Annotated in this window: 214 protein-coding genes and 2 pseudogenes (1 of these 216 running past the window's edge); 114 read left to right on the top strand and 102 right to left on the bottom strand. The window is 61.1% G+C overall.

Annotation, left to right across the window (positions count from 1 at the left end):
- Positions 1–175 precede the first annotated feature (175 nt).
- The 3 genes from KZO83_RS10005 to lldD are packed head-to-tail and all read right to left on the bottom strand — an operon-like array spanning position 176 to position 4,872.
- Positions 176–3,031, bottom strand: a complete 2,856-nt coding sequence (locus KZO83_RS10005) for an FAD-binding and (Fe-S)-binding domain-containing protein (protein ID WP_247620685.1) — start codon at positions 3,029–3,031, stop codon at positions 176–178.
- Complete coding sequence (locus tag KZO83_RS10010; protein ID WP_247620686.1) at positions 3,028–3,663, bottom strand: HAD family hydrolase; 636 nt, start codon at positions 3,661–3,663, stop codon at positions 3,028–3,030. The genes KZO83_RS10005 and KZO83_RS10010 overlap by 4 nt, the downstream gene beginning before the upstream one ends.
- Positions 3,664–3,717: 54 nt before the next feature.
- Positions 3,718–4,872, bottom strand: a complete 1,155-nt coding sequence (gene lldD / locus KZO83_RS10015) for an FMN-dependent L-lactate dehydrogenase LldD (protein ID WP_247620687.1) — start codon at positions 4,870–4,872, stop codon at positions 3,718–3,720.
- Between the two features lie 371 nt (positions 4,873–5,243).
- Between lldD and KZO83_RS10020 the strand changes: the two genes are divergently transcribed.
- Entirely contained in the window at positions 5,244–6,029 is a 786-nt protein-coding gene (locus KZO83_RS10020) for a GntR family transcriptional regulator (RefSeq protein WP_040240923.1), read from the top strand.
- Between the two features lie 20 nt (positions 6,030–6,049).
- Here KZO83_RS10020 and KZO83_RS10025 read toward each other — a convergent pair whose 3' ends face one another.
- The 3 genes from KZO83_RS10025 to KZO83_RS10035 form a co-directional block, all read right to left on the bottom strand.
- Positions 6,050–6,721, bottom strand: coding sequence for a metal-dependent hydrolase (locus KZO83_RS10025; protein WP_247620688.1), 672 nt, complete (start codon positions 6,719–6,721; stop codon positions 6,050–6,052).
- Positions 6,722–6,849: 128 nt separating this feature from the next.
- The gene (locus KZO83_RS10030; RefSeq protein ID WP_247620689.1) at positions 6,850–7,389 is read right to left on the bottom strand and encodes a gamma carbonic anhydrase family protein; all 540 of its coding nucleotides are present in this window, start codon (positions 7,387–7,389) and stop codon (positions 6,850–6,852) included.
- A 56-nt stretch (positions 7,390–7,445) separates the two neighbouring features.
- A complete protein-coding gene (locus KZO83_RS10035; protein ID WP_247620690.1) occupies positions 7,446–8,786 on the bottom strand; it encodes a sodium-dependent transporter in 1,341 nt (446 codons plus the stop codon).
- 154 nt (positions 8,787–8,940) lie between these two features.
- Between KZO83_RS10035 and prlC the strand changes: the two genes are divergently transcribed.
- Together prlC and KZO83_RS10045 are read left to right on the top strand one after the other, a co-directional pair.
- The gene (prlC, locus tag KZO83_RS10040; RefSeq protein ID WP_247620691.1) at positions 8,941–10,992 is read left to right on the top strand and encodes an oligopeptidase A; all 2,052 of its coding nucleotides are present in this window, start codon (positions 8,941–8,943) and stop codon (positions 10,990–10,992) included.
- Between the two features lie 81 nt (positions 10,993–11,073).
- Positions 11,074–11,334, top strand: coding sequence for a YheV family putative zinc ribbon protein (locus KZO83_RS10045; RefSeq protein WP_178998266.1), 261 nt, complete (start codon positions 11,074–11,076; stop codon positions 11,332–11,334).
- Between the two features lie 97 nt (positions 11,335–11,431).
- Here KZO83_RS10045 and sodC read toward each other — a convergent pair whose 3' ends face one another.
- The 4 genes from sodC to yddG form a co-directional block, all read right to left on the bottom strand.
- A complete protein-coding gene (sodC, locus tag KZO83_RS10050; protein WP_247620692.1) occupies positions 11,432–11,962 on the bottom strand; it encodes a superoxide dismutase [Cu-Zn] SodC in 531 nt (176 codons plus the stop codon).
- A gap of 72 nt (positions 11,963–12,034) precedes the next feature.
- On the bottom strand, positions 12,035–12,883 hold the full coding sequence (gene metF / locus KZO83_RS10055) for a methylenetetrahydrofolate reductase [NAD(P)H] (RefSeq protein WP_178998268.1): 849 nt from the start codon (positions 12,881–12,883) through the stop codon (positions 12,035–12,037).
- A gap of 157 nt (positions 12,884–13,040) precedes the next feature.
- The gene (locus KZO83_RS10060; protein WP_247620693.1) at positions 13,041–14,030 is read right to left on the bottom strand and encodes a cation diffusion facilitator family transporter; all 990 of its coding nucleotides are present in this window, start codon (positions 14,028–14,030) and stop codon (positions 13,041–13,043) included.
- Between the two features lie 57 nt (positions 14,031–14,087).
- On the bottom strand, positions 14,088–14,984 hold the full coding sequence (gene yddG / locus KZO83_RS10065; protein ID WP_247620694.1) for an aromatic amino acid exporter YddG: 897 nt from the start codon (positions 14,982–14,984) through the stop codon (positions 14,088–14,090).
- Positions 14,985–15,299: 315 nt separating this feature from the next.
- Between yddG and KZO83_RS10070 the strand changes: the two genes are divergently transcribed.
- Entirely contained in the window at positions 15,300–16,229 is a 930-nt protein-coding gene (locus tag KZO83_RS10070) for an AEC family transporter (RefSeq protein ID WP_247620695.1), read from the top strand.
- 14 nt (positions 16,230–16,243) lie between these two features.
- Here KZO83_RS10070 and KZO83_RS10075 read toward each other — a convergent pair whose 3' ends face one another.
- From KZO83_RS10075 to metK, 9 genes are all read right to left on the bottom strand, one after another.
- A complete protein-coding gene (locus KZO83_RS10075; RefSeq protein ID WP_247620696.1) occupies positions 16,244–16,966 on the bottom strand; it encodes a helix-turn-helix transcriptional regulator in 723 nt (240 codons plus the stop codon).
- 14 nt (positions 16,967–16,980) lie between these two features.
- Positions 16,981–17,307, bottom strand: a complete 327-nt coding sequence (locus KZO83_RS10080) for an AzlD domain-containing protein (protein ID WP_247620697.1) — start codon at positions 17,305–17,307, stop codon at positions 16,981–16,983.
- Positions 17,304–18,032, bottom strand: coding sequence for an AzlC family ABC transporter permease (locus KZO83_RS10085; RefSeq protein ID WP_247620698.1), 729 nt, complete (start codon positions 18,030–18,032; stop codon positions 17,304–17,306). The genes KZO83_RS10080 and KZO83_RS10085 overlap by 4 nt, the downstream gene beginning before the upstream one ends.
- Positions 18,029–18,565 carry a helix-turn-helix domain-containing protein gene (locus KZO83_RS10090; RefSeq protein ID WP_247620699.1) on the bottom strand — a complete coding sequence of 179 codons (537 nt, stop codon included), beginning with the start codon at positions 18,563–18,565 and terminating at the stop codon, positions 18,029–18,031. The genes KZO83_RS10085 and KZO83_RS10090 overlap by 4 nt, the downstream gene beginning before the upstream one ends.
- Before the next feature lie 124 nt (positions 18,566–18,689).
- On the bottom strand, positions 18,690–20,864 hold the full coding sequence (locus KZO83_RS10095; protein ID WP_247620700.1) for a TRAP transporter permease: 2,175 nt from the start codon (positions 20,862–20,864) through the stop codon (positions 18,690–18,692).
- A gap of 29 nt (positions 20,865–20,893) precedes the next feature.
- Positions 20,894–21,391 carry a DUF1850 domain-containing protein gene (locus KZO83_RS10100; protein WP_178998276.1) on the bottom strand — a complete coding sequence of 166 codons (498 nt, stop codon included), beginning with the start codon at positions 21,389–21,391 and terminating at the stop codon, positions 20,894–20,896.
- Positions 21,392–21,417: 26 nt separating this feature from the next.
- Positions 21,418–22,551, bottom strand: a complete 1,134-nt coding sequence (locus tag KZO83_RS10105) for a TAXI family TRAP transporter solute-binding subunit (RefSeq protein ID WP_247620701.1) — start codon at positions 22,549–22,551, stop codon at positions 21,418–21,420.
- A 124-nt stretch (positions 22,552–22,675) separates the two neighbouring features.
- Positions 22,676–23,923 carry a cation:proton antiporter gene (locus tag KZO83_RS10110; RefSeq protein WP_247620702.1) on the bottom strand — a complete coding sequence of 416 codons (1,248 nt, stop codon included), beginning with the start codon at positions 23,921–23,923 and terminating at the stop codon, positions 22,676–22,678.
- Between the two features lie 209 nt (positions 23,924–24,132).
- The gene (metK, locus tag KZO83_RS10115) at positions 24,133–25,353 is read right to left on the bottom strand and encodes a methionine adenosyltransferase (RefSeq protein ID WP_247620703.1); all 1,221 of its coding nucleotides are present in this window, start codon (positions 25,351–25,353) and stop codon (positions 24,133–24,135) included.
- 375 nt (positions 25,354–25,728) lie between these two features.
- On the opposite strand from metK, the gene tkt (KZO83_RS10120) reads away from it, so the two are divergent.
- Positions 25,729–27,720, top strand: coding sequence for a transketolase (gene tkt / locus KZO83_RS10120; RefSeq protein WP_247620704.1), 1,992 nt, complete (start codon positions 25,729–25,731; stop codon positions 27,718–27,720).
- Positions 27,721–27,839: 119 nt separating this feature from the next.
- Here the strand turns inward: tkt (KZO83_RS10120) and KZO83_RS10125 are convergent, their stop codons facing one another.
- From KZO83_RS10125 to KZO83_RS10160, 8 genes and pseudogenes are all read right to left on the bottom strand, one after another.
- Positions 27,840–28,895: an aldo/keto reductase gene (locus KZO83_RS10125; protein ID WP_247620705.1), complete on the bottom strand. Its 1,056-nt coding sequence runs from the start codon at positions 28,893–28,895 to the stop codon at positions 27,840–27,842.
- A gap of 69 nt (positions 28,896–28,964) precedes the next feature.
- Positions 28,965–29,963 (bottom strand): annotated as a pseudogene (locus KZO83_RS10130) (aldo/keto reductase).
- A 211-nt stretch (positions 29,964–30,174) separates the two neighbouring features.
- Positions 30,175–31,155, bottom strand: coding sequence for a class 1b ribonucleoside-diphosphate reductase subunit beta (nrdF, locus tag KZO83_RS10135; RefSeq protein ID WP_247620706.1), 981 nt, complete (start codon positions 31,153–31,155; stop codon positions 30,175–30,177).
- An 87-nt stretch (positions 31,156–31,242) separates the two neighbouring features.
- Positions 31,243–33,417 (bottom strand): class 1b ribonucleoside-diphosphate reductase subunit alpha, encoded by a 2,175-nt coding sequence (gene nrdE, locus KZO83_RS10140; RefSeq protein ID WP_247620707.1) that lies wholly within the window; start codon positions 33,415–33,417, stop codon positions 31,243–31,245.
- Positions 33,407–33,811: a class Ib ribonucleoside-diphosphate reductase assembly flavoprotein NrdI gene (gene nrdI / locus KZO83_RS10145; protein ID WP_178998284.1), complete on the bottom strand. Its 405-nt coding sequence runs from the start codon at positions 33,809–33,811 to the stop codon at positions 33,407–33,409. The genes nrdE and nrdI overlap by 11 nt, the downstream gene beginning before the upstream one ends.
- Positions 33,812–33,826: 15 nt before the next feature.
- Entirely contained in the window at positions 33,827–34,051 is a 225-nt protein-coding gene (gene nrdH, locus KZO83_RS10150) for a glutaredoxin-like protein NrdH (protein WP_178998285.1), read from the bottom strand.
- A 300-nt stretch (positions 34,052–34,351) separates the two neighbouring features.
- Positions 34,352–35,584, bottom strand: a complete 1,233-nt coding sequence (ubiM, locus tag KZO83_RS10155; protein WP_247620708.1) for a 5-demethoxyubiquinol-8 5-hydroxylase UbiM — start codon at positions 35,582–35,584, stop codon at positions 34,352–34,354.
- Positions 35,585–35,749: 165 nt separating this feature from the next.
- Positions 35,750–36,802: a class I fructose-bisphosphate aldolase gene (locus KZO83_RS10160; protein WP_040240875.1), complete on the bottom strand. Its 1,053-nt coding sequence runs from the start codon at positions 36,800–36,802 to the stop codon at positions 35,750–35,752.
- Positions 36,803–36,998: 196 nt separating this feature from the next.
- On the opposite strand from KZO83_RS10160, the gene KZO83_RS10165 reads away from it, so the two are divergent.
- From KZO83_RS10165 to fba, 5 genes are all read left to right on the top strand, one after another.
- On the top strand, positions 36,999–37,364 hold the full coding sequence (locus tag KZO83_RS10165; RefSeq protein ID WP_246923679.1) for a CidA/LrgA family protein: 366 nt from the start codon (positions 36,999–37,001) through the stop codon (positions 37,362–37,364).
- Positions 37,357–38,085, top strand: a complete 729-nt coding sequence (locus KZO83_RS10170) for an LrgB family protein (protein WP_247620709.1) — start codon at positions 37,357–37,359, stop codon at positions 38,083–38,085. The genes KZO83_RS10165 and KZO83_RS10170 overlap by 8 nt, the downstream gene beginning before the upstream one ends.
- A gap of 138 nt (positions 38,086–38,223) precedes the next feature.
- Positions 38,224–39,315, top strand: coding sequence for a type I glyceraldehyde-3-phosphate dehydrogenase (locus tag KZO83_RS10175; protein ID WP_247620710.1), 1,092 nt, complete (start codon positions 38,224–38,226; stop codon positions 39,313–39,315).
- Between the two features lie 11 nt (positions 39,316–39,326).
- The gene (locus KZO83_RS10180) at positions 39,327–40,490 is read left to right on the top strand and encodes a phosphoglycerate kinase (RefSeq protein ID WP_247620711.1); all 1,164 of its coding nucleotides are present in this window, start codon (positions 39,327–39,329) and stop codon (positions 40,488–40,490) included.
- A 116-nt stretch (positions 40,491–40,606) separates the two neighbouring features.
- On the top strand, positions 40,607–41,671 hold the full coding sequence (fba, locus tag KZO83_RS10185; protein ID WP_247620712.1) for a class II fructose-bisphosphate aldolase: 1,065 nt from the start codon (positions 40,607–40,609) through the stop codon (positions 41,669–41,671).
- Positions 41,672–41,740: 69 nt separating this feature from the next.
- Here fba and KZO83_RS10190 read toward each other — a convergent pair whose 3' ends face one another.
- The 7 genes from KZO83_RS10190 to KZO83_RS10220 form a co-directional block, all read right to left on the bottom strand.
- Complete coding sequence (locus KZO83_RS10190) at positions 41,741–42,697, bottom strand: D-ribose ABC transporter substrate-binding protein (RefSeq protein WP_247620713.1); 957 nt, start codon at positions 42,695–42,697, stop codon at positions 41,741–41,743.
- Positions 42,698–42,715: 18 nt separating this feature from the next.
- The gene (locus KZO83_RS10195) at positions 42,716–43,867 is read right to left on the bottom strand and encodes an ABC transporter permease (protein WP_178998293.1); all 1,152 of its coding nucleotides are present in this window, start codon (positions 43,865–43,867) and stop codon (positions 42,716–42,718) included.
- Between the two features lie 27 nt (positions 43,868–43,894).
- The gene (locus tag KZO83_RS10200; RefSeq protein WP_247620714.1) at positions 43,895–45,442 is read right to left on the bottom strand and encodes a sugar ABC transporter ATP-binding protein; all 1,548 of its coding nucleotides are present in this window, start codon (positions 45,440–45,442) and stop codon (positions 43,895–43,897) included.
- Positions 45,443–45,459: 17 nt separating this feature from the next.
- Positions 45,460–46,110, bottom strand: coding sequence for a DUF2291 family protein (locus KZO83_RS10205; RefSeq protein ID WP_247620715.1), 651 nt, complete (start codon positions 46,108–46,110; stop codon positions 45,460–45,462).
- An 88-nt stretch (positions 46,111–46,198) separates the two neighbouring features.
- Positions 46,199–47,299: an MDR/zinc-dependent alcohol dehydrogenase-like family protein gene (locus KZO83_RS10210; RefSeq protein WP_247620716.1), complete on the bottom strand. Its 1,101-nt coding sequence runs from the start codon at positions 47,297–47,299 to the stop codon at positions 46,199–46,201.
- A 286-nt stretch (positions 47,300–47,585) separates the two neighbouring features.
- Complete coding sequence (locus KZO83_RS10215) at positions 47,586–48,566, bottom strand: sugar-binding transcriptional regulator (protein WP_178998297.1); 981 nt, start codon at positions 48,564–48,566, stop codon at positions 47,586–47,588.
- 91 nt (positions 48,567–48,657) lie between these two features.
- Positions 48,658–49,152, bottom strand: coding sequence for an RpiB/LacA/LacB family sugar-phosphate isomerase (locus KZO83_RS10220; RefSeq protein WP_247620717.1), 495 nt, complete (start codon positions 49,150–49,152; stop codon positions 48,658–48,660).
- A gap of 374 nt (positions 49,153–49,526) precedes the next feature.
- Here KZO83_RS10220 and KZO83_RS10225 point away from each other — a divergent pair, with 374 nt between their 5' ends.
- The 5 genes from KZO83_RS10225 (at position 49,527) to KZO83_RS10245 (ending at position 55,865) form a co-directional block, all read left to right on the top strand.
- A complete protein-coding gene (locus KZO83_RS10225; protein WP_247620718.1) occupies positions 49,527–50,519 on the top strand; it encodes a dihydroxyacetone kinase subunit DhaK in 993 nt (330 codons plus the stop codon).
- Between the two features lie 27 nt (positions 50,520–50,546).
- Positions 50,547–51,200 (top strand): dihydroxyacetone kinase subunit DhaL, encoded by a 654-nt coding sequence (dhaL, locus tag KZO83_RS10230; protein WP_247620719.1) that lies wholly within the window; start codon positions 50,547–50,549, stop codon positions 51,198–51,200.
- Between the two features lie 99 nt (positions 51,201–51,299).
- A complete protein-coding gene (gene tal, locus KZO83_RS10235) occupies positions 51,300–52,256 on the top strand; it encodes a transaldolase (protein WP_247620720.1) in 957 nt (318 codons plus the stop codon).
- Between the two features lie 25 nt (positions 52,257–52,281).
- Positions 52,282–54,273: a transketolase gene (gene tkt, locus KZO83_RS10240; protein ID WP_247620721.1), complete on the top strand. Its 1,992-nt coding sequence runs from the start codon at positions 52,282–52,284 to the stop codon at positions 54,271–54,273.
- Positions 54,274–54,482: 209 nt separating this feature from the next.
- Positions 54,483–55,865 carry an NAD-dependent succinate-semialdehyde dehydrogenase gene (locus KZO83_RS10245; RefSeq protein WP_247620722.1) on the top strand — a complete coding sequence of 461 codons (1,383 nt, stop codon included), beginning with the start codon at positions 54,483–54,485 and terminating at the stop codon, positions 55,863–55,865.
- Positions 55,866–55,945: 80 nt separating this feature from the next.
- Here KZO83_RS10245 and KZO83_RS10250 read toward each other — a convergent pair whose 3' ends face one another.
- Positions 55,946–56,716 (bottom strand): MipA/OmpV family protein, encoded by a 771-nt coding sequence (locus tag KZO83_RS10250; protein WP_247620723.1) that lies wholly within the window; start codon positions 56,714–56,716, stop codon positions 55,946–55,948.
- 235 nt (positions 56,717–56,951) lie between these two features.
- Here KZO83_RS10250 and KZO83_RS10255 point away from each other — a divergent pair, with 235 nt between their 5' ends.
- Both KZO83_RS10255 and KZO83_RS10260 read left to right on the top strand, forming a co-directional pair.
- On the top strand, positions 56,952–57,707 hold the full coding sequence (locus KZO83_RS10255) for a trimeric intracellular cation channel family protein (RefSeq protein WP_247620724.1): 756 nt from the start codon (positions 56,952–56,954) through the stop codon (positions 57,705–57,707).
- A 62-nt stretch (positions 57,708–57,769) separates the two neighbouring features.
- Positions 57,770–58,870, top strand: coding sequence for an NADH:flavin oxidoreductase/NADH oxidase (locus KZO83_RS10260; protein ID WP_247620725.1), 1,101 nt, complete (start codon positions 57,770–57,772; stop codon positions 58,868–58,870).
- A 53-nt stretch (positions 58,871–58,923) separates the two neighbouring features.
- Here the strand turns inward: KZO83_RS10260 and KZO83_RS10265 are convergent, their stop codons facing one another.
- The 3 genes from KZO83_RS10265 to pobA all read right to left on the bottom strand — a co-directional run bounded on the left by KZO83_RS10265 (position 58,924) and on the right by pobA (position 62,885).
- On the bottom strand, positions 58,924–60,015 hold the full coding sequence (locus KZO83_RS10265; protein WP_247620726.1) for an NAD(P)-dependent alcohol dehydrogenase: 1,092 nt from the start codon (positions 60,013–60,015) through the stop codon (positions 58,924–58,926).
- 74 nt (positions 60,016–60,089) lie between these two features.
- Positions 60,090–61,562: an aldehyde dehydrogenase family protein gene (locus tag KZO83_RS10270; protein ID WP_247620727.1), complete on the bottom strand. Its 1,473-nt coding sequence runs from the start codon at positions 61,560–61,562 to the stop codon at positions 60,090–60,092.
- Between the two features lie 135 nt (positions 61,563–61,697).
- The gene (gene pobA / locus KZO83_RS10275; RefSeq protein ID WP_247620728.1) at positions 61,698–62,885 is read right to left on the bottom strand and encodes a 4-hydroxybenzoate 3-monooxygenase; all 1,188 of its coding nucleotides are present in this window, start codon (positions 62,883–62,885) and stop codon (positions 61,698–61,700) included.
- A 167-nt stretch (positions 62,886–63,052) separates the two neighbouring features.
- Here pobA and KZO83_RS10280 point away from each other — a divergent pair, with 167 nt between their 5' ends.
- On the top strand, positions 63,053–63,937 hold the full coding sequence (locus KZO83_RS10280) for a helix-turn-helix domain-containing protein (protein WP_247620729.1): 885 nt from the start codon (positions 63,053–63,055) through the stop codon (positions 63,935–63,937).
- A gap of 30 nt (positions 63,938–63,967) precedes the next feature.
- Here KZO83_RS10280 and KZO83_RS10285 read toward each other — a convergent pair whose 3' ends face one another.
- Positions 63,968–64,684: a GntR family transcriptional regulator gene (locus tag KZO83_RS10285; protein ID WP_247620730.1), complete on the bottom strand. Its 717-nt coding sequence runs from the start codon at positions 64,682–64,684 to the stop codon at positions 63,968–63,970.
- Between the two features lie 131 nt (positions 64,685–64,815).
- Between KZO83_RS10285 and KZO83_RS10290 the strand changes: the two genes are divergently transcribed.
- From KZO83_RS10290 to KZO83_RS10315, 6 genes are all read left to right on the top strand, one after another.
- A complete protein-coding gene (locus KZO83_RS10290) occupies positions 64,816–65,874 on the top strand; it encodes an aromatic ring-hydroxylating dioxygenase subunit alpha (protein WP_247620731.1) in 1,059 nt (352 codons plus the stop codon).
- Positions 65,875–65,951: 77 nt separating this feature from the next.
- Entirely contained in the window at positions 65,952–66,920 is a 969-nt protein-coding gene (locus KZO83_RS10295; protein WP_247620732.1) for a PDR/VanB family oxidoreductase, read from the top strand.
- Between the two features lie 258 nt (positions 66,921–67,178).
- Positions 67,179–68,123 carry a TAXI family TRAP transporter solute-binding subunit gene (locus KZO83_RS10300; protein ID WP_247620733.1) on the top strand — a complete coding sequence of 315 codons (945 nt, stop codon included), beginning with the start codon at positions 67,179–67,181 and terminating at the stop codon, positions 68,121–68,123.
- A 100-nt stretch (positions 68,124–68,223) separates the two neighbouring features.
- On the top strand, positions 68,224–70,143 hold the full coding sequence (locus tag KZO83_RS10305; RefSeq protein WP_247620734.1) for a TRAP transporter permease: 1,920 nt from the start codon (positions 68,224–68,226) through the stop codon (positions 70,141–70,143).
- 3 nt (positions 70,144–70,146) lie between these two features.
- Positions 70,147–70,965, top strand: coding sequence for an IclR family transcriptional regulator (locus KZO83_RS10310; protein WP_247620735.1), 819 nt, complete (start codon positions 70,147–70,149; stop codon positions 70,963–70,965).
- On the top strand, positions 70,962–72,566 hold the full coding sequence (locus tag KZO83_RS10315) for an FAD-dependent oxidoreductase (protein WP_247620736.1): 1,605 nt from the start codon (positions 70,962–70,964) through the stop codon (positions 72,564–72,566). The genes KZO83_RS10310 and KZO83_RS10315 overlap by 4 nt, the downstream gene beginning before the upstream one ends.
- 48 nt (positions 72,567–72,614) lie before the next feature.
- Here KZO83_RS10315 and KZO83_RS10320 read toward each other — a convergent pair whose 3' ends face one another.
- Entirely contained in the window at positions 72,615–73,847 is a 1,233-nt protein-coding gene (locus KZO83_RS10320) for a LysR family transcriptional regulator (protein ID WP_247620737.1), read from the bottom strand.
- 138 nt (positions 73,848–73,985) lie between these two features.
- On the opposite strand from KZO83_RS10320, the gene KZO83_RS10325 reads away from it, so the two are divergent.
- The gene (locus KZO83_RS10325) at positions 73,986–74,960 is read left to right on the top strand and encodes a PDR/VanB family oxidoreductase (protein ID WP_247620738.1); all 975 of its coding nucleotides are present in this window, start codon (positions 73,986–73,988) and stop codon (positions 74,958–74,960) included.
- A 29-nt stretch (positions 74,961–74,989) separates the two neighbouring features.
- Complete coding sequence (locus tag KZO83_RS10330; RefSeq protein WP_247620739.1) at positions 74,990–76,102, top strand: Rieske 2Fe-2S domain-containing protein; 1,113 nt, start codon at positions 74,990–74,992, stop codon at positions 76,100–76,102.
- 113 nt (positions 76,103–76,215) lie between these two features.
- On the opposite strand, the gene fdhA is transcribed toward KZO83_RS10330, so the two are convergent.
- The 5 genes from fdhA to KZO83_RS10355 all read right to left on the bottom strand — a co-directional run bounded on the left by fdhA (position 76,216) and on the right by KZO83_RS10355 (position 81,731).
- A complete protein-coding gene (fdhA, locus tag KZO83_RS10335; RefSeq protein ID WP_247620740.1) occupies positions 76,216–77,403 on the bottom strand; it encodes a formaldehyde dehydrogenase, glutathione-independent in 1,188 nt (395 codons plus the stop codon).
- A gap of 83 nt (positions 77,404–77,486) precedes the next feature.
- Positions 77,487–78,791 carry a TRAP transporter large permease gene (locus KZO83_RS10340; protein WP_247620741.1) on the bottom strand — a complete coding sequence of 435 codons (1,305 nt, stop codon included), beginning with the start codon at positions 78,789–78,791 and terminating at the stop codon, positions 77,487–77,489.
- Positions 78,788–79,315 (bottom strand): TRAP transporter small permease, encoded by a 528-nt coding sequence (locus tag KZO83_RS10345; protein WP_247620742.1) that lies wholly within the window; start codon positions 79,313–79,315, stop codon positions 78,788–78,790. Before KZO83_RS10345 ends, KZO83_RS10340 begins: the two co-directional genes overlap by 4 nt.
- 7 nt (positions 79,316–79,322) lie before the next feature.
- A complete protein-coding gene (locus tag KZO83_RS10350; protein ID WP_247620743.1) occupies positions 79,323–80,318 on the bottom strand; it encodes a TRAP transporter substrate-binding protein in 996 nt (331 codons plus the stop codon).
- A 159-nt stretch (positions 80,319–80,477) separates the two neighbouring features.
- Positions 80,478–81,731 carry a LysR family transcriptional regulator gene (locus tag KZO83_RS10355; RefSeq protein WP_247620744.1) on the bottom strand — a complete coding sequence of 418 codons (1,254 nt, stop codon included), beginning with the start codon at positions 81,729–81,731 and terminating at the stop codon, positions 80,478–80,480.
- Between the two features lie 201 nt (positions 81,732–81,932).
- On the opposite strand from KZO83_RS10355, the gene galB reads away from it, so the two are divergent.
- The 11 genes from galB to KZO83_RS10410 all read left to right on the top strand — a co-directional run bounded on the left by galB (position 81,933) and on the right by KZO83_RS10410 (position 91,056).
- Positions 81,933–82,670: a PIG-L deacetylase family protein gene (galB, locus tag KZO83_RS10360; protein ID WP_247620745.1), complete on the top strand. Its 738-nt coding sequence runs from the start codon at positions 81,933–81,935 to the stop codon at positions 82,668–82,670.
- On the top strand, positions 82,667–83,401 hold the full coding sequence (locus KZO83_RS10365) for a 4-carboxy-4-hydroxy-2-oxoadipate aldolase/oxaloacetate decarboxylase (RefSeq protein ID WP_247620746.1): 735 nt from the start codon (positions 82,667–82,669) through the stop codon (positions 83,399–83,401). Before galB ends, KZO83_RS10365 begins: the two co-directional genes overlap by 4 nt.
- Positions 83,398–84,510 (top strand): 4-oxalomesaconate tautomerase, encoded by a 1,113-nt coding sequence (locus tag KZO83_RS10370; RefSeq protein ID WP_247620747.1) that lies wholly within the window; start codon positions 83,398–83,400, stop codon positions 84,508–84,510. The genes KZO83_RS10365 and KZO83_RS10370 overlap by 4 nt, the downstream gene beginning before the upstream one ends.
- The gene (locus KZO83_RS10375) at positions 84,507–85,220 is read left to right on the top strand and encodes an alpha/beta fold hydrolase (RefSeq protein WP_247620748.1); all 714 of its coding nucleotides are present in this window, start codon (positions 84,507–84,509) and stop codon (positions 85,218–85,220) included. The genes KZO83_RS10370 and KZO83_RS10375 overlap by 4 nt, the downstream gene beginning before the upstream one ends.
- A complete protein-coding gene (locus tag KZO83_RS10380; RefSeq protein ID WP_247620749.1) occupies positions 85,217–85,672 on the top strand; it encodes a nuclear transport factor 2 family protein in 456 nt (151 codons plus the stop codon). The genes KZO83_RS10375 and KZO83_RS10380 overlap by 4 nt, the downstream gene beginning before the upstream one ends.
- 60 nt (positions 85,673–85,732) lie before the next feature.
- Positions 85,733–86,089, top strand: coding sequence for a protocatechuate 3,4-dioxygenase (locus KZO83_RS10385; protein ID WP_247620750.1), 357 nt, complete (start codon positions 85,733–85,735; stop codon positions 86,087–86,089).
- Complete coding sequence (locus tag KZO83_RS10390; RefSeq protein WP_247620751.1) at positions 86,089–86,934, top strand: class III extradiol dioxygenase family protein; 846 nt, start codon at positions 86,089–86,091, stop codon at positions 86,932–86,934. Before KZO83_RS10385 ends, KZO83_RS10390 begins: the two co-directional genes overlap by 1 nt.
- 27 nt (positions 86,935–86,961) lie before the next feature.
- Positions 86,962–88,248 (top strand): gallate dioxygenase, encoded by a 1,287-nt coding sequence (locus KZO83_RS10395; RefSeq protein WP_247620752.1) that lies wholly within the window; start codon positions 86,962–86,964, stop codon positions 88,246–88,248.
- 40 nt (positions 88,249–88,288) lie between these two features.
- Positions 88,289–89,455 carry an MFS transporter gene (locus KZO83_RS10400; protein WP_247620753.1) on the top strand — a complete coding sequence of 389 codons (1,167 nt, stop codon included), beginning with the start codon at positions 88,289–88,291 and terminating at the stop codon, positions 89,453–89,455.
- Between the two features lie 117 nt (positions 89,456–89,572).
- Entirely contained in the window at positions 89,573–90,121 is a 549-nt protein-coding gene (locus tag KZO83_RS10405; RefSeq protein ID WP_247620754.1) for a thioredoxin family protein, read from the top strand.
- The gene (locus KZO83_RS10410) at positions 90,112–91,056 is read left to right on the top strand and encodes a threonine ammonia-lyase (RefSeq protein WP_247620755.1); all 945 of its coding nucleotides are present in this window, start codon (positions 90,112–90,114) and stop codon (positions 91,054–91,056) included. Before KZO83_RS10405 ends, KZO83_RS10410 begins: the two co-directional genes overlap by 10 nt.
- Before the next feature lie 63 nt (positions 91,057–91,119).
- Here the strand turns inward: KZO83_RS10410 and pcaG are convergent, their stop codons facing one another.
- The 5 genes from pcaG to mdlC all read right to left on the bottom strand — a co-directional run bounded on the left by pcaG (position 91,120) and on the right by mdlC (position 96,513).
- Positions 91,120–91,752, bottom strand: coding sequence for a protocatechuate 3,4-dioxygenase subunit alpha (gene pcaG / locus KZO83_RS10415; RefSeq protein WP_084076006.1), 633 nt, complete (start codon positions 91,750–91,752; stop codon positions 91,120–91,122).
- A 3-nt stretch (positions 91,753–91,755) separates the two neighbouring features.
- Complete coding sequence (gene pcaH / locus KZO83_RS10420) at positions 91,756–92,496, bottom strand: protocatechuate 3,4-dioxygenase subunit beta (protein WP_247620756.1); 741 nt, start codon at positions 92,494–92,496, stop codon at positions 91,756–91,758.
- Positions 92,497–92,668: 172 nt separating this feature from the next.
- Complete coding sequence (gene pcaQ / locus KZO83_RS10425; RefSeq protein WP_247620757.1) at positions 92,669–93,646, bottom strand: pca operon transcription factor PcaQ; 978 nt, start codon at positions 93,644–93,646, stop codon at positions 92,669–92,671.
- A gap of 172 nt (positions 93,647–93,818) precedes the next feature.
- A complete protein-coding gene (locus KZO83_RS10430; RefSeq protein WP_247620758.1) occupies positions 93,819–94,841 on the bottom strand; it encodes a TRAP transporter substrate-binding protein in 1,023 nt (340 codons plus the stop codon).
- A gap of 85 nt (positions 94,842–94,926) precedes the next feature.
- On the bottom strand, positions 94,927–96,513 hold the full coding sequence (gene mdlC, locus KZO83_RS10435; RefSeq protein ID WP_247620759.1) for a benzoylformate decarboxylase: 1,587 nt from the start codon (positions 96,511–96,513) through the stop codon (positions 94,927–94,929).
- A gap of 97 nt (positions 96,514–96,610) precedes the next feature.
- On the opposite strand from mdlC, the gene KZO83_RS10440 reads away from it, so the two are divergent.
- Positions 96,611–97,537: a LysR family transcriptional regulator gene (locus KZO83_RS10440; protein WP_248287595.1), complete on the top strand. Its 927-nt coding sequence runs from the start codon at positions 96,611–96,613 to the stop codon at positions 97,535–97,537.
- 20 nt (positions 97,538–97,557) lie between these two features.
- Here the strand turns inward: KZO83_RS10440 and KZO83_RS10445 are convergent, their stop codons facing one another.
- The 9 genes from KZO83_RS10445 to KZO83_RS10485 form a co-directional block, all read right to left on the bottom strand.
- Positions 97,558–98,571, bottom strand: coding sequence for a TRAP transporter substrate-binding protein (locus tag KZO83_RS10445; protein WP_247620761.1), 1,014 nt, complete (start codon positions 98,569–98,571; stop codon positions 97,558–97,560).
- A gap of 74 nt (positions 98,572–98,645) precedes the next feature.
- Complete coding sequence (locus KZO83_RS10450; protein ID WP_247620762.1) at positions 98,646–99,932, bottom strand: TRAP transporter large permease; 1,287 nt, start codon at positions 99,930–99,932, stop codon at positions 98,646–98,648.
- Positions 99,925–100,449: a TRAP transporter small permease gene (locus KZO83_RS10455; protein ID WP_247620763.1), complete on the bottom strand. Its 525-nt coding sequence runs from the start codon at positions 100,447–100,449 to the stop codon at positions 99,925–99,927. The genes KZO83_RS10450 and KZO83_RS10455 overlap by 8 nt, the downstream gene beginning before the upstream one ends.
- 17 nt (positions 100,450–100,466) lie before the next feature.
- Positions 100,467–101,489 carry a TRAP transporter substrate-binding protein gene (locus tag KZO83_RS10460; protein WP_247620764.1) on the bottom strand — a complete coding sequence of 341 codons (1,023 nt, stop codon included), beginning with the start codon at positions 101,487–101,489 and terminating at the stop codon, positions 100,467–100,469.
- A 95-nt stretch (positions 101,490–101,584) separates the two neighbouring features.
- The gene (pcaDC, locus tag KZO83_RS10465; protein WP_247620765.1) at positions 101,585–102,754 is read right to left on the bottom strand and encodes a bifunctional 3-oxoadipate enol-lactonase/4-carboxymuconolactone decarboxylase PcaDC; all 1,170 of its coding nucleotides are present in this window, start codon (positions 102,752–102,754) and stop codon (positions 101,585–101,587) included.
- 10 nt (positions 102,755–102,764) lie between these two features.
- Positions 102,765–103,970: a 3-oxoadipyl-CoA thiolase gene (gene pcaF / locus KZO83_RS10470; protein ID WP_247620766.1), complete on the bottom strand. Its 1,206-nt coding sequence runs from the start codon at positions 103,968–103,970 to the stop codon at positions 102,765–102,767.
- 10 nt (positions 103,971–103,980) lie between these two features.
- Positions 103,981–104,757, bottom strand: a complete 777-nt coding sequence (locus tag KZO83_RS10475; protein ID WP_246941555.1) for a CoA-transferase subunit beta — start codon at positions 104,755–104,757, stop codon at positions 103,981–103,983.
- Positions 104,754–105,575, bottom strand: a complete 822-nt coding sequence (locus KZO83_RS10480) for a CoA transferase subunit A (protein WP_247620767.1) — start codon at positions 105,573–105,575, stop codon at positions 104,754–104,756. Before KZO83_RS10480 ends, KZO83_RS10475 begins: the two co-directional genes overlap by 4 nt.
- 159 nt (positions 105,576–105,734) lie before the next feature.
- A complete protein-coding gene (locus KZO83_RS10485; RefSeq protein ID WP_247620768.1) occupies positions 105,735–107,069 on the bottom strand; it encodes a class-II fumarase/aspartase family protein in 1,335 nt (444 codons plus the stop codon).
- Between the two features lie 127 nt (positions 107,070–107,196).
- Between KZO83_RS10485 and KZO83_RS10490 the strand changes: the two genes are divergently transcribed.
- From KZO83_RS10490 to KZO83_RS10500, 3 genes are read left to right on the top strand one after another with little or no spacing between them, the layout of a single operon-like run.
- Positions 107,197–107,988 (top strand): IclR family transcriptional regulator domain-containing protein, encoded by a 792-nt coding sequence (locus KZO83_RS10490; RefSeq protein WP_247620769.1) that lies wholly within the window; start codon positions 107,197–107,199, stop codon positions 107,986–107,988.
- 40 nt (positions 107,989–108,028) lie between these two features.
- Positions 108,029–108,811, top strand: a complete 783-nt coding sequence (locus KZO83_RS10495) for an IclR family transcriptional regulator (protein ID WP_247620770.1) — start codon at positions 108,029–108,031, stop codon at positions 108,809–108,811.
- A gap of 36 nt (positions 108,812–108,847) precedes the next feature.
- Entirely contained in the window at positions 108,848–109,795 is a 948-nt protein-coding gene (locus tag KZO83_RS10500) for an AEC family transporter (RefSeq protein ID WP_247620771.1), read from the top strand.
- A 175-nt stretch (positions 109,796–109,970) separates the two neighbouring features.
- On the opposite strand, the gene aroQ is transcribed toward KZO83_RS10500, so the two are convergent.
- Genes aroQ through KZO83_RS10515 form a run of 3 tightly spaced genes read right to left on the bottom strand, consistent with a single transcriptional unit; the run spans position 109,971 to position 113,165 of the window.
- The gene (gene aroQ, locus KZO83_RS10505; RefSeq protein ID WP_247620772.1) at positions 109,971–110,402 is read right to left on the bottom strand and encodes a type II 3-dehydroquinate dehydratase; all 432 of its coding nucleotides are present in this window, start codon (positions 110,400–110,402) and stop codon (positions 109,971–109,973) included.
- On the bottom strand, positions 110,399–111,265 hold the full coding sequence (locus tag KZO83_RS10510; protein WP_247620773.1) for a shikimate dehydrogenase family protein: 867 nt from the start codon (positions 111,263–111,265) through the stop codon (positions 110,399–110,401). Before KZO83_RS10510 ends, aroQ begins: the two co-directional genes overlap by 4 nt.
- Before the next feature lie 52 nt (positions 111,266–111,317).
- The gene (locus KZO83_RS10515; RefSeq protein WP_247620774.1) at positions 111,318–113,165 is read right to left on the bottom strand and encodes a bifunctional sugar phosphate isomerase/epimerase/4-hydroxyphenylpyruvate dioxygenase family protein; all 1,848 of its coding nucleotides are present in this window, start codon (positions 113,163–113,165) and stop codon (positions 111,318–111,320) included.
- Between the two features lie 386 nt (positions 113,166–113,551).
- Here KZO83_RS10515 and KZO83_RS10520 point away from each other — a divergent pair, with 386 nt between their 5' ends.
- The 5 genes from KZO83_RS10520 (at position 113,552) to KZO83_RS10540 (ending at position 119,170) form a co-directional block, all read left to right on the top strand.
- A complete protein-coding gene (locus KZO83_RS10520) occupies positions 113,552–114,553 on the top strand; it encodes a tripartite tricarboxylate transporter substrate binding protein (protein ID WP_247620775.1) in 1,002 nt (333 codons plus the stop codon).
- 58 nt (positions 114,554–114,611) lie between these two features.
- Positions 114,612–115,082: a tripartite tricarboxylate transporter TctB family protein gene (locus KZO83_RS10525; RefSeq protein ID WP_247620776.1), complete on the top strand. Its 471-nt coding sequence runs from the start codon at positions 114,612–114,614 to the stop codon at positions 115,080–115,082.
- 18 nt (positions 115,083–115,100) lie between these two features.
- Positions 115,101–116,600, top strand: a complete 1,500-nt coding sequence (locus KZO83_RS10530) for a tripartite tricarboxylate transporter permease (RefSeq protein WP_247620777.1) — start codon at positions 115,101–115,103, stop codon at positions 116,598–116,600.
- A 57-nt stretch (positions 116,601–116,657) separates the two neighbouring features.
- Positions 116,658–117,335, top strand: coding sequence for an HAD family hydrolase (locus KZO83_RS10535; RefSeq protein ID WP_247620778.1), 678 nt, complete (start codon positions 116,658–116,660; stop codon positions 117,333–117,335).
- A gap of 683 nt (positions 117,336–118,018) precedes the next feature.
- Complete coding sequence (locus tag KZO83_RS10540) at positions 118,019–119,170, top strand: DcaP family trimeric outer membrane transporter (protein WP_247620779.1); 1,152 nt, start codon at positions 118,019–118,021, stop codon at positions 119,168–119,170.
- 91 nt (positions 119,171–119,261) lie between these two features.
- Here the strand turns inward: KZO83_RS10540 and KZO83_RS10545 are convergent, their stop codons facing one another.
- A complete protein-coding gene (locus KZO83_RS10545) occupies positions 119,262–120,200 on the bottom strand; it encodes a Gfo/Idh/MocA family oxidoreductase (protein WP_247620780.1) in 939 nt (312 codons plus the stop codon).
- A gap of 196 nt (positions 120,201–120,396) precedes the next feature.
- Positions 120,397–122,118 (bottom strand): feruloyl-CoA synthase, encoded by a 1,722-nt coding sequence (locus KZO83_RS10550; protein ID WP_247620781.1) that lies wholly within the window; start codon positions 122,116–122,118, stop codon positions 120,397–120,399.
- Positions 122,119–122,462: 344 nt separating this feature from the next.
- On the opposite strand from KZO83_RS10550, the gene KZO83_RS10555 reads away from it, so the two are divergent.
- From KZO83_RS10555 to KZO83_RS10575, 5 genes are all read left to right on the top strand, one after another.
- A complete protein-coding gene (locus tag KZO83_RS10555; RefSeq protein ID WP_247620782.1) occupies positions 122,463–122,966 on the top strand; it encodes a MarR family winged helix-turn-helix transcriptional regulator in 504 nt (167 codons plus the stop codon).
- Between the two features lie 135 nt (positions 122,967–123,101).
- A complete protein-coding gene (locus KZO83_RS10560; protein WP_247620783.1) occupies positions 123,102–123,683 on the top strand; it encodes a TRAP transporter small permease in 582 nt (193 codons plus the stop codon).
- The gene (locus KZO83_RS10565) at positions 123,680–124,999 is read left to right on the top strand and encodes a TRAP transporter large permease (protein ID WP_247620784.1); all 1,320 of its coding nucleotides are present in this window, start codon (positions 123,680–123,682) and stop codon (positions 124,997–124,999) included. The genes KZO83_RS10560 and KZO83_RS10565 overlap by 4 nt, the downstream gene beginning before the upstream one ends.
- A 27-nt stretch (positions 125,000–125,026) precedes the next feature.
- Entirely contained in the window at positions 125,027–125,506 is a 480-nt protein-coding gene (locus KZO83_RS10570) for a DUF3237 domain-containing protein (RefSeq protein WP_247620785.1), read from the top strand.
- A 48-nt stretch (positions 125,507–125,554) separates the two neighbouring features.
- Positions 125,555–126,616 carry a TRAP transporter substrate-binding protein gene (locus tag KZO83_RS10575; protein ID WP_247620786.1) on the top strand — a complete coding sequence of 354 codons (1,062 nt, stop codon included), beginning with the start codon at positions 125,555–125,557 and terminating at the stop codon, positions 126,614–126,616.
- 43 nt (positions 126,617–126,659) lie between these two features.
- On the opposite strand, the gene KZO83_RS10580 is transcribed toward KZO83_RS10575, so the two are convergent.
- A complete protein-coding gene (locus KZO83_RS10580; protein WP_247620787.1) occupies positions 126,660–127,157 on the bottom strand; it encodes a MarR family winged helix-turn-helix transcriptional regulator in 498 nt (165 codons plus the stop codon).
- Positions 127,158–127,248: 91 nt separating this feature from the next.
- Here KZO83_RS10580 and KZO83_RS10585 point away from each other — a divergent pair, with 91 nt between their 5' ends.
- The 13 genes from KZO83_RS10585 (at position 127,249) to KZO83_RS10645 (ending at position 139,963) form a co-directional block, all read left to right on the top strand.
- Entirely contained in the window at positions 127,249–128,079 is an 831-nt protein-coding gene (locus tag KZO83_RS10585; RefSeq protein WP_247620788.1) for a p-hydroxycinnamoyl CoA hydratase/lyase, read from the top strand.
- A gap of 116 nt (positions 128,080–128,195) precedes the next feature.
- A complete protein-coding gene (locus KZO83_RS10590; protein ID WP_247620789.1) occupies positions 128,196–129,644 on the top strand; it encodes an aldehyde dehydrogenase in 1,449 nt (482 codons plus the stop codon).
- Positions 129,645–129,748: 104 nt separating this feature from the next.
- A complete protein-coding gene (locus KZO83_RS10595; RefSeq protein WP_247620790.1) occupies positions 129,749–130,798 on the top strand; it encodes a TRAP transporter substrate-binding protein in 1,050 nt (349 codons plus the stop codon).
- Between the two features lie 204 nt (positions 130,799–131,002).
- Positions 131,003–131,968 (top strand): sugar kinase, encoded by a 966-nt coding sequence (locus KZO83_RS10600; RefSeq protein WP_247620791.1) that lies wholly within the window; start codon positions 131,003–131,005, stop codon positions 131,966–131,968.
- Positions 131,969–132,009: 41 nt separating this feature from the next.
- Positions 132,010–132,987, top strand: coding sequence for a 2-hydroxyacid dehydrogenase (locus KZO83_RS10605; protein WP_247620792.1), 978 nt, complete (start codon positions 132,010–132,012; stop codon positions 132,985–132,987).
- A 167-nt stretch (positions 132,988–133,154) separates the two neighbouring features.
- Positions 133,155–133,913, top strand: coding sequence for an SDR family NAD(P)-dependent oxidoreductase (locus KZO83_RS10610; protein WP_246941543.1), 759 nt, complete (start codon positions 133,155–133,157; stop codon positions 133,911–133,913).
- Between the two features lie 128 nt (positions 133,914–134,041).
- Entirely contained in the window at positions 134,042–135,145 is a 1,104-nt protein-coding gene (locus KZO83_RS10615) for a LacI family DNA-binding transcriptional regulator (protein WP_247620793.1), read from the top strand.
- Positions 135,146–135,201: 56 nt separating this feature from the next.
- Positions 135,202–136,218 carry a TRAP transporter substrate-binding protein gene (locus KZO83_RS10620; RefSeq protein ID WP_247620794.1) on the top strand — a complete coding sequence of 339 codons (1,017 nt, stop codon included), beginning with the start codon at positions 135,202–135,204 and terminating at the stop codon, positions 136,216–136,218.
- A 74-nt stretch (positions 136,219–136,292) separates the two neighbouring features.
- Complete coding sequence (locus KZO83_RS10625) at positions 136,293–136,883, top strand: TRAP transporter small permease (RefSeq protein WP_247620795.1); 591 nt, start codon at positions 136,293–136,295, stop codon at positions 136,881–136,883.
- Positions 136,880–138,187, top strand: a complete 1,308-nt coding sequence (locus KZO83_RS10630) for a TRAP transporter large permease (protein ID WP_247620796.1) — start codon at positions 136,880–136,882, stop codon at positions 138,185–138,187. The genes KZO83_RS10625 and KZO83_RS10630 overlap by 4 nt, the downstream gene beginning before the upstream one ends.
- A 181-nt stretch (positions 138,188–138,368) precedes the next feature.
- On the top strand, positions 138,369–139,046 hold the full coding sequence (locus KZO83_RS10635; protein WP_247620797.1) for an HAD family hydrolase: 678 nt from the start codon (positions 138,369–138,371) through the stop codon (positions 139,044–139,046).
- A gap of 89 nt (positions 139,047–139,135) precedes the next feature.
- Positions 139,136–139,510 carry a translation initiation factor Sui1 gene (locus tag KZO83_RS10640; protein ID WP_040240804.1) on the top strand — a complete coding sequence of 125 codons (375 nt, stop codon included), beginning with the start codon at positions 139,136–139,138 and terminating at the stop codon, positions 139,508–139,510.
- A gap of 45 nt (positions 139,511–139,555) precedes the next feature.
- Positions 139,556–139,963, top strand: coding sequence for a YbaY family lipoprotein (locus tag KZO83_RS10645; protein WP_040240800.1), 408 nt, complete (start codon positions 139,556–139,558; stop codon positions 139,961–139,963).
- Between the two features lie 52 nt (positions 139,964–140,015).
- Here KZO83_RS10645 and KZO83_RS10650 read toward each other — a convergent pair whose 3' ends face one another.
- Entirely contained in the window at positions 140,016–140,897 is an 882-nt protein-coding gene (locus KZO83_RS10650; RefSeq protein ID WP_247620798.1) for an NAD-dependent protein deacetylase, read from the bottom strand.
- A 148-nt stretch (positions 140,898–141,045) separates the two neighbouring features.
- On the opposite strand from KZO83_RS10650, the gene KZO83_RS10655 reads away from it, so the two are divergent.
- The 3 genes from KZO83_RS10655 (at position 141,046) to KZO83_RS10665 (ending at position 145,078) form a co-directional block, all read left to right on the top strand.
- Positions 141,046–141,963, top strand: coding sequence for a nuclease-related domain-containing protein (locus tag KZO83_RS10655; protein WP_247620799.1), 918 nt, complete (start codon positions 141,046–141,048; stop codon positions 141,961–141,963).
- Between the two features lie 708 nt (positions 141,964–142,671).
- On the top strand, positions 142,672–144,048 hold the full coding sequence (locus KZO83_RS10660; RefSeq protein ID WP_247620800.1) for a maltoporin: 1,377 nt from the start codon (positions 142,672–142,674) through the stop codon (positions 144,046–144,048).
- 109 nt (positions 144,049–144,157) lie between these two features.
- A complete protein-coding gene (locus KZO83_RS10665; protein ID WP_247620801.1) occupies positions 144,158–145,078 on the top strand; it encodes a MalM family protein in 921 nt (306 codons plus the stop codon).
- Between the two features lie 31 nt (positions 145,079–145,109).
- On the opposite strand, the gene KZO83_RS10670 is transcribed toward KZO83_RS10665, so the two are convergent.
- The 10 genes from KZO83_RS10670 to glnA form a co-directional block, all read right to left on the bottom strand.
- A complete protein-coding gene (locus tag KZO83_RS10670) occupies positions 145,110–146,447 on the bottom strand; it encodes a deoxyguanosinetriphosphate triphosphohydrolase (RefSeq protein WP_247620802.1) in 1,338 nt (445 codons plus the stop codon).
- A gap of 22 nt (positions 146,448–146,469) precedes the next feature.
- Positions 146,470–147,333: an isocitrate lyase/PEP mutase family protein gene (locus KZO83_RS10675; RefSeq protein WP_247620803.1), complete on the bottom strand. Its 864-nt coding sequence runs from the start codon at positions 147,331–147,333 to the stop codon at positions 146,470–146,472.
- Between the two features lie 212 nt (positions 147,334–147,545).
- Positions 147,546–148,379 carry a phosphonate ABC transporter, permease protein PhnE gene (phnE, locus tag KZO83_RS10680; RefSeq protein ID WP_247620804.1) on the bottom strand — a complete coding sequence of 278 codons (834 nt, stop codon included), beginning with the start codon at positions 148,377–148,379 and terminating at the stop codon, positions 147,546–147,548.
- Positions 148,376–149,185: a phosphonate ABC transporter, permease protein PhnE gene (gene phnE, locus KZO83_RS10685; protein ID WP_247620805.1), complete on the bottom strand. Its 810-nt coding sequence runs from the start codon at positions 149,183–149,185 to the stop codon at positions 148,376–148,378. The genes phnE (KZO83_RS10680) and phnE (KZO83_RS10685) overlap by 4 nt, the downstream gene beginning before the upstream one ends.
- On the bottom strand, positions 149,182–150,003 hold the full coding sequence (phnC, locus tag KZO83_RS10690; protein ID WP_247620806.1) for a phosphonate ABC transporter ATP-binding protein: 822 nt from the start codon (positions 150,001–150,003) through the stop codon (positions 149,182–149,184). The genes phnE (KZO83_RS10685) and phnC overlap by 4 nt, the downstream gene beginning before the upstream one ends.
- Positions 150,004–150,067: 64 nt before the next feature.
- The gene (gene phnD, locus KZO83_RS10695; RefSeq protein ID WP_246894990.1) at positions 150,068–151,039 is read right to left on the bottom strand and encodes a phosphate/phosphite/phosphonate ABC transporter substrate-binding protein; all 972 of its coding nucleotides are present in this window, start codon (positions 151,037–151,039) and stop codon (positions 150,068–150,070) included.
- Between the two features lie 133 nt (positions 151,040–151,172).
- On the bottom strand, positions 151,173–152,582 hold the full coding sequence (gene ntrC / locus KZO83_RS10700; protein ID WP_040240785.1) for a nitrogen regulation protein NR(I): 1,410 nt from the start codon (positions 152,580–152,582) through the stop codon (positions 151,173–151,175).
- 15 nt (positions 152,583–152,597) lie between these two features.
- Positions 152,598–153,674, bottom strand: a complete 1,077-nt coding sequence (gene glnL, locus KZO83_RS10705) for a nitrogen regulation protein NR(II) (RefSeq protein WP_272493596.1) — start codon at positions 153,672–153,674, stop codon at positions 152,598–152,600.
- A 161-nt stretch (positions 153,675–153,835) separates the two neighbouring features.
- Complete coding sequence (locus KZO83_RS10710) at positions 153,836–154,456, bottom strand: DUF4124 domain-containing protein (RefSeq protein WP_247620807.1); 621 nt, start codon at positions 154,454–154,456, stop codon at positions 153,836–153,838.
- 179 nt (positions 154,457–154,635) lie between these two features.
- Positions 154,636–156,045, bottom strand: a complete 1,410-nt coding sequence (glnA, locus tag KZO83_RS10715) for a glutamate--ammonia ligase (protein WP_247620808.1) — start codon at positions 156,043–156,045, stop codon at positions 154,636–154,638.
- 487 nt (positions 156,046–156,532) lie between these two features.
- Between glnA and KZO83_RS10720 the strand changes: the two genes are divergently transcribed.
- The 6 genes from KZO83_RS10720 to KZO83_RS10745 all read left to right on the top strand — a co-directional run bounded on the left by KZO83_RS10720 (position 156,533) and on the right by KZO83_RS10745 (position 162,891).
- Complete coding sequence (locus KZO83_RS10720) at positions 156,533–157,495, top strand: glycosyltransferase family 2 protein (RefSeq protein WP_247620809.1); 963 nt, start codon at positions 156,533–156,535, stop codon at positions 157,493–157,495.
- A gap of 147 nt (positions 157,496–157,642) precedes the next feature.
- Positions 157,643–158,635 (top strand): polysaccharide deacetylase family protein, encoded by a 993-nt coding sequence (locus KZO83_RS10725; protein WP_247620810.1) that lies wholly within the window; start codon positions 157,643–157,645, stop codon positions 158,633–158,635.
- A 268-nt stretch (positions 158,636–158,903) separates the two neighbouring features.
- Positions 158,904–160,715 (top strand): translational GTPase TypA, encoded by a 1,812-nt coding sequence (gene typA, locus KZO83_RS10730; RefSeq protein ID WP_040240771.1) that lies wholly within the window; start codon positions 158,904–158,906, stop codon positions 160,713–160,715.
- 209 nt (positions 160,716–160,924) lie between these two features.
- Positions 160,925–161,554, top strand: coding sequence for an OmpW/AlkL family protein (locus KZO83_RS10735; protein WP_247620811.1), 630 nt, complete (start codon positions 160,925–160,927; stop codon positions 161,552–161,554).
- 73 nt (positions 161,555–161,627) lie between these two features.
- Complete coding sequence (locus KZO83_RS10740) at positions 161,628–161,939, top strand: hypothetical protein (RefSeq protein WP_040240762.1); 312 nt, start codon at positions 161,628–161,630, stop codon at positions 161,937–161,939.
- Positions 161,940–161,943: 4 nt separating this feature from the next.
- Positions 161,944–162,891, top strand: a complete 948-nt coding sequence (locus KZO83_RS10745; protein ID WP_247620812.1) for a glycerophosphodiester phosphodiesterase — start codon at positions 161,944–161,946, stop codon at positions 162,889–162,891.
- 502 nt (positions 162,892–163,393) lie between these two features.
- Here KZO83_RS10745 and KZO83_RS16435 read toward each other — a convergent pair.
- Positions 163,394–163,669 (bottom strand): type I-F CRISPR-associated endoribonuclease Cas6/Csy4, encoded by a 276-nt coding sequence (locus KZO83_RS16435; RefSeq protein WP_247620813.1) that lies wholly within the window; start codon positions 163,667–163,669, stop codon positions 163,394–163,396.
- 84 nt (positions 163,670–163,753) lie between these two features.
- Here KZO83_RS16435 and KZO83_RS16480 point away from each other — a divergent pair, with 84 nt between their 5' ends.
- The 6 genes and pseudogenes from KZO83_RS16480 (at position 163,754) to KZO83_RS16515 (ending at position 168,860) form a co-directional block, all read left to right on the top strand.
- A complete protein-coding gene (locus tag KZO83_RS16480; RefSeq protein ID WP_418904310.1) occupies positions 163,754–163,951 on the top strand; it encodes a DUF1799 domain-containing protein in 198 nt (65 codons plus the stop codon).
- A gap of 152 nt (positions 163,952–164,103) precedes the next feature.
- A complete protein-coding gene (locus KZO83_RS10755; RefSeq protein ID WP_247620814.1) occupies positions 164,104–164,733 on the top strand; it encodes a hypothetical protein in 630 nt (209 codons plus the stop codon).
- A 14-nt stretch (positions 164,734–164,747) separates the two neighbouring features.
- The gene (locus tag KZO83_RS10760; RefSeq protein ID WP_247620815.1) at positions 164,748–165,827 is read left to right on the top strand and encodes a helix-turn-helix domain-containing protein; all 1,080 of its coding nucleotides are present in this window, start codon (positions 164,748–164,750) and stop codon (positions 165,825–165,827) included.
- A 340-nt stretch (positions 165,828–166,167) separates the two neighbouring features.
- Positions 166,168–167,928, top strand: coding sequence for an ATP-dependent nuclease (locus KZO83_RS10765; protein WP_247620816.1), 1,761 nt, complete (start codon positions 166,168–166,170; stop codon positions 167,926–167,928).
- Positions 167,929–168,032: 104 nt separating this feature from the next.
- A pseudogene (locus tag KZO83_RS16510) lies at positions 168,033–168,254 on the top strand (BrxR family helix-turn-helix transcriptional regulator); the annotation flags it as partial.
- A gap of 84 nt (positions 168,255–168,338) precedes the next feature.
- Entirely contained in the window at positions 168,339–168,860 is a 522-nt protein-coding gene (locus tag KZO83_RS16515; RefSeq protein WP_472924482.1) for a WYL domain-containing protein, read from the top strand.
- 129 nt (positions 168,861–168,989) lie between these two features.
- Here the strand turns inward: KZO83_RS16515 and KZO83_RS10775 are convergent, their stop codons facing one another.
- Positions 168,990–171,053 (bottom strand): choline transporter, encoded by a 2,064-nt coding sequence (locus tag KZO83_RS10775; RefSeq protein WP_247620818.1) that lies wholly within the window; start codon positions 171,051–171,053, stop codon positions 168,990–168,992.
- A gap of 254 nt (positions 171,054–171,307) precedes the next feature.
- Between KZO83_RS10775 and KZO83_RS10780 the strand changes: the two genes are divergently transcribed.
- From KZO83_RS10780 to KZO83_RS10795, 4 genes are read left to right on the top strand one after another with little or no spacing between them, the layout of a single operon-like run.
- Positions 171,308–171,448 (top strand): hypothetical protein, encoded by a 141-nt coding sequence (locus KZO83_RS10780; RefSeq protein ID WP_246894977.1) that lies wholly within the window; start codon positions 171,308–171,310, stop codon positions 171,446–171,448.
- On the top strand, positions 171,445–172,188 hold the full coding sequence (locus KZO83_RS10785) for a metal ABC transporter ATP-binding protein (RefSeq protein ID WP_247620819.1): 744 nt from the start codon (positions 171,445–171,447) through the stop codon (positions 172,186–172,188). Before KZO83_RS10780 ends, KZO83_RS10785 begins: the two co-directional genes overlap by 4 nt.
- Entirely contained in the window at positions 172,173–173,087 is a 915-nt protein-coding gene (locus KZO83_RS10790) for a metal ABC transporter permease (RefSeq protein WP_075370309.1), read from the top strand. Before KZO83_RS10785 ends, KZO83_RS10790 begins: the two co-directional genes overlap by 16 nt.
- A 46-nt stretch (positions 173,088–173,133) precedes the next feature.
- On the top strand, positions 173,134–174,111 hold the full coding sequence (locus tag KZO83_RS10795; protein WP_075370308.1) for a metal ABC transporter substrate-binding protein: 978 nt from the start codon (positions 173,134–173,136) through the stop codon (positions 174,109–174,111).
- Positions 174,112–174,183: 72 nt separating this feature from the next.
- On the opposite strand, the gene KZO83_RS10800 is transcribed toward KZO83_RS10795, so the two are convergent.
- The 3 genes from KZO83_RS10800 to gloA form a co-directional block, all read right to left on the bottom strand.
- Positions 174,184–175,152, bottom strand: coding sequence for an ABC transporter substrate-binding protein (locus KZO83_RS10800; RefSeq protein WP_075370307.1), 969 nt, complete (start codon positions 175,150–175,152; stop codon positions 174,184–174,186).
- Between the two features lie 109 nt (positions 175,153–175,261).
- Positions 175,262–176,917: an OpgD/OpgG family glucan biosynthesis protein gene (locus KZO83_RS10805; RefSeq protein WP_272493597.1), complete on the bottom strand. Its 1,656-nt coding sequence runs from the start codon at positions 176,915–176,917 to the stop codon at positions 175,262–175,264.
- A gap of 191 nt (positions 176,918–177,108) precedes the next feature.
- Positions 177,109–177,642, bottom strand: a complete 534-nt coding sequence (gene gloA / locus KZO83_RS10810) for a lactoylglutathione lyase (protein WP_075370306.1) — start codon at positions 177,640–177,642, stop codon at positions 177,109–177,111.
- Between the two features lie 205 nt (positions 177,643–177,847).
- Between gloA and KZO83_RS10815 the strand changes: the two genes are divergently transcribed.
- Genes KZO83_RS10815 through KZO83_RS10825 form a run of 3 tightly spaced genes read left to right on the top strand, consistent with a single transcriptional unit; the run spans position 177,848 to position 181,113 of the window.
- Complete coding sequence (locus KZO83_RS10815; RefSeq protein WP_247620820.1) at positions 177,848–179,947, top strand: FUSC family protein; 2,100 nt, start codon at positions 177,848–177,850, stop codon at positions 179,945–179,947.
- The gene (locus KZO83_RS10820) at positions 179,937–180,164 is read left to right on the top strand and encodes a DUF1656 domain-containing protein (RefSeq protein ID WP_247620821.1); all 228 of its coding nucleotides are present in this window, start codon (positions 179,937–179,939) and stop codon (positions 180,162–180,164) included. The genes KZO83_RS10815 and KZO83_RS10820 overlap by 11 nt, the downstream gene beginning before the upstream one ends.
- A 4-nt stretch (positions 180,165–180,168) precedes the next feature.
- Positions 180,169–181,113, top strand: coding sequence for an efflux RND transporter periplasmic adaptor subunit (locus KZO83_RS10825; RefSeq protein ID WP_247620822.1), 945 nt, complete (start codon positions 180,169–180,171; stop codon positions 181,111–181,113).
- Between the two features lie 46 nt (positions 181,114–181,159).
- Here the strand turns inward: KZO83_RS10825 and KZO83_RS10830 are convergent, their stop codons facing one another.
- The gene (locus tag KZO83_RS10830) at positions 181,160–182,500 is read right to left on the bottom strand and encodes an MFS transporter (RefSeq protein ID WP_247620823.1); all 1,341 of its coding nucleotides are present in this window, start codon (positions 182,498–182,500) and stop codon (positions 181,160–181,162) included.
- Positions 182,501–182,654: 154 nt separating this feature from the next.
- Here KZO83_RS10830 and nfsA point away from each other — a divergent pair, with 154 nt between their 5' ends.
- Positions 182,655–183,386: an oxygen-insensitive NADPH nitroreductase gene (gene nfsA, locus KZO83_RS10835; RefSeq protein WP_247620824.1), complete on the top strand. Its 732-nt coding sequence runs from the start codon at positions 182,655–182,657 to the stop codon at positions 183,384–183,386.
- 63 nt (positions 183,387–183,449) lie between these two features.
- Here the strand turns inward: nfsA and KZO83_RS10840 are convergent, their stop codons facing one another.
- Both KZO83_RS10840 and KZO83_RS10845 read right to left on the bottom strand, forming a co-directional pair.
- Entirely contained in the window at positions 183,450–184,805 is a 1,356-nt protein-coding gene (locus tag KZO83_RS10840; protein ID WP_247620825.1) for a PepSY-associated TM helix domain-containing protein, read from the bottom strand.
- A 114-nt stretch (positions 184,806–184,919) separates the two neighbouring features.
- Positions 184,920–185,279, bottom strand: a complete 360-nt coding sequence (locus KZO83_RS10845; protein ID WP_247620826.1) for a DUF2946 domain-containing protein — start codon at positions 185,277–185,279, stop codon at positions 184,920–184,922.
- 252 nt (positions 185,280–185,531) lie between these two features.
- Between KZO83_RS10845 and KZO83_RS10850 the strand changes: the two genes are divergently transcribed.
- Entirely contained in the window at positions 185,532–186,251 is a 720-nt protein-coding gene (locus tag KZO83_RS10850) for an aspartate/glutamate racemase family protein (protein ID WP_247620827.1), read from the top strand.
- Positions 186,252–186,264: 13 nt separating this feature from the next.
- Entirely contained in the window at positions 186,265–186,615 is a 351-nt protein-coding gene (locus tag KZO83_RS10855) for a DUF427 domain-containing protein (protein ID WP_247620828.1), read from the top strand.
- An 86-nt stretch (positions 186,616–186,701) separates the two neighbouring features.
- Here the strand turns inward: KZO83_RS10855 and KZO83_RS10860 are convergent, their stop codons facing one another.
- Positions 186,702–187,262 carry a helix-turn-helix domain-containing protein gene (locus tag KZO83_RS10860; protein WP_247620829.1) on the bottom strand — a complete coding sequence of 187 codons (561 nt, stop codon included), beginning with the start codon at positions 187,260–187,262 and terminating at the stop codon, positions 186,702–186,704.
- 114 nt (positions 187,263–187,376) lie between these two features.
- Between KZO83_RS10860 and rhtA the strand changes: the two genes are divergently transcribed.
- Positions 187,377–188,270 (top strand): threonine/homoserine exporter RhtA, encoded by an 894-nt coding sequence (gene rhtA, locus KZO83_RS10865; RefSeq protein WP_075370290.1) that lies wholly within the window; start codon positions 187,377–187,379, stop codon positions 188,268–188,270.
- Positions 188,271–188,321: 51 nt separating this feature from the next.
- Here rhtA and ampC read toward each other — a convergent pair whose 3' ends face one another.
- Positions 188,322–189,488 carry a class C beta-lactamase gene (ampC, locus tag KZO83_RS10870; protein WP_247620830.1) on the bottom strand — a complete coding sequence of 389 codons (1,167 nt, stop codon included), beginning with the start codon at positions 189,486–189,488 and terminating at the stop codon, positions 188,322–188,324.
- Between the two features lie 153 nt (positions 189,489–189,641).
- Between ampC and KZO83_RS10875 the strand changes: the two genes are divergently transcribed.
- Positions 189,642–190,349 carry a ZinT family metal-binding protein gene (locus KZO83_RS10875; protein ID WP_247620831.1) on the top strand — a complete coding sequence of 236 codons (708 nt, stop codon included), beginning with the start codon at positions 189,642–189,644 and terminating at the stop codon, positions 190,347–190,349.
- A 64-nt stretch (positions 190,350–190,413) separates the two neighbouring features.
- On the opposite strand, the gene KZO83_RS10880 is transcribed toward KZO83_RS10875, so the two are convergent.
- Complete coding sequence (locus KZO83_RS10880) at positions 190,414–191,295, bottom strand: DMT family transporter (RefSeq protein ID WP_247620832.1); 882 nt, start codon at positions 191,293–191,295, stop codon at positions 190,414–190,416.
- A gap of 123 nt (positions 191,296–191,418) precedes the next feature.
- Between KZO83_RS10880 and KZO83_RS10885 the strand changes: the two genes are divergently transcribed.
- The 8 genes from KZO83_RS10885 to KZO83_RS10920 all read left to right on the top strand — a co-directional run bounded on the left by KZO83_RS10885 (position 191,419) and on the right by KZO83_RS10920 (position 197,555).
- On the top strand, positions 191,419–192,315 hold the full coding sequence (locus tag KZO83_RS10885; protein WP_247620833.1) for a LysR substrate-binding domain-containing protein: 897 nt from the start codon (positions 191,419–191,421) through the stop codon (positions 192,313–192,315).
- An 82-nt stretch (positions 192,316–192,397) separates the two neighbouring features.
- Entirely contained in the window at positions 192,398–192,928 is a 531-nt protein-coding gene (locus KZO83_RS10890) for a C40 family peptidase (RefSeq protein ID WP_247620834.1), read from the top strand.
- A 115-nt stretch (positions 192,929–193,043) separates the two neighbouring features.
- Positions 193,044–194,081, top strand: coding sequence for an ABC transporter substrate-binding protein (locus tag KZO83_RS10895; protein ID WP_247620835.1), 1,038 nt, complete (start codon positions 193,044–193,046; stop codon positions 194,079–194,081).
- On the top strand, positions 194,078–194,839 hold the full coding sequence (locus tag KZO83_RS10900) for an ABC transporter permease (RefSeq protein ID WP_247620836.1): 762 nt from the start codon (positions 194,078–194,080) through the stop codon (positions 194,837–194,839). The genes KZO83_RS10895 and KZO83_RS10900 overlap by 4 nt, the downstream gene beginning before the upstream one ends.
- On the top strand, positions 194,836–195,618 hold the full coding sequence (locus KZO83_RS10905) for an ABC transporter ATP-binding protein (RefSeq protein ID WP_247620837.1): 783 nt from the start codon (positions 194,836–194,838) through the stop codon (positions 195,616–195,618). The genes KZO83_RS10900 and KZO83_RS10905 overlap by 4 nt, the downstream gene beginning before the upstream one ends.
- Entirely contained in the window at positions 195,615–195,917 is a 303-nt protein-coding gene (locus KZO83_RS10910) for a hypothetical protein (protein WP_040240664.1), read from the top strand. The genes KZO83_RS10905 and KZO83_RS10910 overlap by 4 nt, the downstream gene beginning before the upstream one ends.
- 182 nt (positions 195,918–196,099) lie before the next feature.
- The gene (locus tag KZO83_RS10915; protein WP_247620838.1) at positions 196,100–196,732 is read left to right on the top strand and encodes a peroxiredoxin; all 633 of its coding nucleotides are present in this window, start codon (positions 196,100–196,102) and stop codon (positions 196,730–196,732) included.
- A 136-nt stretch (positions 196,733–196,868) separates the two neighbouring features.
- Positions 196,869–197,555: a DJ-1/PfpI family protein gene (locus KZO83_RS10920; RefSeq protein WP_247620839.1), complete on the top strand. Its 687-nt coding sequence runs from the start codon at positions 196,869–196,871 to the stop codon at positions 197,553–197,555.
- A gap of 350 nt (positions 197,556–197,905) precedes the next feature.
- On the opposite strand, the gene KZO83_RS10925 is transcribed toward KZO83_RS10920, so the two are convergent.
- On the bottom strand, positions 197,906–198,781 hold the full coding sequence (locus KZO83_RS10925; RefSeq protein WP_247620840.1) for a DMT family transporter: 876 nt from the start codon (positions 198,779–198,781) through the stop codon (positions 197,906–197,908).
- A gap of 210 nt (positions 198,782–198,991) precedes the next feature.
- Between KZO83_RS10925 and KZO83_RS10930 the strand changes: the two genes are divergently transcribed.
- Positions 198,992–199,576, top strand: a complete 585-nt coding sequence (locus KZO83_RS10930) for a gamma-glutamylcyclotransferase (protein WP_247620841.1) — start codon at positions 198,992–198,994, stop codon at positions 199,574–199,576.
- 82 nt (positions 199,577–199,658) lie between these two features.
- Here KZO83_RS10930 and KZO83_RS10935 read toward each other — a convergent pair whose 3' ends face one another.
- The 3 genes from KZO83_RS10935 to KZO83_RS10945 all read right to left on the bottom strand — a co-directional run bounded on the left by KZO83_RS10935 (position 199,659) and on the right by KZO83_RS10945 (position 203,480).
- Positions 199,659–201,524 (bottom strand): TRAP transporter large permease, encoded by a 1,866-nt coding sequence (locus KZO83_RS10935; protein WP_247620842.1) that lies wholly within the window; start codon positions 201,522–201,524, stop codon positions 199,659–199,661.
- Between the two features lie 82 nt (positions 201,525–201,606).
- Positions 201,607–202,608: a TRAP transporter substrate-binding protein gene (locus KZO83_RS10940; protein ID WP_247620843.1), complete on the bottom strand. Its 1,002-nt coding sequence runs from the start codon at positions 202,606–202,608 to the stop codon at positions 201,607–201,609.
- Positions 202,609–202,715: 107 nt separating this feature from the next.
- Positions 202,716–203,480 (bottom strand): SDR family oxidoreductase, encoded by a 765-nt coding sequence (locus KZO83_RS10945; RefSeq protein ID WP_247620844.1) that lies wholly within the window; start codon positions 203,478–203,480, stop codon positions 202,716–202,718.
- Positions 203,481–203,729: 249 nt separating this feature from the next.
- On the opposite strand from KZO83_RS10945, the gene KZO83_RS10950 reads away from it, so the two are divergent.
- Positions 203,730–204,458, top strand: a complete 729-nt coding sequence (locus KZO83_RS10950; RefSeq protein WP_247620845.1) for a GntR family transcriptional regulator — start codon at positions 203,730–203,732, stop codon at positions 204,456–204,458.
- Positions 204,459–204,509: 51 nt separating this feature from the next.
- Here the strand turns inward: KZO83_RS10950 and arfB are convergent, their stop codons facing one another.
- Together arfB and KZO83_RS10960 are read right to left on the bottom strand one after the other, a co-directional pair.
- Positions 204,510–204,923: an alternative ribosome rescue aminoacyl-tRNA hydrolase ArfB gene (gene arfB, locus KZO83_RS10955; protein WP_247620846.1), complete on the bottom strand. Its 414-nt coding sequence runs from the start codon at positions 204,921–204,923 to the stop codon at positions 204,510–204,512.
- A gap of 93 nt (positions 204,924–205,016) precedes the next feature.
- The gene (locus tag KZO83_RS10960; protein WP_178998386.1) at positions 205,017–205,190 is read right to left on the bottom strand and encodes a hypothetical protein; all 174 of its coding nucleotides are present in this window, start codon (positions 205,188–205,190) and stop codon (positions 205,017–205,019) included.
- A 344-nt stretch (positions 205,191–205,534) separates the two neighbouring features.
- Here KZO83_RS10960 and KZO83_RS10965 point away from each other — a divergent pair, with 344 nt between their 5' ends.
- Both KZO83_RS10965 and KZO83_RS10970 read left to right on the top strand, forming a co-directional pair.
- Positions 205,535–205,900, top strand: a complete 366-nt coding sequence (locus KZO83_RS10965; RefSeq protein ID WP_246895212.1) for a hypothetical protein — start codon at positions 205,535–205,537, stop codon at positions 205,898–205,900.
- 11 nt (positions 205,901–205,911) lie between these two features.
- Positions 205,912–207,951, top strand: coding sequence for a pyrroloquinoline quinone-dependent dehydrogenase (locus tag KZO83_RS10970; RefSeq protein WP_247620847.1), 2,040 nt, complete (start codon positions 205,912–205,914; stop codon positions 207,949–207,951).
- Positions 207,952–208,091: 140 nt separating this feature from the next.
- Here the strand turns inward: KZO83_RS10970 and KZO83_RS10975 are convergent, their stop codons facing one another.
- Positions 208,092–208,682 (bottom strand): manganese efflux pump MntP, encoded by a 591-nt coding sequence (locus tag KZO83_RS10975; RefSeq protein WP_040240644.1) that lies wholly within the window; start codon positions 208,680–208,682, stop codon positions 208,092–208,094.
- A gap of 340 nt (positions 208,683–209,022) precedes the next feature.
- Between KZO83_RS10975 and KZO83_RS10980 the strand changes: the two genes are divergently transcribed.
- A complete protein-coding gene (locus KZO83_RS10980) occupies positions 209,023–209,520 on the top strand; it encodes a TspO/MBR family protein (RefSeq protein WP_247620848.1) in 498 nt (165 codons plus the stop codon).
- A gap of 64 nt (positions 209,521–209,584) precedes the next feature.
- Here the strand turns inward: KZO83_RS10980 and KZO83_RS10985 are convergent, their stop codons facing one another.
- Complete coding sequence (locus KZO83_RS10985) at positions 209,585–210,175, bottom strand: NADPH-dependent FMN reductase (protein ID WP_247620849.1); 591 nt, start codon at positions 210,173–210,175, stop codon at positions 209,585–209,587.
- Positions 210,176–210,343: 168 nt separating this feature from the next.
- Here KZO83_RS10985 and KZO83_RS10990 point away from each other — a divergent pair, with 168 nt between their 5' ends.
- Positions 210,344–210,877 carry a 2,4'-dihydroxyacetophenone dioxygenase family protein gene (locus KZO83_RS10990; RefSeq protein ID WP_247620850.1) on the top strand — a complete coding sequence of 178 codons (534 nt, stop codon included), beginning with the start codon at positions 210,344–210,346 and terminating at the stop codon, positions 210,875–210,877.
- A gap of 497 nt (positions 210,878–211,374) precedes the next feature.
- On the opposite strand, the gene KZO83_RS10995 is transcribed toward KZO83_RS10990, so the two are convergent.
- The 3 genes from KZO83_RS10995 to katG form a co-directional block, all read right to left on the bottom strand.
- Positions 211,375–212,136 (bottom strand): SDR family NAD(P)-dependent oxidoreductase, encoded by a 762-nt coding sequence (locus KZO83_RS10995; protein ID WP_247620851.1) that lies wholly within the window; start codon positions 212,134–212,136, stop codon positions 211,375–211,377.
- Between the two features lie 40 nt (positions 212,137–212,176).
- On the bottom strand, positions 212,177–212,929 hold the full coding sequence (locus KZO83_RS11000) for a sulfite exporter TauE/SafE family protein (RefSeq protein ID WP_247620852.1): 753 nt from the start codon (positions 212,927–212,929) through the stop codon (positions 212,177–212,179).
- A 285-nt stretch (positions 212,930–213,214) separates the two neighbouring features.
- On the bottom strand, positions 213,215–215,368 hold the full coding sequence (gene katG / locus KZO83_RS11005; RefSeq protein ID WP_247620853.1) for a catalase/peroxidase HPI: 2,154 nt from the start codon (positions 215,366–215,368) through the stop codon (positions 213,215–213,217).
- 316 nt (positions 215,369–215,684) lie between these two features.
- On the opposite strand from katG, the gene KZO83_RS11010 reads away from it, so the two are divergent.
- Positions 215,685–217,001, top strand: coding sequence for an aspartate aminotransferase family protein (locus tag KZO83_RS11010; RefSeq protein WP_247620854.1), 1,317 nt, complete (start codon positions 215,685–215,687; stop codon positions 216,999–217,001).
- Between the two features lie 84 nt (positions 217,002–217,085).
- On the opposite strand, the gene pdxR is transcribed toward KZO83_RS11010, so the two are convergent.
- Positions 217,086–218,546, bottom strand: a complete 1,461-nt coding sequence (gene pdxR / locus KZO83_RS11015) for a MocR-like pyridoxine biosynthesis transcription factor PdxR (protein WP_247620855.1) — start codon at positions 218,544–218,546, stop codon at positions 217,086–217,088.
- Positions 218,547–218,796: 250 nt separating this feature from the next.
- Between pdxR and KZO83_RS11020 the strand changes: the two genes are divergently transcribed.
- The 4 genes from KZO83_RS11020 (at position 218,797) to KZO83_RS11035 (ending at position 221,911) form a co-directional block, all read left to right on the top strand.
- Positions 218,797–219,720 carry a transporter substrate-binding domain-containing protein gene (locus KZO83_RS11020; RefSeq protein ID WP_247620856.1) on the top strand — a complete coding sequence of 308 codons (924 nt, stop codon included), beginning with the start codon at positions 218,797–218,799 and terminating at the stop codon, positions 219,718–219,720.
- Positions 219,721–219,798: 78 nt separating this feature from the next.
- Positions 219,799–220,440: an amino acid ABC transporter permease gene (locus KZO83_RS11025; protein WP_247620857.1), complete on the top strand. Its 642-nt coding sequence runs from the start codon at positions 219,799–219,801 to the stop codon at positions 220,438–220,440.
- 24 nt (positions 220,441–220,464) lie between these two features.
- Positions 220,465–221,130 carry an amino acid ABC transporter permease gene (locus tag KZO83_RS11030; protein WP_247620858.1) on the top strand — a complete coding sequence of 222 codons (666 nt, stop codon included), beginning with the start codon at positions 220,465–220,467 and terminating at the stop codon, positions 221,128–221,130.
- Positions 221,123–221,911 carry an amino acid ABC transporter ATP-binding protein gene (locus KZO83_RS11035; RefSeq protein WP_272493598.1) on the top strand — a complete coding sequence of 263 codons (789 nt, stop codon included), beginning with the start codon at positions 221,123–221,125 and terminating at the stop codon, positions 221,909–221,911. The genes KZO83_RS11030 and KZO83_RS11035 overlap by 8 nt, the downstream gene beginning before the upstream one ends.
- 32 nt (positions 221,912–221,943) lie before the next feature.
- On the opposite strand, the gene KZO83_RS11040 is transcribed toward KZO83_RS11035, so the two are convergent.
- The gene (locus KZO83_RS11040) at positions 221,944–223,359 is read right to left on the bottom strand and encodes an amidase (RefSeq protein WP_247620859.1); all 1,416 of its coding nucleotides are present in this window, start codon (positions 223,357–223,359) and stop codon (positions 221,944–221,946) included.
- A 185-nt stretch (positions 223,360–223,544) separates the two neighbouring features.
- Between KZO83_RS11040 and KZO83_RS11045 the strand changes: the two genes are divergently transcribed.
- Entirely contained in the window at positions 223,545–224,258 is a 714-nt protein-coding gene (locus KZO83_RS11045; RefSeq protein ID WP_247620860.1) for a UTRA domain-containing protein, read from the top strand.
- A 16-nt stretch (positions 224,259–224,274) separates the two neighbouring features.
- Here KZO83_RS11045 and KZO83_RS11050 read toward each other — a convergent pair whose 3' ends face one another.
- On the bottom strand, positions 224,275–225,447 hold the full coding sequence (locus KZO83_RS11050) for a D-alanyl-D-alanine carboxypeptidase (RefSeq protein ID WP_247620861.1): 1,173 nt from the start codon (positions 225,445–225,447) through the stop codon (positions 224,275–224,277).
- 231 nt (positions 225,448–225,678) lie between these two features.
- Between KZO83_RS11050 and KZO83_RS11055 the strand changes: the two genes are divergently transcribed.
- The 3 genes from KZO83_RS11055 (at position 225,679) to KZO83_RS11065 (ending at position 227,660) form a co-directional block, all read left to right on the top strand.
- Positions 225,679–226,749, top strand: a complete 1,071-nt coding sequence (locus KZO83_RS11055) for an EamA family transporter (protein WP_247620862.1) — start codon at positions 225,679–225,681, stop codon at positions 226,747–226,749.
- A 94-nt stretch (positions 226,750–226,843) separates the two neighbouring features.
- Positions 226,844–227,119: a hypothetical protein gene (locus tag KZO83_RS11060; protein WP_040240605.1), complete on the top strand. Its 276-nt coding sequence runs from the start codon at positions 226,844–226,846 to the stop codon at positions 227,117–227,119.
- Between the two features lie 142 nt (positions 227,120–227,261).
- Positions 227,262–227,660 carry a YkvA family protein gene (locus KZO83_RS11065; RefSeq protein WP_246942131.1) on the top strand — a complete coding sequence of 133 codons (399 nt, stop codon included), beginning with the start codon at positions 227,262–227,264 and terminating at the stop codon, positions 227,658–227,660.
- Between the two features lie 67 nt (positions 227,661–227,727).
- Here KZO83_RS11065 and KZO83_RS11070 read toward each other — a convergent pair whose 3' ends face one another.
- Positions 227,728–228,479, bottom strand: the 3' portion of a protein-coding gene (locus KZO83_RS11070; RefSeq protein WP_247620863.1) for a ferredoxin--NADP reductase. 25 nt of this gene lie beyond the right edge of the window; the window shows 752 of its 777 coding nt (coding positions 26–777); its start codon lies off the right edge, out of view; it ends in the stop codon at positions 227,728–227,730.

Consider the following 228,479-nt stretch of genomic DNA (forward strand, 5'->3'; position numbering starts at 1 on the left):
TGGCGTCACTGTCAAGCGAGAAAGCCACCCGAAGACTTGGAATTCTCAAGCAAGTCAGTCACTTGCGCTACCTCTCCACCGCTGGCCACGAGGTCCGTCGCCGGCAGCGGATGCGTACTTTACGATCCACAGCGGCTGAACGCAAGAGCATATTTTAAAAATAGTCGTCCGGCACTTATGTGGCAACACCTTCGACCGCACAGGGGCGACTGACTTCGTTGAGCAAGTCGAGAATCGAGCGATAAGGGATTCCAGCATGATAGCTCAGCCCCATCTCGCAAGTCCGAGAGTTGGAATAGCCGATATCACACCCATGGACGGCATCTGCCAGGCCGCGCAGCGCGGCGGCGTTCAACTCCGGTGTGGTTAACCCTTTGTCCCCCGCGAATCCGCAGCAGGCGATCTCCGCCGGCACCACGACATCATCGGCACACGCTTGTGCCAGTGTCATGAACTTGTCGCTCAACCCCATGCGCGCACTCGAACACGTAATATGCAGAGCGATACGCGCCTGTTTGGGCGTGACCGCCAGGCGTGCCAAGAGATAGTCGTGCGCAAATTCAACCGGCTCCTGGAGCGTCAAACGCGTATCGAGGCGTTCCACCATGCGTTGTGTACAGGGACTCGTATCACACAGTACGGGGTGGCGGCCGTTCTCGGACGCGAGCAATAACTCGCGGTTCAGTTCGCGCGCCTTGTGCTCCGCCTCGTCGAAATAACCCCGCGATTGAAACGCCATGCCACAGCAAAGATGCCCAATCATCGCGGGGATAATGACCTCGTAACCCGCCTTCTCGAGCAGCGCCAGGGTCGTGCGCGTCACGGCATCGGCCCCGTCATCCCCGCGCGAGGCACCGAAGACTCGCGTAGCGCACGCCGGTAGGTAGACGACTTTATCGCGCTTACCGCCGATCGGCTTTCCCGACCGGCGCTCAAGGATACGCACCGGCGCGGGCGCCGGTAGTGAAGGGATCCACTGCGGCAGACGGTCACCACTGAGCCGACGCACGCCTTGCGTCACGGCGCTCATCATGCCCGTACCCAGCACACCGTGCGTGGTATCCGCGAGTCGTAACACACCTCGCCCGATGCGGGTCGTGCCAGAAAAGTGTCGCCCCACCAGACGCGCCGTGCCGCCTCGTTCGACGACCTGGCGATGGCGCCACTCACGCACGAGATCGCCGGTATTGATGCTTACTGGACATTGCGTGGCGCACATGCCATCGGCAGCGCAGGTATCGATTCCCTGATATTGATAAGCCTCACGCAACGTCGCCAGACGCGCTGTCGACGCTTGCGTCCCCACGCTCTCGAGGCGTGCCATCTCACGCTGGATCACGATGCGTTGGCGCGGCGTCAGGGTCAGCTCGCGAGAGGGACAAACGGGTTCACAGAATCCGCACTCGATGCACTTATCCACAATCGGATCGGCGGCCGGCAGTGGCTTGAGGTTGTGGAGATGTAGTTCGGCATCGTGGCTTAGGATGACATTCGGGTTGAGCAGATTCTCGGCATCGAAGAGCGACTTGATTCGCCACATCAAAGCATATGCCTCAGCGCCCCACTCACGCTCGACGAAAGGCGCCATGTTACGTCCCGTGCCATGTTCCGCCTTGAGCGAGCCGCCGTATTCATCGGCTACCAGGGCCGCCACGTCATCCATCAGGGCGGCATAACGCTTCACCTCGACGGGCGCCTCGAAGCCCTGCGGAAAGACGAAGTGTAGGTTGCCTTCCAGCGCATGGCCGAAGAGGATGGCATCGTCATAACCATGCCGCCGGAATGTCTCGGTCAGCGCTGCCACGCCCGCCTCGAGGTGCTCGAGAGGAAAAGCGACATCTTCGATGATGACCGTGGTACCGACGTCGCGTACCGCCCCTACCGCAGGGAACAACCCCTTGCGCACCTTCCAGTAACGCGCATAGGTTTCGGAATCGCGCGTGAAGCCAAGTGGCTCCAGCGTCTGGATCCCCTCGAGCGCCGCATGTACGGCGGCAATACGTGCCTCCAGCGCGCGCTCCTTCTCGTCCCGTACATCGATGAGCAAGGCGGTCGCATCGTCGGGCAACGTCTCGAGGCCTGCCGGCATGCCCGGCGCCCCTTCCACTGCACGCAGAGCAGCACGATCCATCAGCTCCACCGCCGAGACCGGCGCCGACTTGAGCGCGAGCGTGGCACGGCACGCCGACGCCATATCCGGAAACAGCGCCAGTGCTGCGGTCTTAAGCGGCGCGTCCGGCACGGTGTCGTAGGTGATGGCGCTGATGAAACCAAGCGTCCCCTCGGAGCCGATCATCAGATGCGCGAGAATATCGAAGCCGTTCTCGAAATCGACCAGACTATTGAGCGCGTAACCGGTCGTATTCTTGAGTCGATACTTGTGGCGAATACGCTCGGCCAGCGGCGTATTCGCCCGCGTCTCGCGTCCCAGCGCCTCTAGCGCCTCGAGCAGCTCGCCATGCGAGGCACGGAACGACGCCCGGCTGTCCGCATCCGCCGTATCGAGCAGGGTGCCGTCGGCCAGGATCACGCGCATATCGCGGAGCGTGCGGTAACTGTTCTGTGCCGTGCCGCAACACATGCCCGAGGCATTGTTGGCGGCGATACCTCCGATCATGCAGCTATTGATCGACGCAGGGTCTGGCCCGATCTTGCGGCCGTAAGGGGCCAGCAACTGATTGGCGCGGGCGCCGATGATGCCAGGCTGTAGCCGAATTGCGCGCCCCTCGTCGAGGATCCGGTAATCGCGCCACCCCTGGTTCAACTGAATGAGCACCGAATCGGTCACCGCCTGCCCAGAGAGCGATGTTCCCGCCGTGCGAAACGTTACCGGCAAGCGCCGATGACGACATTCGGCCAGCACGATCATCAGTTCTTCTTCACTGTCGGGACGCACGACCAGTTGCGGGATCAGGCGATAGAAGCTGGCATCGCTACCATAGGCCAGCGTCCGCAGCGGATCGTCGATCAACTTGTGCGCGGGCAACCTTTCACGCAGCGCCTCGACCAGCTCTTTGTAGGACGTTGTCATCGCGGACTCCGGCCCTCAGGCGGGGGACGCAGCGCATCGAACTTGGCGAGAGCACCTCGAAGTTCGTCTAAGCCACGCACCTGGGTCGCCGTCATCCCCATCTCACGGGCAGCATCGACGCACTCGGGGTTGTCGTCGAAGAAACGCACCTGGCCGGGCACCACATCGAGCGCGCGACAGACGAACTCGAAGGCCTCGGGATCGGGCTTGCGCGCGCCAATCTCATGCGAGGCAAAAGCTTTCTCGAAGGGCAAATCAATACGGTAGTCATCGATTAGCCGCCGCCAGTGAACGGGGTTGGTGTTGCTGAGTATAGCGCGACGATAGGTGGGACGAATGCGCTCGACCAATGCCATCGCGCCCGCATAGGGACCACGCATCCAAGCGTCGAACACTGCCAGGAATGCCGCTGGCGTCATGTCCAGCTCGAGTGCCTCAAGCGCCGCCCGAGCAAAGCGCGTGCCATCGTCGCTGCCAGTTTCGAACGGCGTGATCGCTTCGAAGCCCATCCAGAAGCGCCGCGCCTGCTCGGTATCGAAACGTCCCTGAGTCAGCTCGACTAGCCCAGATGTGCCGCGCCAGTCGACCAGCACCCCGCCAGCATCGAATAGCAACACCGTCTCATCGGTCATTCGTCTCTCCCCGCTCCTGTAGCCCCCTCAGCATGGCGCACGATCATCACCCGCTCAATCAACTCCAGAGCACGCACCCGACACCAGCGAATCCGCCCCAAGTTCGGCGATGGAGCGCGCCCCGGTGAGCGTCATCGCCACCCGCATCTCCTTCTCGAACAGCTCGAGCAGGTGAGTAACACCTGCCTCGCCGGCGGTGGCCAATGCATAGATATAAGCGCGCCCCAACAATACAGTATCGGCCCCCATGGCGATCATGCGCACGACGTCCAGCCCATTACGCACGCCGGAATCGGCCAGGATGGCCAGGTCACCTTTGACAGCGTCGGCGATGGCCGGCAAGGCACGCGCGGTAGAAGGCACACCGTCGAGTTGACGACCGCCATGGTTGGAAACGACGATGCCATCGGCACCGAAGCGCACTGCATCGCGGGCGTCTTCGGGGTCGAGTATCCCCTTGATGATCATCGGGCCATCCCAGAATTCGCGAATCCATTCCAAATCCTTCCAGGAGATGGCGGGATCGAAATTGTTGCCGAGCCAGGCGATATAATCCTCGAGCCCCGTCGGCTGGCCGCGATAGTCCGAAACGTTGCCCAAGTCATGAGGGCGGCCATGGAGGCCCACGTCCCAGGCCCAGGAGGGGTGTGTCACGGCCTGCAGCATGCGCCGAAGCCCCGCGCGCTTGCCGCTCATGCCAGAGTGGGCATCGCGATAACGCGCCCCCGGCACGGGCATGTCGACCGTGAAGACCAGCGTCTTGACGCCGGCGGCCTTGGCGCGCTCCAGCACATGCTTCATGAACCCCCTGTCCTTCAGCACGTAAAGCTGGAACCAGAGAGGACGATCGATTGCCGAGGCCACCTCGTCGATCGGGCACACCGATACCGTCGACAGCGTGAACGGTATGCCTTTCCCAGCCGCTGCGCGTGCCGCCTGAACCTCGCCGCGCCGGGCATACATGCCCGCCAATCCCACGGGCGCCAGCGCAACCGGCATGGCCATGGGTTCACCGAACAATTCGGTTTCCAGTGATAGGCTAGACATGTCCTTCAGCACGCGCTGACGCAACGCGATACCGGCAAGGTCCTCGACATTGCGTCGCAGCGTATGCTCGGCGTAAGCGCCCCCATCGGCATAGTGGAATAAAAAGGGCGGAATATGTCGCTTGGCGGCCTGACGGTAGTCCGTGGAAGCAGAAATGATCATGACGAACCCTGTGCAAGTGATGCGCTCGCGGTGAAGGAGTATCGCGGCGACGTGTCGAACGCTCGGAGAGTGGCGATAAGAGAGTCATTAAGACCTAGGCGGGCGAGGACATGGAAATGGGTTCTCGCACTCGCCTTTATTGGTTTTACCAATTTACAAAATTGGATCAATCAACTCTATGAGGGGGCACTGAAGAGTGTCAATGAAGAACCTACTTATTGGGCACCAATAGCTTTAAACTTTAGTCAAAGCCGTATTGCCGGGCCTTCGCCGAAGGCTGGAGTGGCGCGAAAAGATTGCGTAAAATTGGTCAGACCATTTATTAGCTGGCTTTACGCCCGTCATCAATCAACGAGTAACGAGCGACGTCCATGGCCCCACAACACCTCAGGCAACCGCGTCTCGCCGACGTCATCACCGAGCGGCTCGAGGCCATGCTGATCGAAGGCAGCCTCAAACCGGGAGAGAAGTTACCTCCCGAGCGTGAATTGGCGGAGCACTTCGGCGTTTCGCGCCCTTCGCTTCGCGAGGCCATTCAGAAGTTAGCCGCACGCGGCCTGCTCACCAGCCGCCAGGGCGGCGGCACCTTCGTCTCCGAACAGCTCAGCAATAGCTATAGCGATCCGCTTCTGGAAATGCTGACGCGACACGGTGAGTTCAATCTCGACCTGCTCGAATTCCGCGACACTCTGGAAGGCATCTCAGCCTATTACGCCGCCTTGCGTGCAACACCCGACGACAAGGCCATGCTGCAAACGCGCTTCGAGGAACTAGAGGCCAGTTACCGGCACCCCGACCGCAGCAGCGATCCCATGCGCGAGGCCCGTGCCGACGCCGCTTTTCATCTGGCCATCGCCGAGGCAGGTCATAACGTCCTGTTGCTGCACACTATGCGCGGGCTGTTTCACCTGCTGGAGAAAAGCATCGTCGCCAATCTGGCCCATTTGTTCGAGAAGCCAGACTCCCGCGACCGCCTCATGGACCAGCATCGCGCCCTATTCGAGAGTATCGTCGCCGGCAACGCCGACGAAGCAAGGACACGTGCCCACGAACACCTGGCCTTCGTCGAAAATGGGCTGCTTGAGCTCGAGCGCGCCGAGACACGCGCCCAGCGCGCGCAACGCCGTTCCCAAGGGTTACCCGAATCACCTACCTGAGGCCATCTCGTCAGACCACATCATAACCAAGATGTTACGCCACGGTTCACCAACTCCAGCAACGTGGGCCAGGGCGGCAACCACGGCGCCAGAGCAACGCCCAATAACAACCACATTACAGCGTTGCCGGGCTCACGGTAATCGAAGAGTTTGAAGGCAGTCCCGAAGGAGCGCTTGAGCCGCGAGCCGACCAGGTCGACGCTGTACAACTCGTCGAGCAACAGGTGGATCAATGCCCCCCCGCTAAGCGCCAGCCCCTGGGCCCAGGCCATCGGTGCAGACTGATCCAGCAAATGGAAACTCATCGCCGCCGTGCCCATACCGCACAGCAAACTCGCCAGCAACGAGTGCCAGATGCCGCGATGCACCGTGAAACGCTTGAAGATCGCGCCAGCCAGGTAGCGTACCCCGAGATACAAACCACCGCATGCAAGGACCAATGGGCCCAGCGCCAGGCGCGATTGCAGCCATAGTGCCCCGGCGATCACCGCCAGGACCGCCAGCAGGGTGAAAATCAGACGAATGGCGTGCGACTGATCGGAGTCGATATCGGGCAGGATGCCGCCAAACGCCGTCAATATCGCCAGCGGCCAGCCCTCGTTGAAACTCCAGAGGCTTGCCTGCCAGCCGGTATAGGCCGCCAACGCGCCGCCGCCCAGGGCAACGCCGAAATGTGTGCGAAAGTTGGCCATGGCCTGCCCGAGACGCCCTCGCCAATACTGGATGAAAAACCAGATTATGGGGCTTCATGACGAGACAAAACAATGCGTTAAGCGAGAAAATACCGCCTCGGGCAGGCTTGGCACGCGCCAGCGTGTCATTATACGGGGGGCTGGGCCAGATACTCGTCCTTGAGTTTCACGTAATTCCCCGCCGTATACTTGAAAAACGCGCGCTCAGCCTCCTTGAGGGCTCTGAGCGGCTTCGCGGGATTGCCCGCATAGACGTATCCGCTTTCCAGGCGTTTGCCAGGCGTTACCACCGCCCCGGCGGCGATGATCACTTCATCCTCGACGACCACGCCATCCATGACCGTGGCGCCCATTCCCACCAGTACCCGACTGCCGATGGTACAACCGTGCAATAGCGCCTTGTGGCCCACCGTCACGTCATCACCGAGCGTCAGCGGATAGCCCTCGGGGTTATAGTCGCTAGCATGAGTGATGTGCAGCACACTGCCATCCTGGATACTGCAACGCGCACCGATGCGAATGCGGTGCATGTCGCCGCGAATCACGGTCATCGGCCATACCGAACAATCGTCACTCAAGGTGACATCGCCCAGCACTACGCAGGCAGGATCGATATAGACCCGCGCCCCCAAGCGCGGTGTCGTCCCTTTGAACGTTCGCAATGTCATCCGCTCTCTCCTTTATTCCCTTCTATGGTGATCGGGCAATTCATGGTGAACGGGTATCACCATAGCGCCGACAACAGCACGATGACGACCAGCGGAATCGACACGTAGCGCACCAGTCCACGCCATAGCCGGAACCCACCGGGGCCCGCGTCAAGCGAGCGCATGGACGTGCTCGCCGGCATGACCCAGGCGGCGAAGATAGCGATCAACAGCCCGCCGATAGGCAGGAAGAACTCCAGTGGCACGGTGGTCACCAGTTCGAAGAAATTCATGCCCGCCAGCCATTTCACCTCCGCTAGACTCGAGAACGAGAACACCGACAGCAAGCCGACCAACCACACCAAGGAGCCGATCAAAGCCGCCGCTTTGCCGCGCTTGAGACCGGCATCGGTCAAGATTGCCACCAACGGCTCGGCCAGATTGATCGATGAGGTCCATGTCGCCAGCAACAACAGCAGGAAGAAAACACCCAGCCACAACGGCCCACCCGGCAGATCCGAAAAAGCAATGGGCAGGGTCACGAACATCAGTCCTGGCCCCTCGGCGGGATCCATACCCTGCGAGAACACCACCGAAAAAATCGCGATGCCCGCAAGCAACGCCACGGCGACATCCAGCACCGCCACCGCCGCCACTGCGCGCGGCAGACTCTGGTGATCGGGCATATAGGCACCGTAGGCCATCAGCGCGCAGGCGCCTACCGCCAGGGTGAAGAAGGCGTGCCCCATGGCATTGAGCACCACGCTCAAGGTGATGGCCGCAAGATCAGGCGTGAATAGCCACGCCATCGCGATGCCGAAGCCGTCGGTGGTTACGGCGTAACCGACCAGCACCACCAGCAGGATGTAGAGTAACGGCATCAGCAGGTTGTTGAGCCGTTCCAGACCGCCTGAAATACCCGCCGCGACCACCGACATGGTCAGCAATATGAACAACGTATGGTTGAACGTCATGCGTAGTGGATCGGCGAGGAAAGCATCGAAACTAGCGCCGATCTCGTCCGGCGTGCGGCCGCTGAAGTTGCCGTTGATCGACTCGATCAAATACTCGATCGACCACCCCGAGACCACCGAATAGAACGACAGGATGAAGAACACCGTCAACGCCCCGAATAGCCCCAGCCAACGCCAATGCGGCGACACCCCCGCCTGGCGCGCCAAATGCGCCAATGATTGCATCGGCCCGCGACGACCGGCTCGCCCCACGAGGATCTCGGCCATCATGATGGGTAGCCCCAGGATCAGCACGAACACCACATACAGCAACAGGAACACCGCCCCGCCGTTTTCGCCTGTCATGTAGGGAAAGCGCCAGATATTGCCCAGCCCCACGGCCGCCCCGGTCACCGCGAGAATGAAGGCACGTCGCGACCCCCAGCGTTCCAGCGTTTCACTCATGGCGTTGTATCCTTCGTCGCACGACTCATGGCGCACCCGCGCCGAAAGCGCCAAGCCTAGCAGGCGCGGGGATGGCGGCCAATTGCCGCAACATTGAAAGCAGCCCGGCCCACCCCCACCTATGCTTCATTCACACGTTCATATCGAGGTGCCCATGTCACGCAACCCTTTGCTCGAATCGCATGTCCTGCCGCCGTTCGATGACATCCAGCCCGAGCATGTGGTGCCGGCCATCGAGCAGCTTCTGACGGAAAATCGCCGTGACATCGAGGCCCTCGCCAATCAGTCGCAGGTTAGCTGGGAGAGCCTCGCAGCGCCGCTCGAGGCCCTCAACGATCGCCTATCGCAGGCCTGGTCGCCGGTGTCACACCTCAATTCCACCATGAACAACGAAGCGCTGCGCGAAGCCTATCAAGCGTGTCTCGCCATGCTCTCCGACTACAGTACCTGGCTAGGCCAGCATCAGGGGCTCTTCGACGCCTTCACGCGCCTCAAGGAAAGCGACGAGTACGCTCATCTCGAGGAAGGGCAGCAGCGCTCCATCGACAATACCTTGCGCGACTTCCGTCTCGCCGGGGTCGATCTGGCCGAGGACAAAAAGCGCCGCTACGGCGAGATTCAGGCACGCTTGTCGGAGCTGGCCAATACCTTCTCCAACCATGTGCTCGACGCCACCCAGGCATGGCACAAGGACTTGCCCGACGATGCGCGCCTGGGCGGGCTCCCCGAAAGCGCCCTATCCACGCTCAAGGCCAACGCCGAAGCCAAGGACGTCGCGGGGTATCGCATCACGCTCGACTTCCCCAGCTTCTACCCGGTGCTCTCCTTCGCCGACGACCGCGCACTGCGTGAAGAAGTCTATACCGCCTTCGTGACCCGTGCCTCGGACAAGGGCCCGCACGCCGGGCGTTTCGACAACGCCCCGATCATCGAGGAAACGCTGCGCCTGCGCCGCGAACTGGCCGAACTGCTCGGCTTTGGTACCTATGCCGAGTATTCGCTGGCCACCAAGATGGCCGACTCGCCCCAACAGGTACTGGGTTTTCTCGGTGACCTGGCCGACCGCGCGCACCCCCAGGCCCAGCGCGAGTTCAACGAGCTGGAGGCCTTCGCCCGCGAATCGCTGGGCCTCGAGACACTGAAGCCTTGGGATATCGGCTATGCCAGCGAAAAGCTTCGCGAGGCACGTTATGCCATCTCGCAAGAACAGCTGCGTCCCTATTTCCCCGCGCCCAAGGTGATCGAGGGCTTATTCCAGGTGACCGGTACGCTCTACGGCATCGACTTCGCCGAGCGCAACGACGTACCTCGCTACCACTCGGACGTGCGCTACTTCGAGATTCTCGACGGCGCGACGCCGATCGCCGGCTTCTACCTCGACCTTTACGCCCGCGAAGGCAAGCGTGGCGGTGCCTGGATGGACGAATGCCGTGTGCGTCGCACCCGCGAGGACGGCAGCCTGCAGTTGCCCGTCGCCTATCTGACCTGCAACTTCACGCGTCCCGTGGGTAGCAAGCCGGCGCTGCTCACTCATGACGAGGTGCTGACGCTCTTCCACGAGTTCGGGCATGGCCTGCACCACATGCTGACGCAACAGACCGTCGCCGATGTATCCGGCATCAACGGCGTCGCCTGGGACGCGGTCGAGCTACCCAGCCAGTTCATGGAAAACTTCTGCTGGGAGCGCGAGGGGCTAGACATGATCGCCGCGCATGTGGATACCGGCGAGAAGCTGCCTGATGCTCTGCTCGACAAGCTTCAAGCCGCGCGCAACTTCCAGTCAGCCATGGGCATGATGCGCCAACTCGAGTTGTCACTGTTCGACTTCCGCCTACACCATGAACTCGAAGCGCCCGATGCCGGCGAGGTCCAGGCCCTGCTCGACGACGTACGCGACAAGACTTCCGTCACGCCGCGCGTCGACTTCAACCGCTTCCAGAACGGCTTCGGACATATCTTCGCCGGTGGTTACGCGGCGGGCTATTACAGCTACAAGTGGGCCGAAGTGCTCTCGGCGGATGCCTACAGCGCCTTCGAAGACGCCGGCATCTTCGACACCGAGACGGGCAAGCGCTTCCGTCAGGAAATCCTCGAGCGCGGTGGTTCACGTGACGCCGCCGCACTATTCAGCGCTTTTCGCGGCCGCGAGCCCAGCATCGAACCGCTACTGCGCCACACCGGCATCGAGAATGCCGACGCGGCCTGATAGCGTCTTATGCACTTCCGCTTTTGCAATCCTTTTCCAACCGGGCAACATGCCCGGTTGTCATCGTGAGAGGACGCCAAGATGACGACCAACCCCAAGCGTTTCATCGCCGGCGCCATTTGCCCGCGCTGCGCGGCCATGGATCGCATCCGTGCCTGGGAGCAGAACGGCATCCGCTATCGGGAATGCGTGTCCTGCGATTACCTCGAGCAGTTAGCCATCGATGAGAATGGTTTCGCCGAGGATCTCGCCACACGCGTCAACCAGCCACGTGAGGACGACACGTCCGATGACATCCAAACCGTGCGCTTGATCGATCCGAGTGACGGCAAGACGCACTGATCCCGGACCACGCCCCACCGCCACGGTATCAAGCAAGACGCATAAAAAAGGCTCCCGCTGGGGAGCCTTTTCGTTGCCGGCGTGACCGATAGTGCTATCAATCAGACAAGGTGCCGCAAGCGACGCGCTTCCCGCCGCCGCCCAGCTTGGGCTCGTCGGAATAATTGTCGCCACCGGCATGAATCATCAGGGCGCGGCCGTCCAAGTCGGAGGCTTCAAGGCGCGGCGCCAATACCGGTGTCGTGGCATTGCCCTCCTCATCGACCATCAACACCGGCAAGTCACCGAGGTGCCCTTCCGCATAGGGGCCCTGGTGCGTGCCCGTGTCTTCGGGGTCGTAGTGACCGCCGGCGGCACCGCCCGGCACCGCGTCACCGTCTTGCTCCGAGGGCTGGCAACTCGGGTTCATGTGTACGTGAAAACCGTGCATACCGGGTTCGAGACCTGACAGATCCGGGGTCAACAGCAGACCATAGTCGGTATCCTCGAGGGTCACGGTGCCCACGCTGTCGCCGGTGCCCTGGGCATTGACCTGATGCATTTCGATGTCATGTTGCGCTGCTTGGGCGCTTCCCAGCATCAACAGGGCACTGCCGATACCGAGTGCCATTTGCGAGATACGTAGCATGCCTTTCTCCTATCCATGGGTGAGACGTCTACCTCACTCAGGCTAGATGAAGAGCGCGCCAGACGCCATGCATCAGCTATCGCAGCGTAGGTTGTCGAGCACTCGCAGCGCCGGCGTCGCCTGGTTGAGCGTATAGAAATGCAGCCCCGGCGCTCCGCCGTCGAGTAGACGCTGGCACAGATTCGACACCACCTCCTCGCCGAAGGCCTGGATGCTCTCGCTATCGTCGCCGTAGGCCTCGAGCTGCTTGCGGATCCAGCGCGGAATGTCCGCCCCGCAGGCATCCGAGAAACGCGCCAATTTGGTGTAATTGCTGATCGGCATGATGCCCGGCACGATCGGCGCCTCGACCCCCAGCGCACGGGCGCGCTCGAGGAAATGGAAGTAGGCGTCGGCACTGAAGAAGTACTGCGTGATGGCGAGATCGGCACCGGCCTGCATCTTACGCACGAAATTCTGCAAATCATGCTCGTAGCTGGGCGCCTGAGGATGCACTTCGGGATACGCCGCCACCGCGATCTGGAAATGATCGCCGGTTTCCTTGCGGATGAACTCGACCAGCTCGTTGGCGTAACGCAGCTCGCCCATGCCCCCCATCCCCGAGGGCAAATCACCGCGCAGCGCGACCAGATTAGTGATCCCCGCTTCACGGAAACTCTCCAGGCGCTCGCGCAATTCGCCCTTGTCGCTGCCAATGCAGGACAGGTGCGGCGCCGTGTCGATGCCGCACTGGCGCACCGACTTGACGGTCTCGAAGGTCCGTGCCTGAGTCGAGCCCCCGGCGCCGTAGGTGACCGAGAAAAAACGCGGACGCCGCTCGGCGAGCGTGTCACGCACGCCTTTCAGCTTTTCCCGCCCAGCGTCGGTATTGGGCGGAAAGAATTCGAAGCTGATGCCCAGCGGATGTTCGCGAGTACTCATCGATGCAACCCTCTTCATGACATGGCGCGACCGACATCGGGTCACGTTCGTATTCGATGCCGCGCATTCTGCCGATCCCCGCCCGCGCTGACCAATGAAAGTTTCGCGGCTTGGCATTAATCCGGATCATGACGCCCAGCATCATGTGAAAGATGCCTCAAGGGTGCGTGGTGGATGTCACCTGGCAATCGCCGCCCGTCAGGCAGGCCTCACCTTCGACTTGCAGCGTGGCGTGACTGATCCCGAAACGTTCGTGCAGGCGCGCATAGGCCGCCTGGAGCATCGCCTGATGCGACATGTCATCGCGTACCACCAGATGCAGGCTCAATAGCGGATCCTGCGGGGTCAGCCCCCAGACATGCAAGTCATGCACGCTCACCACACCCTCGATGTCTTCCAGCGCCGTTCGAATTTTATCGACATCGACGCCTTCCGGTGTGCCTTCGAGAAGGGTATGGGCCGAGCGGCGCAGAATTTTCCAGGCCGCGCGCAGGATCAAAGCCGCGGCCAGCACGGAAAGCAAGGGATCGATGGGCGTCCATCCGGTCAGCATGATCACTAACGAGGCCGCAATCGCCGCCACCGATCCCAGCAGGTCGCCCATGACGTGCAACAGCGCCCCGCGCAGGTTGAGGTTTTCCTGATCGCCGCCGTGCAGAACCTTGAATACCACGAGATTCACCAGCAAACCGAGTATCGCGATGGTCATCATCGGCCCGGCCAGCACCTCTATCGGCTGCGTGAAACGCTCGATGGCAGCGATGAATATCCATACCGCGATACCCAACAACATCAGCCCATTGATGAAAGCTGCCAACACCTGGAATCGCTGGTAACCGAAGGTGCGGCGCTTGTCCGGCGCCTTGTCGCCCATGTAAAAGGCGAACAATGCCAGCCCCAGCGCAAAGCTGTCGCTGAACATGTGCCCGGCATCGGCCAGCAGCGCCAGCGATCCCGATACCCAGCCGCCTATCACTTCCGCCAACATGAAACCGGCGGTCAGGTACATGGCGAACTTAACGCGCTTGGCGCTATCGGCGGTGACCGTGGGCGCGTGGTCGTGGTCGTGGTCGTGGTCGTGGTCGTGGTCGTGGTCGTGGTGATGATCATGCGCCGCATGATCGTGACCGGAAGACGAATGTCCCATACCGTCGTGCCTCTCTATGGCTTTCCTCCAGTGTAATGTCTGGAGTGGACTTCAGGGTCAATCCGCGGATCTTTTGCCATGTCGCGGCGCACGTAACCAGCCACTGCCGATCAGCATGCCCAGCGTGATAAGGGCCGCGGCCAGCACCAGCCACAGAGTCGCGGTGGCGTAGCCGGTGGCGATCAGCACCAGCGTCGAGAGCAATGGCGTAAAGTAAGCCAACAGCCCCAACAAGCGCAGATCGCCGTGCTTGACGCCCACGTCCCAGGTGAAGAATGCGCTTCCCACCGGGCCGAGGCCCAGACCGATCACACCGAGCCAACCGATGCCCTGGGGCCAGCGCGAGGGCTCGAAAAGCCAGTGACACAACGCCGCCAGCACGGCCGTCGCCAGGCAGAATCCGCCCACGGCCGCCGTGGGGACCGCGCGATTGGCACGCGACAGCACCGAATAGCCGCTCCACAGGAAGGCGCAGGCAAAGGCGGCGACGTAGCCCACGGCGCTACCCGAGGCACTGACATCGCCTCCCACCAGCAAGGCAGCGCCCACGAAGCCCAACAGCGCTCCCACGACGTGGCGTGCACGCAGTCGCTCACCGGGCAGCAGCGCTACGAACAACACGATCAACAGCGGCCATAGATAGCTGATCAACCCGGCATTGGCTGGCGGTGCATTCTGCTGGGCGACGAAATACAGCGCGTGATAACCGAACAGACCGCCCACGCCCAGCGCCCAGACGCGCGGCGGCTGGCGCAGGGGCGCGCGCAGCGACTCGCCGCGTAGTCGCAACCAGACCATGAAGCACACGAACGCCAGACCGAACGCCAGCGCGGTGAGCAAAAACGGCGGCACCGGCCCCGCCAATTGCGTTAACGCCGCCAGCAATGCCCAGTTGAGCACCGTGGTGGCACCGATCAAGGTGGCCCGGCGAGACGCGGACGACTCGAGCGACATGATGAACTCCCATGTGACATGAACGCGAGCTCCCAGGCTGCCACGCCCACACGCCACAAACTTGTCGAATCCTGACCCGAGGACTACCGCATTAGGTGCATTACAAGCGCCTCAGGGACAGGTCAAAGCGAGGGTTTTTTGCCATGGATGGCAAAAGTAGTGCCCAAGGACGGGTTTACAGCGCCCTCGCGAAGACCTGTCGCTGGAAAAGCACCGATAAGTAAGCGGCCCTATAAGCGTGCTGAATCCTGCTTCCAGGGCTGCCCAACAAGGCGCATAACGGGCATCATGGGCGTTCATTATCAGGAATGCCGCATGTCTCAAGTCGACCTTTCTCAACCGCTGTGGATGCTGCTGATCTTCGTGGCACTGGGCTGGCTCTGCGCGCGCCGACTGGCCGTCGACCCGCGCCCCATCGCCACGCTGTTGATCTATCTCATCGCGCCGCTGACGTTCTTTCGCGGGCTCTATCTGGGCGAGCCCTCGCCTGCCTTGCTGGGCTTGACGGCGGGCATGTTCGCGCTGGCAAGCCTCCTGTGCCTGGCGACTCACGCCGTCGTGCGGCGTTACTTCGCCCCGCAGGAAGCCGCGCTGCTGGCATTTTCCGCAGGCACCGGCAACACCGGCTACTTCGGGCTGCCCCTGGCCATGGCGTTGCTACCGCCGGAGGGCGTCGCCGCTTATCTATTCTGCCTGCTCGGCGTCACGCTCTTCGAATTCAGCGTGGGCTTTTACATCAGCGCCCGGGGGCAATTCTCGGTTCGCGAGAGCCTCGCCAAGATCGTCCGCTTGCCGTTGCTCTATGCCTTCATCGCCGCCCTGCTCGCCTATCATCTGCCTTGGTCGGTGCCCGGCGCGGTGATCGAAGGGCTCGACTACTTCCGCGCTAGCTACACCGTGCTCGGCATGATGATCATCGGCATGACGCTGGGTGGGGTCTCGATGCGTGCGTTCGACGCCCGCTTTCTGGGCGTCTGCATCGCCGCACGCTACGTGATGTGGCCCTTGGTGATGCTGGGTCTGGTGCTCGGCCTGCAAGCGACAATGGGCATTTCGGCGACGCTCGCCGGCGCACTGCTGTTGCTGGGCGTGGTGCCCATGGCGGCCAATGTCGTGGTCATCGCCATGGAGCTGAACATCCGCCCCGCCAAGGGCGCCATCGCCGTTCTCGTGACGACCGTGGCGGCGCCGCTGATCATTCCGCCCTATCTCGACGTTCTGTGGCGGCTCGTGGGCCTCGATTAACGTACAGGCTCTGGTTAGTCAGCCGACTGGCGATGTTGCCGCCACTCGCGTGGTGACAGCGCATGACGGGCGCGGAAGGCACGCGAAAAATGCGCGCTGTCGTGAAAACCGCATGCCTGGGCGATCTCGGTGAGGGGGCGGCGGGTATTGTGCATCAGCGTGCAGGCGCGTTGCAGGCGACGCTCGATCAACCAGGCGTGCGGCGAGGCACCGGTAAGGACACGAAAACGCCGCGCGAATGCCGCCTCCGCCATGTGGCATCGAGCCGCCCAGTCACGCACACGCCAAGGTGCCGCCAGATCCGCTTCGACCTCCGGCAGCAAATGCAGCAAGCGCAAGCGCGGCTCGGTATGCGTCGTGTGCCCCGCTTTGAGCAGTACATGAAGCCGCCTCGCCAACACATCGGGACGCGCGCCAATGAGCGCAGAGACATCCGCACGCACGGTTGACGGCAAACGACGCGACGTGACATCGCCAAGCCCCGCCGCCTCGCACCAGGCGACGGGGAGGTCGAGCACCAGCGTGCGATTGTGGCACGGCGCCAGATAGTGGTGCTCGCTGCCGCTGGCGATAGTGACAAGCCGCCCCGCATCCACGTGCGCGCCGCGTCCGCCCGCTTCCAGCTCGACTACGCCCTCGAGCCCAATCAGCCACTGGTGGAAGCCATGGCGGTCGGTCAGCACCCGGTCCGGGTAGCGGCGTGTCTCGGCGGTGGGAAGTAAACATTCATTCGACATGGAGACGGCTCATCTCAATCGGCCAGGGCCCAGCCGGCCGCACCATAGATGCCGGCGCCAACCAACGTGGCCAGCCCCACGTTAGGGGTCAAACGCTGCACCAGCAACACCGCCGCCGCGCCCAGTGCCAAGCGTACCCCGCCACGCCAATGTGGCGCCTGCCCCCATAGTTCGTTCAACGAGAGGGCGATCAACGCCGCAATGGCGGCAAGCCCCAGCGCCCCGAGGAAGCGGCTCAGCCAGCCTTCACCTCGCGCCAGGCGCGTCCCGGAAAGCAGCGGCAAATAGCGTATTAGAAACGTACCCACTCCCGCCGCGATCACGATACCCCACCATGTCATGTCATCGCCTCCTGAGAGCATCTGGCACGAGGTCGGCGGCTACCCACCGTGGCCCCCGCCAGCATGCCGATAAGCATGGCCACATGCCCTGGCCACCACACCATCCCCAATAGCGTGACACTGGTCGCAACGGCTACCACCGGCCATCGAGCACGACGCCACGCCTGCGCCAGCAAGGCCAGGAACAGCGCGGGCAGCACGAAGTCGAGTGCCTGTGCCACGTAGCCACTCTCATTTGCCCATCCCGCCCCCACGCTGGCGCCCAGCGCCGTACCGCCGACCCAGGCCAGATAAGCGCCCGCGGCGAGTCCGAGGCACCAGGCTGGCTCGAGAGGCCGCGACGCCCCCTTGGCCATCGCCGTGGCGAAAACTTCATCGGTCAGCCCGAACGCCAGCCAAGGCGCCAGACGACGCGGCAATGCCACGAGGTGTGTCGCCAGCGCCGGACCATAGAACACATGGCGTAGATTCATCATCAACACCGCCGACAACACCGTGAGCCCACCGCTGCCTGCGGCCATCATCGCCACCATCACGAACTGGCTGGCACCGGCGAAGACCAGCAACGAAATGCCCACGGCCTGCCAGAGTGTCAGCCCGGACTGCACGGCGATGACTCCGAACGAGAACGCGATCGGCGCATAGCCGACGACCAACGACAGACTCTCGCGCAAGCCTTGGCCAGCAGAGCGCCAGGACGACGAGATTGCCCGTTCGCGATTCATCGAGCCACCTCATCATGCGGATACACGATGCTGACCACGAGTCGTGTGGCGTCCAATAGGGCTTCATAGCGATGCTCGACGTCCGCCGCGAACTCGTGCCCTTCACCCGGTCGACAAACGGCCAAGGCATCGAGCGCCCCTACCCGTAACGTGCCTTCGACCGCCAAGACATGCTCCCGCACGCCTCGCGGATGCGCCCGCGAGGTTTTCATCTCCCCCGGTGCCAGGTGCATGAGGTAGACCTCCACCCGAGGCGACTGTTGCCCGCGCACCATCAGTTGCACACCGCCGCCACCGGGTTCGCTGACGGTCATGCCATCTTCGCCCTCGGCGAGCAACTCGCTGAACGCCACACCCAGCGTATTCGCGAGCGTCCAAAGCGTTTCGATGGTGGGATTTCCCTTGCCGGCTTCAAGCTGCGAGAGCGTCGATTTGCTGATCGCGGCCCGTTCGGCCAGTGCGCTCAATGAATAACCCTGCATTTCGCGGAGGCGGCGTAAGTTGGCGACGATGACGGGACTCGGTGATGACATACGGTGTTTACCAAAAAGAACGATTTCGTTCTTTTTAACGAACGACAGACTAAAAAACAAGGGCGCCAGCCGGCGCCCCTGATTATCAATACGCACCATCGACATGCGCAGTCGCATCCGAGTGTCACACCGTCGCGGATTGCGTCTTCTTGGCCAGCAGGAACAAGACAGCCGTGATGGCCGCACCGACGCCATCGCTGATCAATCCCGGATAGATCAATGCCAGCGCCCCCACCGCTGCCAGCAGACGCCAGAACGGATTGAGCGGCCGACGCAGATAACCTTCCACCGCCACGGCCAGCAACAAGACGCCGACCACACCGGTGACGACCACCCACAGGATATTGCCAAGCGTCGCATCGATCATCAGCATACTGTGCGCGAACACGAACATGTAGGGCACCACGAACCCGGCGACAGCCAGCTTCATGGCCTGGAAGCCCGTGGCATTGGGCGAGCCACCGCTGATACCGGCACCGGCATAGGCTGCCAGGGCCACCGGCGGGGTCAGGTTGGCGAACAACCCGAAATAGAACACGAACATGTGCGCCACGAAGATCGCCGTCTCGTTACTGCCCGCCAATTCACGGAACAGCGGCAGGTTGAGCAGGATCGGCGCCGCCATGGTGCTGGTGATGATGTAGGTAGGAATGCTCGGCAGCCCCATCCCCAGCACGATGGACGCGATCATGGTCAGAAACAGCGTGACCAGAAGCTGAATCATGGGGATCGGAATCTGCTGACCCAGAGTGACCACGGCATCGGCAGCGTCCAGAGCAATGCCAGTGAGCGTGGCGATCCCCACGATGATGCCCACCGCACCACAAGCGACCGCCACGGGAATGGCATTGCGCACGCCATCGTGCATTGCATCGCGGCACTCGGCGATATCCATTTTCTCCGCTATCAGGCCGAGTTTGGCCCGCACGGCGTTGATCGCCACCGGCACCGCAATGATCAGGAACAGTGACCAGCGACTCGCCGGCATGTTGGGCTGCGCATAATCGGCAAACAATGCCCGCAATTGCGGCTCGAAAATCAACAGCGCCAGAACCGCGCTGACACCCACGGTGACCCGACGCGTGCCACAGATCAGCACGGTCGCGGCAATCGACCAGAAGGCCGCGAAAAATGGCGCCCGGCCATCGAACAGCAGCCACAGCAACACCACCATCGGCACCAGCAGATGACCGCGCTTGAGCATGACGGCCTTGAACGGCGTCAGCTCGGCGCGCGGGATGCCCTCGAGGCCATTGCGCAGAGCACGCAGGTGCACCTGGAACAACACCCCCAGATAGAACAGCAACGCGGGGATGATGCCGGCCAGGACCACCTGGGTATAAGGCACCGACAGGACTTCCGCCATGATGAAGGCAGCCGCGCCCATGATCGGCGGCAGGATCTGTCCGCCGACACTCGCCGAGGCCTCGACGGCGCCCGCGAAATTCGGCTTGTAACCGGTGCGCTTCATCAATGGAATGGTGAAGGCCCCCGTGGTCACCACATTGGCGATCGCCGAACCATTGATCGATCCCAGAAAGCCGCTGGCGATGACCGCCACCTTAGCCGGGCCGCCGCGTGTATGCCCTGCCACGGCCAGCGCCAGATCATTGAAGAGTTGCCCCAGTCCCGACTTGCCCAGAAAAGCACCGAACAAGATGAACAGAATGATATAGCTGGCCGATACCCCGATGGCGGTACCCAGCAAGCCCTCGGTGATGAACACCAGATGCGACATGATCTGGCGGCAGGTGGCCAAAATGATCGACTCGTTCAATTGCGGATAGAACGACAACTTGGCGTAGAACCCGTAGGCCAGGAAAATCGTCGCCAGTAGCGTCAGCCCCCACCCGGTCGCGCGCCTGGTGGCATCGAGCACCAGCAGAATGGCCACAAAGCCCACCAGCATATCGACATCGTTGATGCGTCCCGCCGAGGCAATGACGCGATCGGACACCACCAGCATATAAACACCGACACCAAACGCCAGTACCGCTAGAACGGCATCCCCCCACGGCACTCGGTCGCGCGCCCCCTTGCGGGTCAACGGATAGAGAATGAACGTCAGACCCAACAGGGTATACAAGTGGATACTGCGTTGAGCCACATCGACCAACGGCCCCGAAAACGAGGTATACAGGTGGAATAATGCCAGCAATATCGCCAGGCCAGTGACAAACTTGACCACTAGATCCGGCAAGGCATCACGGACCAAACTTTCACGGTCAAACTTTTCCAGCGCCTCCTGGACCGCCTTGTCATTATCCTCGGCGGCTGGTGCACTTTTATCTTGAGACATAGGGAGCTTCATCCTCGCAAGGCGAGTCATTACGATAACCAGGGCCGCACCAATGCCGGCAATACTCGCCAGAGTGGAGCCCTGCGAACGCTAAACGTGTAAATCGGCGGCGGAGAGGCATGCGATAACGCGAACATATGCCCGGCATAGCGCATGCGATAATGCTCAGCGGAGGCTGCTTGGACAGCGAGAGGATCCACGACGCGGTCGATGCCCGTCATTACCACCCAACCATCCTTGAGGTGGGTTTCCTTGCCCGCCGATGCCGGTACGCCTGCTCCAAAGGTTTTGAAACGGGTACCAGTGATCTCGATCGCGCCGCCTTCGGTCACCTCGAACCACTCTTCCCAGTCTTCCTTCTCGACCGAGTGCGTCCAACGCAAAGTGAACGATGTGCCTTCCCAACCCGGGAAGGCATAGCGCCATTGAGACCCTTCGCGTACCGCCAACCAGGGCCATGGATACAACACGGTGGCGATCGCCATGATCGCCACCGTGCCGCCGATCCACCAACGCTTACGCGGCATAGTGCCTCATACCGCTAGGCCTTGCATCAGGATTGTGCGTCGTCGGCGCTATCCTCGCTCGAGGCGTCGTCGCCACCGTCCTCTGAGGACAACGAATCGTAGAATTCCTGAGCCCCAGGATGCACCGGCGCCACCAGGTTCTGATTCATGGTGTCAGGATCGAACTGCTTGAGAGCGCCGACCGAGACGTTCTCGGAATTGAGATAGTCATGGAAACGCTGGGTCAGCTCTTCGGCGACGTCATCACGCATATCGCCACTGACGATCAACATGTTGCGGATCGCCACGGTGTCGACTTCTTCACCGAGGTCGTAACGCTCAGGCGCGCCCGCCGGCAGCGTATATGTCTCGTAATACGGATAGGCTTCCAGCAGCTTGTCCGCCACGTCGCCGCTCACCGGCACGAAGGTGATGTCGGTGCTCTGCATCAACCCGGTGATGCTCGAGTTGGGCACGCCGGACGTAAAGAAGGCCGCATCCAGATTGCCGTTGCTCATGCTGGTCACGCTATCGGCATACCCGGTATGGCTGACCTGAGCCAGGTCGTCATAGCTCAAGTCGGCGGACTCGAGCACCTTGGCTGCGCTCTGCTCGACGCCGGAACCGACCTTGCCCACGCCGACGCGCTTGCCTTCGAGATCAGCAATGCTCTCGATGCCACTGTCCTCGGTGGCCACGATCTGCACGACGTTGGGATAAAGGCCGGCGAGCGCCTGGATATCGGCGGGCTGACCATCGAACTGGTTTTCACCGTTGACGGCATCGTAGGCGACATCGCTCATCACGATGGCGATCTGATTGAGGCCATCGGTGATATTGTTGATGTTCTGCACCGACGCGCCGGTGGAGACGACCTGAACGTCATCGACGAGATCACTGGCTTCGAAGACGCCCTTCAAGGCGCCGCCGATGGGATAGTAGGTGCCCCCCGTGCCTCCGGTGCCAAAGATCAGGCTGACCGGCTCGGCGCTCGCGGTCTGCTGGCCGCCTTCACCATTGGTGTCACCAGCCGAGGTCTGCTCTTCGGACGCCTGTGAGCTCGATTCGCCGTTTTGCGTCGCCTCCTCGGTCTCGGCGTCACTCCCGTCGTCACCGCAACCGGCCAACAGAGCACCGGAAAGGCCCAGCGCCGCGACCAACATGCCTGTGCGTAACATCATTATTCACCCCATCATTTGAACGTCCTCGACGCATTCGGCCGAAGCAAAACTTAATACAATGAAGGATAGAGTAAGGAACGCCCGGCGGGGATACCATGCCTGAACTGGCAACTACCACTAAAGTCTAACTCTGTTTGGAGTCTTGAGATAAGACACGCTGAACCAGGCGGCCGATCGTCAGCCCCTGAGCCAGAATCGAAAAGAGAACGATGATGTAGGTCACCATCACGATAGTGTTGCGATAGTCGCTCTCGGGCAGCCCCAGCGCCAGCGCCACCGAGATGCCGCCTCGCAGCCCACCCCAAGTGAGCACTCGCGTCGTCCCATGCCGATAAGGCACCCAACGCCTCAGTACGATGATGGGGAGACCAATGGTGAGCAAGCGCATCATCAGGATGACAACAATCATGGGGCCCGCAACGATCAAATAGGACCACTGGAAAGGAATCAGCAGCAGTTCGAGCCCGATCAGCACGAACAACACCGCGTTGAGAATCTCGTCGATCAGCTCCCAGAAGCCATCGACATAACGGCGGGTGGTATCCGACATGGCATGTTCACGACCACGATTACCGATGAACAGGCCGGCGATGACCATCGAAATCGGCCCCGATACGTGCAGATGCGTTGCCAGCGTATATCCCCCCAGCACCAGCGCCAGGCTGACCAGTACCTCGACCTGATACTGATCGATGCTCTTCATCATCCAGTAGGCGATATAACCCATGGCCAATCCGAGCAGCGCCCCGCCGCCGGCCTCTTCAAGAAACAGTACCGCGGAGTGTGTGAACGTCAGCGTTTCGGTCGCAGTCGCCGCCCCCAGCATCACGGTGAACACCACCACCGCGACGCCATCATTGAACAGGGACTCGCCGACGATCTTGATCTCCATATCCTCGGGCGCACCGGCGCTTCGCATGATGCCAAGCACGGCAATTGGGTCCGTTGGCGAGATCAGCGCCCCGAAGACCAGGCAATAAAGATAGGGCACCCCCACATGAAAAGTGGCGAACAGCCACCAAGCCGCGCTGCCGATCGCCACGGTCGAGATCACCACACCGACGGTAGCGAGAAAGCCGACCGAATACCGGTAGCGCTTGAGTTTGTGAAAATCGACGTGCAACGCACCGGCAAACAACAGACACGACAGCATGCCGTCCATCAGCAAGGCGTTGAAGTTTATCTGGCCCAGCCAGGCTTCCGCCCAATCGGTAATGCCGTCGAAACCGAAGTGACTCAATGTGATCAGCAACACCGACGCCAACAACGAGATGCACATCACGCCGATCGTCGCCGGTAGTTTGATGAAGCGATAGTTGAACCACGCAAACAGCGCGGTGATCGTTATGAAGACCGCTGCGATTTCCAACATGCAAAGACATCCCTGTCGCTGCCAATCATGGCGAAGTGTCGCTGGAGCTCTCGTCTCCGTCATTCAACGGTAGAGGCTCTTGGTAGAGGCGACCATGATGCGGATTTAGCGCCCCCATAATCGATCAAAAAAGCGGACCCGGGAACCCGGATCCGCCATGCCGTCATACCGTCGCTTATCGATCGAGCCTCATACGTCGGATCTTACCATCACAGGCCAGCCGCCTGCCGCAAGGCATCCGCACGATCGACCTTTTCCCAAGGGAAGGCCGTGAAGGTCTCGGTCTGCTGCTCGCCGTTGGCATCGGTCCATGTGTAGCTATGCTCGAACGGCTCGCGACCGAAATGTCCGTAAGCCGCCGTCAGTTGGTACATGGGATGCAGCAGATTGAGCATGCTGGTGATTGCATTCGGACGCAGGTCGAAGTGCTCGCGGACCAGCTCGACGATCTTGGCATCGCTGATCTTGCCGGTACCGAAGGTATCCACCGAGACGGATGTCGGCTCGGCCACGCCGATGGCGTAGGAGATCTGAATTTCGCAGCGCTCGGCGAGACCCGCGGCGACGATATTCTTCGCCACGTAACGTCCGGCATAGGCAGCACTGCGGTCGACCTTGGACGGATCCTTGCCCGAGAACGCGCCGCCACCATGGCGCGCCATGCCGCCGTAGGTATCGACGATGATCTTGCGCCCCGTCAGGCCACAGTCGCCCACCGGGCCACCGATGACGAAGTTGCCGGTCGGATTGATGTGATACTTGGTGTCATCGGTCAACCATTCAGCGGGAATCACCTCTTCGATGATCTCGCGCTTGATCATGTCACGCAGTTCTTCCTGGTCGATGTCCGGATCATGCTGGGTAGACAGAACGATGGCATCGACACTGCACGGCTTGCCATGAGCGTCATAGCGGAAGGTCAACTGGCTCTTGGCGTCTGGACGCAACCACGGCAAAAGCCCGTGCTTGCGCAGCTCGGCCTGGCGCTCCACCAACCGGTGCGAATAGTGAATCGGCGCCGGCATGTAGGAGTCGGTCTCGTCGGTGGCATAGCCGAACATCAGCCCCTGATCGCCCGCGCCCTGATCTTCGGGCTTGGAACGGTCGACGCCCTGGGCGATATCCACACTCTGCTTGCCGATCAGGTTGAGCACGCCACAGGTGTTACCGTCGAACCCCACCTCCGAGGACGTATAACCAATGTCATTGATGACATGACGCACCAAGTCTTCCAGATCGACCCAGGCAGACGTGGTAATCTCGCCGGCGACGATGGCGACACCGGTCTTGACCATGGTTTCGCAGGCCACGCGCGCCTGCTTGTCGCGGGCGATGATGGCATCCAGTACCGCGTCGGAAATCTGATCGGCGATCTTGTCCGGATGCCCCTCGGAGACAGACTCGGAAGTAAACAGGGAGTATTCGCTCATGGCGTCCTCGACTCTCTCTATCACATGCTGGCGAGCCGAAACACGACCGCCATCGTTAAGGAGATGAAATTACGCCGTCAGCCGATGGCGATGTCGGCACGACGCATGACAGGTCCGGCGCGAGACGAGGCCGGCTCGGGGGTGCAAAGTTTACACGCTGGATGACTAGCTGCCTAGCGATTGGCCCTCGGCGGCATTTGATGCCACGCGGCTTCTCGGCGACAATACCGGACCGAATCCCGGGGCCCGCACAGGCGGCGCCCCGCGCTCGATATCGGCGGCGTAGGAAAGAGTAATCACGACCGAACACGCGCTCACGCGCCGGGGCTCTTTCCTACGCCGCTTTACCCGATGCCGCAGGCGAGGAGCTAGCCAATGCCGTCCCGTTTCGAAATGGCCAATGCCATTCGTGCCCTATCCATGGATGCCGTCCAGAAGGCCAACTCCGGCCACCCAGGCGCCCCCATGGGCATGGCCGACATCGCGCAGGTGCTGTGGAATGACTACCTCGCGCACAACCCGGCCAATCCGCACTGGGCCAACCGCGACCGTTTCGTGCTTTCCAACGGGCACGGTTCGATGCTGCTCTACTCGCTTTTGCATCTGACGGGCTACGGCATTTCACTGGAAGACTTGCAAAACTTCCGCCAGCTGCATTCAAAAACTGCCGGGCATCCGGAACTCGGCTACGCACCGGGCATCGAGACCACCACCGGGCCACTGGGCCAGGGGCTGGCCAATGCCGTAGGCATGGCCATCGCTGAGCGCACCCTCGCCGCGCAATACAATCGCCCCGGCCATGCGATCGTCGACCACTACACCTACGTCTTCGTCGGCGACGGCTGCCTGATGGAAGGCATCTCGCATGAAGTTTCCTCGCTGGCCGGCACCCAGGGGTTGGGCAAGCTTATCGCCTTCTACGATGCCAACGGCATTTCCATCGACGGTGAAGTCGATGGCTGGTTTACCGACGATACCGCCAAACGCTTCGAGTCCTACGGCTGGCACGTGGTCCCCAACGTCGACGGTCACGACCCCGAGGCCGTCAAGGCCGCCATCGAACTGGCCCGCACCAACGACGACAAGCCCAGCATGATCATCTGCAAGACGATCATCGGCTTCGGCGCACCCAACAAGCAGGGCAAGGAAGAAAGTCATGGGGCGGCACTCGGCGAGGACGAAGTCGCCGCCGCCCGCGAGCAGCTCGGCTGGTCGCATCCGCCCTTCCACGTGCCCGAAGACATCTACCAATCCTGGGACGCCACCCAGCGCGGTCGCGAGGCCGAAGCCAACTGGGACGAGCGTTTCGCGCGCTATCAAGCCGCCTATCCGGAAGAAGCCCGCGAGCTCGAACGCCGCCTCAAAGGCGAACTACCGGCCGCGTTGACCAGCGAAAAACTCATCGAAGACGCCCAGGAAAAAGGCGAAAGCCTCGCCTCGCGCAAGGCCTCGCTGGCGTGCCTCAACGAACTTGGCCCGCAACTGCCCGAGCTACTGGGCGGTAGCGCCGATTTGGCGCCGTCCAACCTGACCTTCTGGAAGGGCGCCAAGGCCATCACGCAGTCCGACGCCAGCGGCAACTACCTGCATTACGGCGTGCGCGAATTCGGCATGGCCGCGATCATGAACGGTATCGCCCTGCACGGAGGCTTCGTGCCCTATGGCGCCACCTTCCTGATCTTCATGGAATACATGCGCAACGCCGTGCGCATGGCAGCGCTGATGGGCCAGCAGGTCATCCACGTCTTCACCCATGATTCCATCGGGTTGGGCGAAGACGGTCCGACGCACCAGCCGATCGAGCAGATCACCACGCTACGCTCGACGCCCAACCTCTCCACCTGGCGCCCCTGCGACGCTGTGGAAACCGCCGTGGCCTGGGACGCGGCACTCAAGCGTCAAGCTGGCCCTTCGGCGCTGGTGTTCTCACGCCAAGGCTTGCCCCATCAGGCCCGCAACAAGCAGCAGCTAGCCAATATCGAACGCGGTGGGTACATCCTCAAGGACTGTGACGGGACACCGGAACTGCTTCTCATCGCTACCGGCTCCGAAGTCGGCCTGGCGATGGATGCCGCCAGTGAACTGGAAAGCGCCGGCACGCCGGTACGCGTGGTCTCCATGCCGTCCACCGACACCTTCGACGCCCAGGACGCCGACTATCGTGAATCGGTCCTGCCGCGTGGTGTCACCGCGCGCCTGGCCATCGAAGCCGGGCATCGCGACTTCTGGTTCAAGTACGTGGGCCTCGACGGTCGCATCGTCGGCATGACCACCTACGGCGAATCCGCGCCGGCGGGCGACCTGTTCAAGCACTTCGGCTTCACCGTCGACAACGTCGTCGCCGAAGCCAAGGCGTTGCTGGCATGACACGCCCGGCCTAGCGACATTCGCCTAGCCTTTAATGATCGTCGCATAACGTAAACGCCCGGCAAGCATGGCTTGCCGGGCGTTTTGCATGCCGCGCCGCTACGGGCTATCGGCTATGCTCAGTCGTCGAGATACGGGGCATGCAAGACACGGTCGGCATGCCCCAAGCGGTTGGCCGCCGTATTGTGCTGATGCCAATACGGATACAGCAGCTCTGGGCGGCTGACTTTCTCGATGGCAGCGATCTCGTCGGGCTTGAGCGTCAGCGCGGCGCTCGCCAGGTTGTCCTTGAGCTGCTCATCCTTGCGCGCACCGATCACTGCAGTGGACACGCCGGGGCGGGTCAGCGTCCAAGCCAGCGCTACCTGAGCGGCGGACACGCCATGGCCGTCGGCGACTTCAACCAGCGTATCGATCAAGTCGAAGAGCTTTTCCTCGTCATGGATCGGTGGCTCGGTCCAACCTTGGCTGAAGCGCGTGCCGTCGGGATTGCGTTGGTCGCGGCGATACTTGCCGGAGAGCAAGCCACCCGCCAGCGGGCTCCAGACCATGGTGCCCAGCCCCTGATCGACGGCCGCCGGCATCAGCTCGAACTCGGCATCGCGGGCCTGGGCGGTGTAGTGGATCTGCTGGCAGATCGGCTTGATGAAGTTGTGCCGTTCGCAGATCTTGAGCGCCTTCATGACATGCCAGGCGGACCAGTTGGACACACCGTAGTAGCGGATCTTGCCGGCGCGCACCAGTTGATCCATGGTGGCCAGCGTTTCTTCCAGGGGCGTAAGGCCGTCCCACTGGTGCATCAGGTAGAGATCCAGATGGTCGGTCTGCAGCCGTTTCAGGCTGGCCTCGCACTGGCGCAGGATATGGTGACGCGACAAGCCGTCGTCGTTGGGCCCCTCTCCCATCGGGAAGCGCACCTTGCTGGCGATCAGCACATCGTCGCGCTTGGCCTTGAGCGCCTCCCCGAGAATCTCCTCGGAGCGGCCCTCAGAGTACATATTGGCGGTGTCGAAGAAGTTGACGCCACGCTCGATGGCCATGTCGATCTGGCGCTGGGCGTCGCCCAGGCCGGTGTCGCCGACGCTGGCCATCTTGCCGACGCCGCCGAAGGTCATGGTGCCCAGCGTCAGTGATGACACGCGCAGACCGGACTGGCCGAGATGACGATACTCCATGTTGGCTCTCCTGATTGATGACGAAATGGCGACCGTCGCCTCGTGTGAAGACGGCCGCCCGGGCGACGATCAGCCCTCCCGCGCGGGCGGTGCCATGAACTCGGGGCCCACGGGATCCGTGACGTGCTCGTCGATGATGGCATCGATATCGCGTAGATCGCTGGCGGTCAGCGACCAACCGCCAAGCGCGTCAAGGGGCGTCACCTGATCCGGACGTCGTGCACCCCACAGGGCGATGGCATTGGGGTGGGAATCGAGCACCCAGCGTACCGCCAAGGCCAATACTGGCTTGTCGTGACGCTCGCGCGCGAGTTGCGTCAGCGCCTCGACCGCCGCCAGGTACTACGTGAAACGGGGGGACTGAAACTTGGGGTCGGATTGACGCAGATCGTCGCCGGTGAAGGCCGAATCCGCATGCATCTTGCCCGTCAACAAGCCACGACACAGCGCTCCATAGGCCAGAAAGACCAGTTCCTCGCGCTGCGCATAGGGAATGATGTCGCGCTCGGCATCGCGCTCGAACAGATTGAGCGGCGGCTGCACGCTGTGCAGCGGCGCTACCTCACGAAAGGCATCGCACTGCTCGGGGCTGAAGTTGCTGACGCCGACCGCGCGGATCTTGCCGGCACGATAGAGGCGCTGCATGGCGTTGGCGGTTTCCTCCATCGGCACCCGGGGGTCGGGCCAATGGATCTGGTACAGACCGATCGCTTCGGTGCGCAAGCGCCGCAGCGAGTCTTCCACCTCCTTTTCGATACGCGCCGCCGAGGCATTGCGCATCACGCCGTCGCTGCCTTCCTGCCACTCGAGCGCCGTCTTGGTGGCGAGCACCACCTTGTCACGCTGCCCGTACTCGGCCAGCGCCCGACCGACGACCTCCTCGGAGTGCCCGAATCCATAGGCCGGCGCGGTATCGATCAGCGTAATGCCGCGATCCAGCGCGGCATGAATGGTACGCACCGCATTGGCGTCATCGGCTCCGCCCCATTTCCAACCACCGATGGCCCAGGTGCCGAGCCCCACTCGTGACGGCGTGAGGTCGGTCCCCGGTATGGTGATGCTTTCCATGTCGCTCTCCTTTGCCTGTCGACGGCATGCGTGCCGCTGCCTCGGAACGCTATCCAGCGTGGCCGCCACCGGCGGCTTTGACAAGATTTACCGGTGGGGAAAGCAGAGAACGTATACCCCGGGCGCCGCGACACGAGCCGGTGTCGGGCGCCCAGAAGTTGCCGATCGTTCAGTACGACAGCAAACGTTGATAGGACGTGTCGAGACTGACTCAGAACGCCCAGTCTTCGTCCTCGGTACGCTCCGAACGCCCGATGACGTAGGAAGAACCGGAGCCGGAGAAGAAGTCGTGGTTTTCCTCCGCCCCCGGCGAGAGCGCGGCCAAGATCGCGGGATTGACCTCTTCGGTGGCACCGGGGAACAGAGGCTCGTAGCCCAAGTTCATCAACGCCTTGTTGGCGTTGTAATGCAAGAACGCCTTGACCTCTTCGGTCAGCCCCACGTCGTCGTAGAGCGATTCGGTGTAGTGCACCTCGTTGTCGTAGAGCTCGAGCAGCAAATCGAAGGTGGCGTCTTTGATCTCTTGCTGGCGCTCGGCGCTTTCCTTGGCCAGCGCCTGCTGGAACTTGTAGCCAATGTAGTAACCGTGGACCGCTTCGTCGCGAATGATCAGACGAATCAAATCGGCGGTATTGGTCAGCTTGCCGCGGCTGGCCCAGTACATCGGCAGGTAGAAACCGGAGTAGAACAAGAACGACTCGAGGAAAACGCTGGCGACCTTGCGCATCAGCGGGTCGTCCATGCGGTAGCGGTTGAGAATCAGCTCGGCCTTGTTCTGAAGATGCGGACTCTCTTCGCTCCACCGGTAGGCGTCATCGACATCGCGCGTCGCGCACAGCGTCGAGAAGATCGAGCTGTAGGAGCGCGCATGCACCGACTCCATGAAGCTGATGTTGGTGAACACCGCCTCCTCATGGGGCGTCACGGCATCTTCGATGAGCGTCGGCGCGCCGATGGTGCCCTGAATGGTGTCGAGCAGCGTAAGCCCCGTGAAGACACGAATGGTCAGCGTCTGCTCCTGCTCGGTCAACGTGTTCCACGCGCTCACGTCGTTGGACAGCGGCACCTTCTCGGGCAGCCAGAAGTTGGCGGTGAGTCGATTCCAGACCTCGAGGTCCTTGTCGTCCTGGAGACGGTTCCAGTTGATGGCATCGACACGCGTCAAATGACGCGGTGCGGCGGTAGCGGTCATGACGATTCTCTCAATTCCGGTGGTGCGCGGGCGCGGTCACCCGTGCACCGGTAATCTCGATGGAGTGGTCGCGTGTGCTGCGACAGCTTACAGGGTGCAGGACACGCAGCCCTCGACTTCCGTGCCTTCCAGCGCGGCCTGGCGCAGACGCACGTAGTACAGCGTCTTGATGCCCCGGCGCCAGGCGTAGATCTGCGCCCGGTTGATATCGCGCGTGGTCGCGGTATCGCGGAAGAACAGCGTCAGCGACAGGCCCTGATCGACGTGCTGCGTGGCCTCGGCGTAAGTGTCGATGATCGCCTCGGGGCCGATCTCATAGGCGTCCTGGTAGTATTCCTGGTTGTCGTCGTTGAGATACGGCGCCGGGTAATAGACGCGCCCCAGCTTGCCTTCCTTACGGATCTCTATCTTCGACACCACCGGGTGAATGCTCGACGTCGAATGGTTGATATAGGAAATCGAACCGGTCGGCGGCACCGCCTGGAGGTTACGATTGAAGAGCCCATGCGCCATGACCGACGCCTTGAGCTCGCGCCAATCGTCTTGGGTCGGCACATGGATGCCGGCCTTGTCGAACAGCTCGCGAACACGCGCGGTACGCGGGCCCCACGTCTGCTCGGTATACTTGTCGAAGTACACGCCGCTGGCATAGTCCGAGTCCGCGAAGCCAGCGAACGCCACGCCCCGCTCGATGGCCAGCTGGTTGGAGGCGCGCAGCGCGTGATAGGTCACGGTGTAGAAGTAGAGGTTGGTGAAATCCAAACCTTCTTCGCTGCCGTAATGAATATGCTCGCGGGCCAAGTAACCGTGCAGGTTCATCTGTCCCAGGCCGATGGCATGCGAATGCTTGTTGGCCTCGGAAATCGACGGCACCGAGCGGATATCGCTCATCTCGGAGACTGCCGTCAGCCCGCGAATCGCGGTTTCGACCGTGGCGCCGAAGTCCGAAGAGTCCATGGTCCTGGCGATGTTCAGCGAGCCGAGGTTGCAGGAGATGTCCTCGCCGATACGCTCATAGCCCAGATCCGCCTCGTAATCGGACGGCGTGTTGACCTGCAGGATCTCCGAGCACAGGTTGCTCATGTTGATGCGGCCGGCAATCGGATTGGCGCGATTCACCGTGTCCTCGAACATCACGTACGGATAGCCCGACTCGAACTGGACCTCCGCCAGCGTCTGGAATAGCTCGCGCGCGCTGATCTTGGTCTTGCGAATACGCGCGTCGTCGACCATCTCGTAATACTTCTCGGTGACGCTGATATCGCCGAACGGCTTGCCATAGACGCTCTCGACATCATAGGGCGAGAACAAATACATCGGCTCGTTGCGCTTGGCCAGCTCGAAGGTGATGTCGGGAATCACCACGCCCAGCGATAGCGTCTTGATGCGGATCTTCTCGTCGGCGTTCTCGCGCTTGGTGTCGAGGAAGCGCAGGATGTCCGGGTGGTGCGCGTTGAGATACACCGCGCCAGCCCCCTGCCGCGCGCCTAGCTGGTTGGCGTAGGAGAAGGCATCTTCGAGCATCTTCATGATCGGGATGATGCCCGATGACTGATTCTCGATATGCTTGATCGGCGCGCCCGCCTCGCGGATGTTGCTGAGCAGGAACGCCACGCCGCCGCCACGCTTGGAGAGCTGCAACGCCGAGTTGATGGAGCGCCCGATGGACTCCATGTTGTCCTCGATGCGAAGCAGAAAGCAGGACACCAGCTCGCCGCGCTGCTTCTTGCCGCAGTTGAGAAACGTCGGCGTGGCCGGCTGAAAGCGTCCGTGGATGATTTCATCCATCAGCTGCTGAGCCACCGTCTCGTCACCCTGCGCCAAGGTCAGCGCGACCATGCATACACGATCTTCGAAACGCTCGAGGTAACGGCGCCCATCGAAGGTCTTGAGCGTATAACTGGTGTAGTACTTGAACGCGCCGAGAAAGCTTTGAAAGCGGAACTTCACGGCATAGGCGCGCTCGAACAGCGACTTGATGAAGGCGAAGTCGTACTGGTCGAGCACCCCTTTCTCGTAATAGTTCTTCGCGACCAGATACTCGAGTTTTTCCGCCAGCGAATGGAAGAAAACCGTATTCTGGTTGACGTGCTGCAGGAAGTACTGACGCGACGCCTCGCGGTCCGCCTGCAGTTGCAGGCGCCCCTCGTTATCGTAGAGGTTGAGCATCGCATTGAGGGCGTGATAGTCCAGCGTCTGCGTCGTGCGGCTCAGCTCGACGGAGGACGTGTTCTCGGTAGTTTCCACGGTGTCATCCAGCATATGTCATCTCCGTCGCCAGGCAGCCATGCACCTTGGCGACATCCTCGGGCGTTCCCATCAGTTCGAAACGGTGCAGCAGCGGCACCTGGCACTTGTGCGCTACCACACGACCGGCCAAGCCGAAGGCGGCACCGAAGTTGGTATTGCCGCCGGCCACCACGCCTTCGATCAAGGTCCGGTTGTGGGGGTCGTTCAAGAACCGGATCACCGGCCCTGGTACCGCCGTACGTGGATCGCCATCGCCATACGTCGGCAAAATCAAGATATAGGGGCGCTCCACGCGCAACGGGGCTTCGTTGCGACTACGCGGGATGGCCTGCGCCGACACGTCGAGCTTTTCGACGAAGCGCCGCGTATTGCCCGATTGCGTGGAAAAGTACACTACATCGCGCATGCTGCCCCCTTCCCCTCACGCGAGTTGGCGAATCAGCTCGGGACGAAAACCTGACCAATGCTGCGACTCCGCCGCCACGACCACCGGCAACTGGCGATAGCCCAGCGATTCGACGGTCCGTACCGCCTCGGGATCCGTACTGATATCCACCACCGTGTAGTCGATTCCCTGCTTGTCGAGGGCGCGATAGGTGGCGTGGCATTGCATGCAATTCGGCTTGCTGTAAATCTTAATGCTCATGAGAATGATAAGCCTTTGTTTTCGCAACGAAGCGAGGTAAGACGAAAAATAATCGATCAAGGATGACGCGATGCCGCATCAGGCACCGCATCTCAATACACCACATATGGTAGTACAAAACGGGACGTGGTGTATATCTGGTAAGAAATGAAGAAACGTAACTAGCGGGATGTCGACAAAGCAGACGCAGGAAGACACGACGGAGTTGGACGAAGAAGCGGAGTCTACACGAGATGAACTAGCATTTTGAGACCATTTTCAACGCTGCATTGCCGAGTGCCGTCCTTGGATAAAACCCTTTCAGCGACGCACGGGCGACTTGGCCAGATAACCTTCCATCAGCCACTGAAGCGGCGCGGCCTGGCGCGCGGCCCCCAAGGCCAAATGGCGCACGAGACGTGCCGGCGGCCGCGTATCGCTATATAACGCCACCAGCGCTCGCGAGGCATGCCACAGCGGCAGAATCGCGCGCTGATGGTGACGTGCATAGCTCGCCAGGCCCGCCGCTGCACCGACATCCTCCACCGCCTTGCCGTGATGCGTCAGCGCCTCGACCAGCCGACGCACACTGGCCAACCCGACGTTGAAGCCATGCGCCGTGACCGGGTGTAACCCCACTGCCGCATCGCCCACCAACGCCACGCGATCGGCGACCAGATGCTCGGCACGGCTGACCGTGAGCGGATAATCGTGCAACGCATCGAGGCACGTCATCTCGCCCACACTGCCTTGATACAGCCGCGTCGCCTCCGCCGCGAATGCGTCAGACGACAACGCCTTGAGCCACTCAGCGTCGTGCGGCGGCAGCGTCATCACCAGCGACGCGGTATCGCCCGCCAGTGGTAGCAACGCCAAGCCACGCTCGCCGTGAAACCACGACCACGTCGTCTGCTGGTGGGGACGCGAATGCGCCATGCGGCGCACCAGCAGACGCTGGCCGGTATCGTGAATCTGCGCGGAGAGCCCCGCCAGGCGACGCGTCGCCGACAAACGGCCATCGGCGGCCACCACCAGACGCGCGGGAATGTGCGTCTGGTCTTCGAGCCACACACTACGCCCGCCAGCGCCGGTGCCCAATGCGCTCACCCGGCGCCCGGTGACGAGCTCGATACGCTCGACGCCCTGCACCGCCTCGAACGCGGCACGCCGAATGACGTGGTTGGCGACGAGCTGGCCAATACTGTCTTGGCCCTCTCTCCCTTGGTCCTTTCCTCGTGCACTGGCCAGGGTCATGCCCCGCGGGCTGGCGCCATTATAGAGATGCGCCTCGCGAATCGGTGCCATCTGTTTTGCGGGGATGTCGATGCCCGCCGCCGCCAGTTGCTCACGCGAGGCATGGGTCAGAGCGATCTCACGCCCGTCGTCGTCAGGCGAGGCCAACGCCGTGTACGGCGCGGCATCGATCAACGTCACCGACAAATCCAGCGCCGCCAGCTCCAATGCCAGGCACAGCCCGACCGGTCCCGCGCCGACGATCACGACATCTTTGATAGCGATATCCTTAAGCGCGACATCTCTGGCAGGTTGCGACATGCACCCTCCGCATCGAATGAGCGTACCCAGACTAGGCACGCCACCATCATAATCGACACGACGCTCGCGCGTCGTAAGCGTGACAATGGGTCGCTATGTACGAAAAGTCGGAATGACGACCCGGCAAGACCAAGTCGTCATTCCGTATCACTGGATCGCCTTGGGTCAGGCGAGGGTGACCTCGGAGGAGAGATAGACGTCCTGAATGGCATTGAGCAGTTCGACGCCTTCGTTCATGGGCTTCTGGAACGCCTTGCGTCCGGAAATCAGGCCCATGCCGCCGGCGCGCTTGTTGATCACCGCCGTGCGCACGGCTTCACCCAGGTCGGAATGGCCCTTGGAGCCACCACCGGAATTGATCAGCCCGGCGCGCCCCATGAAGCAGTTCGCCACCTGGTAGCGAGCCAGGTCCACGGGGTTGTCGCTGGTCAGCTCGTCATAGACCTTATCGTGGGTATGTCCGAAACCGACGGCACGATAGCCACCATTATTCTCCGGTAGCTTCTGTTTGACGATGTCCGCCTTGAGCGTCGCCGCCATGTGGATCGCCTGGCCGGTCAAATCCGAGGCGACGTGATAATCCGTGCCATCATGCTTGAATGCCGGATTGCGCAGATAAGACCACAACACGGTCACCATGCCCAGTTCATGCGCACGTTCGAAGGCCTCGCTGATTTCCTGAATCTGGCGCCGACTCTCGGGCGAGCCGAAATAGATGGTTGCGCCCACCGCCACGCAGCCCATGTCGTGCGCCTGTTCGACCTGCGCGAACAGCGTCTGATCAAATATCGCCGGATAGGTCAGCGTCTCGTTGTGATTGAGCTTGAGCATGAAGGGAATCTTGTGCGCATAACGGCGCGCCACCGAGGACAGCACACCCAGCGTCGAGGCCACGCCGTTGCAGCCCCCTTCGATAGCCAACTCGACGATGTTCTTGGGATCGAAGTAACGCGGATTAGGCGCGAACGACGCCCCGGCAGAGTGCTCGATGCCCTGATCGACCGGCAGGAAGCTCAGATAGCCGGTCCCCGCCAAGCGGCCATGATTGTAAAGCGTCTGCATATTGCGCAGCACGTGCGGGCTGCGGTCGTTTTCCGACATCACCCGATCGATGAAATCCGGCCCCGGCAGGTATAAATCTTCCTTGCGAAACGTCTGGCATTGGTGCTCCAGCAGTGTTTCCGCCTCAGCCCCCAAGAGCCTTGCGATATCGGTCATGTAGTTTCCTCCCTGTCATCCAAGCCTGGCTATGCGCACGGCGTGGCAGCCGACGTCGATCGTCAGGCTGGCACATGCTTGTGGAGCATAGCAATTCACGCCCGCGACGTAAGCGTCAATGTCGCGTCCGGCATCCGCCGCGTGCTCTGGTATGATGCGCATCAATCTCCGGCACACTCATGCAAGGGCCATCCGCATGCTGTCCATCCTACGGGGTTTTCTGATTCTGACGGCGTTTTTGATGCTTGGCGACATCACCGTCGAGCTATTCGCACTCCCGCTCTCCAGCGGGGTGGCCGGTATGTTATTGCTCACCCTCTGGCTGTTGCTGCGCCGCCGTTTGAGCCACGACCTCGGCGCCGCCAGCCAACCGCTGATCGGTATGCTGGCGCTACTCATCATGCCCGGCGTCGTCGGCATCTTCTTCCAGGCCGACGAATTCAGCGGCCAATGGCTGACCATCTTCATCGCTCTTATCCTGGGCACGCTGCTCAGCTCGTTAACCACGCTGTGGCTGATGCAACGCCTGGTTGCCTCGCCCCGGGAGCGGCCGCATGAGTGAGCTTTTACTCCGCCTGGAAAGCCTGGCCCACACGCTCCCGCAACGCCCCGAAACAGCCATCGTGCTCACCCTGGCGGCCTATTTCGCAGGCCTGCGACTCTTTAACTGGCTGCGCTCGCCCGCCTGGTGTCCCCCCATTCTGCTCGCCGCCTGCCTGCTGGCCGGCTTGCTGGCACTTTTGCCACTCGGCTACACCGAATACCACCGTGGCGTCAGCTGGCTGACCTGGTTGCTGGGTCCCGCTACCGTTGCGCTGGGCGTACCGCTCTACCAGCAGGTGCATCACATTCGAACATTGTGGAAGCCCATCGTGCTGACCTTGCCCCCTGCGGCGATCCTGGCCGCGGGCTATGCCGTGGGTATCGCCTGGCTACTGGATGCCCCGCCGACGGTACTCGCCTCGCTGGCACCCAAATCGGTGACCGCGCCCATCGCCATGGGCATCGTCGAGGAGCTGCGGGGCTCGGTTCCGCTGTTGATGGGCGCCTTGCTGATCACCGGGGTGATGGCCACGCTCAGCATCACGCTGTTGGCGCGCTGGGGAAACATCCACGATCCGCGCGTCATCGGCTTCGCGCTGGGCGTCAACGGCCACGCCATCGGCACCGTGCGTGCCTTCGATATCGGCCCCACCGCCGGCGCCTTCGCCTCGCTGGGCATGAGCCTGACCGGTGTGTTCACGGCGCTATGGCTGCCAATGATGTGGTATTTCGTGGGTTAGATCTCGCCTGTAGTGACATGAGCTCCCAAGCTGAATCGTTTCATGTCATGCCGACGTCACGCGGTCTTGGGCAAGTGGGGCGTAACTGCGCTAACATCGGCGCTTCACTGTCGAAGCGGGGCTCCCGAGCGTCTGTCCATGTCCTATCGCATCGCCATCAATGGTTACGGCCGTATCGGCCAATGTGTCCTGCGAGCCCTCACCGAGCGCCATGCGACTGACTTGGTCGTCGTCGCCATCAACGAGCTTTCCGATCTCGATACCATCGCCTACCTGACGCGCTACGACACCACTCATGGGCGCTTCCCCGACCAGGTGGAAACCCGCGACGGCGCGCTGGTCATCGACGGTCATGCCATCCGCGTGCTGTCCGAGTCCGACCCCTCGCGCCTGCCCTGGGATGAACTGGGCATCGACCTGGTGCTGGAATGCTCGGGTAGCTTCAAGGATCGCGCCACCGCCGAGGGGCATATCGCCGCCGGCGCCCAACGGCTGCTGTTCTCGCAGCCCGCCGAGGCCGATGTCGACGCCACCATCGTGCATGGCATCAACGACGCCGAGCTGCGTGCCGACATGCGCATCGTCTCCGCCGCGTCCTGCACCACCAACTGTCTGGTGCCGCTGTTGACGGTGATCGACGAGGCCCTGGGGCTCGAGCATGGCGTGACCACCACCATTCACTCGGCGATGAACGACCAACCGGTGATCGATGCCTACCACAAGACCGATCTACGCCTGACGCGCTCGGCCATGCATTCGATCATCCCCGTGGACACCGGCTTGGCCCGTGGCATCGAACGCCTCATGCCGCATCTGGCCGGGCGCTTCGAGTGCCTGCACGTGCGTGTGCCGACCATCAACGTCTCGGCCATGGACATGGCACTTTCGGTGCGCGAGGCCACCTCGGCCGAGCAGGTCAATGCGCTGTTGCAGGCCGCCAGCCACGAGCGCCTCAACGGCCTGCTCGGCCATACCCAGGAACCGGTGACGTCGGTCGACTTCAACCACGATCCGCGCTCGGGTATCGTGGACGCCACCCAGACCCGCGTGGCCGGCAGCCATCTGATCAAGATGCTGTGCTGGTTCGACAACGAGTGGGGCTTCGCCAACCGCATGCTCGACGTGGCGACGCACTGGCTGGCACTCGCCGCCCAGAACGCTCCCGCTTCGACGACGTGCACCGCGCCCTCGACCTCCTCGTTGTCGTCTGACATCCCTTCACCCAAGTGAGGAACACGCCCATGAACGTGCGCAAGATGACCGATCTGGATCTCGCCGGAAAACGTGTACTGATTCGTGAAGACCTCAACGTGCCCATCAAGGGCGACCAAGTCACCAGCGACGCGCGCCTGCGCGCCTGCCTGCCGACCATCCAGGCCGCGCTCGACGCCGGCGCTCGGGTGATGCTGATGAGCCACCTGGGCCGCCCCACCGAGGGCGAGCCCGCCGATGAATTCTCGCTCGCCCCGGTGGCGACGCACCTCGGCAAGCTGCTGGGCCGCGAGGTACGCCTGGAAAAGGACTACCTCGACGGCAGCGTCGATATCGCCGAGGGTGAGGTGGTGCTGCTCGAGAACGTGCGCTACAACACCGGCGAGAAGAAGGACGACGAGGCACTGGCCAAGACCTACGCCGCGCTCTGCGATGTCTACGTGATGGACGCTTTCGGTACTGCGCATCGCGCCCAGGCCTCGACCCATGGCGTGGCGCGATACGCACCCACCGCCTGTGCGGGCCCCTTGCTGGCAGGCGAACTCGACGCGCTGGAAAAGGCGCTGGCCACGCCGGCACGCCCGATGCTGGCCATCGTCGGTGGCTCCAAGGTATCCACCAAGCTCGACGTGCTCACCGCACTGTCCGAAAAGTGCGACCAGTTGATCGTCGGCGGCGGCATCGCCAACACCTTCATCGCCGCCGCGGGCTACAACGTCGGCAAGTCGCTGCATGAAGCGGACCTGGTCGATCAAGCCAAGGCCTTCATGGCCAAGGTCGATATTCCACTGCCTTCCGACGTAGTGGTCGCCACCGAATTCTCCGAGCAGGCCGAGGCCAAAGTGAAGCCGGTCGACCAGCTCAACGACGACGACATGATCCTCGACATAGGCCCGGATACCGCCAAGCGCTTCGCCGCGCTGCTCGAAAACGCCGGCACCATCCTATGGAATGGCCCCGTCGGCGTGTTCGAGATCGACCAGTTCGGCAAAGGCACCGAGACGCTCTCGCGTGCCATCGCCGCCAGTTCGGCGTTCTCCATCGCCGGTGGCGGCGACACCCTGGCGGCCATCGACAAGTACGGCGTCGCCGATGACGTCTCCTACATTTCCACCGGCGGCGGCGCCTTCCTCGAATACGTGGAAGGCAAGCAACTCCCCGCCGTGGCGGCGCTCGAAGCCGCCTCCCGGTAGGCCTGACTCACTACGGCACGACTTATAACTACGAATTATAACTAACTACTCAAGCCACTACGTCACGATCGGCGGCCTGCGGGCCGCCTTGTACTTCTAGAGGAATCACACTCCCCATGGCTCTGATCAGCCTGCGTCAACTGCTCGACCACGCCGCCGAACACGCCTACGGCGTTCCCGCGTTCAACGTCAACAACCTGGAACAGATGCGTGCCATCATGGAGGCCGCCGACCGCACCGACTCGCCGGTGATCGTCCAGGCCTCCGCGGGCGCCCGCAAATACGCCGGCGCGCCCTTCCTGCGTCATCTGATCCAGGCCGCCGTGGAAGAATTTCCACATATCCCGGTGGTCATGCACCAGGACCATGGCACCAGCCCCGGCGTGTGCCAGCGCTCCATCCAGCTCGGCTTCTCATCGGTGATGATGGACGGCTCGCTCAAGGAAGACGGCAAGACCCCCGCCGACTACGCCTATAACGTCGACGTCACCCGTCGCGCGGTGGAAATGGCGCACGCCTGTGGCGTCTCGGTGGAAGGCGAGCTGGGTTGCCTGGGCTCGCTGGAAACCGGCCAGGCCGGCGAGGAAGACGGCGTCGGCGCCGAAGGCACGCTGGATCACAGCCAGCTGCTGACCGACCCGGAAGAGGCCGCGCAGTTCGTCGCCGCCACCCAGGTCGACGCCCTGGCCATCGCCATCGGCACCAGCCACGGCGCCTACAAGTTCACGCGGCCGCCGACCGGCGACATCCTCTCCATCCAACGCATCAAGGAAATTCACGACCGCATCCCCGACACGCACCTGGTGATGCACGGCTCAAGCTCGGTACCGCAGGAATGGCTGGAGACCATCAACGCGCACGGCGGCGAAATTCCCGAGACCTACGGCGTGCCGGTGGAAGAAATCGTCGAAGGCATCAAGCACGGCGTGCGCAAGGTCAACATCGACACTGACCTGCGTCTGGCCTCCACCGGCGCGGTGCGTCGCTTCCTGGCCGAAAACCCCAGCGAATTCGATCCGCGCAAGTTCCTCAAGGAAAGCGTCACCGCCATGCGCGATGTGTGCATCCAACGCTTCGAAGCCTTCGGCACCGCCGGCCAGGCCAGCAAGATCGCCCCGCTCAACCTCGAGCGCATGTTCGAGCGTTATGCGAGCGGTGAGTTGAAGCCGAAGGTGTCGTAAGATCCCATCGGTGTGACGGTAGTAGGCTTGAGAGCGCCGGGCGGCGCTCTCAAGCGATTCAAGGAAGGATTACTGCTTAAGCACGAACGGGTCGGTGTATTGATCGGCGTTGTCCGCGGTGATGAGGAAGCAGTCGAAGAGCTTCTTCTCGCCGTCGATGCCGGTATCACCGTTCTTGATGTATTTATCCGCCATACGCACCGCCATTTCAGAGAAGATGGCCACCGGCTGCAGTACGGTATATTCCATCTCACCGGCTTTTACCGCCTCGACCGCGTCAGGCGAACCATCGAAGCCCCCCACGACGACATCATCGAGCTTACCGGCCTCCTTCAAGGCTGAGATCGCGCCCAGCGCCATCTCGTCGTTGCCGCTGATCACGCCATCGATGTCCGGGTTGGCCTGCAACATGCTCTGCGTCTTGTTGAAGCCCTGGGTCCTATCCCAGTTGGCAACATCGACGCCGACCCGTTCGAGGCCGGGGTATTGGCTGAGCACGGTTTCGTACCCGTTGGAACGGGTGGCGGCGTTATTATCCGAGGGCGCCCCCTTGAGCTCTACGTAGCTTGCCGAATCGCCGACACTCTTGATCCACTGCTGTGCACCCAGCGCCGCCCCCTGGGCATTGTTCGAGACGAGCTGCGCCTGGGCCAGTCCCTTCTCGTTGATTTCGGCGTTGATGATAAACACCGGGATACCCGCATCGACGGCCTTGCGTACCGCCCCAATAGAGCCGTCCGCATTGGCTGGGTCGAGAATGATGGCCTCTGCCTGATTGGTGATCGCCGTATCGATCTGATTGCTCTCGGTGTTGGTGTCTCCTTTGTGCGAGTTGACGTTAGCCTCATACCCCAATTCTTCGGCCGTCTCGCGGGCGATCTTACCCTCAGTAAACCAGTAGGGGTTGGAGGTGTCGTTGACGATAATGGAGATGCGTCCTTCGTCCTGGGCCGCGACCCCACCCACGAAGAGCGGCGTGCTCACGGCCAGTGCAGCTATCAGCAGGCGTTTTCCTTTCATGAACATAATCGACCACCTTTACTCTTATGATTGTGTACCGGCTTTACCGGCAGTACTTCCCGAGGCCGGCGAACGCGTAGCGGCGCTCTCCGGTTGCGGCGAAGTCGTCTTGCCATCGGAAGAGGCTTGCTGCTTCTTCCGACCGCTGTATTGAATGCTATTGAGCAAGACCGCGAGAATGATGACGGCCCCGGTGAACACGGTCTGCCAGTAGGAAGACACTCCGATGATGACCAGCCCATCGGAGAGAAAGCCGATCACGAAGGCCCCCAGCAACGTACCGCGCACATTGCCGCGGCCACCGGTGAGTGCCGCACCGCCGATGACGACACCGGCAATCGCGGTCAATTCATAGGTCGTCCCGGCGGTCGGTCCTGCCGAGGTCAATTGCGAGGACAGCACTAACCCGGCAATGGCCGCGCAGATGCCCGAAAGCACATAGACCAGCACTTGCACGCGTTTTACCGGCACTCCCGACAGTTCTGCAGCGCGCGCATTACCGCCGGTGGAATACACCCAACGCCCAAACGGCGTGCGCGCCAGCAGCAGGATGCAGGCGATCGCTACGGCCGCCAGCACCAGGACACCGACCGGAATCCCGAACAATCGATTGAAGCCCAACCAGTCGAAACCGGTGTTGCCCAGCTCCGGACTACCGCCCAGATTGTTATAGGTCAGACCGTCGGTCATCAGCAGGGCGATGCCCCTTGCCACGTACAAGAGCCCCAGGGTCGCCACGAAGGCGGGCACCTTGAAATACGCAATCAGCACGCCATTGATCGCCCCGACCAGAGCGCCCAATCCACACGTCAGAATGACCACGACCCACACGGGGGGATAGAACACGACCCCCAGTATTTCGAAAGACACGCCTTGCATCAGAAAGCCGGCGAAGACGCCCGCCAGGCCAAGCGTCGAGCCCACGGAAAGGTCGATGCCCCCCGTCAGGATGACCAACAGCATCCCGAGTGATAGCAACCCGAAGATGGCGACGTGAGACGACATGGTCAGGAAGTTACTGGTCGAGAAATAGACAGGGGAAAGAATCGAGAAAATGACGATGATCGCGATCAAGGCGAAGAACGCACGCCCCTCTAGAAGCACACGCTTTATATCGAAATCGCCACCGAATAGTTTGCCACGCTCATTATCGTTATCTTGGCTGACATCAGACATTGTGATTATCTCCGCTTTACAAATGGATCAAGCGACCACGGCCTCGCCCGAGGCAGCCATAATCTCTTCCTTGTTGGCATCGGCACCGAATTCGGCCGCAATCCGGCCACGACTCATGACGACGATACGATGGGCAATACTCAGGCATTCGCCGACTTCCGAGGTCGAGAACACTACGGCCAAGCCCTGTTGCGCTGCGCCCTCACTGAGTAGTTTGAAGACCTCCGCCTTGGCACCGATGTCGATCCCCCGGCTGGGTTCGTCAAGCAGCACGACCCGAGGATGCGTCGCCATCATCTTGCCGATCACGACCTTCTGCTGATTGCCACCGGATAACGAACCAATAGAGGCGGCGGCACCGTCGGTCTTGATGTGGACATTGCTGATCGAGTCCCGCACCACGTGACGCTCACGTCCTCGCGATGTCAGTAGCCCTTTGGTAAAGGCACCGATGCTGGCAAGCGAGAGGTTTTCGCCCACCGACATCGTCTGTACCAGACCGTCGCGCTGACGATCTTCCGGCACCAGCACCAAGCCTTTTTCGATACGTTCCGCGATACTCAGCCGCGAGACATCCTCGCCATGCAGCAGGACTCGGCCCGCGGCCATGTTGCCTCGCCCCGCCACGCTTTCGAGCAGTTCGGTACGCCCCGCCCCCATCAACCCATAGATGCAGACGATTTCGCCGGCACGCACGCTCAACGACACGTCATCGACCACGGCCCGTCCGGGGACCGACGCATCCGGGACAGTGACGCCCTCGATCGATAGCACGGCATCTCCCATCGCGTATCCGTCCGGCGGGGAACCGAGATCGAAGTTTTCCCCCACCATGTTGCGTACGATCCATTCGAGATCGATCTCCTGACGCGCGGCATAGGCCGTCATCCGACCATCGCGCAACACCACGGCATGGTCGGTAATGGTCAGGGCTTCCTCGAGATGGTGGGAGATATATACGAGCGAGACGCCGCGGCTTTTCAGGTCACGAATCACGCGAAACAGAACCTCGACTTCCGAAGCGCTCAGTGCCGAGGTCGGCTCATCCATGATCAAAATGCGCGAATTGACGGATAGCGCACGGGCAATCTCGACGATCTGTTGCTGCCCGAGACGTAGATCTTCCACAGGCGTGAGAGGGTCGATGGGCTCATCCAGCTCTTCCATGAGTTGGCGCGTTTGACGCGCTTCCTCCGCGTAATCGACACCACCCTTGCCGACGATTTCACGCCCCATGAAGACGTTATCGCGGACGCTCAAATTGGGCGCAAGGCTAAGCTCTTGGTGAATGATCGATATTCCCTGGCGCTGCGCCTCCGTGGTCGAGGAGAAGCGAACCGGCTCGCCTTCGAGGACGATCTCCCCCGAGGATGGCTGCATGACCCCCGAGAGAATTTTCATCAGCGTCGATTTTCCCGCGCCATTCTCGCCGAAAAGCGTCGTCACTTGCCCGTAGTGGACATCGAAATTGACGGCCTTCAAGGCATGAACATTACCGAATGACTTGGCGATATTGCGCGCCGACAGAATCACCTTGCCCAGCGCCCCTTCTTGACTGGTTGCATGTTCGTTCATCGCATCAAGCCTCCGGCTCATTTCACGCTAAAGTCGACCGGTGTCACGAGCCAGTTATTCGGATTGATCAACTGGAATACGCCCGTCACCGTCACGGTCTTGCCTTCCAGGTTTTGCGTATCGATATCCGATAGAACCTGAGCCTTCATGGCATCGTTCAGAGCGGCGCCCGCATTCTGGTATTCGATCTGATTTTTGAATTGACCGAATTCGATCTCCCCTGTGGCATCCCGTAGGTCGGTACCATTGATGGCCGGTCCGGTCTGAACCCTCACCACGAGATCATCGGGCGCCCCGTCGGCCTTGACCTCATAGGTCCCGGATGTGCCTTCACCCGCCACGCCGGTAAAGGTAACGGGCATGATCGGGCCAATCCCGCCCGATACACCGTATTTTTCCCCCGCCGCACTTTGGTCTTCGGCGATCGCACTAGACAGCTCATCGATATCGACGGCTCTGCTATCGACATCCTCGCGAATCTTGGGAAATTCTTCTTCGGCGAAGCGTGCCATTTTCGCGCCTTCCTGCTCCTCTTCCGCGCCGATCGGCATCACCGTGGTATCCCAGGCCATGACGGCAAGCAGGACGACCGCAACACCGATCATTACCGCCTTACCGCGCCTCTTTCGCCATCGTTTCTTAGGCATGGCAGCCGTATGTGAAGTCATGATGAAGCGCCCCCTGGCGTCGCTGATGAGTGGTAATCACGTCCCACGCCGGATGACGGTCGTGACCGTTACGCGGGACATCGCGACATCACGCACTGGGTATGAGGATGATCTTGAGTGCGCTGCTGTCGTGCCTCATCAGCTCGATACCCTTGTGGAAATCCGCCAGTGGCAGCTTGTGGGTCACCACACCCTCGGTGGGAAAATCGCCGCTCTCGATACCCTCGATCACGTGTGGGTAGCAGTAAGGTCCTAGATGCGAGCCCAGCACGTCGAGTTCCTTGCGGTCGCTGATGATGCTCCAATCGACCGTCACCGGATCCTTGAACACGCTGAACTCGACGAAGCGGCCCAACTTGCGCAACATCGCCAGCCCCTGTTCCACTGACTTGGGCGCGCCGGTCGCCTCGATGTAGATGTCACAGCCATAGCCGTCGGTCATGTCTTTGACGATCTGAACGACGTCTTCGTCAGCTGGATTAAGCACCACATCGGCGCCGAATTTCTTGGCCAGTTCCAAGCGTTCACCGTGCAGATCGAGCACCACTAGCTTGGCGGGACCGGACTTCTTGGCCGGGCCGATCATTCCCAGCCCCAGGGTGCCGGCACCGGAGAGCACCACGATGTCTCCTAACTGGATTTGCGCCCGCTCCACCGCATGCATCGAGCAGGAAAACGGCTCGGTCAGTACGATGTTCTCCACCGGCACATCGTCCGGCAGCTTGTGATTGATAGCTTCCTTGGGGAACTTCATGTACTCGGCCATGCCGCCGTTGACGTTATTCTGGAAGCCATACACGTCGTGCTTCTCGCACATCCAGTACTGGCCGCGATGACAGAAGCGGCAGTCCCAGCACGGCACGATCTGCTCGGAAATGACCCGATCCCCGATCTCGAAACCCGTTGCCCCGGGACCCATCTTGACGACATGTCCGATGAACTCGTGACCTGGAATCATGGGGGCTTTGATATAGGCAGGCTGCTCCTCATCGCCCCAGAAACTCGGCGCGCCTTCATACGCCTTGAGATCACCGGCACAGATGCCACAAGCCTCGACCTTGACCAGAATTTCCTTTTCACCGATATCGGGGACCGCAACGTTTTCCAGTCGATAGTCTTCCGGCGCATAGGCCACGATGGCACGCATCGTGTCGGGGATGTCGGGGGATGGGGTGAGCGTATCGTTCATGATGGCCTCCATTGAGCTGACGCTTACTTATCATTTGATCTTTTGATGCTCAAATGAATTAACGCTTTTCAGTATAGCCAGGTCAATGAAGTCGGCGACCTTTTCGCCTTATACTTTAGGATTGCTTTTTAAATTATTGAAAATAATGGATTTTACATGGGCCTCTACGGAAGCCAATGCCCGCAATGTGCAGAAAGAGGGAGAAAGCCCGTACAAAAAAGCCGTTCACATAGACACATCAGTGTTCATATGAACGGCTCTGCACGACAACCGGCGACACTTTGACTCAGCTCGCCGTTGAGGTAGTCGCCTCATCCAAGCGCAGAATGGTATGGGCGTTGGTCACACTGGTGGCCAAGGTATCGATGACACCCGTACGCAGTGCCCCCAGGATCCCCGCCGCCTTGGTATTCTCGCTGGCGATCGCCACCACGTCGGGAATCCGCGCCAAGTCGGTTATGGTCAAACCGATGACCCGCCCCTGCATGGGCGTTTCCGATGGCCGGCCATGCATGTCGATGAAGTCGTATCCCATCATGTCCCCCACCGTCCCCGAGAGGCGCGCCTCAGCGATCTCCTGCGGCGTGAACCAGCCCATGCGCACCATGTTGCTATCCTCGCTGAGATCACCGACACCGATCATCGCGATATCCGCGCGCCGTGCTCTGTCCAGCGTCTGGCGCACGGTGGGATTTTCATACATCGAGTCACGCAGCGCCGGGTTCTGCACCAGCGCCGGGGCATAAAGCGTTTCGCTTTCACCGCCATATTTCATCGCCAGGCGACGACATATATGGTCGGGATTCATGTACTCGCCGGCACGCAGCGAGCCGCCAATGGCACACACGAACGAGCATTTGCGCTCACCTTGCTCGAAGACATTATCGGCCACCGACCCCACGTTACGTCCCATCCCCACTGCCACGATCGAACCATCGTGCAGCTCGCGCGACAAATGATCGGCCACCAGGCTAGCCACACCGGAACGTTGAACGTCGGGTTCGGCGTGGTCGAGCGCTATCAAGGCGCGCTTGATACCGAAGCGGCGTATCAGAGCCTGCTCGATCTCGGCACTCACCGCGGGGTGCTGACGCACGCGCACATCGACGATCCCCTCGGCATGCGCGCGTTTTAAAAGCCGCCCCGCCTTGACCCGGGAAATTCCCAGCCGGTTGGCGATCGCTTCCTGGGTTTCGCCCTCTACATAATACAGAGAGGCGATCTCCGTCATTAGCGCGACCTCGGCGCTCTCGACACGTTCACTCATGGCACTAGCCTCATACGATCCGCTTCCCGATCCTGGTCCACTTCGGGCGACGCGCACAAGATACCACAGCGAACAGGCGTACTCTTAATGATCAGACGCTCGGAGAGTCGCGGAAAGTCTCTCCCTCATATTCCGCAATGCGCGCTATTTTGGCGCGCGAGCCGCCACCGCCGAACTCGGTTTCCAGGAAGGTCGTCACCACGGCCTTGGCCAGCTCCGGGCCAACAACGCGGGCGCCGAGCGTCACGATTTGCGCATCGTTGCTCGAGCGCGCCTTGGCGGCCGAATAGGTGTCATGCGCCTGGGCAGCACGAATGCCACGCACCTTGTTAGCCGAAATCGCCACACCGATCCCGGTCCCACAGACCAGCACTCCCCGCGCCACTTCTCCTGCGTCGATGGCACGCGCCACCTTGACCGCCACATCGGGGTACAGTACCGGCTCCGCGTTATAGGTGCCGTAATCGACAGGCTCGTAACCCAGAGCGCGAATGTGCTCGATCAGCAACGCCTTGAGCTCGAACGCGGCCTCGTCGCCGCCCACTGCGATGCGCATTGCCGCCGCGCGGCCTGTTGAGTCTGACATGTTTCGCCTCCCGTGATGATTCCTCCCGCTTGCGATCGGTATGCGGTGACCGCTCGCGCCATGTTCAAAATATCACTAACCGAACATTTGTAAAATTCTCGATCGCGAAAAGTCAGCCACGGATTTGCTTGACCCTATTACCCTATTTTCCGGCAAATAAATAAAATCCTTTTATTTCAAAAATATATACGTAAACAATAGCGTCGAAACTCTTGCCCACGACCAAAGTCTCAGGCGTCGACACCGGCCATGCCTTGACAGCCTTGGGCCCCAAGCCTAAACATCTGTTCAGTGAAAGATCATTATATACCGCCCGCTTAGGTGGTGGATCGCCACGCCCCATCGTCGGTCACAACGAACAAGAGGAATACGCCATGCAACGCATCATCAATGACCCCGACAACGTCGTGGACGATGCCATCAAGGGTTACTTGCGCGCCTCGCCGAGCTTGTTTGCCGCCACCGACCACCCGCGTGTCCTCAAGTATCCGGGCAGCCCAAGCGACAAGGTCGGTATCGTCACCGGTGGCGGTTCCGGCCACGAGCCCGCCTTCCTGGGATATATCGGTGAAGGAATGTGTGATGCGGTAGCCATCGGTGAGATCTTCTCGTCACCCACCGCCGATGCATTTCTCGAAGCCTTTCGCTCCGCACCCCATGGGCAGGGGGTCGCCTGCCTGTACGGCAACTACGCGGGCGACAACATGAACGTGAAGATGGCCAAGCAGATGGCCGAGATGGAAGACATCGAGGTCAAGACGGTGATTGCACGCGACGACGTGGCCTCGGCACCGGCAGCGGAGCGCGACAAGCGGCGCGGCGTGGCCGGCGAGGTGATGATGTGGAAAATCGGCGGCGCGGCGGCGGCCCGGGGCGATAGTCTCGACGAGGTCATTCGCCTGGCGCAAAAAGCCGTCGATGCGTGTTCGAGCATCGGCGTCGGGCTGAGTAGCTGCACCATCCCCGCCAATGGCAAGCCCAACTTTTCGATCGAGCCCGGCCACATGGAGCTCGGCATCGGCCATCACGGCGAACCGGGAATAGAAGTCGCGCCGCTGACCAGTGCCGAGGCCATCGCCACGGCCATGTGCGACCCCGTTCTCGCCGACCAGGACTTCGCCGGCAGCGAGGTGGCGGTGTTGATCTCCGGACTTGGCGCCACGCCAGTGATGGAGCTCAATATCCTCTACGCACACATCGCCGAACGGCTCGAAGCCGCTGATATTCGCGTACACCGTACGGACATCGGCAATTACTTCACCTCGCTGGAGATGATGGGCGCCACGCTTACGCTGATGAAGCTCGACGACGAGCTCAAACCGCTGCTGGACGCCCCGGCGCGCTCGCTGGCCATCACGCAGTGCTGATCGGAACCGCTACCACGGAGACTCATCATGCAAGTTCTGGACGCGACTCAAGGCAGGGACATTCTCGAGGAACTGGTCGAGGTCATCGTCGACAACCGCCAATACCTGAGTGACGTCGATGGCGCGATCGGCGACGGCGATCACGGCATCAACATGGCCAAGGGTTTTCGGCTTTGCGGGGAGTCGATCGCCGGCCAATCACTGTCGCTTTCCAAGGCGCTGGGCACGCTCGCCACGACCTTGATGGGCTCGATCGGCGGTTCGATGGGACCACTTTACGGCAGCCTCTTCATGGGCATGGCCAAATCGGTCAAGGACAAGAACGTCCTCGACGCCAAGGATTTCGGCGAGATGTTGGCCGATGGGCAGCAGTCGCTCGAGCAAATCAGCGATGCCAAGGTCGGCGATAAGTGCCTGCTCGATACCCTGGTACCGGCCATCGAAAGCTACCGTCAGGCCATCGAGGTCAGCGACGATTTCCCGAACGCACTGCAGGCATTGCGCAACGGCGCCCAGCAGGGACGCGATTCGACGCTCGACCTGGAAGCCAAGATCGGGCGCGCGGCACGCCTCGGCGAACGCTCGCGCGGCCATCTGGACGCCGGCGCGGTGTCATGCTGCCTGCTGCTGACCCGCTTGGCCGATAGCACCGAACGTCGCCTGGAAAAAGCCGCCGCCTGAGTACTGGCGGCCGCGCGCTCGGTCCCTTCCATTTTCTCGCCCCGACGCTACCTGGCACGTCGTGGGCCTTCACGCCCGCATACCGCGGCGGAGCACACCATGGTTTCACAACTCGACTCACTCAAGGCACTATCGCAAGTGGTCGCCGACACCGGGGACCCAGCCGCCATCGAACGTTATCGGCCCGTCGATGCCACCACCAATCCTTCCTTGATCCTCAAGGCATTCGAGCTGCCCGGCTATCAGCCACTGATCGAGCGGATCCTGGAAGAGGCGCGTGACGAGAAGTCACATGACGCCGACCACTTGGAGCGTATCGTCGACCGCCTCTCGGTCGGCATCGGCAGCGAGGTCGCCCAGCTCATTCCGGGACGCGTCTCCACCGAGGTCGCCGCCAAGCTCTCGTTCGATACCCAGGCCAGTATCCGCAAGGCTCATGAGTTGGTGGAGCGTTACGAGGCGCTGGGTATCGGCCGTGAGCGGATCTTGATCAAGCTCGCGTCGACCTGGGAAGGCATCCGTGCCGCCGAGGTACTCGAGCGCGAAGGCATTCAATGCAACCTCACCCTCCTGTTCAGCGACGCTCAGGCGCAGGCCTGCTTCGATGCCGGCGTGTTCCTGATTTCGCCCTTCGTGGGGCGTGTCACCGACTGGTATCAGAAAGAAACCGGTCAAACGTTCTCCCCGGAGGAGGACCCCGGCGTGCGGTTCGTGCGCCAGGTCTGCGAGCGCGCCGACCGGGGCGGCTACGATACCGTCGTCATGGGGGCCAGCTTCCGTACGCCGGAGCAAGTCCTCGCCCTCGCCGGCTGTCATCGCCTGACGATTTCTCCCGCCTTGCTGGAAACGCTCGAGGCGCGCGAAGGAGATGTCGACGCCAAGGTCCGCTTCACGCATCCCGAGGCGCAGCCTGTCCCTCCCCTAGAGGAAAACGCCTTTCGCTGGCAGCATAATCAGGACCCCATGGCCATCGACAAGCTGGCCGAAGGCATTCGTCGCTTCGCCGACGACCAGGCCTGTCTCGAGGACTTGATCGCCGACCGGCTCGCTAACTGATTCATCGCTCATGGAGGAGACATCGATGCCCTCTCGCTTCACGCTGGCCAATGCCATTCGCGCCCTGTCGATGGATGCCGTGCAGGCAGCCAATTCCGGCCACCCCGGCGCGCCGATGGGTATGGCCGATATCGCCGAAGTGCTGTGGAACGACCATCTCAAGCACAACCCCAGCAACCCCACCTGGCCCGACCGCGACCGTTTCGTGCTCTCCAACGGGCATGGTTCGATGCTGTTGTATTCGCTTTTACACCTCAGCGGTTATGACTTGGCCATCGACGACATCAAGCAGTTCCGCCAGCTCCATTCGCGCACGCCCGGGCATCCCGAGCTCGGCTACACGCCTGGGGTCGAAACCACCACCGGCCCGCTGGGTCAGGGGCTGGCCAATGCCGTGGGCATGGCACTCGCCGAACGCACTCTGGCCGCGCAGTACAATCGCCCAGGGCATGACATCGTCGACCATCGCACCTGGTGCTTCGTCGGCGATGGTTGCCTGATGGAGGGCATCAGCCACGAAGCCTGCTCGCTGGCGGGAACCCAGGGCCTCGGCAAGCTCACCGTCATCTACGACGACAACGGCATCTCCATCGATGGCGAGGTCGCAGGATGGTTCACCGATGATACCGCCAAGCGCTTCGAGGCCTACGGCTGGCAGGTCATCGCCGATGTCGACGGCCATGACCCAGCCGCCATCGAAGACGCCATCAACGCCGCCACGCAAGACGACCAGCGCCCGACCTTGATCATCTGCAGGACGGTCATCGGCTTCGGCGCGCCCAACAAACAGGGCACCGGCGCCTGTCATGGTGCCGCCCTGGGCGAGGATGAAGTCGCCGCCGCGCGCCAGCGCCTCGACTGGTCGCATCCACCGTTTCACGTGCCCGAGGAGGTCTACGCAGGCTGGAACGCCGACACGGCCGGCCAGCACGCCGAGGACGAGTGGCGCCAACGCTTCGCGCGCTACGCCGAGGCTTATCCCGAGCTTGCCGAAGAGCTCGAGCGCCGCTGGCGTGGCGAGCTACCCGGCGACCTGGGCGGCAGTGCCCTGATCGAAGAGGCCCAGCACGCCTGCGATACACTGGCCTCGCGCAAGGCCTCGCTCGGTGTGCTCAACCACCTGGGGCCACGCCTGCCGGAACTGCTGGGCGGCAGCGCCGACCTCGCGCCATCGAATCTGACGATCTGGGAGGGCGCACGCGCCATCTCGGCCCAGGCACCCGACGGCAACTACCTGCATTACGGCGTTCGTGAATTCGCCATGGGCGCCATCATGAACGGCATCAGCATGCACGGCGGCTTCATTCCCTATGGAGCCACCTTCCTGACGTTCATGGAATACATGCACAACGCCGTGCGCATGGCCGCCATCGCGCGGCGCCAGGTGATCTTCGTCTACACCCACGACTCCATTGGGCTTGGCGAAGACGGTCCGACTCACCAGCCCATCGAACAACTCAATGCGCTACGCATCACGCCGAACTTGGCAACGTGGCGCCCCTGCGACGCCACCGAAACCAGCGTGGCCTGGCTGGCGGCGCTCAAGCGCCAGGACGGCCCCACGGCTTTGGTATTTTCGCGCCAAGGGCTTCCCGGGCAAGCACGCGATGTCGCACAGCTCGCCGCGATCGAACGCGGCGGTTACGTGCTCGACGATTGCGAGGGCACGCCCGAGTTGATCCTCATCGCCACCGGCTCGGAAGTCGGTCTGGCCATGGAAGCGGCTGCCCAGCTCAACGACCAGGGACGGCAGGTCCGCGTCGTCTCGATGCCCTGCGCCAGCGAATTCGATGCCCAAGACGCCGATTACCAGGAGGCGGTGCTACCACCCACGGTGACACGCCGGCTCGCCATCGAAGCTTCGCATCCCGACTATTGGCGCAAGTACGTCGGCCCTCGAGGCAGCGTGATCGGCATGACCGGCTACGGCGAATCGGGCAAGGCCGAGGACCTGTTCCGTCACTTCGGCTTCACCGTCGAGAACGTGATCGACACGGCTCGCACCTTGCTCGACTGACCCGCCTCTGGCCCTGGCCGCCAAGGTCATGTCGCCATTTGCCGAAGCCGGTGCGCCGGGCTCGGCACTCGCTCAGGGGCTACGCGACTCGATGAGTCGCCGGCGCCCCCTTGATTCTCTCCTTCAGCATCGCCAAAACGAATAGTGAGGCAAGCAGGAAGGCTGCCTCGGGAAGATTCGTCGCCGACGATCCCGTTAAGGAGGATGATATGAGCCGCAAGACTCTCACCGCCGTCAATCCCGCCAACGATCAAGTTCTCGGCGAGCACGAGATGCTCGACGATACCCAGTTGGCTGAAAAGCTCGACCAAGCCCGCGCAGGCTATGCCGAATTCCGTCACTTGCCGTTGGCCGACCGTCGCCAACGGCTCACCGCACTGGCCGACTTGATCGACCAGCATCAGCGCGAAATGGCCGAGATCATCGCCCATGAGATGGGCAAGCCCTTCCACCAGGGGATTGCCGAGACACAGATTTCCTCGGCCATCGTTCGCTTCTACGCCGACAACCTGGAGTCCCTGCTCAAACCCCAATCACGTCAGGTGGAAGGCGCTCAAAAGGCCGAAATCGTTCACGACCCGATGGGGGCCGTACTCGGCGTGATGCCGTGGAACTATCCGCTTTATCAGGTGGTACGCTTCGCCGCGCCCAATCTGGCAGGTGGCAACGTCTGCCTGCTCAAGCATGCCTCCAATGTCCCGGGCTGCGCCAAGTTCATCACCAAGCTTTTCCACGACGCAGGCTTCAAGGAAGGGACCTTCACCTGGCTGCCGGTTGGCTCCGACAAGGTCGAGGGCATCATCCACGACCCACTGGTGTGCGGCGTCACGCTCACCGGCAGTGAAGATGCCGGCCGTGCCGTGGCCAAGATCGCCGGCGAGGCCATCAAGCCCAGCGTGCTCGAGCTCGGCGGTATCGACCCGCTGATCGTGCTCGACGATGCTGACGTCGACAAGGCGGTGGAACTGGCCGTAAACGGCCGCTTCGACAATACCGGGCAAAGCTGCGCCGCCTCCAAGCGACTGATCGTGGAACGCCCGATGCTGGAGCGCTTCACCGAACGGCTCATCGACCGTGTTCAGAAGATGAGCATCGGTGATCCCATGGATGGCGATACCGAGGTCGGCCCCATGTCGCGCAAGGATCTGCGTGACGATCTCCATGACCAAGTTCAGCGGGCGATCAAACAAGGGGCGCAGCTCGAAACCGGCGGCGAGGTACTCGATCGCCCCGGCGCCTGGTATGCGCCCACGGTGCTGACCAATGTCGCGCCCGGCAATCCGGCCTTCGACGAGGAGCTGTTCGGCCCGGTGGCGTCGGTCATCGTCGCTGACGACGCCGAGCACGCCATCGAGCTGGCCAACAACTGCCGCTATGGATTGGGTGGCACCGTGGTCGGCCAAGACGTAAAGCGCGCCGAACAGGTCGCGCGTCGTCTCGAGGTCGGCATGAGCTTCGTCAATCGTCCCACCACGCCCTTCGCGGAGCTGCCCTTCGGTGGCGTCAAGGAAAGCGGCTACGGTCGCGAGCAGAGCGAATATGGCTTCGGCGCCTTCCTCAACGTGCGCACGGTCTATATCGCCGAGTCATAGCGCGGTGATATGAACCCACGAAGAAAATGGCCCCGCCAAGCTTGGCGGGGCCATTGCATAGGGTACCACTACACTTGGGTCTAGAAGTTGTAGTTGATGAACCCTCCCACATAGGCCTGAGTCGCATCGCCGATCTCGTCGACGATGGGGCTATCCTTGGCATCGCCGGTCAGGCGTGATACGCCGACCAAACCCGTGATGGACCATGTCCGCGTGAGATAATAGCTAGCGCTGGCATCGGCGCCGATGCGGAAATAGCCCTCGCTCGGCGAGTACGCATCCAGCCCCGAGCGCCGACTCTCCCGCGCGGAAATGCCGAACATGTCCTCGGTCCAGGCGTCGCTTCCATAGGCGATGTTCGGACCTAGCGAAACGGAGAGCCGCTGGGTCAAACGTGAACGCCAATGTGCCTTGGCGCTGGCATGGTAGCCATCCACGTCCCCGCTCAGCGGGGTTTCCACCGCCGCGCTGTATTGCCAGTGCCCCTCGGTGTATTCGGCCCGCAGCCCCGCCGTGACGCCGCCATCGACCTTATCCAGTCGATGCAGATCATCATCGTCGTCGCGCCCGAAGGTGTAGCCAAGAAACGGCGACACCCGCCAGCCATCCCGGTTGATGACGTTCCAGCCCACGCCATCGCGCGCGTTGATATACACGCTATCGCCATAGGTCAGGTCGACCGACGGCCACACGGAGGTTTCGTAATCGTCGCTCCCCAGGTAATCGGGAGAGTAAATCGCCCCCGCACCGAGACTCCCCTGCCAGCCGCTGTCCTGTGCCTGGCTGGGCATTGCCACCGCCAGCATCGGTAGCGTCACGGCCAACGCCACGTATCGATATCCTGCCTGCATGTCGCCTGACTCCCTGGATTCATTGCATGACCACCGTCTGGGCGCCTGCCACTTTGCAGGCACACGCACCCGGTCCCTTACATACGATATCGTAGGTATCCGAGCCATGCCAGACGCTTGACGACCGGGGAGGTATGGGCCGGAGCGCTGACGTGTTTGGGCACTTGAGCCTACAATACGACTCTTTTGTATTTCTGCTTAAGCACAGTTGGCAAAGTAGCCAAGGAGCATCCGAGTGACAGACTGGGTTTATTGGCTGGATTTAGCTGGAGTGACTGTCTTCGCGCTCTCAGGGGTCATCCTTGCTTGCCGCTCGAGGATGGATCCCTTCGGCATGCTCGTACTGGCCGCGATGACAGGCATCGGCGGCGGTACCCTGCGCGATCTGTTACTTGGCATTCGCCCGGTGTTCTGGGTCACCGACCCCACCTATTTATGGGTGATCATCATCACCGTCGTGATATCGATCGTCGGCTTTCATTACATACACCGGTTATCGCGCATCGTCTTGCCCGTACTCGATGCCTTCGGGCTCGCCATCTTCACCATCATCGGCGCTCACAAGGCATTGGCGTTGGGCCATGGTGGTACCGTAGCGGTATTGATGGGACTCCTCACCGGTGTCGCGGGCGGAATGCTGCGCGATGTCCTCGCAAGACGCGTCCCCATGGTGCTGCGCCAGGAAATCTATGCGACTGCCTCCATCGCAGGCGCCACGGCATACGTCACCCTGTACACGCACCCTATCCACCCCTACGCCACTATCGCGCTGCCTATACTGGTGATCCTGGGGCTGCGTCTCAGTGCCATCTACTGGCGCCTCTCCTTGCCGGTATTCGCTTGGATCACCTCGCCAGCCGAGGCTTCATCCAAAAGCACTAAATCTCAAAGCACTATGCACAACGCAACACCGTCGTCGAACGAGATAGAAGAGAAGCCACGCTCTAAAGCCCGCGTTCGAATGCTCTCGCCCACACGACGGCGTAGATAGCCATTGCCAAGAAATTATTAGCACGCTACATTGTTGCCATCATTCCCTTCAGGAACGTTTCAATGGCATCCCCTAAGCTGTTCTCGCCGCTCACGCTCGGCCGGCTCGAATTGCCCAATCGCATCGTCATTTCACCGATGTGCCAATACTCCGCCGACGAAAACGGCAGCATGACCGACTGGCACAAGATTCATCTGGGGCATCTCGCCCTCTCCGGAGCAGGACTCTTGATCGTCGAGGCTTCCGCCGTCGCGCCGGAAGGACGCATCACCTCTGGTGACGTGGGGCTCTATTCGGACGACAACGAGCAGGCGATGGCACGTGTACTTGAGTCCGTTCGTGCCCACTCGCCGATGCCGGTCGGCATCCAGTTGGGCCATGCCGGACGCAAAGCCTCCTGCCAGGCACCTTGGGAAGGCGGGGCTCAGCTAAGCCTAGAAGAGGGTGGCTGGCAGACCGTGGCGCCTTCCGCCGTACCGTATCAGGACGGGCAGCGTCCGCCACAGGCGATGAGCCTGGATGATATCGAGCAGCTCAAGGCGAACTTCGTCGCCTCGGCCAAGCGCGCCGAACGTCTGGGTTTCGAGCTGATCGAACTGCACGCAGCGCATGGCTATTTGCTGCACGAGTTCTTGTCGCCGCTTTCGAACCAGCGCGATGACGAGTACGGCGGCAGCCTGGAAAACCGCATGCGGATCGTGCTGGAAATCTTCGATGCCGTGCGTTCGGTTTTCCCGGACGACAAGCCTGTGGGTATCCGTATCTCCGGAAGCGATTGGGTCGAAGGCGGCTGGAATCTGGAGCAAAGCGTCGAGTTGGCCAAGGCTCTCGACGCCCGCGGCTGCAGCTTCATCGACTGCTCCGGTGGTGGCCTGGACCCACGCCAGACCTTGAACGTCGGCCCCAACTATCAGGTACCGTTCGCTCGCCGCATGAAGCAGGAAGTCGCCATGCCGGTGATTGCTGTCGGCCTGATCACCGAACCGGAACAGGCAGAGGGCATCGTCTTCGGTGGCGAAGCAGACGCCGTCGCGCTGGCCCGCGGCATGCTCTACGATCCGCGCTGGCCGTGGCACGCCGCCGCCAAGCTCGGCGCTACCGTACATGCCCCGAAGCAGTATTTGCGCAGCCAGCCGCATACGCTCAAGAAGCTATTCGGCTAACGCGATATCCACGCAGCGCAGGCATTTCTCAACGCTTGCACGGAGCGTATGCCCTATGAGGTCATCCGCACCACCGGCTTGATGGTCTTGCCGGACTTGGAATCCGCGAACGCCTCTTCCAGGGCGTCGAACTCGTAAAACGTCACCAGCTTGTCGAACGGAAACTGCCCCTGGCGGTAGTAGTCGATGAGCTGGGGAATGAACACATTGGGCACCGAGTCGCCCTCGATCACGCCCAGCATGGTCTTGCCTTCCGCCATCAGATCATTGTGCACGTCCAGCGTGACCTCCGGTGTTACGCCCACGATGGCCAGCTGACCCAGCGGACGCAACGCATGCATCCCTTGCCGCACGACCTGCGGCACACCGGTTGTCTCGATACCATAGTGCGCACCCACGCCGGTCACCGCACGAATCTCTTCCACCACGTCTACCTGGCTGCCATTGAAGACGTGCGTGGCCCCCAGCTCCTTGGCGAGCGACAAGCGATTGTCGTGCACGTCGACGGCGATGATCCGTGCGCAGCCGGCGATACGGGCCGCCATGACGGCGCTCAATCCCACCGCGCCACAGCCGTAGACCACCAGGCTGCTGCCGAACGCCGGCTTGAGGCGATTGAGAACCGTGCCGCTCCCGGTCTGAACGCCGCAGCCCAATGGGGCCAGCAAGCCCAGGTCGAGATCCGGATCCACCTTGACCGCGTTGCGCTCATGCACCACCGCATGGGACCCGAACGAGGACTGCCCGAAGAAGGTGGAAACCGCTTCGTCGCCTCGATGCAGGTAACAGGCCCCGTTCTCGGCACGCCCGCCGAAATTCAACTCGTTCATGCGCATGCAGACGGTAGGATGGCCGGTCAGGCAATGCTCGCATGCGCCGCAATGGGCAAACGACAGCACGACATGGTCCCCCGGCGCGAACGCCGTAACCTCGCTCCCCACGGCTTCCACTACCCCGGCGCCCTCGTGCCCCAGAACAACGGGGAACGGCGTCAGCTCCAGATCCCGGGCGACGGCATCCGTGTGGCACACCCCGGTGGCCACGATGCGCAGGCGCAACTCGTTGGCCCCCGGCTCGGTCAAGGTCAGGGTCTCCACCGAGAAGGGCCCGCCCTTGTCTCGCGTCACGGCCGCTTTGATTTGCATGGCAAGCTCCTCACGACGTTGCGGTGAATGACCCCGAGCCATGCCTCGGCCCGGGTATCGTTCCCGTCTATGGGTTAGAACGGATACTGGCGCGGCTCATGCTGCAGCGTGATCCAATGCTCCGTGGTGAACTCATCGATCGCCCAGTCGCCATTGAAGCGGCCCAGGCCGGAGTTCTTTTCGCCGCCGAACGGCGCATGCGGCTCGTCGTTGACGGGGATGTCGTTGACATGGGTCATGCCCGCCTTGATGCCCTGCGCGAAGCGCACGCCGCGTTCCAGGTTGCTCGTGAAGACCGCGCTCGACAGACCGAACTCGGTGCGATTGGCCAGCTCCAGCGCATGCGCTTCGTCACGCGCGGATTGAATCCCCACCAGCGGCCCGAAAATCTCCTCGTCGGCCAGTTCCATGTCCGCCGTGACATCGCCGAACACGTGCGGCGGCAAGACATTGCCCTCGGGGTCGCCTCCGGTCAGCAAGGTGGCGCCCTCGGCATGCGCCTTGGCGATCTTGGTCTGGAGTCCTTCGAGCTGCTTGGCGTTGATGATCGGCCCCACGGCGGTTTCGGGGTCGGCGGGGTCGCCCAGGCGCAATGCCTTGACGCGTTCGACAAAGCGAGCGGTGAAGGCGTCACGCAACGGCTCTTCGACGATGATGCGATTGATCGCCATGCAGATCTGGCCCTGATGGAGGAACTTGCCGACCACCGCCGCATCGACCGCCTGCTCGACATCGGCATCCGCCAGCACCACGAAGGGACTGTTGCCGCCGAGTTCCAGGGCGACGTGCTTGAGGTGCCTGCCGCCGCTCGCCAGGCGACCGATATTGAGCCCCACAGGGGTGGAGCCGGTGAAGGTGATCAACGAAGGCACGGGATGCTCGACGAAGGCATCGCCGATCTCGGAACCGGCACCGACGACGACGCTCAACACGCCCGGCGGCAGCCCCGCCTCTTCGAAGATGCGTGCCAGCAGCAGCCCGCCGGTCACCGGTGTGTCGCTGGCAGGCTTGATGACCACCGCGTTGCCCAGCGCCAGTGCCGGCGACACCGAGCGAGCGCTCAGGTTGAGCGGGAAGTTCCACGGGCTGATCACGCCCACCACGCCCAGCGGTGACCGATAGACACGACTTTCCTTGCCGGGAATGTCAGACGGCAGGATGCGTCCGTGGGCCCGGGTCGGCATGCTCGCCGCCTCCTGGGTGATCGCCCGTGCCGCGTTCCACTCGATCTGCGCCTTGATCCGCGTACTGCCCGACTCGCGAATGATCCAGTCGATGATCTCGTCATGGCGCTCGTCGAAGATCGCCACCGCGCGCCGCATGACATCGCCACGCGCATTCGGTCCCAGTGCCGCCCATTCGGCCTGGGCCGCCTGCGCATGTCGGTAGGCATCGTCCAGGTCATGCCGGTCGGCCATCGCCAGATCGAGCAGCGTTTCCCCGGAATATGGATTGGTCACGCTCAGGCGGCGCTCGGCACTTCCCTGGCGCCAGCGTCCCGCGATCGGCTGGGCATCCTGATCGGCAAACAGCGGTGCTTGTGTCATGTATCTCACCCTCATCGTCATGCGAAGACGCGCCTCGTTGGGCCGCGTCGTGGTCATGCGAGCCTAGCCGGATAATTAATACGCAGACTAATAGCAATGATCAATCAACTTGATACCCCGCGGCAACCCCATGGTCTAGGACTCCAGGGGCTCATAGGGCAAGCCGACGTAGTTCTCGGCGATGGTCGTCAGGCCTGCCTCGGAGCCGGTGACATAGTCCAGCTCGGCTTGTTGCATGCGGGCGCCGAAATCCTCGTCCTCGGAAAACTTGTGAAGGATCGAGGTCATCCACCAGGAAAACCGCTCGGCCTTCCAGACACGCTTGAGACAGGTCTGCGAATAACGCGGCACCAGGTCGGTGCGGCCCTCGTGATAGACCTTGACCATCAGGCGATACAGCGTGTTGACGTCGCTGGCCGCCAAGTTGAGCCCCTTGGCGCCGGTCGGCGGCACGATGTGCGCGGCATCACCGACCAGGAACAGCCGCCCGTGCTGCATCGGCTCGGCCACGAAGCTGCGCAACGGCGCGATGCTCTTCTCGAGCGAGGGACCGGTCACCAGATTGGCCGCGACGTCCTCGGGCAGGCGGCGCTTGAGTTCCTCCCAGAAGCGCGCATCGGACCAGTCCTCGACCTTCTCGTCCAGCGGCACCTGCACGTAGTAGCGGCTGCGAGTCTGGGAGCGCATGCTGCAAAGTGCGAAGCCCCGTTCGTGGCGCGCATAGATCAACTCGTCGGAGACCGGCGGCGTGTCGGAGAGCAGCCCCAGCCAGCCGAAGGGATACACCCGCTCGAACGTCTTCAGCCGGTCGGCGGGAATCGACTGGCGCGAGACGCCATGATATCCATCGCAGCCGGCGACATAGTCGCAGTCGAGCCGCTGCGTTTCGCCGTTGTGCTCGAAGGTGATGTACGGGGCGTCGGTTTCCAGATCGTGGGGCTGCACATTGTCCACTTCATAGAGCGTCTGGCCGCCCTCGGCGGCGCGTGCCTCCATCAGGTCCCGGGTCACCTCGGTCTGGCCGTAGACCATGACCTGCTTGCCGCCGGTCAACGCCGCGAGGTCGATGCGCACCCGACGGTTGTCGAAGGCCAGCTCGACGCCGTCGTGCGGCAGGCCTTCGGCATCCATGCGGCGGTCGACACCGGCTTCGCGCAACAGATCGACCATGCCCTGCTCCAGCACGCCGGCACGAATGCGGCTCAAGACGTATTCGCCGCTGCGCCGCTCGAGGATGACGTTGTCGATCCCCGCGCGTTGCAGCAACTGCCCCAGCAGCAGCCCGGAGGGGCCGGCACCGATGATCGCGACTTGGGTTTTCATGGCAATCTCCTCTTATTCGGGTCTGGCAGCACGGCCAGTCATCGAGTTGCATTTTTCACCGATGGAAACCCGCGAATAAGACAAAATCCCCGCATGAATTTATACTTTCCCAAGATCCGGCCGTAACTTTGGTCGAAGCCTCGACTTTCGTCGCACAGGAGATTGCCATGTCGGCATCGTCCAACCGCACCATTCCCGTCTTTCAGCTGTATGGCGAGACGCACCAATGGCCGACCCCCGACCTGCTGCATTGCGAGTCCATCGCCGAGCGCAGCCGACTGCACGATTGGCATATACGGCCGCACCGCCACGCCGATCTCGTGCATGTGCTGCATATCGCGCACGGCGACGTGAACCTGACCTTCGAGGAGGGTGCGCAGCGCCTGACGGGGCCGCTTCTCATCGTGGTGCCGGCCATGACGGTGCACGCCTTTCGCTTCTCGCGCGATGTCGACGGGCATATCGTGACGCTGGCCATGCCGCTGGCGCGACATATCGCCGACACCCTGCATCCCCAGGGGCAGATCCTGGCACGCGCGGCGTTTTACCCGCTTGCCGACCAGCCGGAACGCGCCCCCATCGCCACCCTCGTCGCCCAGCTCGATGCCGAGTACCGCCACCCTGCCGAAGGGCGCGATGCCTTGCTCGAAGCTTTGCTCAACAGCTTGCTGGTCCTGGCCTCACGCCGTGCGACCCGACGGCAGTCCCGCCCTTCGCGCCATCATGAACGTGGCGAAGCGCACCTGGCCCGCTTTCAGCAACTCATTGAAGCCCACTATCATCAGCAACCCAGCATGCCCGAGCTCGCCGAGCGTCTGGGCATCAGCAGCGCGCATCTTAGCGCGATCTGCCAACGGCTCGCAGGGCGCAGCGCGCAGCAATTACTGCACGAGCGTGTGCTTCTCGAGGCCAAGCGCCATCTGACCTATACCAACATGACCATCGGCCAGGTCGCCGAACGGCTGGGCTTCAAGGAGCCGGCCTATTTCACGCGTTTCTTCAAACGCCACGTCGCTTGCTCGCCCAAGGAATTTCGCCAGCGTCAGCCATAGGCCTGTCCATGCGTATTGGATCCAAAAACGTCATTTCGCGTCCGTCGCATGTCCCACTTCGCCCAATCCGAAGAGCGTGCCGTAGCGCAGGCCGATATAGGCATGCTCGCGCATCAGCATCTCCGCCCGGGCGCCCTCGCCGCGCGACAGTGCCTGGAACACGAGTTGGTGCTGGGCGTGCGCCATGCGCAGCTTGCCGTACTCGCGGTCCAGCGCCGCGTCGTCGATGACGATCGAATCGGCCGAGGCGAAGGGCAGGTGGTCGTTGCGCGCGATCGCGTCGTGGATCACGCGGCTACCGGTGGCACCGACGATGGCACGGTGAAACTCCTGGTTGAGCGTGGCCCAGACCTCGATATCCGCCTTGACCAGATGCCCCTTTTCCAGCAACGCCTCGCCCCGCGACAAGCAATCCCGTAGCTGCGCGTCGACCTCCTCGGTCACGCCTTTCTCCGCCAAGCGTCGCGCCGCCAAGCCCTCGAGCGCACCACGTACTTCCACCGCACAGAGCACGTCTTCTTCCGAGAATTGGCGCACCACATAGCCGCGCGTGCCGGTCTTCTGCAGCAGCCCCTCTTGCTCGAGCGTACGAAAGGCCAGCCGCACCGGCATGCGAGAGACCTGAAGCCGCTCGGCGACATGCAACTCCTTGAGCCGTTCGCCGGGAGCATAAACCCCTTCACTGATGAGCTTGCGCAAACTGGCGATGACATTGAGGCGACCATTTTTTTCCGATTTTTCCGGCATTTACGCGCTCCTGTCGATAACCCGCTTTTTGGATCCAACTAAAGGATAACTTGACGGTAGACAGGCCAAAAACCTTTACTTTGGATCCAAAGAACAATAATTCCCTACTGATAATGAGGAGAGAGATTACCATGTTCCCCAAGAATACTTGGTACGTGGCCTGCATGCCGGACGAAGTCGAAGACAAACCGCTGGGCCGCACGATCTGCAACGAACAAATCGTCTTCTTTCGCGCTGAAGGTGGTCAAATCGCGGCCGTGGAGGACTTCTGCCCCCATCGTGGCGCCCCGTTGTCGCTGGGCTTCGTGCGTGACGGCCAGCTAGTATGCGGTTACCACGGCCTGGAGATGGGCTGCGAAGGCAAATGCACCAGCATGCCAGGCCAGCGCGTACGCGGTTTCCCCAGCATTCATGCCTATCCTGTCGTCGAACGGCATGGCTTCATCTGGGTCTGGCCCGGCGATGCCGAGCAGGCCGATCCCGACCAAATCCCCGAGCTACACTGGGCCAACGACCCCGAGTGGGCCTATGGCGGCGGGCTTTATCACATCAACTGCGATTATCGCCTGATGATCGACAACCTCATGGACCTGACCCATGAGACCTACGTGCATGCTTCCAGCATCGGTCAACCCGAAATCGAAGAATCCGCGCCGGAAACCAAGGTCAACGGCGACGAAGTGCTGACCATTCGGCACATGGAAAACATCACTGCACCGCCGTTCTGGCAATCCGCGCTGCGCGGCAACAACCTTGCCGGCGACGTGCCCGTGGATCGCTGGCAAATCTGCCGGTTTACGCCACCCAGCCACATCCTGATCGAGGTTGGGGTCGCGCACGCTGGCAAGGGCGGCTACGACGCGCCGGCCGATACCAAGGCGTCGAGCATCGTGGTCGACTTCATCACGCCGGAAACCGAGACCTCAATCTGGTACTTCTGGGGCATGGCGCGCAACTTCAATCCGCAGGACGAGGCCCTGACCGAGCAGATCCGCGAAGGCCAGGGGCAGATCTTCTCCGAGGACCTGGAGATGCTCGAATCCCAGCAACGCAACCTGCTCCGTTATCCGGAACGCCGCTTGCTGATGCTCAACATCGACGGTGGCGGCGTCCAGGCACGTCGCGTCATCGATCGCATCCTCAAGGCAGAAGCAGAGAACGCGCAGCCGCAGGCCGCCACCGCCAGTTGATGGATCTTGCATAACGAAAGGGTCGGCGCACGTCGATCCTTTCCCGGTTCGCCGTTTACCCGGCAGTAGGTCATCCCATGAACGATAGTACGCTGTCTCTGTTCGTCAGAGTCTCTCAAAAGCACCAGGAAGCCGAGGACATCGTCAGCTATGAGTTGGCCGATCCTCACGGGCGCCCATTGCCTGCTTTCAGTGCCGGCGCGCATGTCGACGTGCGCGTCAAAGAAGGCGTGATTCGCCAATATTCGCTGTGCGGGCACCCGGAAGAGCGCGATCGCTATTTCATCGGCGTATTGCGCGAACCCAGCTCTCGCGGCGGCTCCGTCGCCATGCACGATGAGATCGAGGAAGGCGATCTGCTGCAGATCAGCGCGCCCAAGAACCACTTTCCTCTAGAACCCGCCAAGCGCTCGGTCCTGTTCGCTGGCGGCATCGGCGTCACGCCGATCCTGTGCATGGCCGAACGTCTGGCGCACACCCAGGCACAGTTCGATATGCATTATTGTTCACGCTCACGCGAACGCATGGCCTTCGTCGACCGCCTCGAGCAATCCGCTTACGCTGATCATGTGCATTTTTATTACGACGATGCGCCAGAGGCCGGCAAGCTGGATGTGGCCACCGTCGCCGGTGAGCCAGACGACGAGACGCATATCTATGTCTGTGGCCCGAGCGGCTTCATCGATCACGTCATGTCGACCTGCAAGGCGCAGGGCTGGCCGTCGTCTCAACTGCATACCGAGTATTTCAGTGGCGTGGAGACGACCTCCGAGGACGACGAAAGCTTCGACGTGAAGATCGCCAGTAGCGGCGCGACGTTCCCGGTCCCCAAAGACAAGAGCGTCTACGAGGTGCTGAGCGAAAACGGCGTCGAGATCATGGTCTCCTGCGAGCAGGGCGTCTGTGGCACCTGCCTGACGCGCGTTCTAGAGGGCGAACCGGACCATCGCGACCTCTACCTCGACGACGATGAACATGCCGCCAACGACCAGTTCACGCCGTGCTGCTCTCGCGCCAAGAGCAAGACGCTGGTACTGGACCTGTAAGACGCGTCTGCCCGCCCCACCGCTTGCGGCGCCCCAACGGCCCGACCATTGGGGCGCCTTCATCTTGAACCGACACCCCAGATACTTGTGCGATACCCAGGCCCCATGGTGGCCCTCCCCCCGCCCGAATATCACCTTTTCCTGAAAAATTAACTCTTGGTCTCATAAACAAATTGTCAATGTCTCAAAATATGAGATTCTTGCACAATTGAAAGTCCTAGCATGGCATAAGCCGTTTGCAAGGTCTCAGGAGGCAACATGAGTTATTTCAAAACAAAAACTGTCGCTTTTGCAGCACTGCTCCTGTTCGCTTCGGCGACCCAGGCGCAGCAACTGGGCATCGGTACGATGGGCCAGGGTACCAGCGGGTATTCCATGGGAGCCGCGATTGCGCGCGTCCTATCGGACAACGGCATTGACGCACTGGTACAACCGAGTGCGGGTACCAGCTCTTACTTGCCTCTGATCGATATGGGAGAGCTTGACCTCGGCATTGCCAATGCCATTGAGGTCAGCGATGCGGTCTCTGGTCAGGGCTACTTCGAAGGGCACGCTCTAGAAAATATTGCACCTGCCGCGCGTCTCTATCCCTTTAGGGTGGGGATCTTCGTGCGCGACGATAGCGATATACAGACGGTTGCGGATCTGGCTGGGCATTCCGTCACCTATGGCTTCACCAGTCAAGCCACGATGAACCGCGTGTTGGACGCGATACTTGCCGCTGGCGGCCTCGAGCCGTCCGATATCGAGCAAGTCATGGTGCCTAATATCGTGCGAGGGGTGAACGCTTTCCTAACTGGCCAAGCTGATGGAGCCTTCTTCGCCGCAGGGTCCGGCAAGGTGACGGAAGCTGACGCCTCTGCGGGTGGTATTCACTTCCTTCCCTTGCCTGAAAGCGACGAGGCGGAAAAGCGCCTTCAGGAAGTCATCCCGCAAGCCTACGTGGATACCCTCGAGCCACGCGAAGGCCTGACGGGTATCGATAACCCCATGCCCATGATGGCCTATGACTACATGCTAGTTGTAGGCACCCACGTCCCTGATGAAGAAGTGGCGCGTATCGTCACGATCCTGCGCGACAACAAGCAGGCGCTTGTCGACTCCTTCGGCGCGTTCCAGGACATGGATCCCGACGCCATGTATGTCGATATAGGCGTGCCCTATCATCCCGGCGCACTCAGCGTACTGAATAGCAAAAACTAAGGGCACAACTCCCACGGGCGCAGTAACGGGACCGTGGGAGGCTCGCCTATTTCCGCGGCCACAGCACGCCGTCCGGCTTTCGCCACTATCTGATTGATGGATGACCGCCATGACCCTCTCGTCTCCAGGCACCCCACGACGATCCACGCCCCACGGCCTGCTGACGGCGACGCTGGCCACGATCATGACCCTTTGTGCCATTCTTCAAGCGCTCGACGTCCCACAAATACTGGGGCTCAGCCTGTATACCGAACAGTACCTGGCCGCGATCCTCGCCTTCGCGCTCGGCATGACGTTCCTCGTGGCTCCCCGCTTCACCGGACGGCTGCGTTTCCTCGATCCGATCCTGGCGCTGGCGGGTTTTTGTGCCGCGGGCTATATCGCTCTGAGCTACCCAACGATCGTCAACGAACTGGTCTACCGGCCCGTGGACGGCCTGGTCGTCAGCCTCCTCATCGGCTTGCTGACGATAGAAGGCGTGCGCCGGCTGACCGGACCAGGGCTGACCATCATCGTGGCCTTGTTCCTCGCCTACGGCCTCGTCGGTTACCTGCTGCCCTTCGGAATGACGCGTCAGATCCTGTGGGATAGGCTCGCAATCTATGTGGTCATGGATACCAACGGCCTGATCGGCTTGCCGTTGATGGTCACGGCCAGCATGGTATTTTCGTTCATCTTCCTGGGCCAACTCCTCGTCAGTTCCGGTGGCAGCGCATTCTTCAACGACTTGGCTCTGGCCCTGGTGGGTCGCTCCAGAGGTGGGGCCGCGAAGATTGCCGTAGTCTCGTCGTTTCTCTTCGGTAGCGTCTCAGGCAGTGCCGTCGCCAACGTGGCGGCCTCGGGCGGCGTCACCTTGCCGCTGATGCGACGGGCGGGATACAAACCCCATATGGCCGCCGCGATCGAGGCGCTTTCTTCCACTGGGGGGCAGCTTGCGCCGCCAATAATGGGTGCGGCTGCCTTCCTGATGGCAGAGTTTCTTCAAATCTCTTTCGCCACGGTGATCCTCGCGGCGGTAATCCCCTCACTGCTCTATTACCTGGCGATCTTCTTCTACATTGATGCTCACGCCGCCGCGAACGGCATGTCTTTGCCCGAGGACGTGGAAATTCGCCCACTCCGTCAAGTATTAGCGGACGGTTGGCAGTTCGTCGCTCCCTTCGTGATTCTTATCTTTGGCTTATTCGGACTCAATTGGCGCCCGGAACTCGCCGCGCTCGCAGCTGCCCTGGCCTTGGCCCTCCTGGCCTTGTTCCTGCCTTACCGTGGAAAGCGCAGCCGCCTGGGCGATTTGCTGCGCGCATTTCCCGATGCGGGCAAGGGCATGATCGAGATAGTCATCATCGCGGCAGCCGCCGGGATGGTCATCGGTGTTCTTAACATCTCGGGCTTGGCGTTTTCACTGACGCTGAACCTGGTGTCGATGGCGGAAGGTAGCCTGATGTTACTTCTGCTCATCGCGGCACTCGTCAGTGTCGTGCTGGGCATGGGAATGCCCACCGTGGGTGTCTACGTGCTCCTGGCCAGTCTGATCGGCCCCGCACTCGTGCGTGCCGGGATCGAACCCATCGCCGCGCACATGTTCCTGCTCTACTTCGGCATGCTGTCGATGATTACGCCGCCTGTCGCCTTGGCGAGTTTTACCGCCGCGACCATGGCCGGTGCCGAAGCGATGAAGACCGGCTGGCAAGCGTTCCGCATGGGCTGGGTGGCCTACCTGATCCCCTTTGTCATGGTGTTTGAACCAGGGCTGGTCATGCAGGCCGAACCCGCTGACGTCATGTGGCAACTCACCGGCGCTCTGATGGGAGTTTGGTTCGCGACCGGCGCCATTTACGGCTACCTCACCCGGCACCTGGGCATCGTGGAGCGCGTCCTTCTAGGCATGATTGCGTTGGCGGGAATCTTACCGTTTTCGCTGGGTTGGGGTGGACATCTGGTCAACCTGCTCGCCATCTTCGCAGGCGTGGTTCTCATATTTCGTACTCGGTTGATCCCGAGTCTATCTGGAAGGAGTTGATTGGTGGCCGAAGGAAGCGCCTCTTCAAGCCTCACACGGCTGATGTCGATCCTCGACATTTTCACCGAAACACGGCCGGAGTGGTCGTCGGACGACATGATGACCGTGCTCGGTTATCCACGTCCGACGCTCTACCGCTATCTCAAGGTCCTTACCGATTCCGGCATGCTTGCCTCCAATGGGCATGGCATCTATACGCTCGGGCCCAAGGTCGTCGAGATGGACCACCTTCTTCGGCTATCCGACCGCCTTGTCGGTATCGGGCGTCCCGTCGTCGAGCGACTGACCGAGCAGTACGCCTGTACCGCCTTTCTCGTGCGTTGGTATCGCAACCGAGTGCTGTGCATGCACTCGGAAACATCGCTTGAAGCTCCCCTCAGCAGCTACCCACGCGGTCGGGTCATGCCCATGAACCGAGGAGCCATTGCACGCACGATCCTCGCCCACCTGCAATCCCGCAAGGCACGCAAGATCATCGCGTCTTTCGCACCCGAGGGACCCGAAGACGCCCGCAAGGCCTATATCGACGAGCAGATCTCGGCGCTGCGGACGGTGCGTCGCAACGGCTACGCCATCGCGTTCGGCGAGGTCACGCCCGGCGTCGTCGGCGTCGCTTCGCCGATTTTCGACGAAGCCGCGGAACCCGCCGGTGCGCTGTGCATGACCATGCGCCAGGAAGACTGCCCCCATGAGTTGCGCACCCTGATCACGCAGGCCGTGCCCGCCGCCGCCAACAGCATCACCGTGACGCTGCGACAGTCCCGTCATACCGGCACGGACCACACCCACCTCCCCCCACAAGAGGAAGTTAAGAACCGATGAAAAATCAAAAAGATGCGGATGTCATCATTTCAGGGGGCGGCCCCGTCGGCATGGGGCTGGCAATCGAGCTGGGCCAGCGCGGCATCGACGTACTGGTGATCGAAAAACATCCGTCGCCGCAGCGCGTTCCCAAGGGACAGAACCTGACGCAACGCACGATGGAACATTTTCGCGCCTGGGGCGCCGAATCCGAACTGCGCGCGGCCCGCACCGTGCCGGCCGGCTTCGGGATCGGCGGATTGACCAGCTACGGCACGCTGCTGGGCGATTATCACTACGACTGGATGAAGCGCGAACTCGTCCACTCCTATTACGGCGCCGATAACGAGCGGTTGCCGCAATACGCCACCGAGGACGTCCTGCGAGCCCGGGCGGCTTCGCTGGACAGCGTGACGCTGCTGACCCGGCGGGAAGTGCGTGATGTTCACGAGGATGCGGAAGGCGTAAGTGTCACGGTTCACGACCGCACCGACGGTACGGAGGCGACATTCCGCGCCGCCTATGCGGTCGGCGCGGATGGCAGCCGGTCGGTGGTGCGCGAATCAGCTGGACTGACCCAGACCGTCTTCGACCACGACCGCTTGATGGTCCTACTGGTCTTCCAGTCCGATACGCTGCATCGCGCTCTGCTGGACAAGCATCCCGGCAAGAGCTTTTTCAATGTCCTGCACCCGGATCTCCAGGGCTACTGGATGTTCTTCGGGCGCGTCGATTTGGAAGGCGAGTTTTTCTTTCATGCGCCGGTTCCCGACGGCGAAGACCCGGAGACCTTCGACTTCCAGGGATACGTCGAACGCGCTGTCGGCCAGACCATTGACATGGAGATCCGCCATCGCGGGTACTGGGATTGTCGCGTCGCCATCGCCGACCGTTATGGCAGCGGACGAACGTTCATTGCGGGGGACGCCGCGCATAACCACCCTCCCTACGGGGGGTACGGGATCAATACAGGCTTCGAGGATGCCCGTAACCTTGGCTGGAAGCTCACTGCGCGCCTCAAAGGCTGGGGTGGTCCCGAGCTGCTGGCCTCCTACGATACCGAGCGCCGACCTGTCTTCTGGTCCACGGCGAAGGACTTCATCGAGAAATCCATCGAGACCGACCGCGACTTCTTGGCAACCTACGATCCGGCCACCGACCTTGCCGAATTCAAGGCCGTCTGGTCCGCCCGGGCGCGTGGCGCGGTTAACGAGGTCGGCGACTTCCAGCCCAACTACCGTGGGTCTCACATCGTGGCCGGCCCTCGGGACGGTGCCGCCAGCGCGAAGGGAGCGCACAGCTTCACCGCCCGGCCGGGGTATCACCTCGCGCCACGGGCGCTTCCCGAGGGCGGCACGACCCACGACCGGCTCGGCTCGGGGTTCTCGCTGATCGCACTCGGACAGGCCAGCGCCGCGGCACGTTTTGCCGAGGACGCGGCCCGGTTGCATATTCCCTTGACGGTCATCGAAAGCGCTGCCCCGGGAGAGGAGGATGAAACGGCCGACTACGGCGCATCGCTCATCCTCGTGCGTCCCGATCAGTTCGTGGCCTGGGCCGGCGACACGATACCTAGTGATCTCGATGCAAACGACATACTGAAGTTAGCGATCGGCGCCTGAAAATAGCGAGTAAGCGACAGGGAATCCCTTCGGCTTCCCTGTCATGCTCTAGTTCGCGCCGTCTCCATTAGCGCTATCAACCGCGAACCGCTGTGCCAAGCCGTCGGCGAACTTCTGTTGAGCGAAATTCAACCCTCCGCTGCGCCGGTAGGTGATACCAATCCGGCGGCGATTGTCCGGCAACGTCACCGGCACACGCACCAATCCCGCCGGCAGCGCCCTGACTTTACGCGGTGAGTAGAGCAATAACGCCAGGCTCTGACTTTCGCGCACCATGCTTTCGGCCAAATGAAACGTCACGATTTCACATGGCTGAACGGGGGGCGTTTGTCCGATGTCCAGGAAAAGAGACTCGAAATAGGTACGTATCGGTGTCCCCGTCGGCGCCACGATCCAAGTCTGAAGTGCCAAGTCTTCCATCGATACGAATTGTCGGGCACAAGGATGATCCGAGCGCGCCAGCACCGTGATTTCTTCTTCGGAAAGCGGTATTTCGACTAGCTCATCGTCTTCGCCAAACTCGCGTAACAAACCGACGACTAGATCGATTTCGCCACGGCGAAGCGCATCCGTAAGCATCACATAGCTACCGGTCAACGCCGATAAATGCAGTTGAGGATACGCTACCAGCAATTCGCCGAAGACTTGAGTGATTCTTTCCTGTTCACAGAACGGGGTCATCCCTACCGCCACGCGTCCAGTCACCTCGCCGGCCAGCCGATCGAGCCGTTCATTGAGCGGTAGCATCAGGGCACGCAGCCGATTGCGTAACGCCGACAATCTTTCCGCCACGGGCTCGGCCCGCAGGCCGCCGCCCGTACGTTGAAACAACGAAACTCCCAGCCTCACGGACAAGGCACCGAGTGTACGACTGACATGCGACTGAGAGGTACCGAGCACACCGGCCGCCACAGTGGCCTTACCCGTCTGCACCACAGCCGATACGCAATCAAGGTCAGCCCACGTCACATCGAAAGGCAGGGGCAAAGTGGTCAGCCCAGCGCCGAGTAATGCCTCACGCTCACGCCTCAGCTCCGCCACTAGGCGAGCACAATGTTGACGCACGACCTCGCCCTCGGGCGTCGGTTCCGCCCCACTCCAACCGCGTTGAAACAAGCTTATGGACAACGTCGATTCGGCACGATGAATAGTTCGCGAAAGGCTGCTTTGGCTGATATTGAGCGCCTGGGCAGCCCGGGAAAAACCCCGTTGCTCGGCAACGGCCAGAATGGCACGCACCTCACGGATGGAAAGACGGGGTGACACCTCAGCGTGCGACATTCTCGCACCTCCTGGCGGCTGGTTTTTCACTATATCAAAAACGCAAAGCGCTATTTCACCTTCGCATGAGACGGCCATGACGCTTTCACCTAACGTCAGAAAGACCTGACTATCTTGGCAACCGAGTGAGGAGACAACATGCCTGACAAATATAAAACGGCGGTGGTGCTCGAGCGACGCGAGCTGACCGAGCATATAAGTGAAATCACTCTAGGCTTAGCCGACGACTCACCCTTGCCGGCGTCCCGAGCCGGTGCGCATGTCGAGCTACGTTTCGGTGGGCAAGAAGGTCGATTTTTGCGTCATTACTCACTTATCGGCCCACTCGATCTCACCAGCACCCATGAGCCTTTCTGGCGCATCGCGGTTCAACGTGAAAACCGCCGTCGAGGCTCCGATTACATTCACCGGCATTTCAGGGCTGGCACTAACGTACTGATATCTCCCGCGCTCAGCCCCTTTCGGCTGACTTCCGATGATGGCCCCGCTTTGCTTATCGCCGGCGGTATCGGCATTACCGCAATCCTCCCCATGCTGCGCTCCTGCGTGATGCGCCGACGCGATGTCCACATGCTCTATGTCGGGCGCAGCCGTGAGGCCATGGCCTATGTCGAGGAAGCCGAGGCGCTGGGGGGCGACGCCGTCACCGTGCATGACGCCACGACGCTCGGAGGTAGGCCCAATCTCGACGCATTGCTCGCTCAGCAGCCCACCAATACCACCGCCTATGTGTGCGGCCCGCCGGCATTGATCGACGGCACCCGCCAAGCAGCGCAACGATTGGGATGGGCGCCGGAACGCGTGCGTCACGAGATATTCAATGCCGCCCACAAGGCCGAGGACCGTGCCGTCACGGTGCAGACCCGAAGCGGTACGCAGATTCCCGTCTCACCCGGCCATACCTTGTTGGAAGCACTCGAAGCGGCCGGTGCCGAGACCTTTTCGGACTGCCGCCGCGGAGAGTGTGGCCTGTGCATCACCCCGGTCAGCAGCGTCGATACTGACATCGACCATCGCGACCGTTTTCTCACCCCCGATCAGAAACGGAGCAATCGGCAAATCGCCTTGTGCTGCTCTCGTCCGCGTTCGGGATCGATTGCACTCGATATCTGAAAGATAAAAAGATAAAGGAGCTAACTGCCATGACCCACGCTAGCCAAGCGATACCGCTCAACGACGAAGCCATTTTCGACGCCATGCCCATGGAAGAAGGTGGCCAATTCGCCAATCATGCCACGCCCCTGATTCGTAACTGCTGGTATGTGTGCGCGCGGCGCGATGAAGTGGGCCGCACGCCTATCTCACGCCGCCTTCTCGACACGGATGTGGTCATGTACCGCACCCAAAGCGGCCAGCCGGTAGCCATGCATAATCGCTGTCCGCACCGTGCCTTTCCCCTAGTGAAAGGCCGGGTGGAGGGCGACCGGCTGGTGTGCGGTTATCACGGCATGGAGTTCGAACCCGATGGGCTATGCGCGCACCTGCCCGCGGTTTCTCATGTACCCGCCAACGCCTGTGTCCAGACCTATCCCATCGCCGATCGCGGCCCATTGACGTGGATCTGGATGGGAGATCCCAACCTGGCCGACGAAGCCTTGATCCCCGAGCTGCCCTGGCTGGCCTCTTCCGAGTGGGGTACCGTTACCGGCGACTTTCATATCAAAGCCGACTATGTGTCGATGCACGAAAACCTCATCGACCAGACACATTTCCCTTTCTTGCATCCGGGCACAGTGGGGACACCTGAATACGCACGCGCCAGCATGGAAGCTTCCACCGAGGGTAATCAGGTAGCGATCACCCGCCGCCTGGACAACGCGCCACCCCCGGGTATTTACGGTAAACCAGCCGATATCATGCACAAGAATGTCGACCGCACCTCTGAGGCGCGGTTCGCCTCACCTGCTGTACATACGGCTCATGCCAAGATCTTCGATACTCAACCGGACGCCGGCAAACCATCGGTGTATGGCTATTACATCACGCATTGCTTCACGCCCGAGTCCAATCACTCCATCCACTACTGGTGGTTCAATTCCCGGGACTATCGCATTGACGACACAGATACCGATGACTTCCTGAGAGAGGCCAGCACACAAGCGTACTATGAAGATGTCGAGGCACTGGAATGGATCATGGACGTCGTTCTCAGCGACAAAGAAGCCCAGCAATTCGAGCTGAGTTTCGCGCCCGACAAGCCTGGTTTGATGGCGAGACGGATCATGCATCGTCTGGCAATGGCGGAGCGCGGTTGATACATCATCCCTTCGGCAAAAACCACACTTATTGCCGAGCATTGCCGAAAGGACTGGGTAGCCGCTACCCAGTCCTGTTCATATTCACTCTGGCAATTTTCACATCAGTATCTTCACGCCGCGCCAAGTAGCCCATGTGGGTCCAGCACGAACTTGCTGGCCACGCCGGCATCGAACTGCTGATAGCCCTGCGGTGCGTCTTCAAGCGAGATGACCTGGGCATTGACAATCTCGGCGATGTTGAGTCGCCCGTGCAGGATCGCCTGCATCAACTGGCGGTTGTACTGCACCACCGGCGTCTGCCCGGTGTGGAAGGAATGTCCCTTGGCCCAGCCCAGGCCGAAGCGCAGGCTGAGATTGCCGCTCTGGGCCGCCTTCTCGGTGGCGCCGGGGTCCTCGGTGACATAGAGGCCAGGGATGCCGATCGAGCCGGCTTCGCGTGTCACTTCCATCATCTGATTGAGCACCACCGCCGGTTGCTCCTTGCCGCCATGGCCCACGGCCTCGAAGCCGACGGCGTCGATGGCACTGTCGACCTTCGGCTCGCCCACCACGGCGGCGATCATCTCGCCCAGGCGATCGTGGCGGCTCAAGTCGATGGGTTCGAAGCCCATCTTGCGGGCGTGTTCCAGGCGCTGCTGGTTGAAGTCCCCGATCATGACCACCGCGGCCCCCAGCAGGTGCGCCGATGCCGCCGCGGCAAGCCCGACCGGGCCGGCCCCTGCGACATAGACCGTCGAGCCCGCGCCTACCTTGGCATTCAAGGCACCATGGAAGCCGGTCGGCAGGATATCGCTCAACATCGTCAGGTCGCGGATCCTGTCCATCGCCTGGTCGCGATCCGGAAACTTGAGCAAATTGAAGTCCGCGTACGGCACCATGACATAGTGCGCTTGACCGCCGACCCAACCGCCCATGTCGACGTAGCCATACGCCCCGCCGGCACGATCATCATTGACGTGCAGACACAGCCCGGTATGTCCTTCCTTGCAGGTGCGGCAACGCCCACAAGCGACATTGAACGGCACCGAGACCAGGTCCCCGATGTCGAGGAATTCGACGTCCTTGCCCTTCTCGATGACCTCGCCGGTGATTTCGTGGCCCAATACCATTCCCGCTGGCGCGGTCGTGCGTCCGCGCACCATATGCTGGTCGGACCCGCAGATGTTGGTGGAAACCACCTTGAGGATCACGCCATGCTCAATGGTCTTGCCACTAGGCGCTTCCATCTTGGGATAGGCAATGTCCTGAACTTCGACCTCGCCGGGTCCGGTATAGACGACACCACGATTATTAGCCATTTTCGACCTCTCTCGCTGCGAATGAGCCGATACCGCACCCGGTATCGGCATGCCGGGACCAGCGCCCATTTACCGCGAGGCATCTAGTCCATCATCGTATCGGGCAGGAAAAGCACGATTTCGGGGAAGACGATCAACAGCCCGATGGCCGCGATCATCATCAACCAAAACGGCATGACACCCTTGAAGATGTCACGTAATGGCACATTGGGCGCCACGGATTTAACGATGAAAACGTTCACGCCCACGGGCGGACTGATGAGCCCCATCTCCAGCGTCAACACGACAACGACACCGAACCAAATCGGGTCGAACCCCAGTTGAGTAATCACCGGAAAGAAGATCGGCATGGTCAACACCAGCATCGCGAAGCCTTCCAGGAAGCACCCCAACACCAGGTAGCAGGCCAAGATTATGAGCAGGATCCCATAAGGCCCAATATCCAAGTGCATCAGGAAATCGCCCAGCGCTTGCGGAATATGACTCAAGGCCAGAAAGGGATTGAGCATGTGCGCAGCGATCAGAATCAGCATCACGGTGGCCGTGGTGGTGATCGAGCTTTGCGCCGCGCGCCAAAACGCGGCCAGCGTCAACTTGCGCATGCCCGCACCGAAGGCCACCGTCAAACCAGCGCCTACGGCCGCCGCCTCGACAGGAGAAAAGATCCCGCTATAGATGCCACCGATCGTCAACAGAATGATGATCAAAATCGGCGTCGCCCCAAGCAGCCCCTGCTGTTTTTCCCGCCATGAGGTCTTGGGCCCTGAGGGGGCAAGAACCGGCTTGATGGTGGCCAATATCATGATCAAGATGACGAACAGAAGGCATAGCATGATGCCGGGCAGTACGCCCGCCAGAAACAGCCGCCCAATGGACTGCTGCGTCAGGATGGCGTAGATCACGAAACCGGTTGAGGGTGGGATGAGGATGCCAAGCGTCCCGCCTGCAGCCACCGAGCCCGTCGAGAGCTTGGCACTATAGTTGTATCGTTCCATCTCGCTGAGCGAGACACGGCCCATGGTCAAGGCCGAGGCCACCGATGAACCGCATAATGCGGCAAAACCCGCGCAGCCCACTACCGTGGCCGACGCCAGCCCGCCGCGTACGGAACCGATGAGCGCATAAGCGGCGTCATACAACTTACGGCTCATTCCCGCCTCAGTGGCGACATTCCCCATTAGGATGAAGAGTGGAACGACGATCAATTCAGCGTTAGAAGCAATGGTGAAGGTTTCGCTGACCAACAAGCTCAGGGCGGAATTGAAACTGTCCAGGAGCGTGACACCGCCGAAGCCCACAGCGAAGATGGCAAATGCAACGGGGATCCTCAACACCAGCAGCAACAATAACGCCACGATACCTAGGAAGCCGATCAACTCGGTATTCATAAATCTTCTTCCCCGTGAGGAGCTGGATAGCGATTCCGGGGACTCAACAAAGTAGTCACAATTCGCGCGAACATGGCAAGAGCCGTCAAAAAGGCGAAGAAGGCGACAGCGTATTGAAAAGGCCCCTTAGGGATACCGATAATATTACTACTCAAATTCAAAAGCTCTGAGATTTCAGCCGCGCCAATCATGGTGTAACCGATGGCGGTAAAGATGGCGCACCCAATGACCCATCCAGCGATATCCAGAAAGAAATTCATCTTTCTTGGAAACTTGTCTTCGAAAATATCGACGGCAATATTGCCGCCTTGCTTATCACAGAGAGCCATACCGCCGAACACGACAATCACCATCGTCATTTCCGACAAATCCTGTGCTCCCGTCAAGGGAAAGCCGAAAAGCCGTCCCGTCACGTCTACCAGTGTCACGAGAACGATAAAGATCAATGCCAGTGTGCCGATGATGCTGGATAGGCTTACGAGCCTATCCAGCATGCGGGTCACATGCGTGAGTATGTGACTCATATCAGGCTCACTCCCCACGCATGGCGTCTAGCACACTTTCTGTACCTTTTTCCGCCAAACGCTGCTTGCGAAACTCATCGGCGATCTTTTCAAACTTCGCTATTTCCTCATCGCTGAGTTCAATCACTTCATTATCAGAATCTTCGCGTATCTTCTTCAACGTTTCATTGGCGCGGGCATTCCAGCCTTGCTCACCGCTTCGTGACAACTCTTTGCCGCTATTGTCATCGATTGCCTTTTTGAACTCATCGGAGAGACTATCGTATTTATTTTGATTCATGGCCAAATAGAACATGATATGACCCAATGGCGCGCCCACCGAGTAGACATTGGCGACTTCATCGAGTTTGAAGTCATTGACGGCGCTGGCACCGGTCACCAACCCATCTATCAAGCCCGTCTGGAGCGAGTTGTAAACCTCCCCAGCAGGCATTTGCACGGGAGTGCCGCCATAAGCATCGACCAGTGCCGCCGTCATTTCTCCAGAGACACGAATCTTCAAGCCCTCGAGATCTTCCGGTGTATGAATTTCTTCATCTTTCATGATGAAAATACTTGGCTCGCTCGTCCAAAGCGCGAGCGGTTTAGTTCCTGGAAACTCACTTTTAAGTTGGTCGTCATAGGCATTCCACAGCATGTCATAGCCATGCATCCCATCGGGAATCGCACCCGGCATTTCGACAACCATGGACTTCTTGAACTGTGATGAGGTGTATCCGGGGATCCCCCAAGCAATATCGGCGACACCCTGCAAGACACGCGGATATTGTTCCTTGGGCCCCGAGCCCAGCTCCCCGCCAGGATATACTTTGACTTCCAGCTCGCCGTCAGTCTGCTCCTCGACGCCTTCTTTGAAGGGATAAACAATGGAACTGTTGACGACATGAGCAGGTGAAACGAAGTGAGCAAGTTTCAAGGTTTCTGAGGCATTGGCACCTGCGCTGACAGCCATTGCCACGCCAGCCGTCAGCGTTAGCAGGGTACGGTTTCTTAACGTTTTCATTCTGGCGTCTCCCGACTTTTATTAAACTTTAGTCTTGTTTTCCCTCCGTTTTCGCACAAAAACACATAAGGAAACGGAGCCTTAAAGCACCGTACCCGGCCCTCAGTCACAGCAACAAATTCAAATCACGTGCTTGGGTATACGTTTTTGCTATCCCGGTCACGAATGAGACGGCAAGCCTGGGCTAGCCATGCGTTCGCCGAGTTCCAGCAAAATACGCCGAAGCACTTTCAAGGCATGCGTTGGGGAATCATCGGTACGCGTCGTGATACCGATCGGGCGTAAGGTGCCCGTCAGCTTGATGGGAAGAAGCGCCAGTTGGCCGCTTTGGACCTCGAAGAAAACCTGATGAGGGGAAACCAGTGTCACACGATCGCTATCCAACAACAGCGTACGGATGGTGCTGAGGTTGCCGGATTCGACCACCACATCGGGAGGCGCCAAACCGGCACTGCGGAATTCCTGCTCGAAGCTCACGCGCGCGGGCGTCCCCTGGCGTGGCGCGATCCACCGCGCATCGAGCAGGTCACTCAACGCCAGCGAGGCATGTTGCATCAGAGGATGATCGCGGCGCGCCGCGACGGCGAGGCGATCATGAAAAAGTCGCTGCTGGGTGGTGTCTTCGCTTGTGCCAGCCTGGCGCAGTGCGCCGATAAGAATATCGATCTCGCCATGGCGCAACGATTCAAATAGCGCATCATAGGTGCCCTCGAGGATCGTGACATGCAACTCCGGCAGCTCGCGCAGCAGCGCGTCCACCGCCTGAGGGACGAGCAGCGAGCTCGACAACGGCAAGGTCCCGATGACCACGCGCCCGCGCACCTCGCCTTGCCAGGCCGAAAGGTCATCGCTGACCAGGGACAGCTCTCGCAGCGCCACCTTGACATGACGAATCAACACCGCGCCGCCATCCGTCGCCAGCATGCCGCGTTGCGTGCGTAGGAAAAGGGCGATGCCCAGCAGGCGTTCCAGATCGCGCAGATTGCCACTCACCGCTGGCTGGGTCAGCCCCAGCCGCTTGGCCGCCTGGGGCTCGTTATGTAGATCGGCAACGGCCACCAGCACCGTCAATTGACGGTGCGACAAGCGTTGCGTGAGCCGCTCGCAATGGCCCGCTGGTTGCATGCGCGCCAGCGCGGCCTCAGCATCGCCGAGTTGCTGCAAGGCGCGCCGGAAACGATGCAGGACGATCTTGCCCGCAGTGGTACACAACATGCCGCTGCGATGGCGCTCGAACAGTGCCAGCCCGAGCTCTTTCTCCAGATCGCGTACTGCCCGGGTCACCGCAGGTTGCGACAAATGCAGCGTCTCGGCCGCACGCATCACACTGCCCGCTTCGGCAACCGCGATGACCGCTCGCAAACGCCGCATATTAGGGACGTAATCGAACGCCTCACGATACAGTTCGGTCATGAAGGATTCCTTGGCATTGCTTGCTCACGCTCAGCATGCCCCACGATAGAACATGGCGATATGCCATAAAGGGAGCATGCCAAGCATCTAACGCACCTGCCGCATAAGCAAAACGCATGTTGACGCCGGCGAAAAACATTATTCGCGTTTCAGACGAGGTGACAGGATAAAACCATCGTCTTCAACGGTAGGTTTCAATAAATGACTGGCGCTTCTTCTCCTGCTGGCCTGGTGGTCAGCGCACATTCTGCGGACTTCGTATGGCGGGCGGGCGGCGCCATCGCCCTGCATGCCCGGCAAGGCTATGCCATGCATATCGTCTGCCTGTCGTTCGGCGAGCGCGGTGAATCCGCCAAGCTTTGGCGACAGGGCAACATGAGCGAGGAAAAGGTCAAGGCGGCTCGCCGCGAAGAAGCCGAAGCGGCCGCCGCCGCGTTGGGCGCCAGCGTCGAGTTCTTCGACATCGGCGACTACCCCATGCGCGCCGACAAGGAGACGCTATTCCGGCTCGTCGAGGTCTACCGCCGCATACAGCCCGAGTTCGTGCTCACGCACTCGCTCAAGGATCCCTACAACTACGATCACCCGCTCGCCACCGACCTCGCCCAGGAAGCCCGCATCATCGCCCAGGCGGAAGGCCACAATCCCGGCGAGACCATCGTCGGCGCTCCGCCCGTCTATTGCTTCGAGCCGCACCAGCCGGAGCAATGCCAGTGGCGCCCCGATGTGCTGCTCGACATCACCGAGGTGTGGGACGACAAGTACCGCGCGATTCAGTGCATGGCCGGGCAGGAACACCTGTGGGAATACTACACCCGCGTCGCCCTGCAGCGTGGCGTGCAGGCCAAGCGCAACATCGGCATCACCGCGAAGAAGAACATCAAGTATGCCGAGGGTTATCAAAGCATCTTCCCCCGCGTCACGGAGAATCTAGCATGACGACCTCCCTGGAAACCCCCGGAATCGTCGTACGCGACGTTCCCCGGGCTGCACGCGAACACATCGACGCACTCGGCGAGGAGGGCGTCGCCACCGTACACGAAGCCCAAGGACGCAAGGGGCTACTCGACCCCGCGATTCGCCCCATCCAGCAGGATCATGGCATCAGCGGCTCGGCGGTGACGGTCCTGGTCTCTCCCGGTGACAACTGGATGTTCCATGTCGCCGTGGAACAGTGCCAGCCCGGCGATATCCTCGTGGTGGCCACGCGCTCTCCCTGTGTCGACGGCTATTTCGGCGACTTGCTGGCCACGTCTCTGCAAGCCCGCGGCGTGCGCGGCCTGGTGCTCGACGGGGGCGTGCGCGACACGCGTATCCTGCGCGAAATGGGCTTCGCCGTCTGGTCGCGCGCCGTGCATGCCCAAGGCACCGTCAAGGAGACTCTGGGCTCGGTGAACATTCCCGTCGTCTGCGCCGGCCAGTGGATCAATCCCGGCGATATCGTCGTCGCCGACGACGACGGCGTGGTCGTGGTGCGTCGTGACGAGGCCGACAGCGTGGTCACCGCCAGCCGCAAACGCGCCGCCGCCGAGGAAGACAAGCGCGTGCGCCTGGCCAATGGCGAACTGGGCCTCGACATCTACGACATGCGCCAGCGCCTCGCCGACAAGGGGCTGACCTATTACGACGACCCGCAGGCGCTGGCGCGTGCCATGGGGTCCTCGTCATGAGCCAGACGCGCATTCCGTGTCTGCAGATGCGCGGCGGCACCTCGAAGGGGCTGTACTTCCTCGCCGAAGACCTTCCTCGCGATACCGTGCAGCGCGATGCGGTATTGCTCGCCGCGATGGGCTCGCCCGATGCGCGTCAGATCGATGGCCTGGGCGGGGCGACATCGCTGACCAGCAAGGTCGCGATCGTCGACCGCCCGACTCGCGACGACGTGGATGTGGACTATCTCTTCGCCCAGGTCGTCGTCGATGCCCCACGCGTCGACTATGGCCAGAACTGCGGCAACATCCTCGCCGGCGTCGGCCCCTTCGCCATCGAGCGCGGTTGGGTGACGGCATGCGACGGTACGACACCGGTACGCGTGCACATGGTCAATACCGGTCAGGTAGCGATCATCCATGTCCCAACGCCCGGCGGGAGCGTCGAATACGCCGGCGACGCCGAAATTTCCGGCGTGCCAGGCAGTGCTGCCCCCTTGATCGTCGAATTCCAGGATACCGCCGGCTCGAGCTGTGGCGCCCTGCTGCCCACCGGCCAGCGCCGCGATAATGTCGAAGGTATCGAGGTGACCTGTCTCGATAACGGCATGCCGGTGGTCCTGTTACGTGCCGAGGATCTCGGCGTCAGCGGCCACGAAAGCTGCGCCGACCTGGAGGCCAATACCGCGCTGCGGGAACGCCTCGAACGCATCCGCCTGGCGGTGGGGCCGCGCATGAACCTGGGCGACGTCAGCGAACGCACCGTGCCCAAGATGACCCTCATCGCCGCGCCTCGGCATGGAGGCAGCCTCGCCACGCGCTCGTTCATTCCGCATCGCTGCCACGAGGCCATCGGCGTACTCGGTGCGGTCAGCGTGGCCAGCGGCTGCCTGGTGCCGGGCACCGTGGCCGACGGGCTGGCGGTGCTGAACGAGGGACCGACACAGCGCCTGTCGATCGAGCACCCGACCGGCGAGTTTACCGTCGAGCTGACCCGTGACGCGGACGGCGAGATCGTCCGCGCGGGACTACTGCGCACCGCCCGACTGCTCTTCGAAGGCCACTTGCATGTGCCGCGTGCCGTCTGGAATGGCGACACCGCGGCCCACTCCAACGGAGCCGCTTCATGACATCCGTACCGCTATTGCCGCTGCCGGGCCTGCTGTGCGACGACGCCGTCTGGGTTGAAGTACGCGAACATCTCGTCGCCCCTACGCTGCCCACGCCCGACTACGGCATGGCCGATTCCATCGGTGCCATGGCCGACATTACCTTGCAAGACGCGCCCGAGCGATTCATCGCGGTGGGCCATTCCATGGGCGGCCGCGTCGCCCTCGAGATCCAGCGACGCGCACCGCAGCGTGTCGCGGGCCTGGCGCTGCTGGATACCGGCTTCCGCGGCCGGGCAGCGGGAGAAGCGGGCCAACGCGAAAGTGACAACCGTCACGCACTGCTGGCCAAGGCCCGCCAGGACGGGATGCGCGCGATGGGCAACACTTGGCTGCAAGGCATGGTGCACCCAGAGCGGCTCAACGACGAGGCGCTCATCGAAGCGATTGTGGCGATGATCGCGCGCAAGGACCCCGAGACCTTCGCCGCCCAGATCGACGCCCTACTGGCCCGCCCGGACGCCACCGCGCAACTAGCCGACATCGCCTGCCCGACCCTGCTGTTGTGCGGCCGCCAGGACGGCTGGAGTCCGCTGGAACGCCATGAAGAAATGGCAGGGCTCATTCCCGGCAGCCGCCTCGAGGTCATCGAGGAAGCCGGCCACATGAGCCCCATGGAACGTCCCGCCGCCGTCGCCCGAGCGCTCGACCATTGGAGAAACAGCCTATGAGCCCTTTGTCCCACGAAACCCGAGCGGCCATCGAGCAGGCCTGCACCCGCCTGGTCCTCGATGCCGCCGCCGCCACCGACCGTCAGGACTATGCCGGCCTCGTGGCGCTTTTCACACCGGACGGCCAACTGTTTCGGCCTACCGCTCCCGAGGAACCGCTCGCCGGGCGCGAGGCGATCCTGGCAAGCTACCAAGCAAGGCCACCGCAGCGCATCACACGGCATTTCTGCAGCAACATCCGTGTCCAGGTGGAAAGCGCCGAGCGGGCGCGGGTCAGTACCTATGTGCAAGTTTTCGCCGCCGACACCCAACACGCGCCAGACGGCCACTTCGGCTGGCCGCTGGCAGGCCGCACCATGATCGGTGAATTCGACGACCTATGCGTGCTCGAGCAAGGCGCATGGCACTTCGTCGAACGCCACGCCCGCTTCGTCATGCATCGCGATGGCTGACGCCATGGCACGCTATGCGTCATGTCATTTAGCAACCCACACAAAAAGGGAGTACACGCCATGTCGGATACACAAGAGCGCTGGGGCATTCCCGGCACCTATGTCTTCGACCTTGCGCTCTCGCGGCAAGGGTATGCCATCAACAAGATGTGCAACTCGCTCAAGTTCGACGAGAACCGCGAGGCCTTCAAGGCCGACGAAGAAGCCTATATGGAACGCTACGGTTTGTCGGAAGAACAGAAACAGGCCGTTCGCGAGCGTGACTGGCTGCGTCTGACCCAGCTCGGCGGCAATCTGTTCTTCTTCCTCAAGCTTGGCGCCACCCTGGGCTACGGGCTTTACACCATCGGCGCACAGATGCGTGGCGAGAGCTACGAACAGTTCATGTCCACCCGCAACGTGCCAGGAGCAACCTAATGGGCAAGATCGTCGCCGGCATCGGCTCCTCCCATGTGCCCTCGATCGGGCGCGCCTACGATCAGCAGAAACAAACCGACCCGGCTTGGCAGCCCCTCTTCGACGGTTACGAACCCGTCAAGCGCTGGCTGGCCGAGGAGGTCAAGGCCGATGTCGTCATCCTCGTCTATAACGATCATGGCACCGAGTTCTTTCTCGATTGCTACCCCACCTTCGCGCTGGGCGTCGCCGACAGCTACGCCGTAGCAGACGAAGGCTACGGCAAGCGCCCCTTGCCGGACTTCCCCGGGGATGCGGCCTTCTCCGAGCATCTCGCCAATCACCTGGTCGCCGACGAGTTCGACCTGACCCTGTGCCAAGAAATGGCGCTGGACCACGGCTTTCTCACCGCCATGCCGCTGCTCTGGGATCACGACGACACGGCCTGGCCGGTCAAGGTCGTGCCGCTGCTGGTCAACGTCATCCAGCATCCGCTGCCCACGGGCCAGCGCTGCTACAAGCTGGGCGAGGCCATTCGGCGCGCTGTCGAGGCCTATCCCGAGGACACCCGCGTTGCCGTCGTCGGCACCGGTGGCCTCTCGCACCAGCTCAATGGCGAGCGTTTCGGCCACATCAATGAAGAATGGGACAAGCAGTGGCTACAGCGCATCCAGGACGAACCCCGCGAGCTCGCCGCACTGTCGCACAAGGAGGTCATGACGGAGGCCGGCGCCGAGGGCGGTGAAGTCATCATGTGGTTCGTGATGCGCGGCGCCATGACCGAACGCGTCGAGGAGGTGCATCGCTTCTACTACGCCCCGATGACCACGGGTATGGCGCTGCTCGCGCTCAATAATAGCGACTGACTTCCGCTCTCGAACGAGGTATCGAAAATGGCACGCATCGTCGGCGGACTCGCCGTTTCCCACACGCCCACCATCGGCTTCGCCGTCGATCACGAGAAGCAGGAAGAAGACGCCTGGGCACCGATCTTCGAGAGCTTCGCGCCGATGACGCAGTGGCTGCAGGACAAGCGCCCTGACGTACTCTTTTACATCTTCAACGATCATGTGACGTCGTTTTTCTTCGACCACTACTCTGCCTTCGTACTCGGCATCGACGACCATTACGAGGTCGCCGACGAAGGCGGCGGGCCACGCGACCTGCCCGGCATCGGCGGGCACGCAGCGCTGTCTCGTCATATCGGCGAGAGCCTGATGGCGGATGAGTTCGACATGTCGTTTTTCCAGGACAAGCCGCTCGACCACGGCCTTTTCTCGCCCATGTCGGCGCTTTTGCCCTTCGAAGATGGCTGGCCGGTCGATGTGGTGCCCCTGCAGGTGGGCGTCTTGCAGTTTCCCATTCCCAGCGCGGCGCGTTGTTACAAGCTGGGGCAGGCGCTACGCCGTGCCATCGAGAGCTATCCGGACGATCTCGACGTGGCCATCGTCGCCACCGGCGGCGTCTCACACCAAGTGCACGGCGAGCGCGCCGGCTTCAACAACCCAGAGTGGGATGCGCAGTTCCTCGACCTGCTGGTCAATGACCCACAACAGCTCACCCAGATGACGCTGGCGGAATTCGCCACACTGGGGGGCCTGGAAGGTTCGGAGGTGGTCACCTACCTGATCATGCGTGGCGCGCTGTCCCAAACCGTGACCGAACGCCATCAGGATTATTACCTACCGTCGATGACCGGGATCGCCACCCTGATCCTCGAAAATCAGGCGCAGCCCAACCCTATCGATCTAAGCGAGCGCTATCGTCAACACAGCCGCCATCAACTGGCCGGCATCGAGGCACTGGAAGGCACCTACCCGTTCACGCTCGAACGCAGCCGCAAGGGCTATCGCATCAATCGCTTCCTGCATCGGCTGATCGAGCCCGAATGGCGCGAGCGCTTTCTCGCCGATCCCGAAGCGCTCTTCGAGGAGGCGGCACTCAGCGATGAGGAGCGCCGCCTGATTCGCGAGCGCGACTGGCGGGGCATGATCCATTATGGCGTCATCTTCTTCCTGCTGGAGAAACTCGGCGCCGTCATCGGCACCTCCAATCTCCATATCTATGCCGCCATGCGCGGCGAGAGCCTGGAAGAATTCCAGAAGACCCGCAATCAGCAGGTCACCTACTCCGTGGCTCGACGTCGAGATACCGACGACGCATCCTCGGCAGAGACTTGATAAGCTAACGCTTTATTTCACCACCACCCGGGAACGTTCGATGGTTCATAAAAAGGCAATTGCGTATTCAGTGTCATTCGCCGCTTTTCTGGGCCCTTTTACGCAAACCGTCTACGTTCCCATCCTTCCCGAGTTGCAAGACACGCTGGCCACCAGCCAACTACTGATCAACACCAGCATCTCGGTGTTTACCTTCATTATTGCCTTCATGCAGATCCTCTACGGTCCGCTGACCGATAGCCTGGGACGTAAGAAGGTGCTACTCCCCGGGATCGCACTTTACGTCGCGGCGTCGATCGGTTGCTTTTATGCCGATCACATCACCTCGCTGCTCTTCTTCCGCGTATTTCAAGCAGTCGGGATCGCAACGGGATCGGTGGTCGCTGTCACCGTCATCGGCGATCTTTTCCAGGGCGAGGAGCGCCTCAAGGCGATGGGCACCTTTCAGATGATGGTCGCGCTCGGCCCCGTCATCGGACCGGTCGCGGGCGGCTTCATCGCCGGCCGGTTCGACTATCACTTCGTCTTCCTGGCGCTGGCCATCGCCGGTGCGTTGGTGGGGATAGTCAACTGGCTATTGTTGCGGGAAACGAAACCTTCTGGCCCTGCCCGCAAGATCGATCTCGCCGAATACGCCCGCATCGCACGTGACCGACAGGGGCTGACCATCGGCATTCTGGGCTTTGTACAGTTCTATATTTACTACAATTTCCTGGTCTATCTGCCGGTCATCCTCGACCAGGGATACACGCTCTCCGTGGCTCAGAAAGGACTGATGTTCCTGCCGCTTTCCGTCGCCTTGGTGCTGGGAAGCTTCCTGAGTAGTCGTGTGCAGAAACGTCTCTCGACGGAAAGTCTGCTGGTGATCACCGCCTTGTTGTGCGCCATCGATGTCGTGGCCTTTCTGGTCACGGCAGCGCACTCGCTGACACTACTCATCGCGACGACATTCCTGTTCGGTTTGCTGCTGGGCCTGTCGCTTCCCGCGCAGACCGCACTGCTGACGCGAATCTTCGTTACCCACCGCGCCACCGCCGTAGGTCTCTACAACTTCTTTCGCTTCATGGGCATGGCCAGCGGGCCGTTTCTCGGCGCCCTGTTGTTCGGCCTCGGCGGTCTCCCCCTGTTGTTCAGCATCGCCGCGCTGTTGTTCCTGCTCATCGCACTGCTCGCTTGGCGTAACCTCATGTCCTCCCAACGCGCCTAGACAATGCCCCTCTCAGAGGCACCCTTGCCCTTGAGGGGCCAATCGCGCCTAGAATGAAGGCAGGCTTCTCGCCCGTCATAAGGCGTGAGTGATATTCAGCGCGCATCGGAGGTCCCCATGTCATTGACACCTTCCACCATGATCGAACTGGGCTCCCCACTGCCGGCATTTCAGCTTCCCGATGCCGACGGCAAGGAAGTCGACAGCGCCGATTTCGCCGGGCGGCCGATCCTCGTCGCGTTCATCTGCAACCACTGCCCCTTCGTCAAGCACATCGCGGATGCCTTCGCCGATTTCGCCCGCGAGTATCAGGCCAAGGGCCTGGCGGTGATCGCCATCAACAGCAACGACTTTCACGCCCATCCGGACGACAATCCCGAGAACATGCGTGCAGAAATCGACGCACGCGGCTACACCTTCGATTATCTGGTGGATGAAAGCCAGGACGTGGCACGTGCCTTCGAGGCAGCCTGTACTCCGGACTTCTTCCTCTTCGACCATGAGCATCGCTTGGCCTACCGAGGGCAGTTCGACGCCAGCCGACCCAGCAAGGAGACGCCGGTCACCGGGGAGGATTTACGGGCCGCCGCCAACGCCGTGCTCGCGGACCGCGCACCGTCAGCGCAGCAGACGCCTTCAATGGGCTGCAATATCAAATGGAAGTAAGCGATGTCCAACGCGCGCGGGAACGGATCGCCGAGGCCCTCGCGCCGACACCGCTGTTGCTCGACCAGACGCTGTCCGAGCGTCTGGGACGACGTGTGTGGCTCAAGGCAGAGTCATTTCAGCACACCGGCTCCTTCAAGGCACGCGGTTCGCTGAACTGGCTACGCACGGCCCGCGACGCGGAACTTGTCGGTGGGCTAGGCGCCGTTTCCGCCGGCAACCACGCCTTGGGCCTAGCCTGGGCGGCACGGCAAAGGAGCGTGCCCGTAACCATCGTGATGCCCGAGAATGCGAGTCCCTTCAAGGTCAAAGGAAGCCGCGCGCTGGGTGCGGAGGTCATCCTGCACGGCGATATCAACGCGGCCTGGGCATTGATGCATGAAAGGGTCGGGGAACGCGGCCTGACGCTGGTGCATCCTTATGACGACGAACGCATCATCGCCGGCCAGGGCACGCTGGGGCTCGAGGTGCTCGAGCAGGCACCGGACGCCCAGGCGATTCTGTGCCCGGTCGGTGGCGGCGGCCTGATCGGGGGCATCGGCGTGGCGACGTCGGCGCTGCGCCCCTCGCTCTCGCTGATCGGCGTGGAACCCAGCGGGGCGGCGAGCATGGCGCATGCCTGGGCCCAGGGTGGCCCCGCTAGGCTCAGTGAAGTGCAAAGCTGCGCCAAGAGTCTCGCCGCCGCTATCGTCGGCGAGCACACCTATCCGCTGAGTCGCCGACACGTCGCCGAGCTCGTCGACGTGGATGAAGATGCCATCCACCGTGCCATGCGCCACTTGCTTTACCAGACCAAGCTAGTCGCGGAGCCTGGCGCCGCCGTGGGGGTGGCCGCCCTGCTCGAAAGCGCGGCGACACTACCACCGCAAGGCGATGTCGTGGTCATCGTCACCGGCGCCAACCTGGGGCGCGAGGAACTGGCCGGCTTGTTGTAAGCGATGTCTTGGCAGTACGTGCTGGAGCGACATGCTGATATCACGTGCTCTCTCGTCACGCGCTTAGAAGTCGAAGAACACCGTCTCGCCCTCGCCCTGCAGCCGAATGTCGAAACGATAGCGGGGCTTGCCTTCACCCTCTTCACGCGTGGCGATCAGCGTCTGACGCCGCGTGGGCGACTCAACCGCATTGAGCACCGGGCAGGCCGCGTTGGCCTCGGCCTCGTCTTCGAAGTACAACCGCGTATGCAGCTGAATATTGATGCCGCGGGCGAACACGGCGAGCGTGACGTGCGGTGCCATCAGGCGGCCATCGCGGCGCGCGACCTGGCCCGGTTTGATGGTGTGAAAGCACCACTCGCCGTCGTTTTCCACCGTGGTCGCGGTGCGTCCGAAGCTGTTGAACGGCGCTTGCAGATCGAATTCGCACTGGTAGTTGCCATGAGCGTCCGCCTGCCAGGCTTCCAGCAAGGCATCGCGCACCAGGTCGCCGTTGCCGTCGATGACGCGGCCCACGAGTTCGATGGCCTCGCCGTCGGCCTCCGGCGAAGCGAGCCGATTCCAGATTTCTTCCTCACGCGGCGGCAAGCCGGCGATATCCAAGGCCAGGCCGATGTGCACGTAGGGGCCGGCCGTCTGTGACGCGGTTTCACGCAGCATGGTTGCAGCGCAGGGCTGTGAGTTCGGCTGTTGCATGATTTACCCCTGGTTCTCGAAATAGGTTTGCACTTCACCGCGGATCACCAGATCGAAACGGTAGGCCAGACAATCCATCGAGCGGCTACGCGCCATGTCGAGACGACCGGTCATGGTTTCCACCGCTTCGGGGTCACGCAGGGTATGCACGATGGGACACAGCGGAATCAGCGGGTCGCCCTCGAAGTACATCTGGGTGATCAAGCGCGTGGAGATCGACGGTCCCATCACCGAGACGTGGATGTGCGCCGGGCGCCAGCTATTGATGTCGTTGGGCCAGGGATACGGGCCGGGCTTGACGGTGCGGAAACGGTACCAGCCCTCGTCATCGCTCAGGCAGCGCCCCACACCACCGAAGTTAGGATCTAGCGGCGCCAGGTAACCGTCTTTCTTGTGGCGATAACGCCCACCGGCGTTGGCTTGCCACATTTCCACCAGGGTGTTGGGCACCGGCTTGCCGAACTGATCGATGACACGTCCGAACACGATGACCCGCTCGCCGATGGGCAATCCGGATTGGGCCTCGTTGTCGGCACGGAAGTTGAGCAGCAGGTCGTTGTCGTGGGGCCCCATGCGTAGGCGCGTAAAATCCGGGCCGCCGAGCTCCGAAACGCTGGGCGCCTGCATGCTGACATAGGCTTGGCTAGGGGAGCGCGCCACCGTCGTCTTGTAGCCCGGCGCATAGGCCGGGGGGTGCCAGTTACGGTCGCGCTCGACGAAGCGTTTATTATCGTTGCGAGGCATGCGAATCTCCTGATCGAAAGGACCGCGGCGCGAGCGAACGCCACGATGTCATGCCTCATTGTCCGTGCCTGGCGCGGGTTGCCAATTGAAATGGCCGACCACCGCTATAACCCCAGGGCTATGTCGGCCAAAGGTCTATGCTACCAAAGATCAAGTATCCGCCTGTGATCTGTCACCCCGAAGGTGATGCCATCTCGGCGACGATATCGCGCAGACACGCGCTCAAGGCGTCGACGCCGGGATTGCGCGGCAGGGCGATATTGGTGCACACCCCCACGGAGCCGCCCCGCGATTCCAGACGCACGGGCAAGCGCGCCAGGCGGCCATCGCGGAGATCCTCGCGTACCGCATCGAGAGGCGCGACCCACAGCGCGTCGCTAGCCAAGGCATAGCGACGGCTCAACGAGAGCGACAGGGTTTCCAGTGCGATACGCGGCGGCTCGGCTCCCTGCTCGACCCAGAAACGCTCGACCTGATCGCGCAGGGTGGTCGACGTCGGTGGGACGATCCACGCATTGGCGGTCAACGCTTCAGCATCCAGTACATCCTGCCCCAACAGCGGGTGCTCGGCGCGCACCACCAACACCAACGGCTCGTAATACAGGTGCTCGAACTGCAGGCCGCGGATTTCGCGAGCCTCGCTCATGCGTCCGGCCACCGCGTCCAGCTCCCCCATCCGAAGGCGGGAGAGCAGATACGCACTGGGCCCCGTCACCACCTGAACGCGCCATTGCGGTGCCTGGGCATGCAGGCGATGCAACGCCCGGGGAAGCAGGCCCTCTTCGACGGTCGAAAGCGCGCCCAGACGCACCACCGCCTCCTGCTGGGCGGCGTCCTGCACCGCCTGGAATCCCTCGCCTAGACTGCGCAGCGCGGGGCCGGCGTGACGCAGTAGCGTCAAGCCAGCGGTGGTCAAGGTAGCGCCTTGCGGACTGCGCTCGAAAAGCGTCGTCTCGAGGATCTCTTCCAGCTCGCGAATCGTCTTGGACATCGCCGGCTGGGTAATGGAAAGTGCCTGCGCGGCCTTGGCCAGACTTTGCAACCGCGCGACTTCCTGAAACGCCATGAGATGGCGCAGCTTGACGCGAGCGCTCAGCATCGCGGTGTCCTCACGAATCACGGGCAGGGGCGCGACGCATGTACGAGCCACGATCGTTCGCCCTCGCCAAGGTCACATCAGTGAGAGGAGGATACCAGCAGGCGCTGGGTACCGACCATGGCGATGAGGTAGCGGCATGCCATGCTGTGTCATGAACTCCCATGGATGAAATACAACGGCGCCACCTCGCAAGGCGGCGCCGTATCACGCGAGAGTGTTCTCATCACAACGCGCACTTGCCATCACGCAAGGACAAAGCCTTCTCGTAGACCGCTGGCGCGTTGTCGATACCCCGCTCTTCCAAGCGCTCGAGGTAACGCTCGGTACCGCGCTTCAAGGGGCCCGACCATTGCGGATCGTTCAGGGGATCCTCGACACTATGGATCGTATCGCCCTGCTCGCGCGCCTGCTCCTTGCCTTGAGTATCGAGCCCGTAGAATACCTCGCCTGCTTTCTCGGCCCAGCGCATGCCACTGTTGGCGTCGATCGCCTTACGCGCTGCGGGCGATAACGCCTCGTAAGCATCACGATTCATGACAGCCATCAGGGCGCCCGTGTAGTAGGGAATATCCAAGTGGTAGTTGGCCAACTCATTGACTTGGAATACTTTCATGGCTTCCCAGGGCAAGCTCAATCCATCGATCACGCCACGCTGCATCGAGGTATAGATGTCCGGTGCCGGCATGCCTACCGGATCGGCGCCCATGCTTTCCAGCATATCGCTGGACACTTCACTGGGCGTGCGTATACGCAGCCCTTCGAGATCTTCCGGCGTTTGAACCTCAGTGTCTCGCGTATGCAAAGGTGCCGGCCCGGTGGTGAACAAGAACAGCGGATGCGAATCAGCGTACTCGTCGCCCAGCTCGCCGTCATCGTAAAGCGACTGCAGGATGCAGGCCCCTTGAGGTGCGCTGGCTGACACGCCGGGCAGCTGCACGATTTCGGAGAGCGGGAAGCGCCCCGCCGTATAGCCCTGAAGCGTAACAGTGATATCGGCGACGCCGTTGACCACGCCTTCGTAGGCACTGTTTGCCTTGCTCAGCGTCTGCGAGGGATAGATCTCTACTTCGAGCGCTCCATCGGAATCCTCCTTGACCTGCTTCGCCCAGGCCTCGATGAGATCTTGATTGACGGCGGATTGCGCAGGCCACAGGTGGCCCAGGCGCAGTGTGGTATCGGCGTAGGCGGCGCTCGCTGCAGCGGTAAGCCCGAGCCCTAGAAGGCAGCATGAGATGGCGTGTTTCATTGTATGACCTCGTTATCGTTGTGTGATGTATTCGGTCGTGTGGCGCTCAGAATCTGGCACCGTGCTTGTTATGTCAGACGCATCCTCAAGGCTCGATGGTGGTCGTGGAAACTTCGATGACGCGGGGCTTATCATCTTCGAGGGCAGTTTGCAGTGCCGTCTCGAAGTCATGGCGGACCGATACGGCCACGGCTTCGACGCCATAGCCCTTGGCCAGGGCACAGAAATCGAGCCCAGGCACGTCGAGACCGGGCGAGTCTTCGGCATCCAATAGGCGGGAGAACCAGCGCAAGGCGCCATAGGTACCATTCTTCAGGATCACGAAGACCACCGGGATACGATATTGCGCAGCGCTCCACAGCGCGGTAATGGCATAATTCGCCGAGCCATCGCCGATCACGCCGATCACGCGGCGCTCAGGGCGCGCCAATTGCACGCCGACGGCCGCAGGCAAGCCAAAACCCAGCCCGCCGGCGGCGGGAAAGAAATAGCTGCCGGGATGGCGCATTTCCACACGCTCCCAGAACGCCGTGACCGTCGAGGTGGATTCCTTCACGTAGATCGTATCTTCCGGGGCCACCGCGTTCATGACATCGAACACCGTCTCCGGTGTCAGCAGACCTTCAGGGTCCACTTGCGGTTCAGGCCTCGGTAACGGCTCGGGACGCGCCCGGTCGCTCTGCGGGAGACGCGGCACCAGGGCCTCGAGCGTGGCGTAAATATCGCCCACAAGGGCATCGCCCATGGGAGCCCGCGCCGCCTCCTGCATGTCGCAGGTAAGATGAAACAGCTTGGCACCCTCGGGCAGGTAACGCCCCGGTGCGTACTGATGATAGCGGAACACCGGCGCGCCGATGACGACGATGAGATCATGCCCCGCGAGACGATCCGAAATACCTTGTATCGCCGCCGGCAAGACGCCACGGAAGCTCGCATGACGCGTGGGGAAAGGACAGCGCGAGGCCGACGGCGCCACCCAGGCCGGCGCATTTAGGCGCTCGGCCAGGGCCACCGCCAGGGCATTGGCGCCGTAAGCATCGACATCAGGCCCCAGCACCAGCACCGGGTTGCGGGCCGCGTTCAGGCGCTCGGCGAGCGCCTCGACCTGGGCCTCGGCGGGTTGCGCGGCGCTCGTCACCTGACGGGCACTAAGCAGCGCAGCCTCTTCGCTGACCTCATGTCCCCAATCATCGTGCGGAATCGACACGTAGACAGGGCCACGCGCCGGCAAATTGGCCGTGTGGATCGCCTGACTCAAGGCGCGCGGCACATCCTCGGGGCACGACGGCTCATAACTCCACTTGACCAGCGGGCGCGGCAATTGCGGCGCATCCACGTTGGCCAGCATCGATTCGACACCCATCATCGAGCGCGCCTGCTGGCCGGCAGTCAACACCAGCGGCGAATGTGAATACCAGGCATTGGTCAACGCGCCCATGGCATTGCCGGACCCGGCCGCCGCATGCAAATTCACCAGGGCTGGATGCCCACTGGCCAGGGCAAAACCATCCGCCATGCCGACGACAACGCCTTCATGGAGCCCCAGAACATAACGGAAATCAGCGGGAAAATTCTTTAAGAAAGGCAACTCATTGGAACCAGGATTACCAAAGACAGTCGTCAGCCCCTGGCGGCGCAATAGGTCATAAGTCGCAGAATGGACGGTTGGCATAACCACCTCGAAACATCGTGTTCTTGAACGATAGTTTTCTTGCCAAGACGACTCAAATCATTATTCTTTCTATACGAAATAAATAGGACTTATCCGAATGCGCCCTATAGACCTTAATCTCATACGGACATTCGTGACACTGTATGAATCGCGTAGCGTTACCCTCGCCGCGCACCGGCTAAATGTCACTCAGCCCTCCGTCAGCTACTCTCTTTCAAGGCTTCGCGAGATTTTCAACGATCCGCTTTTCTCCAGAACGCGCGATGGCATGGAACCCACCTTCCTTTCCTCACAGGTCTACGCGTCCTTTCGTCATGCCTTGACACAAATAGAGCACACGATCAGCGACAATCAGCATTTCGATCCTTGCCACTCACAGCGGCGTTTTCGACTGGCCTTGACCGACCTAGGGGAAACGACTCTGCTGCCTGCCATTCTTCAGCGCATGCAGACATTAGCACCACACGTGGAGCTTGAGGTCGTGCCGTTGGAAATAGAAAAGATCAATTCATGGTTCGACAACAAAAGTGTCGATGCCGTCGTTTGTAGCCGGGATATAATGGCGCCCAGCATGGGAAGAAAAGCCATCATTGAGGAGCGTTATGTATGCTTGTTAAGCAAACAGCATCCACGCATTCAGAAGAGACTCGACATGGAGACCTTCACTCAGGAGCATCACGTCGTCGTCTCTCCTTCATCGGGACACAGCCTCGCTGAAGATATATTGAAAACACACGACATCAGCCGCAAAGTCAGCGCCGTCGTGCCCCACTTCTCGGCGTTGCCTCGCATCCTGGAGAATTCAGAGTTACTGGCGATACTCCCCCAGCAGATCGCACATATCTTTGCGCGAGAAGCGGCTCTACAGATATGTGAGCTACCTTTCGACGTGCCAAATGTCGAGGTAACGCTCTACTGGCCACGCCATGCCGATGACTCATCGGCGCAAGAGTGGTTTCGTCAAACGCTCATCGAGGCGATCGCCCCGGGGCATGAAAAGAACGGTCCGTCAGGCGCACGCTGACGGACCATGCAGTACCATACTTAAGCGTCGCAGGATTCCTTTAGGGTCATGACGGTGTCGTACGTCTGGGCCCCTGGCAAGCCTTCTTCCTGCAAGTCGTTTACATAACGATTGATCGTATCCTTGAGTACCGGTCCCCAATCGTCGTCTTGCAACGGGTTATCGATGGTGATGATTTCATCGCCCGCATCGAGTGCTTCCTGACGACCTTCCTTGATCAGTTCATCGTACACACTGGCCGCCTTCATCGACCACTCCATACCGCTATGCTCGTCGACGACTTTCTTGAGGTCATCCGGCAAGTTCTCGTAATCATCCTTGTTCATCGTCGCGATCAGTGCCAGATCGTACAGCGGCACTTCGGTATGATAATTAACGAGCTCGTTGACCCGGAAGGTCTTGGCGCCTTCCCAGTTGATGCTCAAGCCATCCATTACGCCACGCTGGAGCGACGTGTAGATATCCGGCGCCGGCATCCCGACAGGTTGCGCGCCGAGATCTTCCATCATGTCTCCCACCAGCGAGGTCGGACGACGTAAGCGCATGCCCTCCAGGTCACTGGGCTTCTCGAGCAATTTCTCCTTGGCGTGCAGGTAACCCGGCCCGGTCGTGAACATGAAAAGCACGTGTGAATCCGAGTACTCCTGATCGAGGTTGCCTTGATCGTAGAGCTTCTGCAACACGCAGGAGCCTTGACGACTGCTATTGGAAACCCCGGGAACTTCGACGACTTGCGTCAAGGGAAAGCGTCCCGACGTATAACCTTGGGCCGTCGCACCGATATCGGCGATACCATCGACCACCGCCTCATAGGTGGCATCGGACTTGGCGAGCGTCTGGCCCGGGAACACCTGTACTTCCAGGCGACCGTCCGATGCCTCCTCCACGCTATCGGCCCACGCCTGGAAGATTTCCGTGTCGATCTTGGATCCCCCCGGCCATACGTGAGCCAGGCGTAGCGTTTCCGCCTGTGCCAGGCCAGGCAAAACGGCTAATCCAAAGGTCAAGCCGGCGGCGTAGTAGATTGTTTTCATTGTTGGTACCTCATTGTGTCTTGATGGCTAGCGTTTGCGTCCTTCCATACCACTCGCGCGTTCCACTCCTGGAATCAAATGAGAAACAGACTGAGCACGGGAAATGCGATCAATAGTGCCAAGCGTATAAAGTCGGCGGCGATGAAGGGCGCCACACCCTTGAAGATTTCACCCAATCCCACATGGGGTGCCATGGCTTTGATAACGAAGACATTCATCCCCACTGGGGGCGTTATCAAGCCTAATTCGACGGTCAATACGGTCACGATGCCGAACCATACCGGATCGATACCCACGCTCTGAATGATCGGGAACACTACCGGCACGGTGATCACCAGCATGGCGATCGAATCCATGAACATCCCGAGGATGAAATACAGCAACAAGATGCATAGCAGCACGACAAGCGGCGTAAGATCCATGCTTAAAAGGAACTCACTGATGGTAAAGGAAATCCGCGAGACCGAAATGAAGTAGCCTAGCGTCTCGGCCCCCACCAGCATGAAAAACACCACCGAGGAAAGTGCCAACGTTTCCTGCACGGACTGCCACAACCCTCTTGCACGCATCCCTTTGGCCAAGGCATACAGCAATGTCGCAAAGGCCCCCACACTCGCCCCTTCTGTGGGCGTGAAAGCACCAAAATAAATGCCCAATATGAGGAGTAGAAAGACGCCGAAGAAAGGTGACAATCCCGCCAAGGATTTAACCTTATCGCCCCAGGAAGTGGACTCTCCCGCGACGGCAAGCGAAGGCTTTAGCCGCATCACGACGGTGATCGCCAACGAGTAGAAAAGGAGTCCCATCAGCCCGGGTATGAGACCCGCCATGAACATATCGCCTACCGACTGCTCGGTAAGAATGGCGTAGATCAACAACGCGATGCTCGGCGGAATCATGATTCCCAGCGTTCCACCTGCAGCCAGCGCACCGGTGGCCAAGCCCCGGTTGTAACCGTAGCGCTCCATTTCGGGCAGTGCGACGCGGGTCATGGTGCTCGCCGTGGCCAATGACGATCCGGAAATCGCCGAGAAAATACCGCAGGAGCCAATCGCCGAGATCGCCAGCCCGCCTTTCCAGCCACCGCAGATGACGCGAGTGGAATTGAACAATTTACCTGCCATGCCGGAGTGCGCCGCCAATACCCCCATGAAAATGAACATGGGAACCGCACTGAAGCTGTAATTGGATAACACTTCCACGGGCACGGATTTGACCATCGACAAGGCGGCGCCCATGTTGATGATCTGCGAGAACCCTACGACACCGACGATCAACATCGATAGTGCCACCGGCACGCGCAGCATCATCAACACCAGCAATGACGCCAGGCCTAGGCCACCAATCATTTCACTACCCATTGGCGCTTTCCTCCTGTTGGCCGAAGACGCCGCTCAGCAAGACATGCATCAAGCTGCGCAGGCTGAGTAGTGCACTCAGAAAGGCGGCAAACAAATAAATAGGTCCCATGGAAATCCGCAAGTCTTGCGTGACTTCACCATGAGATATCGCGCCGAGCGCCGAATTGATCAGCCCCACGCACAAGATAATCCCCAGCACCATGAAACCCAGCAGGTAAAAACCGTGCAGGCGCGCCTTGAGGGCATCGTTCATACGGTGCGTCAGTGCCTCGACGACTACCTGGCTTTTCTCGACGCTCGCAGCCATGGCCGCGAGCAGAGAGAACAGCAGCAGGTAGCTGACCAACTCCACGCTTCCCGACACGCTGAGGGATATCGCTCCACCGGTCAGATCACTCAAGTAACGCAGCCCCACGTCGAGAATGGTGACCGACAACAGCGCCAGAAGCGCTATGCCAGCTATGATTCTGCACAGGGAGCCCAGCCAATGACTGAGCCGAGTGAGCCCTTGCTGCATACCGTTCTCTCCTAGCCTTATTCGGCAGAGCAGGATTTGCGCGCTTCGAGCGCTGCGTAATAGACATCTCGCGCCTGATCGAGACCACGCGACTCGAGATTACCGAGGTACTGGTCGATGCCTGCCTTGAGCGGCTTTGACCATTCCGAATTTTCGAGCGGATTGTCGATGACACGAATGGTGTGTCCGGCTTCTTCGGCCTCTTTTTTGCCGGCCTTATCATCGGCGGCAAAGACCTTTCCGGCTTTTTCCGCCCACTTCATGCCGGAGTTCTCGTCGATGGCCTTTTGTTGCTCGGGGGACAGGCTGTCATATGTGTCCTGGCTCATCGTGGCGACGAAGATCAGCGTGTAGAACGGTACCTGCGTGTGGTACTCGGTCAGCTCGTTGAGGCGGAAGGTCTTCATCCCTTCCCAAGGAAAGCTCAAGCCATCGAGCACACCGCGTTGCATGGAGGTATAGATTTCCGGGGCCGGCATGCCCACCGGTTCAGCGCCCATGTTCTTGAGGATATTGCCCGCCACGGACGTGGGGCGACGCATGCGCAGTCCTTCGAGGTCCGACGGTGTCTGCACGTCCGTCTCGCGCGTGTGGATATACCCTGGCCCGGTGGTGAACATGAATAGCACATGGGTATCGTCATATTCGCTGGCGATCTGGCCATCGTCATAGAGCGTCTGGAGCACGCAGGCCCCTTCCGGCGCCGACGACGCCACACCCGGCAATTCCACGATCTGACTCAGCGGAAAGCGGCCATTGGTATAGCCCTGTGCCGTGATCCCGATGTCGGCGATACCATTGACGGCCGCTTCATAGGTTTCGTCCGCCTGGCTCAAGGTCTGCGAGGGATAGTTCTCGACCTGTAGGGAGCCATTGGAGTCTTTTTCCACTGCGTCGGCCCAGGCTTCGAACACATCTTTATTGATGGACGAAGCCCCCGGCCAAAAATGCGACATGCGCAGTGTCGTTTCCGCATGGGCGGTCGACACGGCAGCCGCGGTCAAGGAGAGGGTAAGCATGCAAGTGAGCGTACGTTTCATGGCGTTGATTCCTCTTATTATCTCGAAAGAGGCCCAATAAGGCCTCTCGGTTCCACCACCTTCCGAAGAAGGCCAGTTCCAGGCAGAGATTCTCGTTATAGGGTTTTGCCCCAGCCCAGTTTCTTGGCCATCGAAAAGGCATGGTTAGCAGCCGGCACGCCGGCATAGATCGCCACATGCATCAGTGCCTGGCGCAGTTGTGCTTCGCTAAGGCCGATACGCTGGGCGGTTTTCAGGTGGAGTTCCAGCTCTCCGTCGCGCCCCAGCGCTGCTAGCACCGCCAGGGTGATCATGCTGCGCTCGGTGCGGCTCAAATCATCGTTGCCCCACAGCTCGCCCCAGGCCATGCGCGTAATCATGTTCTGGAACGGCGCGTCGAGGGTGGTGGCATTTTCGCTGGCACGCGCCACGTGCTCGTCACCCAGCACCTGCTTCCGCGTTTCCAGACCGGCGGCATAGCTCACACCGTTCGCGTCGCCGTGCTCATCACCCAACCAGGCACGCAGACGCTTGGCGATGGCCTCGGGCACTTCCACGCTGGGGACATGGGCGATGTCTTCAAGCACTTCGAGACGCGCATCGCCGAACTGTGCGGCCAGCGTCTTCAAGGTGTCAGGCGGCGTGGAGAGATCCTCGCGCCCGCCGAGCAAGCGCACCGGTCCCACGACCCCGCGCAGTTGCCCGCTGAAGTCGGTATCGGCCAGCATCTCGCAAAGTCGCGCGTAGGACTCACCATCGGTACGCGCAAGCTGGATCTTCCAGCCCGTATAGGTCGCCGCATCGCCTTGCGCGAACGCCTCGGAAAACCAGCGCGGCACGATCTCGTCGGCCATGGCGGCCAAGCCTTCCTGGCGCACGCGCGAGGCCCGCGTATGCCAGTTGTCCGGCGACCCGATCACCGCGCCGGTGTTGGTCAGCACGACATCGGCGAAACGCTCGGGGCACTGGATCAGCAACTGCTGGCCGACCACGCCGCCGATCGAGGTACCCACGAAATGAAAGCGCGCCACGCCCAGCGCATCGGCCAAAGTCAGGGCGTCTTCGGCCAGCGCGCGAGGCGTGACCGCCTCGGTCAGGCCACTGCTGGCGCCATGACCGGGCAGGTCCCAGGTCACGCAGCGGAAACGGCCACGCAAGGCGGCGACCACGCCTTCCCACACGTCCTGGCTCATGCCCAGCGGGTGTGCCAACAGCACCGCCGGCAGCGCGGCTTCACCGCTATCGCGATAGGCGATCGTGCGCTCCGCCACCGTCAAGAAAGCCATGCCGTTCTCCTCAAACGCGTTCGATCAAAGTGGCCACGCCCTGGCCCACGCCGACACACATGGTGCAAAGGGCGTAACGCTTGTTCTGTACATGCAGCTCGTGCGCCGCGGTCAGCAGCAGCCGCGCCCCGGACATGCCCAGCGGATGTCCCAGCGCGATCGCACCGCCATTGGGATTGACGCGCGGATCGTCATCGGCCACGCCCAGTTCACGCAGGCATGCCAGCCCCTGGGCGGCAAAGGCTTCGTTGAGCTCGATGATGTCGACCTCATCGATGCCGATACCCAGACGCTCGAGCAGCTTGCGCGTCGCCGGTACCGGGCCCATGCCCATGATGCGCGGTTCGACGCCGGCGGTGGCCATGCCCAGGATCCGCGCCATCGGAGTGAGACCATGGCGCGCGACGGCGGCATCGCTAGCGACCAGCATCGCCGCCGCCCCGTCGTTGACGCCCGAGGCATTGCCCGCGGTCACGCTGCCGCCGTCGCGAAACGGCGTGGGCAACTTGGCCAGCTTTTCCAGCGTGGTGCCTGCGCGCGGATGCTCGTCCTGATCGACGACCAGGGGGTCCTGCTTGCGACGCGGCACCTCGACCGGCGTGATCTCCTGCGCCAGGCGCCCGGACTGCTGGGCGCGCTCGGTCTTCTGCTGCGAGCGCACGGCGAAGGCATCCTGATCCTCGCGGGACACCTGGAACTGCTCGGCGACGTTCTCGGCGGTCTCGGGCATCGACTCGACGCCGTAGTGGTTCTTCATCAGCGGGTTGACGAAACGCCAGCCGATAGTCGTGTCCTCGATCGCCTGGCTGCGCGAGAAAGCCGTCTCGGCCTTGCCCATCACGAACGGTGCGCGCGACATGGATTCCACGCCGCCGGCCAGGGCCAACTCGAACTCGCCCGCCTTGATGGCGCGAAATGCGGTGCCCACGGCGTCCATGCCCGACCCGCATAGGCGGTTCATCGTGGTACCGGGCACGGAGGTGGGCAGTCCGGCCAGCAACGCCGACATGCGCGCCACGTTACGGTTGTCCTCGCCGGCTTGATTGGCGCAGCCCATGATCACTTCATCGATGGCCGCCGGGTCGAGATCCGGCGCCTGGGCCAGCACGGCCCGGAAAATCGTGGCCGCCAGGTCGTCGGGACGGACGCTGGCCAGCGAGCCGCCGAAACGTCCCACGGCGGAACGCGTGGGATGACACAACCAAACATCGCTCATCGAATTCTCCTCACGCCTCACCGGCATGTTTGCGTTCGGTACGCGCCTTGAGATCCCGCAACACGTCGAGCTCATTCGCGGAAGGCATCGGCGTGGTGTCGAGCTGCTCGGCGAAACGGATCTCCCAGCCGGTCGCGTCCTGCACCTGCTCGGCGGTCACGCCCGGATGCAGCGATACCACTACCAGCTCGCGAGTCTCGGGATCGGGCTTCATCACGCACAGGTCGGTGATCACCCGGGTCGGGCCACGGCCGATATTGGGCACCCCGTCACGCGCCTTGCCGTCGCGACCGAAGCCGAGGGTGGTGATGAAATCCACCTGGTCGACGAAGGTCCGCTTGGAATGCTTGAGCGTGATGAACACCTCACCGGCGCAGGTGGCGATCTCCGGTGCCCCGCCGCCGCCGGGCAAGCGCACCTTGGGCGCCTGATAATCGCCGATCAGCGTGGTGTTGAGGTTGCAGTAGCGATCGATCTGCGCGGTGCCCAGAAAGCCCACATCGATCTTGCCGCCCTGCAGCCAGTAGCGGAACATTTCCGGCACCGACACGGTGGTCAGCGCCGACTCGCAAAGCTCGCCATCGCCAATGGAAAGCGGCAGCACGTCCGGCTTGGTCTGCAGCGTGCCAGACTCATAGATCAGCACCACGTCCGGTGCGTGCGTCAGGCGCGCCAGGTTGGCGGCCTCGGACGGCAAGCCGATGCCCACGAAGCAGGTCATGCCGTTCTCCAACGCCTTCGCCGCCGTCACGGTCATCATTTCCGAGGAGGTATATTCGTTACTCATTGGGCCTGACCTCCTGCGTTGTAGATATTCTCATCGAGCCATGCCTGAAAGGGGTCGCGATCGCGCGCGATGGTATCCCACTCCTTGTAGAAGCGGTTGTCGCGCGGGTAGTAACCGTGAGCGTAGGAGGGATAAGCGCCCTTCTCGGCGACGGCGATCGCGTCGATGGCCCAGCCGGGGATCACGCAGGCATTGGGACCGGCCTCGAGATCGTCGACGATTTCCTCGACGGTGACGATGCTCTTGCCCGCCGCCAGGATCGCCTCCTTCTGCACGCCGATGATGCCTTCCACCAGCACGTTGCCCTTGCGATCCGCCTTCTGCGCATGCACCAGAGATACGTCCGGGCGCACCGAAGGCACCGCCGCGAGGCGCTCGCCTGTGAATGGACATTCGATGTACTTGATCTGATCGTTGACGCTGGGCAACTCGCTGCCCACGTAACCGCGCAATACCGCCAATGGCAGGCCCGCCGCGCCGGCCTCGAACGCGCACGCCATGGCCGCATGACTGTGCTCGAAGATCTCCACCTTGTGCGGCCAGCCTTTCTCCACCGCATCGCGCAAGCGATGTAGCGACCCCACGCCGGGGTTACCGCCCCACGAGAAGATCAACTTCTTGGCACACCCGGCGCCGATCAATTGGTCGTAGACCAAGTCCGGCGTCATGCGGATCAGCGTCAGGTCATGCTTGCGCTGGCGAATGACCTCGTGTCCGGCGGCGAAGGGAATCAGGTGGGTGAAGCCTTCCATGGCCACGGTGGCGCCATCTTCGACATAGCGCGCCACGGCGTCATGGAGGCTAAGAAATTCGGCCATGCGGATTGCCTCGCAACTTGTTCGCTTGGTGAACACTGGTTTGTGATACGAACAAAATAATCGCGCAAGCCTACCGCGTCAAACCGCATGGCGTTTCAGAGCTTAGCTGACAAACCATCTAAAAATTTATAAAAAATCTTTTAAAACAATAAATTAATTTCATTTCAGGCGTTCAATCACACGCTCAACCAGACAACGGCTGCTACCAATGTATGATTCAGGACGCACCGCCTGGCGAAGGACGTCAGCGTCAATGGCACTCCCCGCGACGTCCTCGTGGGCCAGCAGTGCCTCGGCATAGTCCACGCCATCGCGACGCGCGTTTTCCGAGGCCTCGCGGGCGACGCGACGGGCTTCGTCGCTGGAAAGAACACTCTGCAGAACACGCGCGGCGGGCTCAGCCATGATGGCACCGCCTGTCACGCCCAGATTGCGCGCCATCACTTGATCGTGAACCTCAAGACCGCTCAATAGATGGTGCAAGGTCTCGAGAGCCCCCTCGAGCAGCAATGTCGCATCCAGCATCGGCGCCCACTCGGCATGCCACTCTCCCAGTCCACGTTCGAGTGGCTGAGCGCCGGCATTGGTCAACACGCTCAGCGCGGCATGAATCTGGCGCGCCGCCGCACGGATACGGGCGCAGCCCACCGGGTTGCGCTTGTGCGGCATCGACGACGATTCACCGACGCCTGCCTCGGCAGGCTCAGCCAGCTCACCGATCTCCGTCTGGGTGAGAAGCGCGACGTCGAGGGCAATCTTCTCAGTGGCCACGGCCACGGCATCGATGGCGCACCCCAGCGAATGAATCGGTTGACGATCGGTATGCCACGGCAGCCAAGGCTCGGCCAACGCCAGGCGGCTCGCCATACCGGTCATGATCGATACCCCGGCCTCGTCGAGCCCCGAATGAACCCCCACGGCTCCCCCGAACTGCACGTAAAGCCCCTCGGCGAGCACCTCGTCCAGGCGTTTTCCGGCCTGATGAAGTCCCCATAGCCATTGTCCAACCTTGGCCCCAAACGTGATGGGTAGCGCCTGTTGCATCAACGTACGTCCCACCATCGGCGTCTCGCGATGCGTCGACATCAACGTGAGGCCACTCTCGATGGACGCCGTCAGCAGATGCCGGCAACGCGTCAGTCGCGGCTTGAGCAATAGCATCAGGGCACTGTCGATGACATCCTGGCTGGTTGCCCCACGATGAAAATGGGGCTTCAATGTATCGGGAAGCGCCGCCTTGGCCTGTTTGACGAAAGGAATCGCCGCATTGCCGCCCTTGGCGGTGTCATCCGCTAACGCTTCGATGTCGAAAGATTCGAGTGTCAGATGCCGGCCGAGCGCCTCGGTAGTGCCCTTGGGAAGCATGTCTAGACGCTCTTGCTCGGCGGCTAGCGCCAGTTCCACGTCGAGCATTGCCACGACGAGATCCTGAGCCCGGCACTGTTCCCGGCCGGTGGCGCTGGTAAACGGGTGGCGTAAAAGTTTCTCGTACATGGGTCATCTCCCTCGTCTTTTTCCCCAATGACGCATTAGCGGACATATGTTCGCAGTTCGAACTCTATGCTAGAGTCAGCCAAGTGACCGAGCAATACAACGATCAAAGATACGGTGGCGCCAACCGATGACCGCACAGACCAACGACGAACCTCTCAAACCGGACGATCGCGATTTCGTGACTGCGCTGGCCAGCGGTCTGGACGTCATACTCGCCTTCGACCATGCCAACCCGCGCATGACGCTCAGTGAAGTCGCCACCAAGACCGGCATGAACCGTGCCCGTGCCCGCCGCTTTTTACTGACGCTCAACGCCTTGGGATATGTACGCAAACAGCATCGGCATTTCGAGCTGGCGCCCAAGACACTGCAGCTTGGGTATGCGTTTCTCTCGGCAAACAATTACCGCTCAGTGATCCAACAGCATCTAGAGGACATCACCCAACAGACCGGAGAATCCTCATCGCTGGGTGTACTCGACGGCAGCGACGTCACCTATGTATGCCGCTCTGCGGCACCGCACCGGCTGATGGTAATCACTCTGGCGATCGGCACCCGCCTACCGGCGGTAGCAACCTCGATGGGACGCGTACTGCTTGCACAATTGCCCGAGGCCGAACTCGATGCCTTGCTGGAGACGGTCAGCCTTGAGCAGCACACCGAACGCACCATCACTGACAAGGCCGAACTCCGCGCCTGCCTGCGCCAGGTACGCGAGCAAGGTTATTGCATCGTCGACCAGGAACTCGATTCTGGCCTGCGTTCGCTTGCCTTGCCGGCCTTCGATGCTCACGGCAGGTTGCTAGGCGCCATCAACGTGAGCACCAACGCCGCACGCATCGACATGACGATGCTGACCGAGCGGTTCCTGCCACTGCTTCGTGAGAAGGCACAGCAAATCGCCAATCAGGTCAACTAACCTCCTACCGCATTTCAACCTTCGACGTAAGGAAGGAAAAATGGCTGGCAGCCTGATCGAACGCACGCTACGCGTGCTCGAGACGCTCTCGAGCGAGCCCGATGGCATCCCACTGCAGCGATTGGCCGAGCGGCTGGACATTCCCAAGAGTGCGGCTCATCGCATTTGCAATGAGCTGGGCCGGCAAGGATACGTTCGACAAGAAACGCGCACCGGCCATTACCGGCTATCGACCCGCCTGATTGCGCTGGGATTTCGTTATTTGGGCAGCACCGGTGCCAGCGACGTGCTGCAACCGATTCTTGATCGGCTGGCGGACGAGACTGGGGAGCTGGTGCGTTTAGGCGTCATCGAAGGCGATCGTCAGACTTGGATCGCCAAAGCCCAGGGCACGCGTACTGGGCTACGCTACGACCCCGACATGGGACGCGAGGCCCCCTTGCGATACACCGCCTCGGGCCAGGCTTGGCTAGCCAGCCTCGATGATCAAGCTGCCTTGGCACTGCTTGAGCGGCAGGGTCACCACAATCCAGAGCACTTCGGCCCCAACGCACCGCGTACCGACAATGAACTGCTCGACCGCCTGGCATTGGCTAGAGAACGCGGTTATACCTGCTGCGTCGACAGCTCGGCATTGGGCACCTCAGCCTTCGGCGCAGTCATTCGCCACCCCATGCAAGGCCACACCATCGGTGTGATCAGCGTCGCGGGCCCCAGCGTTCGGCTAACGGAGGACCGCATGCACGAACTGGCGCCCAAGCTATTGCAAGCCGTCGAGGAACTCTCGCAATGCAGCCAGGCATCGCAACTGTTCTCGGAGTGAGCCACCCATGACCGATACCCCGAGTCGTTAACCGACATGCTCGATATCCTGGCCATTACCACGCCTATCTTCCTGATCATTGGTCTCGGCTATCTGGCTGTGATGCTGCGCCTGTTCAGCAAGGAGCAAGTCAAGGGGCTGGGCGGATTCGTGATCAACTTTGCGCTACCGGCCCTCATTTTTCGAGCGCTGGTCCAGCGACCGCTGGACGAGATCTTCAACCCTGTTTATCTCATCGCCTATGGTGGGGGGTCTGCATTGCTGTTCCTCGGCGCCTGGTTGTTCGCTCGCCAGCGTGGCAAACCCATCGGCGAAAGCAGTATTCTGGCGCTGGGCCTGTCGACCTCGAACAGTGGCTTCATCGGCTACCCCATCGCCGTCATGGTGGTAGGCTCAAGCGCCGCGATTGCCCTGGCACTGAGCATGGTGGTCGAAAACCTGCTGATGATTCCGGCCGCACTGGCAATCGCCGAGGCAGGGCGTCAACAAGGCGCTTCTTTCCTGACCGCACTTCGCAAGACGGTGTCACGACTGGCCCGCAACCCGATTCTGATCGGCATTTCCTGCGGTATCCTCGTTGCATTCAGCGGTATCAAGATTCCGGCGCCCTTGTTCAAGGCCGTCGACATGCTGGCCTCGGCTTCCGCGCCGGCCGCCCTCTTCGTGATCGGTGGCACCTTATATGGGCTGCGCATTGGCGGCATGCTGCATGACGTTGCTCCGGTCGTGCTCGGTAAACTGGTCTTGCATCCGCTGCTGATACTCGTGATGCTCTGGTGGCTTCCCCCCATCGACGCAGCTCTTGCCACTGCAGCCGTAGTGCTCGCCAGTGCGCCAATGCTCAGCGTCTATCCCATTCTCGGTCAGCGCTATGGTCACGGCGAGTCGTGTACCGCATCACTGATGCTCGCCACCCTGCTGTCTTTCGTCACCATCAGCGGTCTTCTATGGGTACTCGAGGCCTATCCAGCAGCACTTTCATGAACGCCTCTTCCCGGCCTGAACGCCTCACTCGGGCATCGCAGCAAACATCTAGAGAAAAGTGCGCCAAGTACCGGTATCACGCTACCTGCTCAAGTGGCGCTACTGCATGGCACCAACATGGCGAACGTCGCGTCCTCGTGGGTCATGGTGGAAGCGACCATGCACGCGAGAAGGTTCAGGACAGGGTATCGAGCGCCAGCAGGTAGCCACGGCTGCCCAGCCCGGCGATCACGCCATCGGCGCGCCGCGAGACGTAGGAGTGATGACGGAACGCCTCGCGCTTATGGATGTTGGAGAGGTGCACCTCAATGACTCGGCCATCGTAGGCGTTGAGGGCGTCGAGGATCGCCACCGAGGTATGCGTGTAGGCGGCCGGGTTGATGACGATCAGATCGGTGCCGTCGGTCCGCGCGGCGTGGATGGCATCGATCAATTCACCCTCGTGATTGCTCTGCCGACAGGCGATGTCCCAGCCGTTGACAGCGGCCTTCTCGAAGAGGCGACTCTTGATGTCGTCGAGCGTCTCGTGGCCGTAGGTGTCCGGCTCGCGGGTGCCCAGCAGGTTGAGGTTGGGACCATGCAGTACCAGGATCTTATGCGCGCTCATGCATTCTCCTCCTGCAGCAAGGTCTGCTTGTAATGATCGAACAGGGTCGCGGCCTGAGCGTCGGCCAGCAACCGCTTGTCGGCATCCTCGCAGAAAAATTTGAAGGCATCCACGCCCTGGAAGACGAACAGACTGACACCGCTGACGACTTGAGCCCCTACCGCCCGGGCGGCGGCGATGAACTCGGTGACCGCCGGCACGTAGACGGCATCGAAGATCCACTGGTCGGCGCGAATGAGCGTTGGAGGCAATGGGCAACCCGGGCTCTTCTCATGGCCGATCGGCGTGCAGTTGACCAGCCCGTCGCAGCGCGCAGCCGTCGACTCCAGTGCCTCGGGTGCGACCGCTGCAGCCGGGAAGCCGGCGTGGTCGAGTTCTCGGGCGAGATGCTCGGCCTTTTCAGTGTCGAGATCCATCAGCAACACTTCTTCGGCGCCCAGCTTGCCCAAGCCGAAGGCGACCGCCTTGCCCACGCCGCCAGTGCCGATCAGCAGTACGCGGCCAGGGTGGCGCTCGCCGACGGTGGCCCGATAACCGCTGATGAAGCCGGTGAAGTCGGTGTTCTCGGCCTGGATCTCGTCGTCTTGGAAGACCAGGGTGTTGGCGGCGCCAACCAAGCGCGCGCCCTCGCCGACGCGCGTTGCCAGGCGCACCGCCTCCTCCTTGTAGGGAAAGGTGACGTTGACGCCGCGATAACCGTCTGCCATGACCTCGCGAACCTGGCTCTCCAACGTGTCGATCGGCGTCACCAGGGTGTCGAAGAGATCGTAGCTGGCGGGGATGCCGGTCAGCTTGCCCAGCCGCACGTGCAGGTCGGGCGAACTGGAATTCATGATGCCCTTGCCGATCAACCCAAGGCGCATGGCTCACTCCTTCAATGTCAGGTCAAGCCGGCGCCCGGCGGGCGCCGTGAAATCAACGTTGCTGGCCGGCCTGGGCCGCCAGGCGAATCGGCGCATTGACGGCACCGAACTGCGAATAGCTACCACGCCGCTCGACCACCTCGAAGAAGAAGCGGCCCATGAATGTTTCGGTGTAGGCGTGGAAGAAGTCACCGTCGTCGTTGCGATCGAAGAGAATATTGCGGCTGCGCATCGCCTCGAGCAGTTCATCGTCGAGGTCGAAGCGGGCCGCCAGGTCGTCGTAGTAGTTGGCGGGAATGCGCAGCATTGGCAATCCTCTCGCAAGCATCGCATCAATGGTGGCGAAGATGTCGCCACTGGCGAAGGCGATCTGCTGCACCCCGCCCTGGTGCTCCGAAAGGAAGCGACCCGGCAAGGTCTCACGCGCCGAAGACACGGTCAGCGGAATGCGAACCGAGTTGTCGGGGCTGGTCACGGTCTGACTGACCACCATACCGTGCGGATCGGCGATCTCGTGTTCGGTGCCGGCGTCGAAGCCGAACACCGTGCGGTGGAACAGCAGCCAGCTCAGCAGTTGGGTCGGTGGCAATACGTAGGAGATGTGGTCGATGTTGATCAATCCCGCATCATCGTCCTGACCATCCTCGAAGAGGTGAAAATCGGTCTTCCACTGCATCTCGCGCGCCTGGGCGTCGTCGACCAGGTAGACCAAGCTGCCCTCGATGCCACGCAGCGCCGGAATCTCCATCTCTCCTTCGCCTACTGGTCCCCGAAACCATTGCGCCTTGTAGTGCGCCGCTCGCGTGACCGCCGAATCGAGATCGTTGACCCTGACTCCCACCGCGCACACCGACGTACCGTGCAGCAGCCTAAAGGTATGCGCGAAGCTATCGGTCTCGAAGTTGAGTACCAGGTGGATGTCGCCCTGATGCCAGAGTTCGACGTTCTTCGAGCGATGGCGGCCGATATGACGAAAGCCCAGCGCCGAGAAGAACTCGCCGAGCGGCGCGGCACTCTCCTCGTCGAGCGTAAATTCGATGAAATGGACACCGTCGTAGCCCACCGCGGGCGGCGACGCCTCGGACCAGGCCGCGCCCTCGGCGAGTTCCTCGATCCAGATCAGCGAACGCAGTCCATCGATTGCAGTAGCTTCGGTGGGCGCCGCGCGAAAGGCATCGTTGAAGATCTCCAACGACAGCGGTCCCGCATAGCCGGTGCGCGCCAGCGCCTGCATGAAGGACGCCAGCGGTAACCGCCCCTGGCCGGGGAAACAGCGGAAATGGCGGCTCCACTGCAGCACGTCCATGTCGAGCAGCGGCGCATCGGCGATCTGCACGAAAGCGATCTTCTCGGCGGGAATATCGGCCATGGTCTCCAATTCGTGGCCACGCGCAAGAATATGAAAACTGTCCAGCACGATGCCCAGTGCCGGGTGGTCAGCGCGCTTCACGACATCCCAGGCGACCCGGTAATCACTGATATGGCGCCCCCAGGCGAGGGCTTCGAAGCCAATGCGGAGTCCGCGGCGGGCGGCACGCTCGGCCAACTCGCGTAGATCCTCGGCAGCGCGACCAAGGTCGTCGAACGACTGCGGCGAGACGTTGCTGCAGACCAGCAGGAAGTCGGTGCCCAGCTCCTCCATCAGGTCGAACTTGCGTTCGGCACGCTCGAAATTGCGCCGGCGCTGAGGCTCGGGCATCGACTCGAAGTCACGGAACGGCTGAAACGCGAGGATAGCCAACCCCAACGACTCGCAAAGGCTGCGAACATCGCTCGGCGAGCCGTCGAAGGTCAGGAGATCGTTCTCGAATATCTCCACACCGCTATAACCTGCCCGGGCGATGGCTTCTAGCTTGCTACGCAGATCGCCGCTCAAGCATACGGTTGCAATGGCTCGCATGACAGCCTCCTGGTGGTCGGACAAGGGCCGTCGTCGACATAACATTATCTACGGTAGAATAATGGTCGCCGAACGGCTCGCTTTTGTTCGCATAGCGTTCTTTAGTTCGCATTATGGACTTTTTCCGCGCAATATTGTCAAGCGCGACGGCCCCGAAGACCGCCTTGTAATGGGGGTCAGAGCGCCGAAAAGTCAATTCTGGTACGGAGTTCCAGAATTGCTTCGACATTGGTCGTAGTCGGACGTTTGGCGATTGACAGCACCGCATGCCAACCCTAGTTTGTTCGCAGATAGGACGATAATTCGCTTATCGAACAAACACCCATAAACCATGCTGACTGGGTCAGCCGCCGCTACAACAATTCGATCACCTGGAGGACCACGCCATGATCAAGCAGATTCTGGCAACCTTGGCCCTGTCGGCCGGGGCTCTGACAGTCGCTTCGCCGGCTTTGGCCGACTACCCGGAGCGCAATATTCAGGGCATCATCCAATGGGGGGCCGGTGGCGCCACCGATAACGTGGCGCGAAGCCTGACACCCCACGTCGAAAAGGCACTCGGCACCAGCATCATCCTCAATAATCGCCCTGGCGGTACCGGCGTCATCGGCATGAATCAGGTCATGCAACAACCCGCTAACGGGTACACCGTTCTCTACGGTGCCGAGAATCCGCAACTCTATCCGGTCATGGACCTCGCCGATTTCGATTATAGTGCCATGACACCCATCAACGTGATCGGTCAGGGCCTTGTGGTCATCGCCGCGCCCGCCGATAGCCAATTCGACAACCTCGCCGAGCTACTCGACTACGCCCACGAGCATCCCGGCGAGCTGCGCATGGGCGGCACCGGTGCCGGCGGCCTGCCCAGCACGGTGCTGGCCATGATCAACTCTGTCGATAGCCTGGATGTCCGCAACGTGACCTTTGGCGGTGACGGCCCCGGTATCACCGCTCTTCTCGGCGATCATATCGACTTCATGCCATTGAGCCTCGCCGGCGCCCAGGATCAGATCGCCGCCGGCCGGCTCAAGGGCCTGGCAGTCGTCACCAAAGAAAAGATCGAGGAACTGCCGGATACACCGCCCATCACGCAAGCGCTACCCGACATCGACTCTTACCTGCCATGGGGGCCGTTCTGGACGGTAGCGGTACACGAAGACACGCCGGATGACATCGTCACCGCCCTTAGTGATGCCTATCAAAAAGGGGTCGCCAACGAGGAGTTTCAAAACTTCCTCTCCGAGAACGGCGGCAAATCGCTCAACCTTCAGGGTGAAGAAGCCAGGCAGTTCCTCGAGCGCTGGCAATCGGTGACCGCTTGGGCCCTGCAGAAAGCCGGTAGCGCCAAGGTATCCCCGGAAGACGTCGGCATTCCCAAGCCGTAATCCCGATCCGACGAAGCGCGGCGGAGCACGACTCCGCCGCGCTTGCATGGAGACTGCCATGTCCAATCATCCATCGCTCAAGGCCGGTGAACGCGCCTTCAACGTGCTGTTGCTGTTGCTCAGCCTAGGCGTACTCTACGAAGCTTACCGGATCACCGGCTTCGATCTACCCAACTCCGCCGGGGCCTTTCCTCTCATGCTCGGCGCGATCATGATCGCCTCAATGGTCGCCATTCTATGGGGCCAGCGCCGACACACGGGGCCCGGGACACAAGGCGCACTGGACGAAGCTCGCCATTTCTTCAGCGAGCACTTCCCGCTGGCCATCATCGTCTTCTCAGCCATGGCGATCGGCTACTTGTTTTTGTTGACGTTCCTGGGCTTCATTTCCGCCACAGCGATCTTCCTTTTCGTTTCGCAGGTCTACTTGCGCCGCGGTCACTTGCTGACGTCGTCGATCGTCACCGCTGTTGCTACCGGCATCATCTACGCCCTCTTCAAGCTGCTTTTCCAGGTCTATCTGCCCTGATGGAGCGAGGTTACTTATATGGCTGACTCAGTGTCTTATTTCCTGATGGCTTGGCTCGACCCATCACTCTTAATGCTGACCGCTATCGGGACCTTGGCCGGCATCTACGTGGGCGCGATTCCCGGTCTCTCAGTGACCATGGCCACATCGATTCTCATTTCCTTCACCTTCTCATGGGACGTGAACGATGCACTGGCCCTCATTGTGGGCATCTATACTGGTGGCGTTTACGGGGGATCACGTACCGCTATATTGCTGAACATTCCGGGCGCGCCCTCATCGGTCGCGACATCGTTCGATGGTTATCCCCTCGCACAGAAAGGCGAAGCGGGGCAAGCCATTGGCCTCAGTACCGTCATGTCGGTGATCGGCGGCCTCATCGGTGTTGCGGTGCTGGCGAGCGTGGCTCCCTACCTCTCCGATATGGCCCTGCAATTCGCGCCACGCGATTATTTCCTGATTGCCGTTCTCGGCCTTTTGCTGGTCGGTAGCCTAGCCACCGAATCGTTATCCCGCGGCATCTTCGCCGCTGCCTTGGGTGCCGTCATCGGCCTGGTGGGACTCGACCAAGTGACCGCCACCCCCCGCTTCACCATGGGCAGCATGCAATTGATGGGCGGTATCCACTATGTGGTAGTCATGATCGGCATGTTCGGGGTAGCCGAAGCCTTTTTCCAACTCCACCAGCTCAATGCCAAACCGGTACGCCAGAAAGTCGACAAGATCGTTCCTTCGCTGCATCTGGTACTCAAGTTTCTTCCACTGTCGATTCGTACTTCTGTTATCGGCGTGATCGTCGGCGCTTTGCCCGGCACTGGTGGAGACATTGCCTCTCTATTCGCCTACGACCATGCCAAGCGCTCGATCAAGAAGCCCAGCCGGCCTTTCGGCACAGGTGCCTACGAGGGATTGGTAGCACCGGAAACTGCCAACAATGCCGCGGTGGGTGGAGCCTATGTGCCGATGCTGACACTCGGCATGCCCGGTGACGCGGTAACGGCTATCATCATCGGCGCGCTTGTCATTCACGGCCTAAACCCTGGGCCTATGCTGATGATTGAAGCTCCCCATATTTTTTGGTTCACAGTAGGTAACCTAGTACTTGCTAACATCTTCTTGCTCATTTTCGGCCTCACCGGCATCAAGGTGTTTGCAAAAGTCGTCGAACTTCCCAAAGCCATTCTGATTCCTCTCATTCTGGTGCTGTGCGTGGTAGGCAGCTATTCGCTCAACAGCAGCATGACGGAGGTTTACTGGATGCTGGGCTTCGGACTACTCGGGTATTTCATGAAAATATTCCGCTTTCAGATGGGCCCGGTGATTCTAGGAGTCATTCTTGGTCCATTGATGGACAAGACATACCGGCAGGCGATGTCTTCGGTGGGCGACGACACTGGCAGTTTCCTGCTATCACTGGTCACCAACCCGCTGTCGCTGGTGCTCACCATAGCTGTGGTCCTGCTCTTGTTGAGCAATACGCCCTTGAAGCGCGTGCTTTTACGCCATCGTCAGACATAAAGATCGAGGCCCGCATGGCCCGGGCCTCCTTTTCAAGAACCTGCCCGCGAGTTTTTCATGTCCAATGCCATCGAGTCCCGCTTAGACGCCGTGGTTTTTGACTGCGACGGCGTGATTCTCGATTCGGCCGGTCTCAAGCGCACCGTCTTCGCCGATTTCTATCGTGATCAACCACCGGCCTTATATCGTGCCATTCTCGCCTACCTGTCACGGGGAGGCGGCCAGCCACGCGACGTCAAGTTCCATCATATCGAGGCACACATCCTGGGGCGCCCGATATCGGAGGCACGCATCCGGGCACTATCCAATCAATTTGCGGAGCGAGCCGAGGCCCAAGTGGCACAAGCACCAACCATCGCGGGTGCCATTGATTTTCTCGATCGTTGGCGTGGCAAAATCCCTCTTTATCTACTGTCAGCCACTCCACAGAAAGAACTTCGTCGTGTCATCAGAAGGCGAAACCTGACAGACTATTTCGATGATGTCCTTGGCGCTCCACCCGATAAGACCAATGGCCTCTCCACGCTAATGGCCACGCACCATCACGATCCCGCCCGTACCGTGATGGTCGGAGATTCCTACAATGACTACCGTGCCGCCCGCTCAAACAACACCCATTTTGTGGGCATCACATCGAGCAAGGCGAAGCCCTCTCCCTTTCCGGAAGACGTCATTACTCAATCCGACCTAAGCCATTTGGAAGAGACATTAGCGTCAATGGAAATTTCTTCTTAGAGTGTTTCAAGACCGCATTTTTGCCCTCCCGCCTCTTATCAGCGAGCTTCTCCAAGGGCGCGATATTCCTTCCTTTGGATTCCCTTCCTGGATGCCACATAGGCCATCCTAATCGAACGATTCTTGCTTCCCTTCCCACCTTCGGCATCCTCGGCGTGTCGTGACATCCCGCCTCCACCATCAGCCTCACTCTCTCGCAAGAACTAGTTGTAACGATTCACTATTTTACGCCACAACCAAAGTATAACGACCAGAAAAACTTTTAAATACAAAAAGTTAATGAAACACCTCTTTCCCAAAATGCATTCTACGTTGACAAGGATAGCTTTTTTTTTCAGGTTTAACGTACGCAAGACGAATCAAGGTTCGTATTGCGAACTTAACAAGCCAATAAAAAATTAGCCGGGGAACTAAATGCGCCTCAGATCATTCGCTCCACAAATGGGCCTTCCTCCTGAGTTCATGGGGATAGACGAAAGAGATATGACCTTGCTTCATCAGAAAAAAGCATAGGGAGACGGTGAAAAATTAATTTTCCCGTCGACTCAGAAACGCATACTCGTTCATGCGCACCAAGCTCATAACTTCCTACAAAGGGCAGCTCACCAATGCGATCCGATATAACAACATTCAAGATGACAAAACTCGCGCTCTGCGTGTCACTCGTTTCAGGTATGGCAGGCATGACAGCGGCTCCCGCTCACGCTTTCGACGTCGTCGAAGCGGGACAACCCGTCGTCACCGGCGAACCCAGCCGTGTGGGGCCGCCATGGAATCATCGCTCGACTATCAACATACCGGGCACCGAGACCGACATCGCCTTCGGCGGTTACGTCAAGCTCGATATGCTCTATGACTTCGATTATAACCTCGGCAAGGCCACCGATCCCTATGCGATCATGGATGCGGGAAATCGCACCGATGGACGCACCGACTTCACCGCCTATGAGTCGCGGCTCAACTTCCGCACGCACACCATGACCGATTACGGTCGCCTGACGACGTATTTCGAAGGCCACTTCATTCCCGACGGCTCCTTCAACCTGCGTCATGCCTACGGCGAGCTCAACGGATTCCTCGCCGGCCGCACCTGGACGAACTTCATGAGTTTCGTCGGGGGAACGCGCACCCTGGCACTGGGTGATCCCAAGGGCTATGCCTTCGAACGTCAGGCGCAGTTGCGCTACACCCAGCCGGTGGGCGCGGGCAACCTGTCGTTTTCCGTGGAGGATCCGGATACGGTCATCGCGCGTGATGATGCAGGCGTTGCCGATGGTGAGAGCCAGTTCCCCGACTTGACGGTGCGCTACGAATACAAGCGTCTGTTCGCGCTTTCAGGCGTCGCACGCAAGCTCTCAACCAACAACATCACCAATACCGTGGATGACGAAACCACCGGTTACGGGGTGCAAGCACAGTTCAACTTGCCCTTTACGCCCATGACGAGCCTGCATGGTAGCGCGACCTATGGTGAAGGTATCGGTAACTACATGGGGAATCCCGGCAATACTGGGCACCGCAACGCGCCCGATGTCTACGTCAACGACAATAACGAGCTCGAGGCTGTCGAGACGCGTGCCTTCGGTGTGTCACTCAACCATAATTGGACCGACGACTGGTTCAGCTCTGTTGGCTTTTCACGCCTAGACCAGGACATGCCCGATAGTTATGGCGATCAGTTCAAGACTATCGATTACGCCTTCGCTAACGTGATCTGGGATGTTACCCAACGCCTGGCAGTGGGCCTTGAGTATCAGAACGCCGATGTCGAGCAGATCAACGGCAACTCCGACGACGCAAGCCGCCTCCAGGCGAGCGCCATCTTCCAGTTCTAACATCGTGGACATTGATCGATCGTGATTTTGGCTGGCGTTTCGCCAGCCTTTTTCATGGAGAGACAAAAAAGATCATGCTGTTTCGTGCATGTCAGCCCATGAGTTTTTCCAATGTTTCGAGAAGACGCATGGTAGGAAGGCAATGCGAAAAGGCTGCTTCCGGAGTGCGGCATTCGCGAATGGCGGCGATGAATTCAGCATCCTGTTCCTGAAAGCCGGCTCCCTCTAGAGCAAGCACCTCTCCCTGATAATCCTTCAGCTCATCGCGATAGGCCATTAGCGTGTTTTCTTCGCCTATATAGCGATAAAACCCACCAAACGGCCCATGGTTGTTAAAAGAAAGCGTCAAGGTGGCCAGGGTCTCATTGCGTGATTTCAAGCCAATATTCATATCCATGGCAATCCCCAGCTCGGGATGAACCGGCCCTCTTCCACCCCAGACTTTCAAATCGAAATCGTCCAGCAACCACGCAAACAAGTCCACGCTATGGCAAGCATGATGCCACAGCAAATGGTCCGTCCAGCCGCGTGGCTCGCCTTGCATATTGAGGTTTTCGCGACGCAGGAAATAGGTCTCGCTCACCAGATGTTGCAGGTGGAACTCTCCCGTTCGTATACGGCGCTTCATTTCGCGATGCGGCGCATTGAAGCGACGCGTATGGGCCACCATAGCAACGGTATTTGCCTCACGGGCTCGCGCTGTCATGCGCTCGGCATCCGCCAGGTTCAGGCTCATGGGAATTTCGCAGAGGACGTGTTTACCGGCATCGATCGCTTGCTCGGCCTGGTCGGCATGTAACGGGCTCGGTGTCGCCAGGATCACGGCATCGACTCCAGATGCCGACAGTGCATGCGCGTAATCAGTGAAGACGCGCTCGATGCCCCACGTATCGGCAAAGCGCCGCGTATTCTGCTCATCACCGCCGGCCACGGCCACGACGTGGACCTCGGGAATGGACGCCAGGGCGTGCATATGAATCCCGGCGATGGCGCCTTCGCCGACCATCAGGATGCGTACGGGTGAAGTCATCATGGCTCCTCGACTGCTTTGATTATGCCCATCTCGTTGCCGGACATTGCCGCAGGATCGCCATGCTTTGTCTACCGTCGATAAGCACCGCAGCCACGATCCAAGTGCCGGAAAGCAATACGCTATGGCTGCGTGTCATCAGGTTTATTCTCGGGGTGCGGGTGGCGCCTTGAGCAGCCCGCGTAGTACGCATTTATCAGGCATGGTAAGCCGGCAGCACCACGCGCGCATCGCGAGGTATCTCGGCATAGAGTGTTCCGACGAGATCGGCGTAGCGTTCGCGCACCAAGCGCTGATTGACCGACCCTTTATCGGTCAACTCGCCGCGATCGACCGAAAGCGGCGTATCCAGAATCAGTAGACGTTCCAGACACGTAGAGCTCGACTGCCCTTGACGGCAGGTTGCCAGACGTTGCGCGAACCATTGATGCAAGGTGGCATCGTGCGCCAAGTCATGCACTGATGACGTCGCAACACCTATATGCTGCGCGCATGCGGGGACGTTCAGTACCACCAACCCGGTGAGATAGTCACGGCTTTCACCGGCGATCACCACGTCCTGCACCAGCGGGGCGAAGTGTTCGATGAGCTGCAATCGCAAGATACCTACATTGACCCAGGTACCGGTCACCAGCTTGAAATTCTCGCTCAAGCGACCGTCAAAGATTAGTCCGCGTTCGGGCTGGTCGGGGTCGGCGAGTCTCATCGCGTCCCCGGTACAATAATAGCCTTCGTCATCGAATGCTTCGGCGGTGCGTTCGGCGTCGCGCCAGTAGCCCGGCGTGACATTGAGCCCCTTGAGGCGTGCTTCCCATTTGTCGTCCGTCGCCACCAGCTTGAGCGACATCCCCGGCACGGGCCGACCGATCAGGCCCGGCGTACCACTGGCCTCCTCAGTACAGAACGCCAGGCACGCCTCAGTGGACCCAAGCCCCGTCAGCATGGGCACGGGACGTCCACGTGTCTGCTCACCGAAGGTATCCAGCGCCTCGCGCACATGCACCGGCAACACGGCGCCACCGAAGTGCATCATCTCGAGGTCGCGGAATAAGGTCGTACGTAAATCCTCGTCATCACGCAAATACTCGACCAGGGCCTCGAAGCCCTTGGGTACGTTGCAATAGAACGTCGGCGAGACCTCACGCAGGTTATCCACCGTGCGGCGCACGCCATCCGCCGTCGGATTGCCGTCATCGATGTACAGCGTGCCCCCGTTATGGATCGTCATGCCAAGGATCGTGTTGCCACCGAAGGTGTGATGCCAAGGTAGCCAGTCCACCAACACCGGCTTGTGCCGGCTCAGGAAATCCAGACGTTTCTCGAGCATGACCTGGTTGCTGCACAGCATACGTTGCGTGTTGATCACCGCTTTGGGCATGCCCGTCGAACCCGAGGTGAACAGCAACTTGGCGACGCTATCCGGCGTCACGCGGGCATGGGCATCGTCGACCTCGGCCCGTGCCGGCGTCGCCGCCAGCGTCTCGAACGTCAACGCTCGCTGGCTCGGTAGCGTCGCCACACACGTCACCCGCTCATCGCAAACGGCCGTCAGCGCGGCGCCAAAGCGTGCTTCATCGTCGACAAAAATCATCCCCGGGGTCACGAGCTCGACGATATGGCGAAGCTTGACGAAGTCCTCCGACAGCAGCGCATACGAGGGCGATACCGGCACGTAGGGAATGCCCACATGCATGGCGGCACAGGCCATCAGAGCATGCTCGATGCCGTTGCCCGACAGCACTACCAACGGCCGCTCTACCGATAAGCCATGATCCAGCAGCGCTTGTGCCAGGCGGGCCACGCGCGGCATCGCTTCACCGAAGGTCAATCTCCGCCAGACACGTTGCACCCCCTCGCGTTCGGCCAGAAACGTTGTCGACGGCATCTCGCGTGCCCAGTGCGCAAGGCGCTCGGTCATGCAACGGGGATAATCCGGTACCTCACCACCGTACACGCGATACGACCGTGCGGACGCATCGCTCTCGGAACGGGGCATAGACCGGTTGCCGGAAGGGGACGACATGAAAGGCGCTCCATTAGTCTGTGATGAACCTTGTTATTCAGCGGTACGTTCTGCGCCAACAACGTGGTAGATATAGTTATAATAGGTAACTATTTTTTTGACTAGACACAGCGCATGAGACTTTAGCTGCACGATAAGCCGCAAATGATGCTGGTGTTGCCTATGCTTGCCGATATCGGAAACAATGCTCCGATCATATAATTCTCATATTAACTATATCTCCGAATAAAGGAGCCCTCATGACGACATCCAAGAAAACGTCCTCCCCGGAGCAGACGCCCCTTGAGGAAGCCTATCCGACCACCGTCGAGGGGCTGGTGCTCGAGGAGCGTCTCGGTTACGCCCTGAGGCGGGCCCAGCTCAAGGTTTTCAAGCACTTCGACGAGGCCATGCGCGAGCATGACATTCGCCCGGCACAGTTCTCTTCGCTGGTGGTCATCGAGGGCTATCCGGGCGTGACGCAATCCAATCTAGCCCAGACACTGAGCATTGATCCGCCGCGTGTCGTTAGCTTGATCAACAGTCTGGAGGAGCGCGGTCTGGCGTTGCGGGTGCGCTGCAAACGCGACCGGCGCTCGCACGGGATCTTCCTCACCAAGACCGGCGAGGCGCTCGTCGATCGCTTGAAAGGCTTGGCGGAACAAAGTGATTTGGAAGCAACTCAATCGCTTAGCGAAATAGAAAGACGCCAATTATTGACCTTGCTACGGAAGGTATATGCGTCAGAGGAAAGTGACGACTAATCCTTTAGCCGCAATTTTAGGCAAATCGAAGCGGCATGGCTTGCACACCCGCTCAGGGACAATTAATTATACAAAGTAACTAAAAAACGACTCTTCGCGCCTTGGCCGATCCACGCAACCTATAAAGATACAATCATGAGCAGCCTAGCGACGACATCCAACGCCAGTATCATCTGCCTACGCCGGGGCCTCGCAACGACTTGCCGGCTCGCCGCGATCATCGGGGGCTTGATCGTCGCAGCGCTCTCCCTGATGACGGTGGCCAGCATTCTCGGACGCTGGATCTCCAGCCTGCCGTTTATCCGCGACATGGCGGCCCTGAGCTGGGTCGGGCCCGTCACAGGGGATTATGAAATGGTCGAGATGGGCACGGCCATCGCGGTGTTCCTATTTCTGCCTTACTGCCATCTGCGCGGAGGCCACGTCACGGTGGATCTGCTGGTCATGCGTGCACCGCTGGGTGTGCAGCGCTTTCTCGCCGTACTTTCGGAAGCCTTGTTCCTGCTCGTTTCATGCCTGATGACATGGCGGCTGTATCACGGCTTGCTCGACAAGCACCGCTACATGGAAACCAGCATGCTGCTGGGTATCCCGCTGTGGTGGGGCTATGTCGCCGGCATCGTCGGCTTCGCTCTGCTCTCGCTCGTCTGTCTATATCGACTCTTGTCGTCGTTCTCGAGCAATACCGCCCCCTCGGCACAAGGAGATGCCTCATGACGCCTCTTACGCTGGGCGCAGGCGGCTTCGTATTGTTGCTGGCCATGATGGGCGCCCGCATCCCCATCGGTCTCGCCATGCTGGTTATCGGCGCGCTAGGGTCGATGCTCATCACGGGGCCGATGGGTATCCTCAATGCCCTGAAGACGTTGCCCTACGAGCACTTTTCCAGCCACACGCTATCAATCATTCCCCTCTTTCTGTTGATGGGACAATTCGCAGCACGCGCCGGGCTATCACGCGCCATGTTTCAGGCCGCCAATGACTGGTTGGGTCACCGTCGCGGTGGCCTGGCCATGTCGACGGTGGGCGCCTGCGGTGCCTTCGGCGCCATTTGCGGATCCTCGCTGGCGACTGCCGCCACCATGACGCAAGTCGCGCTGCCGGAAATGGAGCGTCAAGGCTATCGCGGTAGTCTGGCCACCGGCGCGTTGGCCGCGGGCGGCACGCTGGGCATTCTGATCCCACCTTCCGTGGTATTGGTCATCTACGCCATCCTCGCCGAACAGAACATCAACGAGATGTTCGCCGCTGCCTTGATCCCCGGCATCCTTGCCGCACTCAGTTACATGGTGGCGATCTCACTGTTCGTGCGCTTTTTTCCGGATAGCGCTCCGAGCAAGGCCAAGGCATCGGCCGGCGAGCGCTGGCGTTCGCTGCTCGAGGTATGGCCCGGTGCAGCGATCTTCATCATCGTGATCGGCGGCATCTACACAGGGATTTTCACACCCACCGAAGCCGCCGCCGTCGGTGCCGCCGCCACCGGGTTGCTAGCCGTCATCCGTGGCGGACTTCGCTGGGAGGGACTACGAGATAGCCTCCTCGACACGGCCGTCACCTCGGCGATGATCTTCTTCATCGTCCTCGGGGCCAGCGTGTTCAACAGCTTTCTCGCCCTGACGCAATTGCCGCAAATCACGGCGGGCTGGATCGTGGGCCTGGAAATCAGCCCCTGGATCGTCCTGGCGGGGATCCTGCTGTGCTACCTGATCCTGGGTTGCTTCATGGACAGCCTGTCGATGATTCTGCTCACCGTGCCCATCTTCCTCCCCATCGTGACGGGCATGGATTTCGGCATGTCTCCCGGCGACGTGGCGATCTGGTTCGGCATCCTGGCCTTGGTCGTCGTTGAAGTGGGGATGATCACGCCACCGGTGGGGCTGAATATCTTCATCATTCACTCCATGGCACCGCACGTACCGCTGACCGAGACCTTCAAAGGCATTCTGCCGTTCCTGGCAGCAGACGTGCTGCGCATCATCATGCTGGTGGTTTTCCCGTCCATCACATTGGGGTTCGTCTACTGGCTTTATTGACGTCACCGCATCGCCCGAGGAGAGCTCATGATGTCGTCCACTAATCCGCTTCGCACACCCACGCTGGATTTCATCGCCCGCCTTACGGTGGACGTCGCCTCTCCGTGGGAGTTGGGCGAGAGCGCAGACGGCCAGCGTCGCTTCATCGCGATCACCGGCGGCGACGTGACCGGCGAACGGCTCAATGGCCGTATTCTCGCCGCGGGCGGTGATTGGCAAACGATACGTGCGGATGGCGTAGCTGAACTGTACGCACGCTATTTCCTGGAAACCGACGAAGGAGAGCGCATCGAGGTAGAAAACACGGGCTTTCGACACGGCCCACCAGCCGTCATGAAGCGGCTACGAGACGGCGAAGCCGTGCCGCCCGAGGACTACTACTTCCATACCGCGCCGCGCTTTTTTACCACCAGCACGCGGCTGGACTGGCTCAACCGGACGTTGTTTCTGGGCAGCGCGGCACGCACCCAAGACAACGTGCTCATCGACCTTTTCGCCATAGGCTGATCGCTTGCCACCCGGCGTCATACAACAACCACAATGAGGCACTTCGCCATGACCCAACACGCCACTTCGCACCTGCGTCGCTTCGTCTTGACCGCTGCGGCGACACTCTCGATCGCTGCCGCCGGTCAGACGCAGGCCCAAGAAACCGAGTATACCCTGCGGCTACATCATTTCTTCCCCGCCTCGGCGCCCGTTCATCAGGAGTACTTCATCCCCTGGAAAGAGGCCATCGAACAAGAATCCGATGGGCGCATAGAGGTCCAGCTCTATCCCTCCATGCAGCTCGGCGGCACACCGCCATCACTCTACGATCAAGCCAAGGACGGCCAGGTGGACATCATCTGGACCGTGCTGGGTTACAACTCGGGGCGTTTCCCCAAGGCAGAAGTCTTCGACCTGCCCTTCCTGCCAACCTCGGGTGCCGCGACCAGCCAGGCCGCCCACGACTACGCCATGGCCCACATGCAGGGCGAACTCGAGGGCGTTTACCCCATCGCCGTGCACACTCACAGCCCCGGCGCATTGCATACCAAAGAGACCCGCATCGGATCGCTCGAAGACATCGAGGGACTCAAGATACGTGGCCCCAGCCTGCTGGTGAACCGCTATCTCGCCAAGCTCGGTGCCGAGCCCATCGGCATGCCGGTGGCCCAAGCATTGGAGGCACTGTCACGCGGGGTAATAGATGGCACGGTGATTCCCTTCGAGGCCATCACCGCCATGGGGCTGGCCGACATCACCACCGAACACACCATCTTCAGCGGTGACCGGGCGCTCTATACGACGATGATGATCGTGGCCATGGATCAGGATAAGTACGACGCCCTGCCCGAGGACCTGCAAGCCGTCATCGATGCGCATTCCGGTAGTCGCGAGGCATACCGGATCGGTCAGATCATGGATCAGGCGGACCATCGCCAGATTCTGGCCATTCAGAGCGGCGAACAACCGGGCACGATCACCCGCCTGGACAGCGAGGAAACCGCGCGCTGGCAGGCCGTCGGTCAGGAAGTCGTCGACGAGTGGATCGCCGAGGCCAAGGAAAAGGGGCTCGACGGGCAGATGCTGTACGACGATGCCACACGACTCGTCGAGCGCTATACGCGTTGAGGAGAATGCCAGGTCCGACGTCCGCGTCGCCTGGCACGCTCGCTCAGTCGGTATCCACCAGCCCCGCGCCCAGTGACTTGAGGGAAGATTTGAGATGACGCTGAAACGCTCCCCGCTGCGCCTCGCTCAGGCTCTCCAGCATGCGGCCTTCGAGCGCCATGACCGTGCGATCGCACTCAGCCAGCGCGCGTTGTCCGGCCTCGGTCATGCGGATCTGGATGATGCGCCCGTGGTGCGGGTCAGGGCGGCGCTCGACGAGCCCCTTGGTCTCCATGGCCTTGACCATCTCGTTGGCCGCCTGCGGCGACACCAGCGACTTCTCGGCCAGTTGCGAATTGGACTGGGGGCTGCGTCGCGCGAGCACGGAAAGCGCCGTGTACTGCTGCATGGTCACACCCAGGGGCTGCACGGCCTCGCTGATATGGCGGCGCAGGGCGCGGTCGAGCCGGCCGATCAAATACGCGACGCGCACCGCGTCGGGGGCGTCGTCGGCTTCACCGTGCCGCGACTCGGCGGTGGCCTGTGATTCCACTTTTTTCATAAGCGTTTCCTCTTTGCAAACGCAGGATAGCGCACTATGATTGGCAGGGTAAATATCAACTTACTTGATACTATTTTGACAGGAAATTGACATGAGCGATTACACGAACCGCTGGCAAACCGTGAAGGTCAACGTCGAGGACGGCATCGCCTGGGTGGCACTCAACCGCCCCGACAAACGCAATGCCATGAGCCCCACGCTCAACCGTGAAATGATCGACGTTCTCGAAACGCTAGAATTGGATCAGGAGGCCCATGTACTCGTGTTGACCGGCGAGGGTGAAGCTTTCTCCGCCGGCATGGACCTCAAGGAGTACTTCCGCGAGATAGACGCCAGCCCCGAAATCGTTCAGGTCAAGGTCCGCCGCGATGCCTCCACCTGGCAATGGAAGCTGCTGCGTCACTACGCCAAGCCCACCATCGCCATGGTCAACGGCTGGTGCTTTGGCGGCGCCTTCTCGCCGCTGGTCGCCTGCGACCTGGCAATCGCCGCCGACGAGTCGGTGTTCGGGCTGTCCGAAATCAACTGGGGCATCCCCCCGGGCAACCTGGTCAGCAAGGCCATGGCCGACACCGTGGGGCATCGCCAAGCGCTGTACTACATCATGACCGGGGAAACCTTCACCGGCCCGCAGGCCGCCGACATGGGACTGGTCAACCAGAGCGTGCCCCGCGCCGAGCTGCGCGAGGCCACCCACAAACTGGCCGCCACACTGCGCGACAAGAACCCCGTCGTCCTGCGTGCCGCCAAGACCGGCTTCAAGATGTGCCGCGAGCTGACCTGGGAACAGAACGAGGAGTACCTCTACGCCAAGCTCGACCAGGCGCAGCAGCTCGACCCGGAACACGGCCGCGAGCAAGGCCTCAAGCAATTCCTCGACGACAAGAGCATCAAGCCCGGGCTGGAAAGCTACCACCGCTGACAGTCGCAAGGGCACGGTGGCGTTCACGCGCAAGACGCCGCCGCGCCCGATGGCGCTGCCGGCATGCCGCCCAGCCCTGAACGTCATATCGCTTCGACAACAAAAAAGGAAGTCTCATGGATCTTTCGCTACTCATTGGCGGTGAACACCGCACCGCCCAGGACGACGCGACCTTCGAGCGTCGCAATCCACTGCATGAACATGTCGTGACACGTGCCGCTGCGGCCTCGGTAGAAGATACCCGGCATGCTGCCGACGCTGCGTCGCAAGCGTTTCCCGCCTGGTCGCAGACCGGCCCCGGCGAGCGCCGCGCCAAATTGTTGGCGGCCGCCGACGCCATGGAAGCCCGCCAGGACGACTTCATCGCGCGCATGGTCGATGAAACCGGCGCTACGCCGGGCTGGGCCGGTTTCAACGTCATGGTAGCCGCCAACATGTTGCGTGAGGCCGCCTCACTGACGACGCAAGTCGGCGGCGATGTCATTCCCTCCAACGTGCCCGACAGCCTGGCCATGGGCGTGCGCGTGCCCTGTGGCGTGGTGGTCGGCATCGCCCCATGGAACGCGCCTATCATTCTCGGCACACGGGCCATCGCCACACCGCTAGCGTGCGGCAACACGGTAATCCTCAAGGCCTCCGAGCAATGTCCGGCGACTCACCACTTAATCGGTGAAGTGCTCGTCGAAGCCGGCTTGGGCGACGGTATCGTCAATGTGGTGACCAACGCACCGCCGCAAGCCGCCGAGGTAGTCGAGGCATTGATTGAGCACCCCACCGTGCGTCGTATCAACTTCACCGGTTCCACGCATGTCGGCCGCATCATCGCCGAAAAGGCCGCGCATCATCTCAAGCCAGTGCTGCTGGAGCTAGGCGGCAAGGCGCCGTTCGTGGTGCTCGAGGACGCCGACCTGGACGCCGCTGTGGAAGCCGCCGCCTTCGGCGCCTTCTTTAACCAGGGCCAGATCTGCATGTCCACCGAGCGGTTGATCGTCGTCGATGCCGTGGCCGATGCCTTCGTCGAGAAGCTGGCCCGCAAGGCCGAGACGCTACGCGCCGGTGACCCACGTGAAGACGGCAACCCGCTCGGCACGCTGATCAATCGCGAGGCCGGGGAAAAGCTCAACGACCTGCTCGACGACGCGCAACGTCACGGCGCTCGCCTGGCCTGCGGCGGCAAGGCCGAGGGCGTGATCATGCAACCCACCGTGGTCGACGGTGTCACCGACGCCATGCGCCTCTACGCCGAAGAGTCGTTCGGCCCGGTGGTAGCGATGATGCGCGTCCAGGACGAAGAAGACGCCCTGCGCGTCGCCAACGACAGCGAATACGGTCTCTCGGCGGCGGTCTTCAGCCGCGACACGGCACATGCCATGCGCGTCGCTCAACGCATCGAATCGGGCATTTGCCACATCAATGGCCCCACCGTACACGACGAGCCACAGATGCCGTTCGGCGGCGTCAAATCGAGCGGCTACGGACGCTTCGGTGGCAAAGCCGGCATCGAAGAATTCACCGAACTGCGCTGGATGACCATGCAACTCGGTCCACGGCACTATCCCATATAACGGTCACACCACTGGCCCATCTAACGGCCATACCCCTAACCCATCTAACCGCCACGTCACGAGATATCGAACACTGGCACGCCACCGCCTCCATGGAGCTCAAGATGATGACAACAAAACATACGCTCGCCGGCCTTCTCCTCCTCAGCGGTCTCACCCTGGCCAGCACCGGCCAGGCGCAAGACACCGTAACGCTGCGCCTTCATCACTTCGCGGCGCCGACCACACCAGTTCAGAAACAGTATCTGGAACCTTGGGCGAAACGCATCGAAGAGCAATCCGATGGCGCCATCAAGGTCGAGATATTCCCCGCTATGCAGCTCGGCGGATCGGCCAACTCGCTTTATGATCAAGCCAAGGACGGGGTCGTCGACATCGCTTGGACGCTTTTGAGCTACACGCCGAACCGTTTCCCCGCATCTGAGGCCTTCGACCTGCCGTTCATGCCCACCACGGGTGAAGCCACCAGCATGGCCGCCCACGAGTACGCCATGACGCATATGCAGGACTCATTCCAGGGCGTCTACCCTATTGCCGTCTTCGCCCACACACCGGGGAAGATACACACGAAAGGTGTGGCGGTAGAAAGCGCTGACGACGTGCAAGGATTGACCCTTCGTGCGCCCTCCAAGGCCATGAATGGCTTTTTTGCCAACCTGGGTGCCCAGGCGGTGGGGATGCCCTTCCCTCAGATCCCCGAGGCGATCTCGCGTGGCGTGATTGACGGCTTTTCGCTTCCCTTCGAAAGCGCTTCCGCCCTAGGCGTGCTGGATGTCGCTCAGAACCATACCTTCTTCGATGGTAAGCATGGTCTATATACGGCCATGATGGTCCTGGCGATGAACCAAGACAAATACGAGAGCCTGTCGCCCGAATTGCAGAAGGTCATCGACGACAACGCCGGGATTCAGGAAGCTCAGCGCATCGGACACGTCATGGATGAGGCGGAAGAAGCCGCCATCAAAGATATCGCTGCCAGTGGCGAGGGGCAGATGATTCACATTGCCGAAGCCAATCAAGATAAGTGGAAAACGGCCGCCGATGAGACCATCCAGCAGTGGATAAGCGACATGAACGCCGCCGGCTTCGAGGGCCAGGCCCTGTACGACGACGCTAGCCAGCTCGTCGAGAAATACACCAAGCAAACGCAATAAGCACGCATGCGCGGGGCGCAACGCCCCGCGCAACCTACCTCCCCGCTCTCCTTTAGCGCCACCTTCCCGACCAAAGTCTAGGTATGTTCGATTGTCGTAATGCCCCGGTATTTCTATGATGGGCGTTCCTATCGACGACCGCTTGCTCCGTCGCGATGCCGTGCCCTCGGCAACCGCCTTCGTAGTTTCTTTCAGGACCTTTTCATGAACGATGCCTCCACACCGGATATCCTGACTTTCGGTGAAGCGATGACGCTGTTCATCGCCGAAACGCCCGGCGACCTGGCCGAGGTCGAGCGCTTCCAGCGGCGCATCGCCGGCGCCGATACCAATGTCGCCATCGGCCTGGCGCGGCTAGCCTTTCACGTCGCCTGGATCAGCCGCGTCGGTGACGATGGCTTCGGCCGCTTCATCCGCCACACGCTCGACGCCGAAGGGCTCGACTGCCGCTACCTGAGTACCGATACCGAGCATCCCACCGGCCTGGTCTTCAAGGAACGCGCCGAACACGGCGAGGATCCCAAGGTGGCCTATTACCGGCGCGGCAGCGCCGCCAGCCACCTGGGCGTTGCCGACGTGCGCGATCTCGACTTTCAGGGAGTGCGCCACCTACACGCCACCGGCTTGCCCCCCGCGCTCTCACCCAGTACACGCGAACTTGCCTTCCACATGCTGGAACGCGCGCGCGAAGCCGGTCTCACGATCAGCTTCGATCCCAACCTGCGGCCCTCGCTGTGGAACAGCGAAGCCGAGATGCGCGAGACCCTCAATGCGCTGGCCGCACACGCCGACTGGGTGCTACCGGGGCTCGCCGAGGGCCAGCGCCTGACCGGCCTCGATAACGCGCACGACATCGCCGGCTATTACCTCGATCAAGGCGCCAGCGGGGTCATCATCAAGCTCGGTCCGGAAGGCAGCTACGTGCGCACGGCAGACGATGCCGGCATAGTGAAGGGAGTGGCCGTCTCCCGGGTCGTCGATACCGTGGGGGCTGGCGATGGCTTCGCGGTGGGTGTGATCAGCGCCTTGCTCGACGGGTGCTCGCCACGCCAGGCCGCGCATCGCGGCAATCTCATCGGCGCCGAACAGGTTCAGGTCGTCGGTGACATGGAAGGCCTGCCGCACCGGGACCGACTGCGCGACCTGGAAGCCGCACATCCAATGGCGTGACGACACGCCACCATGCTGTATTTCACGATCAGGAGCCCTGCATGACCAAGCGCATCCTCGCCTTCGGGCGACTCAAGCCCCATCACCTCGAACAACTGCGCACACACTTCCACGTCGATTATTTTGACCATCTGGAAAGCGCCGACGACCCCGCGTTTCGTGAAGCGCTGGGCGAAGCGCACGGCTTGCTAGGCGCCAGTTTGCCGGTCACCTCCGAGCTGCTCGATGATGCCCCACACCTGGAAGCCATTTCGAGCATCTCGGTGGGGGTCGACAACTACCCCGTGGACGAGCTGACTCGGCGCAACATTCTGCTCTGCCACACGCCGGACGTGCTCACCGAAACCACCGCGGACACCGGCTTCCTGCTGATCATGGCCAGCGCCCGTCGCGCGGTGGAACTGGCCAACATGGTCAAGCAAGGCCAGTGGACGAGCAGTATCGGCGAGCCTCACTTCGGCACCGATGTCCACGGTAAGACGCTGGGCATGATCGGCTTCGGGCGCATCGGCCAGGCTATCGCGCGTCGCGGCGCACTGGGCTTCGGCATGCAGGTGCTCTACACCCATGCTTCGCCCAAGCCGGCCCTGGAAGCGGAACTAGGCGCCACGCACTGCGAATTCGATGCCTTGCTCGAGCAGTCCGACTTCGTCTGCGTCAACGTGCCCCTCACCACCGAGACCACCGGCTTGATCGACGCGGACGTGCTCAAGCGCATGAAGTCCTCGGCGATTCTGATCAATATCGCGCGTGGCAAGGTGGTCGACGAGGAGGCCCTGATCGAGGCGCTCTCCAGCGGCGAAATCCACGCTGCGGGGCTCGATGTCTTCGCTCAGGAACCGCTGCCCGGCGACTCGCCGCTCACGCGGATGGACAACGTCGTGACCCTGCCGCACATCGGCTCGGCGACGCATGAAACGCGCGAGGCCATGGCCCAGCGCGCCGTTGACAACGTCATCGCCGCCCTCGAGGGCCAGCAACCGCCCAGCCCCTACAACGACGTCACACCGCGCGGCTGACGTCTTCCCCATACGCCGTACGCGCCACCTCCCTTCACGCCTGCTCCTCTCGGGGCAGGCGTTTTCGTTTCATGCACGCACGCTTGAAACCTGGTGTCCCGCCCCCAGTCAGTGCTCACTGACAGCGGCCCCCTAACGCCGCGCATTTTCCGAATCGGGAGCTACTCATGTCCTCCAGCATTGCCCTCATCACCGGCGCCGGCCGGGGCCTCGGCCGTAGCATGGCGTTGCACCTCGCCGCCGCCGGCGTTGGCGTCATCGGCACCTACCGCAGTCACCGCGACGACGCCCTGTCGGTCGCCCGCGAAATCGAGGCCGCCGGCGGCACGGCGGCGATGCTCAAACTCGATATCGGCGACAGCACCGCCTTCGCCGAATTCAAGGACAACGTGGCGGATACGCTGAAAGACACTTTCGGCCGTACGGAGCTAGACGCCGTGGTCCACAATGCGGGCGAGGGCATTCTCGCTCCCTACGAAGAGACCACCGAGGATGATCTCGACGCCCTCTACCGCACCCACTTCAAGGGCCCCTTCCTGCTCAGCCAAGCCCTGCTGCCAATGATCGCCCGGGGCGGACGCATCCTGAACGTCTCCACCGCCGCCACGCGCTTCGTGCTGGACAATCACTGCGCCTATTCGGCGATGAAGAGCGCGCTGGAGGTGACCACGCGTTATATGGCCAAGGAACTCGGCGAGCGCCGGATCACGGTCAACGCCATCGCCCCTGGCGCCGTGGAAACCGACTTCGCAGGCGGCGCGGTGCGCGACGATCCGGATCTCAACGCTCACTTCCGCTCGATCACGCCGCTAGGACGCACCGCCAAGCCGGATGATATCGGCGCCGCCGTCGCGAGCCTATTGTCGAGCGATTTCAACTGGCTCAACGGTGAACGCATCGAACTCACCGGTGGACAATCGCTTTGAACGCGTTCTAACGCATCCCCCACCTACGACTCTGGTCGCACTTGGACCAAAGGCGAATGGGGACGAGGCGGTGACTCTTCTAGGCTGACTCTCATATTTGGATCAATCCAAAACGAGGCAAACCAGCCATGGCCGAATCCTCCGAGCCCCCATCATCCCCACGCGAGAGCGCGCGTCAAAGCGTCACGCTGCAGGACATCGCGGCCCATGCCGGAGTCTCACGCTCTACGGTCTCGCTGGTACTGCGCGAAAGCCCGCTAGTGGCGGATTCCACTCGAACGCGGGTGCAGGCCTCAATCAAAGCTCTGGGATATGTCTACAACCGTGGAGCGGCAGCGCTACGCGCCAGTCATACCTTTACCCTCGGCGTGGTCGTCTACGACATCGCCAATCCGTTCTTCGGTGCCATGGTCGCGGGTATCGATTCGGTCCTGCACCGCGAAAACTATGTCTCGTTCCTGGCCAACAGCGAAGATTCTCCCGGGCGGCAGCAGCGCTTTCTGGAGCGCATGCGCGAGCAACGTGTCGACGGCTTGCTGCTATGTCCCGCCGAAGGTACTGATCCCGCACTGCTCACCCAGTTGATGGACTGGAACATGCCTTGCGTTCAGGTATTGCGCCATATCGGTACGCCCCCGTTCGACTACGCCGGTACCGATTTCGAACTCGGTGTACGACAAGCAGTGGATCATCTCGTGGCGCTCGGCCACCGTCGCATCGTATTTCTCGGCGGCGAAGCCGAGCACTCCGCCACACGCGCCCGCCACCAGGGTTATCACGACGCCATGCACGCGCAGGGGCTCGGCGAGGTACTGGGCATCGTGCGCGGACCTGTGACACGCCGCGCCGGTTTCGAGGGCATCCAGACACTGATGCAAGAAACTCCTCGCCCCACGGCCGTGATCTGCCACAACGATCTAATGGCACTAGGCGCCATGCTGGGACTTCAGCGGTTGGGCCTGATACCCGGCGAAGACTGCGCGATCATCGGTACCGACGATATCGAGGAAGCGGCTCTGAGCCTGCCTCCTTTGACCAGTGTTGCCACGCACCCTTTCTCCATCGGCGAGGAAGCGGCGCGACTGGCCATGCGGCGCATTGCCAATCCTGGCGGCGCTCGCGAACAAGTGATCCTGACACCACGCCTGCAAGTGCGTCACTCATGCGACCCCATTCCCGCCCATGGGGAAGCACTGTATCGACGATATCCACACGCCACTCTCGACGCCTAACCGAGGCGTCACGCCAGCCCGCCCGAGGCGGATACAACAATGAACGAGGTGACATCATGACTCAGCACTGGATCGATCCAACTCTATCTCGCCACTCCTTCACCAAGCGTGCACTTGGCATCGTCACGCTGACGCTCGGTATGACACTGGCCAGTGGCGCCCAGGCCGTAGACTTACGCTTCGGCCATGGCGGCACCGAGGACACCGCCTATCAGCTCGGGGCCGAACGCTTCAAAGAATTGATCGAAGACAAGACTGACGGAGATGTTTCCGTCACCATCATGGGCAACTCCGTGCTCGGCCACGAGACCGAGATGTTCGAGCAGCAGATGGCCGGCGCACTTGACCTCTCGATCATCAATCCCGGGCTGATCACTGACTTCTCGGATACCGCCAATGTGTTCTCGATACCGTTCATGTATCGCGACGTCGAGCACTGGCGCACGGTACTCGACGGCGACGTGGGCCGTGAGATCGCCGACAAGATCGAGGACGAGACCGACGTCAAGGTGTTGGCCTTCTTCGGCGGCGGCAAGCGCCAGATCGTCAGCACGCGTCCGCTCGAGAGCCTCGACGACCTCGAGGGCATGAAGCTGCGCACCAACCCCACCAAGCCGCTGATCACCGCCTGGAAGGCGTTGGGCGCCGAACCCACGGTGATGGCCTGGAAGGAGATCTACACCGGCCTGCAACTGGGCGCGATCGATGGCCTGCTCAATGAGGCCGAGTGGATCGAGCGGATGCGCTTTCACGAGGTCGCCCCGCATATCGGCCTGTCCGAGCACGACATCACCGTGCGCCTGCTGACCATGTCGCAGATGAGCTGGGAAGGGCTCGACGAGAGCCAGCAGCAGGCGGTGATGGAAGCCGCCCAGCAGGCCGCAAGCTATGCGCGCGACGTCCAGCTCAAGCAGGATGCCGAAGCCCTCGACACCCTCGAGCAGGAAGGCGCGACGCTGTACCCGATGGACCGTGAGCGGATGATGGAGATCGTCGCCGAGCCGCTCAAGAAGGTCATCGACGAGATGGGCCTGAGCGAGTTGCACCAGAAGATCGTCAACGCCGGCCAGTGAGCCCGCCGCGGGGCATCGTGAGCGGTGCCCCGCCTGTCTTGCCACCTTCCATCACCAACCATGAGGACAACGCCATGGCCGCACTGCTGCATGGCCTGTCACGCCTCAACCGGGGGCTCGAGCGCCTGCTCAACGCGATCCTGCTGGCATTGCTGCTGGGCTTCATCCTGCTGATCATCTACCAGATCGTCAGTCGCAACCTGCCGCTGTTGCCGCGACTCTACTGGACCGAGGAGTTCAGCCGCTTCGCCTTCCAGTGGTTGATCATGCTGGGCACGGCGATCGGCGTCTATCATGCCGACCATTTCGTGCTCGAGGCGTTCCCGCGCGGCACCCGGGCCGATCTGGCGACCCGCCTGATCCGCGATCTGGCCTGCTTCGCGGTGGGCGTGATCTTCATCGTCTACGGCAAGGACTTCGCCATCTCCGGCCTGCGCCGTAGCGCCACCGCGTCCGGCTTGCCGATGATCTACGTCTATTCGGCGTTCACTGTGAGCGGCGTGTTCATCGTGCTGTACAGCCTCGAGCGGCTGCTGCATGCCGCGCTGCACGGCATGAACGCCATGGAAGCGGCGCTCAACACACCCAATGAACTCGACGAACTGGCGAGCGCCGACGACGCGCCGCTCGCCGTCAGCGAACAACCGCGAGGGCCACGTTCATGATGCCGATGGAATGGACCTTCATCCTGCCCTGGCTGCTGTTCGCCCTGCTCGGCGTGCTGATCGTCGCCGGCATCCCCATCGCCATGTCGCTGGTGCTGACCGCCTTCAGCATGATTCTGCTCGACCCGCGGCTGACCATGTGGGTGATGTTCCAGCGCATGTACAACGGCATGGACTCCTTCGTGCTGCTTGCCGTGCCGCTGTTTCTGCTCGCCGGCAACCTGATGAATTCGGCGCACATCACCGACCGTCTGATCACCCTGTGCATGCGCCTGGTCGGTCACTTCAAGGGCGCGCTGGCGCATGTCAACGTCATGGTCAGCATGCTGTTCGCCGGCGTTTCGGGCTCGTCCACCGCCGACAGCGCGGGGGTCGGCACGGTGCTGATTCCGGCGATGAAGCGTGAAGGCTATCCGACCCATTTCGCGGTGGCCGTCACCGCCGCCTCGTCGGTGATGGGCATTATCATTCCGCCCTCGATCAACATGATCGTATGGGGCGCGCTGACCAATACCTCGATCGCCGGGCTGTTCCTCGGCGGCATCCTGCCCGGGGTGATGATCGGCATCGCCCAGCTGTTGCTCAACCTGCTCTATGTACGCCGCTACGACGTGCCGGTGCGCCAGCGCGCGAGATTCTCCGAGCTGATGAGCTCGGGCAAGGATGGCCTGTTGGCGGCGGGAATTCCCATCGTCATCATCGGCGGCATCACCCTGGGCCTGGTCACCCCCACCGAGGCCGCGGTGATCGCCGTGCTCTACGCCCTGGCGCTGGGCTTCTTCGTCTATCGCGAACTGACCTTCAAGCACGTGCTCGAAGCCTCGACCAGCACCGTGCGACTGTGTTCGCTGTCGCTGTTCAGCCTGGTCGGCGCGGCGATCTTCGGCTATCTGATCAGCTTCTACCAGATCCCGCCCAAGCTGATGGCCGGGGTCACCATCAGCGACCCGACCACGCTGCTGATCATCATGGCAGTGGTAATGCTGATCATCGGCACCTTCATGGACTCGCTGCCGGCGATGGCGATCCTGGCGCCGATCTTCCAGCCGCTGGCGATGCAGGCCGGCGTGCATCCGGTGCAGTTCGGGGTCATCGGCGTCATGGCCCTGGGCCTGGGGCTGATCACCCCGCCCTACGGGCTGTGCCTGATGATCTCGGCGAAGATCGGCGGCATCCCGTTGCTCAAGGCGCTGGGCACCACGCTGCTCTACCTGGCGGTGATGGTGGCGGTGATCGTGTTGTTGATCCTCTTTCCTGAGCTGGTGCTGGTCATACCGCGCTGGCTGACGCCGGATTTCGTATAATCGCGGACAATCGCTTTGAACGCCTCCCTGGCCTTGCTATCACGGCCAGGGACAACTAAAGTTCTAGATAGCGTTTAAAAACGCCGTTCGCAAACTCGGTGTGCTTTATCAAGACTGGGCGTCGCCTGCCGATATTTGGGACAATGAACGGTTTAATCCACTATGCCCTCGAGGCTTCACCATGTCTCATCCGTTGTGCCTGTTGTTCGACTGCGATGGCACCCTGGTCGATAGCGAACCCCTTCTCGCCGACGTCATGTCCGATGTCCTGACCCGCGCCGGATTACCCTTCGCCGCGCCCCAATACATGGAAGAGTTTCGAGGCGTCAGATTCGCCAACATCGTCGCCGAGCTGGAGCGCCGTTTCGGGGCTCTGGATGACACCACTCGAGAGGCCGCCGAGGCGGAGATGCGCCGCACCATGCAGGCGCGCATGAGCACCGAGTTGCAACCGATTCCGGGGGTCCGCGAGGCGCTCGACCGGCTCGCCGAGCACCCCCGCTGCGTCGCCTCCAACGGTCCGGAGCACAAGATTCGCCGCGCCCTCGACAGCACCGGCCTGCGCCCCTATTTCGGGGACCGCCTCTACAGCGGCTACACCATCGAGCGCTGGAAACCCGATCCCGATCTGTTCCTGCATGCCGCGCGCGAGATGGGGGTTGCGCCCGAACGCTGCGTCGTCATCGATGATGCCGAGGTGGGCGTCGCAGCAGGCCTAGCGGCGGGAATGCGCACGATACACATCAACCGCTTCCCCGAGCGCGAAACCACGCCCGAGGGTGCCATCGCCTTGCATGACATGCGCGACCTACCCAGCGCCGTGGCGAAATTGGAACAGTTGGAAGCCGTGCTGCACTGACTCCCACCGCATGGCGTTGACCGATATCGTGCCTACCGGCATGGCGCGTTATCATGGAGGTCCGCGACACATCGATTCAGGAGGCACGCATGGCATCGCTGCAGGATCAATTACGCGGACGGGTATATTCCACCGAACATGGCGAGGTCTGCCCCGAGTGCCGGGCACCGCTGGCCGAGTGTCGCTGTGCCGAAACCGCAGAGGAAGAACGCCTAGCAAGCCTCGACGGTACCGTCCGCCTGCGCCGCGAGACCAAGGGACGCAAGGGCAAGGGCGTAACTCTAGTAGACGGCGTGCCGCTCAAGGCCGACGCGCTCAAGGCTCTGGCCAAGGCGCTCAAGCAGCGCTGTGGCACTGGCGGCGCCATAAAGGATGGCATCATCGAGATTCAAGGCGATCAGCGCGAAACGCTCAAGGCAGAACTCGAAGCACGCGGCTATCGCGTCAAATTGGCTGGCGGTTGAACGCGCCGTCGGCTGCAGTCCCTTTCCCTGTGCGAGGAGGCCCTCATGTCCTTGCCTAACGTGCCGCGTCGCCTATATGCCGTACTCACCGGTTTATTGCTGCTTGGCCTCGCGGGCTGTGCCAGTGGCCCTAATTTCACCACGCTCGATGCGCGGGTCGTCTTCGATCAACCGCCCGAGCTGTCGGACGATGCCATCCTCGATGTCACGCTGAAAGATAGCAATGATGGCGACACCGTCGCGGAAAGCCGCTATACACGCGTCGACACCACCGCGACCGAGGTTACGCTGCAATACGACCAGGGCGCCATCGAGGCGGCGCATACGTACATCTTGCAGGCCGAAGTGCGCGATCAAGGGCGGCTGACGCATCTCAACCGTGAGCGCGTCGAGGTCTTCAACGGCGAGACCGGCACCATCCCGACCGTAACGCTGGAACCCGCTTCACCTTAGGGGGTGGAACGAAAATGAGCGGGGCGGACGCGCCACGACATTCGATGCCGGGCTAGGTCCTGGCCGCCGGGGCTGGAGAAACCAGTCCCTCGGTGAGCATAGTGCCTTCCAGGGAACGCAGCGCAGCATCCAGCGTCTCGCCCGCCGACGCTTCGACCTTGAGGCTGAACAGCGCGTCGGCGCGCGTGCGCCCCATGTTGATGCAGGCCATCGGCTTGCCCGATTCCGCCGCTCGACGCGCAAAGCGATAGCCCGAATACACCATCAGCGACGAGCCCACCACCAGCATCGCATCGGCGCGTTCAAGCGCAGCGAATGCCGCGTCCACGCGGGAGCGTGGCACGCTGTCGCCGAAGAACACTACATCGGGCTTGAAGATACCGTCCCCGCAACGTGCGCATGAAAGCAGCGAGAAATCGCCGAAGTCGTCATGCGCCAAGTCGGCATCGCCATCTGGCCCGACGCTTGCCTCCAGGCCCGTCCATTGGGGATTGAGACGCGCCAAGGCGGCGTGCACGGCATGGCGCATCTGGGTCGCCCCACAGTGCATGCAACGCACCACGTCGGCCTGACCATGCAGGTCGATCACGCGCCGCGACCCGGCACGCTGGTGGAGTCCGTCGACATTCTGCGTGACCAGTTGCTCGATGCGTCCGGCACGCTCCAGCGCGGCGAGCGCACGATGCGCGCGTCCAGGCCGCGCCTCGGAGAGCGCCTGGAACCCTACCAGGCTACGCGCCCAGTAACGGCGACGCGCGGTATCGCTGTGCATGAACGTTTGATGCGTCATCGGCGGCGAGCGTTTCCAAGCGCCATGCTCATCACGATAATCGGGGATGCCGCTATCGGTACTCATCCCGGCACCAGTGAGCACGAACAACCGCGAATGACGGGAAAGAAAGGTCGCCAATGACGACGCTGAGGAATCGAACATCGTGATCTCCCGGGAAAGCCGATGTTCACATGATACAACCGGCGTCCCGCGTCGCGACAAGCGCCCATCGCTCGTCGGCATCGCCGATCTCCGACAAGCTAGCTAGAATGGGCGTTCATGTAACACGTTCTCGACCAGGATGACCGTGATGGCTTGGCTGGAATACGTACTGCCGATCATTTTTCTCGCCCCGCTCGGCGCCACCGCGCTCGTAGTGCTGGCGCTACGCCACCTGGAAGACGGCGCGCTCGTATCACCCTATGACGGGCGCACACTGCGCGAACCCGCACAGTCGCTACGCGACCGACTCGACCGCGCTTATGCTGCGCTCTTCCTGGATGGCGCACTGGGGCCCATCATCACCCTGGCGCCGCTGGTCTATGGCATGGGGCGCATGCTGTTCGCCAACCGGCACAGCTGGCTGGAATGGGCGCTTTACGGGCTTTTGACCACCTTGCTGGCGTTAGTGCTGTGCTTTCGGTTGATTCGCGACGTGCAGCGTATCCGCCGCCTCAAGCTGGGTCTGGCCTGCGAGCTAGCCGTGGGCCAGGAGCTGGAACGTCTGATCCGTCCGGAGGCGCACCCCTATTTCGTGTTTCATGATGTGCCCTCCGACAGCTTTGCCATCGACCATGTCGTGGTCACCCCACATGGGGTCTTCGTGGTCGAGGTCAGTGCCCGGACCCCACCGCTGGACGTCATGGGCGAGCCCCGCACTCAGGTAACGGTGGCCGGGCAGCGCCTGCGCTTCCCGGGCTGGCGCGAACGGCAGTCCCTGGCACACACACGGATGGCCGCGAGTTGGTGCCGTCAATGGCTGACGCGCCACTCCCTGGGCGATATCGCCGTGCAAGGTGTTCTGGTCCTACCCGGCTGGGAGATAAAGATCGAGAAAGCCCCCAACGGGCTGATGGTCGTCAACGGCGAAGGGCTCGCCGCCCTGCTCAATGGTACTCCGCTCAAGCCCATGAACGACGACGCGCACCAACGCGTTGTTCAGGCACTCGATCAGCGCGTCAAGCGCGACGGACCTCGCGGCACATCCTCTCGAGGCACTACCTCTTGAACGACGCATGCCGAGGCGTCGTTTGCGCGCGTCGGCCAACCACCCCAGCCCACAAAATGCTGCTCGCCCCACGCACAACACGCCATTAGATAACGGCGGCAGCATGCCGCCAGCCATCTGCGTCTAGCACACGACGTCAGCCATCTTACGATGGCACCGTCAGCATATCCTCACACGATATCCCAACCCGACGCCTCTACCGCGAGAAGGCAAGCAAACGCCTTTTTCGTAATATTTCATCGCAGTAATAAATATAAAAAACTAAGTAACTTGGCCTTCCATATAAAATGCGCAAAAATTCGCAATTTAAGCGGAAAAGCGACACCAAATCGCCCCGATAAGTTTAGAGATTAAACTTTAGTGGCGTTTATACCATAGTCAAAATGAAAACTTACGACACCGTGCTAATAATGTCGTACATGACGAAAACATCATTCGTCATCGCACCTAAAAATAACGACGCTTCGAAAACAACAACAAAGGGATCCTCATGCCGACGCTGTCGACACGCCACTGCGCTCCCGCTTCGCGCGGACCCAAAAACGCTCACCTCGTCCACTCACCGTTCAGGAGGTATCAAGCCCCCTGCGCAACGACCTCAGTGCCGAGTCTCACGGCTCGCTGAGCAACGCGCACGAAGCATCGCGTTTCACACGCCATGAAACGATTCAACGTCACCATGACCAATAACATCACAAGGGACATCTCATGAGAGACTCACGCCAGTTCACACGCCGACCGCTACTCGCGGCCCTGATCGGCGCTTCCTGCGTCATGCCGGCCCTGGCCCATGCCGATATCAATCCCAATTTTTTCGGGTACGCACGTTCGGGCATCGGCTCCACCGCCGGCGGCGGCAGCCAGACCTGCTTCAAGGCGGCAGGGGCACCGGCCAAGTACCGCCTGGGCAACGAATGTGAAACCTATGCCGAGCTGGGCCTGGGCGCCAATCTCTTCGATCAGCAGGGCACCACTTTCGACTTCGCCAGCCGCGTCGCCTACGTCACCTCGCAGTCCAACGACGACGAATCGCTCAAGGGTGATGACAACAATATCGCCCTGCGCGAGATGTTCGTCACCGGCACCAATGCCATCAGCGGCCTGCCGAATGGCTCTACGCTATGGGCCGGTAAGCGCTTCTACAAGCGTCACGATATCCATATGAACGACTTCTACTACTGGGACGTCTCCGGCCCAGGCGTGGGGATCTCGGATATCGATGTCGGCACCGGTAAGCTTAACTTCGCTTGGGTCAGAAGCTCCGGCTCGGATAGTGACAATCTTCCCGACGAGGATCAGCGGCTCTCCGACGATACCGTTGACGTGCGCTGGACGGACATTCCCACCAATCCCGGCGGCTCGCTGCAACTGGGCGTCGACTACGGCCGCGCCTCGCTATCGGATTGGCAGAAGGACTACTATGACGATGCTGGCATCGACTACGACGAGGGTGACAAGGGGTGGATGGGCACCATCGAGCACACTCAGTCGAACTGGTTCGGCGGCTCCAACACCGTAGCACTGCAGTACGCCACCGATGGCATCATCACCAGTAATGGCAACGCAGTGGGCCGCTCCACAGGTAGCCTCGAGCAGGAAGGCGACATGTGGCGCGTGCTCGATAGTGGCCATGTCTGGCTGATGCCGGATAAGCTCGACCTGCTCTACGCCGCCATCTACGAAGACAAGAACATGGATGACGACTCCGGCCGTAAGTGGTTCTCGGCAGGCGTGCGCCCGGTGTATTACTGGAACGACATCATGAGCACCGCCATGGAACTCGGCTACGATCATATCGAACCGCAAAGCAATGTCGCCGGCTATGACGGTGGTGATCATCACCTCACTAAATTGACCCTCGCCCAGCAGTGGTCGGCCGGGCGTGGTGCCATGATTCGTCCCACCATTCGCTTGTTTGCCACCTACGCCAAGTGGAGCGGCGATGCCTATGAGGAACAGTTGAGTGCAGAAGGCTATCGCCAAGCCCACGCGCTGGATACTGGCTCAGGTCCCAACAACGTCGATTTCAACGACACCGATGGTCTGACCTTCGGCGCCCAGATGGAGGTCTGGTGGGGCAGTTGATCGCTCGGCGGTCACCAAAGCGACCGCTGACACGCTAGTAAGCTGTATCGATCCTTCGGGCCCCGCCGCGTGAGCGTCGGGGCCGCTTTTGCATTCGGGAGTTCATTGCATGCCACAACGCCATATCGCCATCCTACTCTCGGGACTGGCCCTGACCAGCCTGGCGGGCTGCGCCTCGTTGGTTCCCCACGGCGACACCGCCGTGACGCCGGCCAAGCAAAGCCAACGAGCACTCGCCCAAGCCACGGACTGCTGCGACACGCTCGCCGCCTTGCCTTATCAGTCCTTGGCGGTCGGTGAGTCACAGTCGTTAACGCTCGACACACAAGCCCCGATGCACCGTTTCGAGGACGGGGCCAGCTACTTCCAGGCGTTCGAGTTACCGCGCACGCGCGAGCCGCTGACGTTCAAACTCACCAGCACCATCGCCAAGGATCAGGTCTTCGCGCCCACGGTGCTGATCCTCGATGAGGATTTTCAGCCCACGCAGCGCGTCACCAGCGATAAATTCGACTACCTCAGCCCCAATGGTTTCGCCGGGGCGCGTTTGGGCGCCACCTTCGACATCACCCCCGGCCCCAATGCCGCCTACATGGTGATCTACAGCAACGAGACCGCGCGCCAAGGCACGACGCAGTATGAAAGCGCGGAAAAAGTCTATGCCCGCGTGCGCGGTCTCGCGCTTCCCCCAGGCCCCGACCCCATCGCCGAGCACAGCGCCACCGGCAACGTTACCCTGGAAAGCGAATCCCGCGAGACCGGCGGTGGCCTGCTAACGCCGATTCTCGGCACGCGCTCGCATGCCGACAGTGTGACGGAGACACGCAGTGCGACTGCACGCGACGAGCAGGCATCCCCGTCAAGCGCTGGCGCCTCCACGCCTGACTTCGATTACCGGCGGATGATCAACGCTGCTCTCAAGGCCGACGACATCGAGCTGGCCATGCAACTGGCCGAACGCGCCGAACGCGAAGGCCACAGCGGCACCCGTGCCTGGTTGGCCGAACGCCTGCGCAGCGTCTCGCCGTAACCCCGCGCCTGCGCGGCGAGTAGCGAGCGCGTCACTCGCCGCGCAGGCGACCGCCCATCTCCTGCGCCAGATCGACGGCGTAGTGGTCGGTCATGCCACCGATGAAATCGAGCATGCGCCGATAGCTGGCATAGAGCGACCATGAGGGCTTGGGCGTGTTCTCGCCGATCAACGCCAGCACGCGCTGGTGCTTGAAGGAAGACTCGCCGCTGTGGTGAAGCTCATACGCCGCGCCGATGAAAGCTTCGAGAAGAATGCCCAGCGTCGTGTAGGCACCGATCTCCAGCTTGGCCTTGCGCTCGTTCTGGAAGATACGTTCGCGGGCGATCTGCTTGGCCGTGCCTACTCCCCAGCCCAGATCGGGATGACACAGTTCGAGCAGGTCGCCATTCAGGGTGCCGTTCAGCAGCGCACTCTCATGTTGCACGAATACTGCCGCGACATCGTTCACCGCACGTTCCATCGCCGCGCCGCGCAAGGCCGCAATACGTCGACGCTGGGACACGCCCCGGGCACGCATGTCGTCATAGCCCGATGGCGTCCCCCCGGCGATCTGGATGAGCACCTCGGCGACTTCGTCGTAGCGCAGAATGCCCATCTCCAGGCCGTCCTCGAGATCCAGCAGCGCATAGCAGATATCGTCGGCGGCCTCGACGAGATACGCCAGCGGGTGCCGGCACCAGGCGGTTTCGCCATGCGGCAACAAGCCCAGACGCTCGGCCACCTCGCCCAATTGCTCGCGCTCCGACTGGTAACAACCGAACTTGCCGGCCCGCGAGGCACGCTCCACCGTCCACGGGTACTTGAGCATCGTGCCAAGCGTGGCAGCGGTCAGACGCATGCCGCCATTGAACTGGTTGTATTCGATCTGCGTGACGATGCGAAACCCTTGAGCGTTGCCTTCGTAGGTCAGCAGGTCCTCTCGCTCGGCCGGTGACAGATCGGCCAACAGCCCACTGCCCTCCGCCTCGGCGCGCTTGAACCAGTCGCGAATGGCATATTCGCCGGCATGCCCGAACGGCGGATTGCCGATGTCGTGCCCCAGGCAAGCCGCCTGCACGATGACCCCCAAGTCGGCCGGCGTGATCCAATCCGGCAGTCGCTCACGCAACTCCTCGCCGACGATCATGCCCAGCGAACGCCCCACGCAGCCCACTTCCAGAGAATGCGTCAAGCGGGTGTGGATATGATCGTTGTCGGTCAGCGGGTGGACCTGCGTCTTGCGCCCCAAACGCCGAAACGAGCCGGCGAAGACAATCCGGTCGTGATCCTTATGGAACGGACTGCGCCCGATTTCATCGCGCGAGCCTCCGTGCTTGTCATTGAGGCGGGTAGGGTCAAGCAGACGCTCCCATTGCATGGCGCTCATCGCACTCTCCGGTTGTCGAGGCCTACTCTTTCACATCCATATAATCGCGCGCCCAGGCACGATACTCGTCCAGCGTAGAGTAACGTGTGGACAACTGCGACGCGCTCAATTCGCTAGCAGCGATATCGCGCTGCTCGCGCAGGCAATCGTAGGTCGCCTTGATGGCAGCGAAGTAGGCCGCATGGCCATTGACCACCACGCGCACGCCGAGCGCGGCCAGGCGCTCGCGATCACGCAGCTCGGGATTGCCGTAGGTGACCAACATCAGCGGAATGTCCAGCGGCGCGGCCAGGCGCTCGAGGTGGTCGAAGTCACGCACGCCCACCAGGCAGATGGCATCCACGCCCGCCGCCTGATAAGCACACACGCGCTCGACGGCAGCCTCATCGTCGAGCTGACCGGCGTTGGTGCGCGCGATGATCGCCATCGCCGGGTCGATGCGTGCCTCAAGCGCCGCACGCATCTTGCCCACGCCTTCGTCGAGGGGGATGAGATCGGTGGACTTATGCCCATACTGCGCCGGCAGCAGGGTATCCTCGATGGTCAGCGCCGCCACACCGGCACGCTCGAGCTCGGTAATGGTCCGCATGACATTGAGCGCGTTGCCATAGCCGTGGTCGGCATCGGCGATCACCGGCAGGCGCGTCACTCGACCGATGCGGGTCGCCTGCTCGACGAACTCGCTCAAGGTGATCAGGGCGAAATCGGGAGCCGCCAGCACCTGAAGCGAGGCCACCGAGCCCCCCAGAATCCCCACTTCGAAGCCCAGATCGGCGGCGATGCGCGCCGACATCGGGTCGAACACCGAGGCAGTGAAGTAACACTCAGAGGACGCCAGCAAGGCGCGAAAGTCATTGCGCAGGTCATGTTGCGAGGGGGTTGCCACTAAAAACTCCTGTTATCACGCAAGCACCGCGCGCCTGGCTGGCAAGCGGCGGCACCCGGGTTGGACATGGCCAGACTGGCTGGCGGTGAACGACGACGCCTCCCGCTGACGATGACCTGTCAGAACCGACGGGAGGACTCGATTAGACCTTAGGGGGAGAAGGATATTACGCCGCCTGCCAAGATGCACGGGGCTTGGCGACGGCGCGAGGATCACATGATGGCTTGGCGCACCCGCGCCGAGACCCACTCGCTGACGAGTACCGTGGCCAGGATGACGAGCAGGATCGTCGCCACCTGCGGCCAGGCCAGCACGTTGATCGATGCCTGCAGCTTGAGACCGATGCCGCCCGCGCCGACCAGGCCGAGGATCGTGCTTTCCCGGATGTTGATGTCCCAGCGGAACAGCGCGATCGCCCAGAATGCCGGCATCACCTGGGGCACGATGGCATAGTCGAGGCGTTGCGCGGCGCTCGCGCCGGTGGCGCTGATCGCCTCGACCTGACGTGCATCGGTCTCCTCGATGGCCTCGTAGAGCAATTTACCGACGAAGCCGATGGAACGCAGCGCAATCGCCACCACGCCGGCGAGCAGCCCCGGCCCGAGAATCGCGACCAGCAGCAGCGCCCAGATCAAGGAGTTGATCGAGCGCGAGGTAACGATCACCAACAGCGCCACCGGCCGGATCCATACCCGCGACGGCGTGGTATTGCGTGCGGCGAGAAACGCCACCGGCACCGCCATGATCACGCCCCCCAAGGTGCCCAAGGTGGCGATGTTGAGCGTATCCCACAGCGGCGCCATCAACTCGGGCAGATACGCCATGCTCGGCGGCCACATCCGACTACCGAGGTCGGCGGCCTGGCCCGGTGCATCGGCCACGAACACCCACATCGTGTCGGCATTCATCACCTGCCAGCAGTAGACGAACAACGCCACCAGTGCCAGCCAGCCGAACCACAAGGCGAGCCGCGCCCGTGGCGTGCGAAAGGTCCACACATCGGCGTAGGTGGTAGGCGCGTCGGGGGGCACAAGGGTCGGCTTCATTGCAGGAATCTTCTCAGGTAGCTGGAGCCGTATTCCGCCAGCATGACGATGACGATGACGATCAGCAGGATGGCACCGGCGCTATCGTATTCGTAGCGGTCGATGGCGGTGTTGAGCGTGGCACCGATGCCCCCGGCGCCGACGATGCCGATCACCGCGCTCTCGCGGAAGTTGATGTCCAAACGGTACAACGACAAGCCGATCAAGCGCGGCATCACCTGGGGCTGAATGGCATAGTGCAGCACCTGCCACCAGCCGGCACCGGTGGCACGAATCGCCTCGACCTGGCGTGGGTCGATCTCCTCGATGTCGTCGGCCAGCAGCTTGGCGATGAACCCGATCGATGCGAACGACAGCGTCACGAACCCCGCCAGCGGGCCGAAACCGAACATCGCCACCAGGAAGATCGCGATAATGATCTCCTGCAGCGAGCGGCTGACGGCAATGATCGTGCGACATATCCCATATACCGGCGCCGGCACCAGGTTACGCGCCCCGCCGATACCGATGGGGACCGAGATCAAGACCCCCACCACCGTCGCGGTAAGCGTCATGGTCAGGCTTTCGATCAGCCCTTGACGGATATCGCTCCAGCGGCTGGTAAAGTCGGGCTGCAAGAAGCCCTCCACGAAGCGTTGCCCGCGTGCCAGGCCTTCCACCACCCGAGACCACTCGATGTCCAACGAGCCCATCGCCAGCACTAGATAAGCGAGCACCGCGCCCTGTACGACGAATCGCCAGCGCCGGTCGCGCAACATCCGCGGCGGGCGCCGCCAGCGCGTCGGATAGGTCGTCTCGAGGCTCATCGTGCGACCTCCGCCACACGCCGCGTGGCGTCCGCCTCGGCCGCCTGGTCTTCTTCGTGCTCACGGCGCATCGCCGTCCAGTCCTCGGCACCGTAGATATCACCGAGTACCGCTTCATCGAGCGCCGCCGGTGTGCCGTCGAAGACAACCTCGCCCGCACGAAGGCCGACGATGCGATGCATGAACTGCTGGGCCAACGGCACGTCGTGAATATTGACGATGGCTGGCAAGTCGCGCTCGTCGCATACCTCGATGATCAAGCGCATGATCTGGCGGCTCGTCTTGGGGTCCAGGCTGGCGGTCGGTTCGTCGACTAACAACAGCGCGGGCTCCTGAGCCAAGGCCCGCGCGATACCCACCCGCTGGCGCTGGCCACCCGATAGCGCGTCGGCGCGTTTGTCGGCATGCTCGAGCAAGCCCACACGGTCGAGCAGGCGGTAGGCGTTCTCGATATCACGTCCCGGAAAGCGCCGCGTGAAGCTGCGCCAGAACGGCACATACCCTAGGCGCCCCGATAGGACGTTTTCCATCACCGTGAGCCGCTCGACCAGCGCGTACTCCTGGAAGATCATGCCAATGCGCCGCCGTTGGCGACGTAATTCACTGCGCCCTACCTGAGCGAGATCGGTATCGCCGAGCAGGATACGGCCCGCACTGGGATCGACCAGGCGATTGATGCAACGAATCAGTGTCGACTTGCCGGCGCCTGAAGGCCCGATCAAGCCCATCACCTGACCGCGTGGCACCACGAAAGAGACATCCCGCAGCGCCGTGTCACCGGTGGCATACGTCTTGTAAAGTTGCTGGAGTTCTAGCATGTCACCCTCCCAGCACCATCGCGGCAGACGACGACATGCAAGACGCCGCCCGCCACCCGACGGCTCACGAGCACTGGTACTGCACGTCGTTTGCCGCGTCGATCTGCCGGATCACCGACCATTCTTTCTTGAAGGTGATAGGGATGAATTGAGATTCGCCGTTCTTGCCGAATTCCTCGGCCAGTGCGGAGCCCTCCCAGTCGAAGTCGAAGAAGGCTTCCTTGATCGCCTCCTGTAGCTCGGGCGCGAGGTCGTGGGCCACCCCGTACGCCGTGGTCGGGAAGGTATCCGATTGGTAGATGACCTCGATCTGATCCGCGTCGATCACGCCACGGTCGATCATGCGATCCTTGACCGAGTTGGCGATGGTGGCAACCTCGTAATCGTGATTGGCCACGCCGAGAATCGAATTGTCGTGCTTGCCGGAAAACTCGACCTCGTAATCCTCGCCGGAGGTCATGCCGAACTCCGAGGCCATCAGCGCGGTAGGCGCCTTGTAGCCGGAATTGGACGTTTCTGAGGTATGGGTCAGGGTCTTGCCCTTGATGTCCTCGACCTCGTCGATGCCGGAGCCGGGATAGGTGATGATCTCCATCTCGTAGCCGAAGGAGCCATCATCGGCGGCCATCATGGCGAAGGGCCGAAAGCCCGCGCAGGCCACCGCAAGCGGATTGGAGCCAGTATTGAAGCCGGCGACATGCAAGCGTCCGGCGCGCATCGCTTCGATCTGAGCGGCGTTGGACTGCACCGGGAAGAACTTCACCTTCTTGCCGGTGACCTCCTCCATATGATCCAGGAAGCCAGACCACACATCCGCATACACGGCAGGATCCTCCACCGGCGTATAGGCGAAGACCAGCGTGTCTGGATCACGCCACTGGGATTCATCTTCTGGAATGTCGGCGACGAGGTCGCCATCGGCATCGGTGTAGCGGTCGCTTAGCTGGAAGTCGGCCTGGGCGGTGGAAATACCCGCGAGGGTGGCAAAGGCAAACCCCAGAACGGGGCGAGACAGGGAAAGCGTCTGCGAGAACATGCGTTGTCACCTGGTTGCGAACAATGAGTAATGCCCATTGTTCTGCCAAGCAGATGACAATCCCGCGTCACGGCGATGACGATGTAATGACGATAAGACGACAGCGCCCGACCCGAAGGCCGAGCGCCAACGCTCACTCGTCGGCGAGTGCCGGCAGCAGCACCTTGAGCTTACGTGTCAGTGTGTTGCGGCCCCAACCGAGCAGCTCGGCGGCCTCGCCCTTGCGCCCGCCAGTATGCTTGAGCGCCGTTTCGATGAGAATGCGCTCGAAATCCGGCACCGCCTCTTCGAGCAGATGCGTATGTCCCGCCGCCAGGGCGCGATCGGCCCACTCGCGGAAGGCACCGCGCCAGTCGCCGCCGGCACTTTCGGTGCCTTCTATATCACGCAGCTCCGGCGGCAGGTCCTCGACCAACACCTCGCGGCCCGACGCCATTACCGTCAGCCAGCGACAGGTGTTCTCGAGCTGGCGCACGTTACCCGGCCACGGCAGTTGCGTGAGGTGCTGCTCGGCCTCCTGCGTCAGCACCTTGGGCTCGGTGGCGAGCTCCTTGGCTGCGTCGGCCAGGAAGTGCTGCGCCAAGCGAGGAATGTCCTCACGACGCTCGGAAAGACGCGGCAGATGGATACGAATCACGTTGAGGCGGTGGAACAGGTCCTCGCGGAAGCGCCCGTCCTCGACCAGGCGCTCCAGATGCTGGTGGGTCGCAGCGATGATACGTACGTCGACCTTGACCGGCGTATGACCACCGACGCGGTAGAACTCGCCATCGGCCAGCACGCGCAACAAACGGGTCTGGGTTTCGGCGGGCATGTCGCCGATCTCGTCGAGGAACAGCGTGCCGCCATCGGACTGCTCGAAGCGTCCGCGACGCTGCGACGTCGCCCCGGTGAAAGCGCCCTTTTCATGGCCGAAGAGCTCGGATTCCATGAGATCCTTGGGAATCGCCGCCATGTTGAGGGCGATGAAGGGCCCGCCATGACGCGGGCTATGCTGATGAAGCGCCTGGGCGACACGCTCCTTGCCGGTGCCCGATTCGCCGTTGATCATCACCGTGATATGGGATTGCGAGAGCCGACCGATGGCGCGAAAAACCTCCTGCATCGCCGGTGCTTCACCGATGATCTCCGCCGACAGGCCTTCCGGCACCGCCGCTGGCGTGCGTCGCTCGCGGGCATGCGCCACGCCACGTCGCACCAAGGCCAGGGCCTCGTCGACATCGAACGGCTTGGGCAGGTACTCGAAGGCGCCGCCCTGATACGACGCCACGGCGCTGTCGAGGTCGGAATGCGCGGTCATCACGATCACCGGCAGATCCGGGTGGCTTTCGCGAATGCGCGCCATCAGGTCCAACCCATCGAGCCCCGGCATGCGAATATCGGTCAGCAGCACATCGGGCGGTTGACGCAGTATCTGTTCCAACGCGGTGTCAGCGCGCTCAAAGCTCTGCACGTCGAGATCCGGCTGAGCCAGCGCGCGCTCCAGCACCCAGCGTATGGCGCGGTCATCGTCGACGATCACAATGCGTGCGACGTCAGTCATAGGGCCTCCCAAGCCTCAATGATGGCTCTCAAGCGGAATCAACAAACGGAATTCGGTACACCCGGGCACCGAGTCGCACTCGATCAACCCCTGGTGCTGATGCAGGATCGATTGCGCGATGGAAAGGCCCAGGCCACTGCCATCGGCACGCCCCGAGACCATCGGATAGAACAGCGTCTCGCGCAGCGTCTCGGGAATGCCGGGGCCGTTATCGAGAATGCCCAGCTCGCAGACCAAGCGGTGGCGCTCGGCGCCCAGCGTGAATTGCCGCCGGGCGCGAGTACGCAGGGTCAGGTGCGGGGCATCGACGCCGTGTTCTTCCATCGCCTGGACGGCGTTACGGGCGACGTTGAGCACTGCCTGAATCAACTGCGCCTCGTCGCCTTCCAGGTCCGGTAGGCTGGGGTCGTAATCGCGCACGTAGTCGATGCGCGGATGCTCGGCCTCCAGCAGGGTACGCACCCGCTCGAGCACCTTGTGGATGTTGAGCGGCTCATGCCGACTCATGCTGTTGGGTCCCAGCATGCGATCCACTAGATCGCGCAGCCGATCAGCCTCCTCGACGATGACCCGGGTGAACTCGGCGAGCTGCGGGTCGGGCAGATCCCGTTCGAGCAACTGCGCCGCGCCACGAATGCCCCCCAGCGGGTTCTTCACCTCATGCGCCAGGCCCCGGGTGAGCACCTTGATGGTCTCCTGGCGCGCGATCAGCGCCTCCTCGCGGGAAATGCGCAACAGCCGGTCGCGCGGCTCGATCTCGATCAGCAGCTCATCGGCGGACAACGGCGTGACAGTGAAGTCCACCGTGGCCGTGCTCCCCGACGGCAATACCAGGGTCGCTTCGCGCTGCGTGAAGGGATGCAGCTCGTCGCGCGCCTTGAACAACACCGCTTCGACACTGCCCTCGACGCCCGCCAGACTTTCCAGTCGCTGCCCCATGACACGCAACCGGCTAGTCGCCAGCAACGACTCGGCGGCCGGATTCATCCAGCGTACATGCAAGTCACCATCGAGCAGCACGACCGCCGTCGTCAGGTGTTCTAGCAAACGTTTTGGTTCGACCGAATATTGCGGCAAGGGAGGTTCTGGCATGACCCGTCCATTATCCATCGTCCATGTACGTTATCAGTGCAAGAAGCGCGCCAGTCTGTCACCGCCCGGCATAGGGCAGTGCCGTCATGGACGCACGCATCACTAACGCACCAAAATAGTGCAAAAGGAGGACAACAGACAGCACCAGGCGCCAAATCGGCTCACTGACTGCCACTGTCACCATTGTTACGGGGATTGTTGGGATTGGCGGGTAAATACACGCTGGCGCGTTGCACATAGAGGGTGACCGGCGCGCTACGCTGACGCACCCGCCCTTCGGCATCGACCACTTCAGCACGCAAGGTGTGCTCCCCACGCACTAACTCGGTGACCGAGAAGGTCGTCGCGTGTCGAGCCGGCCCATTCACCTCACCATCGATAACCATGCGCAGCTTGTCCGTCTCGCGCAGTTCGGGCGTGATCGCCACACGCACCTGGGTATTACCCGCCGCGCCGGTGGGCAGGGTCGTCTCGTTGCCAGGGGCCGCAATGGCGAGACGCTCGTAAGCGGTGAATGACGATGCGCCATCCGCTTCCGTCTCCGTCGCTGCGTCCGGTAGCGCCTGGAGATCGCGTGTCTCGCGCGGCTGGCCGGGCACCGTGTTCACCGTACCGACGTCCACTTTCTCTCCTATCGGGCGATCGGAAAAGGTCACGTTGCCTTGCGCATCCACGCTGCGATAGACCGGGGTCGCCTGCGCCGCCGACATCCCCATCACAACCGCTACGAGCAACGCCCAAGCGCCTTTCAACCATGTTGCGGTGGCCCACCCTTGGCGCATGTCCTTCTCCTCATGCCTTTACCGAACGCTCAGTCTAGCGCACCTTCAATTTATCCAACCACAACACGTCCCCTCTACACCTCCAACGCCCCCTCCATCACGCACGCGCTACAACGTAAAAGGCCCCGTCACATCGGACGGGGCCTCGGTCAGTCGCGATCACTCGCAGTCGTGCGAGATCAGCAGCTGTAGTACATGTCGAATTCGACCGGATGCGTCGCCATGCGCAGGCGATCGACTTCTTCCTGCTTGAGCTCGAGGTAAGCGTCGATCATCGCATCGGTGAACACTTCACCCTCGGTGAGGAAGGCACGATCGGTGTCCAGCGCTTCCAGGGCCTGGTCGAGGCTCTCGGCCACGGTGGGGATCGCCTTGCCTTCTTCTGGCGGCAGGTCATAGAGGTTCTTGTCCATCGCGTCGCCGGGATGGATCTTGTTCTTGATGCCGTCGATACCCGCCATCAGCAGTGCGGAGAAGGCCAGGTACGGGTTGGCGGTCGGGTCGGGGAAACGGCACTCGACGCGCTTGCCCTTGGGACTTGCGGTATACGGAATGCGGATCGATGCACTGCGGTTACGCGCGCTGTAGGCGAGCATGACCGGCGCTTCGAAGCCCGGCACCAGACGCTTGTAGGAGTTGGTCGACGCGTTGGTGAAGGCATTCAAGGCGCGCGCATGCTTGATGACACCGCCGATATAGTACAGCGCGGTTTCGGACAGCCCAGCGTATTCGTCACCCGCGAACATGTTGGTGCCGTCCTTCCAGAAGGACTGGTGCACGTGCATGCCGGAGCCGTTGTCACCGACCAGCGGCTTGGGCATGAAGGTCGCGGTCTTGCCGTACGCGTGGGCCACATTGTGGATCACGTACTTCATTTCCTGAACTTCGTCGGCCTTCTTGACCAAGGTGTTGAACTTGACGCCGATCTCGTTCTGGCCGGCGTTGGCCACCTCATGGTGATGCACCTCGACCGACTGGCCGATGGCTTCCAGGGTGTTGCACATCGCACTGCGGATGTCGTGGAAGCTATCCACCGGCGGTACCGGGAAATAACCGCCCTTGACGCGCGGACGGTGCCCCAGGTTGCCGCCTTCCACATTGGTGGAGTCGGTCGCCCAGGCGCCTTCTTCGGACGTGATCTTGTACATCGCGCCCTGAATATCGGCATTCCAATGCACTTCGTCGAAGATGAAGAATTCCGGCTCCGGCCCGAAGAAGGCCGTGTCGCCAAGCCCGGTAGACTTCAGATACGCCTCGGCGCGCTTGGCGATGGAACGCGGATCACGCTCATAGCCCTGCATGGTGGCCGGCTCGATGATATCGCAACGCAGCACGAGGGTCGCGTCTTCGGTGAACGGGTCGAGATAACCGCTACCATCCTCCGGACGCAGGATCATGTCGGACTCGTTGATACCCTTCCAGCCTTCAATGGAGGAGCCATCGAACATCTGGCCGTCCTCGAAGAACTCATCATCGACGGCGCCGGCCGGAATCGTGACGTGCTGCTCCTTGCCCTTGGTATCGGTAAAGCGCAGATCCACCCACTTGATATCGTGTTCTTCGATCAGGGCGAGGGTCTTCTCGGACATGATTTCCTCCACTATGAGCCCACGGCTCGGGTCGTTTGCTTGCGTGTTCAGCGTCGTTTGTAGCACGCCCGCCGGCAACTGCCCACGGGTATGCACTTTACGTTTTGCAATGCAGAAGGCATGCCAACCTTTGAGCCATCTAGGTGCGCCCTCGATAAACGCATGATCCATCGAGAAAAAATAGACCATCTTTGTGTATCGGTCAGCACCACTTTGACGCCAAGCGCGCCACATAAAAGTGCAGAGACACTTCGCGGCCCCACAAAGGTGCATCGCACCGCCTTTATGAACCACTTTGGTGCAAAAAAGTAATCGGGCGCTGATCGGCGATGGAGCACCGCCCCTATCGGCCCGAACGCGCGCAGGCTCGTAGTCAGTATTGCTTTAGAAAAACCAGCCCCGGCGATGATTGCCAGGGTTCGCGCTACCCCCCAGTCTGTTGAGTAGCTCCCCCGACACGGGCTCTGATCCCAAGGCACTCCCAGCGATGCGCACTTACAGTCTGCTAATCGACGCCAGCCATACCCCCGAGCACTTGGAGCGCTGCTTGAGCGCCCTGGCACGCAGTATCACGGGCTTCAGTGGGCACACCGAGACGTTGGTACAGCTTACGACGCTCGATGAACCCACCCAACGCCTACTGATTGAACGTGATATTCGCTTCGCCGTGCTGCCCCAACATGGACAGGGCGCGCTGCGCCACCATGGCGCCACCTATCTCAATGGCGATGTGCTGGTGTTTTTGGACGCAGCGCTCGAGGTCCCAGAACAATGGCTTGCCGGGCTCGCCCGTGCCTTCAGCTACCAGGCCGCCGACGCCATCGTCTGCGCCCAATACCCAGCCACCCCGCTGCCGCCGCCGCTGGCTAGCTGGTATCTCAGCCGCACGCAACGCGGCTTCGACGACCACCCTTGGGATTGGCCCACCGGGCAACTGGCCGTCACCCGTGAGTGGTACGAGCGCCTAGGGGGCCATGACCCCCGACTCGAGGCTGGCGCCGACCTGGATATCCTCGTGCGTCTGTGGCGCTGCCAAGCGCACCTTTGCTGGCAGGACGCACCCTTGCTGATCGACCATGCAGCGCCGCGACGCCTCGTCCCCTGGTGGCGTCGACAGCATCGGCACCAGCGGCATTGTCTCTATATTCCCAGCATCGCACGCCACCCGCGTTTTCTCGTTCCCCGTGTCAGTGCCGCGCTCCTCCAAGGCACGAGCTTACCGCTGGCCGTGCTGCTATGGCTGCCCTTATCGCCAGGGGTCGGGATGGCCGGCCTGACCTTCAGTGCGCTCCCCGCCGGGCTCATGGCGTGGCGCGACGGCGCCGCGGCGCCGCGCAAGGCGTACCGCGTCTACTGGTACCGCTGGAGCTTGCACGCCTTGCAGTTGACCGCCACCGGCGCGGCAATGATGTCGTTCTGCCGACGAGGCAAGCCGGGGCTGACTGGCTAAATTGAGACAACGAGATATGCTTATAGATATCGCAGCCATCATCACAACATCACCCCCCAGAGGAGACCCTTGCCGTCAGCGACAGGATGTCACCACGGCAACAACGCTCGCACGCCGAGCAACGACAGCAGTGCGGAGGGACACGCCATGAGCCATCTCAGCCTTGCCCATGACGTCGTGCAGCGCCTACGCGGACACTGGCGACGCAACCTGAGCGAGCCGCTTCGCGGACGCAGCGCGATCCTGGTCATACAGCGCGTATTGCCCGACGAAGCCGCCGCACGCCTACCGCACCGGGCGCCCTACTGCCTCGGCCCGGACAGCTTCCGGCGGCTGCTCGATCATCTCACCGATCACGCTCAGATCGTCTCTCTGGCCAGCGCTCGCCGTTTGCATCGCGACCCGGTGCCACGCATCGCGCTGACCTTCGACGGCGGCTGGCGCGACACCGCCGAGGTAGCGCTGCGGCAGCTCGAGCGCCTGGCATTGCCGGCCAGCGTGTTTCTCACCACGGGCGATACAGGGCGTACGCAAGGCGATTGGCGGATGACCCTCGGCGACATCCTCTGGGACGGCATCCAGCCCATACGCGTTCGCGAATGTCTCGGCGATGCCGGGCTCCCACTCCCACCGCCACGACCCGACCACCCGAGCACCGCCTACAGCAGCGCCCTGCACGACTATCTGGAGCGACTCGCGCAACAGGCCACCCCATGGACGCTGGCTCGGCTCGGTTCGACGCTGGGCGCCGAGCGCGACATCGCCCCGCAAACGCTCGACCCGTTCAGCGTGCGCCGCTTGGAAAGCGACGGTTTGGTGCGCTTCGGCGCGCGCGGCGTCGCCGCCACACCGTTAGAAACCCTCGACGACCGTCAGATCCAATGGCAAATTCGCCAATCGCGTCGTCAGCTCGGTGTGCTATGCCGCGATCCATTGTCTTATTTCGCCTACCCACAGCCGGAAGCCTCGCTCCGTGTACGTCAACTGGCTCAGCGCTGCGGCGTTCAGGAAGCCCTTCATAGCCATGCCGGTTGGCTCTCGCACCGCGACGACCCGCTGGCCTTGCCACGCTTCCCGATCACGCAACCCGTTGCCAGCAGCGCAGGACGTCTCTATGATTGGCTCCTCGGGCACCTTTAATGAGTGAATAGCCCTTCTAGATCGGTGCGCTCCACCCCACGCCAGGCGTCTACCTCGACGCGATAAATGGCGATTGACGAGTGCGCCGCCATTTTTTTGCGTATTTTCGTCCTGCCGCCAAAACGCCCCAAGTCCCTGATAGCGCCACGGTTATCGCCGCGCCAACGCGATTTTTGTCGTGCCGCGCCTGTTGGCAACGGTCATCAAACTGGCAGTCGTCGGCACCCTGACCCTATAATACGGCCCAATTTTCAAGCAGGATCCCTACGTGATCGAGAACCTTCGCAACATCGCCATTATCGCCCACGTCGACCATGGCAAGACCACCCTGGTCGATCAGCTCCTGAGTCAGTCCGGCACCCTCGACCGCAAGGCCGAAGGGCAAGAGCGCATCATGGACTCCAACGACCAGGAGAAAGAACGCGGTATCACCATTCTGTCCAAGAATACCGCGATCCAGTGGCACGATTACCACATCAACATCGTCGACACGCCCGGACACGCCGACTTCGGTGGTGAGGTCGAGCGCGTCATGTCGATGGTCGATTCCGTACTGCTGATGGTCGACGCCGTCGACGGCCCCATGCCGCAGACGCGCTTCGTCACCCAGAAAGCCTTCGATCGTGGCTTGAAGCCCATCGTCGTGGTCAACAAGATCGACCGCCCCGGCGCGCGTCCTGACTGGGTCATCGACCAGATCTTCGATCTGTTCGACAACCTCGGCGCCAGCGACGAACAGCTCGACTTCCCGATCATCTATTGCTCGGCGCTCAACGGCGTCGCCGGCATGGACCCGGACGCGCTCGAAGACGACATGACGCCGATGTTCCAGTCCATCGTCGATATCGTCGAGCCGCCCACGGTCGAACGCGACGGGCCGTTCCAGATGCAGATCTCCGCGCTCGACTACAACAGCTACGTCGGCGTCATCGGGCTGGGTCGCATCAAGCGCGGCAACGTGAGTCCGGGGCAGCAGATCAGCGTGATCTCCAAGGAAGGCAACGTACGCAAGGGCAAGGTCGGCCAGGTCATGACGCACCTCGGCCTCGAGCGCGTTCAAACCGAACAGGCCGAAGCCGGCGACATCGTCTGTATCACCGGCATCAGCGATTTGGCGATCTCCGATACGCTGTGCGACCCGGCCGCCGTCGAAGCGCTGCCCGTGCTGACCGTCGACGAACCCACCGTCTCGATGACCTTCCAGGTCAACGACTCGCCGTTCGCCGGTAAAGAAGGCAAGTTCGTCACCAGCCGTAACATTCGTGACCGTCTCGAGCAGGAGCTGATCCACAACGTCGCGCTACGTGTCGAGGAAGGCGAAACGCCCGAGAAGTTCAAGGTCTCCGGACGCGGCGAATTGCACCTTTCGGTACTCATCGAAAGCATGCGTCGTGAAGGTTACGAGCTCGCCGTGGGCCGCCCCGAGGTCATCATCCGTGAGAACGATGGCGTCCAGCAGGAGCCGTACGAAGAAGTCATCATCGACTGCGAAGAGCAGCACCAAGGCGCGGTGATGGAAGAGCTCGGCTACCGCAAGGGCGAGATGACCAACATGAACCCGGACGGCAAGGGCCGTGTGCGCCTGGACTTCATCATCCCCGCGCGCGGGTTGATCGGCTTCCGTGGCCAGTTCCTGACGCTGACCTCCGGTACCGGCATCCTCACCAGCCGTTTCGACCATTACGGCCCGCTCAAGCCCGACGCCTCCGTCGAGCGTCGCAACGGCGTGCTGGTCTCCATGGCTCCCGGCAAGGCACTGGCCTACGCGCTGTTCGCCCTGCAGGATCGCGGCAAATTGCTCGTCGAGCATGGCACCGAGGTCTACGAAGGCATGCTGATCGGCATCAATAACCGTGCCGACGATATGGCGGTCAATCCCACCAAGGCCAAGAAGCTCGACAACATGCGCTCCGCCGGCACCGACGAAGCGCTGGTGCTGACGCCGCCGGTCCGCTTCAGCCTCGAGCAAGCCATCGAGTTCCTCGATGACGACGAACTGGTGGAGATCACCCCCGAGCATATTCGTCTGCGCAAGAAGCACCTCACCGAGAACGAGCGTAAGCGCGCCAAGAAGAAGTAACGGCGCCCCGCACTCGGTAGGAACACGAAGCCCACCTTTCGGTGGGCTTCGTCGTTTCCGGCCGGTCACTTCTGGGCTGCGACATATAACCACATTTTTTATGTGGGTATTAGGTTTAGACTTGATGCATACGAAGCGCCTGCCGCTTCTCGCTTCACCTCAAGCCAACTCGTCTCAAACCAGCTCGTCACAAACTCAGGAGTCGTCCCATGCGCCGTGCCCTGCTCGTTTCCTCACTCGCCCTCACCGCCGCGCTCGTGCCCGCCACCTCGGCGCTCGCCTACGGCCAGGGCGACTTCTACACCCGCTTCGGTGTCGCCAAGGTCGCCCCGCAAAGCGACAACGGCGACTTCGGCGCACCACTGAACATGAAAATCGACGCCGACGACGATAGCGGTTTCGCCTTCACCCTGGGCTATCGTTTCCAGGACAAACTCGGCGTAGAACTGCTCGCCGCGCAACGCTTCGAGCATCAGGTCCAACTCAATGGCAACGACATGGCCAGCATCCACCACCTGCCGCCGACATTGACGCTGCAGTACTATCCGCTCGGCGGCACCGACGCCCGCGTGCAGCCCTACCTCGGCGCCGGGATCAACTACACCCACTTCTCCGACGAAAAACTCGACGGCGGCGAGCTCGAACTCGACGATAGCTGGGGCGGCGCCGCGCAAGTCGGAATCGACCTGCTGATCGACGACCACTGGGCACTCAACGCCGCCGCCTGGTATCTGGATATCGACAGCGACGCCACCGCCACGCTCGGCGGCAACGACTATCACGCCGACGTGGACATCGACCCCATCGTGGTCATGGGTGGCCTCAGCTACCGGTTCTGAGCCGTCCGGCTAGGCGATACCCCGCACGGCGGGCTACCCTGTAAAAACACACGGATGCGACAGGAGCCCGCCAATGCATAAGCACATCGACTGGGACGCCCCCGGCAACGCCAGCGTGACCCGCCACTACGCCAGCGACAAACAGCACGAAGTTCAACCTCACCCCGGCATGATGCTCTCCGCCCGCTACCAAGGCATGGTGGTACGCGTCGAAGTCGAAGCCTACCGTGAAGACGACGCCCTCAGCATCGGCAAGGTTGCCGCCCTCATCGACACCCAAGGCAAACGCCATCAGAGCCACGGCGATTTAAGCGTCGGCGACTACGTCCGCCTCCCCGACGACAAACGCGCTCTGGAACCCACGATCGAGGATGAAGAGGACTGAAGCCATGTCGACGCTTCGCCCCGCGCTTGTGTCCATGCTGGCTCTGCTCGGCAGTACCACGCTCTTGGCCTCCATGACCGCCCAAGCCGATGCGCTCGAACAGCAACGCCAGGCCCTGCACAACAACGTCCAGGTCATCGCCCACCGCGGTGCCAGCGGCTACGCCCCTGAACATACCTGGTACGCCTACGACAAAGCGCTCGCCATGGGCACCGACTACCTCGAGCTGGATGTGCACATGAGTGCCGATGGGCACCTGGTGGCCATTCACGACACCACCCTGGAACGCACCACCGATGGCCAAGGGCCGGTGAAAGAACACAGCCTCGACGAACTCAAGGCACTCGACGCCGGCAGCTGGTTCAACCAAGCTCATCCGGAATATGCCGACGACGCCTACGCCGGCGCCAAGCTGCTCACCCTGGATGACGTCATCGACCGCTACGGCCAAGACGTGCGCTACTACATCGAGACCAAGTCACCTCAGGACTATCCCGAGCTGCAAGACGCCCTGGTCAGCAAGCTCGAGGCTGAAGGCCTGGTGCAGTCGGGTTCCGTGGTCATCCAATCCTTCAGCCAAACAAGCCTGCAGGAAATTCACGACCTCAACCCCGACATCCCGCTGATCCAACTGCTCTGGTATTCCCCCGGCGAAGACGGCAAAACCCTCGAGGAATGGACCGGCGTCACCCCCAGCCCAGCCAACATCACCGATGCCGACTTCCAGGCGATCGCCAACTACGCCGACGGCGTCGGTCCCAACTACCTGTACGAAGGTGAACCGGTCATCGACGCCCGCTTCATCGAACAGGCCCACGCCAACGACCTGCTGGTGCACGTCTACACCATCAACGACAAAGACCGGATGCGCCGACTGCTCGGCTGGGGCGTCGACGGCCTCTTCACCAACTTCCCCGATCAGTTGAAGGACGTGCTGGCAGAAGCAGAGTGATACTTCAGGCGGCCGTCTCGTTCATCAGGCTCTCGTAAGGCATCTTGAACCCATCGTGAAGCCACCGAAATCAGGCGCAGGCTGAGCTTGCGCCTGCGGTTCAACACTTCGAACACGCGACCGCTCGGGCCGATATAAGACTCAAGATCGCGGGGTAGCGCTGACACTTAGGCGGCATGTTACTGGCTGGCGAGCTGTTTCTGAGCTGCCTGGGCGGCAGCTAACTGTAGTCGCCACCCCAATGCTGGAGGTTCCATTTTCTGAGCTGCCTGGTCGGCAACGAACAGGAAAGCGTCGGGCAGTCCAAATCTGCTTGAACTTCTGAGCTGCCTAGGCTGCAACGAACTAGAGCTTATCATAGCCAAGCATCTGATTATTAAAGAACGTCCGCGTAAATAAAGCGTCACACCTTTTCTCAGACTATAGCGCTAAGCTATTGATTTAAAAGTTATTAAAAGGGCGCCAAAAAAGGGTCAAAACCACGGCACGATCGCTTCACGGCTCAACCCATAATGGTTGAATCGTCCAACTGTAGGCTCGTCCAGGGGCCCCCGTGTTCGATAAACAGCGCAAAGCGTTGACCACTAGAACGGCTGTTCACCTGCACGAACGGCAGCGAAATCTTGCGTTCAGCAGATACCAAGAGGCACTGGCGCGCTGCTTCTTCACTGATGTCGTGGCGACGTGCATAACACTTGACTCGACTTGCGCCGCCCGTATCCGCGCGACCCGTGCGGGCCGCGACGTCAACAGCGAGCTGGCAGCGTTGTTCGACCACCTGTTTCTATCCGCACGACCCGTGTGAGTCTGCGGCGGATACCGGTGGAGTCTCAAAGAAAAAGCCGCACTGATCGGTATCACAATCAAGGAGCGTTACGCCCATGCCAACGATACCGAACTATGGGCGGAGCACCGCGAGGCGTTCGAAACATTCTGCGCCTGTGCTACCCAGTGGCACGTGATCGCGGGCATGGATGGCGCCGTCCACCAGGGAATCGACTACACAGCCCAGAATCTGTCATGGGATGCGCGGCATCGAGGATCATGCGGACTGCTGTGAGCAGATCCGGCTCATCGAAAGCGGCGCGCTTGGTGTGATACATAAGCGACGGATGTAATCCTGCGCAGCGGTGACAAATTAGACCTCCGCATTGCATGTTAATTTTTTATAGTCTACAGTATGTCTCGTAAAATTAACATGAGGCATGTGCGATGCAGCTAAGTAGCAGCGAATTGATCACTGAGCCCTCAAGCGTGGATCGACGTCTAGCTGAGATGAACCTTACCCGTGAGGGCTTGCTACGTGTACGGGATATTGCGTTGGGGGCTGCAGCAGAGGCGACTGCATATCACCCTTCTTTTTCACCAGGTATGAAGTCATATATGGAGGGGATCGCTGCCCTTCGATTTGAGTTCATCCAGCTTGGAAGTGAATGGCGATTAGAAGAACACAACGGGATGGACTTTATCCGTAATGATGCGCTTGAAGTTCGGTTGGGCTTCTCAAATGTGAAAGGCTCGGTCCTTCCAGATGTTGGTCCAAGAGCTAGATCACCAAGGGGGCCAGGCACCGAGCGAGCATGTCAAAGTAATTTTTCTATCGACTTTGGAGAAGAGTTTAAAATCCCTGAAGACTTTGAGGACAAAGTGGCCACCTACTTCTTAATGGTCGATAAGGATGGCTGTGCAGAGGTCTCAAAACCTATTATACAAGCTGGAAATTTCGCTGATTATCTTGAGCGTCTGAGCATTTCTGATGGATCTGATTTCAACCTTGATCCAACCCCGCTAGACGACGATGATGATTTGAGTTCTTTTGATCCTATGGTTACTCGAAGGTGAAGCAAGAGGACTTTATGTTCAACCATAAGCGCCTTATCATGGCTCGTAAGCGCAAGGGGTTGACTGCTAAAAGCCTTGCTGAGTTAGCTGGAATTTCACCAGTTACCTTGTCACGCATAGAAAAGGCTTTGAATCCGCCTGATGACAGTACGGTCGAGAAGCTCTCAAAAGCCCTAGGGTATCCGAAGCAGTTTCTCTATGGCGAGGACTTGGAAGACTTGGACACAGATGCAGTGAGCTTTCGTAGTCTCTCTACAATGACTGCAAAGGAAAAGCACTCTGCGTTAGTTGCTGGTAGTCTAGGTCTTTCTTTACTGTCATGGATTGACGATCGGTTTAATCTACCTAAGCCGGATTTGATTGATCTCAGCCACGAGGTTAGCCCAGAGCACGCAGCAAACGCTTTGAGGCAGTATTGGAATATTGGTGTTCAACCAATAACGAACCTTATGCACCTCATGGAAACAAAAGGGGTGCGTTTTTTGGCGATGTCCGAAAATACTGCTTCAGTAGACGCTTATTCGTTTTGGATGGGTGGGGTTCCGCATGTTTATCTAAATAATTTCAAAAGTGCAGAGCGCAGCATTTTTGATACTGCACATGAGTTAGGACACTTGGTGATGCACTGTAATGGTGAGGCCAAAAGTTCTCGAGAGGCAGAAAGGGAGGCAAACGCTTTTGCATCCTCTTTTCTAATGCCAAAAGATGACGTTATATCCCGTTCGCCTAGGTTCGTTAATACTGAAGCTGTCATAAATTTAAAAGCAAGATGGCGTGTTTCAGCTATGGCTATGGCTTATCGCCTTCATGTGCTAAAGCTGGTTACTGAATGGCAGTATAAGTCTATCATCATAGAGCTTTCTAAGCGAGGCTTTAGAAAGGGAGAGCCAGTTGGCGTGGAGCGGGAACGTTCTGCAATATGGCCTAAAGTTCTTTCTCAGTTGTGGTCCGAACGAGTCACAAAGAAAGAGATTGCTAACGATCTCTCTTTGCCACTTTATGAAGTGGAAGCTCTAATTGAGGGGCTGGTGCCAGACCTTAATGAAGAGGAGAGAAACAAAAGCTCATATACTGGGCTAAGGTCGGTTCGTTAAATACAGCCGCAAGTCCGTACAACCCCATCAAAACGGCTGCATTGCGCAGCTGTTTTGCTATTCAAAGATAATGACTTAGAACATCGGTAAGCGCTCCCGCAACTGCATCTACCTGAACCGACCTGCGATGACCACACTAGGTGCGTGGTCGTGGCGCGTTTGTGAAGAATCTGAGCCATGGATCATCCTCCGATAATGGTTCGTAAGGTAGACCATTACTCTTCGGGACCACACACCTAGGGGATCATTACATAACAGCGTAGGGTGTGCAGAAACCAGGGGGCATTACACCCGACGTTATGTAATATGGCTTTTTAATCATTGGGTACTGGAGATCATGATGGAGCATTTAGAAGGAATTTTGATTTCTAATTACAAAGGGGTAGGTGACCAAGCGCAGCTCATAGGACCTTTTGGCAAACTTAATTTTATTGTAGGCGAGAATAATGCTGGCAAATCTTGTGTCTTGAGTTTTATTGCCACTCAAGCTGAAGGAATGCTTGGGTGCATGGCTGGTCATCTGAGGAATGAGGGAAAGCCTGCTATAAAAGATATCGACATAAATCTCGGAGCAAGTAAGTTCCAAGTCTGCAGAGGCCTTGGCTTCAGCGCTAAAAAAATAAATGATGCAATTAATAATGAACTAAAAGAGAAAGGTGGTAGATTTTTAAAGCCGCCCTATAGCGAGGCGATTGATGCAATAATAGACGAGATATGCTTGTCAGGTATGGTTTGGTTAAAATATGATCATGGCAAGAATAGCATGCTTTTTTATAACGATGTGGACATAGAAAGGCTGTCTACGTGTGTCGAATCAAATACATGGTATAGCCTTTGGTCCTCTTTGATGAGAAGGCAGGGCGGAGGATTAAAAGAACACCACATTCCTGAGTTGATTGGCTGGACTAAAGAAAGAATAATCCCAGAGCACAAGAAAATATACTTCATACCTGCCATACGAGAAATCACAGCATCAGAGTATAGCGATGACTTGTGGAACGGAAAGGGTTTGATTGACAAACTAGCCAAGCTTCAGAACCCTGGCGCTCAACAAAGGGAGCAAAAGGAAAAGTTTTACAAAATAAACAAATTTCTTTCATCAGTCACGTCTTGCAATGAAGCAGAGATTGAGATTCCTTATGATAGAAACTGTGTTTTGGTACATATGAATGGCAAGGTTCTTCCTCTTGAGTCGCTAGGAACTGGTATTCATGAAGTTGTGATGCTGGCTTCTTTTTGCACAATGATAGAAAACCAAATAGTCTGTATCGAAGAGCCTGAAATTCACCTTCACCCTGTTCTGCAGAAGCGACTAATCAGATATATCAAGGAAGAGACCGAAAATCAATATTTTATCGCCACTCACTCACCCAGCCTTATTGATAATAGGGATGCAGTTGTCTTTAGAGCACAATTAGGTGAAGATGGTAACACCAGAATAACAAACGTATTCTCGGAAGGGGATCGCTCTAGCTTAATCTTTGACCTAGGCTACAGACCGTCTGACTTGTTACAATCTAATTTTATAGTCTGGGTAGAAGGGCCCTCTGATAGAGTCTATATCAATGAATGGATCAGGCTTTTAGATGAATCTTTAGTAGAAGGGGTTCATTACTCCGTAATGTTTTACGGGGGTAGGCTTTTAAGCCACCTAACAGCAAGCGATGAGCTAGAACCTGTTAGTAGAGAGAAAGCTTTTATTGAGCTTATTAAGATTAATCGTCATGTTTGCATTGTGATGGACAGTGACAAAGGCAAAGCCTCTGATGGAATAAACAGTACCAAAGAGCGGATTATTGATGAGCTAAGTGATGCCGCGGGTATGTCTTGGGTTACTCAGGGTAGAGAAATAGAGAACTATATTGACAAAGAGGTTATGACTGGAGCGCTCTCTTCTTCATATCCAAAATTTAACAAGAGGCACAGGGTTGGTGAGTACCAACATGTACTGCCGTTTCATGATAATAAGGGGGGCATGGTTAAAAATGTAGATAAGGTAAAAGTAGCCAAGGCAGCTGTAGATTATGGTATTAGCCTTGATATCCTTGATCTTCGTGAACGTATTCAGGAACTTGTTCATGCAATAAAATCGGCAAACTAACCGAACCCCTCCTTTATTCATACGGTGTTGTTTCGTAGGTACCGTCGCTGAGAGCGTGGCTGATCTTGACGAGATAGGCTGCGCTCGCCTGGGACACTCAGGCGCGGTATCACGTCATCGAACTATTGGCGTACTGGGAAGGGCGCGTCACGGCCTCGGCGCTGCGCGAGGCATTCCACCTGGGCAAGGACCGGGCGCAGCAGGTGCTACGCGCTTATCGCGAGGATGTCGCGGTGGATAACCTCATCTATGACACCTCCCGCAAGGCTTGGGTGCCGACACCGCAGTTCACCCCGCACTTCATTCGCGGCCATGTGGATGAGTATCTGCACCTGCTCGGCACGCACGATGCGTTGAATCCACAGTTCGTGGGGCTTGGTCTGGGCGCGGCCAATACGGAATCGGTGCCGATGCCGATTCGGGATGTCTCGCCCGAGGTCGTGCGGGCCGTGGTCTCGGCGGCACGTGAACGGCAGCGGCTGGAGGTGGTGTACGCGAGCTTTTCCTCGCCAAGTGGCGAGGACAGAATCATCGCCCCGCATACGCTGGTCTATGCCGCGGGCCGCTGGCATGTCCGCGCGTATTGCGAGAAAAATGCAGCGTTTCGCGACTTCGTATTATCGCGCTTTCGCGGCGTCCCCGAGGCCATTGGCGGTGCCTTGCCCGCCGCGGCCCAAGCGAACGATGCGGACTGGGAGAATCGCCTGACACTGGAGATCATCCCTGACCCACGCCTCAGCCAAGCGGAACGTGAGCTCATCGCGCAGGATTACGCCATGGAGGAACACATGCTGGCGATCACCTGCCGATGCGCGCTCGCCCAATACGTGTTGCGCGAATACGGCATCAACCATCGACACGTGGAAGGCGATCCGCGTGCCCAGCAAATCGAACTCGGCAATCGCGAAGCCCTGCGCCAGTGGCTTTATTGAGCCCAGGCTGATATCTCCGCATCTGTAGAGAACGGCCCCCACGCAAAAACCCCCGGCCGCATCGCGACCGGGGGCTCAAGCTTTTTAAGAAGACCGGCCGCCTAACGGTGGTGGCCGACCGAGCACGCCTTATGAAGGCGGCTGTTCCGGGCTGTCGGGCATGTTGATGTTGCCCGGTTCTATCCGGTTGAGGTGCAGGAACTGCATGTGCAGCTCGTACTGGTCGAGGATGTCGCTGATCACCTGATCGCGTGTGTAGCCCATCAGGTCGTAACCCTGGCTGCCCTCGAGCAGGTAAACCTCCAGCCGGTAGTAGCGCGAGTCGGCATGCGGCGCATGCATCGCGAACCCAGGCGTCGAGAAGCCCTGACTCCAGATCTGATAGGTGAAGTTCTGCTCATCCTCGAAGTCGACGTTGAGCGACATGTAGTCGTCGCCGTTCTGAACGCCTTGGTGAATCTCGGCAGACACGCCCTGCTCTTGCATCGAGTCGCGTACGGCTTCCATGGCGGGCTTGCAGGTTTCATCCATGAAGCGCCGCGCCTGCTTCTTCCCGGGGAAGCTCATGGCGCGCCGGAGGCGCTGCTGCCAGTTCCGCGAATCGCGCTCACCACCGCCACCGGTACGCCCGGAAAGCTGGCCGGCCAGGCTCAGGCGCCGGCTGTCTTCCTTGAAGGCCTCGAGTTTCAGTGCCTTGAGCAGGCCGGCCATCATGAAGAACAACACGATCGAGAACGGCAGACCGGTAATCACCACCGCACTCTGTAATGTGGACAAGCCACCGGCCAGGATGAGTGACAACGTCAGGACGCCGATCACCGCCGACCATAGGATACGCATCCAGATCGGGGCATCGCTGTTGACGTTCTTGAGCTTCGAGGTGAAGTTCGAGAGTACCAACGCCCCGGAATCCCCAGAGGTAATGAAGAACACGATCGCCAGGATACTCACCGCCGCGGTGGTCAGGATCGGCATCGGATACGATTCGAGGAATAGATAGATCCCCGCCGGCGGGTTGTTCATCACCTGCTCGCCGAATTCGCTGGCCCCGTTCATCGCCATGTCGATGGCACTGTTACCCAGCAACGACATCCACAGGAACATGAAGATGATCGGTAGCGTCATGGTGCCGAGCACGAAGGTACGGATCGTCCGGCCCCGCGAGATGCGCGCCAGGAACAGCCCGACGAACGGCCCCCATGCGATCCACCAGGCCCAGAAGAACAGTGTCCAGCCATTCAGCCAGCCGGTCGGCCGGTCGAAGGCATAGGTGTTGAACGACAGGCTGATGAAGTTGGACAGATAATCGCCGACGTTCATCACCAACGCGTTGAGCAGGAAGATCGTCTTGCCGGCAAACAGCACGAACAGCAGCAACAATACCGCGAGCAGGATATTGAACTCGGAAAGACGGCGGATGCCGCGCTCCACCCCAGTCACGGCGGAAATGGTTGCGAACAGCACGATGCCCAGCACTAGCACCACTTGCGTCCAGGTGCCCTTGGGAATGCCGAACATGTAATCCAGGCCGAAGTTGAGCTGGATGACCCCGATCCCCAGGCTTGCAGCGATGCCGAAGACCGTACCCAGCACGGCGGCGGTATCGACCACATGGCCGATCATGCCGTAGATCCTGTCGCCGAAGATCGGGTAGAGCGCGCTACGGATGGTCAGCGGTAGGTTATGCCGGTAGCTGAAGAAGGCCAGCGCCATGCCCACCAGGGTGTAGATGCCCCAGCCGGAAAGCCCCCAATGCAGGAAGGTCAGCTCCATAGCGTGACGCGCCGCGGCGACCTGATCCTCGGGCGCGTTGGGCGCGTTGTAGAACTGCGTCAGCGGCTCGGCCAGCGCGAAGAAGATAACCCCGATGCCGATCCCCGCCGAGAACAGCATCGCCGACCACGAGAAGATATTGAAGTCGGGACGCGAATGCTCGGGCCCTAGTCGGATGCTGCCGTAGCGCGAAAGCCCTAGGTAGATCACAAAGACCAGGTAGATTACGACGGTCAGGAAGTAGTACCAACCGAAGGTATTGGAGATCCAGCCGAGAATGGCATTGATAATGGTGTTGGCTTGGTCGGTGGCTATCATCGCCCACAGCGAGAAGGCGACGATGCCAACCACCGAGCTGTAGAACACCGGCCCATTGAGGCGATCGCGTGACGGCGCCTCGTTATTGGATTGTGTCGTCATAGGAATTCCTGATCTGGTTCAGGCAAGGTTTGCGTTCACGGCAGCAGACGCACGACTCGGCACGCCGCTTCTACTAGCTTAGAAGCAATACGGAAAAGTGCCGTTTATTGAACAGGCGTATAAAGAAAACAATTCTTTATGCCTCAGTCAAGCCTTGTGCGTGCTGACCCAGCAGCTCGGGGAAGGAGCATGAGCACAGTACTTGGCAAAACTTTTGTTATATTATAACCTCTCCGACATTCAAAGGAGTCGTCATGCCACACCGTCACCGCCCGGATGGGCCTTGTCATTTTTCACTGATGTCGATGGGCGCGGGACGCCGCGTTCTATTAGCGCTTTTGCCACTAGGGTTGTTGTGGTTGGCCGTGGCGTGGGCCATGGGAGCCTTTGCATGAGTCGCTTGAGCCTCGAAACGCTGACCCTCGCCCAGGGCGGACGGACGGTGCTGGAGAACATCAGCGGGACGTTCGAGGACGGCGCGATCACCGCGCTGGTGGGGGCCAATGGCGCCGGCAAGAGCACCTTGATTCAAGCCATCATGGGATTGCTACCGCCACTCAGCGGGAAGGTCAGTTGTGGCGTACCCAAGGAACGCCGCGCGTGGTTACCGCAGCAACTGGCGCTGGATTTGACCTTTCCGATGAGTGTCGAAGAGTTGATGCTCAGTGGCTGCTGGCCCACTCATGGCACCTTCAAGCGCTACGGACCGCAGGATTACCGGCGCATGCACACTATCATGCAGCGCCTGGGCTTGAGCGGCCTGGCGCATCGCCCCTTGGGCGAGCTTTCCGGTGGCCAACGCCAGCGCGCCTTGCTTGGCCGCACCTTGATGCAGGAGGCGGAATTGCTGCTCCTCGACGAGCCGTTCGCCAACGTCGATACGCATACCGTGGAAATCCTCTGCGACACCCTACGCGAGATGGCCAGTGCTGGCGCCACGGTGATCGTGGTTTTGCATGACATGGAACAGTTGGCGCAGTTGGCCAATTGCGTCTTGTTGCTGGCTGGTGGACACGGCCAGTGGGTCGAACCCGAGACGCTGCTCGAACGCCATCATGCACCGGCGCGTCGCCATGCCCATGCGCCCTTTATTTCTCTGAATTTGCCGGATGTCCCGCCATGCTCGACCTATTGACCACGCTGGATGCGTGGCTCGTCGCCCCGCTGACCGACTACGCTTTCATGCGCCGCGCCCTGGTCGGCGGTTTGGCGCTGTCGTTGGCCGCCCCCCCGCTGGGCGTGTTCCTGATGCTGCGCGGCATGAGCTTGGTGGGCGACGCCATGGCCCACGCGGTACTACCAGGCGTGGCATTGGGCTTCGTGCTGGCGGGCTTCTCGCTGCCGGCGATGAGCCTCGGCGGCCTGGTCGCGGGCTTGCTGGTGGCCGGTCTGGCGGGCAGCGTGTCGCGCATGACCGGCCACCGCGAAGACTCAGCGATGGCCAGTTTCTACCTGATTTCGCTGGCGCTGGGGGTGATGCTGGTCTCGCTGCGCGGTAGTAGCGTCGATCTCACCCACGTGCTGTTCGGCTCGATCCTTGCCATCGATGACACCGCATTATGGCTGATCGCCTCGGTGGCCAGCGCCACCCTGCTGGTCATGGCACTGATCTTTCGTGTGCTGGTGGTCGAATGCCTCGATCCGCTCTTCCTGCGCGGCCAGGGCATTCGTGGCGGCCTGGTACACGGCGTCTTCCTGGGACTGATGGTGCTCAACCTGACGGCTGGGTTTCAGACGCTGGGTACGCTAATGGCGGTGGGACTGATGATGCTGCCCGCCACCACGGCACGCTTCTGGTCGCAACGGCTCGAGGGCTTGATCGGACTGGCGATCCTCATCGCCATGGTCTCAAGCACCGGCGGCTTGCTGGTCTCGTACCACCTGGGCCTGCCCTCCGGCCCGTGCATCATCCTGGTCGCCGGCATTGCCTATCTCGCCTCGGCGCTGTGCGGTCGCCACGGCAGCCTGCTGGAACGTGTACGCCGTCGCGCCACGCCATTGGAAACAGACGAGAACACTTGCACGCCATCCTGAGCGCCTTACGCCCGACCGGCTTATTTATCGACAAGAGGGAATCTGCATGTCCAAGTCTTTGATGTTACTGCTCGGCGCCGCCGCTCTGACGCTTTCCAGCGCGGCGCGTGCCGAGGCGCCGCTGAACGTCGTCGCCAGCTTCAGTATTCTCGGCGACATGGTCGAAAACGTCGGCGGCGAGCATGTCGATGTCACCACGCTGGTCGGCCCGGATGGCGACGCCCACGTCTTCTCCCCCAGCCCCACCGACGCACGCGCCGTCGGTGAGGCGGACCTGTTCCTCGTCAACGGCCTGCATTTCGAAGGCTGGCTGGATCGCCTGGTGGAAGCCAGCGGTTACGAGGGACCGGTTGTCATCGCCAGCCGGGGCATCGACGCCCTGAGCTTCGATGAAGAGCGTGAAGAGCACTCTTCCGATCATGAAGGTCACGACCATGACCACGCCGCAGATAACGATCATGACCATGACCACAGTGAGCATGCGGGCCACGACCACGGTCCGGAAGACCCGCACGCCTGGCAGGATCTGCAAAACGGCAAGCAGTACGTGGCCAACATCCGCGACGCACTCGTCGCTGCAGACCCCGAACACGCTGCTGACTATCGCCGTAATGCCGCGCAATACGTCGAGGCCATGGAGACGCTGGATGCCGAGGTCCATCGGCGGATCGACGCGATTCCCGAGGCCAATCGCGTGCTTATCACCAACCACGATGCCTTCGGCTATTTCGCCAACGCCTATGGGCTGGACGTGCTCTCGCCGGTAGGACTCTCTACCGCCGCAGAGCCCAGCGCCGCCGACATGGCCAAGCTGATCCAGCAGATTCAGAAACGCGACGTCAAAGCGCTATTTCTGGAAAACATGACCAATCCGGCACTTCTCGAGCAACTCGCGGACGAAACCGGCGTCGCCATCGGCGGCACGCTCTACGCCGGCGCCCTGGCCAGCGACGGCGAGGCCAGCACTTACCTCGGCATGTTCCAACACAACGTCGATAAGTTGACGCAAGCCCTCGACGACTGAGCCCCTCCGGAAAACGACAAAGGGCGGTGCCTTGGCACCGCCCTTTTGCGTGTCGCATTTTGTCATGCGTGATTAAAGATCGAACGCTTCTTTCACCACCGGCCAGGCAGGCTCGCCGTCGCGGGTGGTGACGCCATCCAGGAAGCCTTCCACCTTATCGGCGTTGTCGCGCATCCAGGCGATGGCGGCTTCGTCCTTGGGCATTTCGTCCTGATCGTAGCGGCGGATCATGTCGCTCTGATCGTCGGCGGTGAAGTCCAACTGATCGAGCAACTTGGTGGCGTTGGGGTGCGCCTCGGAGAATTCCTTCGTGACCAAGGTGCGCACATCGCTGCGGCCGCCGTCTTCACCCCATAGATCTTTGGGGTCATCAAGGTAGGCGAGATCATACTTGATGTTCATCCAATGCGGCGTCCAACCGGCGAAGACGATCCATTCCTGGTTGTTGATAGCGCTATCGGCGGCGCCCAGCATGCCCGGCGTGGAGGTCTCGGAAAGTTCCCAGTCGCCCAGGCCGTAAGTATCGCTGTCGACGCCGGCGTTGAGCTGTTCGCTCATACCCGTGCCGGTCTCGATGGAATACACCGTGCGGCCGAAACGCTCAGCGTTTTCCGGCGTGTCGAGATCCTCGGCGGAGGTCACGCCGGCCTCGGCCACATAACGCGGCACCGCGAAGCCGATGCGCGCGCCGTCGACGTTATTGCCCAGATCAACCAAAGTGCCTTTTTCCATGGCGGTGTCGTACATGCCTTGTTGCGCTGGCAACCAGCCCGCCAGGAAGGCGTCGAGCTCATTTTCGTTGAGCGCTTGATAGGTGATGGTGGTACCGAGTTGTTCTTGCTGTGGCTTGTAGCCCAGCGTCTCGAGTAGTTGCGCAGCGAGTTCGGTCTTCACCGTGACACCTGGCCACGGCGGCACCGAAAAGCGCACCTCGGTAGTATCGTCCTGGGCCTGCGCCATTCCAAGCGGAGCGGCGGCCAGACAAGCGCCGAGCAGCACGGCGCGCGTACCGCGAGAGACCAGAGAGGGTGATGCGTTCATGCCAGCCCTCCTTACCTAATAGGTTTTTATTGGGAACGCGCAGCATGATAACACTGTTTTATGTGAGTGCGATTTCTAGACGATCGCCCCTCTCGGTGGCCTCGAACGATCAGTCATCGAGCGGATGCGGCGGGTGCTCGCGCTGATCCGGGGGTGGCGGGAAGTACTGATAGAGCCAAGTTTCGCTCAGGGTGTCGCCGTCGCCTTCAAGGACCATTCTCATGTCGATGGGATCGACCGAATCCTCCGTGGGATACCAGTCGAAAATCACGCGGATACCCTCGAACTCTTCGACCTGAAAAATCTGAATGTCGCTCGTCTTGCCGCGCGATACTTTCAACTGCGCCATGATCGGGGGCCCATTCTTGGCAATACGCAGGATATCGCCGCCAATGTAATCCACCGAAAAGCGCCGCGCCCACTCCTCGGGATAATGTTCCCCCGGGGCCCAGCCTTCAGTGAAGCCACCCATGCCACTGCGCGTCTCGCGGATACGCGCTAGATCCGTGGTCACCGGCGGCCTCGCATTCCAATAAAGACGGTACGTGAAGTTCAGTGAATCCCCCGGCTCGACGGCTTCGCGGGGCTTCCAGAAGGCCACCACGTTATCCATGGTTTCACCGGTGGTGGGAATCTCCATCAACTGGATTTCGCCCTTGCCCCAGTCATTGCGTGGCTCGACCCAAAGGCTGGGACGCTCGTGGTAATTGCCGATCACGTCTTCGTAGGCCTCGAAATCGCGCTCGGTCTGCAACAACCCGAAGCCCTTGGGTGACTCGTCGGCGAAGGCGTTGTACTGCAAGACCGGCGGATTGTTGAGCGGTCGACATACCCATTCACCGTTACCCCGCCACATCGTCAAACGGTCGGAATCGTGAATCTGCGGATGAATGGTGTCGCACATACGCCGCTGGTGGGTGCCGCAGCTGAACATGCTGGTCATCGGGGCGATCCCCAGCTGTTCGATAGCCTCACGCGGATAGAGGTGTTTGTCGATCTCCATGACCACGCGCTCTTCCTCACAGTGAATGACGAAGCGATAGGCACCGGCCACCTTGGGCGAGTCGAGCAGAGCATAGGCGGTAAAGGTGGTGCTGTCCGGGGCCGGCGTCTCAAGCCAGAAGCGTGTGTAGGTGGGGAATTCTTCCTTCGTCGACTCAGCGAACGTGTTGACCGCCAGCCCGCGTGCCGAAATACCGTATTGGTAGGTGTCATCCACGGCACGGAAATAACTGGCGCCGAGAAAAGAGACGATATCGCGCTCGGTGAGCGAAGGCGCTTTGAAGACGCGGAAACCGGCAAAACCCAGCGTCTCTTCGTCCTCGAACTGAGAGACGTCGACGTCTGCCTTGCCATAGCGGAACAGTGACGGGTCGAAGTGGATCTCGCGGGCCTGGCGCGAGTCCGGGTCGAGGGCGTACATGCGCACGGGTTGATTGAAGCCCATGCCGACGTGGAAGAACTGCACGTCGAGCTTGCCATCCAGGTCATGCCACAGCGAGTGCCCGGCATCGTAGCCGATGGCGTTGTAATCCTGCGGGGTCATATTCGCGAGCGTAGGGGGCAACTCGCGTACGTTGTTTTGATAGCTGGAATTGGCCATTTCCTTGGCCAGGCGCTGCAACCATTCGAAGCTGAAGTCGCTGGGCTCGCCATCGGCGATCTCGGGCATGTCGCGCGTCGCCGCCAGCAGCGGCGCGGCGGGCAGTCCATAAAAGGCCGCCAAGGCCAGCGAGCGCTTGAGTAAGGTCCGTCGATCCATCATAGGGCTTCTCTACCAAGAAGGTGGGAGTTCCTTGCCAAACACCTTCATCAGACGTTACCCGAGGCAAACGGTTCCCGCATCAAGCGCCTCTTGCGTACTTTCAACGTAATATCTCCGCCATCCACATTCCTTAGCATATAAAAAACCCGATGCGTTGGCATCGGGTTTTCAGGTTCATGCGACCGCGTGGCTTACTGCCCCAAGCCTTTGGAAAGCTCAGGCTGAACGACCTCGATCCAATAGCCATCGGGGTCTTTAACGAAGGCAACGTCCTTCATCTTGCCGTCTTCCGGGCGCTTCTTGAATTCGACCTGGTTGGCGTCGAACCACGCCACCGCAGCGGGAAGATCCGGCACCGAGAAGCAGATATGCCCGAAACCCTGGGGCTCGGCGTTACCGTCGTGGTAGGCGAAACCTTCCTGGTCTTCGGTGCCCCAATTGTGGGTCAGCTCGAGAATGCCCTTCTGCGCGAAGGTATAGGCGTTGCGCTCGGCCGGATCCTCCGGCACGTCCTCGTCATCGCCGAGATTGGCGAGGAAGTAGAGCGTGAACTGCATTTCCGGGAAGTCGAGCTTGCGCAGCACGCGCATGCCGAAGACCCGCGAATAGAAGGCCAGCGAGCGCTCAGGGTCCTTCACCCGCAGCATGGTGTGATTGAAGCGAAAGCCCTGCGTTTCGGCCGACGGCGTCTGCACGCCGGGATACTGTTCGCCTTGGAAGCTCATGGCGTCCTCCTGATCGCGGGAATATGAGTCGGTGTCTGATTAGGAAGAAAGATGAGGGCGCTGGATGAAATTTCCAGGGGGCGCCGGCTACCGTGAGCCTGACCCATTAGACAAATGTTGCACGGACTGAGATAATTCGCAGACTAATATTTATCTGACTTTTTCCCTGATCGCCTCGGCCGCTCGGCCGGGGCCGGATATCGTTATGCTGCGCATTTCCACCGATCATTGGCTATTGGCGTTACGCACGGTACTGGCCGTCTGGCTGGCACTGTTCCTGGCGTTGCGGCTGGACTTGTACCAGCCCGCCTGGGCCATCCTCGCGGTGATGATCGTCACCCTGCAGCCGGTAATGTTCACCGGCGGCACGCCGCCCATCGGCATCATCATCGGGCGTGGCGTGGCACGCTTCTTCGGCACCCTGTTCGGCGCCATCGCCGGCTTGGTACTGATCGCGTTCTTCGGCCAGCAGCCGATGTTATATCTGCTGTTCTCCGGCGCCTGGCTGGCGTTCTGCATGTATTGGGTGATGCTCGAGCAGGACGAATACCTGGGCTACGTGATGATGCTCAGCGGGTATACCGCCACGCTGGTGTCGTTGACCGCCCTCGGCACGGGAGTCGAGGACATCTGGACCATCGCGCTGGGGCGCTTTACGGAAACCGCACTGGGCATCGGCTGCGGCGTCTTGATGCACCTGCTCATCGCACCGCGTTTCGGGAGCCGGGCGCTCCCCGAGGCGCTCTCCGGATTCCTGAAACGCGCCGCCGAGGAAACCCTGGCCACCCTGGAAAGCCCACGCCCCCGCGCGACGCAGGATGCACGCCTCAAAACATTGCTCGGCGACTATCAGCAGTTCGAGAAGCTACGCGGTCTCACCCGCCTGGAAACCCGGCGCTTGAGTCGTTTCATTCCCGCGCTGGACCGTTTCGCCAGTGACAGCCTGGCGCTGATCACCGCCATCCGCGAGCTGGAAACCGCCCTCGACTACCTGCGCGCCTGTGAGGACGGCGAGCACTGGCTGGCGCAATTGAACGCGCATGCCGCGCCGCTACTCGCCATCATCGCCGAACAGCCGGCCGGCGAGCCGCAGGAAAAACTCACGCTGCCGGATTTCGAGTGGGACCCGGACCGCGTGAGCCCCCGCAGCCGCGTGCGCGCCGAGCTGGTCCGCCAACGTCTCGGGGAGGTGCTCGGCCTGCTCCAGCACGGCCGGCGCCTGCGCCATGCACTGAACGACCCGGCCTCGGCCAAGGTGCACACCTTGCCGCGAGAAAAGCGTACCCGCACCACGCACAACGAGCACTTCGTCGCCCGCTTCAACGCCCTGCGCGTCTTCGTCGCCTTCGAGTTGCTGGGCCTGTTCTGGATACACAGCGGTTGGCACTCCGGCTATCTCGCCATGATGCTGCTGGGGGTGTTCACCATGCTGTTCGCCAAGGCGCCCAATCCCGCCGCCGTGGTCTATCAGTTTCTGTGGGGCACGCTCGCCGCCGTCACCCTGGGCGCGGTCTTGCTGTTTCTGGTCCTGCCGGTGATCAACGGGTTCCCGCTTCTGGCCATCGCCATCGGCATACCCGTCATGGTCGGCACGCTCCTCACGCCTCATCCGCGCTGGGCGGCCATGGGGCTCTCCGGCGCCATCACGCTGATGACGCTGCTGAACCTGCACAGCACCTACACCTTCTCGCCCACGACCTACATCAACGGCGGTCTCGCCTCGGTGATCGGCACCACCACGGCGATGTTCACCTATGCACTGATGCGCCAGCGCTCGCCCGCCGAGCGTATCCGCACCCTGCTCGGCGCCTATTGGCAAGGCGTGGCGCGCTTGATGCGCGAGCCCGCGTTACCCAATCGGGCGCGTCTGGAGAGCCGTCTCTACGACCGGCTAGGGCGCATCGTCGCTTTAGGCGGTACGGATGACACGCTGCGCGAGGCGCTCGACCTGCACGCCCTCGCCTTGTGCGTGTGGCGCATCCGGCGGCTGCGCGAGGATCTCGCGCCGCATCGCCGGGAGCTCGAGGCCTGGCTGGACGATATCGGCCAGCGCCTGGTCGCGCGGCGACACCACTCGCCCGAGGTCTGGCACGAGCTTTCCGATCAGGCCCGCGACTGGGTCGATCGCTTTTATCACGCTCCCCAGCTCTCCGTCGCCACGGCGGGGGAAATCGCCATGCTGGGGCATCTCATGCGTGAGGCGCCCGGCGTCACGTTGGAGGCCCAAGCCGACGACGCGCCCCAAACCGCCTCGCACGACCGCCACGAGGCGCCCATCCGGCAGGAGACGCCACATGTTCGCTGAATGGACGTTTCTCGGTTTTCTGATACCGCCACTGGCCGTTCCCGTCGTCGTCACGCTCGGCCTCTATCTACTGCTGCGGCGCGTGTTCACGCGCCTGGGTGTCTATCACTGGTTCTGGCAACCGGTGCTCGTGGACATCGCACTCTACGCCCTGTTGCTGTGGTCGGTACTCGCCCTCGCCGGTGCCTTGCCGATCGCCCACTCACAAGAAGGATGACGCCATGACGCTCTCCCCGCGCGCACGCCGATACGTGCGCCCGCTGCTGACCCTGGCGATACTCGCGCTCGCCGTGATCGCCATCGCGCAGATATGGAATCACTACATGCACGACCCCTGGACGCGCGACGGCCGCGTCCGGGCCGATGTTATCAATCTCGGTACCGACGTCTCAGGGCTGGTCGAAAACCTGCAGGTCGGGGACAACGACTTCGTGCATGCCGGCGACGTGCTGTTCACCATCGACAAGCAGCGCTACGCGTTGGCGCTGTCCGAGGCCCGCGCCAACCTCAACAACCTCGAGCAGCAACGCGCGGAAGCCAAGGCCGCCAACGCCCGGCGTCAGAAGCTCGGCGACTACGCTTCGCAGGAAGATCGCGACGACGCACGCTTCGCCTACTCTGGCGCCCAGGCTCAGGTCGAGCAGGCCGAGGTCGCGGTCGAACAGGCCCAGCTCGACCTCGAACGCGCCACCGTGCGCGCCCCGGTCGACGGTTATGTCACCAACCTGCTGCTGCGCCCCGGCGAGTACGTCTCGGCCGGCGAAGACGCCGTCACCCTAGTCGATGCCGGCAGCTTTCATGTGACCGGCTACTTCGAGGAAACCAAGCTCGACGCCATCGGCATCGGTGCCCCGGCGCGCATCCAACTGCTCGCCAGCGACACGCCGCTCTGGGGCCATGTCGACAGCATCGCACGCGGCATTTCCGACAAGAGCCTCGACAGCCAAGGCAACGGCCTGGCGAACGTCAGCACCTCCTTCGACTGGGTCCGGCTCTCGCAGCGCATCCCCGTGCGCATCGCCCTCGACGAGGTTCCCGAGGACGTCCAACTCTCGGCCGGTCTCACCGCCACGGTCTACCTCAACGACACGCGTGACGAACACCGGCAAGCGCCGGACTGGCAGCGCTCCCTCACCCGCTGGTGGGAATCGCTGGTTAGTATTTGAGGCCTGCCCTGCCACCTATAGTGAGCTGATCTCGTCAGCGCGGCACTCAGCGGCCCGCTGACGTTTCATCATCGGTCTCGGCTTCCGGTTCCGCCTCCATTTCCAGCGCCAGTTCCAGTTGCCCTTCTTCCTGCGCGGCTTCTTCCGTCCAGGCCGTGCCCAGCGGCGTGGTGTCCGAGGCCACCATCACGTAGTGGCCCTGCTCGGGCGATTCGCTGGTGGGATAGTGACGAATGCAGTAAAGCCCGAACAGCACCATGACGATGTGCATGACGGCCAGGTCCCACAGGAAACCATCCGGCCCCAGCCATTCCATCAGCACCCCGGCGCTGGCCGGCCCCAGAATCGCGCCGATGCCCAACGCCAGGACGAGACTGGCACTGGCCGCCACGGTCTGCTGATCCGTGAGGAAGTCATTGGCGCAGGCCAGAAAGATCGAGTAGAGCGTGAGTGTCGTCGCGCCCAGCAGTGCGCCGAGCAGCGTCAATGCCATCGGCGACCAGCCGCTGACGAGGGCGCCGACCAGCGCCAGCACCACCGCGACCAGGGCAACGCCGACGATCACCCACTGGCGGTCGGCCTTGTCGGATAACTTGCCCAGCGGCCACTGCAATATCGCGCCACCGAAGATGAACGCACCCATGAAGACCGACACCTGGGCGACGCTCAAGCCGCTGTTGGTGGCGAACACCGCCCCCATGCCGAAGACAGCGCCATTGGTAATGCCGGTCATGAAGCAACCCACCGTGCCCAGCGGCGAGAGCCGGTACAACGCGCGCAGGCTCATCGTTTCGGGCTGACTGAGTTCGGGCTGCGGCGTGTAGCTGATCAAGATCGGCACTAGGGCGAGCGAGACCAGAATCGACACCAGCAGGAACAACGCCATGCCCGAGGGGTCGGCACTGCCCAGCAGCAGTTGCCCACCGCCCATACCGAGATAGCTGATCACCATGTAGATCGCCAGCAGGCGCCCGCGCAGCCGGTTGGAGGCATAACCGTTGAGCCAGCTTTCGGCGACAACGTAGAGCCCAGCGTACGTAAAGCCGGTGACGAAGCGCATGGCCGCCCACACCAGAGGCTCGACGAACAGGGCATGAATCAGGATCGCCACCGACGTGATCGACGCCAGCGCGGCGAAGACCCGCACGTGTCCGACCTCGCGCAGCTTGCGGGGTGTCAGCACCGAGCCGACCAGAAAGCCCACGAAGTAGGACGACATCACCAGCCCCGTGACCGTGTTGCCGAAATCCGCCGCCGAGGCCCGCACCCCGAGCAGCGAGCCCTGCAGGCCATTGCCCATCATCAGAAGCCCCACGCCGAGCAGCAGCGTCCATAGGCTCCAGGCGGCGGACAAGGTGGTAGGGCGGCGAGCAGTCGTCGCATTCATCGCATCGATCCATGGCCAGTGAAATAATATCGCTACCTCAGGATAATCCTCCTTGCTGGCGGGGAACATGGCGCCGCCATTCCCAGTTGCACAGAGCCGCCGGTATGCAGTAAACTAATTAGCAAGCTAATAAATCAATTCAGTACGAGGCTACATGAATCCCGTCATCGAACTGCTCAACGCCCACCGCTCGATCCGCCGCTTCACCGATCGCAAGATCGCGCCTGAATTGCTGCGGGAACTCATCCAGGCCGGTCAGAGCGCCGCGACGTCCAGCCATGTTCAGGCCTACAGCGTCATCCACGTGAAGAATTCGGCCAATCGCGAAACCCTCGCCGAACTGGCGGGTGGGCAGGACTACATCGCCACCTGTTCTGACTTTCTGGTGTTCTGCGCCGACATGAAGCGCCCCGCCGAGGCCGCCGAGCGCGCCGGCGCCGATGCCACCCGCGGCATGACCGAACAGTTGCTGGTCGCCAGCGTGGACACCGCACTCATGGCGCAGAACGTCGTCGTGGCCGCCGAGTCCGAAGGGCTGGGCATCTGCTACATCGGTGGCATTCGCAATAACCCGCAAGCCGTGAGCGACCTGCTGCGCCTGCCCGAGCACGTCTACCCGGTCTTCGGCCTGTGCCTCGGGTATCCGGATCAGACCCCGGAGGTCAAGCCGCGCCTGCCGGTCGAGGCCATCCTCAAGGAAGACTACTACCGCGACGATCAGGCCCAGGTCGACGCCTTCGACGCTTCCATGCGCGAGTACTACCAAGCGCGCAGCAACACGCAAAAAGACACCACCTGGTCGCAGAACCTCACCCCACTGTTCGAGCACAAGGTGCGCCCGCACATGCGCGACTTCCTTGTCTCGCGCGGTTTCGAGATGAAATGAATGACGGCCGCGCCCGCCCCCGCGTGAGACGGGCGGGCGCAACGGTCATCGGCGACTGCCTGGCTAGGCGGTCGTCGCGGCGCGCCTGGCGCCGCGACGTCGCACCAGCGCATCCACCACCGCCATGACGATCATCGAGGCCCCCACCAGCGGGAAGATCACGCCGCCGATGGCGAGCAACGCCAGCACGCCGCGCAAGCGACGGGGATCCTTGGGTTCGGGGGGAATCCCCAGCTTGCCGCTCGGTCGACGCTTCCACCACATCACGCCCGACGAGACGCACAGCAGCACGATCCCCGCGCAGGCCAGCGCCAGGACCAACTGATTGGCGAGCCCGTATTGCTGCCCCATGTGCACGTTGATGCCCCACTCCAGCGACTTGCCCAGCGGGCCGTAGTCGGCGTAGTTCATGTCCAGCAGTGGCTCGCCGCTATACCGGTCCAGATGCACGACGCGCTGCCGCGACAGATCGTCGGGGTAGATCGAGCCGGTATAGACGCCGGTAGGACCGCTCGGCAGATTGACGCCATAACCGGGAGCCAGCCCCAGCTCATCGAATTCCGCCACCGCGCCGTTGAGGCCGATGCCCGGCGCGCCCTCGCGTCCAGGCGTCGATTCCGGCAGCCGTGCCTGCTCCAGCGACCAGGTGGTCGTCTCCCGCTCCGCCAGGCGTTCATCGGAGACCGGGACGTTGACGCGCACGCCATCCGGATAGCCGAAGTTGTGACCGTTGGCGAGTTCGTTGACCTTGCTGCCCCACACCGTGGACCACGGCATGCCGGTAATCGCCAGAAAGAGAATGAAGCCCCCGACGAAAATGCCGGTGACGGCGTGAAGGTCACGCCAGAACATTCGCTTCGACGGGGTCGCACGTACCGATATCACGCCGCCGCGTCGGCCGCGCGGCCACCACAGATAGATCCCGGTCAGCACGAGCAGGATCGACCAGCCGCCGACGATCTCGATGATCAGGGTCGCCGTCTCGCCGAAGTAGTTGAGACTGTGGATGGTGCGCACGATCCACATCACGCTGCCTTGATAGGGAATCGTGCCGGTGACCTCGCCGGTGTAAGGATCGACGTAGACGGCTTGCTTGCCGTCGGCGGTGGTGATGTCGACCTCCGCGGCAAGGTTGGAGGCAGCAGGAGGCACGTAACGAAACGCCTCGCCGGGATGCGCCGCCATGGCAGCATCCAACTGTTGCTGCGGCGACACCGCCGCTGACGATTGCGCCTCGACGCGCACGATGTCCGCGTTGAGCCACTGGTCGATCTCATCCTTGAAGAGGTAGAGCCCGCCGGTCACCGCCAACGAGATCAGAAAGGGAATCGCGATGAGACCCGCGTAGAAATGCCAGCGCCAGACCGCCCGGTAGAGGTCGCTGGCGTCACGTGAAGAACGCGCAGAAGTACGAGACATGAAGCCCCCGAGTAGCGTGCCATGGCTACCGTTCGGTAGCCGAATCCATCCTGTGGCCGACGACTCCGGCGCAGGCGCGGCGTGCAAACGCACCAAGTTCGGAGTCGAGACCGCTTATGCGTGATGGCACGCCAACGGGGGAGCGCGGGTCAGCGCGTTGGGGAAGGTGGTCGTCACCGCCTGAGATGCGAGCACTCTTGGCGCATGCGGCGCGATGACGGCGGCGTTGTCCACTATCGAGGCGGTGAAAGCCCCCTCGATGACCGGGAAATGGCCGAATAGGGAGCAGTAGGGGCACTGATCGTGCAGGCCGACCGATGCGACGTGACCGCCCCGCGAGTGATCACCGTGCCCGGCCTCGGCGTGCGCAGGCATCGCATCGTGCCGCAGGGAGGCACTGGCCTGCCCGACCACCGGGCCGCACACCACCAGCAGCATGGCGAACAAGCTCAGCCAGGCGGTAAAACGACGCATGGATGTACGCGGGGAAAAAGGCATGGACTCGGCCGTGGGGTCGTCAGACGCATTCCATACTATCGCAGCCCTCTTTCCTACACAGCCGAATGATCGCGCGTGCCCACGGGTGGGGGCGAGGGCTCTTCACGCAACCCGGGCCAGAGACGGCCTGCAGCGTTATGATACAAGATGGGGTGCGACAATCCGCCTCGTGAGTCGACAGCACGTCGCGGCGCTTTATTTCGCTTTTTCACGCAAGGAGAGTTCATCATGCGCACCATTGGTTTGCTCGGCGGAATGAGCTGGGAGTCCACCGAGAGCTACTATCGGGCGCTGAACGAAGGCGTAAAACAGGCGCTGGGCGGCTTTCACTCGGCGAAGATCGCGATGGTAAGCGTCGACTTCGCCGAGATCGAGACCTTGCAGCGAGACGGACGCTGGGACGCGGCCGGAGAGGCGCTGGCCGCCGCCGCGCGCCAGATCGAGCACGCCGGCGCGGATTTTCTGCTGATCGCCACGAACACCATGCACAAGGTGGCACCGCAGGTGGAAGCGGCCATCGACATCCCGCTGCTGCACATCGCCGACGCCACGGCCGAAAGCCTGGTCGCCGACGGCATCACCCGAGTCGGGCTCTTGGGCACGCGCTTCACCATGGAGCAGGACTTCTACAAGCAACGCCTGAGCGAGCGTTACGGTATCGACGTGATCGTGCCCGACGACACCCAGCGCGAACGCGTGCATCGGGTGATTTTCGAGGAACTGTGCCTCGGGCGCATCGAAGCCGCCTCGCGAGAGGCATTTCTCGCCGTGATCGACGCCTTGCATGCGCGGGGCGCGCAGGCGGTGATTCTCGGCTGCACTGAAATCGCCATGTTGATCAAGGCAACCGACACTCAGGTACCGCTCTACGACACCACGGCGTTGCATGCCCAGGCCGCCGTGAAACGCGCCCTCTCCGACGCCCTCTTGCCGGAAGACACTCCATAGCCCGGGAGGCTCCATGTCAGCAGACACCACGCAAGACCGCATCAGCCTGCACCCCCACACGCATCGCGTGTGGGTATGGGACGGCGACACCTTGCTCGCCGACAGCACGCACGCCGTCGAGCTGCGCGAGCGCGGGTATCCCCCGCACCAATACCTACCCGAAAGCGACGTGCAGATGGCGCAACTGTTGCGCTCCACCACCGTGACGCACTGCCCCTTCAAGGGCGACGCCACCTACTACAGCACTGACGAACATCCCGACATCGCCTGGCAATACGCCAACCCGCTGGCGAATATGGCGGCAATTGCCGACCGACTGGCGTTCGATGACAGCGTGGTGACGGTGCAGGTGGACGCCGGGTAAGCGGGCACGTGCGTGCCATCAGCCAGTCACGAGGCCACGCAGATCGCCATTGGCACCTGGATCGGTGCTTGGATGGATACTTGACGTCAGTGCACCACGTTGCGGATGAAACGTAGCCGCCCCGCGCCTTCGTTGCGGTAACGGTGGAACTGGTCGCTGGGGTAGACGTGAAAGTCACCAGCCTCGATCGTCACCTCGCGGTCCGCGAGCTCCAGGGTCAGCGTGCCCTCGATCACCACCAGCATCTCGTGCCAGCCGGTGCCATCGGCGACGGACTCGTAACTCTCTCCGGGCTCCATCGACCAGGACCACAGCTCGACCTCCTGTCGCGCCGGCTTGCTCGCCAGCAGCCGGGCGTGACTGTCGGGGAATCGCCCCACCCAGGCGACTTCGTCGATGCGCGCCGAGTCCTCACTGTCCGGCGGCTGAACCAGGGCGTAGAACAGCACCCCCAGCGCCTCGGCGAGTCGATCCAGCGTGCTCAGGCTGACATTGACGTCGCCCTTTTCGATATTGACCAGCATCCGCCGACTCACGCCGGCCCGCTCGGCCAACACCTGCTGGCTCAGCGACGCCCCCTGACGCAGACGCCTCACGTTGGCGGCGACGTGCACCAGGACATCGGGGCGCTCGCTAGACTTGTGCACTATATTGCCCATCCGTACAATCGCGGTTCTCTCGAATGCCAGCGTCCGGCCATGTCAGCGGGAAGCGACTGGCGCCGTCAGAAGGGCAGCATGCCGCAGAACAAAGGAGGTGTCATGTCAGTCGCCATGCGCGAATTCGTGGCCAGGGTTTGGCCGGTGGCCATGCTGATCGTGGCAATGTGCTCCATCCAGACCGGGGCGTCCATCGCCAAGACCTTGTTTCCGGTCATCGGCGCCACCGGCACGACCTCGATTCGCCTAATCCTCGCCGCGCTGATACTGCTGGTCGTGATGCGGCCCTGGCGCCAGCGGTTCAGCCGCCGTGCCTGGAAGTCGACCGTGATCTACGGCGTCGCCCTGGGCGTCATGAACCTGCTGTTCTACCAGGCGCTACAGACGGTTCCGCTGGGGATCGCGGTGGCGCTGGAGTTCACCGGGCCGCTGACGGTGGCGATGCTCTCCTCGCGGCGTTGGCTGGACCTGCTGTGGGTGGCATTCGCCGTGCTCGGCCTGACATGTCTTCTGTTGCTGGGCGATGACAGCAACGGCGCGGTCGATCCTTACGGCGCGGCCTGTGCGCTGGGAGCCGGCGTCTGCTGGGCGCTGTATATCCTGTTCGGACAAAAGGCAGGCTCGGTCAATGGCGCCCAGAGCGCCACGCTGGGCATCACCATCGCGGCGGTGGTGATCGCCCCCGTCGGTTTGATCGACGTCGGCCCGGCGATTTTCGCGCCGGAGGTCCTCCCGCTGGCACTCGCCGTCGCCGTGCTTTCCACCGCCCTGCCCTACACGCTCGAAATGGTGGCACTGCCGCGCCTGCCGACCCAGACCTTCGGCACGCTGATGAGTCTGGAACCGGCGATCGGCGCGCTCTCCGGCCTGCTGTTCCTGAGCCAGCTTTTGAGTGGCCTGCAGTGGCTGGCCATCGGCCTGATCATCGTCGCCTCGATCGGTACCACGCTGACGGTGCGCCGGCGCGATACCTTCGAGACGCCGGTACCGGACTGAGAGGCCCGGCCGCTTGGGCGTCGTTTCAAGGCCCAGCGGCCCCCTAATGCCTTACGGCGTGTCGAGGACCCCGAGTTCGGACAGGATGCGGTAGGCTGCCTCGACGCGCGCGTCATTGGGATAGTTCTTGTTGGCCAGCATCACCAGCCCCGTCTGTTCGCCGGGAAGCATCACGAGGTAGCCGCCGAAGCCGTTGGTGGAGCCGGTCTTGTTGACCCAGACATCGTCGCGTGGCGCCTGCGGCGGCACGATCGCCTCGGCCGCGTTGGGCTCGAGGATCATGTCGTAACCGTTGCCGGCGCGCAGGGTATCGAGCGCCACGGGCAGCGGATACTGCTCCCAGATCAGGGCCTGGGTCATGTCGCCGACCCGGTAATGGCCCTGGCGGGTCGCATCGATGGCCTGCTGAAGCTCGGCGTCGACATCCGCGAGATGCAGGTTGGCTCGCACCAGCCCGGCCAGATCGGCGGCCGTGGTCTTGAGCCCGTAGGCTTCGTCGTCGAGCACGCCGGGCGAGACACGGATCGGCTGGCCGTCCTTGGCCTCGCCCATGGCGTAGTGCGCCATGTGCGCCTCGGGAATATCGTACCAGGTGTCCCGCATGCCGAGCGGCGCCAGCACCTTGGCGCGCATCGTCGGCACGAATTCGCCCCCCAGGCTCGCCGCCGTCTCCAGCCCCAAAAGGCCGATCCCCAGGTTGGAATAGGTACGGCTCTCGCCGATGGGCTCGCTTGGCTGCCAGTCTCGATACCAGGTCATCAGCGATGCATGGTCGGTCACTTCGTCAGGCACGAACAGCGGCAGCCCGCCGCCGGTGTGAGTACCGAGGTTGCGCCCATCGATCCTGTCGAAGGCGCTGCCTTCGAGCTCAGGCAGGTAAAGGCTCACGGGCGCCTCGAGGTCGAGCTCGCCCTCGACGGCGGCCAACGAGGCCAGGGTCGCGGTCAATGTCTTGCTGAGCGAGCCGATCTCGAACAGGGTGTCGTCGTCGACCGGCGTGCCGGTCTCGCGGTTGGCGTCGCCGTAATGGGCGACCGTCGTGCCCTTCGGCCCGACGAGGGCGACCGCCATGCCGGGGATCTGCTGCGTCTCCATCAACGACGCGATGATGGGATCGAGCACCTCGCGAGCTTGCCTGTCCGGCGCGTCATCCTGCGCCAGTGCCACATTCCACCCACCCAGTAACGTCAGCGATACCCCCAGCAGCCACCCTTTCATTGCGCTTCCTGCTCCCCTATCGATGAGCCAAATTCCTGAATCGGTATCATGCGGCAAAAAAACGACCACTGGAACTGGCCTCCGAAAAAGTTATGTTATAACGTATTAATCGCTTTTCAGCCACCATACCGCAATGAGTACCAGGAGATCACGATGCGTCACCTATCCACTCATGCCGCTCTCGCGCTCGGCCTGCTATCGCTGGCGAGCGTGCCACCGGCCGTCGCGCAGCAGGATGACCACGACCACCATCCACATGAGCACGATCACAGCCACGATCATGACCATAAGCATGAGCACGATCACTCCCACGATCATCACGACAGCGATATCTACGCCGGTTACTTCGATGATGATCAGGTCGAGGATCGCGCCTTGTCGGACTGGGAGGGCGACTGGCAGTCGGTCTACCCCTATCTGCAGAACGGCACGCTGGATGACGTCTTCGCGCACAAGGCCGCACAAAGCGATGACAAGACGGCTGCCGACTACAAGCAGTACTACACGACCGGCTATCGCACGGACGTCGACCGCATCGTGATCGAGGGCGATCAGGTCTCGTTCTACGGAGACAACGGCAAGCGCACGGGGGAATACACCTACGACGGCCATGAAATCCTCACCTACGAGGCGGGCAATCGCGGGGTGCGCTATATCTTCGAGCGCGATGGTGGCAGCGCCGACGCGCCTCGCTACATCCAGTTCAGCGATCACACCATCTCTCCCATGGATGCCGACCACTACCATCTTTACTGGGGCGACGATCGCGCCGCCCTGCTGGACGAGGTCACGAACTGGCCGACCTACTACCCCTCCCATCTAGACGGTGACGCCATCGCACGGGAAATGATGGCGCATTGACCGGGCCTGTACATGCCACTCGGCATCCTCGGCGACAGCCGCCCCGAACGGAGCGGCTGTCGTCTCAAGAACTCACCGCCCCCTGGGGACGTCTCTTCAACTGCGTAATGACGGCGCTGCCCAGCACACCCACGAAGGCGATGACCAACGGCAGACTGAACGCGGCACGCCCCACCAGGATCAGCAGCACCGACGACATGACGGGCACGAAATACGTCAGCACGCCCAGCAACGTGGAGGAGCTTCTCAGCAGGGCGTAGCCCCAGGTGATGAACGCCAGTCCATAAGGGCCGATCCCGATGAGCGCCGCCACGCCCCAGTCCATCGCCGTCGCGTGCTCGGGAGCGGTTTCGAACGCACGGTGCAGCCCCCAGGAGGCGACGGCGGCAACGGCGAACAGGTGCTTGTAGTCCACCCAGGACAAGGCGGCGCGCCCCCGGAGATAGAGGGAGAACATGATCCAGGAAGCGCCGGAGGCCATGCCCTGCATATAGCCCAGTGCCGAGGTCGATTCGCCCTGAGCGTTCGAGAGCACCAGCGGCACCAGCCCCGCAAACGCCACGGCCGACCCCAGTAAGGTACGCGCCCTAAGACCACGCCCGGCCAGCAAGTCTGCCACGAGCATGAATCCCAACGGCCAGAGGTACGTCACGAGCGTGATCTTGGCCGGGTCGCCCTTGCTCAGGGCGGAGAAATAGAAATACAGCGCGCCTGTCAGGCCACCGACCCCCATCAGCCAGAACTTCCCGTCGCGCCAGGCGGCCACGCCGGACGATGCACCACGCCATCCCATGAGCAGTGCCATCAGCGCAGCCGCCCCCATGGCCACTGCTGCCGTCAACATGGGAGGCAGATTGATCAGATCGCGCAATACCGGCAGGCTGGCCCAGAGCGTGACGGTCAGAAGGCCCGCCAGTAGTCCGGTGGTGGTGCGTGTGCTGGTCATGGCCTGCTCCTGTGTATACCGAATCGGCGTGGGTGGTATGTGACGCGAGCAGTCTGGAGCCGCATGAATTATCATGGAAACGAAGAGTTTCGATATTTCGATCATGATTCGTGATGGTACTGAATGGCTAACTTTCGTCCCTTAGATCTAGTGGTGCTCAACACCTTCGTCACGGTGGTGGACAAGGGAGGGTTTACCGCAGCGACGGATGCCTTGCATCTAGCACAATCGACCGTCAGTGCGCACATGAAGCGTCTGGAAGAAACCTTCGGGCAGCCCTTGTTGCAGCGCGGGCGGAAAGCGCCGACCCCTACGCCGGCGGGGGAACGCCTGCTCTCGCACGCACGGCAGATGCTGCGCCAAAACGCGCTCGCCTGGCAGGATGTCAGCGAGCAACGGCTGGATGGCGTGGTACGCCTGGGAATACCCGACGATTACGTGGTCTACCTCCCCGAGGCGCTGTCCGAGTTCGAGGCCCAGTACCCGGGGGTCGAGCTGCAGGTGGATTGCGGGCTCAGCGTGGACCTGGTGCAAAGCGTTCGCACCGGCAGCCTGGACCTGGCGATCACCACGCGTCAGCCCAAGAGCCCTGGCGGCGAGGTGCTGTGTCAGGAGCCCACGGTGTGGGCCGGTGCCCCCGGACATGACACCCAACGCCGCACACCGCTGCCCCTGGCGGTCTCTACAGATGGGGTTTGCATCTTCAGGGAACGCGCCCTGGCGGCACTCGACGCCGTAGGTATCCCCTGGCGAATCGCCTATACCAGCGCCAGTTTGTCCGGCCTTACGGCCGCGGTACGCGCGGGCTTGGCGATAACGGTGCTCACACCCTCCATGCTGGGCTCGGACCTGAGCATCATCGATAGCGTCGAGGGGCTCCCCGAGCTGCCCATGACTGAAATCGCTCTGCACCGCAGCCCGGGACGCCCCAAGGAGGCGGCGCGTCAGCTCGCGTTGAGCCTGCAAGCCCATATTCAGGCCCGATCAACGGTCGACCTTAACAAAGCGGCGCCAGTATGAGCTGGCGCTCTCACCCCGTAGCATCTTTGGCTACACTGCTGGCATTCTTGTCACTCATCGGATTCCGACTGTAGGAGCTCGCATGGAGAGTGATCCTGTCACCCATTCATCGTCCGCGGCAGTGGCTGCGCCGCGCTTACAAGCGACTTTGGCGCTGCTTTTATGCCTGCTCGTTCTGGCCGGGTGTTCGTCGAGCCAACGCATCGAGACGCACGATCCCGGCCCGACCACGGCGGAGGGCCTCTCCATCGAGCGAGCATTGATCATTTCCAACGCCAAGCAGGCGCTGGGCACACCTTATAAGTGGGGCGGCAATTCGCTGGAGACTGGGTTGGATTGTTCCGGGCTGGTGCAAGTGGCATACCATGCGGCTGGGATTGATGTACCACGCACATCCAATCAGCAGTACCAGACGCTCGATTCTCGCGAGCAGGCACGTCCCGGGGATCTGCTGTTCTTCGGCGCCGGGGACCGCGCCACCCACGTCGGGATTTATCTGGGCGACCGACGGATGATCCACGCCCCCGGCAGTGGCCGTGAGGTCACGGTCTCCTCGCTGAATATCCGCTACTGGCGCAAGCACTACTTAGGCGCTGCTGGCCCGGCACCGTGAACGCCTCACGGGCAACGCGCATATTCTTATAACCAAATCGTTATTCGGGGCTTTTTCGTTATTATCGGCGAGTCGCTATAGTGGCGAACCTATCGCTTACCCCCGGAGACTCGCCATGCGACGACTGTTTCACTGGATCGGCGCGCTCGCGCTGACCGCCCTGCTGCCGGGCGCGGCCCTGGCCCAGAACAACGAAACGACGACTCTCGAGGTCGGCTACATGCCCATCCTGCCGGTCGCGCAATTGTTCGTCATGGAGGGCGCCGGTTGGACCGACGAGGCGGGGCTGGATCTCGAGTTGACGCGCTTCTCCAGCGGTCCGGCCATGGTGCAGGCGCTGGCATCCGGCAAGCTCGACGTGATGAACTTCGGCATTGGGCCGGCCATGGTCGCCCGAGCCAACGGTGTGCCGATCAAAGTGCTCGCCGCCAGCATCCAGGAGCAGATCGGGCTGATCGCCCGCGGCGAGCTCGCCAATGCCTTCGAGGGCAATGATCCGGCGGCCGCCATTGCCCAGTTCACCGAGACGCAGGGCCGCAAGCCCAAGATCGCCACCTTCCCCAATGGCTCGGTACCCTACACCGTGCTGCGCTACTGGCTGGAAGAACAGATCGGGGTCGACGCGGACGCGGTGGATATCGTCACCATGGGGGCCTCAAGGGTTCAGCAATCGCTGCTGGCTGGCGCGGCGGACGCCGCCTCTACCCTCGAGCCGATCCTCAGTGTCGTGCAGCAACGCGATCCCGACGCTCGAGTCGTGGCACGCGGCAACGACATGCTGCCTCACCAGCCCGGCGCGGTGCTGGCAGTACGCGAGGCCGTGCTCAAGGAGCATCCCGAGGCGATCCAGGCTCTGGTCGCGCAGCACGTCCGCGCCACCGAGATGCTCGAGAACGAGCCCGCGAAGGCCGCGCCGTACGTGCGCGAGTTCGTCGGCAAGCGGCTCATCGACGAGGAAACTGTCACCGCCGCCTTGTCCTCGCCGTCGTCCAACTATCTGGCCGACCCGCACATGATCATCGACGCCACGCGTACCATGGCCGACTTCCAGCGTCGCATCGGCACGCTGAAGAAGCCCGTGGACGTGGATGCGCTCTTCGATACGTCGGTCTATGACGCCGTGATGCCCTCGACGGAGAACGCAGCGCCATGACGCGTCCCGCACGCCATCGACGCACCCTGATCAGCGCCGTCAGCCTTGCCACCCTGGTGACGCTCTGGGAGACGGCCCTGCGCGTGGGCTGGCTGCCGAGCAACCTGGTGCCATTGCCCTCGCAGATTCCCGGGGTACTCTGGGCGGAAGTGCTGGACGGCATCTGGCTCGACGTCGTGTTGTCGAGCCTCTCCCATTACAGTATCGGCCTGGTGATCGGCTCGGTGCTGGGGATTGCGGTCGGCATGGCCGCGGCGCTGCTGCCCCGGTTCGATGCCGCCCACAGCTGGCTGGCACGCCTGCTGCGGCCGATTCCGCCGCTGGCCTGGATCCCCTTCGCGATCATCTGGTTCGGCGTGACCGAAACCGCCGCTGCTTTCATCATCAGCATCGGCGTGTTCTGGATCAATTACTTCACCAGCTACAGCGCGGTGCGCGCCATCGACGACGGCTACTACGAAGTCGCCCGGGCCTTCGGCCAGGGCGGTTTCAGCGCGCGGCTGGCCAAGATCAGCCTGCCGGCGGCGGCGCCGGGCATCCTCGGGGGACTGCGTGCCGGCCTGGGCCAAGGCTGGATGACGGTGGTCGCCGCCGAGCTGTTCGGCATTCCCGGCATCGGCCAGCGCATGATGGAAGCCTCGGGCCTGCTCGCCACCGATGTGGTGGTGGTCTACATGCTGACCATCGCCGCGCTCTACGCCCTGTTCGACTTCCTGTTCATGCGCATTCAGCGGAGGGTTCTACGGTGGCAGCAATGAATGACGCGTCCGCGCCCGTCCTGACGGCACGCGGCGTACGTCTGGGCTTTGCCGACGACGTCGTGCTCGACGACATCGACCTCGAAGTGGCCCCGCGCGAATTCGTGGCCATGGTCGGCGCTTCGGGCGTGGGCAAATCCACCCTGCTGCGCGCCTTCGCCGGCTTGCTGGCCCCGCAGCGTGGCGACGTCCATCTCTCCACCGCCGAGGCGTCGGCCAGCCGCGACTGTTCGATGGTCTTCCAGGCGCCGCGATTATTTCCCTGGCGCCGCGTGCGCGCCAATGTCGAGCTGGGCCTGGAAGGGTTGGGACTATCCCGCGACGAGCGCCGTACCCGTGCCATGGAACCGCTGTCACTAGTCGGGCTCGAGGAACTCGCCGAGCGCTGGCCACGCACGCTGTCCGGCGGTCAGCAACAGCGAGTGGGCATCGCCCGCGCACTGGCGGTACGGCCTCGGGTGTTGTTCATGGACGAGCCGTTCTCCGCACTCGACGCCCTGACCCGCCAGCGCCTGCAGAGCGAACTCACCGAGCTGCGCCAGCGCAGCGACGCGGCGATCGTCTTCGTCACTCATGACATCGAGGAGGCCGTCCTCCTCGCCGACCGCGTCGTGGTGCTGGCCAAACCCGACAAAGGCGCGCCGGCCACGGTGCGTGATATCGTCACCATCGACCTGCCGCTCGCCCGGCGCCGCGAGCAGAGCGGCTTTCGCGACCACGTGCAGCGCCTGGAACAGCATATCGGTGTTGCCGCCACCCCCGAGGAGACGACCTCATGAGTGCCTTGCGTGTCGTATTGCATGCTCCCACCGCCGATGGCCTCGCCCGCGCCCGGCGCAATGCACTCAACCTGGCCCGGGCACGGCCCGACACCGAGATGCTGATCGTGGCCAACGGCGCCGCCGTGGCCGCCGCCCTGGACACGCCCGACCCGGCCACCGATGCCTGGCTGCGGCTTTGCCGCAATACCCTCGCGACCCAGGCGCTGGACAACCCCGGCGGCCTCGGGGAAGTCGAGGCCGCAGTGGTCACGCTCGCCGAACTGCAGGCGCAGGGCTGGGCCTATATCCGCGCTTGAGTCTCGCGGCGCCCCCTTGTGATCCCCGGGGCGCGTCACCATGTGTTGGAGAGAGGGGCGCGGGAAGCGTCACGTATGGGCAAATACCCAAGATGCATTTGCTTAGCGAAATCCATTGTTTCCCATGCCCTAGTTTGTGATGCGATGCTCAATGCTTCGCCAATCAGTGAAAGGAGGACGCCATGGCACTACAACTCGGCGATATTGCCCCGGATTTCACCCAAGATAGCACCGACGGAACGATCAACTTCCATGAGTGGGCCGGCGACAACTGGGTCATCCTGTTCTCGCATCCCAAGGATTTCACCCCGGTTTGCACCACCGAGCTCGGCGAAGTGTCGCGCCTGAAGCCGGAATTCGAGAAACGCAACGCCAAGGCCATCGGTCTCTCCGTAGATCCGCTGGACGATCACAAGGCATGGGAAGGCGACATCAAGGAAACCCAGGGCCATGGCCTGAATTTCCCACTGTTGGCGGATGCCGACCGTCAGGTCAGCTCGCTATACGGGATGATTCATCCCAACGCCAACGACACCCTGACGGTGCGTAGCGTCTTCATTATCGACCCCAGCAAGAAAGTGCGCCTGACACTGACCTATCCGGCCAGTACCGGTCGCAACTTCTCAGAGATCCTGCGCGTGCTGGATAGCCTTCAGCTGACCGACAGCCAGAAGGTCGCCACACCGGTCAACTGGACCGAAGGCGACGACTGCATCATCGTGCCCTCGGTCGATAACGAAAAGGCTAAGGAACTCTTCCCGCAAGGCTGGGACGAGAAGAAGCCGTACCTGCGCATGGTCAAGCTGCAGAAGTAACCCGTTACACGTGACCTACTGGGTCAGGCGCCGTCCGGTGCCATGACCTTTGATCGCCCGTGGCCTCCTGGACCACGGGCGATTTTTTTCATGCGCGCTATTCTGCATGAGACAACCCTTGCCTACGGATACCGCCATGGCGTCGACAATACATATCGTGATACCGATCTATCCCGGCGTCACGCAGTTGGATTTCACCGGACCTCATCAATTCTTCTCGCGTGTGCCCCAAACCGAGGTCGTGGTCGCCTCCGTCGGCGGCCTGCCGGTAGAGGCCCAGGGGCTGACCTTCGCCAACCTGGCCGACCTGGACGTTATCGAGGCATGCGACGTGTTGTGCGTACCGGGCGGGCTGGGGTGCCTCGACGCCGCAGAGGATGCACGATTCCTTCACGCCATTCAGCGGCTCGCCAGTACCTCGCGGTACCTGACATCGGTCTGCACCGGCTCATTGATCCTGGGCGCGGCCGGCCTTCTGCGGGGGAGACGTGCGGCCTGTCACTGGGCCTGGCGAGACATGCTGCCACTCTTCGGCGCCATCCCCGATGCGGGGCGCGTCGTGCGGGACGGCAACCTCATCACCGGCGGAGGCGTCACGGCCGGCATCGATCTGGCGCTGACGGTCATCGCCGAGCTGCTGGGTGACGAGACCGCCCAGGCGGCGCAACTGACGCTGGAATATGCACCCGAGCCGCCCTTCGACGCCGGGCGGCCAGATACCGCACCGGCGTCCGTACATGCGCATGTGCTCGACGGCATGGCGGACATGCAGGCATCCCGGTATCGGCAGGCCGAACGCATCGCCACGCACTTGCCCGCGTGACGCCGAGCGCGCGGCCCTAGACCACGGGCGAGCGACGTTCGGCCGACACACGCCGTGCCCTACGAATCACACGCACCATGCACGCTGCTCGATAAGCAACGAACAACAACAAGATCGCTATCTTGAACGAGGTCTTGATCCGCATCGTCGTACCCGGCTCGGCGTCTCATGGGGAAGGAGTACGACGAGTTAATCAGAAGGATGTTAAGGAATGTTGACGCCGTGGTAGACGGCCGTACCCAATATCGACCTGCCAAGGGCAGACTTGAGCACAGCCGGGCCTTTTTATAAAAAATATCTGATAAAACCGCGCCGAGATATCCGGCATAGCCTCTCTCGTACTCACGGCTTTATGTCGTGGGACGCGCCTTGATGGCTACCTGCCGTTCATACATGGCAATGGCGACGCCGCTACCGATGATCACCAGCGCGCCGATGAAGACCCAGATATCCGGTACTTCACCCCACAACCACCAGCCCAGCAGCACCGCCCAGACCATGGCAGTGTAATCGAACGGCGCCGCCAGCGCCGCCGGGGCGTAACGAAACGCCAGCGTAATGCACGACACCGCGCCCACGCCGAAGATGCCAGAGCCAATGAAACCCAGCCACGCCACCCCCTCAGGCATCTTCCAAACGTTGGGTAGCAATATCGCACTGACGATCAGGGGTACCAGAGTGGCGTAAAAGACCATCGCCCACAGGCTTTCCTTACCGCCGTAGCGCCGCGCAGTGATCATCATCAACGCATAGCACACCGCCGCGCCGACGACGATCAGCGCTCCCCATTGGAAGCCCGCCGCGCCAGGACGCACCACGATCAGAACGCCGGCGAAGCCCACCAGCGAAGCGATGAACGGCAAGCGTTCGACGCGTTCCTTGAGCAGCGGGCCGGAAAGCAGCGTCACGAACAATGGCGCGGCGAAGGCAATGGCGGTGGTTTCCGCCAATGGCAGTAGCGTCAGGCCGGTGACGAAACAGAACATCGTGCCGGCAAAGATCAAACCGCGCAGGAGATGAACGCCCGGGCGCCGGGTCTTGAGCTTTTGCCAGCCGCCATTGAAGCGTGCCAACAGTGCGATCAACGGCAGCGAGATCAGAGTGCGGAAGAAGATGATCTGAATCGGGTCGTACGTGGCGCCTAGCCACTTGGAAATCGCATCGCCCAGCGCAAGGCACAACACCCCAGCGCACATGATCAAGATTCCCAGCAGGGACGGCGACATACCCACCTCCATGAAGAAAGACCACGCGGCGCCTATCGTAATGCGCCCCGCTACGTGTAATGGAAACGGCCCGAAGAATCGGCCCTTGAGCATAGCCGAATCGAATGCGCACCGCGATGGTGCAAAAAGAGGTATGCCGCATACCAACGCCAAAACGTGCATAATCGGGGATAGATTCCCGTTTATTCACTCGATGTACGCAAGAGAGTCATGACGCTCGATACCACCGCAATCAACCAGCAAATGACGCATTTCAACGACCATGAGGCGATCTGGCTGTTCGGCTATGGTTCTCTGATCTGGAAGGCGGATTTCTCGTTTCTGGAGAGCCGGCCTGCGCATATCATCGGCTGGGAAAGACGTTTCTGGCAGGGCTCGCACGACCACCGCGGCACGCCACAGGCGCCGGGCCGTGTCGCTACGCTGACCGAACGCCCCGGCGCGGTCTGCCACGGCATGGCCTACCGCATCACCCAGGACGTGCTCGGCCCGCTGGATGTGCGCGAGAAAAACGGCTACCTGCGCGTGGTCACAGCGCTGCACTTCGATGACGTCGAGGGAGAGGAAAGCCGCGAGGGCCTGGTCTACCTCGCCAGCGAGGACAATGCCGCCTTCCTGGGGCCGGCGCCTGATACCGCCATCGCCCGACAGATCGCCGAGTCCCACGGCCCCAGCGGCCCCAACCGCGATTACCTGCTCAACCTGGCCCAAGCGCTGCGCGAAATGGGACACGACGACCCGCACATCTTCGCTCTGGAGCGCGAATTGCTCGCGCTTCCCACTCAGCCGGCGTGAAACGACACGTCGGCTGACAGCAGGTCACGTATCTATCTTGTCACGCAGTATGCAAACCACATACGTTAGATACGTTTTATGATCATCCCCAAAGCTCCCAAAGCCCTATCGTCAGGAACGGAAATAAACATAGTAGAACCACTACCATCATAGCCCCCGCAATAAAGGGCACCACGGCCCTGAATACTGCTGAAGGTGACACCTTGGCGATCTGGGATGAGATAAACACCAAAAGCCCCACTGGCGGAGAGACACCGCCGAGCTGCAGGACAATGATCATAATGATACCGAGCTGAACAGGGTCGACCCCAGCGTTCGTCATCATCGGTAAGAACAGTGGAGCGATGATCAGCATCGCCGGGGTCAGATCGAGAAACATCCCCGCCGCCGCCAAGACCACCAGCAGGATGATGAACAATCCCAGTTGGCCATCAACGATGGTACTTGCCCAAGCGACAATCTCCTGGGGTACTTGCTCGGCGATCAGAACCCAGGCGAAGGGTACCGAGGCAGCGATCAAAAAACCCACCAAGGCGGCGTCGGTCCCGCATTCGGCGAAGGCACGATAGAACTTCTTCCAGCCATATTCGCGGAATACAAACTTGCCGAGAACGAACGTCCAGATCAACGCTATGACCCCCGCTTCGGTAGCGGTGATAATGCCAAATCGAATTCCTCCCAGAACACCAACGGTAATGACCAGCACCGGTAGGGCACGCAGGAAGCTACGCCAAACATCGCTCCAGGGGGCTCGAGCAGTGGCCGTCTGGTACTGACGACGCACAGATATCAAGTAGGAGACCCCCATCAGAACGCCCGCACAGAGAATTGCTGGCAGGATACCGGCCATGAACAACCGAGCGATGGAGACATTCGCCACTGAAGCGTAAACCAGCATGGCAATCGCGGGCGGCACGACATTGGGCAGAATCGCCGATGAAGCCGTGACCGCACAGGAGAAGGCCGGTGAGTAGCCACGCTGCACCATTTCAGGAACCAGGATCTTGGTGCTACTAGCAGCGTCGGCGCTCGACGAACCGGAAATACCACCTACCATCAGGCTATTGAGTACGTTGACGTGGGCTAAGCCGCCACGTAAATGACCCACCAGGCTGGAGGCAAAGTCGATCAGGCGCGTGGACAGACCGCCCAGATTGAGCAGGTAGCCGGTCGAAAGGAAAAAGGGGATAGCCAATAGAATGAACTTGGTCGAACCCGTGACCATGTTCTGCACTATCGCTGGCGCTGGAAGAATGAACGACGCCGAGTTAGCCAGGAAGACCCCGAACATCAAAGAAAAGGAGACCGGTACACCAACACCTAAAGCCACGAAGAATGCGGCCAACATGATCAGGCTAGGCGAAATACCCTGTAACGGAGAAAGCAAGCCATGATCGAGACCTAGATAAAGCAGACCGGCAATACCAAGTGCCAAGAAATTGCGAATCAGGGTACGCGTGTTGTCAGCATCTCGAGCAAGCAGGAATACCAAGCCAATCAGACCAAATACAGGAATGACCGCGTACTTATATATCTTAGGCCACTCCAAGCTAGCACTGACTCCGCCGACCATCTCGGCAAGCTGGTAGCCACTGAACATCATCATCATTACCGTCAGAGCCAAGATCAGGCTCTGGATGAAGCTCAGTAGTTCTGCCGACCAACCAGATACATTCTTGGTCAAAAAATCAGCAGCGACGTGGCGCTGCTGGCGGATCCCTAACGCCGCCCCGAGGAAGATCAACCAGGTGAACGACCAAACCGCAAACTCAGCGGTCCACGAAAAGGCGTCATTGAATACATAGCGCGAGACTACGCCAGCGAATACGTCTATCGTCATCGCCAGCAAAGTGACGAAGACTAACAGGCGGACCACCGACTCCAGCCCAGCAGCGGCGCGCTCCAGACTCAGCACAGGCAGCGTGTGCGAAAGGCGATAGGCAGACATTCGATACGCTCCAGAATGGCAACGCCATTGAGGTGAAATGGAACGTGCAGCCCCACCATTGTGGCGGGGCCGCCTCCAAGCTTCAGTCGGCGTTCTCAATTAGCGAGACGAGTGCCTTGCCGTTGGGAATTTTCTTGATGTACTCCTCTCTGACGGGCTGCATGGCCTCTTTCCAAGGCCCTTTATCATCGATCTCAATGATGGTGGCACCATCCTCGACAGTCTTGGCTAGAGCCGCCTTATCATCTTGCTGGCGCATCGCAGGCAGCTGCTCCTGGACTTCGTTGGCAGCCTTGGTGATTTCTTGCTGATATTCCTCCGGCAAACGCTGCCACCAGCTTTGTGAAACCACCCAAGTCCCCATCGCATAAACGTGCCCAGTTTTTACGTAGTAAGGCGCAACCTCATAGAAGCGATTCGTAAGATAGTTAGTCGCTGTATTATCGAAAAAGTCGATCACCCCTGTTTGCATTGAGTTGTATATCTCAGGAGCTGGGATTGGCGTAGGATTAGCCCCGGCGGCCTTCCACATAGCGACGTGCAAAGGGCTCTGGATGACGCGCATTTTTTTGCCCTTGACGTCATCAACCGAGTGAATCGGCGTGCTGCTCATAAGCTGACGGATACCATTAACCGAAAACCCCATTAAGTGAAACCCTTCATCCTCAAACTTGGGTTCCAACTCATCAGTGAGGGGTTGGTTAATTGCCACCGCTTGCTCATCACTGTTGATCAAATAAGGAAGATCAAGAACCTGAACTTCAGGCACCCAAGAAGTCAGCACTGAACTAGTAATGATCCCCATCTGTACGGAGCCGAGCCTAATGCCCTCTGCCGATTCACTCTCTCCGCCGAGAACACTGTTAGGAAAAAGCTTAATATCGACATTGTCATCAGTTCGCTCACGTACCATATCGGCAAACTTCTTAGCCGCAACGTACTTCGTATTACCCTCTGGTACGTCAAGCGAGAGCTTAGCATTGTACTCGGCTGCCATGGCCGAAGTACTAACGACTGAAGCAGCCAATGTTGATAACAATGCAGTGATTACTGGCAGGCCACTCAAGGAGCTTTTAATTTTCATGATACGATTCCTATTGATGTTATATTTCACATTTCAACGTATAGGCTAGGAGAATTGTCATTGTCATGAGCGTATGCTCTACTCACTAACCTGTGTGTAGGATTTCATCAAAGTACGGCGAGCATGCCGCCATCAACGTAGATAATTTGTCCATTGACATAGTTGGAAGCAGGCGATGCTAAGTACACCACCGTCCCGACCAAGTCTTCAGGCGTTCCCCAACGCCGCGATGGTGTACGCCCAGTAATCCAGCCATTGAAATCCGGATCATCGACGAGCGGTTGCGTCATCTCGGTAATCATATAACCAGGACCAATCGCATTGGACTGTATACCGTGCTCTGCCCATTCCGCCGCCATCGATTGCGTCAATAATCGTACTCCACCTTTTGCAGCCGTGTAGGCACCTACAGTAGGACGAGCTACGGAGCTCATCAGTGAACCAATATTGACTACCTTGCCACCCTGGCCGCGCTCTATCATTTGACGTGCGACATTGCGACCGAGCAAGAAAGCGCTCGACAAGTTAGTGTTGATGACCGTATCCCACTCATTGCGGGTCAACTCCACCAGCGGCTTGCGCAGTTGCATGCCCGCATTATTGACTAGGATGTCAATATATACGCCATCCCCCTTGAGGTTACCAAGCGCCTTTTCGATAGCCGCTTCGTCCGTAATGTCGAAGGAAGTTTTCAGTACATTGAATCCTTCACTGGACAGTACTGAGTGGGCCTCATGCAGCTTATCTTGGTTGCGCCCATGCAAAATGACTTGGGCCCCGGCTTGTGCCAACCCCCTCGCCATAGCAAAGCCAAGGCCTCCAGATGAACCTGTAATCAGTGCTGTCTTGCCCGATAGATCAAAAATCGTCATAAGCCGCTTACTCCCTTGCATCAGGATAGTTAAAGCTGTTGAATAACCGCATCGTCATCCCTAATTTTTCAAGGCTTCAGAAGGAGCACCACGGTCATTCCCCGAGCAGCCATGGTTAAGCATTCACTACGTGCCACCTTTGTCTAACGCTGCTTTTATGCTCTTAGATTTCGTTGTCTAATAAGAAATATATCGCCAAATTTCAAAGTATTCCATAATACTTAAGATTAACGATGGACAGGTAAAACAATGTCTGACACAAAAAAATCAGCCGCTTATAGTAAGTCCCAGGGAAATCTGGCTTATGAACGGCTTGAATCAAGCATTGCTCATATGGATATTCAGCCAGGCGCCTTCATGACCATGGCCGACTTGCAGAAGCAGGTAGGGCTGGGGCGCACCCCAGTGTTGGAAGCTACTCGCAAACTGACTGACGATACCCTGCTGGAGATGCAAGCAGGCATTGGGATACGGGTCACCCCTATTGACCTGGCGAGAGAGAAGCGATTACTCAAGATCCGGCGTGATCTGGAGTGTTTCGTACTCGAGATGGCTATCGAGAATGAAAGCGGCTTAGTGCGAAACCAAATGCACCATTTAATTCAAGCTTTGCACGAAGCCGAGTCGAACAATGACTTGCGTCGATTCAACGACCTCGATAAGCGCATGGATCAACTAATTATTGAAGCCGCCAACGAGCCTTTTGTAGCACGCACACTACGACCATTACATACCATATTTCGTCGCTTAGGCTTTCTTTACCAGAGCCATCTAGGAGACACCACCTCAATCAACAAGAACATACTAATTCACATTAAAATACTTGATGCTGTTCTCAATCGTGACGTCTCCTCTGCCATCTCCGCCAACCATGAGCTCATGGACTTTATGCATGCCATGTTCGAACCGCTGGACCGGAAACTAGAGCCTTCATTCTTTGACGTCAGTATCAAGCCACTCGATGCAGACCTTTACTGATCGTCTGAAAGATTAGCCGGCGTGAAGCGCCCCCGCCGGCTGAAACCGGTGTTACGTCTCTACCTTGCCTCGCAGGGCCTTGGTCTTGCCCTTACGGGTTTTCTTGTCGACGCGGCGGCGCTTCGCGCCCTTGGAAGGCTGAGTGGGGCGGCGCACCTTGTGCTGCTTTACCGCGTCCTGGATCAATGCCTTGAGACGCGCCAGCGCTTCTTCCTTGTTGGCTTCCAGCGTGCGATAACGCTGCGCCTTGAGGATGATCACACCGTCCTTGCTAATACGCTGATCCGACAGTGCCATCAGTCGTTCTTTGTAGAACGGCGGCAATGACGAGTGGGGAATATCGAAACGTAGATGCACCGCCGAGGCGACCTTGTTGACGTTCTGGCCACCGGCGCCCTGCGCGCGAATCTGGCTGATATCGATTTCCCAATCGGCGAGCGCCACCGTATTGGAGATCCTCAGCATGGTGTAGCCCTCGTGACATGACACGCCGAGCACGGCGCGTGAATGATGCGCGTCAGACTACACTATTGGCGGTGCCTCGGGCGTCGACGCAAATTATAGGGGGTCGTCATCTTGACGCTGTTTAGCGTTCAGAGTGGAGACGTTCGCCGTGTCGTTATGGACACTAACGTTTTGATTAGCCTCGCTTTCCGCCACCATAGAGAACGGCAGCAATGCAGAGACGACGATGGTTGCCAACATCGAGAACAGCTTGTTGAGTGCTTTCATGACCACTCCTGGATTTGGTGGTGATGCGGCGTTTTGTCGCATTACACAATTAGCATGCTAAAAGATTCACTGCGCGTCAAGCCCTTCTCGATCATCAAGCCCCATGTACCGCCTTACGGCGCCTCCACGCACAAATTCGTTAGCAGAAAAATAATTTTTTGAAACAAGACCACAAAAGTCCTACGTTTTTTACTAAAATGGGAGCCGAGAGCTACGACCAAAGACGTAGCCAAGGCTCAACCATTTCGCTCATCCCCTTTGAGCTTGGCGCTATGTGCCCCAGCCCAACGGCGGAATAAAAGAGCCAGGTGATCATTCCTGTCCCACAAGGAGACAACAACGCCATGCCACAATCTCGCTCGCAAAGGTTGGGCGCCATTGTGCTGCTGGTAGCCTCGATCGTCGGGTTTGCCATCGCACTCTATGCCTATTTCACCCCGCTGACCGGGGTCAATGGCACACTTGGCGCGCTTGTCGCCATCCTGGCCAACATCGCCCTGGCCGTCATGGCGCTCATCTTGCCTGCATTGAAAGGGAACGCCTCGCGTAACGTGTGGCGCGTGCTGATTTTGCTGGGTCTTGCCGGCACCTTCTTCGCAGCCCTCCTCCTACATCAATGGTGGATCTGTGTCGCCATGGTGGTCGGCCTAATCGGGCTGATTCTAGATGTGGCCCTCGCGAACCGCACCGCTCATCCCGCCCAACCATAAGGAGCCGTCCCATGCCGACATTGAGAACCACCGCGCAACGCCTGGGCACGGCCACGGCGCTGGCGCTTTTCCTGACGCCTTTGCCGCTTTTGGCGCAGGATCAGAGCGCCGACCAAGATGCCTCGAGCGCACAAGAGGGCGCGACGTCACAAGCTTCATCCCAGCAAGCTTCGTCCGAATCGATACCGCTGGTCCCCGGCACGCCAACCTGGGATAGCTTCCACGGCCAGCTCAACGCGCAGAAATACAGCCCTCTCGACCAGATCAACGCCGACAACGTCGGTGACCTGGAAAAAGCCTGGGAAGTGCACACCGGCGATGTCTCCGATGGCTCCGGCGACCTGCCACCCACTGTCTGGTCCGCGACGCCGGTCTTCGCCAACGACACGCTCTATATCGGCACGCCGTTCTACCGCATTCTCGCGCTAGACCCTGCCACTGGTGAGCAGAAGTGGAGCTTCGATACCGAGTCCACGCTTGAAGCAATGACGCAGCCCGCGCTCAAGAGCCGCGGTGTCGCCTACTGGGAAGCGGATGACCCGGTCGAAGGCGAGTCCTGCCAGAAAATCGTCTATCTCGGCACCATGGACGCGCAGCTCTTCGCCGTCGATGCCGACACTGGCGAGAAGTGCACCAGCTTCGCCGATAACGGCGTACTCGACGTCAACCAGTGGAACGACACCCACGCTAAGTGGCCGCTGTCGCTGCTGCAGCCACCGACCGTGGTCGGCGATCACCTGATCCTCGGCTGGGCCGGCAAGGACTGGGCGTTCGAGCAAGCGCCTCCCGGCACCGTGTTCTCCATCAATGCCCGCACAGGCGAGCGCGAATGGAGCTTCAACGCCCTTTCCGAAGAGATGCGTGAGAAGAGCGGTACCGCCAACGTGTGGACGCACATGTCCGCCGACGAGGAAAACGGCCTCGTGTACCTGCCGATCTCCTCGCCGTCACCCAACTATTGGGGCGGCAATCGCACCGAGGAAGCCCCCCTGGCAACCTCGACCACCGCGCTTGACGTCGATACCGGCGAAGTCGTCTGGTCACGCCAGTGGGTCCACCACGATGTCTGGGACTATGACATCAACTCCGCGCCGACACTGATGGACATCACGGTGGATGGCGAGGAAATTCCGGCATTGATCCAAGCCACAAAGCAAGGCTTCCTATTCGTCGTCAACCGTCTGACCGGAGAGGACGTCTGGCCGATCGAGGAGCGTCCGGTACCGCAGGGTGATGGCTCCGTCAAAGGCGAAGAATACGCGGACACGCAACCCTTCCCAACCAAGCCCGCTCCGCTGCTCGACCAGTCCGAGAAGCCGAAGATCTGGAAACTCGCCGATGTCGTTGGCGGTGGTCAGTGCTCGGCACTCTGGGATGACCTAACGTACGAGGGCATGTACACGCCGCCCACCACCAAGGGCGAAGGTGCACTGGCCTACCCAGATAGTGCCGGTGGCGTACAATGGGGTGGTGTCGCGTTCGACCCCGTCAGCCAGACGGCCATCGTCAACACTTCGCACATCGTGCAGACCATCAAGCTCTATGACCGCGAGGCCTACGAGAAGGCCGACAGCGGTTCGGGCAACGAAAGCGGCTTCTCGCCGCAGACAGGGGCGCCTTACGGCATGCGTCTCGAAGTAGCACGTAACTGGCTCGGCATGCCGTGCTGGGAGCCGCCCTTCGGCGAAGTCGTCGCGCTCGACATGAAAACCGGCGATGTGAAATGGCGTCGTCCGATCGGCTCCTCGCAGCAGTACGGCTTCTTCATGCCTGAAAGCTGGGGCTCGCCCACCATCGGTGGCCCTGCCGTCACGGCCGGTAACCTGGTCTTCATCGGGGCCTCGATGGACGCCAAGCTACGCGCCTATTCGCTCGACAGCGGCGAAGAACTGTGGGAAGACCAGGCCGAAGCGCCTGCCGTCGCCAACCCCGCCGTCTACGAGTATGAAGGTCGCGAATATGTCGCTTTCGTAGCAGGCGGTAACTCGATCCTGAAGGATCAGGTCGGCGACCAAGTCGTCGTCTACGCACTGCCGGAAGACGACGAATAACGACCGTCAGTAAGCGCTAGAACGCAATATAGAAGTAACGTAGAAAGCAGACGGGGTGGGCCCATTGGGCCCACCCCGTTTTTATTGGCTCGCGTCTTTGTGGCTAGGTCTGTAGCCCCGACCAACAGGCTATGAAACGTTCACGCCGATACAACGCCGGCCAGATGCTCATAGAGTACGGCGAAGCCAATGGCGATGAGAATCAGGCCGCCCAAAACCTCTGCCCACTTGCCGACGACGGTGCCAATAGCACGACCGAGCAACGTGCCGCAGGTAACCATCAATGTCGTCGCCAGGCCGATAGCCAAGGAAGCCACGACGATATTTATATCCGTCAGCGCTAACGTAATCCCCACGGCCAAGGCATCGATGCTGGTCGCCAGCGCCGTGAATGCAATCAGCCATATGGATTTGTCTCCCTGCTGATCTCCGGCAACCTTGATCGCGTCGGCACCGCCCTTCTGAAGCCCTTCCCAGATCATGTGACCGCCCAGCATCCCCAGCATGGCAAACGCGATCCAGTGGTCGATCCCGGAAACGAAACGCATCGCGACATGGCCGAGCGCCCATCCCGCCAACGGCATGATCGCCTCCACCACGCCAAACACAAGCCCTATGCGTAGCGCGCTGATGAAGCGTACCTTGCTCAGTTCGGCACCCCGGCCGACGGAAGCGGCAAAGGCGTCTGTCGACATGGCGAACGCCAACAAGATCAACGACGCAGGATTCATGTGGTCTCCATAATGCACTGCAGGCGATGCTGAGAACGCATCTTCATTCCCAAAACCCGATTATTTTTGTCAACTTTTCAAACAGCCTATACCCGACATCCCTGAATAACAATAACTACCTGAAAATAAAGTAAAAATTAACCTGGATTGATCAATATCGTGGCGGTTAACACTCTGCGAGCATGCTTCGAATGAATAACCAAGGTTTAACAATCCCTTGCGATTTATAGGGAAAAGCAAACGTACTGCGACGTTTCAGCGCAATAGCTGAAAAACGCTTGGCATATCATCGCCATATCACACATTCTGAAGATCGTTTCGACGGGGAAGGGATACCGCCATGCAAGCATTTTCGACTCGCCACCAGGTCCTCGGTCTAATCGGCTGGCTGGTGGTCAGCTTCATTACCGCCGGGATCGGCGCCATCGCATCAGTGGATGCCACGCAGTTCTACGCCGAACTCACGCAGCCCAGTTGGGCACCCCCCGCCGGCGCCTTCGGCCCGGTGTGGACGACCCTTTTCGCCTTGATGGGCGTCGCCGCCTGGCTGGTCTGGCGGGAAGGCGGCTGGCGTCGGCACCAGGGCGTACTGACGCTGTTCATCGTGCATCTCGCCATCAATGCACTCTGGAGCTGGCTGTTCTTCGTCTGGCACCAAGGGGCGCTGGCCTTCGTGGAGGTCATACTGTTATGGGGCATGATCCTCGCCACGCTCATCGCCTTTTGGCGCGTGCGTCCGCTGGCCGGGCTGCTTCTGGTGCCTTACCTAGCCTGGGTGACGCTGGCCACGGCACTGACCTACACCGTGTGGCAACTCAACCCACAATTGCTGGGGTAAGGCCAACTCTCGGGAAGGAAGCGCCTTACTGAAAATCCGGCTGACGTCGAACGAGTAGGATGGCCTAGAATGGTGGGGCCCGGTGCTCGCGCTGGCGTTTACTCGCCTCGATCCACCATGTCAGATCATCCGCAAACCGGCCAAACGCACGTTCAAAGGATTTGCCAGCATCACCGACGGGCGTGCCGTTCTCGTCCAACGTATTGGTAATCTGACCGACTGCGACCGTGCTGGAAATGACCACCATACCCATCTCAGCTAAAGTCCCGTGCCAGGCCAGATTGGCGTGAGCACCGCCAAGACGGCCGGCCGAATAGCTGACGATACCGGCTGGGCGCCAGAACCACTCTTCCAGAAAGTGATCGGTCAGGTTCTTCAGACCCGGCTGCATGCCCCAGTTGTATTCGCCAGTGACGAAGATGAAACCATCGGCCTCGCGAATCTTGGCCGCCAGTGCCTCCATCGGTGCCGGCGCCTCGCCCTTGGGATACTCCTTGTACATGCGATCCAGCATCGGCAGATCGACGGCCTTGGCATCGACCAGTTCGGCATCAGCGCCGCAATTCTTCAACGCACAGACGATATAGTCGGCGAGCCGAATGCCGGCGCGATCGGACCGGTAGGAGCCGTAGAAAACCAGAATACGATCGGCCATGAGCAAGCACCTCGAACGCGAAGGGTGATTGGACAGACAAGCCCCTTCAGAGTAGCGCCGTCGAGGAAAAGCCACCACGACCACCCCCATGCGAAAGCCTACTTTATCTCCCGCGCGGAACCGGGCATGACTGTGTAGAGAACATCCAAAAATGCACAGGAGCCTGACATGCCGACCCACGCCACCACCGAATTCTGGAAGGACCTCGCCCCCATCGCCGAAAGCTTCAAGCCCGATGCCAGACCCGAGGTTCACATCGCCAACGCGCCCACCGAGGATGAGCGCTACTACGTACCGTTCTCCGAGACCGTCTCGTCCCGGCCACTATGGATCTCGCCTTCGCAAAACCGCTGGTGCGATGTCCTCATGGCCAAGGGCGCTGGGCTGGTCAACCGCCACTACCACCCGCATGAAGTCTTCGCCTACACCATCTCTGGTAAATGGGGTTACCTGGAGCACGACTGGGTCGCCACCGCTGGCGACTTCATCTACGAAACGCCCGGCGAAGGCCACACCCTCGTTGCCTACGACCACCCCGACCCGATGCGCGTCTTCTTCATCGTCACCGGCCCACTCATCTGGCTCGACGAGAACGGCGACTCCTGCGGCCACTTCGACGTGCACGACTACATCGCCCTCTGCCGCGAGCACTACGACAAAGTCGGCCTCGGCGCCGACCTGGTGGACAGCCTCTTCCGCTAATCACCGATTTTTAAGCTCACCGCCACCACGCCGCCACACACCCAGCGGCGTGTTTTTTCACACGCTTTGACTACAGTGAATGTAGCGTTAGGTGTGGGAAGGGTAATAACTGGAAACAATCCGAAGTAGAAATGTCAACAAGGCCGGGAGCGTATCCATCCGTCTTATAAAACCATTACGACGTTAGAATACGATCGTCCTTTCGCTGACCACTCAATAGTGCCAATAAAGGAGAAACCTATGGGAATCAAACCAGGCCCAAAAAGAACTGCCGAATCAACTGGCAAGCCAGATAAGCGTCAACGGGATAACAAAAATACTCCCGGAAACACTCCCTCACTTAAGCCTCACAAACACAAGAAAGGAGACTAATAAAAGAATAACCGCACCTAGCCTGCCACAAGGATGTGGACTTCCTCCGACCTTTAAACCGTACTCTCTGCATTCCCGCTCCCAGCCGACCCCGGCCTCACAGCATGGGCGTAGCGACTTTTCCCTCACTCATCGTAATCGATGGCGAACGCGGACCAGGCTTGGCGCGTCGGCATGACTTCCAGTCGATTGAAATTGATATGCGGGGGGAGTGTGGAGATGTAGAACATCTGCTCGGCGATATCCTCGGCGGTAAGCGCGGTGGTGCCGCTATACAGCGCGTCGGCAGCGGCCTGGTCACCGCCGGTGCGCACAAGGGTGAATTCGGTTTCGGCGATGCCAGGGGCGAGGTCGGTCACGCGCACGCCCGTGCCGATCAGGTCGCAGCGCAGGTTGTAACTGAACTGTTTGACGAAGGCCTTGGAGGCGCCATAGACGTGGCTGCCGGGGTACGGCCATTGGCCGGCGATGGAGCCGACATTGACGATGGTGGCGCCCTCGCCGACGTCGATCAGCGTGGGCAGCAGCGCGTGAGTGACATTGACCAGCCCCGTGACGTTGGTGTCGATCATGGTGTGCCAGTCGCGCCGGTCGGTGTATTGGGCGGGCTGCGGCGCCAGCGCTAGGCCGGCGTTGTTGAGCAGCGTGCGCACCCGCGTGAAACCTTCCGGCAGCGCGGCCACGGCGGCATCCACGGCGTCGCTGTCGCGCACGTCGAGGGCGGCGATATGCACCGGCACCTGGCCTTGCAGCTCTTTTTTCAAGGCTTCCAAGCGTTCGAGACGCCGCCCGGTCAGCACCAGCGACCAGCCTGCGGCGGCGAAACGATGCGCAGCGGCGCGGCCGAAACCGGACGTCGCACCGGTGATGAAGACACAATCCGTCATGAGGGTTTCCTCCAGTTGTGGAAATGAGCGGTGTTGGGGATCAAGCAAGCGCCTCGCGGATCAATACCCACAGCGAGAGCGCGATCAACAGCGGCGCGACGCTGGATTTGAGCGAACGCGGCGGTGCGCTCTCGAAGCGCCACTGGCCGAGGACATTGCCGAGCAGCGCTGGCAACAATAGCCATGCTGCCCAGTGCCAGGTGCTGGCGTGCAAGGCACCCGCCAGGCCCAGCCCGAGCAGAGAGGCGCTACTGCTGGCGACGAAGAAAATGATGGCCGTGGCACGCATCGCAAGCGGTGGCATGCGGCGATAGAGCAGGTACAGCATCAACGGCGGCCCGCCCGAGGAAGCCAGCGTCATGCACAGCCCCGAGAGTCCGCCCGCGCCGAGCACCACGCCACGCGTTTGCGCAGCGCGACCGGGCGAGGCGACGTTCCGCTGGCAGAGCAGGGCCACGGCACCGCTCATCGCCAACAGCGCAACGACGATACGCATCGGCGCGGCCGGCACGCTCGCCAGTAGCCACACCCCGAGCCCGGTCGCCAGTGCCATGCCCAGCAACAACGGGCGCAGGCACGGCCAGTCGGCATGACGCAGGGCGCGTCGCCATAGTCCCAGGCTCGTGGCGAGATCCAGCAGCAACGCCAACGGCACGGCCTGGATCGGCGGCATGAACAGCATCAATCCCAACGCCAGCAGCATGGCGAATCCAAAGCCGCAATATCCGCGCACTCCACCCGCCAATAGCGCGAGGCTCATCGCAGCGGCAAGCGTGGGCAGCGTCGGGGACACGGCAGCTCCTGGGATCTGAATGAGGCACTGGCACAGCAGCCTAGCCAGCTTGTAAAGGCCACGGTAGGGCCAGTTACGGTGTCCCGATGGGACATCCCGCCGCCACGGCGGTCGGCACAGGTACGCTGCTACCCGCGAAACACCAGCGTGCGGGACGGTACGAACTTGGAGGGGGGTAGTCGGATCAAGTCAAGCGGAGGGAAGCGGTAACGCGACACGGCGCACTTCGTCTTGAAGGGCCGTGCCGCGTTCCTAGTGTGCAGTGCACTACATAGGAAGGAGGTGTTACGCGACGTCGAAGCGGTCAGCGTTCATCACTTTCGTCCAGGCAGCGACGAAGTCGTTGACGAACTTTTCGCCATTATCGTCTTGGGCATAGACTTCCGCGTAAGAACGCAGCAGCGAGTTGGAACCGAAGACCAGGTCAACGCGCGACGCCGTCCACTTGACGGTGTCCGTCTGCCGGTCGCGGACCGTGTAGAGATTATTACCCGCGGGCTTCCAGGTATTGCCCATGTCGGTCAAGTTGACGAAGAAGTCATTGGTCAACTGACCTTCACGGTCGGTGAACACACCGTGCTGTGTATCGCCATGGTTGGTGCCCAATACTCGCATGCCACCGAGCAGCACGGTCAGTTCCGGGCCTGTCAGCCCCATCAATTGGGCACGGTCGAGCAGCATTTCTTCCGGCTTGACCACATAGTCTTTCTTCTGCCAATTACGAAAGCCATCGGCCAACGGCTCCAGCGGCTCAAAGGAGTCGGCGTCAGTCATTTCATCGAGAGCATCACCGCGACCTTTCAAGAACGGTACGCGTACATCATAGCCCGCCGCCTTGGCCGCTTTTTCGATACCCACGCTGCCCGCCAAGACGATCACATCGGCGATGCTGGCACCGGTCTCGGCAGAGATTTTTTCATATATCGCCAATACCTTAGCCAAGCGCTCAGGCTCATTGCCTGCCCAGTCTTTCTGGGGCGCAAGCCGAATACGAGCGCCGTTGGCACCGCCACGCATATCGGAACCGCGATACGTGCGAGCGCTGTCCCATGCCGTGCTGACCATCTCACTGATGCTCAAACCGCTTTCCGCAATCCGCTGTTTAATGACTTCTTCACTGTAGTCGGTACTACCAGCCGGAATGGGATCCTGCCAGATCAAGTCTTCTGCAGGGACCTCGGGGCCGATATAGCGCGACTTCGGACCCAGGTCACGATGGGTCAGCTTGAACCATGCCTTGGCGAAGGTTTGTTTGAAGTATTCCGGATCGGCCATGAATTTTTCGCACAGCGCCCGGTAGGTCGGGTCCATCTTCATCGCCATGTCCGCATCGGTCATGATGGGATTGTGACGGATAGAGGGATCGCTGGCATCGACCGGCTTGTCTTCTTCGCGGATGTCGACCGGCTCCCACTGGTGAGCGCCGGCGGGGCTCTTCCTGAGCTCCCACTCGTAGCCGAATAGCAGATCGAAGTAGCCCATGTCGAACTGAGTGGGGTTAGTAGTCCAGGCGCCTTCGATGCCCGATGTGATGGCGTTGCTCGCCTTGCCGCCCATGTTCGGGTTGCTCCAGCCAAAGCCCTGATTCTCGACATCGGACGCTTCGGGTTCGGCATCTAGCGCAGACGCATCACCATTGCCGTGACACTTGCCCACGGTATGACCACCCGCCGTCAGCGCGGCTGTTTCTTCGTCGTTCATGGCCATGCGGGCGAAGGTTTCACGTACCTGCTGGGCAGTCTTGAGAGGATCGGGCTGGCCGTTGACACCTTCGGGATTGACGTAGATCAGACCCATTTGCACTGCGGCCAACGGGTTTTCCATAGTTTCCGGGGTATCGACGTCTTCGTAACGCTCGTCGGAAGGCGCCAGCCACTCTTTCTCATCCCCCCAGTAAATGTCTTTTTCCGGCTCCCAGATATCTTCGCGACCGAAAGAGAACCCGTAGGACGGCAGTCCCATGGATTCGTAGGCGACGGTGCCGGCCAGAATCATCAGGTCGGCCCAGCTGATTTTGTTGCCGTATTTTTTCTTGACCGGCCACAGCAGGCGACGTGCCTTATCGAGGCTCGCGTTGTCCGGCCAGGAGTTAAGAGGGGCGAAACGCTGGCTACCGGTACCACCACCGCCACGGCCATCAGCAAGACGGTAGGTACCCGCAGAGTGCCACGCCATACGGATCATCAGGCCACCGTAGTGGCCCCAGTCAGCCGGCCACCAAGCTTGGCTATCGGTCATCAGCGCGTGAACGTCTTGCTTGAGCGCGTCAAAATCGAGCTTTCTGACTTCCTCACGGTAATCGAAGTCAGGATCCATCGGATTAGAATTGCGGTCATGCTGGTGCAAGATATCCAGATTAATACCTTCCGGCCACCAGTCTTTATTGGAGGTGCCAGTGGAGGTATGGCCACCGTGCATTACTGGACATTTTCCGCTCATATTGCTTTCCCCTTCGTGCTCTTGGCCTTGGCGATATTCAAGGAACTTATGGCCGGCACCTTAGTTATCGTGCTCACCTTTGAGTGACAGCCATGCGTTATTGACGTGACCTTTTTTAAAGCATCCTTGTAATAGTAAAAATTTGTATTTTGCTACTCATGCAATAGAAATAAATCATCACACGAGAGCCGGAGCGTGATGGGCATACCACTGTCACGAGGTCGGCGTGTTTCTGGCTCTATCTAGGCGCGGGAAACGCTGCCTAAGCTTGTGCGATAACCGACACCGTTCCTCGCCGACGCACAGGACTTCGCTCATGACCACGACCAACGACCTCGTTCGCCAGCTCGACCGCCAGTATGTTTTCCATTCCTGGTCCCAACAGGGCCAGCTCGATCCGCTGGTGATTGCCGGCGGCGCGGGCTGCCGTCTCTGGGATTACGCGGGCAAGGAGTATCTGGATTTCAGCAGCCAGTTGGTGAATACCAACATCGGCCATCAGCACCCCAAAGTCATCGCCGCGATCAAGGAGCAGGCCGAGACACTCACCACAGTAGCGCCAGCGCACGCCAATCTGGCCCGAGGCGAGGCCGCCAAGCGCATTGTGGAGCGTGCGCCGCAAGGCTTCTCCAAGGTGTTCTTCACCAATGCCGGGGCGGATGCCAACGAGAACGCCATCCGCATGGCGCGCAGTTACACCGGACGCGACAAGATCCTCTCGGCGTATCGCTCCTATCACGGCAATACCGGGTCGGCCATCGTCGCCACGGGCGACCCGCGTCGCGTGCCCAACGAGTTCGCGCGCGGCCATGCGCACTTTTTCAATCCCTACCTGTATCGCAGCGACTTCTGGGCCAGCGACGAGCAAGAGGAATGTCAGCGCGCCTTGCAGCACCTGCGCCGAGTCATCGAATGTGAGGGCCCCGGCGCCATTGCCGCCATTCTGCTCGAGCCGATTCCCGGTACGGCGGGCGTACTGATGCCCCCGGCAAACTACTTGAAGGGCGTGCGAGCGTTGGCCGACGAGTTCGGTATCCTGTTGATCTTCGATGAAGTGATGGCCGGTTTCGGGCGTACCGGGCGCTGGTTCGCCTTCGAGCACTTCGATGTCACGCCGGATCTGATCGTCTTTGCCAAGGGTGTCAATTCCGGTTATGTACCCGCCGGCGGCGTTGTGGTCTCGGACGCCATCAGCCGTCATTTCGACGAGCGCATGTTCTTCGGCGGCCTGACCTACTCCGGGCATCCGCTGGCGATGGCCTCTATCGTCGCCACGCTGGATGCAATGCGCGACGAAGGGGTCGTGGAAAACGCCGCCCGCATCGGCGAAGGCGTGCTCGGCCAGGGGCTCGAGCGCCTGGCGCGCGAGCATGCCATCGTCGGCGAAACACGCGGACTGGGAGTCTTTCATGCCCTGGAACTGGTCAGCGACCGCGAGAGCCGCACGCCGCTATCAGCGAGTGCGATGAGCGAGATCAAGCACGCCCTACTCGCCGAAGGCATGCTGCCGTTCGTGGCCGAGAACCGCATTCATGTGGTCCCGCCGTGCATCGTCAGCGAGGCGGAAATCCAGCAGGGACTGGCGATTCTGGATAACGTTTTGGGCGAGATGTCGGCCAAGCACGCCGCTTGATTGCCTGGATCGCGGGCGGCATCGCCACCGCAAAGCTAGATAACATGCGCCGGGCTTTTGCCCGGCGTCGTCGCGGGTACGCCGCTACTCTAGCGTTCTCGCTAGGCGTTCGATGCCCGGTTCGATGCGTTCGGCGTCGATGGCACCGAACCCCAGGCGCATGAAGTTGCGCGGTGGCACGCGCTCAAAGAAATGCTGAAAACCCGGCTCGATGAGCACGCCGTTTTGCGCGGCCTGCCAGGCCAGGCGTTGGGTATCCACGTCTTGCGGAGCTTCCAACCAGAACACGCTGGCATGGTCACCGCCGACCCGACGGCAACTGGGCATATGCGTCGTGATGGCCTCATTCATCGTCTCCCAGCGCTGGCGCATCTCGTCGGCGAACTGGCGCAGATAGCGGTCGTAATGGCCCTGGGCGAGAAACTGCGCCATCTGCTGTTGCAGCGCCGAGGGCGGATGACGATACATCAGCCGCCGCAGGGCGCGCAGTTCGTCGACCAGTTCGGCGTCAGCAACCAAGTAGCCCAGTCGCAGTCCCGGTGAGAGCGGTTTGGACAGGCTACTCATATAGATCACCCGCCCCCCAACACGGCTGGCTTTCAGCGCCGGTTGCGCATGACGATCGAAGTTCACCTCAGCGTCATAGTCGTCCTCGAGCACGATCTGATCGAAGCACTGGACCTGTTGAATCAACTGCTCGCGACGCGCACGACCCATGGTAACGCCGGTCGGCCCCTGATGGCTGGGCGTCACGTAGAGATAGTCGCAGCGTGGCGTCTCGGCATCGAGTTGCATGCCCTCGCCGTCCACATGCTGATAGTGAAGTTGGGCACCCTGGCGCAGGAAGACATTGACCGCCTCGCGATACCCGGGGTTCTCGACGGCGACACGCGTTTGCCGGTCGAATAGCAACTGCGCAATCAAGAACAACGCGTTCTGTGAGCCGAGGGTCACCAAAATCTCATCGCTCTGCGCATGAATGCCACGTTTGGGCAGCACTCGCGTGCGCAATTGCTCGATCAGCATAGGATCGTCCTGATCGTAGCGATCACTGAGCCAGTGACGCTCGCGGTTCCCGCCCAGCAGGCGTCTCGAAGTCTCGCGCCATTGTTCGAGGGGAAACAACCGCGTATCCAGTTGCCCATAGACGAAGGGGAACTCGTAATGCATCCAGTTGCTGGGGCGCAGTACGCCCTGCAAGTGACTGGGGCGATGCGTGAAGCGTTTGCTCCAGGAAGGTGCATCCACCGTCGTCTGGCTCGTGGCTTGGGCCAGCGCCAGGGTATCGCTGTCATGATAAGCGTCGTGTAGGTAGTAACCGCTACGCGGTCGGCTGACCAGGTAGCCATCCTCGACCAGGCCTTCGTACACCAACGCCACTGTATTGCGCGAAATGCCCAATTGCAGGGACAAGCGGCGACATGACGGCAACGCCTCATCGGCGGGAATGGTCCCGGTGTGGATAGCATCGAGCAGCGACTCACGCAATTGTTCCTGCAACCCACGCTGGGTATCGAAATCGAGATGGAAATAATGGTCGAGCATCGTTTTCTCCCGATGAGGCATCACACCGGAGTAGATGCAAGGAGCGCGCCATGACGCTGCACTGGCTGGATGGACACATGATTAGGCATCGAAACATCTGGCCAGTCGGCATCCCCCAACTGGCTCTATAGCGACCAACGTCGAATTCTTTAGGGTGGACTCACCACGTTCGAGATTGCCCCGCATGGCGAGCCGTCTTCGGTCTCAGCCAACGATCTCAACAACAACAGCAACAGCGAAGGTGATTATGATGCTTCCCACGACTCGCAACGCAGGTCGCACTAAAGGTCCCATTTCCTCCCACTGCTTCCCCAAGGCCCGTTTCTCCAAGACGATTGCCGCCACCATAGCCGGTACCTTGATGTCGTTGTCGCTACCCGCCCTGGCGGCGGATCTGGAGGAAATCCAAGAACGCGGCTACATGGAGGTGGCCACCGAGGATAACTACGCGCCCTTCAACTTCATCGAGGGCGGCGATGCCAAGGGCTTCAATGCCGATGTGCTCGAAGAGCTGCGCGATTACGCCGATTTCGAGATTCGTCAGGAAATCCTGCCATGGACAGGCCTGCTGGCAGCCGTCTCCAACGATCAGTACGACATGGCCTTGACCGGCGCATCCGTCTCAGATGAACGTTTGCGCGTGTTCAACTACACCCCGCCCTATGCCTCCGCCCAGCATTTCGCCATCAAACGCGCCGACGATGACAGCATCAGCGATGTCGACGATCTCAGCGACAAGACCGTCGGCGTCCAGGCCGGCAGCGTACTGCTCTCGCGCCTGCCGGAACTGGAGACGATGCTCGAGGATGACGGTGGCGAACTCGGCGAAGTCGTACAGTATGAATCCTATCCCGAAGCCTTCGCCGATCTCGCCAATGGACGCCTGGATTACGTCATCGATTCAGCGGTGCCAGTGAATACGCTAGTGGCGTCCAAGCCGGACGTCTTCGCCAAAGGCCCGGCGGTGTCCGGGGCGGGCTATGTCTCCTGGCCAGTGCCCAAGGACAGCCCTGAACTGCTGGAGTACATGACTGGCTTCCTGGAACACCTCAAGGAAAACGGTCGCCTCGCCGAGCTGCAAGAAAAATGGTTCGGTGAAAGCTTCCCGAATCTGCCCGAGAAACCACTCAAGAGCGTCGAACAGTTCCACGAACTGGCCGGTCTCGACGACTGAGAGCTTGCCGCCTGTGTCACTGCGACGCCGTGGACCAGCCACGGCGTCGCCCTTATTCCTTAGCTCGGGGACTCTGTCATGAATGCCAGCGCCTGGCACATGTTGCTGGAAGGGGCCTGGACCACCCTCTGGATCTCCGCTGTCTCGATTGCCATCGGGGTCATGGCGGGTTTGGTCATCGCCCTGATTCGCCTCGCGCGAATTCCCATCGTCGACCAACTTCTCGTTCTCTACATCAGCGTGGCCCGCGCCACTCCCCTGGTGACCCTGGCACTGTTCATCTTTCTCAGCGCTCCTGACCTGGGGCTCGACCTCAACCGCAGCGTCGCCGGCATCCTGGCGTTGACGCTCAATACCACCGCTTTCAATGCCGAGATCTGGCGAAGCGCATTTCGCAATTTCTCTCGCGAGCAAAGCGAAGCGGCCATGGCAACGGGCATGACGCCATGGGTTACCTTTCGCCGCATCATGTTGCCGCAGATGGTGATTACCAGCTTGCCCGGGCTGGTCAACGAGATGTCGTTTCTGATCAAGGGCAGCCCCGCCATCGCGGTGATCGGCATCGTCGATCTGACCCGCGTGACCAATCGCATCTCGGCCGTGACCTATGAGCCACTGCCGCCCATTCTCGTCGCCGGCGTGCTCTACATGGCAATAATCGGTTGCCTGGTATGGCTACAGCGTCTCGCCGAACGCCGTGCCAACCGGCTGGCAACGTGAGAATAGAACGGTGAGGATACGAGCATGAGCAATTGGGAAATCCTATGGGATGAACGCGCACAGTTCTGGAGCGGTTTTCTGAGCACCCTGGAAATATTTGGCCTGTCGATCGTGGGTGCCTTTGTGATCGGCTGCGGGCTGCTTTATTTACTCGAAGAAAGCCGCAAGCGACTAACCATACCGCTGAGAATATTCATCGACGCAATGCGTATGCTGCCGTTTTTGATACTCGCCTATCTGCTGTATTACGGCTTGCCAAGTGTCGGTATTCGCCTCGATGCCTGGTGGTCAGGGGTCGGGGCGCTGGCGGTGTATCACGGCGCCTATTTCGCCGAAATTTTCCGTGGCAACCGCTTAACCTTTCCGCCAGGGCAGATCGAAGCCGCCAAGGCGCATGGCTTCACCAAGGGCAAGATGTTCTTTCGACTGCTGCTCCCTCAGATCATCATGCAAACCCGTCAGTTGCTGGGCAACCAGTTGATCTATGCGCTCAAGGACACGGCCTTTCTCGTCATCATCACCGTGAGTGAGCTGACCGCCGCCGCCAACAGCTTATCGAGTACCTATTTCATTCCCACCGAGGCGTTCATCGTCGTGATCGGTTTCTACTGGGCGATCAGCGTGACGATGGAGATCATCATCAAACAATGTGGGCGTTTCAGCGCCAAACGGGGGTTCGACAATGTCTGAAGCAAACACGTCTGAGATGGCGGCGGTTTCGATCCGCCACCTTTCGAAAAGCTTCGATGATGTCGAGGTGTTGCGCGATGTCGAACTGGAGGTGAAAACCGGCGAGGTGGTCACGATCATCGGTTCGTCCGGCTCGGGCAAGTCGACGTTATTGCGTTGTATCAATTGGCTGGAAAAGCCCGACCGGGGCAGCATTCATATTGCCGGGCAGCGCATAGGGGTCCATGAGGACGGCCGCCCTATGCCAGTGCGTGAGCTGGCCAAGGTCCGCGCCAAGACCGGCATGGTCTTCCAGGGCTTCAACCTGTGGCCGCACCTCAACGTGCTGCACAACGTCACCGAGGCACCCATCCACGTACAGGGAGCGTCCAAGCGCGAGGCCGAGGAGCGGGCCATGGCCTTGCTCGAGAAAGTCGGCATGGTGGATAAGCGTGATAGCTATCCCAACACGCTCTCGGGCGGCCAGAAGCAGCGTGTGGCCATCGCCCGGGCGCTGGCCATGCAGCCGGAGGTGATGCTCTTCGACGAGCCCACCTCGGCGCTGGACCCGGAGCTGGTGGGCGAAGTACTGGCGGTAATCAAGGACCTTTCCGCCGAGGGCTACACCATGGTCATGGTGACGCACGAGATGGCCTTCGCCCGTGCGGTGTCCGATCAGGTCGTCTTCCTGGAAAAAGGTTTGATCATCGAACGCGCCGACCCGGAGACCTTCTTCACCACCCCCAAGACTGACCGTGTGCGCAAGTTCCTCGAAAATCACGATACGCCCTCGCCCGCCTGAACGGACGAGGACAATGATCTATCGAGCCCCGCTCAGCCCGTCTGGGCGGGGTCGGGCACGGTGGGGAAACGCGGTGGATGCGCTTGCATGAAGGCATGACAGGCACGCAGCACGCGGATATCGTCGAACTTACCCCCCGCGAGCTGGAATCCCACCGGCATGCCCGTGTCGGTGAAGCCACAGGGCACGGAAGCGGCAGGTTGCTGGCTGAGATTGAAGGGGTACGAGAACGGCGCCCATTCTTCCCAATCCTGCATGCCGCTGCCCGGCGGGACTTCGTGATTGGCCTCGAACGGTGACACCGACACCGACGGCGTCATCAGCAGGTGATATTTCTGATTGAAATGCTCGAGCCGCTGCGTCAGCCGCGCACGCGCCTCAAGAGCGCGGAAGAAATCCAGCGCACTCCAGCGTTCAGCGAGACGTGCATTGGTCACCAGCCCTGGGTCGAGCAGGGTGCGTTCGTGCTCGGTGGACCGCGACCAGACCTCCAACGAGGCGGTGAACCATATCTTCTGGAAGATCTCGATCGGCGACTCGAAGCCGGGGTGAACCTCTTCGACCTCGGCGCCTAACGCCTGAAGCTTCTCGGCCGCCTCGCGCACACGGGCGGCGATCTGCGGGTCGACCTGGGCATAGCCGAGATCCGGCGAGTAGGCGATGCGCAAGCCGCGCAGATCGCAGTCCATGTCCACGCCCCAGTCATCAGGCTGGCCGCGCGTGGCGTAGGGGTCGTGATAGTCGTAGCGTCCGATCACATTGAGCATGCGCGCGGCGTCGGGCACGTTGCGCGTCAACGGACCGATATGCGAGAGCGTCGGCTCCGTGGCGGGTGGCCATTGCGGCGTCCAGCCGAAGGTCGGCTTGAAGCCGAACACGCCGGTAAACGCGGCGGGAATGCGGATCGAGCCGCCTGAGTCCCCGCCCTGGTGCAACACGCCCATGTTGAGCGCGGCTGCGGCCGCCGCGCCGCCTGACGACCCGCCCGGCGTGAGGCGCGTATCCCAAGGATTGTAGGTGGCCCCAAACACGCGATTATCGGTGACGGCCTTCCAGCCGAACTCCGGCGTATTGGTCTTGCCCAGAAAAATCGCGCCCGCTTCACGCAGCATGCGCGCCGGCGGCGCGTCGCTTTCGCAGGGCGCATTCGACGTGGTCAACGAGCCATCACGGGCTGGCATGCCGGCCACTTCGGTCAAATCTTTCATCGACACCGGCACGCCGTCGATGGGGCTCAGCGGCTTGCCCTGCCCCCAGCGGCGCGCCGAAGCCTTGGCGGCCTGCTCGGCGCCCTCGTGGTCGATGTACACATAAGCGTTGACCGCATCGTTGAAGCGCTCGATACGCGCAAGCGCAGCACGCGCAGCTTCCAGCGGCGAGGCCTCGCCGGACCGAAACAGTGCCGTCAGCTGCCCCGCATCCATCATGCCCAGGTCGGTTTCTTGCATAACACCCTCACATCCTTGTTTGGTGAATGACGTTCATTGGTTTGCCTCCCTAGGCTAGACGCGACACTTCTGCAGGGCAACGCGACGCGGCATGTCGATGTTGCTTCCACGCCATCAAGCACCATGGGCACGCTTCGTGCCAATGCTTATCATTGGCCTATGTTTGCGCCGGCCAGGAAACATTAATGCCCGAAAATCCATTCTATCTACAGCTGCGCGACCGCCTGGTGACGTTGATCGAGACGGGCGAGTTGCCACCCGCGAGCCGCTTGCCCGGCGAGCGCCGCCTGGCCGAGCGCTTCGCGACGACGCGTGTCACGCTGCGCCAGGCGTTGACCCAACTGGAAAGCGAGGGGCTTATCCATCGTCGCAACCGGCGCGGCTGGTTCGTCTCGCCAAGGCGCGTGGAATATTCGCCGAATCATGATCAAAGTTTTGACCAGTACGTGAGTGCGCAAGGACGGCATCCGCATACCGAAGTATTGGACGTGCGGCGCCAACCGGCCCCTGAAGGGGCGGCACAAGCACTCGGCATTATCTGCGGGCAAGCCGTTTTGCATGTGAAACGGCGTCGCTACATCGATGGCAGGGCGGTATTGTTGGAGCGTATCTGGTTGCGCGACGATCTTTTGCCAGGCCTCGCCGAGGGCGATTTCTCGACGTCGCTGTGGCAGCGCCTATGGGAAGAGTACGGCCTGGTATTGGCGCGCAAGTCGCTGCGGCTCTACCCCACCGCACTGACCGGCGACGAAGCCGAGGCGCTCGGCGTACACAGTGGCTGCGCCGGCCTTTGCGTGACACGCGTCACGCATGACCGCGAGGGTCGCGCCCTCGAGTATGATGAGGATTACTGGCTACACGATGCCATCTGCCTGCGCGTGGAGGTGGCCATACCGTGAGGCGCGCCGGGACGCCTTATTGTCCGGCGCCCATGGCGACCACGACGCAGTCCACTCCCTCGCGTGCCAGCTGCCGGCACCCACGACGCGCCTGGGTTTCCTCAAGGTCCACCAACTGTGCCCGAAAGATTCCCCCATCGCCTTGCACCGATGATACCGCCACGCGACCGTCGAGATCGGCAGGCAGGAATTCGGCAGCCTGGTCGGCCTGCCGACGCGCCCGGGTACGGTCGCTGAACGCGCCCACTTGCACGGCCCAGGCGCCGGCCTTATCGGCCGCTGTTCTAGCGTCACCGTGCTCATATGCCGCCTGGGCGATCAAGTCACGAATCGGGTCATCGGCAGGCGTGGGCGCAGGATCACTCGTTGGGGTGGCCTGCAAGCGGTCCCCGTAAATGTCCGCCTTCGCGATCCAATCACCCTGCGCGACCGACTCGGCGCGGGCGAAGCCACGATCGAGCAGCTCGCTCATATGGGCATCGCGCGACTGGGCGGTAAAACCACCCATGACCACGGATAGCAGACGACGCCCATCATGTACCGCGGAAGTCGCTACATTGAAGCCCGAGGCGCGAATATAGCCCGTCTTGAGGCCATCGGTGCCGGCATAGTTGTCGAGCAGCCGGTTGTGCCCTTTGTAGCGTCTCCCTTGCCACGTGAACTCGGTCTTGGCGAACACCGGATAATAACTCGGGAAGTCTTGCATCAGGCGCAGCGCGAGAATCGCCATATCACGCGCGGTGGTGACTTGTCGGTCATCGGGAAGTCCCGAGGCATTGCGAAATGTTGTATGCATCATGCCCAAGGCGCGCGCCTTGTCGGTCATCTGTCCAGCGAAGGTGGACTCGCTACCCGCCAGCCCCTCGGCTACCACCGCCGCCACATCGTTGGCAGATTTGACCACCAGGATATTGATGGCATCTTCCACCTTCACCGTCTCCCCGGGCCTCACGCCCATTTTGGACGGCGGTTTCGCGGCGGCATGCTGCGATACGGGCAGGCGCGAATCCATGCTCAGCGTGTCGTCCTCGAGCGCCTCGAACAGCAAGTAAAGCGTCATCATTTTGGTCAATGACGCCGGATAACGCGTCGCATCGGCGTTGGCGGCATGCAGTACGGCACCGCTCTGGGTATCGATGACGATGGAGGCATAACGCGGGTTGGGTGCCGCCTGGGCTGCAGGGAGCATGCACAACGCCATCACGAGGGCGATTAAAATGAGCAGCGCGGAGACCGCACGCGATCTATGAGGAAACGGGGACGTCATTTGTTATGTCCTTGAAGGAGGAACCCCTCGTGGGTCCACTCGTAACATTTACCGCGACATTTGTTATGGCGACGCCACAAAGCGCAATGACATAGGGATTATGAGCGAGAGACGCGCTCTGTACAGCCCCTATAGGCATTTTGGGCACCATTCGTGACATTTCGCAAACATTCGTCACGCGATGATGGCTCCCATGCCCTCCCATGGCGACGCGAGCGCTCGGTTGCGATCACGCCAGGCGTAGTGGAAGATGGCATCATTCATCTGGTATATACCAGAAAGAAGTCATCGCACTTAACGCCCCTTGAACCTGCCCGGAGACCCACGCTGAGCGCACTTGCCATTGCCTTGATCGTCGTTTCCGCAGTGCTCCATGCTGGCTGGAACCTGCTCGGCAAGCGCGGTGAACCATCGCTGGCGTTTTTCGCCCGCGCCATGGCAGCCGGCAGCATGCTGTATGCGCCGCTCCTGTTCTGGGGGCCTTCTCCGTTGCGGCTGCCCGATGTCTTCTGGGGTTGGCTCATCGCCACGGGAGCGTGCCAGGCGCTCTACATGGGCGGTCTCGCCTGGGCTTATGCACGCGGTGAGGTAAGTCTTCTCTATCCTCTGGCACGCGCCCTGCCAGTTCTGCTCGTGCCCGCCGTCGCACTCCCATGGCTTACCACAAGCACGCTTAATGGCGGGGACATCCTCGGCATGGCATTGATCGCCGCCAGCGCACTGGTCATGCCCTTGCCCCACTGGCACGCCTTCCGCCTGTCGCGTTACCTCACCCCTGCACTGGGCTTCGTATTGCTCGCTGCCGTCGGCACTACCGGATACTCGGTGATCGACAAGCACGCCCTGGGCTTGATGACCGCGCACGGCTATACCCCGCTACAAGCCGGACTGCACTACATGGTGCTGCAAGCCATGACCACCTGGTTGTGGATGTGGCCACTCGTACGCGCATTGCCCAACGAGCGTCACGCGGCACGACGGCTGCACCGCTCCCCCGCCGCGCGTCGTGCCTGGCTGACGGGTGCCATGATCCTCGGCACCTACGGACTGGTGTTGATCGCCATGTCCACCAGTGCCGACGTCAGCCACGTCGTCGCCCTGCGCCAGCTCTCGATTCCCCTCGGCGTTCTAGCCGCCGGTTACTGGTTCCGGGAACGCCTCACTCCGTTACGACTCGGCGCCATCGCCTTCATGCTCGGGGGGCTGGCGCTCGTGGCATGGTGAGGAAACGCTTGAGCTCGTCCCGGCATGGCACCTATCTTGAAGGGGCACGGCACATAAAGGTGTCGCGCTTTACTCACGACGAGGAGATGACGAAATGGAAATCATCATCGAAAACGCCGGCATGGACACCGACGACTTCCACATGATCGCAGGTGGCGAGACGGGGGATGCCCTGCGCAAGACTGCCAAGAACTACCTCGGCAGCCAAGAAGTCACCGAGCATCAGCTCGAGGAGCTACGCATGGCGGGTGGCGAAGAATACGAAGCACTGCGCCGCGATATGACGCAACACGCCTTGAGTGTGGTCAATGTGCCCAAGGATACCGCTATCTCACTGGATATCGCTTTCCAAGGTGGCGCCAAGTCGTAATACCCGTGGGATAATGCGTTGTCAGAAGTTATGGGAGCGACACGCTCCCATAGTTCAGGCCGCCTAGATCATGATGAATCCCGCCCTGGCCTGATCGACCCGCTACCATTGAAGATGCCTACCCTAGTCGCGAGGAGCGTGTATGACGCCACGCCATGACCCCATCGAAGAGACACCGCTGCCCGACACCACCGATGTGGTGCCGGGAGAAGCGGTGGCATACGCGGACACGTTCCAGGAGCAGCGTTTCTGGCACAAGATCACCCGCTACGGGCGCCGAGCTGGCCGTGAGGTTACGCGACGAGCGCTCCAGCTCTACTTTGTGCTGCAGCGTCCCGATGTTCCGGTATGGGCGAAGACCACGATCTTCGGTGCACTGGGATATTTCATCTCGCCGTTGGACGCAATTCCCGACCTGATTCCCGCCGGCGGTTACGTCGATGACGCCAGCGTGCTCGGTGCCGCGCTGATCGCGGTGTCGGTCTACATCGATGACGACGTCAAGGCCCGCGCCGAACAGGCCATGCCCAAATGGTTGTGAGTGCCCATAGCAAAAGCCCCTGACGATGTCAGAGGCTTCTCGTGTCACGCCGGAACACTGCCGTCGATCACTTCTCGACGAAGGCACGCTCGATGACGTAGTCGCCGGGCTCACCCATGCGCGGCGAGATGTTGAAGCCCAATTCGTCGAGCATGGCGCTGGTGTCGTCGAGCATCGCCGGGCTGCCGCAGATCATCGCGCGGTCTTGCTTGGGGTCGAGCTCGGGGAGACCGGTATCGGCAAAGAGCTTACCGCTGCGGATATGATCGGTCAGGCGCCCCATGGTGTGAAACTCTTCACGCGTTACCGTGGGATAGTAGACCAGCTTCTCGCTGATCTCCTCGCCCAGGTACTCGTGAGCCGGCAGATCCTGGGTGATGAAGTCGGCGTAGGCCAGCTCGCTGACGGTACGCACGCCGTGGATCAGCACGATCTTCTCGAAACGTTCGTAGACTTCCGGATCCTGGATCAGGCTCATGAACGGCGCCAGGCCGGTGCCAGTGGACAGCAGGTATAAATTGCGACCCGGCAACAGGTCATCGACGACCAGCGTACCGGTAGGCTTGCGACTGACCATGATCTGATCGCCGACCTTTAGATGCTGCAAACGCGAAGTCAGTGGGCCATCGGGTACCTTGATGCTGAAGAACTCAAGATGATCCTCGTAATTGGGGCTGGCCACCGAGTAGGCCCGCAGCAGCGGCTTGCTGTCAGCTTCCAGACCGATCATCACGAACTGGCCGTTCTTGAAGCGCAGGCTACGCTCACGCGTGGTGCGGAAACTGAACAGCGTATCGTTCCAGTGATGAACGCTGAGAA

Origin of the sequence: Chromohalobacter moromii (assembly GCF_023091865.1) — a bacterium.
Lineage (GTDB): Bacteria > Pseudomonadota > Gammaproteobacteria > Pseudomonadales > Halomonadaceae > Chromohalobacter > Chromohalobacter moromii.

Coding starts and splice junctions, on each gene's coding strand:
- KZO83_RS10005 (WP_247620685.1), bottom strand. CDS start 3,031: ATGACAACGTCCTACAAAGAGCTGGTCGAGGCGCTGCGTGAAAGGTTG.
- KZO83_RS10010 (WP_247620686.1), bottom strand. CDS start 3,663: ATGACCGATGAGACGGTGTTGCTATTCGATGCTGGCGGGGTGCTGGTC.
- lldD (WP_247620687.1), bottom strand. CDS start 4,872: ATGATCATTTCTGCTTCCACGGACTACCGTCAGGCCGCCAAGCGACAT.
- KZO83_RS10020 (WP_040240923.1), top strand. CDS start 5,244: ATGGCCCCACAACACCTCAGGCAACCGCGTCTCGCCGACGTCATCACC.
- KZO83_RS10025 (WP_247620688.1), bottom strand. CDS start 6,721: ATGGCCAACTTTCGCACACATTTCGGCGTTGCCCTGGGCGGCGGCGCG.
- KZO83_RS10030 (WP_247620689.1), bottom strand. CDS start 7,389: ATGACATTGCGAACGTTCAAAGGGACGACACCGCGCTTGGGGGCGCGG.
- KZO83_RS10035 (WP_247620690.1), bottom strand. CDS start 8,786: ATGAGTGAAACGCTGGAACGCTGGGGGTCGCGACGTGCCTTCATTCTC.
- prlC (WP_247620691.1), top strand. CDS start 8,941: ATGTCACGCAACCCTTTGCTCGAATCGCATGTCCTGCCGCCGTTCGAT.
- KZO83_RS10045 (WP_178998266.1), top strand. CDS start 11,074: ATGACGACCAACCCCAAGCGTTTCATCGCCGGCGCCATTTGCCCGCGC.
- sodC (WP_247620692.1), bottom strand. CDS start 11,962: ATGCTACGTATCTCGCAAATGGCACTCGGTATCGGCAGTGCCCTGTTG.
- metF (WP_178998268.1), bottom strand. CDS start 12,883: ATGAGTACTCGCGAACATCCGCTGGGCATCAGCTTCGAATTCTTTCCG.
- KZO83_RS10060 (WP_247620693.1), bottom strand. CDS start 14,030: ATGGGACATTCGTCTTCCGGTCACGATCATGCGGCGCATGATCATCAC.
- yddG (WP_247620694.1), bottom strand. CDS start 14,984: ATGTCGCTCGAGTCGTCCGCGTCTCGCCGGGCCACCTTGATCGGTGCC.
- KZO83_RS10070 (WP_247620695.1), top strand. CDS start 15,300: ATGTCTCAAGTCGACCTTTCTCAACCGCTGTGGATGCTGCTGATCTTC.
- KZO83_RS10075 (WP_247620696.1), bottom strand. CDS start 16,966: ATGTCGAATGAATGTTTACTTCCCACCGCCGAGACACGCCGCTACCCG.
- KZO83_RS10080 (WP_247620697.1), bottom strand. CDS start 17,307: ATGACATGGTGGGGTATCGTGATCGCGGCGGGAGTGGGTACGTTTCTA.
- KZO83_RS10085 (WP_247620698.1), bottom strand. CDS start 18,032: ATGAATCGCGAACGGGCAATCTCGTCGTCCTGGCGCTCTGCTGGCCAA.
- KZO83_RS10090 (WP_247620699.1), bottom strand. CDS start 18,565: ATGTCATCACCGAGTCCCGTCATCGTCGCCAACTTACGCCGCCTCCGC.
- KZO83_RS10095 (WP_247620700.1), bottom strand. CDS start 20,864: ATGTCTCAAGATAAAAGTGCACCAGCCGCCGAGGATAATGACAAGGCG.
- KZO83_RS10100 (WP_178998276.1), bottom strand. CDS start 21,391: ATGCCGCGTAAGCGTTGGTGGATCGGCGGCACGGTGGCGATCATGGCG.
- KZO83_RS10105 (WP_247620701.1), bottom strand. CDS start 22,551: ATGATGTTACGCACAGGCATGTTGGTCGCGGCGCTGGGCCTTTCCGGT.
- KZO83_RS10110 (WP_247620702.1), bottom strand. CDS start 23,923: ATGTTGGAAATCGCAGCGGTCTTCATAACGATCACCGCGCTGTTTGCG.
- metK (WP_247620703.1), bottom strand. CDS start 25,353: ATGAGCGAATACTCCCTGTTTACTTCCGAGTCTGTCTCCGAGGGGCAT.
- tkt (WP_247620704.1), top strand. CDS start 25,729: ATGCCGTCCCGTTTCGAAATGGCCAATGCCATTCGTGCCCTATCCATG.
- KZO83_RS10125 (WP_247620705.1), bottom strand. CDS start 28,895: ATGGAGTATCGTCATCTCGGCCAGTCCGGTCTGCGCGTGTCATCACTG.
- nrdF (WP_247620706.1), bottom strand. CDS start 31,155: ATGACCGCTACCGCCGCACCGCGTCATTTGACGCGTGTCGATGCCATC.
- nrdE (WP_247620707.1), bottom strand. CDS start 33,417: ATGCTGGATGACACCGTGGAAACTACCGAGAACACGTCCTCCGTCGAG.
- nrdI (WP_178998284.1), bottom strand. CDS start 33,811: ATGCGCGATGTAGTGTACTTTTCCACGCAATCGGGCAATACGCGGCGC.
- nrdH (WP_178998285.1), bottom strand. CDS start 34,051: ATGAGCATTAAGATTTACAGCAAGCCGAATTGCATGCAATGCCACGCC.
- ubiM (WP_247620708.1), bottom strand. CDS start 35,584: ATGTCGCAACCTGCCAGAGATGTCGCGCTTAAGGATATCGCTATCAAA.
- KZO83_RS10160 (WP_040240875.1), bottom strand. CDS start 36,802: ATGACCGATATCGCAAGGCTCTTGGGGGCTGAGGCGGAAACACTGCTG.
- KZO83_RS10165 (WP_246923679.1), top strand. CDS start 36,999: ATGCTGTCCATCCTACGGGGTTTTCTGATTCTGACGGCGTTTTTGATG.
- KZO83_RS10170 (WP_247620709.1), top strand. CDS start 37,357: ATGAGTGAGCTTTTACTCCGCCTGGAAAGCCTGGCCCACACGCTCCCG.
- KZO83_RS10175 (WP_247620710.1), top strand. CDS start 38,224: ATGTCCTATCGCATCGCCATCAATGGTTACGGCCGTATCGGCCAATGT.
- KZO83_RS10180 (WP_247620711.1), top strand. CDS start 39,327: ATGAACGTGCGCAAGATGACCGATCTGGATCTCGCCGGAAAACGTGTA.
- fba (WP_247620712.1), top strand. CDS start 40,607: ATGGCTCTGATCAGCCTGCGTCAACTGCTCGACCACGCCGCCGAACAC.
- KZO83_RS10190 (WP_247620713.1), bottom strand. CDS start 42,697: ATGTTCATGAAAGGAAAACGCCTGCTGATAGCTGCACTGGCCGTGAGC.
- KZO83_RS10195 (WP_178998293.1), bottom strand. CDS start 43,867: ATGTCTGATGTCAGCCAAGATAACGATAATGAGCGTGGCAAACTATTC.
- KZO83_RS10200 (WP_247620714.1), bottom strand. CDS start 45,442: ATGAACGAACATGCAACCAGTCAAGAAGGGGCGCTGGGCAAGGTGATT.
- KZO83_RS10205 (WP_247620715.1), bottom strand. CDS start 46,110: ATGACTTCACATACGGCTGCCATGCCTAAGAAACGATGGCGAAAGAGG.
- KZO83_RS10210 (WP_247620716.1), bottom strand. CDS start 47,299: ATGAACGATACGCTCACCCCATCCCCCGACATCCCCGACACGATGCGT.
- KZO83_RS10215 (WP_178998297.1), bottom strand. CDS start 48,566: ATGAGTGAACGTGTCGAGAGCGCCGAGGTCGCGCTAATGACGGAGATC.
- KZO83_RS10220 (WP_247620717.1), bottom strand. CDS start 49,152: ATGTCAGACTCAACAGGCCGCGCGGCGGCAATGCGCATCGCAGTGGGC.
- KZO83_RS10225 (WP_247620718.1), top strand. CDS start 49,527: ATGCAACGCATCATCAATGACCCCGACAACGTCGTGGACGATGCCATC.
- dhaL (WP_247620719.1), top strand. CDS start 50,547: ATGCAAGTTCTGGACGCGACTCAAGGCAGGGACATTCTCGAGGAACTG.
- tal (WP_247620720.1), top strand. CDS start 51,300: ATGGTTTCACAACTCGACTCACTCAAGGCACTATCGCAAGTGGTCGCC.
- tkt (WP_247620721.1), top strand. CDS start 52,282: ATGCCCTCTCGCTTCACGCTGGCCAATGCCATTCGCGCCCTGTCGATG.
- KZO83_RS10245 (WP_247620722.1), top strand. CDS start 54,483: ATGAGCCGCAAGACTCTCACCGCCGTCAATCCCGCCAACGATCAAGTT.
- KZO83_RS10250 (WP_247620723.1), bottom strand. CDS start 56,716: ATGCAGGCAGGATATCGATACGTGGCGTTGGCCGTGACGCTACCGATG.
- KZO83_RS10260 (WP_247620725.1), top strand. CDS start 57,770: ATGGCATCCCCTAAGCTGTTCTCGCCGCTCACGCTCGGCCGGCTCGAA.
- KZO83_RS10265 (WP_247620726.1), bottom strand. CDS start 60,015: ATGCAAATCAAAGCGGCCGTGACGCGAGACAAGGGCGGGCCCTTCTCG.
- KZO83_RS10270 (WP_247620727.1), bottom strand. CDS start 61,562: ATGACACAAGCACCGCTGTTTGCCGATCAGGATGCCCAGCCGATCGCG.
- pobA (WP_247620728.1), bottom strand. CDS start 62,885: ATGAAAACCCAAGTCGCGATCATCGGTGCCGGCCCCTCCGGGCTGCTG.
- KZO83_RS10280 (WP_247620729.1), top strand. CDS start 63,053: ATGTCGGCATCGTCCAACCGCACCATTCCCGTCTTTCAGCTGTATGGC.
- KZO83_RS10285 (WP_247620730.1), bottom strand. CDS start 64,684: ATGCCGGAAAAATCGGAAAAAAATGGTCGCCTCAATGTCATCGCCAGT.
- KZO83_RS10290 (WP_247620731.1), top strand. CDS start 64,816: ATGTTCCCCAAGAATACTTGGTACGTGGCCTGCATGCCGGACGAAGTC.
- KZO83_RS10295 (WP_247620732.1), top strand. CDS start 65,952: ATGAACGATAGTACGCTGTCTCTGTTCGTCAGAGTCTCTCAAAAGCAC.
- KZO83_RS10300 (WP_247620733.1), top strand. CDS start 67,179: ATGAGTTATTTCAAAACAAAAACTGTCGCTTTTGCAGCACTGCTCCTG.
- KZO83_RS10305 (WP_247620734.1), top strand. CDS start 68,224: ATGACCGCCATGACCCTCTCGTCTCCAGGCACCCCACGACGATCCACG.
- KZO83_RS10315 (WP_247620736.1), top strand. CDS start 70,962: ATGAAAAATCAAAAAGATGCGGATGTCATCATTTCAGGGGGCGGCCCC.
- KZO83_RS10320 (WP_247620737.1), bottom strand. CDS start 73,847: ATGTCGCACGCTGAGGTGTCACCCCGTCTTTCCATCCGTGAGGTGCGT.
- KZO83_RS10325 (WP_247620738.1), top strand. CDS start 73,986: ATGCCTGACAAATATAAAACGGCGGTGGTGCTCGAGCGACGCGAGCTG.
- KZO83_RS10330 (WP_247620739.1), top strand. CDS start 74,990: ATGACCCACGCTAGCCAAGCGATACCGCTCAACGACGAAGCCATTTTC.
- fdhA (WP_247620740.1), bottom strand. CDS start 77,403: ATGGCTAATAATCGTGGTGTCGTCTATACCGGACCCGGCGAGGTCGAA.
- KZO83_RS10340 (WP_247620741.1), bottom strand. CDS start 78,791: ATGAATACCGAGTTGATCGGCTTCCTAGGTATCGTGGCGTTATTGTTG.
- KZO83_RS10345 (WP_247620742.1), bottom strand. CDS start 79,315: ATGAGTCACATACTCACGCATGTGACCCGCATGCTGGATAGGCTCGTA.
- KZO83_RS10350 (WP_247620743.1), bottom strand. CDS start 80,318: ATGAAAACGTTAAGAAACCGTACCCTGCTAACGCTGACGGCTGGCGTG.
- KZO83_RS10355 (WP_247620744.1), bottom strand. CDS start 81,731: ATGACCGAACTGTATCGTGAGGCGTTCGATTACGTCCCTAATATGCGG.
- galB (WP_247620745.1), top strand. CDS start 81,933: ATGACTGGCGCTTCTTCTCCTGCTGGCCTGGTGGTCAGCGCACATTCT.
- KZO83_RS10365 (WP_247620746.1), top strand. CDS start 82,667: ATGACGACCTCCCTGGAAACCCCCGGAATCGTCGTACGCGACGTTCCC.
- KZO83_RS10370 (WP_247620747.1), top strand. CDS start 83,398: ATGAGCCAGACGCGCATTCCGTGTCTGCAGATGCGCGGCGGCACCTCG.
- KZO83_RS10375 (WP_247620748.1), top strand. CDS start 84,507: ATGACATCCGTACCGCTATTGCCGCTGCCGGGCCTGCTGTGCGACGAC.
- KZO83_RS10380 (WP_247620749.1), top strand. CDS start 85,217: ATGAGCCCTTTGTCCCACGAAACCCGAGCGGCCATCGAGCAGGCCTGC.
- KZO83_RS10385 (WP_247620750.1), top strand. CDS start 85,733: ATGTCGGATACACAAGAGCGCTGGGGCATTCCCGGCACCTATGTCTTC.
- KZO83_RS10390 (WP_247620751.1), top strand. CDS start 86,089: ATGGGCAAGATCGTCGCCGGCATCGGCTCCTCCCATGTGCCCTCGATC.
- KZO83_RS10395 (WP_247620752.1), top strand. CDS start 86,962: ATGGCACGCATCGTCGGCGGACTCGCCGTTTCCCACACGCCCACCATC.
- KZO83_RS10400 (WP_247620753.1), top strand. CDS start 88,289: ATGGTTCATAAAAAGGCAATTGCGTATTCAGTGTCATTCGCCGCTTTT.
- KZO83_RS10405 (WP_247620754.1), top strand. CDS start 89,573: ATGTCATTGACACCTTCCACCATGATCGAACTGGGCTCCCCACTGCCG.
- KZO83_RS10410 (WP_247620755.1), top strand. CDS start 90,112: ATGGAAGTAAGCGATGTCCAACGCGCGCGGGAACGGATCGCCGAGGCC.
- pcaG (WP_084076006.1), bottom strand. CDS start 91,752: ATGCAACAGCCGAACTCACAGCCCTGCGCTGCAACCATGCTGCGTGAA.
- pcaH (WP_247620756.1), bottom strand. CDS start 92,496: ATGCCTCGCAACGATAATAAACGCTTCGTCGAGCGCGACCGTAACTGG.
- KZO83_RS10430 (WP_247620758.1), bottom strand. CDS start 94,841: ATGAAACACGCCATCTCATGCTGCCTTCTAGGGCTCGGGCTTACCGCT.
- mdlC (WP_247620759.1), bottom strand. CDS start 96,513: ATGCCAACCGTCCATTCTGCGACTTATGACCTATTGCGCCGCCAGGGG.
- KZO83_RS10440 (WP_248287595.1), top strand. CDS start 96,611: ATGCGCCCTATAGACCTTAATCTCATACGGACATTCGTGACACTGTAT.
- KZO83_RS10445 (WP_247620761.1), bottom strand. CDS start 98,571: ATGAAAACAATCTACTACGCCGCCGGCTTGACCTTTGGATTAGCCGTT.
- KZO83_RS10450 (WP_247620762.1), bottom strand. CDS start 99,932: ATGGGTAGTGAAATGATTGGTGGCCTAGGCCTGGCGTCATTGCTGGTG.
- KZO83_RS10455 (WP_247620763.1), bottom strand. CDS start 100,449: ATGCAGCAAGGGCTCACTCGGCTCAGTCATTGGCTGGGCTCCCTGTGC.
- KZO83_RS10460 (WP_247620764.1), bottom strand. CDS start 101,489: ATGAAACGTACGCTCACTTGCATGCTTACCCTCTCCTTGACCGCGGCT.
- pcaDC (WP_247620765.1), bottom strand. CDS start 102,754: ATGGCTTTCTTGACGGTGGCGGAGCGCACGATCGCCTATCGCGATAGC.
- pcaF (WP_247620766.1), bottom strand. CDS start 103,970: ATGAGCGATGTTTGGTTGTGTCATCCCACGCGTTCCGCCGTGGGACGT.
- KZO83_RS10475 (WP_246941555.1), bottom strand. CDS start 104,757: ATGAGTAACGAATATACCTCCTCGGAAATGATGACCGTGACGGCGGCG.
- KZO83_RS10480 (WP_247620767.1), bottom strand. CDS start 105,575: ATGGCCGAATTTCTTAGCCTCCATGACGCCGTGGCGCGCTATGTCGAA.
- KZO83_RS10485 (WP_247620768.1), bottom strand. CDS start 107,069: ATGTACGAGAAACTTTTACGCCACCCGTTTACCAGCGCCACCGGCCGG.
- KZO83_RS10490 (WP_247620769.1), top strand. CDS start 107,197: ATGACCGCACAGACCAACGACGAACCTCTCAAACCGGACGATCGCGAT.
- KZO83_RS10495 (WP_247620770.1), top strand. CDS start 108,029: ATGGCTGGCAGCCTGATCGAACGCACGCTACGCGTGCTCGAGACGCTC.
- KZO83_RS10500 (WP_247620771.1), top strand. CDS start 108,848: ATGCTCGATATCCTGGCCATTACCACGCCTATCTTCCTGATCATTGGT.
- aroQ (WP_247620772.1), bottom strand. CDS start 110,402: ATGAGCGCGCATAAGATCCTGGTACTGCATGGTCCCAACCTCAACCTG.
- KZO83_RS10510 (WP_247620773.1), bottom strand. CDS start 111,265: ATGCGCCTTGGGTTGATCGGCAAGGGCATCATGAATTCCAGTTCGCCC.
- KZO83_RS10515 (WP_247620774.1), bottom strand. CDS start 113,165: ATGCGAGCCATTGCAACCGTATGCTTGAGCGGCGATCTGCGTAGCAAG.
- KZO83_RS10520 (WP_247620775.1), top strand. CDS start 113,552: ATGATCAAGCAGATTCTGGCAACCTTGGCCCTGTCGGCCGGGGCTCTG.
- KZO83_RS10525 (WP_247620776.1), top strand. CDS start 114,612: ATGTCCAATCATCCATCGCTCAAGGCCGGTGAACGCGCCTTCAACGTG.
- KZO83_RS10530 (WP_247620777.1), top strand. CDS start 115,101: ATGGCTGACTCAGTGTCTTATTTCCTGATGGCTTGGCTCGACCCATCA.
- KZO83_RS10535 (WP_247620778.1), top strand. CDS start 116,658: ATGTCCAATGCCATCGAGTCCCGCTTAGACGCCGTGGTTTTTGACTGC.
- KZO83_RS10540 (WP_247620779.1), top strand. CDS start 118,019: ATGACAGCGGCTCCCGCTCACGCTTTCGACGTCGTCGAAGCGGGACAA.
- KZO83_RS10545 (WP_247620780.1), bottom strand. CDS start 120,200: ATGACTTCACCCGTACGCATCCTGATGGTCGGCGAAGGCGCCATCGCC.
- KZO83_RS10550 (WP_247620781.1), bottom strand. CDS start 122,118: ATGACCGAGCGCCTTGCGCACTGGGCACGCGAGATGCCGTCGACAACG.
- KZO83_RS10555 (WP_247620782.1), top strand. CDS start 122,463: ATGACGACATCCAAGAAAACGTCCTCCCCGGAGCAGACGCCCCTTGAG.
- KZO83_RS10560 (WP_247620783.1), top strand. CDS start 123,102: ATGAGCAGCCTAGCGACGACATCCAACGCCAGTATCATCTGCCTACGC.
- KZO83_RS10565 (WP_247620784.1), top strand. CDS start 123,680: ATGACGCCTCTTACGCTGGGCGCAGGCGGCTTCGTATTGTTGCTGGCC.
- KZO83_RS10570 (WP_247620785.1), top strand. CDS start 125,027: ATGATGTCGTCCACTAATCCGCTTCGCACACCCACGCTGGATTTCATC.
- KZO83_RS10575 (WP_247620786.1), top strand. CDS start 125,555: ATGACCCAACACGCCACTTCGCACCTGCGTCGCTTCGTCTTGACCGCT.
- KZO83_RS10580 (WP_247620787.1), bottom strand. CDS start 127,157: ATGAAAAAAGTGGAATCACAGGCCACCGCCGAGTCGCGGCACGGTGAA.
- KZO83_RS10585 (WP_247620788.1), top strand. CDS start 127,249: ATGAGCGATTACACGAACCGCTGGCAAACCGTGAAGGTCAACGTCGAG.
- KZO83_RS10590 (WP_247620789.1), top strand. CDS start 128,196: ATGGATCTTTCGCTACTCATTGGCGGTGAACACCGCACCGCCCAGGAC.
- KZO83_RS10595 (WP_247620790.1), top strand. CDS start 129,749: ATGATGACAACAAAACATACGCTCGCCGGCCTTCTCCTCCTCAGCGGT.
- KZO83_RS10600 (WP_247620791.1), top strand. CDS start 131,003: ATGAACGATGCCTCCACACCGGATATCCTGACTTTCGGTGAAGCGATG.
- KZO83_RS10605 (WP_247620792.1), top strand. CDS start 132,010: ATGACCAAGCGCATCCTCGCCTTCGGGCGACTCAAGCCCCATCACCTC.
- KZO83_RS10610 (WP_246941543.1), top strand. CDS start 133,155: ATGTCCTCCAGCATTGCCCTCATCACCGGCGCCGGCCGGGGCCTCGGC.
- KZO83_RS10615 (WP_247620793.1), top strand. CDS start 134,042: ATGGCCGAATCCTCCGAGCCCCCATCATCCCCACGCGAGAGCGCGCGT.
- KZO83_RS10620 (WP_247620794.1), top strand. CDS start 135,202: ATGACTCAGCACTGGATCGATCCAACTCTATCTCGCCACTCCTTCACC.
- KZO83_RS10625 (WP_247620795.1), top strand. CDS start 136,293: ATGGCCGCACTGCTGCATGGCCTGTCACGCCTCAACCGGGGGCTCGAG.
- KZO83_RS10630 (WP_247620796.1), top strand. CDS start 136,880: ATGATGCCGATGGAATGGACCTTCATCCTGCCCTGGCTGCTGTTCGCC.
- KZO83_RS10635 (WP_247620797.1), top strand. CDS start 138,369: ATGTCTCATCCGTTGTGCCTGTTGTTCGACTGCGATGGCACCCTGGTC.
- KZO83_RS10640 (WP_040240804.1), top strand. CDS start 139,136: ATGGCATCGCTGCAGGATCAATTACGCGGACGGGTATATTCCACCGAA.
- KZO83_RS10645 (WP_040240800.1), top strand. CDS start 139,556: ATGTCCTTGCCTAACGTGCCGCGTCGCCTATATGCCGTACTCACCGGT.
- KZO83_RS10650 (WP_247620798.1), bottom strand. CDS start 140,897: ATGTTCGATTCCTCAGCGTCGTCATTGGCGACCTTTCTTTCCCGTCAT.
- KZO83_RS10655 (WP_247620799.1), top strand. CDS start 141,046: ATGGCTTGGCTGGAATACGTACTGCCGATCATTTTTCTCGCCCCGCTC.
- KZO83_RS10660 (WP_247620800.1), top strand. CDS start 142,672: ATGAGAGACTCACGCCAGTTCACACGCCGACCGCTACTCGCGGCCCTG.
- KZO83_RS10665 (WP_247620801.1), top strand. CDS start 144,158: ATGCCACAACGCCATATCGCCATCCTACTCTCGGGACTGGCCCTGACC.
- KZO83_RS10670 (WP_247620802.1), bottom strand. CDS start 146,447: ATGAGCGCCATGCAATGGGAGCGTCTGCTTGACCCTACCCGCCTCAAT.
- phnE (WP_247620804.1), bottom strand. CDS start 148,379: ATGAAGCCGACCCTTGTGCCCCCCGACGCGCCTACCACCTACGCCGAT.
- phnE (WP_247620805.1), bottom strand. CDS start 149,185: ATGAGCCTCGAGACGACCTATCCGACGCGCTGGCGGCGCCCGCCGCGG.
- phnC (WP_247620806.1), bottom strand. CDS start 150,003: ATGCTAGAACTCCAGCAACTTTACAAGACGTATGCCACCGGTGACACG.
- phnD (WP_246894990.1), bottom strand. CDS start 151,039: ATGTTCTCGCAGACGCTTTCCCTGTCTCGCCCCGTTCTGGGGTTTGCC.
- ntrC (WP_040240785.1), bottom strand. CDS start 152,582: ATGACTGACGTCGCACGCATTGTGATCGTCGACGATGACCGCGCCATA.
- glnL (WP_272493596.1), bottom strand. CDS start 153,674: ATGCCAGAACCTCCCTTGCCGCAATATTCGGTCGAACCAAAACGTTTG.
- KZO83_RS10710 (WP_247620807.1), bottom strand. CDS start 154,456: ATGCGCCAAGGGTGGGCCACCGCAACATGGTTGAAAGGCGCTTGGGCG.
- glnA (WP_247620808.1), bottom strand. CDS start 156,045: ATGTCCGAGAAGACCCTCGCCCTGATCGAAGAACACGATATCAAGTGG.
- KZO83_RS10720 (WP_247620809.1), top strand. CDS start 156,533: ATGCGCACTTACAGTCTGCTAATCGACGCCAGCCATACCCCCGAGCAC.
- KZO83_RS10725 (WP_247620810.1), top strand. CDS start 157,643: ATGAGCCATCTCAGCCTTGCCCATGACGTCGTGCAGCGCCTACGCGGA.
- KZO83_RS10735 (WP_247620811.1), top strand. CDS start 160,925: ATGCGCCGTGCCCTGCTCGTTTCCTCACTCGCCCTCACCGCCGCGCTC.
- KZO83_RS10740 (WP_040240762.1), top strand. CDS start 161,628: ATGCATAAGCACATCGACTGGGACGCCCCCGGCAACGCCAGCGTGACC.
- KZO83_RS10745 (WP_247620812.1), top strand. CDS start 161,944: ATGTCGACGCTTCGCCCCGCGCTTGTGTCCATGCTGGCTCTGCTCGGC.
- KZO83_RS10755 (WP_247620814.1), top strand. CDS start 164,104: ATGCAGCTAAGTAGCAGCGAATTGATCACTGAGCCCTCAAGCGTGGAT.
- KZO83_RS10760 (WP_247620815.1), top strand. CDS start 164,748: ATGTTCAACCATAAGCGCCTTATCATGGCTCGTAAGCGCAAGGGGTTG.
- KZO83_RS10765 (WP_247620816.1), top strand. CDS start 166,168: ATGGAGCATTTAGAAGGAATTTTGATTTCTAATTACAAAGGGGTAGGT.
- KZO83_RS16515 (WP_472924482.1), top strand. CDS start 168,339: ATGCCGATTCGGGATGTCTCGCCCGAGGTCGTGCGGGCCGTGGTCTCG.
- KZO83_RS10775 (WP_247620818.1), bottom strand. CDS start 171,053: ATGACGACACAATCCAATAACGAGGCGCCGTCACGCGATCGCCTCAAT.
- KZO83_RS10780 (WP_246894977.1), top strand. CDS start 171,308: ATGCCACACCGTCACCGCCCGGATGGGCCTTGTCATTTTTCACTGATG.
- KZO83_RS10785 (WP_247620819.1), top strand. CDS start 171,445: ATGAGTCGCTTGAGCCTCGAAACGCTGACCCTCGCCCAGGGCGGACGG.
- KZO83_RS10790 (WP_075370309.1), top strand. CDS start 172,173: ATGCTCGACCTATTGACCACGCTGGATGCGTGGCTCGTCGCCCCGCTG.
- KZO83_RS10795 (WP_075370308.1), top strand. CDS start 173,134: ATGTCCAAGTCTTTGATGTTACTGCTCGGCGCCGCCGCTCTGACGCTT.
- KZO83_RS10800 (WP_075370307.1), bottom strand. CDS start 175,152: ATGAACGCATCACCCTCTCTGGTCTCTCGCGGTACGCGCGCCGTGCTG.
- KZO83_RS10805 (WP_272493597.1), bottom strand. CDS start 176,917: ATGATGGATCGACGGACCTTACTCAAGCGCTCGCTGGCCTTGGCGGCC.
- gloA (WP_075370306.1), bottom strand. CDS start 177,642: ATGAGCTTCCAAGGCGAACAGTATCCCGGCGTGCAGACGCCGTCGGCC.
- KZO83_RS10815 (WP_247620820.1), top strand. CDS start 177,848: ATGCTGCGCATTTCCACCGATCATTGGCTATTGGCGTTACGCACGGTA.
- KZO83_RS10820 (WP_247620821.1), top strand. CDS start 179,937: ATGTTCGCTGAATGGACGTTTCTCGGTTTTCTGATACCGCCACTGGCC.
- KZO83_RS10825 (WP_247620822.1), top strand. CDS start 180,169: ATGACGCTCTCCCCGCGCGCACGCCGATACGTGCGCCCGCTGCTGACC.
- KZO83_RS10830 (WP_247620823.1), bottom strand. CDS start 182,500: ATGAATGCGACGACTGCTCGCCGCCCTACCACCTTGTCCGCCGCCTGG.
- nfsA (WP_247620824.1), top strand. CDS start 182,655: ATGAATCCCGTCATCGAACTGCTCAACGCCCACCGCTCGATCCGCCGC.
- KZO83_RS10840 (WP_247620825.1), bottom strand. CDS start 184,805: ATGTCTCGTACTTCTGCGCGTTCTTCACGTGACGCCAGCGACCTCTAC.
- KZO83_RS10845 (WP_247620826.1), bottom strand. CDS start 185,279: ATGCGTCGTTTTACCGCCTGGCTGAGCTTGTTCGCCATGCTGCTGGTG.
- KZO83_RS10850 (WP_247620827.1), top strand. CDS start 185,532: ATGCGCACCATTGGTTTGCTCGGCGGAATGAGCTGGGAGTCCACCGAG.
- KZO83_RS10855 (WP_247620828.1), top strand. CDS start 186,265: ATGTCAGCAGACACCACGCAAGACCGCATCAGCCTGCACCCCCACACG.
- rhtA (WP_075370290.1), top strand. CDS start 187,377: ATGTCAGTCGCCATGCGCGAATTCGTGGCCAGGGTTTGGCCGGTGGCC.
- ampC (WP_247620830.1), bottom strand. CDS start 189,488: ATGAAAGGGTGGCTGCTGGGGGTATCGCTGACGTTACTGGGTGGGTGG.
- KZO83_RS10875 (WP_247620831.1), top strand. CDS start 189,642: ATGCGTCACCTATCCACTCATGCCGCTCTCGCGCTCGGCCTGCTATCG.
- KZO83_RS10880 (WP_247620832.1), bottom strand. CDS start 191,295: ATGACCAGCACACGCACCACCACCGGACTACTGGCGGGCCTTCTGACC.
- KZO83_RS10885 (WP_247620833.1), top strand. CDS start 191,419: ATGGCTAACTTTCGTCCCTTAGATCTAGTGGTGCTCAACACCTTCGTC.
- KZO83_RS10890 (WP_247620834.1), top strand. CDS start 192,398: ATGGAGAGTGATCCTGTCACCCATTCATCGTCCGCGGCAGTGGCTGCG.
- KZO83_RS10895 (WP_247620835.1), top strand. CDS start 193,044: ATGCGACGACTGTTTCACTGGATCGGCGCGCTCGCGCTGACCGCCCTG.
- KZO83_RS10900 (WP_247620836.1), top strand. CDS start 194,078: ATGACGCGTCCCGCACGCCATCGACGCACCCTGATCAGCGCCGTCAGC.
- KZO83_RS10905 (WP_247620837.1), top strand. CDS start 194,836: ATGAATGACGCGTCCGCGCCCGTCCTGACGGCACGCGGCGTACGTCTG.
- KZO83_RS10910 (WP_040240664.1), top strand. CDS start 195,615: ATGAGTGCCTTGCGTGTCGTATTGCATGCTCCCACCGCCGATGGCCTC.
- KZO83_RS10915 (WP_247620838.1), top strand. CDS start 196,100: ATGGCACTACAACTCGGCGATATTGCCCCGGATTTCACCCAAGATAGC.
- KZO83_RS10920 (WP_247620839.1), top strand. CDS start 196,869: ATGGCGTCGACAATACATATCGTGATACCGATCTATCCCGGCGTCACG.
- KZO83_RS10925 (WP_247620840.1), bottom strand. CDS start 198,781: ATGTCGCCGTCCCTGCTGGGAATCTTGATCATGTGCGCTGGGGTGTTG.
- KZO83_RS10930 (WP_247620841.1), top strand. CDS start 198,992: ATGACGCTCGATACCACCGCAATCAACCAGCAAATGACGCATTTCAAC.
- KZO83_RS10935 (WP_247620842.1), bottom strand. CDS start 201,524: ATGTCTGCCTATCGCCTTTCGCACACGCTGCCTGTGCTGAGTCTGGAG.
- KZO83_RS10940 (WP_247620843.1), bottom strand. CDS start 202,608: ATGAAAATTAAAAGCTCCTTGAGTGGCCTGCCAGTAATCACTGCATTG.
- KZO83_RS10945 (WP_247620844.1), bottom strand. CDS start 203,480: ATGACGATTTTTGATCTATCGGGCAAGACAGCACTGATTACAGGTTCA.
- KZO83_RS10950 (WP_247620845.1), top strand. CDS start 203,730: ATGTCTGACACAAAAAAATCAGCCGCTTATAGTAAGTCCCAGGGAAAT.
- arfB (WP_247620846.1), bottom strand. CDS start 204,923: ATGCTGAGGATCTCCAATACGGTGGCGCTCGCCGATTGGGAAATCGAT.
- KZO83_RS10960 (WP_178998386.1), bottom strand. CDS start 205,190: ATGAAAGCACTCAACAAGCTGTTCTCGATGTTGGCAACCATCGTCGTC.
- KZO83_RS10965 (WP_246895212.1), top strand. CDS start 205,535: ATGCCACAATCTCGCTCGCAAAGGTTGGGCGCCATTGTGCTGCTGGTA.
- KZO83_RS10970 (WP_247620847.1), top strand. CDS start 205,912: ATGCCGACATTGAGAACCACCGCGCAACGCCTGGGCACGGCCACGGCG.
- KZO83_RS10975 (WP_040240644.1), bottom strand. CDS start 208,682: ATGAATCCTGCGTCGTTGATCTTGTTGGCGTTCGCCATGTCGACAGAC.
- KZO83_RS10980 (WP_247620848.1), top strand. CDS start 209,023: ATGCAAGCATTTTCGACTCGCCACCAGGTCCTCGGTCTAATCGGCTGG.
- KZO83_RS10985 (WP_247620849.1), bottom strand. CDS start 210,175: ATGGCCGATCGTATTCTGGTTTTCTACGGCTCCTACCGGTCCGATCGC.
- KZO83_RS10990 (WP_247620850.1), top strand. CDS start 210,344: ATGCCGACCCACGCCACCACCGAATTCTGGAAGGACCTCGCCCCCATC.
- KZO83_RS10995 (WP_247620851.1), bottom strand. CDS start 212,136: ATGACGGATTGTGTCTTCATCACCGGTGCGACGTCCGGTTTCGGCCGC.
- katG (WP_247620853.1), bottom strand. CDS start 215,368: ATGAGCGGAAAATGTCCAGTAATGCACGGTGGCCATACCTCCACTGGC.
- KZO83_RS11010 (WP_247620854.1), top strand. CDS start 215,685: ATGACCACGACCAACGACCTCGTTCGCCAGCTCGACCGCCAGTATGTT.
- pdxR (WP_247620855.1), bottom strand. CDS start 218,546: ATGCTCGACCATTATTTCCATCTCGATTTCGATACCCAGCGTGGGTTG.
- KZO83_RS11020 (WP_247620856.1), top strand. CDS start 218,797: ATGCTTCCCACGACTCGCAACGCAGGTCGCACTAAAGGTCCCATTTCC.
- KZO83_RS11025 (WP_247620857.1), top strand. CDS start 219,799: ATGAATGCCAGCGCCTGGCACATGTTGCTGGAAGGGGCCTGGACCACC.
- KZO83_RS11030 (WP_247620858.1), top strand. CDS start 220,465: ATGAGCAATTGGGAAATCCTATGGGATGAACGCGCACAGTTCTGGAGC.
- KZO83_RS11035 (WP_272493598.1), top strand. CDS start 221,123: ATGTCTGAAGCAAACACGTCTGAGATGGCGGCGGTTTCGATCCGCCAC.
- KZO83_RS11040 (WP_247620859.1), bottom strand. CDS start 223,359: ATGCAAGAAACCGACCTGGGCATGATGGATGCGGGGCAGCTGACGGCA.
- KZO83_RS11045 (WP_247620860.1), top strand. CDS start 223,545: ATGCCCGAAAATCCATTCTATCTACAGCTGCGCGACCGCCTGGTGACG.
- KZO83_RS11050 (WP_247620861.1), bottom strand. CDS start 225,447: ATGCTCCCTGCAGCCCAGGCGGCACCCAACCCGCGTTATGCCTCCATC.
- KZO83_RS11060 (WP_040240605.1), top strand. CDS start 226,844: ATGGAAATCATCATCGAAAACGCCGGCATGGACACCGACGACTTCCAC.
- KZO83_RS11065 (WP_246942131.1), top strand. CDS start 227,262: ATGACGCCACGCCATGACCCCATCGAAGAGACACCGCTGCCCGACACC.